We start from the raw sequence: 176,673 nt of genomic DNA, 5'->3' as shown, positions 1-176,673 counted from the left end.
GCATTACCGGGCAGGCGCCGGTGGCGAAGCTGCACAAGGAGGACTTCCAGGCAGTCGATATCGCCTCCATCGCCGCGCCGGTGAGCAAGTGGGCGGTCACCGTGCTGGAGCCCGCGCAGGTGCCGGGGACCTTCCAGAAGGCGTTCCACCTCATGCGCGAGGGCCGACCGGGACCGGTGCTGATCGACCTGCCGATCGATGTGCAACTCGCCGAAATCGAGTTCGATATCGAGACTTACGAGCCGCTGCAGGTGCATCGTCCGGCCGCGACCCGAGCCCAGGCCGAGAAGGCCCTTGTCATGCTGAACACGGCCGAGCGCCCGCTGATCGTGGCGGGCGGCGGCATTGTGAATGCCGGTGCGGCGGACCTGCTCGTCGAATTCGCCGAGCTGACCGGGATTCCGGTGGTGCCGACCCTGATGGGCTGGGGCACGATTCCCGATGATCACCTGCTGCATGCGGGCATGGTCGGGTTGCAGACTTCGCACCGCTACGGCAATGCGACGCTGCTGGAGTCGGATTTCGTGTTGGGTATCGGCAATCGTTGGGCCAACCGGCACACCGGCGGCATCGAAACCTATACGCGGGACCGCACTTTCGTGCACGTCGATATCGAGCCGACGCAGATCGGCCGGGTGTTCGCCCCGGACTTCGGCATCACCTCCGATGCGGGTGCGGCGCTGCAGGTGTTCATCGAGGTCGCCCAGGAGATGGCGGCGCTGGGCACGCTGACCGACAGGACCGACTGGGCCGGTCAGGTCCGGGCCCGAAAGCAGGTGGGGCAGCGCAAGACTCACTTCGACGCGGTGCCGCTGAAACCGCAACGGGTCTGGGAGGAGATGAACAAGGCATTCGATCGCGATACCCGCTACGTCAGCACCATCGGCCTGTCGCAGATCCAGGCGGCGCAGCTGCTGCACGTCTACAAGCCGCGGCACTGGATCAATGCGGGCCAGGCCGGGCCGCTGGGCTGGACCCTGCCCGCCGCCCTCGGCGTCGCCACGGCCGATCCCGATGCCACCGTGGTGGCCATCTCCGGTGACTACGACTTCCAGTTCCTCATCGAGGAATTGGCCGTCGGCGCCCAGTTCGGCATCCCGTATATCCATGTGCTGGTGAACAACTCGTACCTGGGTCTGATCCGTCAGGCGCAGCGGGCGTTCAGCATGGACTACTACGTCCAGCTCGACTTCGACAATATCAACAGCCCGGAGGTCGGCGGCTACGGCGTCGACCACGTCAAGGTGGTGGAGGGTCTGGGCTGCAAGGCAATTCGGGTCTTCCAGCCGGACGGGATCGGGCCCGCACTGGAGCAGGCGAAGAAGCTGATCGCCGAATACGGCGTGCCCGTGGTGGTGGAGTGCATCCTGGAGCGGGTCACGAATGTGTCCATGGGCCTCGAAATCGACAATATCGTCGAATTCGAGGAGCTGGCCGAAACCGCCGCGGACGCGCCCACCGCAATCGCACTGCTGGACTGAGGGATTCGATGGCCCGCGTATTGATCGCGTCCGACAAGTTCAAGGGGTCGATGACCGCCGCGGAGGTCGGCGCGGCCGTCGCGGCCGGTATTCGGCACGTGCTGCCGAACGCGGACGTGTCGGTCGTGCCCGTCGCCGACGGCGGTGACGGGACCGTCGCGGCGGCGGTGGCAGCCGGGTTCGTCGCGATTCCGGTGCGCGCCACCGGGCCTACCGGCGAGCCGGTCGAGACCAGCTATGCGCGGCGCGGCGAGATCGCCGTCGTGGAGCTGGCGGATGTCTCCGGGCTGGTCCGGTTGCCCGGCGGGGAGTTCGCACCCATGACGGCCACCAGCCGGGGGACCGGAGAGGTGATCGACGCGGCGATCACCGCCGGCTGTCGCCGGGTTGTGCTCGGCATCGGCGGCAGCGCGAGTACCGATGGCGGCGCGGGACTGCTGCGGGCGCTCGGTGCCCGCCTGCTCGACGCCGAAGGAGCCGACATCGGCGACGGCGGTGCGGCATTGGATCGGCTGGACACGATCGACCTTGCGGCCCTGCGCGAACGGCTGGCTGGGGTCGAGATCACCGTCGCCTGTGATGTGGACAATCCGCTGACCGGTCCACACGGCGCGGCCGCCGTCTACGGTCCCCAGAAGGGCGCGGACGGTGCGCAAGTGGCGGCCCTGGATGCGGCGCTCACCCACTGGGCGGACGTTATCGCCGAGGCTACCGGCAATGATCTGCGGGACCGTGCGGGGGCCGGTGCTGCAGGCGGGGTCGGGTTCGCGGCGGTCGCCGTGCTCGGCGCAACGCTGCGCCCCGGCATCGAATTGGTGCTGGAGCTGGTCGATTTCGGTGCACAGCTCGCCGGTGCGGATCTGGTCGTGACCGGAGAGGGCATGCTCGACGAGCAGACGCTGTACGGCAAGGCCCCCGCCGGTGTCGCTGCAGCGGCCGGGGAGGCGGATGTGCCGGTCGTTGCCGTCTGCGGGCGGAATACGCTGACCGCCAAACGGTTACGCACGGCGGGATTCACGGCCGTCTATTCGCTGACGGAGATCGAACCGGACGTGCGGCGGTGCTTCACCGACGGTGCGGTATTGCTGCGACGACTCGGCGCGAGGCTCGCCGCCGAGCACCTGCCACCCGAATTCGCCGCTGCACCGAGTGAATTGGACTCTCAGCCCGGCTAACCGAGTCGCGCACCCAGACTGCTCGCCGCCTCCCGTACCGCCTCGCCGAACAGGATCTCCGATTCCGGTGTGAGGCGGCCGATCGGGATATTCACGCTGATGCTCGCGATCGGTTTCTCGTGGCCGCCCATGACGACGGCGGCCACCGCGCCGACGTCATTGCGCCATTCCCCGCGATTGACGGCGAAGCCGTGAGCCCGAATGGCGGCCAGTTCGGCGCGCAATTCGTCCGGTTCGGTGATCGTCGTATCGGTGTAGCGCGGTAGTTCGCCCACGAGCAGTTGCCTGATGACCTCGGAACTGCTGTTGGCAAGTACCGCTTTGCCATTGGCGGAGGCGTGCAGGGGCAGGGAGTGCCCGAGCGCCATGCTGGTGCGCACCGGTTTGTCGGTCTCCAGCCGCTCGATGAGCACCATTCTGCCGTCCTCCGGCACCGTCAGGTGGATGGTCTCCTCGGTGTGCCGGCGCAGGTTCTCCATGATCGGCAGGGCCGCCCCGCGCAGGCCGAGATCTCCGCCGGCGCGACTGCCGACCGCCAGCGCTTTCGTCGTCAGCACCCACCGGGTCACCTCACCCGAACCGGGACGAATCCACCCGGCCTCGTCGAGCGTGAGCAGCGCCCGCTGCACCGTGCTCTTGGGCATATCGAGCGCCCGGGCCAATTCGCCCACGCCGATGGGCTGCCGAGCGGCGACTTCCTCCAGTACGCGGAGCGTATTCAGCACGTTTCGCAAGGCCTTGACTCCTCGATCTGCGATACCTACCCTTACTGCACTTTTTCACGGCACAGTGTGCCATATCACGGCACAGATTGGAAATTGTGTGATGAGCGCTCGGAGTGGACGGCATTTCCTGCAGATCCCCGGACCGACGAATGTCCCGGACCGGGTACTGCGCGCCATCGCGCAACCGACCATCGACCACCGCGGACCCGATTTCGCGGAACTGACCCTGGACCTGCTGGTCAGGACCAAACCGGTATTCGGCACCAGCGGGCCGGTGATCATCTATCCCTCATCCGGCACCGGAGCGTGGGAGGCGGCGCTGGTCAATACCCTCTCGCCCGGTGATCGTGTGCTGGCATTCGAAACAGGTCACTTCGCAAGCCTGTGGCGGGATATGGCCGAACGTCTCGGCCTGATCGTCGAGTTCGTGCCCGGGGATTGGCGGCGCGGCGCCGAGCCGGCGGCCCTCGCCGAACGGCTGGCCGCCGACACCGCACACGGCATCGCCGCGGTGATGGTCGTGCACAACGAGACCTCGACCGGAGTCGCCAGCCGCATACCGGAGATCCGGGCGGCCATCGACGAGGCGGATCATCCCGCGCTGCTGCTGGTCGACACCATCTCCTCGCTGGGATCCATCGACTACCGGCACGACGACTGGGGTGTCGATGTGACCGTCGGCTGCTCGCAGAAGGGCCTCATGCTGCCACCGGGCTTGAGCTTCAACGCAATCAGCGAGAAGGCGCTCGCGGCCGCGGCGACGGCACGGCTGCCGAAGTCCTATTGGGACTGGACTGCCATCCTCGACACCAACGAGCACGGCTTCTACCCCTACACGCCGGCCACCAACCTGCTCTACGGACTTCGAGAAGCCTTGCTGCTCCTCGAAGAAGAGGGACTGCCCAACGTTTTCGCGCGGCACAACCGGCATGCCGCGGCAACCAGGGCTGCCGTCCGCGGCTGGGGCCTCGAGGTGCTGTGCGTGAACGAGCGCGAGTACTCCAGTTCTCTGACCGCAGTGCTGCTCGGCGAGCAGCACGATGCCGACAAGGTTCGCCGAATCATCCTGGACCGCTTCGACATGTCCCTGGGCACCGGCCTGGGCAAGCTCGCCGGGCGCGTATTCCGGATCGGCCACCTCGGCGACTTCAACGATCTGATGCTTGCCGGAACACTCTCCGGCGTCCAGATGGGGCTCGAGCTGGCCGGCGTCGATATCGACCCCGCCGGCACCCAGGCCGCCCTCGAGGTGCTGCGCACCGCCTGATACCCGCTGTGGCCCAGCGCTTTCCGCCGACAGCGGAGAGCGATCGGCCGCACGGGCAGTTTCTCCATGCTCTGCCACGAGCTGAGCGCCGATCCCAGCCTGCGCCGACCCGCGCGGGCCACCTACGAGGAGGTAGGTCGTTGATCGAGCGAACGTCCCCTGTCCGGCGACTGTCCGATAACAAGCGGTGGATCTACATTCTGCCGATCGTCGTCTTCATCTATGTCATCTGCTATATCGACCGAACCAATATCAGTTTCGCGCTTCCGCACTTGAAGACCGATATGAATCTCACCGGGGCCCAACAGGGTCTGGCGAGCGGCATCTTCTTCTGGGGTTACCTACTGCTCCAGATTCCCGGCGGCTATATGGCCGAAAGATGGAGCGCGAGAAGGTGGATCGCGATCCTGATGGTGTTGTGGAGCCTGGCCGCGATGGCGCAGGGCTTCACCCACTCCATCGGTCAGTTGCTGCTGGCCCGCTTCCTGCTCGGCGTCGCGGAGGGCGGCGTGCAGCCCGCGCTGATGGCCACCATCCGGGCCTGGTTCCCGTTTGCCGAAAGAAGCCGGGCCTTCGCGATATTCAAGCTCTACACCCCGATCGCGGCGATTGTCGCCGCACCGTTCTCCGGCGTCATTCTCACCTATTTCGACTGGCGGTGGATGTTCATCATCCAGGGCGGCGCGCCACTGGTCGTCGGGCTCGCGGCGTGGCTGGCGGTGGTCCGCGATACGCCGGCCAAAGCCGGGTGGCTATCGCAGACCGAGCGTGACCACATCGAGCGATCCCGGCTCGAAGAAGGTGAGCCGCTCGTCCATCACGGCACGTTCAAGGCGGCCTTCACCAGTCGGATCGTCTGGCGGTTCGCCCTCATCTACACCATGACCCAGATGGGTCTGCTCGGACTGACCCTGTGGTTGCCGAGCGTGCTCAAAAAGGCCTTCCACACCGATTTGAAGGTGGGGCTGGTGGCGGTGCTGCCCCAGATCGCCGCGGGAATCGCCATCATTCTGATCGGACGGTCGGCGGACCGGCGCGGCAGGCACGTCGCGCACATGGCGCTGGTGCTCGGCGCCGCGGCCATGATTCTCGTCGGCGCGAGTTTCATTTCGGCGGACCAGAAATGGCTCGTGCTCACGGCGATGATCCTCGGCACGGCGGCATCGATCGCCTGGTACGGGCCGTTCTGGGCGACGGTCACCAAGCTCACCCCCGTGGCGGCCGCGGGTGCGGGACTGGGGCTCATCAATGGCGTCGGCAATCTGGGCAGCTTCTTCGGGCCCTATATAGGCGGATGGCTCAGCGATATCAGCGGTGGGGGATACGCGCTCACGCAGGCGTTCTTCGGTGCGGTTTTCGCCATCGCGGCACTGCTGGTGCTGACCTTGCGAAAACCGCTGCGCGATGCGACGAAGGTCGAGATGTCCGAGCCCGCCGCCCCACCGCTATTGCCGATGGTCATGGATAAGAAGGACTTTCAATGACACTCTTCGAAACCGGCGTCGCCGTGCACAACCCATCGGACGTCGCCCTGCGGTTGGAACGTGCGCTGCGGGCGACCATGGACGGCGAGGTCGCCTTCGACGACTACAGCCGCCACCTATTCTCCCGCGACGCCAGCATGTACGCGATAACCCCACTGGGCGTTGCCTTTCCGCGGCACGCGGACGATGTCGCGGCAGCGGTGCGGGCCGCCGGCGAGCTCGGCGTGCCCATCGTGTCCCGGGGCGCGGGTACCAGCCTGGCCGGACAGACCGTGGGCCCCGGCCTGGTCCTGGACATGTCCCGGCACATGAACCGGATCCTGGAGATCGATCCGGTGGCTCGGACCGCGCTGGTGGAGGTCGGGGTGGTGCAGGATCAGCTCAATCGGGCCGTCGCCGCCCACGGGCTGATGTTCGGACCGGATACCTCGACCAGCAATCGGGCCACGATCGGCGGGATGATCGGAAACAATTCCGCGGGCAGCGGTTCCCTCACCTACGGCATGACGATCGATCATGTGCGGGCGCTGGAGGTGGTGCTCTCCAACGGTTCTCGCGCACGATTGGAATCGGTCGACGAGGCCGAGCGGAAGCGGCGGGCGGCCGCGGGGACGCTGGAAGGGCTGATCTACCAAGCACTTCCGGAGTTGGTCCTGGCCGGCGAGCAGGTCATTCGGGCGGGGATGCCCGTATTCTGGCGCCGCGCAGGCGGTTACCGGCTCGACCGGCTGGTGGGCTTCGGGGACGGGCAGCCCTTCGATCTGGCCAAGTTCGTGGTCGGTGCCGAGGGCACGCTGGTGGTCGTCACGCACGCGCTGGTGGATCTGGTGCCCAAGCCCGCACACACGGTGTACGCCGTCGGTCACTTCACCGATACCCCCAGCGCCATTGCGGCCACCACGGACGCATTGAGCTGCGAACCCCATCAGGTCGAGCTGATGGACCGCACGATTCTCGAATTGTCCCGGCAGAAGCTCGAATACGCCGGGCTCGGGAACATTCTTGTCGGTGATCCGGGGGCGCTGCTGTTCGTCTCGTTCAGCGGCGACGACGAGGCGGCACTGATCGCCGGCCTGGATCGGCTCGACGAGCTATGGCGGCGAAACGGCCACGGCTACCACACCATTCGCGCCATCACCCCGGCCGATCAAACCGCATTGCTGAAGGTCCGCAAGTCCAGCCTGGGTCTGTTGATGGCAGCGGGCGAGGGCACCCGCCGCCCGCTCGCCTTCGTGGAGGACACCGCCGTCGATCCGGTGCACCTGGTCGCCTACACCAAGCGGTTCAAGGAGATTCTCGACGAGCACGATATGCAGGCCGGGTTCTACGGCCACTGTTCGGTGGGCTGCCTGCACATTCGCCCGTTCGTCGATCTGACCGATCCCGGCGAGGTGGCCAAGATGCGCAAGGTCGCCGAGGCGGTCAAGGAACTTGTCGCCGAATACGGCGGGGTGAACTCCAGCGAACACGGTGACGGTCTCGCCCGCAGTGAGTTCAATCGCGAGATCTTCGGTGACGAGCTCTACGAGATGATGCGAAAGGTCAAGCAGCTCTTCGATCCGGACAACATCATGAACCCGGGCAAGATCGTCGACGCGCCTTCGATGACCGACAATCTGCGCGACCGTGATGCACTGCCGCCCGCACCGCCGATTACGACGGCGCTGAATTTCGAGGTGGTCGGCGGCATGCGTGGTGCGGCGGATCGATGCATGAATATCGGCCTGTGCCGCAAGGCCGGACCGGGCGTGATGTGCCCGTCCTACATCGCGACCAAGAATGAGGAGCACGCCACCCGCGGCCGGGCCAATGCCCTGGTGAAGGCCCTGTCCGAACCGGACCCGCACGCGGCGCTGGGTGGCGAACGATTGCACGAGATTCTCGACCTGTGCCTGATGTGCAAGGCCTGCAAGAGCGAATGCCCGATGAGTGTGGATATGGCCTCGCTCAAGGCCGAGACACTCGCGCACCATCACGAGATCCACGGAACGCCGTTGCGCTCACGGATCTTCGGCGCGATCCGGCTGCTCAACCGGCTCGGCTCGGCGACCGCACCGCTGTCGAACGTGCCCGGACGGGTGGAAATCCTGCGCCGGATCATGGACCGTTCGCTCGGTATAGCCTTCGCCCGGCCGCTGCCGGTCTTCCAGCGGGTCAATCTGATTCGCTGGTTCCGCCGCCACCGGCGGGCGGCGCCGCCGGTCTCCGGCTCGCTGGGCACGGTCAATTGGCTCGCCGATTCGTTCACCACCTTCACCGAACCGCATATCGGGCAGGCGGCCATCGAACTGCTGGAACGGTCGGGCTGGCAGGTGGAACTGGCGAGCGGCGGCTGCTGCGGCCGGTCGAGTATGTCCAAGGGGCTGCTTGAGGATGCGCGGAAAAAGGCTGCGGCGCTGGTCGATTCGCTCGTGACGACAACCGAACCGGGCTCGCCGATCGTCGGCTGCGAACCTTCGTGCCTGTTCATGCTGCGGGACGAGCACACCGCGCTGCTGCCGGATTCGGAGGACGTGCGCACGGTGGGACGCCGGGTCAAACAGGTCGAGGAATTGCTTGTCGAGGCGATCGATGCCGGTTGGCTCACCCTGCGCCCCGATTCCCCGCTCGCGGGACGGCGCATTGTGTTCCACGGCCACTGCCATCAGAAGGCAGAGGTCGGCACCGCCGCCACCATGGCGCTGCTGCAACGGATTCCGGGTGTCCGGGTCGAGGAAATCGACTCCGGCTGCTGCGGGATGGCGGGCTCCTTCGGTTTCGAATCCGAACACTACGAAATGTCGCTCATCGTAGGCGAAGACCGCCTGTTCCCGGCCCTCGCGGCCGAGCCGCAGGACACCATCGTGGCCGCCACCGGAGTGTCCTGCCGCCAGCAGATCTTCCACGGCGCGGGTCGCACGGCGTGGCATCCGGTCGAGCTGGTCCGGGAAGCACTGGGGGAGTAGGGATCATGCGAATCGTGCGCTACTGGCTCGAAGGACGGACCGGACGAGGTGTGCTGACCGGAGATGAGGTGCGCGAATTCCCCGACGGGAACACCGAATCCGGCGCGGTGGTGGGGAGGCTGTCGGAGCTGACACTCCTATCGCCCTGCGACCCGCGCACCATCGTCTGCGCAGGCAGCAATTACGGCGGACAACTCGCCGAGAAAGGAATGCCCCGCCCGCAGCAGCCATCGCTGTTCCTCAAGGGCCGCAATGCAATCACCGGCCCGGACGCGGTCATAGTCCGCCCGGCGGAGGTGCAGCGCCTGGAGTACGAAGGTGAGCTGGCGGTGGTCATCGGCCGCACCGCCCGCCATATCCCCGCCGATCGCGCCGCCGACTTCATACTCGGCTACACCTGCGCGAACGACGTCACCGCCCACGATTGGCGAGCCGACGGTCAGTGGGCCCGCGCAAAAAGCGCCGACACCTTCTGCCCGCTCGGCCCATGGATCGAAACCGAGATCCCCGATCCGACGGCACTGCGAATCACCACCCGCCTCAGCGATCGGACAGTCCAAGAAGCACCAACTTCGGACATGGTTTTCGGAGTAGCCGAGCTACTGGCCTACGTCACCAGATGGATCACCCTCGAACCCGGCGATGTCCTCCTCACCGGCAGCCCCGCCGGCGTCGGACCGATGCAGCCCGGCGATATCGTCGAAGTCGAGATCTCCGGCATCGGCACACTGCGCAACACCGTCGCGGGCCAGAGCTGATCATGGCAGGCAGCCGACCACCGGGTGGTCGGCTGCCTGTCGGCGCAGGGTCTACGGGCGGCTTAGGATCGAGCGATGCGATACCTCCAGGTGCGTCGATGAGTCTGGCCATGCTGCTCACCCTGGCCGATTCCCGGCTGCCCATCGGCGGCCACGTGCATTCCGGCGGGGTGGAGGAGGCGGTGTCCTCCGGGCTGGTGCGGGATGTGGCGACGGTGGAGCTGTACCTGCGCCGTCGTATCCGCACTTCGGGAGCGGTCGCGGCGTCGCTCGCCGCGGCAGTGTGTGCGGGCACCCTCGAACCCGCCCGCGCCGAACTCGAAGCCGATGCGCGAACCCCGTCACCCTCCGCACGAACAGCCTCCCGGGCCCAGGGCCGTGGCCTGCTCCGACTGGCGAAACAGGTCTGGCCGCAGGGCGATTGGACCGGCGTGGGTGCGCGTCCGCATCTGTCGACGGTGTTCGGTGTGGTCGGCGTCGTATCCGGGTCCTCGCCGGAGGAGATCGCGGGCGTTGTCGTCTACACGACCATGACGGGCGCGGCGACGGCTGCGCAGCGTTTGCTCGCGCTCGATCCGGCCGCGGTCGCCGCGTGCACAATCCGACTCGCCGAGGTCTGTGATCGCACCGCGCAGGAGGCGGCGAAGGCGATGATTGCCCTCTCGGACCCACTCCAGGACCTGCTGGCCGAACGCCATATCAAGCGAGATATGCCCTTGTTCGCGTCCTGACCAGCGGATCGAGGCCAGGTAACAAGCGCTTTACGTGCATCGGCCAGGATGAATGCGGAAAGGAGCACACATGCCACCTCACCTCATCGACGGGGAACCGCACGATCATCACCACGACCGGCCCAAGCGGGCGCGCACGCCGGGGGAGCCGGTGCGCATCGGCGTCGGCGGACCGGTCGGTTCGGGTAAGACCGCGCTCGTGGCGGCCCTGTGTAGGCAGCTGCGGGACGAGCTGTCCCTGGCCGTGCTGACCAATGACATCTACACCACCGAGGACGCCGACTTCCTGCGCCGGCACGCGGTGCTCGCGGACGAGCGGATCACCGCCGTGCAGACCGGCGGCTGCCCGCACACCGCCATCCGCGATGACATCACCGCGAACCTGGACGCCATCGATGATCTCGTCGAGGCGAATCCGCCCCTGGACCTGATCCTGGTGGAGTCCGGCGGCGACAATCTCACCGCCACCTTCTCCTCCGGCCTGATCGACGCGCAGATCTTCGTGGTGGACGTCGCCGGCGGCGACAAGGTCCCGCGCAAGGGCGGCCCGGGCGTGACCTTCTCGGACCTGCTGGTCATCAACAAGACCGACCTCGCACCCATGGTCGGTGCGGATCTGGCCGTCATGGACCGGGATTCGACCAAGGTGCGCGAAGGCCGCCCGTTCGTCTTCACCTCGCTCACCGAGGATCCGGCCGCCACACCGGTACTGAACTGGGTGCGCGAACAGCTACGCCTGGCCGCGGAGCAGGATGCGACGGCCGGTGTCGCACACTCGCACTGAGACTTCGATCGACACCGTGCGGGCGAGCCATGCGCACTGAGCCGGTGCGATATGCGCACTGAGCTGCGAATCACCGCTACCGCCGGGACGCTGCCGCAGATTCACGCGGTCGGCGGCCTGGCGGGGCGCCGGACCGGGATCGATACGGTGCACCTGATCGGTACGGCCGCAACACCATTGGGCGGCGACGAGCTGGATATTCGCATCACAGTCGGCGCGGGCGCGCGACTTCTGGTGCGTTCGGTGGCGGCCACAATCGCCCTGCCCGGCCGCCATACGCGGAAATCGCTGGCGCACTGGCATTTCGAGGTGGCTGCGGGCGGAGAATTGGATTTCGATCCCGAGCCGACCGTTGTCGCCGGTGGAGCCGAACACCAGACGCTCACCACGGTGCTGCTGGAAGAGGGTGCGCGACTGCGACTTCGGGAGCGAGTGCAGATCGGTCGCACCGGTGAGGACCACGGTTTCTGGTCCGGCGAACTACGCGCCGATATCGGCGAGGTCCCGCTCCTGCGTCACCGCTTGGATCTCGGTGCGGACGCTGTGACCGATGACGCGCTGTCCGGCCCGCGAGCGCTGGAGAGCGTGCTGACCTATCCCGATGATCGCCCGGTGGATACCACTGGGATGGACGCGGCGCTGCTACCGCTCGCCGCGGGCGGAACCTTGTTCACGCGCACCGCAATTGCCTTGCGCGTTTAGCGTATTCAGCAACACGATGGGAACCGGACCTCACCCCCGGTTCCCATCGTGCGCATCAGCTGCTGCACAAAGCTTGTCGCCGAGCGGAAATCAGTCGCCGACGACCCGAGGCGGTGCGTTGTACGCGTTCACCGCACCGACCATGGCACCCACCACGGCGCCGGCCGCGGCTGCGGGTACCTCGATGACTGCCGCACCCGCGGCAGCGCCGAGCGCCGGACCGGCGACGAGGCCGACCGGGAACAGCGGAAGGCCGATCACCAGGCCGAGTGCGGCGCCGACGGTCGCCGAGGTGAGCGCGATGGGCACGGCCGATCCGGCTCCTGCCATCGCACCCATGGCCGCGGTGCCGACGGTCTGGCCGGCAATGCGGTCGGAACGGCTGCGCTCCATGCCGATCGAGTCGAGGAAGGTGGCGAGATTTGCCTCGGTCGTGGCGGCTTGGTCATTGATCTGGATCGCCTGTTCGCTGTCCATCCCGGCCGGGATGTCGAACATGGAGTCGCCGAACCGGAACTTGCCCGGGAGCGGCGCGATCGGCGGCACGGAGGCCACGGGGATGGGTGCGTGCAGCACGCCGACCGGGGCCAGATAGCTCTTGTCCGGGGCCTGACGCGACCACTGGATGGAGCTCTTGGTGTCGCCTGGGATGTGCATGCCCTCGTAAGGGCTGACGTTGGGAGCATCCGCCGCCGGCCACTGCTTGGACGTATCGTCGTGTGCCGTCACCGAATTGGATTGCTCCGGTGCGGCATTGGCGGTACCCGTTCCGACGATCGCCAAGACTAGCGGAACGGCACCCGCTGCAACTACGGTGCCGACCTTGGTGCGATGCGGGTTGAGGGCTCTGTGCTTACCTGCGGCCATTCGCGTCCTTTCCTCCGAGGGTGAACATCGACGCCCAGCATTCGGACCCGTCGGTCAACTGGATTGGTGGGGAATCGGAGTCGCGTAGAACGTCCGCATTGCCAAAAGTTAGCCAATTGCTTGGTAGTTCACGAAATCGGGGCCGGAATCCCAGTTGATGGATTCCGGCCCCGACAAATCGCACATTACTCAGCGGTTGCTGCTCCGGGAGCCGCCGCAACCGCCGCCGGCGCGGTCGCGGGGGCCAGCACACCGTTCACCGCACCCACCGCCGCACCGATGGTCGCGCCCACGGTCGCCGCGGGGACCGCGATGATCGACACGGCCGCACTCGCGCCGATGGCCGGGCCGACGACCCAGCCGGCCGGGGCGAAGGGCGTACCGGCCATGGCGCCGACAAAGCCGCCCAGCATCATTCCGGCGACCTCTGCGGGCGCGGCCACGCCCACACCCACCGCCGCACCCACGGCAGCGGTGCCGACGGTCTGCGCGGCGATGCGGTCCGAACGGCTCGGCTCGAAGCCGACCGAGTCGAGGGTGCGCGCGAGGTTCGCCTCGGTATCGGCCGAGAACTCATTGACCTGTGCGGCCTGCTCGGGCGTGAGGAAGGTCGGGATATCGATCTGCGTGTCGCCGAAGCGCAGCTTGCCCTCGGGGGCCGCGATCGGGGCGACCTCGGCCGCGACCGACGGGTCCGGCATGTGCAGGCCCTGCACATCGACCGCCGCCACCGGACCGTTGGGGATATCGCGCACTCCGGTGGCGGAGTTGCGGCCGACCCGCACGAGCGGCGCGGGCTCGCCCGCGACGTCGACAAGAGGATCGGCGGCATCCGTCGGCACCGGATCGATGCCGTCGATGACCGGTGCGGCCTCGGATGAACCGCCCTCGGCCCGTGCCGCCACGCGCGCCGCGGCCGGAGCGGTCTCGGCCCACGGCCGCACGCCTTCCGACACCATCGGCGGTACCGGCACATTGAGCTGGCCGAACGGAGAGTCGAGTACAAGTCCGGGCTGCGCGGGGGTCGACGGTTGGGTCTCGACCACGGTGGACTGGTTGTCGTCGCCGGCAACCGGGTCCGCCGCGGCGGTTCCGGCATTGGTGAGAGCGGCGACGAGGGGGAGTGCTCCCGCGATGGCGAGGGAACCGATACGGCGGCGACGCGATGAAATCTGATCAGCCGGTTGGCGTTTGCCCATGGATGACCTTTCTGACGAATGTCAACAGATGTTGAGCATTCGGATCCGGTTGGCATGCCGGATTGGTCGGGTCATGGGCCCGTGGACCGTGGGGTCAGCCCGCGCGTGTTTCGGTGTCCGGAGCCACCTTGTCGTTCGCCACGGATTTGCCGTTGGCAGAAGAGGATTCGCCGCCGATCTGTTTGTGCAGTTCGCGCGCTTCGTCCGGATCATCCAGCGCTTCGAGCGCGAGCCGGGCGAACACCCACTGCTCGGTCGCGGCCATCTGCCCGCGGTGGCGGCCCAGGAAGGAGGTGAACCACTCCAGCACCGTCACGAAGCGGCTGCGGAAGCCAACCAGGTAGTACAGGTGCAGCGCCAGCCACGCCAGCCAGGCGAAGAACCCGCTGAACTCCAGCTTGCCCACCTGGGCGACCGCGTAGAACCGCGACACAGTGGCCATCGAGCCCTTGTCGAAGTACTTGAACGGCTTGCGCTCCGCGGGCTGGTGCCCGGCGAGACCGTCCTTGATGGCCTTCGCTGCGTAGGTGCCGCCCTGGATCGCGCCCTGCGCCTGTCCGGGCACGCCCGGTACGGACATCAGATCGCCGACCACGAAGACGTTCGGGTAGCCCTTGATGGTGAGGTCGGGTTCGACGATCACGCGTCCGGCACGGTCGATCTGGGTGCCGTCGGAGTGGTCGGCCAGGATCTTGCCGAGCCCACTCGCCTGCACACCGGCCGACCACACCTTGCAGGCCGATTCGATGCGCCGGCTGCCGTCGCCGTCCTTGATGGTGACCCCGCGCGCGTCCACATTGGTGACGATGGCGTTGAGCTGGATCTCCACGCCCATCTTCTCCAGCCGCTGATACGCCTTGGTGCCGAGCTTCGGGCCCATCGGCGCCAGTACCGCGCCCGCGCCTTCGACGAGAATGACGCGCGCGTCGCGGGTGTCGATATTGCGGAAGGTGCCGTCGAGGGTGCGGTCCGCGAGTTCGGCGATCTGCCCGGCCAATTCGACGCCGGTGGGTCCCGCGCCGACGACCACGAAGGTCATGAACCGGTCGCGCGTCTCCTGATCGGTGGCCAGCTCGGCCTCTTCGAAGGAACCGAGGATGCGGGCACGCAGCTCGAGCGCATCGTCGATGGTCTTCATGCCGGGCGCGTAGGTGGCGAAGTGATCGTTGCCGAAGTACGACTGCTGCGCGCCGGCCGCGACGATCAGGCTGTCGAATCCGGTGATCGTGTCCTGGTTGAGCAGCCGTGAGGTGACCGTGCCGCCCTTGACGTCGATATCGTTGACATCGCCCATGATGACCCGCACGTTCTGCTGCTTGCGCAGCACGATGCGGGTGGCGGGCGCGATCTCGCCGACGGACAGGATGCCGGTCGCCACCTGGTACAGCAGTGGCTGGAACAGGTGGGTCGAGGTCTTGGAGACGAGGGTGATGTCGACGTCGGCCTTCCGCAGGTGCTTGCAAGCGAAGAGGCCGCCGAACCCGGACCCGATCACCACCACGCGGTGGCGCTGTGCGACGGAATTATCGGCGTTCATCTAGTCCCTGCTCCTAGCCAGACGGTGAAACCCAGACGGTGAAACTACGACACTTCACGCCCAAGAGTAGTGGGACGTGAGGTGCGACGACGAACCAGGACCACTCGGAAACCGACTTAAAGGACAGCAGATCTGAAAATACAATACGAATGGGAGTTCAGGGCTATAAGACATGCGCACCGTGGCAGGTCGCGGCCCGGTATCTCCGGGCCGCGCTCGGCGTCCTGCTCAGTGTCGGTCGAACAACCAGCTCAGCGTCCCGCGAACAACATCTGCGCGACGTGCGTCGTAGTCTCGGAGCCGTCCGTATAGGTCCCGTCCGGGCCCTGCTCGGTCATGATGGCGAGGGTGTAGCGCTCGCCCGGCCCGGCGAAGCCGACCGAATTCACGACCCAGCCGCCCTGCTCATCGGACCAGCCGTTCTTCAGGCCCGGCGTCATGGCCGCGCCCGCGCCCCACACGCCCCAGTGCTGATTGGTGTCGACCTTGCGCATGCGGTCGACCAGATAGGCCCGGTCGTCCGGATTCATGCGGGTCAGGACGTTATCCATGAGTCGATCGAGATCGCCCGGGGTGCACTGCTGGAAGCCCCAGTCCGGGAACAGCTTCACCTGCTCCAGCGAGGCGGTGGGCGGCAGCGGGGTGAGCCCGCTCATGCCGTTGGCGCGGAACGCATTGTTGAACGACATCCGATCGATCCCGGCGAATTTGTTCCAGAGGATGTCGGCGTCCGCGTCATTGGAGGTTGCCAGCATGCCCTCCATGGTGGCGCGATCGTCGGGGCCCAGCGTGATGGCGCCCACCCGGGCGCGATTCAGCAGATCCTCCGCGATTGCGAGTTTGATGGTGGACGCGGTCCAGAACATGGTGTCCGCGTTGCCATTCCGGTACATGCCGCCCGAGACGCGGTCACGCATCACATATCCGGTGACACCGGGTCGACCGGCGAGATAGTTGTCGACCGCGGCTATTCGATTACTCATATCGCAGTCGAATCCCTGCAGGCAGCCCTGCATGAGCACCGGCTTGGCGCCGGCGATAGGGACGAATGCCGGCGCGGCTGGAATCAGTGCAGCGGCGGCGAGGAGGCAGGTGGAGGCGGCCACGCGGGAGCGCCGGGCCTTCGGGGAACGCACGGAGGGAAACAATAGACACCGCAATGCCTGTTTTGCACGTCTTGAGCTGGTTTGCCCCATGTGCTATCGAAATGCCGCTGTCACAGGGTGTTTCGCGATCGGTTCCGGCGAGTCCGCTGTTCGGCCGGTGGCGCGCATGCGCTTTCAATGCGGCGCGCCCGGATTCGCGACTCGCCCGAATCGATCAGCGGAATGCGGCGGTGAGTTCTTCGACACGGCGGCCGTTGAGGCGATAGCAGTGTGCGAACGCCTCGGTGTGCTCATCCCTGGCCCAGCTCTGCAGGACGATGGTGCGACCGTAGTAGCGGGAATTCACCAGCTCCCAGCGCTCTCCGACCCGTCGGACGGTGAACCCGCGTCTCGGGATCATGGGAATCACAGACGCAGACATCGCGCAACCAGCCTTTCGTGATGGACCAACGATCTCCCCGAAATGCACTGTCGCATACCACACTAGAAATTCGGAGTGGCGCGCCCTAGCAAATCGCGGGCGTGTGGTGGGTGTCACGCGGCCGACCGTAGAGCCAGATGATTGCATATCGTTCGCTGGCTGTATAAACACAGGTCGTGCACATTCATCGTGCGGAGCGTGCTGACACGCTCGCCGACGCGCTCGCCGAGTTGGTCGCCGATCCGCTCGGCGATCCGTTCACCCCGGAAGTGGTCGCTGTCCCTGCCAAGGGCGTCGAGCGCTGGCTGCAGCAGCGGCTGGGCGTGGTGCTCGGCAGCGCCGCGCACGCCGACGGGGTGGCGGCCAATATCGATTTCGCCGATCCGGCCGCACTGGTGGCCCGGGTATTGGCGGAGGCGACCGGGCTGATCCCCGAAGAGGATCCGTGGGCGCCCGAGCGGGTGGTGTGGACCCTGCTGCCGGTGCTCGACGCCGCGCTGACCGAACCGTGGAGCGCGGTACTGGCCCGGCATCTCGGCAACGGTGATCCGGGTGGGCATCGGGTGGGCCGGCGCTATGCGACGGCGGCGCGCATTGCCGAGCTCTTCGGCGGATATGCGATGCAACGCCCGGCCATGATCACAGACTGGGCGGCCGGTTCCGATACCGATGGCGCAGGCCACGCTCTGCCTCCCGATCTGGTGTGGCAGCCCATGCTGTGGCGGCGATTGCGAGCAGCGGTCGGTACGCCGAGTCCGGCCGAGCGACTCGATGCCGCCTGCGCGCGATTGCGCGCCGAACCGGCTGTGGTGTCGCTGCCGGAACGGATTTCGCTCTTCGGTGTGACGCGATTGACCACCGACCAGTTGCAGGTGCTCTCGGCCCTGTCGGCCGGGCGTAGCGTGCACCTGTGGCTGGTGCATCCCAGCCCGGCGCTGTGGACCAAGCTGGCCGATGCCGAGGTGATCCCGAATTCGGGTGTGCGCGTGCGGCATCCGCTGCTCGCCGCGCTCGGGCGCGATGTGCGCGAACTGCAGCAGCGACTGGCCGCCTACGATCACATCGACACCTATCACCCGCGGCCCGACACCGCCGTGGCCCGCACCCTGCTGTCGGAACTGCAGGCCGCCATCCGGCAGGACCGATGGTCGCTCATGCCGGAACCCGCACTCGCCGACGGCAGTATCTCCGTGCACTCCTGCCACGGTCCGGCGCGGCAGGTCGAGGTGCTGCGTGATGCGCTGCTCGGATTGTTCACCGCGGACCCGACTTTGGAGCCGCGCGAAGTAATCGTCATGTGCCCGGATGTCGAGAGTTACGCACCGCTGGTACGCGCCGCCTTCGGGCAGTGGTCCCTCGACGGGACCCAGCCCGGGCATCCCGCACACGGCCTGCGGGTGCGGCTGGCCGATCGCGCGCAACGCGCGGTGAACCCGCTGCTGGATGTGATCGCCACACTGCTGGAGCTCGCGGACGGTCGTGTCACCGTCACCGAGGTCCTCGATCTGGCTGCGACCGAACCGATTCGGCTGCGCTGCGGCTTCGACGACGACGATATCGAGCGGCTCCGCGAATGGTCCGCGGAGACCGGCGCGCGCTGGGGGATCGGGCTGCGGCAGCGGCAGGCCTTCGGGCTCGGCGACTTCGCCCAGAACACCCTCAATGCCGCCGTCGACCGCATCCTGCTCGGTGTGGCCGCGGGCGAATCCACCGAGGATTGGCTGGATCTGGTGCTGCCGCTCGACGATGTCGACAGCAATGACATCGATCTGGCCGGGCGCTTCGCGGAGTTCGTGGACCGGCTCGCGGTATGCCTGCGCGATCTGCGCGGGCCCACCCTCGCCGAACCGGCCGGATCCGCGCGGCCCGCCGCCGAATGGGCGACCGTATTGGGACGCGCGCTCGATCTGCTCACCGAGGTGCCGTACAGCCAGGGCTGGATGGGGGTGCAGGCGCGCCGCGAGCTGGCCGCCGCCACCGAGCATGCCGCGCAGATTCCCCTGCGGCTCACCGATATTGCCGCGTTGCTGGCCGCACGACTGGCCGGACGGCCCTCGCGTGCGAACTTCCGTACCGGCGAGCTGACGGTGTGCACCATGGTGCCGATGCGTTCGGTGCCGCATCGCGTGGTGGTGCTGCTGGGTCTGGACGATGAGGTGTTCCCGCGCGCCGGCGGCGCGGACGGGGACGATGTGCTGGGGCGGCACCGTCTGCCCGGCGACCGCGATCCGCGCAGCGAGGATCGGCAGTTGCTGCTGGATGCCATCATGGCGGCGGGGGAGCGACTTGTCCTGCTGCACACCGGATCCGATCCGGTCACCGGCGCGCATCGGCCGCCCGCCATTCCGCTCGCCGAATTGCTGGACACCGTGCGGGCACACGTCGGTGCACCGGCGCTGGATCAGGTGGTCACGCGTCATCCGTTGCAGCCCTTCGATCGCCGCAATTTCCGGGCCGACAAGCCGTTCAGCTTCGACAGTGTCGCGCTGGCCGGTGCGCTCGCCGCGCAGCAGGCGCCCGCCCCGCGCCCGCCGTTCCTGGCCGCCGCTCTGCCCGGCAGTGAGCGTAGTGATGTGGAGCTGGCCGACCTGGTCTCCTTCGTCGAACACCCGGTGCGGGCATTCCTGTGGCAGCGCTTGGGGATTCGGGTGCCCGAGAGCGCCGAGGAGATTGCCGACCGGCTGCCCATCGAGCTCGACGGGCTCACCAAATGGGGTATGGGCGAACGCATGCTGAATGCCCGGCTCACCGGCGTCGACCCGAATGCCCTGCGCGCGGCCGAATGGCGGCGCGGGACGCTACCGCCGTTCGCGCTCGGTGCGGCCGTGCTCGACGAGGTGGAGACCACCGTCGACCGCCTGGTGCGGGTTGCCCAGCCGATGCACGAGATCCCGGCCCGCACCATCGATATCGCCGTGGACCTGGGCGACGGCCGCCGCCTCACCGGTACCGTCCCCGATGTGCACGACGATGCGCTGCTGCGGACGACCTTCTCCCGGCTCGCCCCGAAACATCGCATGGCGGCCTGGGTTCGGCTGCTCGCGCTTGCTGCCGCCGGTGACCATCAGAGCTGGCGGGCCATCACCATCGGTCGCGGCAAACATGCCCGCCCCGCCTGGCAATCCACCCTCACCGCCCCGAATGCCCCTGCGGCCCGGGCCTTCCTGCGCGACCTGTGCGCACTGCGTGACGAGGGCCTGACCGAGGCGCTCCCCATCGCACCGGCCGCCTCGGCCGCCTACGCGGAACGCCGCTGCCAAGGCGCCTCGGCGGACGAATCGCTACTGGCGGCCGAGCAGGAATTCGACGGCGGCAAAGACGGTCCCGGCCGCTACGGCGAACACACCGACCGCTACCTGCGCTACGTCCTCGGCCCCACCCCGCGCTTCCATCAGCTCACCGGAACCCTCACCACCGCTCCGGCCGCCATGGAAGTCGAACCGACCCGCTTCGGCGAACTGGCGCGCCGCATGTGGCACCCCTTGCTCACCAACGAGAATCAAAGCCAGCCATGATCACCCCGCACCCGACCCCGCGGTCCGCCCCCGAAAACGAAAGGCGCGGATGACCGACGACCTGTTCTCGATCGCCGACCCGGACCTCGACGTCCGCCCGGCGGCCACCCGCGCCCGTCGCCGCAGCGGCGACGCGGCGGGCGGCGACTCACACCCCGGCCATGCTCCGGCCGGCGACGACGGCGCGGATCTCTTCAGCCTGGTCGAAGGCGTCGTCCCTGAGAACGGCCGCGCCGCTGATGGCGATGCGCGGGGTTCGGTCGATGGCGCACGTGAGCAGGGCCGCCGGTCGGGTGAGCTGACCGGGTCTCGCGCGGAAGGGGTCGATGCCGGGACATCTCGGCCGATAGGCGACGGACTCTGGGCGGCAGCGGATGAGCCGGGATCGGCAACCGGATCGGGTGCTACCTCCGTGGATTCGAATGCCGACACTTCGGTCGGAGATTTGGGTAATGGATTTCAGCTGACCGGGCCGTTGCCGGTGGGGACGACGGTGCTGGAGGCGAGTGCGGGGACGGGGAAGACGTACGCGATCGTCGGGCTGGCGGTGCGTTTCGTGGCCGAGGCCGGGGTCGATATTTCGGAGCTGCTGCTGGTGACGTTCAGCCGGGCGGCCACGCAGGAGTTGCGGGAGCGGACGCGGGATCGGTTCGTAGCGGTGGCGGCGGCGCTGGCTGATCCGGAGCGGGCGCAGGCGCAGGGGGATGAGCTGATTCGGCATCTGGCGCAGGCGAATCCGGGGGAGGTGGCGGCGCGGCGCGAGCGGTTGCTGGCGGCGCTGTCGGATTTCGATGCCGGGACGATTGCGACCACGCACAGTTTCTGTCAGCGGATGCTGGACGAGCTGGGGTTGGCGGGGGAGCAGGACCCCGGAGTGCGGTTGGTGGAGAACGTCGATGAGGTGGTGTCCACCGTTGCCGATGATCTGTATCTGAGCCGGTACGCGCGGGACATCCCGCCGTTCAGTCCGGCCGATGCGCAGCGGCTGGCTGCCGCGGCGGTGGGCGACGGCGCCGCCATGCTGGTGCCGGAGGCCGAGTCCGACGACGATCCGGCGGGCGAGCGGGTGGCGTTCGCGAAGGCGGCGCGCGCGGAAACCGCCCGGCGCAAACAGCTTTCGGGGCTTCGGGACTTCGACGATCTGCTGGTGCTGCTGCACGATGTGCTGGCCGATTCGGAGCACGGGCCGCGGGCCTGCCAGCGGATTCGGGACCGGTTCCAGGTGGCGCTGGTCGACGAATTCCAGGACACCGATCCGCTGCAGTGGGACATTCTGCGGCGCGCCTTCCATGGGCACACCACGCTGGTGCTGGTCGGCGACCCCAAGCAGGCGATCTACGCTTTCCGCGGCGCTGAGGTGCTGAGTTATCTGGATGCGGTGGCGCACGCCGATTCTCGGCGTGAGCTCACCACCAACCGTCGTAGTGACGCCGGACTGCTCGCCGCCCTGGAGCACCTGCACGGTGGTGCGGCGCTGGGGCACAAGGAAATTACCGTGCACGCGGTGGCGGCGACCCGTCCCTACACCCGGCTTTCCGGAGCACCCGAATCGGTGATTCCGTTCCGGCTGCGGTGTCTTCCGCGCACCGGCGCGGGAGCGCTGAACCGGTCCGGCTATCCGACCGTCGGGCGGCAGCGGGAACGCATTGCCACCGATGTGGCGGCGGATATCGTGCGATTGCTCGAGTCCGGGACGCGCATCAATGCCGGGACCGCGGGCGAGAGGCCGCTCGGTCCCGGTGATATCGCAATCCTGGTGCGCAATCGCAATCAGCTCGACCTGGTGCGCAAGGAGCTGGAGCTGGCCGGAGTGGCCTCGGTGCTGGCAGGCGGCGCGAGCGTATTCGGCACACCGTCGGCCACCGAATGGCTGTGGGTGCTGCACGCTCTGGAGCAGCCGCACCGCGCCGATCGGGTGCGCCTGGCCGCCGGTACCGCGCTGCTCGGGCTCGCAGCGGACGAGATCGATTCCGGCGGAGCGGATCTCGTCGGACGGCTGAGCGCCGAATTGCGAGACTCGGCACGGCTGTTCGCCCGCGCCGGATTCGCCGCCGTCTTCGAGAAGATGAGCGCGGAAACCCGCCTGGCCCCGCGACTGCTCGCGCTGGAAGGCGGCGAGCGGCAACTCACCGACCTGCGCCACATTGCCCAACTCCTCGACGATGCCGCGCTGCGTGAGGGTGTGGGCCTGAGCGCGCTCACCCGCTGGCTCGGTGATCGGGTGCGCGATCCCGCCTCCGGTAGCGTCGCGGGCCGCAGTCGCCGCCTGGACCGCGATGCCGCAGCCGTGCAGATAGCCACCGTGCACGCCAGTAAAGGGCTCGAATTCCCGGTCGTCTACCTGCCTTTCGCATGGGATGCCGCCAAACTGCGCAATCCGCCGACGCTGCTTTTCCACGACGAGCAGGGTCGCCGCGTGCTCGATGTCGGTGGCCCGGACGCCTCCGGATACAGCACCCGCAAGCCGCGCGCCGAGTCCGAGGAGGCCGCCGAGGAACTGCGGCTGCTGTATGTGGCGCTCACCCGTGCGGGCGCACAGGTGGTGGCCTGGTGGGCACCGGCCTTCGACACCCAGACCGCGCCGCTGCACCGCATGATTCTGGGCCGTGAGCCCGGCAGTCCGGCGGTGGCCGACAAGGTCGCGGTACCGGCCGATTCGGTAGTGCTCAAACGCATTTCGGAATGGGCGTCGACCGCTGAACCGGGCGTGATCGCCGTCGAGCCGGTACACGAGATAAGGCGTGCCAGGCTGCAACGCGACCACGCGGCGTCCATGCCTGAAACCTTGGCCGTCGCGCATTTCGACCGCACCCTGGATCAGGAGTGGCGGCGCACCTCGTACTCGGCACTCACCGCCGGCGCGCACGATACCGTGCCTGTCGGGGATCAGCCCGACGGTGGCGGCGTCAGCGATGAGCCAGAGACCCCGAGCGTGCTCGAGGACGCTGTGGACGTCTTCGCCACCGCCGCACCGTCTCTCATGAATACGCTGCCCTATGGCGCGGAATTCGGCACGCTCGTGCACGAAATCCTGGAGTATGTCGACACCGATGCCATCGATCTGGCCGCCGAAATGCAGACCCGCTGCCGGCACGCCGTCGCCGAGCAGATGTTCGACGCCGATCCGGAGGTGCTCGCCGACGCACTCCTCGCGGTCATGCACACCCCGATCGGATTCGGTTCCCTGGCACAGATTTCCGCCCGCGACCGGCTCAGCGAACTGGATTTCGAACTGCCCCTCGCCGGTGGCGACAACCCCACCCCGACCCGGGTCACGGTGCGCCGCATTGCCGACCTACTGCGTTGCCATCTCGCCGCCGACGATGTTTTCGCCCCCTATGCCGACCAGCTCGCGCACCTGGACGACACCCCGCTGCGCGGCTACCTCACCGGCAGTATCGACGCCGTATTGCGCACCGCCGGCCCGTCTTTCGTCGTAGTCGACTACAAGACCAACCGCATCGGCACCGGCGACCTCACCGTCGCCCACTACACCCACGAACGCATGGCCGCCGAAATGATGCGCTCCCACTACCCCCTCCAGGCCATCCTGTATTCCGCTGCCCTGCACCGCTACCTGCGCTGGCGCCTCCCCGGCTACAACCCGGCCCAGCACCTCGGCGGCATCCGCTACCTCTTCGTCCGCGGCATGATCGGCCCCGACACCCCGAACGGCTGCGGCGTCTTCGACTGGAAGCCCCCCGCTGCCCTGGTAGAGGACCTCTCCCTCCTGCTCGCAGGCGAACTGACGAACCCGGAGGCAGACCGTTGAGTCGCACGCGTGAAGTCGTGACATCCCCCCGTCATCCCGGCGTGCGTTTGGCCGGGATCCACCGAAACCGATTGGGACGCGGCCAGTGTGGCATGGCGGGCTTCGGTCGGGTGGCGGTTCGATGACGTCGATTCAGTTGGCACAGCGAGGCACTGGGCTGTTGCAGACGTTCAACGCCGCCGGGGTGTTGTCGGCGGCGGATCTGCATGTGGCGTATCGGCTGGGGCGGTTGGGGCAGGAGAATTCGGAGACGGCGCTTTTCGCGACCGCGCTGGCTGTGCGCGCGGTGCGGTCCGGGTCGGTGTGCTTGGAAGTGCGGCGGATGCACGAGATCGGTGTGGATGCCGAAGGGACCGAGGAGTCTTCGATCGATCCGGCGACGCTGCCGTGGCCGGATGTGGACGAGGTGATTGCGGCGCTGCGGAAGAGTCCGCTGGTGTGCGGGAGTTCGGCGGGGCCGCTGCGACCCCTGCGGTTGATCGATCCACCTGGGTCGGAGGCGGGTCCGCTGCTCTACCTGGATCGGTACTACCGGCAGGAAGAGACTATTCGGCAGGTGCTCACCGAGCGTTCCACCACCCAGCCCATGGTGGATGCGGAACTGGTTCGGCGCGAGCTGAATCGGCTGTTCCCCGGTGAGGGCGGGCCGGGGGAGCCACCGGATCGGCAGCGGCTGGCGGTGGCGCTGGCCGCCACGCAGTGGACCACCGTCGTGGCGGGTGGCCCGGGCACCGGTAAGACCCACACCATCGCGCGCGTGCTGGCGCTGCTGGTGGCCCATCAGCAGGCCGTGCCGGGCGCGCCCGCGCTGCGCATCGCCCTGGCCGCACCTACCGGCAAAGCCGCAGCGCGACTGCAGGAGTCGGTGCGCGAGCAGGCCGGTGACATCGGCCTGCCCGAGCTCACCGCCGCCACCCTGCACCGCCTGCTGGGCTGGCAGCGTGGTGGCGCGAGCCGATTCAAGCATCACGAATTCAACCGGCTGCCCTATGACGTGATCGTGGTCGACGAAACCTCCATGGTGTCGCTGACCATGATGAGCCGGTTGCTGCCCGCCGTCCGGCCCGATGCCCGCCTGGTGCTCGTCGGTGACCCGGATCAGCTGGCCTCTGTCGACGCCGGCGCGGTGCTCGCCGACCTCGTCGCCGGACCGATTGCGGGCCAGGCGAATCCGGCCCTGGATACGATCCTCGGCGGCGAATTGCGCGCTACCGCAGGCCATCCCGATGCGCTCTCCGCCCGCGAGCGAGAACGACTGCGCGGCGGCATCGTTCGCCTCACCCGGGGCCGTCGCTTCGGCGGTCGCATTGCCGAACTCGCCGTAGCCGTGCGCGCCGGCGATGCGGATACCGCCTGGGAGCTGCTCGTCGCGGGCGGCACCGAACTGACCCTGCACGGCCCCGACGACACCGCGCAGGTGCGCGCCGACGTACTGCGGGCCGCGCAGACCGCCACCGATGCCGCCGTCGCCGGCAATGCCACCGCCGCGCTCACGGCGCTGGAATCGCATCGCCTGCTCTGCGCGCACCGCCAGGGCCCGTACGGCGTCGAACGCTGGGACCGCCTGGCCGCGAGCTGGGTGGTCGCCGCCGGAATCAGCACCGATCCCGGTCCCGGACACTGGTATCCGGGGCAGCCGCTGCTGGTCACCGCCAATGATCACGAGGCCCGCATCTACAACGGCGACACCGGCGTCATCGTGCGCGCCCCCGACGGCACCCTGCGCGCAGCCCTGCAACGCGGCACCGAGCCGTACCTGGTGCACCCCACCCAGTTCCCCGGCGTCAGCACCGTCTACGCCATGACCATCCACCGCAGCCAGGGCAGCCAGTACGACACCGTCTCGGTCGTCCTCCCCGGCCCCGAATCCACCCTCCTCACCCGAGAACTGCTCTACACAGCCATCACCCGCGCCCGCCGCCACGTCCGAGTCCTCGGCACAGAGGAATCCATCCGCGCCGCCATCGGCCGCCGCGTCCTGCGCGCCAGCGGCCTGCGCGCCTAGCCATTTCATGATCACCAGGAACTGAAGGTGGGACGCTCTCGCACGATGCCGCCCTCAGTTCCTGGTGATCGGCTGCCCGGATCGATGCGATGCGGGTGTCCGGGGCGGGGCGTAGTGTGGCCTCGGAATACCGTTGTGGCTGTGCGATTTCAGGGTGCGCACGGGCGATGGTCGGAGGGATTCTCGTGGCCGAGCCGAAGATCGAGCAAGTGGCGGATTCCGTGATTTCCGCTGATGGGACGCGCATTGCGTATCTGACCATCGGCACCGGTCCCGCGGTGATCGTGGTGCCGGGCGCACTCTCGGTGGCGCGTGGCTTCGCACGGTTCGCGCAGGCCCTGGGTGCGAATTTCACCGTGCACACCATGGAGCGGCGCGGGCGCGGGGACAGTGGTCCGCAGAGCGCGAACTACAGCATTGCCGAGGACTGTGCGGATCTGCGCGCGGTACAGGACAAAACCGGTGCGGAACTGATTGTCGGCCACAGCTATGGCGGATTGGTGGCGCTGGAAGCCGCACGCGGCAATGCGAGTGTGCGCAAACTGGCGCTGTACGAGCCTGGTGTGTCCATTGCCGGTGCGGTGCCCGCAGGCTGGATGCCCGCCTACGAGAAGTATCTCGCCGAGGGCAAACCCTTCGACGCGTTTGTCGAATTCGTCCGCGATATGGGCCCCGAGGGCGTGCGCAAGATTCCGCGCTGGATGTTCCGCCGCATGATGCCCATGTTCATGAAGGCATCCCAGAAAGACGTGGTCACAAGCCAACTCGCTGAGAACCTGCGTGAACACCGCGAGCTCCTCCGCCTGAACGACACCTATCCGCACTACTCGGAGATCTCGGCCGCGGTTCTGCTCATGGACGGCGACGAGGACCGCCGCGCCAGCACCGAGTCCGATCACGACCGGCTGGCCACCGTGATTCCGGTCGCCGAACGCCACACCTTCCCCGGCATCGACCATTTCGGCATCGACGAACGGGCGCCCGAACTCGTCGCCGAACTCGTCGCCGAATTCTTCTCGCGTTCGTAGTCCGCTTCGGCCCTGTGCAGGTTCCACGCTGGATACGCTGGGTGGCAGGGTGCGCAGGCACCGCCCGGCCGCTACCTTGCGAGCTCAGCCGCGAGCGCCGGAATCATGCGAATCGAAGGAGTATCGATGAGCAGCACGCCCGAGCACGTCGATGTGCTCATTGTCGGTGCCGGGCTCTCCGGTGTCGGGGCCGCTTATCATGTGCAGCGCGCGTTTCCGGGGCGCACCTACGCAATTCTGGAAATGCGCGATGCGATCGGCGGTACCTGGGATCTGTTCCGCTACCCGGGGATTCGCTCCGATTCCGATATGTTCACCCTCGGCTACCGGTTCCGGCCGTGGCTGGGTGACAAGGCCATTGCCGACGGCGGTTCGATCCTCGAATACGTGCGGGACACCGCCTCCGAGGGCGGGATCGACAAGCACATCCGGTACCGGCACCGGGTGGTGCGGGCCGAATGGTCCTCGGCGGACGACCTGTGGACGGTGACCGCAGACCATGACGGCGAATCGGTCAGCGTTACCGCGAACTTCCTGTTCAGCTGCTCCGGCTACTACCGCTACGACGAGGGCTACACCCCGGATTTCGCTGGCATGCAACGCTTCCCCGGTCCTATCGTGCATCCGCAGCACTGGCCGGACCAGCTGGAGGTGTCGGGTAAGCGGGTCGTCATCATCGGCTCCGGCGCGACCGCTGTAACTCTGGGACCGGCGCTGGCCGCACAGGGCGCGCACGTGGTCATGCTGCAGCGCTCACCGTCGTACATCATTTCCATGCCCGCACGGGACGTGATCGCCGACCGCCTGCGCCGAATCCTGCCCGCCCGTGCCGCATACGGATTGGCGCGCGCCAAGAACGTCGGCTTCAGCACCGCGATGTACCAGATCTCGCAGCGTTATCCGAAACGCATGCGCGCCTGGATCCACGGCCTGCAGGAGCGTTGGCTCCCTGCGGGTTACGACATCGACACCCATTTCAATCCGCCGTACAACCCGTGGGATCAGCGGCTGTGCCTGGTGCCCAATGGCGATCTGTTCCGGGCCATCCGGCAGGACAAGCTGGAGATGGTCACCGACCGCATCGAGACCTTCACCGAGACCGGCCTGCATCTGGAATCGGGCCGCGACCTCGAGGCCGACATCATCATCACCGCAACGGGATTGAACCTCGTAGCCTTCGGTGATATCGCCCTGACTGTGGACGGTCAGCCGATCGAACTCCCGAATTCCATGGCCTACAAGGCCATGATGCTCTCCGACGTCCCCAACTTCGCCTTCATCATCGGCTACACCAACGCCTCCTGGACTCTCAAGGCAGACTTGGTGTGCGAGTACGTAGTTCGCCTGCTCCGCCATATGGACTCGCACGGCTACGCCAAAGCCACCCCCATCCGCGACCCCTCCGTAGGCACCGCCCCCTTCCTCGACTTCGAACCCGGCTACGTCCTGCGCGCCCTCGACCGCCTCCCCAAACAAGGCGACCGCGCCCCTTGGAGACTCCACATGAACTACCTCCGCGACCTCCCGAAACTCCGCTACGGCAAGGTAACCGACCCCGCCATGCGCTTCGAACGCGCGAGCAAGCCCGATCCCGTGCCGAGCGCCCCCTAGCGGCGGTGACCGCGACTCTGGTTCGCTGCCGCCAACCACAGCGGCGCGGGGATTCACCACTGCGGGCGATCCTTTACTGCGGGATGGCGCGGACGACCCGCTCGCGCGGAATCAGCAGGCACAGCAGGGCCAGGACGAGACCGCCGCCGACCAGGTACAGGCCCCAACTGCCGTTGAGAAGGGTGCGGTAGTCCGTGCGTAGCTGGTGGTCGAACTTCTCGTCGAGCCGCCAGGTGAGCACGCCCAGGCTGGCGAGGCCGGCCAGGACGCCGAGCCAGCCCAGTACGCGGGAGCCGAAGAGCGCGGCCAGGAGCACGACGGCCGCGACGCCGAGCAGGACGATCGCCAGCGACATCACCAGTGAGACGGATTGATTGCCGGCCTGATCGAGGGATTGTCCGGAACCGAACCCATTACGCAGATCCTCCAGCCGGACATGCTGAGCTTCGACCGTGCCGAGCAGTGGGCCGAACGTACCGACGGCAATGGCAATGGCACAGGCGAAAAGCAGCAGATGTACGAAAGTGCGCATATCCCACGGTAGGTGGTATCAGGCGTGCGCGCTTCCTGACCTATCCGTCCGCCCGACGAACCAGGAGACGCCGCCGCGCTCGATCCCCATCGTGGGTGCCCGCTGCGATGGGCTCCGGGCCGGGCAGTGACAGCTTGATGTACCCCTGGTGCGGGCGCGGCCGGATCGGCAATTCGTGCTGAAAGAGCGCGTCCACGAACGGAGTTCGGCGATGGTAGGCGTAGAGGGATGAGTCGCTGCCGATCTCTTCCCGCGACGATCCGAGCGCAGTTCGGTGTGAGCGGCTGGGCGGCGAGCTCGAGCGCAGTCGGCATTGCCACATGGTTGCGCGATGGCTACCGGACCGGCGGTGAAACTCAATCGGTGGTGAAGAGGCCGGGGATCGTGAGGGCGTATTCGACGTCTTCCCGGCGTCCGAGGGTGACCAGCACGCTGCGAATCATGGTGAGGCGGGCCGCTGCGATGGTTTCGGGGCTGGGTTCCCCGCCCGCGGAAATCCGGTAGACCACAAACTCGCAGGTTTGCAGGGCGGTGTCCAGATCCAGTGGAGCCGGAACCGGGCGGCTCAGTTCGACGAACTTGGCGCGAATGAGTTCGCGAATATCGTCGAGAGCCCGCTCCCGGTAGGAGGAGACGGGGGAACCTGGGTCGTGCAATTCCGCGAAGAGCGGGGAGAGCATCGGGCCGTGGCCACTCGCCCAGTAGAGGTAGGCCTCGATCATATTGATGCCCAGCTGAACCGGCTCTTCGGTGCGCTCGAGCGCGGCGCGAATGCCGCCGACCAAATCATCGTTCGAGAGCGTCAGGACCGCGTGCAAGGGTTCGATGGCATTGGCGAAGTAGCGATAGAAGGTCGGCCTGGCCAACCCGGCCGCATCGATGATGCGGGCGACACTCAGCCCGCGCGAACCGTGTTCGGCGAAGACGTCGGCGGTGGCCAGGACGATTCGCGCACGCACCTGATCGGCCTGTTGCGCCGTCTGCGGCGGGCGGCCGCGACGGGCCGCGGTGGCGGCCGTTGTCATAGGTGGCCACCGCGTGTACGGCTTGACATGAGGTGCGTCACGCCCATTAATCTAACACTAGTGTTCACCTAACATCGGTGTTCAGTAAATAGCGGGCCCCACCCGCGTCCGACTCCTCGAGAGGGCGACCAATGTCGACTGCCCCGCAGCTCGCCGCCGCCGATGCACTGCCGTTCGACCTGGTACAGCGACTGCTCGGCCATGCGGTCGCGGGCAGTGCGCCGTCGGTCGAGATCTTCGCTCCGGCCACCGGCCGCAAGATCGTCGATCTGCCGCAGTCCTCGGTCGCCGATGTGGAGACCGCCTTCGCCACCGCGCGCAGCGCCCAGGAGAAGTGGGCCGAGGTGCCGGTCGGGGAGCGTGCCGCGCTGCTGCGCCGCATTCACGATCTGGTGCTCGCCGAGCAGGACACCATTCTCGATATCGTCCAGATCGAGACCGGTAAGTCGCGTGTACACGCGTTCGACGAGGTCTCCGATGTCGCGGTCAATACCCGCTTCTATGCCGCCGAGGGCAAACGCATTCTCGCGCACCGCAAGCCGCGCGGCGTCATGCCGCTGCTGACCCAGGTGGAGGTGCGCAACCGGCCCAAGGGCGTGGTCGCGGTCATCTCACCGTGGAACTATCCGCTCGCGCTGGGCGCCTCGGATGCGCTGCCCGCACTGCTCGCGGGCAATGCTGTTATCGGCCGCCCCGACAATCAGACCGCGCTGACGCTGCTGTGGGCCATCGATATCGCCGAGCGCGCGGGTCTGCCGAAGGGCTTGTGGCAGGCCGTACTCGGCCGCGGCGCCAAGCTCGGCCCCGAGGTCATCGCGCGCGCCGATTACGTCGACTACACCGGCTCCAGCGCCACCGGCCGCACCATTGCCCAGCAGGCGGGCGAGCGGCTCATCGGCTACTCCCTCGAGCTCGGCGGCAAGAACCCACTGCTGGTGCTGGAAGACGCCGATGTCTCCGCCGCCGCCAAGATCGCGGTGCGCGCCTGCTTCGCCTCCGCCGGGCAGCTGTGTGAATCGATCGAGCGAATCTATGTGCACGACAAGGTGTATGACCAGTTTGTCACCGAATTTGTCGCCAATACCAAGAAGCTCACGCTCGGCAAGACCCTCGACTTCGATTACGAGATCGGCTCGCTGACCTTCCCGCGCCAGATCGACACTGTCAGTAAGCATGTCGATGATGCCGTCGCCAAGGGTGCGACCGTGCTCGCGGGTGGTAAGGCGCGCCCCGAACTGGGCCCGTACTTCTACGAGCCGACGATTCTCGCGGAGGTACGCGAGGGCATGACGGTATTCCGGGAGGAGACCTTCGGCCCGGTCGTGTCGGTGTACCGCGTCGCCAGCGACGACGACGCCGTGACGCAGGCCAATGACACCGTTTACGGCCTCAATGCCAGTGTGTGGAGCCGGGATACGAACCGCGGGCGTGCGGTCGCCGCCCGAGTCAATGCCGGTTCGGTGAACGTCAATGAGGGCTTCATCGCCGCCTGGGGTTCGGTGGCCGCACCGTCCGGCGGGCTCGGAATCTCCGGCACCGGTCGCCGGCACGGCCCGGAAGGGCTGCTCAAGTACGTCGACACCCAGACCATCGCGGTGCAGCGCATGCTGCCCATCGCCCCGCTGCCGGGCATGTCGGAGCAGCTGTGGGCCAAGACCATGACCGTCTACCTGGGCGTCATGAAGTCGTTGCGGCAGAAGTGATTCGCCGAAAATCCGAGCAGGGGAGCAGCAGGGTATGAAGAACGTAGCGGGCAAGAAGGTCCTGATCACGGGCGCCGCTATGGGGCTGGGCAAATCGTTCGCGGAGCGAGCGGTGCGCGAACAGGCCGCCGATGTGGTGCTCTGGGATATCAATGAGCAGGCGCTGAAGGAGACCGCGGCCGAGCTGACGGCCCTGGGCGGCAGCCGCATTCACCACTATGTGGTCGATGTCTCCGATCGCGACGCCATCACCGAGAACGGCGCGGCGGTGCGCGAGCAGGTCGGCGATATCGATGTGCTCATCAACAATGCGGGCATCGTGCGCGGCAACGGCTACTTCTGGGAGACCGAGAACCGGGCCGATATCGACAAAACCATGGCCATCAATTCCCTTGCGCCGATGTACATCACGCTGGAGTTCCTGCCGGCGATGGTGAAGAACACCGGTGAGGCGCGGGTGCTGAACATCGCCTCGTCGGCGGCGCTCGTCGCGAATCCGCGCATGAGCGTGTACGCGGCCTCCAAGTGGGCGGCGCTGGGCTGGTCGGACTCGGTGCGACTGGAGCTCGAGCAGTCCGGCAATGAGCACGTGAAGTTCACCACGGTCTGCCCGACCTACATCAATACCGGAATGTTCGACGGCGCCAAGGGTTTCCTGTTCACCCCCATCCTGGAGCAGGACGAGGTCGTGAACACCTCCTGGGAGGAGATGAAGAAGGGTGCGGCGCTGGTGGTGCTGCCCTGGACCTCGCGGCTCAATCGCGCCATCTCCGGCCTGCTGCCGCTGAAGGTGCGCGACTTCTACCTCAACAGCGTCGGCGTCTACCACTCCATGGACGAATTCACCGGCCGCAAGTAGGCATTCGATCGATGGCCCGCACGGAGCTCCGTGCGGGCCATCGGCTGTTTCCGGGACTTGCTCATGATTTATTAACAGTCCGTGTGGTCCCATCGATAGGGAGATGACGAGAGGCACTGGGGCACACGCCCCCTGTGCGATACTCGCGCTGGGCGGGCCTTGTGCCCGAAGGGAGGAACAGGAGACTTCATGGGCCTGATGGACATGATCCGGGGCGAATTCGTCGACATCATCGAGTGGCTCGACGACACCCGCACCACCTTGGCGTGGCGATTCCCGCGCTACGACAACGAGATCAAGAACGGTGCGGAGCTCATCGTCCGGGAGGGCCAGCGCGCGGTCTTCGTCTACCGGGGGCAGCTGGCCGACCAGTACGGGCCCGGGCACTACACGCTCACCACCGAGAACATGCCGATCATGTCCACCCTGCAGGGGTGGCGCCACGGCTTCAATTCGCCGTTCCGGTCCGAGGTGTATTTCATCAATACCCGGCCGGTCACCGATATGCGCTGGGGCACACCGCAACCCGTCACTGTGCGCGATCCCGACTTCCGGATGGTGCAGATCCGCGCCAATGGCACCGCCATGGTCAAGGTCACCGATGCCGAGGTGTTCCTGCGGCAGATGATCGGCACCAATGCCGAGGTCGATGCCGATGTTTTGAGCGAGACGCTGCGCAACAATATGGCGCTGGCCTTCTCCGATATGGTGCTCGCCAGTGGGCTCGGGGCCATCGATCTGCAGGGTCGTCAGGTCGAATTGTCCGGCAAGCTGGGCGAATTCGTGGCGCAGCGACTGTCCGGGTTCGGTATCGGCGTCGATCAGGTCACGCTGTCGATCTCGCTGCCCGAGGAGATCCAGCAGGCGATGACGCGCGGTGTCGCCCGCGGTGTCGAGGCCGGCGGGTTCATGAACAATGTCGACCTGAACCGCTACCAGCAGATGCAGGCCGCCGACGCCATGCTCGCCGCCGCCCAGAACCCCGGTGGGGGAATGGGAGCCGCGATGCAGGCCGGAATGGGCATGGTGCTGGGCGGGCAGATGGCCGGGCAGATGCAGGGTGGTTTCGCACAGCCCGCGCAGCAGCAGGCCCCGGGTGCGGCGCAACAGGCCGCTCCGCCGCCGCTGCCGGGTCAGCAGGTCTTCCACTTCGACAATGGTGGGCAGGCGGTCGGGCCGTTCCCGATCGAGCAACTGCGCCAGTATGTTTCGGCCGGACAGCTCACCCGCGACACCAATGTGTGGGCCGAGGGTATGGCGGGATGGGTTGCCGCCTCCACGGTTCCCGCGCTGCAGACGCTCTTCGCCGCGCCGCCGCCGCTACCGGGTACCCCTCCGCCACTGCCGCCGCACTAGCGCTGCGCGCATCCTGAAAGTCTCTCCGCAGCAACGGTGTAACCGTCGCTTCCGTCACCTCGAGTGAGCTTTTGTGAACGACAACCAGCCGCCGTACCCGGCCGCACCCCCACCGCTTCCCCCTCGGGAATCAGCCGCACCGCCGCCGCTACCGACCGCGGAGCCGCGGCCGTGGACTCCGCCGCTGCCTGCCGGGCCGCCGCCGCTGCCTCCGACGGGATACGCGCCTGCGCCGCAGCCGGTATTCACGGCCCCTGTTCCGGCGCCGCAGACGGCTGCTCCGGCAGCGCCTGTGCCGCAACGGGTTCCGGATCGTGCCATGCTGCACACCACCGAGCAGACTCGTACCTACCCGTGTTCGTCCTGCGGCGGGCAGCTGGGATTCGATCCGGTGGGACAGGATCTGCTGTGCCCCAACTGCGGTAATCGCTCTGCCATCACTGTGCCGAACACTCCGGTGCAGGCGCGCGAACTCGGGCCGGCCATCGCGGAGTTGCGGCAGATCCAGGCCGGGCAGGCCGGGCCGCAGGTCACGGGGGAGTGGGAGGTGAAGTGTCAGAACTGCGGCGGGACAACCGGATTCAACGGCACTCTCACCGCCACCCGCTGCCCCTACTGTGCGACGCCGATCCAGCGCGACGATGTGCACAATGCGCCCGCACGGCTACCGGTGGACGGGCTGCTGCCCTTCCATGTCGGTGAGAAGCAGGCCCGGGATCTGGTCGACAAGTGGTTCTCCGGGCGATGGTTCGCACCGTCGAAGTTCCGCAAATACCGGCGGATCGGTGCATTCTCGAGCCTCTATACGGCGTATTTCACCTACGACGCCGATACCGACACCTGGTATCGGGGTGAACGCGGCGAGGACTATCAGGTGCGCACCGGCACCGATGAAGACGGCGATCCGATCTACGAGACCCACACGCGCTGGTATCCGGCTTCCGGCGAGGTGAGCAATCAGTTCGCGGATCTCCCGGTGCTCGCTAATGAGAACCTGAACCGCTCGCGCATTCGCGCGCTGGAGCCCTGGCCGGTCGAGGAAGCGCGTTCGTACTCACCGGAATTCGTCGCGGGCCACCTGTGCCGCACCTATGACAACGATGCCGAACAGTCGCTGCCCGAGGCGCAACAGCGCATGGAGCAGGCGATCGAGAGCACGGTGCATGCCGCGATCGGTGGCGACCGTCAGATCGTCCACGAGTCCAATACCTCGTGGAACTGGCTGGCATACAAGCATCTGCTGCTGCCGATCTGGCTGCTGACCGTCGTCTATATGGACAAGCCGTACCAGGTGTACATCAACGGCCTCACCGGCGAGGTTGCCGGCGACCGCCCCTGGAGCAAGATCAAGATCATTGCCTTGATCGTGGCGGTGCTCGTCGCGATCGTGGCGATCATCCTGGTGTACAACGGACTGCACGGCCATCACACGGCCACCGGGCGAACCACGGTGCCCCGGCCGCCGAACACGGTGCCCGGACACCACAATTAGCGGATGAGGGTGTAGCGATGGTGTGGGTGCTCGTAGTTCTGATAGTGCTGATCGCAGCGATCGGTGGCGGCATAGCGCTGCTCTCGAAACGCCAGAAGACTGCGGTCAGCGCCGCGAACCAGGTAGTCCCGGGCACCCCCACTCAGGCGCCCGCCTCCTGGGCAGGCTCCCACGACCCCGCCCCCCGCCTGCACCGCCGCCTCCGCGACACCATGACCGCCCTCCGCACCGCCAATGCTCTCGACGATGGCACCACCCTCGTCCTGCGGGCCGAACTCGAGCAGGCAGCCCTGTCCTGGGACGACCGCCTGGTAGCCCTGGCCGCCCTCCCGTCCGCAGCCGCGGCCGACCAACTGAAACTGGCTACCGACGCCGTATCCTCCATCGAATCCGGTGTAGCCCAGTACATCTCAGCCGCCACCCAGCGCACCGCCGCGGACACCACAGCCGGCCTGGCCGCCGCCCGAGCCCAGCTCGACATCGCCACCGAAATCCGAAAGTCGCTGGAGACCAGTTGATCCGCTGAAGTTGGTCAGCGGGAGTGGCGGGTGGATTTGCCCGGGTCGTTGGGGCGCAGCACGGTGGCTATCGCGGCCACCACGGTCATTACCGTGGCGACGGTGAATACGATGATCAGGCCGTGGTGCAGGGGGTCGGCGACCAGTTGTGGGAAGTAAGTTGTGCTGGTGAGTTTTTGGGCGTGGTCGGCGGGGATGGTGGTCAGGACGCCGCTGGGGGCTAAGAGGTGGCCCAGGGGGTTGTAGCCGAGGAATGCGGCGAACAGCGTTGCTACCGGTGGTAGTTGGCTGAGGTGCGCGGCGACGTCGGCGGGAACACCCTGCTGTTGGAGGCCGCCTGCCAGTGACTGGGGCAGGTGTGAAGCCAGGCCGACGATCATGAGGGAGAAGAAGATTCCGATGGACAGGGACATGCCGGAGTTCTGGAATGTCGCGCGCATTCCGGAGGCTACGCCGCGCCGGGTCGGCGGGACGCTGCTCATGATGGAGGAGGTGTTGGGTGAGGAGAACACGCCCTGGCCGATGCCGTTGAGCAGAATCAGGGCGGCGAACACCGGGTAGTCGAAATTCACCGGCAGCATGAGTAATCCGATGAACGACAGCGCCATCACCACCAATCCGCCGGTGGCGAACGGCCGGGTGCCGTAACGGTCGGACAGTAGGCCGGACAGCGGACCGGCGAGCATGAAGCCCGCGGTCAGCGGCAGCATGTAGATGCCGGCCCACAACGGGGTGTCGGCATAGTCGTAGCCGTGCAACGGCAGCCAAATGCCTTGCAGCCAAATGATCAACATGAATTGGAGTCCGCCGCGCGCCATGGCGGTCAGCAGGGCGGCGCAATTACCGGCCGCGAACGTTCGGATACGGAACAGGGCGAGGTCGAACATCGGCTCGGCCACCCTCGTCTCGATGAGGCAGAACAACCCGAGTAGTGCGATGCCGCCGAGGATCCCGGCGAGCACCATCGGACTGCTCCACCCCATGGTGTGCCCGCCGTACGGCTGGATGCCGTAGGTGATCCCGGCCAGGATCGCGGCCAAACCTACTGTGAAGGTGAGTGTTCCGGACCAGTCCATCCGACTTCGCTTGCTGACCCCGGTTTCCCGGAGACTGCGATAGGACCAGATGGTGCCGATAATGCCGATGGGCACATTGATCCAGAAGACAGCCCGCCAGTCGATGGCGGCGAGCACCCCGCCGAGCACCAGCCCGAGAAACTGCCCGCCGAGGGCGGCAATCTGGTTGACGCCCAACGCCATTCCGCGCTGTTCATCGGGAAACGCGTCGGTGAGAATGGCCGCGGAGTTGGCCATCAGCATCGCGCCGCCGACGGCCTGCACCATGCGCCAGCAAATCAGCCACAGCGCACCGGAACCGCCGGTCATGGGATCGAGCGAGAGCGCGAGCGAGGCGGCCGAGAAGATGGCGAAGCCCAGGTTGTACATCCGCACCCGGCCGAACATATCGCCGAGTCGCCCGAACGCGACCACGAGCACCGCTGTCACCAGCAGATAGCCCATGATCATCCACAGCAGATAGCTGATATTGCCGGCCCCCAGCGGATCCAGCCCGACCCCGCGGAAGATCGCCGGCATCGCGATGATCACGATCGAGGCGTCCAGCGTGGCCATCAGCATGCCCAATGTGGTGTTGGACAACGCGACCCACTTGTACCGGTCGCCCTTGACGGCCGGGGCGTCCCCGGCCCGCAACCCGGTCACAGCTCCGCCACCGCACTCACCCGGTAAATGTACATTCATTAGCTTGCTGAAGGACCTGAAGATGACCGAACCTGCCGCGACCAGGAACTGACGGCGGCAAATGTCGAGTAGGCCCCGCCACCAGTTCCTGGTCGGCGACGTTCTAGGTGAGGGCTTCGGCTAGTTGGTCGGTGGCGTGGATGAGCCAGGCGGGGTCGTTGTGGCGGCGGCCCCAGAGGGCTTCTCGGACTGCTCCGGCCTGGGTCCAGCGGCGAGCTCGGGTGGGGTCGATTCGGGCTGCGGTGCAGTAGATGTCGAGGAGGTGGAGCACTGCGGGCTTCAGGTTCGGTGTGCCGAGCAGGGGGGCGAATCGGGGACTGCGGATGACGTTCAGGGCATCGTGTGCCGGGTCGCCGACATAGGCTTTGGGATCGATCGCCAGCCAGGGTTCGCGGTCGGACGCCAGGATATTGGCGTCGTGCAGATCGCCATGGACGAGGATGTCGGGCTGGTCGTGGCCGAGCTCGCGCAGGGTGGCCAGCGCGGCATCGAGCACCCGGTGTGGCAGCGGCTGGTTGAAAGCTGCTGCGGTGCTCAGCATTCGACGTTCCCAGTGGTCGACTCGATCGGACAGTTTCGGTAGCCCGGGCGGCGCTTCGACGGCCAGGCGGTGCGACAGCCTGCCCTGTATATCGATCGCTTCCTCATGGTCCTCGACCGTGGCGAGCGTGCGATACGCAGCCCGCTCCAGCAGCATGGCGAAGTGGTCGTCGTACCGTTCGAAAAGGTGTGTCGCGCCTCGGCCCTGCCAGGTCGCGTACGCATTGGGTTCGTGGAGGTTCCCGGGGTGCGGGAACGAGACCTTGATGACGGCGGGCGGCAGATCGCGATTCCGCACGGGGACCACGATCCCGACTTCACCGTGCATCACCGGGCCATCGGGCGCGCAGGACCAACGCTGTAGCAATTCCTCGATCAAGCCGGGCAGAGCTGCGATCCAGGCCCGTCCGGCGTCGCTCCGACTGGCAATTTCGGTGCGTACGAAGGACTCCGGGATGTCGATCATCAGTCGACTCTATGCACGCACCGGCACGCGAGGCGGTGGTTGTCAGAGGGTATCGAGGCCGGAGGCGAACGTGGTTGCGCTCAGCTCTACGAGGGACGGGATGATGGTCACGCCTTCTCGGTGGGCCACGCCTCGGGCGGTGCGGTCGAGCCAGTAGGCGCGCAGACCGGCATTGCGGGCGCCCAGGCCGTCGGTGTCGAAGCGGTCGCCCACGTAGGCGACCTGGTCCGGGGGAAGGTCCAGCATCTTGCAACCGGCGAGGAAGATGGCCGGATCCGGTTTGGCCGTGCCGAATTCGGCGGAGCAGAGGACTGCGTCGCCGAAGTGGTCGAGGAGGGCTACCGAGCGGAGTTTGTCCTGCTGGTGTGCCAGTGAGGAATTGGAGACGATGCCCAGGGCCACCTGTCCGGCCAATGCGCGCAGGGTGGGCGGGACGTCGGGGAAGGTGATCCAGGCGACGTCGCGGCGGGCGGCGTAGTCGGCGAACCAGGCGGACGGGTCCGTGACTTTGATACCGATGTGTGCCAGGAAGAGCTCGGTGCGCACCAGTTGCTGGCCCTTGAAGGTGAGCTCACCGGCCAGGAAGCGCGGGTAGTGCTCTTCCTCCAGGCTTCGCCAGAGCGTCACCGCCTCGTCCGGTGACTCGAACAGCCAGAGCTGGTCCTCGGCTCGCAAATGGCCGAGCAGGCCGATGCGCGCGGTGGCCGCGTAGTCGATGAGGGTGTCGTCGACGTCGAAGAGAATGCCGCGAATGCTCATCCGCCCACGCCCGGTGCGAGGGGACGGGTGCCGATGACAACCGTCGCGCCGATTTCGTCGTCTTCGGTGATGCGTGCGGTCAGGCCGTGTTCGCGCATGACGGCAGCGGCGTGCGGCGCTTGCCGCTCGCTCTCCTCCACCAGGAGATGCCCGCCCGGCGCGAGCCAGTGGGTGGCCACGGCGGCGATCCGGCGCAGCACATCGAGACCGTCCTCGCCACCGTCCAATGTCACCCGTGGTTCGTGATCGCGCGCCTCGGGCGGCATATGAGCGATCTCCGCGGACGGTACGTACGGGGTATTGGCGAGCAGAATCTGCACGCGCCCAGCCAATGCGGCGGGCATCGGATCGAAGAGATCACCCTCGACAACGCGCGCGTCCAGCGCTGCGAGGTTGCGGCGGGCGCAGGCCACGGCGGCCGGTTCGATATCCGCGGCGATGAGCTCCACTCGAATACCTTCCGCCGCAAGTTCGGTCGCGAATGCCATCCCGAGTGCACCGCTGCCACAGCACATATCGACTGCGAGGAGCGCCGCCTCGGACGCCGAGTTCATGGTGAGTCCGAGCGCGATGGCCTGCTCGACCAGAAAGCCGGTGCGTTGCCGGGGAACGAAGACACCCGGTGTCACGGCAACCCGCATTCCGCGAAATTCGGCCCACCCCAAGAGATACTCCAGCGGAACCCCGGCAATGCGCTGCACCACAAGCGATTCCAACTGTTCGGCATCGGTGGCAGCGGCAACCAGCAGCTCGGCTTCATCCTCCGCGAAAACACAACCGGCCGCCCGGAGTGCCGCGACGAGGGTATCGGTATCGGGAGAACTCACTGCGCCATTGTGCCCGCCCCGACCTGCGCACATGGCATGCGGGTCGGAACGGGCGGCAAGACGTGGCGTGGAACGGCTAACGCGAGGTGGGCAGCAGCAGGGTCCGCGTGGCATCGAGGTAGATGCCGCGCTGATTGGCGCGCGCCGGCGGAGCCAGCGAGGAAACCAGCTGCTCGAGAGAGGTGGTGGCACCGACAACCGGGATACCGGCCACGATGAAATCCGCGACCGCGCGGCGAATGTGATTGGGGGAGGTGACCACGATGGCGCTGGTGGCGCCCGCCTTGCGCAGCATATCGGTACCGAAGAGCGCGTTCTGGACAGTGGATCCGGCGCGATGGTCGGCCACGATCCGACTGGCCGGAATGCCGTGTCCGATCAGCCAGCCCTGCATGGCCGCCGCCTCGGTGATCCCGTTCTGCGGGTTGCCACCGCTCACCAGAATGGGCGACATCGGCGAGGCGATCGCCTGCAACCACGCCGCCTGCAGCCGGTTCACCAGTTCGGGCCGCATACTGCCGTCCGGCAGCAGACCGTAGCCGAGCACCGCGATACCGGTGGCAGGTCCGGCAATGGCCGGAATCGGATTGGGCAGGGTGCCGACCGCGGACCCGATGGCCCGGAACACATTCCGGGTGCCGTCGGCCAGCTGCGGGTTCAGGCCCTGGAGCCGGTTGAGCGCCGCCTCCCGGGTGACCAGATCGCCGGTGTAGTCCGACCAGATCGCCTGCAGGGAGAGCGCCTGGGCGTCATCGGGAGATTCGTTGAGCAATTGCCGCAGGTCGGAGAGGCCGCCGCCGTCATTGCCATTGGTGAAGTTGTCCTGCGCCGAGTTATAGAGCGCACCGGCGTCGGCGTGTGCGACGGCCGGTCCGTAGAGCGTGAGGGCGGCCGCGGCCGCCACGAGGAGTGTTGGTAAACGCCTGGCGATCTGCACTGCTGTCGACCTTTCGGAGAGGGTCACGCATGCTCTGCTGGCTATCTTTGCTGTTGCTGGCTAATGGCTCGGTACCGAATGCTGACACGATACGGCTGACCAGAGCTTCTGTTGGGTATTTGCCACAGCGATTTATGACGTTTGAACACTGGTGTGGGCGGGAACACACGCGCGTGCTCCCGGCCAGCGGTGCGCGCGATCGGCGACAGCGCGCGGGATAAGGTGTGAATCCGTGGACACGACTTCGCTTATCGGCAAGGAACTCGCCGCCGCCATCAATGCCGACACCAAGCAGCGCGCCGCGGCACTCGCGGAAAAGGGTGCGCCGCCGCGCCTGGCGCTGGTGATCGCGAATGACGATCCGGCCAGCATCTGGTACGTGAAGTCGCTCAATCGTGCTGCGGAGCGCAATGGAATCACTTGTGAGAACGTCGATCTCGGCATCGATGCTACCGCCGAGGAGATTCGCGTCAAGCTTGCCGAACTGTCGGCCGACCCGTCGGTGGACGCGATCATGCTGCAGACTCCGCTGCCCAAGGGAATCGGCCTCGATGATGTGAGCCTGTCGATCGCCGCCGCCAAGGATGTCGACGGCGTCAGCCCGCTGTCGCTGGGCCTGCTTGCCTCCGGCCTTCCGGGCTTCCCGCCCGCCACCTCCGAGGCCGTGGTGGAGCTGGCCAAGTTCCACGCGATTCCGCTCGCCGGTCGCCTGGTCGCGGTTGTGGGCCGCTCCAATGTGGTCGGCAAGCCGCTGGCTCAGCTGCTGCTGGCCGAGAATGCCACCGTGACGGTCGCCCACTCCCGCACCACCGACTTGCCAGCGGTGACCTCGGCCGCCGATGTGGTGGTCGCCGCTGTGGGCCGTGCCGGGCTGATCACCGGCGAGCACGTGCGCGAAGGCGCGGTCGTGATCGACGTGGGCACCAATGAGGACGAGAACGGCAATATCACCGGTGATGTGAATGCCGAATCCGTGACCGGTAAGGCCTCGGCCCTGAGCCCCGTGCCCGGCGGCGTCGGCCCTGTCACCACCGCGCTGCTGATGCGCCATGTGGTGCAGGCGGCCGAATCCGCTCGCTGAGCCACACAGAACCAGCTGCGTAACACAGAAATCGGGGGCCGCGAGGGCCCCCGATTTTCGATATCACCAGTGCACGGTCACCGGGTCACCGATCGAGACATTGTCGTAGTACCACTCGGCGTCCGCCGGAGCCAGATTGATGCAGCCATGGCTGACATTCGAATTGCCTTGCGAGTCAACCGACCACGGCGCCGAGTGCACGTACACACCGCCCGAGGTGAGGCGTTCGGCGAATTCACCGGTGATCAGATAGCCCTCGGGACTGCTCAGCGGAATGCCGATGGTCCGCGAATCGAAGGTGACCGTACGTTCGTGGGACATGACGGGGAACGTGCCGACCGGGGTCTCGTGGCCGGGTTTGCCCATGGACGCCGGCATGGTGCGCGCCGGTCCGCCACCGACCCACACCGTGAAGGTGTGCGCCGACATATCCGCATCGGCCGTCGTGCCGCCGTTCGTGTCGAACTGGGTGTGCAGGCGACCCACCGACACCGTGATGGGTGCCGAGGTGGGGAGGTAGCCGGCCGGAGTCCATGTCAACTGACGGTCGTCTACCCAGGAGAAGTGCCCGGCCAAACTGGTTTCGGCGCGTACGCCCACCGCCTGTTCGGCGCGAGCGCGATCGGCGACCGGTGCGGCGAACTGCACCCTGACCGGTGCGGCAATGCCCACCAATTCTCCGGGCCCCGGCGAAATCGCCTGCACCGCCGGGATATCGGGTGCTGTCAGCACCGCCCCTGCGGCTCCGGAGCCGAACACGGCAGCCGCCGCGAGTGTTGTTGCGGCGAACAGAAAGCGAATCGCGTTCCGCATCGTTCCATCCCTTCGCGAGGGTGTGGTCCTGGGAGCTCAGACTATGACCTGATTATCCCTTCCTTCCGGAAATGTTCTCGGTTCGTGACATTCCACACGGCGTGGGCACTTCGGGATAACGAGGCGGCCAGGTATTAGCCAGGCCGCTGGGAGCGGGGAAAGCAAGTGCCGCTCAACAGCAAAAAACGTGCCCTGCTCCGATGCGGAGCAGGGCACGTTTTCGGAAGAGTGTTCGAATAACTCAGCTGGTGATCGCCGAGACCACATCATTGTGCAGCGCGTCCGCGCGGGCGATGACCTCGTCGATCTGGGTGAGCACCGGGGCGAATTCCGCACCCGCGCCGGTGCCCAGCGACGCCACATTGATCGCGATATTGAGCTGCGAACTGGCGGCGGCGGACCGGGCGGCATCGGCCGCGGCACCGATATCGGTGACCACATTGGGGTTGCCGATGGGCAGCAGTTCCGTTGCGAGCGAGACGACTTCGTCCGCCGCGGCGACCACGGCGGCGGGCACGCGGGCCGCGCCGAGCAGGGCGGCGGTAATGGCCTCGGTGCGCGCGGTCTGCTGCGCCTCGGTCTCCTTGGCCATCTTGTAGGCGAGACCGACCGCGGTGAAGGCGGCAGCATCGGCATCGGCGAGTGCGAGCGCGCGGTCGCGGGCGATATCGGCGGCCACGATGATGCGGTCGATGACCGGCCGGTTCTCGGCATCCTTGGCGCGGGTGGTGTAGCGCGCGACCATGGCGACCAGTGCGGCGCCCTGAGCCGCGTGCAGTGCGGCGACAGCGCCGCCACCCGGCGCGGGCGCCTTGGCGGCCAGCTCATCCAGGTAGCCCTGCAGTGTCGAGTCACCGAAGGTGGTGATGGCCTGCGCGGCGTCCTGAGTCATGAGAAACGGCCTCCTCGAGAGTGCGTGGAACGATGCGAGATTCGCCGCTTACCGTACCGGCTCGGTGCCGCTGGGAGATGGCTGGGCTGGTGTCGGTAAGGTCCAAATCATGCGTATCGGATTGTCGATCAATTACACCGACGGCTTCAAAGAGGTAGCCGCCGAGGTCGCCGACCTCGAACGGGCCGGCCTCGATATCGTGTTCGTGCCCGAGGCGTATTCGTTCGATGCGGTGAGCGGGCTCGGCTACCTGGCTGCGAAGACCGAACGGGTACAACTGGCTTCGGGCATCCTGCAGCTCTACACCCGCACGCCCACGCTGACGGCCATGACGGCCGCCGGGTTGGATTACGTGTCGGACGGCCGCTTCATTCTCGGCCTGGGTGCGTCGGGCCCGCAGGTCATCGAGGGTTTCCACGGTGTGCCCTACGACGCCCCCATCGGCCGCACCCGCGAGGTCCTGGAGATCTGCCGCAAGGTGTGGCGGCGTGAGCGCCTGGAGTACAACGGCAAGTACTACACCATTCCGCTGCCCGCCGAAAAGGGCACCGGCCTGGGCAAGCCGCTCAAGCTCATCAATCACCCTGTGCGCGAGAAGATTCCGGTGCTGCTGGCGGCGCTCGGGCCCAAGAATGTCGAGCTGGCCGCCGAAATGGCCGAGGGCTGGCAGCCCATCTTCTTCCTCCCGGAGAAGGCCGACGACATCTGGGGTGAGTCGCTCAAATCCGGTCTGGCCAAGCGTGATCCGTCGCTGGGCAAGCTCGAGGTCTTCGCCGGTCCGCCGCTGGCCATCGGCGACAATGTGGAGCCGCTGCGCGAATTCGTGAAGCCGCATCTGGCGTTGTACATCGGCGGTATGGGCGCCAAGGGCAAGAACTTCTATCACACCCTCGCCACCAAGTACGGCTACGGCGCCGAGGCCGACCGCATCCAGGAGCTGTATCTGGCGGGCAAGAAGGATGAGGCCGCCAAGGTCGTTCCCGACGATCTGGTGCGCGATGTCAGCCTGATCGGTTCGGCGGCCTTCGTGAAGGAGCGCGTCGCCGCGTTCCGCGAGGCCGGCGTCACCGCCCTCAATGTGGTGCCCCTGGCCGCCACCAAGGCCGAGCGCGTGAAGCTGGTCGAGCAGCTGCGTACCATCTGCGACTGATCGAAAAAGAGCGAGCCCGCGATATCCGCTGCTGCAATAGCGGATGTCGCGGGCTTTGTCGTTCCGGGGACGTCAGTTCGCGTTGAGCGCCGACAGCGCTTCGTCGAGCGTCGGGTGCAGCGCGAAAACCTGGTCCAGATTGGTGATTTTGAGCTGCCGACTGGTGGCGGGTCCATCGGCGACGACGGCAATGCGGGTCGCCCCGGCGTGCTGATGCGCTGCCACCAGCGCAGCCATACCCGCTGAGGCCAGGAAGCTCACCTCGGACAGATCGATGACGAGCGCGCCCGGTTTGCCGGCCAGCGTCGATTCGATCGCAGTCTCGAGTGCGGGCGCCGTCGCAAGATCGACCTCACCGACCACGGCGAGTATGGTCGCGCCGTCCTGCACGGTGACCGTCGTAGTCATCGTCTCGCCGAGGGGATACGCGTCTCCGGATGTATTGGTCACGTTGGAACAATCTGCCATGATCCGTCCGTTCGTGCTGCATCGTCTGCCACATCGGTATCGGTTCGGTAGCCGGTGTCATGCGAAAGGCCCAGTTACCGCACCGTTTCTGCGAGGAGTGCGAAGGCTTTGGCGCATATGTGCCTTCTATGTTCACACGCGATTGGCGGCAGAGAAAGACACTGCCGGCAATCGTATGGTCATCGCGACCCGGGTACCCGGGTCGGTGTCATCGAAATCCAATTGGTCGGTGAGTGCGCGCATCATGCTGATGCCGCGGCCGCGGTGGCCGGGATCGGAGGGCAGGGGCCGCCAGGTCCCGGTATCGGTGACAACGAGAGTGACTGTGTCGACCCCGGTTTCGGCGGTCAGCAGGACCCGCCCGGCCGCGCCTTCGCGATAGGCGTGTTCGATGCTGTTGCTGCACGCCTCGTTGGCGGCGGCGATGAGATCGGTGGCGCAGTCGTGCGGTACGGCCGCCGCGGCGAGCCAGGACCTGAGTGCGCGTCGCATACCGGACAATTCGCCCGCGGTGGACGGCACATCCAGGTGTAGCGGTTTGGGCGGCTGGCGGTACACCACGAGCGCCACATCGTCGTCGTAGCCGGCGATGGGGCGTAGCCGGGAGAGCACCGAATCGGCCACCTCGCGCGGCAATTGCCCTGCCGCGCCGGTCAACTCGTCGGCCAGCTCCACGAACCGATCGTCGATGTCTATTCCGCGCTGCTCGACCAGGCCGTCGGTGAAGAGCACCAGGGTGGAGCCGGGGGCCATGGCGGTGGTGGCCTCGGGGCGGCGCGGCGGGTCGAAGGTCGCCAGCGGGACCGCCCGGCCGCCTTCCAGAAGCCTTCCGCGCGTGCCGGGTTCGGCGAGCACGGGCGGCATATGCCCAGCGCTGGAGTAGCGCACCAGCCCGCGCTCCGGGTCCAGGATCGCGGCGCACACGGTGGTGCACATGGCTCCGGGAATGCGGGCGGCCACCGTATCCAGTTCGGCGAGCAGTTGGGCGGGGCCCGCGCCGCGTAGCAGTAATGCCCTTGCCGCGGTGCGCAATTGGCCCATGACCACGGCCGCCGAGAGGCCACGGCCGACGCAGTCGCCGACCACCACGCCGATGGTGCCGTCCTCGAGGCGCACCACGTCGTACCAGTCGCCGCCGATCTCCAGCGGGGGCAGCGCGGGCTCGTAGTGCACCGAGAACCGCGGCGGCAATTCGATCGGGCCGAGCATGGCGCGCTGCAGGGTGAGTGAGGTGGAACGGGCCTGATCGAAGTTCCGGGCGCGCTGCACGGCCAGGCTCAAATGCCCGACCAGCAGCGAGAACAGCGCCCAGTCGTCGGGGGTGATGACGCGCGGCGCGGCGAAGCGCAGCCACAGTGCGGAATCCCCGGCCTCGCCGAGCGGCGCGACGATCCCCTCCGAGCTGTCCGTGCCCTCGGGAATGGCGAACATGGTGCGGCCGGGCCGCAATCGCGCGCGGTCCAGCAGGGCGCGCGCCCTTGCATCGAGCACCTGCCGGGATTCGCGGCCGTCCGGCGGACTTCCCACCGGCGCCGCGCCCGTGCGCAATACCTTGGCGCGGGCGGGTGCGGCTTCGGGCGGCGGACTGTCCTCGGAGACATAGAGTTCCGGTCCGGTCTGGCTGTTGGGCCATACCGAGACGACCGCCGATTCCGCGCCGATGGTGCGGCGCAGCTCCTCGAGGCCGACGCCGAGCACCTCGACCACGCTGGTGGCCGTACCGACCACGGTGGCCAGGCGTGAGACCGCCTGATCGCGCGCCTGCGCATCGTGTTCGGCGGTGACATCGCGAATGGTGCCGACAAAAATGCGTTCGCTGTTCTCGGGTTTCACCAGCGAACTGGTGGAGACGGCCAGCCAGATGCGGCGGCCGTCGCGGTGCCGGATCGGGGTGACGAAGCGGGCCGCATCGGTGCCGAGATCGGGATAGCGCGGCGTTTCGGCGGTGGTCCAGGGGTGGGGGAGGGCGTAGGGGGCGCCGTCGGGGCCGTACCCGGTGAGCGCGCCGAACGACGAATTGACCTCGACCAGAGTGCCTTCGGAGTCGACGACGAAGAAGCCGTCCTGCAACGATTCCACCAGTGCGGTGCGGAAGGCGTCGCGGCCCGCGAGATCGTCTGCGCGGGAACGCTGTTGCTCGTAGCGGCGATTGCCGTCCAGGAAACCGCGGGTGGCCACGTCCAGGGCCGCCATGGTCTGCAGCAGGAATTCGAGGGCGGCCTCGGACCGGTCGCCGGCATTGACCGGGAGCAGGCCCTCCTGCTCGAGAATGCGGAAGTGGTGTTCGGTGAGGTCGAGAATGCTGACGCCCTCGACCAGTGCCCGCCGCCCGAGCTCATACCCCTCGGCCAGGGTGTTCTGGGTGGGCGCACGCAGATGCAGGCGTAGCGCGTCGGTATACGCGTCACGGAACGCCGCCAGCACCGAGCTCATGCCGGTGGACCCGGTGGGGTGGAGCTCGGTCGCACCGGGCTGGAATGGTGTGTGACCGAATGGCTTTGGCTGGCCTGGCTCAGAATGGAGCGGCCGGGGCTGAGATGCCCGCGATGCCGTGCCGCCAGCACCAGGGCGTCATCGGTGTCCTTGGCGTACCGGGCGAGGATATCGGCGGTGATCTCGGAGGTGGGCTTGGCCAGATCGACGCGGTCGGAGTAATCGCTGGTAATGCCGTCGGTGGACATGAGCAGCAGATCACCGGGCCGCACCGCCACGGTCTGCGACGTCAGGTTCGGCGGTAGCAGATAACCCACGATGCCGGCCGACAGCAGCGCCGCCGCGCGAATGGCCGGTTTGCCGGGAGCCGCTGCCACAATGCGGGTTTCGACATTGCCCACGCCGAGCCAGTGCAGCCGATCCCCGGTATCGAAGAGCGCCAGGGAGACAGCGGCGCCGCGCGTGTCGGACATGGCGCGGTGGCACAGCAGGATCAGTACGTCCAGGGGTTCGGCGCGATTCTCGGCAAGCACCTGTGCCGCGCGATCGGAGGCGTCCGCGGCGGCGGCGCCGTGGCCCAGTCCGTCCAAGACCGCGAAAAGCACTGAGCCACCGCCCGCGTCGAGTACGACCGACCGGTCCCCCGAGACGCGCTGCCCAGGTAGTGCGCGTCCGGCCACGGCCCATTCGACCGCGCCGATGAAACCGTCCTCACGCACCGTTGGGCACCCACTTCCACATCTCGACGAGCGTGCCCTGGCCCGGTTCGGAGGTGATCGCGAGACCGTCCATCAGGCGGCGTGCGCCCGGAAGACCAAGTCCGAGACCGCGTCCGGTGGAGTAGCCGTCTTCGAGGGCGCGGACGATATCGACGATGCCGGGGCCCTGATCCTGGGCCTGTACCACCATGGAGCGGCGGCCCTCACGATCCCCGACGGTGAGCCGGATCTCGCCTGTGCCTGCATAACTCGTGATATTGCGTGCGACTTCCGAGATTGCGGTCGCAATCATGGTGCGATCAGAGAGCGAGAAGCCCAGAATGCTTGCCATCTCGAGCCCCGCCTGCCGAGCGGTCACGATGTCGTTGGACACCTTCACCGCGATCACCACGACTTCAGCGGCCACGATCACGACCGTCTCGTTGGCCGCGGTTATTGATCTTGTGGTTGAGCCAGGCCAGCCCTTCTTCGAGATCGAGGGCAGTGTGCATGCCTTCGAAGGTGAGACCAAGTTGAACCATGGCGAAGGCAACCTCGGGTTGCAGGCCGACAATGACCGTTTCCGCGCCTCTCAGCTTGGTCATGTGGGCGATGGTACGCAGCGATCTCGCGGCGAAGGAGTCCATTACGTCGATTGCAGTGACATCGACAATGATTCCCTGGGCCCGGTACTTGCTGACGTACTTCATCAAGTCGTCCTGCAGGCGCTCGGTATCGGCGTCGGTGAGTGCGGACTGCACCGACGCGATGAGATAGGTGCCCTGCTTCAGTATGGGTACCGGCATTGGCCCTGGCCCGGCTTACCGTCCGTCGCGATCGGCGGGAACTCGCGACACCTCGTAACCGAGCAGTCGCTCCGCCTCTTCGATACCGCCCTGGAGATCACCGACGGCATTCATCTTCGACAGGTCCAGGCCGATGGTGACCAGCGTGAGCGCGATCTCCGACGACAGGCCGGTAATGATCACGTTCGCGCCCATCAGGCCCGACGCGTCGACGGTTTGCACCAGGTGGTTCGCGACTGTCGAATCGATCGCCGGCACACCGGTGATATCGATGACGACCACCTTGGCGCGGTTGGCGCGAATGGCACGCAGCAGCTGTTCGGTGAGCTGCCGCGCACGTTGTGAATCCAGCACACCGATGATGGGCAGGATGAGCAGTTGCTCGCGCACCTGCAGCACCGGGGTGGACAGCTCGCGAATCGCCTCCTGCTGCTGGCGGATAACACGCTCGCGTTCCTGCACGAAGGACACGGCCACGGTATTGGCGATGCGGTTGGCGGCCGGCTCGTACGCGTCGAGCACCCGTTTCAACAGCATGAAGTCGGTTTGGTACTTCTCGAACAGGCTGCGGGCCAGCACATCCCGCAGCAGCAGCACGATGCCGATGACCTCGTCGGTCTCGACGCCACGCGGGATGATGCGTTCGGACAGATCGCGCGCATAGGCCTGCAGCGCTTCGACGCTACCGGTCTCGAGCACCTCGACGTAGTTGTCGTAGACCGAGGTGGCTTCGGAGAAGATCTCCTCCGGGGTCATGGCGGTCAGTAGCTGGGCATCGGTGATTCGACGAGCCCACTCCTCGCGCAGTTCGGTGCGGTTCTGCCGCAGGTGTTCGACGAGCTGCGGAAGCAGATTGTCGACAGAACCTGCGGGCAGTGGATCCGCCGAGAGGTCAATGGACACGTCGGACATGAAAACTCCTGCCCCTTTCGCTAAGGCCAGGTCGGGTATTCACTTCTCGGCCGTTTTGCCGATCGTGCGGCCGTTTGCCGACCGTGCGCTCGGTGCCGACCGCCGTCGGAAGCCGGTGCCGAGCCTAGTCTTACCCAGTACCCCCTGTGTGCCAAACCAAACGCCGGTCGAAGCGTATTTTGTCGGGCCCGGAGTGATCTTCACAGGGGGTTTCGCGTGTCCGGTCTTCGATGGTGGGCGAGCAGGGTGTCGTAGATGTCGGCGAGCGCGTCCAACTGTCCGCGGTCCAGCACATCGATCATGTGGCGGCGCACGCTCTCCACATGTGCGGGGGCCGCGCCGGCGAGCACCAGCTCGCCCTTGGCGGTGAGGACGGCGGCGGTGCGGCGGGCATCATCGGGAATGGACTCGCGAGCGACGAGGCCGCGCTTCTCCATCCGCGTGATCTGATGCGAGAGGCGGCTCTGCGACCACTCCAGCACCGCGGCCAGTTCGGCGAAGCTGCGACGGTGATCGGTGGCGTCGGCCAGGCGGGCCAGCACGGTGTACTCGACATAGGTGAGATTGGATTCGCGCAGTGAGTCGCGTCCGACCGCGGCGGCGATGAGGTCGCGGGTGAACACGAATCCCAGCCACGCACGTGTCTCGACATCATCGAGCCAACGGGTTTCGGTCACGGTTCCACTCCCGGGTTCTGCTGTCATGCTAATTCCTCCGTTGCGTGAGCCTCAGCGTTCTGTCGCTGGAGCTCGTCCTGCTTCATTGACCACCGCCTTCTCCGGGGAGCACGGTCTTACGTGGTCTCTGCGAGGCGTTTCACCTCTCCAGGGAACTTCCCGGCGAGGGGTGCATCGTTCAGGCGTTGCGGTCCGCGAGCATTGCGGCCAGTAGGTTGCCCGCGGCATTCGCATCACGATCGTGGACGACGCCACAGCCAAGGCATGTCCAAGTGCGGTCGGCCAGTGCCAGGCCATGGTGAACCTGCCTGCATTCCCCACACATCTTCGAGGACGGGAACCATCGGTCGGCCTTCCACACGACAGCCCCGTACCAGTCGGCTTTGTATCCGAGCTGACGGACGAATTCGGCGAACCCGGCGTCGGCGACTGCGCGGGCGAGCCGTCGATTTTTGGCCATACCTTTGACGTTCAGGGTTTCCACCGCGATAGCCGACTTGGTTCTCGTCAACCGTGTGGTGGTCTTGTGCAGGAAATCTCGACGCCGATTGGCCACTCGCAGATGCAACCGGGCCGAGATCAATGCCGCACATCGGAGCGCCTGCCGTGACTGCGTGCCTAGCGTTGATATCGGTGCGGTCCACCTCCAGCTGAAACGAGATCCACCACCGATCTGCTCTCTCGCGGACCGTTGCCCCGAGGATCCGGGCGGTGCCGTTCGCGAGACGTCGGGTGAGCCAGGACATATCCTCGCGAGTGGCCACTTCCCCGATGCCGGGCAGTCGCACCGCGCGTGTGCCGAGCGGCCGCGCCCGTTCTGCGTCGTAGCGGAATCGCGAACCGTGCTTGTGTTTTCGCCACGACGGGAACCCGATTCGGGGACCCCTGCGAACGCCCTTCTTGGACTTCAGATAGTTGGCGAACCCGGCTGCGCGGACCCTGCACGCTTCCTTCGGTACGCGCGAAGACATCTTGTCGTGCGTAAACCATGGATACCGATCTGCAAGTGCGGCACGCCAATGCTTCTCCAATTCCGGTGCGGTCCATGGTACTTCGGTCAGTTCGTCACCGGTAAGGCCGTACGTCTGCTCCGCTTGGCGTTGGGTCCACTTCTTTTGCACAATCTCGAGGCAGAAATTCTCCACCACCCGTGACAGCCCGCAATGCCGCCGCATCGCGATGGTCTGTTGCGGGTCGGGTGCGAGCTCGAAGCGCACGCCTTGCATATGGCTCAATGCGATCCCCCTGTGGTCGCCTTGCTGGCATGGTGTGTGCGCAGGTTCAGGTGATCCCAGAATGCGCACTCCGATGGTGTGCATGATCGTCGAGCCGCACGAACAAAACGGTATCTGAGGCGTGCGGCGGAGCAACGCGGAATCGAACATCTGTTCCCCAACTCCCCGTCTGGGCGTGAGCATCATGCACCAGGAAACACTGCGAGGGTTGAAGGTGCAACCCATGCCGATTCGCACAAAGTCATCGCCGATTCACACAAATCCGCACTTGGGCACCCATGTCGGGTGACCTGCGGCCGCAGTTAAGGCTTGCCTGTGCGAAGGGGTTCTGGGCGGGCTGGATAGAGTCTCTCTGCTTGAACCGTCGGCTGAGCTTCGGGCTCGGCCCTGCTCGAGGAGTGCGACCAGTGACCGCGCCTGACTTCCTGTACTCGGATCTGCTGCCGATCGGTGCCGATGACACGCCCTATCGATTGCTGACCACCGAGGGGGTCAGCACCTTCGAGGCGAGCGGGCGGACCTTTCTGCAGGTGGACCCCGAGGTATTGCGCCTGCTCACCGCGGAGGCGATGCACGACATCAGCCACTACCTGCGGCCCGCGCACCTGCGGCAGCTGCGCAAGATCATCGACGATCCGGAGGCCAGCGGCAACGACCGGTTCGTGGCGCTGGATCTGCTGAAGAACGTCAATATCTCCGCGGGCGGGATTCTGCCCATGTGCCAGGACACCGGCACGGCCATCGTCATGGGCAAGAAGTCCGAGGGTGTGCTCACCGGGGCCGATGATGCCGAGTGGATTTCGCGGGGTGTGTTCGACGCGTACACCAAGCTGAACCTGCGGTACTCGCAGCTCGCGCCGATCACCATGTGGGACGAGAAGAACACCGGGCAGAACCTGCCCGCCCAGGTCGAGTTGTACTCGGACGCAGGCGATCCCACGCACCCGGCCTACAAGTTCCTGTTCATGGCCAAGGGTGGCGGGTCGGCCAATAAATCGTTCCTGTTCCAGGAGACCAAGGCGATTCTGAACCCGGATCGCATGCTGGAGTTCCTGGACGAGAAGATCCGCTCGCTCGGCACCGCGGCCTGCCCGCCGTACCACCTGGCGGTCGTCATCGGCGGCACCAGTGCCGAATTCGCTTTGAAGACAGCGAAATACGCCTCCGCGCACTACCTGGACAATATGCCGACCGAGGGCGCGATGTCCGCGCACGGCTTCCGGGATCTGGAGCTCGAGGAGCAGGTCTTCAAGCTCACCCAGGACTTCGGCATCGGTGCGCAGTTCGGCGGCAAGTACTTCTGCCACGATGTGCGCGTCATCCGCCTGCCGCGCCACGGGGCGTCGCTGCCGGTCGCCATTGCCGTCTCCTGCTCGGCCGACCGCCAGGCGCGCGCCAAGATCACCGCCGAGGGCGTGTTCCTGGAGCAGCTGGAACGTGAACCGGCGCAGTATCTTCCGGAGCAGACCGATTCGATTCTCGGCGGCGACGTGGTCAAGATCGACCTCGAGCGGCCGATGTCGGAGATCCGTGACGAGCTGTCGAAATACCCGGTGAAGACCCGGCTTTCGCTGACCGGCCCGCTGGTGGTGGCGCGCGATATCGCGCACGCCAAGATCAAGGAGCGCCTCGACGCGGGCGAGCCCATGCCGGAGTACCTGCGTGAGATGGCCGTCTACTACGCCGGTCCGGCCAAGACTCCCGAGGGTTACGCCTCCGGTTCCTTCGGCCCCACCACCGCCGGGCGCATGGACTCCTATGTCGATCAGTTCCAGGCCGCCGGCGGTTCGCACGTCATGCTCGCGAAGGGCAATCGCTCGGCTCAGGTCACCCGGGCGTGCAAGGAGCACGGCGGCTTCTACCTCGGCTCGATCGGCGGACCCGCCGCGCGACTCGCCCTCGACTGCATCAAATCCGTCGAAGTTCTCGAATACCCTGAGCTCGGCATGGAAGCAGTCTGGAAGATCGAGGTCGAGGACTTCCCGGCCTTCATCGTCGTCGACGACAAGGGCAATGACTTCTTCGCCGAAACCCAGAAACCGATCGCGCTGCGCGTGCGCGAGCGGTCCAAGGAGCGAATCTGAGCGAGGGAGACGACTGCATGCGGGTTGACGGCCGTGACGAAATGCCGATGGCGGAGGCTGAAATGCCTGCGCATCGGGCAGATTCGGCCCCCGGCCGGGTGGCGCTGCTGACCGCGACGGTCGCGCTGTGCGCGGGCGCCGGTCTGCTCGGCGGGGCACTGTCCGCCGGGGCGCCGGCCGCGCACGCCGCACCCGAGAGTGTGTCGGCGGCGCCCGGATCGACACCCGGCATGCTGTCCGGCACCGCCGTCGCCGCCGAGACCGATGGTCTCGACCCGCTGCTGGCCACCGCCTACGAACAGGCGGCCGCCGAAGCGCAGTCCGACGGCGTCTCGCTCTCCATCACCTCCGGCTACCGGACTCCCGGTCAGCAGGAGGCACTGTGGGAGGACGGGATTCGCACCTACGGCAGTCCCGAGGCCGCGCGCCAGTGGGTGCTGCCGCCCGAGGAGTCCACCCACGTTTCCGGTCAGGCCATCGATGTGGGTCCACGCGGGGGCGCGCAGTGGCTGGAGGACAACGGAAATCGCTGGGGCCTGTGCCGCACCTTCGACAATGAGTGGTGGCACTTCGAGCGCGTCACCCTGCCAGGAATGCCCTGCCCGGCCCGACTACCCGACGCGAGCCAGCGCTGAAAAAAGGACCGGACACCCTGTTGTCCGGTCGATCACCGCTGTGTGCGCGTCGTTGTTTCGGCATCCTTGGGTTCAGCACATTTCTAGCTACGGAGGCATGGGTGGGCAGGCAGCAATACGGCTCGGGGAACGGCAGTTTGGGGCGGCCACGCCCACCGGTTCGAACCTCTCGCCGCCAGCCTGTCCCCGAGTACCGCTCCGTCCGTGAATCCGTGCTCGCCCCCGGCTGGCTCCTGCTAGAACTCCCCACCGCGGTCCTGCTCGCCGTCTTCGTGGGCACCGGCTGGCTCGGCTACGCCCAGCATTCGGGTACCCCCGCCCAGCCTCGCCCAGCCGTCGTCGTACCCGCCGATCACCCCATCCGCGGCCGCTGATCCCGGCCCCGGTGGGGGCGTGCAGGTGAAATGTCTGGTATCGGAAGCTGATCGGCCATGTTCGGGCACCGCAGCGTTCAACCGGTAACCGTACCGTCGCGGTATAGCTGTTGAGCGGCGGACGGAGATCCCCATGCTGGACCCGCGACTTCGAACCCTCTGGCTGGCCAATGCCGCGACCGCCGTGACGGCGGTGGCGGTGCACACCCAGCGCCCGGTGTTCGCCATGTATGCCACTGGGACCCAACGGGATTCGGTGACCGCCTCCGATCTGGAAGTTGTCACCGTCACCGATACCTCGGTCATTCTCACGTGGACCTCACGTGTCCGCGATCGCGCCGGGCGGCTGCAACCGGCGCCGGCCGATACCGAGGTGCGGATCGGGCCCGCCGACGGGTACGCCGCCCCTGCGGTGCGGTACCTCGACTCCCGGCGCACCGCATACCATTACGCGGAAATCGACGGGCTGGAGCCGGGGCGGGCCTACCGCTTCGAGGCCTATTCCGGCGGGAGCCGGGCGGTGCCCGCGCGCACGCTGGTGACGCGGCGCTCCGGAACACCGGAATCCACCGGGGTTTTCACCACGCTCACGCCGCCGCCCGGACGGCTGCTGCGCACCATCGCGCTCAGCAATGATCTGCATCTGGGCGAGGACCGCAGCGGTCTGCTGGTGTCCGGACTCATCGACGGGTTGCGACACCAGACCCGGCAGCATCCGGAGTTCATGCTCCGCGCCGTCCTGGACGAGTTGCGCGGGCCTGGGCGCGCGGCCGATCACCTCATTGCCGCGGGTGATCTCACCGACTGCGGCACCTTCGCCCAATCCGCCGCCGTCCGTGCGCATTTGGACACCTGGGGCGAGCTGGGTTCGGATTACTTCGTCTGCCGCGGCAATCACGACATGCCGCCCAAGGACGAACCCGATCACTGGGGTGCGGTCTTCTACCCGTATCAGGAGCTCGGCGAATACTTCGCCGGCGGACTGCGTCTCATCGGACTCGATACCAATCGCCCGCGCCCGCGTGGCGGCGGCACCCTCGGGCCCGACCAGCTCGGCCGGCTCAGCGATATCCTGCACGCCGACCCGGATCGGCCGACGCTCGTATTCGGCCATCACCCCATCACCACGCACGCGGCGATCAGCAACCCGGGCGGACCGGGTTTCGTGCTCGACAGAGCGAATGCGGCGGCATTACAGACGCTCTACCGCTCGGCCCCGGGCGTCTTCCTGCACCACAGCGGTCATACCCACCGAAATCGGGTCACCCGTGCGGATTCCGGAGTGAACGTGGAATTCCTGGAAGTGGCCGCCGTGAAGGAGTACCCCGGCGGCTACACCCTGCTGCGGCTCTACGAGGGCGGCTACATGGCCAACTTCTACAAAACCGCGGGCGAAGCCGCTCGCCGCTGGAGCACCCGCACCCGCCGCCAATACCTCGGCCTGCACCCGGATCACGCCCTGGGGAGCTGCCCTGATCGCAATCACATTGGCCTGCGCGATTTCTCGGGGCTCACCGCGGCAGATCTCGTGCCCAAGCGCGCGGGGGAGCAGCTCGCGCACTGAGGTCCGGAGATCAGTGCGGGCCGCAATCACGTCGGCCTGTGGGATTTACTCTCCGGGCCTCACTGCATTCCGGACCGCGGGGGTGACAGCTTACGCGCTCCACCTGTCCCTCGACGCAGGTATCGGCGACCCGCTCGGGTCGCCGATACCTGCAGCACTGCGGGCCTTCCGGGAGCGCGCAGTGCCGTGTTCCGGATGTAGGGAAAGTGGCTGCGGCCCCGGATGATTTGTGCCGGTCGGGGCCGACGCGACAACTGATTTCGTGCGGCCGGGGTAACCCTGGGGTACGTCCAGAACCCAGCCCGTCAAAGACCGCCGGTCCGCAACGAAACTTTTGGCCCACTTACTGATCGGCAAAAGGTTCGGGGAGGCGGGGGAACTCAGTCGAGGTCGGTTCCTCCATTGCGGGCGCGGGCCGCGGCACGGGCGCGGCGGCGGGCGGCCTGGAGTTCGGCGAGTTCCTGCTCGAGGGTCTCGGCGATGCGGAATTGCCCGGTGTCGTAGACGTTCAGCGGCGGCATGCCGTCATTGAGGTCGGCGAGGGTTTCCGGTTCGGGCGTTTTGGCGGATTTGGTCGCCGAAGTCCGTTCTTCCTTCTTGGGAGCGGGTTTCGGCGTCGGCTTGACCTGAACCGGTTCGGGCTCGCTCTCGACGATCCGGCTGGTGTCGACGGGACGGCTCGTCTCGGCCTCAGGTGCGGCGGTGAGCGCCTGAGTGGGCTGGGCCATGCCCTGGGACGGGCCGGTGGGCCGCGTCGGCCAGGCGACCGTACTGGGCAGCGTGCGGCGGATCGTCTCGGCCGGGTCGGGCAGATCGCGGATCTGATCCGTCGCACGGACGATGGCGAGCCCGTAGCGCGCACTGGCGGCATTGTGGATCAGCAGTGCGACACCGATCATCACCGGCGCGATGGCGTGCACGGAGACGTCGTACCAGCTGCCGATCTTGAGGTACGGGTAGGTGTTCAGCGTGACAGTCAGTCCCAGCAGCGCCATTTCGGCGATGACGACCTGCCTGGTGCTGTCGATGACACCCCACTCGGCGACCTTGTTGGTGCCGATCATGATGATGATCAGGCAGACGCTGATCATCCCCTCCAGCAGGTAGCTGAACCAGAACAGCGGGTCCGTCGCGCCGCCGGGGGCGATATTGTGCTGGACATTGACTGCGGACCAGAGCATTCCGGCCGCGACCACGCCGGCGAGCGCGCGCAGCGACCACGCCCGGTGCTTGTAGAGCGACGCCAGTTTGGCGTGCGGGCTCGATTCTCGCCGCTGTGCGGCGATCGCCTTGCGAGCCATCAGCAAGTCGCGAATGTCGGCCTTCTCAATCTCTTCGGTGGTCTGGCGAGCACGATTAGCCGTGGCGGCCGCAGCCTCGACCTGTTTGAGCCGTTGCGTGCGATCCTCGTTGCGGATGCGCTCGGCTAGGCCGCGCTCGGCGGTGAGCTCGTTCTCGGAGAGGGCTTCGGTGAGGGCGGGGTCGAATTGGTAGGCCAGCCTTCCGCGGGCCTTCTCGACCCGCCGAGCGAGGACGGAGACGTCGTCCTCGAGCGGATGATCGATCGTCATCGGGTCCCCCGTCCCGGGAGTTTGGATCGCTGGCAGGTGAACTCGATAAGGATCGGCACGGAAAACATTTGTAGTCGATACACCGCCATTGGCGAAACTGTTGATTTGCCAATAGCCCAATCCTTACGGCGTGCCGCGCCGCGACACGCGTAATCCGCTGGCGCACGGGGTGTTTACCAGGGCTGTTTCGGACCGGGTGTCAGGGATGCTCGCGGTCGCGGCGTTCAGGCCACTGGACGGCGTCGCGGCTCTCACAGGGGGACGAACAGGGCGAGGCGGGCGAACCGGTTACCTGGCCGATTTGTCGGGAGTTGTTGGGACACTGGAGACACCGCCGCCCGGACAGTGCAGCTGTCCGGGCGGCGGTATCGCGACATTTCGGGATGTCGACTAGAGCAGCGCTATGGCGCCTTCGACACGATGGGGGAGGCGGCGGCGGTTGGGCGAGCCGAGTGCGGCGGTGAGATCGGAGCCGTCGTGCTCGGCCAGCAGATCATCACTGTCCCACACCAGCAGCGTTGCGCTGACGGTATTCTCGGCCGCCGAATGCGCCAGATCGTAGTGCGCGCAACCCGGGACGTGCTGGTAGGTGATCCAGAGGTCGTAACCGGTCATGAACAGGTCCAGGTCGAATTGCACCGACAGACCGAGCAGTTCGCTACGGCCGTTGTCATCGACGCCCGCGAATGCCTCGTCCAGCGCGAGCAGGCGCGGGGCCTGCGGGTCGGCCGAATCGAGCATGACGTGCGCGGCGGCGAAGAGTGGCAGGTGCAGTGAGACCGACTGCTCACCGCCCGACAGCGCGCTGTGCCGGGCCACGGTGAGCCGGTCCTCGGTGCCGTCGGCGGTGATGATGGTGAACGAGAACACCCGCCAAGTCCGGTAATCCAGGGTGGCTGCCAGGATCTCCGGGAACGACCGCTCCGGATGCGCGGCGCGAGCCGCGCGGATCTCGGCGGCGAAATGCGAACGGATGGTGGCCAGATCGTCCGGGACCAGCTCGGAGGAATCGCGATCGAGCAGCTTGCACACCGCCCGCGCCGGCTCCGAGAGGGTATCGGCCAGCACCCAGTGCACGCCGATGGTATTGCCCGAGGACATGCGCCGCTGCTTCATCTCCATACCCATGCGATTGATGAGATCGCGTGCGTCGCTCGTGCGTTCGTGAATCTGCTGGGCCAGACCGGTGAGCAGCGCATCCTCCAGGATCCGGCGCTCGGAATCGGTGAGCAGCAACTCCTGATCCTTGCGCGCCGCGCCGATCCGCTCGGCGAAATCGGCCAGCGCGGACAGCCCGTGGTCGTCGTGCACCTGCACCACGGTGAGACCGTCGGCGGCGTCCCAGTGCAGGCGGTAATCCTGCCGGGCGGCGGTGAGGGCCGCGTCGAACTCCTGCAGGGCGGTGGTGACCGCGCTGCGCGTCGTCTTGCGGGTGGCTTCTCCGGCCCGCACCGAAGTGGTTGCGGTGGCGAGGTTCTCGAACAGCGCCGCCACGTCGTCGGGCAGGACGGCCGGCTCCTGTTCGGGATCGCCGTTCTCGATGCGGTACAGCAGCTGTTCGGGGGTCGACCAGGCGGCATCGCTACTGGGCCAGCGACTCTCGACCGGTGCGCCGAGCAGGCTCAGCAGATCCGGTCGGGCGTAGGGGGCCAGATGCCGCACATCGGCCAGCAATTCGGTGAGCGCCGTCCCGAGGGTGTCGTGTGCCGCCCGATGCGCGCCCTCCGCGGTGCCGACCGCCTCGATGGCCTCGTGCGCGGCCTTGCGGGCCGACTTCTGTTCCGCGCGTGCGGCATCGATGCGCTCGCGGGCATGCTCGAGTTCGCGGTCGATATCGGCTGCTCCCGCACCGAGCGCCTCCCGCAGCGTTTCCAGCTTCCGCTGCTGCTCCTCGTATCCGCTGCGTGCCGCCTCGGCTTCCTCGGCGAAAGCCTCCGCGAGATCGTTCGCCTCGTCGAGCCGGTCGCCCGATTCCCGTGATCGTTCGTTCTCGCGCTGATGGTCCCCGCGCAGCCGCAGCAGTGCCGTGCCCGCATTCTCGAAGTGCCGCACGGCCGCTGCCAGCGCATCCAGCTCGGCCGGATCCCGCGGTGCCTGGTGATCGGCCGCGATAGCGCGAACCTTCTTGTCGGCGGTCGAATATTCGCTGACCGCCTGATCGAGGTCCCGCTCCGCCTGCCCGGCGGCCTCCGACCGTGACCGCAGCATGCCCGCGGCCTCGGAGACGGCGCGCAGTGCCGCGGTTACCGCGGTAGTACGCGGAAGCGCCTTGGCCGCAGCCGAAACCCGCGCCAGCTCGGCGGTGGCAGCCTGCTCCTGCGCGTTCGCATCCTCCGCAGCCGTCTCGGCCGACTCGATGGCGGCCGCCAACTCGGCCAGCCGCAGCTCCCGGCGACGTGCGCGAGCGGTGGTCCCGATGAACTCCGCATCCCCCTTGAGATGCCGCCCGAACTGGACTCCCTGCCGGTAGCAGCCATCGGTGGCAATGGTGAGTAGCTCGCCCGCAGCGGCTTTCGAGCCCTTCGTTGTGGCCTCGTGCAGGGAAATGGAGGCGAGCACGTCGGCGACGGTTTGGCGCGGCACCGTCAGTGTGTCGGAATCGTCCTCCACCACAAGCACATCGGCGAGGGTCCGGCCGGTGGGTCGCTGGGCCTTCGGCAGCGGCACCAGGAACTGGTCCGAAGCGTGTTCCGGCAGTTCGGAATCGGCGCAGACCCACGCGTCGAGCAGGTTCGCGGCCTGGAGCGCCGCTTCGATACCGGCGGCGGCGGCCGGATCGATCTTGTCGGCGAAGCGGACGAGCCGCCAGAGCGGAGCGCCCGGACGCTCGCCGCGCACATCGGTGCGGGCGGCGAATGCCGGTGGGGCGTCATCGCGCTCGGCGGCGACCTGCTCGCGCTCGGCGCGGAGTCCGGCGGCGCGGGCCTGGGCCTGGGCGGCGTGCGCACGGGCTTCCTGGCGGCGGGTGCGGATCTCCTCGGTCAGCGGCTCGGTACGGTCCGCGAGTACCTCGGCGGGGGTCGCGAGCACCGCGGCCTCATCGGCGGGAGCCGAAGCAGCCCTGTCAGCGCCGGCTGCCGCCCCGCTCGGACCGGCGTCGCCGCCGTCGGCAGCCGTGGCGTCCGGCCCGTGGCTGTCGGCTGCGCCCTTGCGGCTGCGGCCCTTGCCGCCTGCTGACGCTCCGGTGGCGCTGAGCATTCCGGCTGCGGCACTGGTTCGCTGGGGAGTCAGGTGCTCGGTGCCCGCGTGGGAGAGGGCGTCGTTGAGGGCTTCGAAGAGACCCTCGCGAATGGGGGAGTAGACCTCGCGGTGGGTGTCCCACCAATCCCGCAGGGAGATGGCGGTATCGGAGCGGGCGAGCACGACCGAGGCTTCGGCCTGGGCGAGTTCGGCTCCGGCTGCCTCACGCAATTCGGTGGCGCGCTGGGCGGCGCGTTCGGCGCGGGTGCGTTCGGTGACGGCGGCGTCGACCATGGTGAGGGCACGGCGCACGGCGCGGACGTCGGCGTCACGCTCCTCGGCGTGACTGCGGACGGTGGTGGTCAGGTGTTCGGTGCGGGCCTGCTCGGGCAGGGCGGTCCAGCCGATGCCCGCTTCCTCTGCGGCGGAGCGCAATTCGTCCTCACCGCGCGAGAGGGCGGAGGAGGCGTGCTGGACGGCGGCCTGAGCGCGCTCGGACTCCTGGGCGCGCTGGTCGACGGTCTGGCGGGCCTTGAGCGCCTTGTCCCGGTGCACCGCGGAGGAGGTCTCCAGCCGGCGGACCGCGTCGGCGAGATCGTCGAGCTGCTGCTTGCCCTCGTAAGCGCTGGAGCGCTGGAGGGTTTCGCGATCGGCCAGCGCCTGCTCGTAGGCGCGGTCGGCATCCTCGGCGCGGGTCTCGACGGCGGCGCGATCGCCGTCGCGGCGCTGGCGCAGTGCGGCGGCGGCGTGCAGTGCGGTGCTGGCGTGGGTGACCGCGTCCAGACGGACGCGAACCTGGTCGACGTCGGTCTTCGCCTGCACGGCAAGGTATTTGCGGTACACGCCGACAAAGGCGCGCGTGGCGCTGTCGGCCTGGACCAGGCCCTCCAGGGTGCGCCCGACCTCCTCCATATCGCTGAAGGAGCGGGCCGCGTCCAGGATCAGCTGCTCGTCCAGGGGCCGCAAACCATCGGTGAGCGCCTGCGACAATCCGCGCGGGTCCAGGTTCTTGGCCAGCTGCGGACGGCGCAGCGTGAGAATCAGATTGATGAGCTGGTCGTAGCGCTGCTGTCCGAGCCCGAACATGCGGGCGTCGATGGCGGCCCGATATTCGACCGGCCGGTCCATGATGGCGTCGCCGCCGATCTGCTCGGCCAGCTGCTTACGGGTGAGCGGGCGATCGTCCGGGCCGAGCAGTGAGAAGTCCACGCCGACACGGCCGTCCGCGACGAAGTACCAGCGTGTCACCTTGTCGGACGAGCGGGTAGCGCGCATACCGATGCCGACGGTCACCGTCTCCGGATCGTCCCAGCTGCCGCGCGCGAACTCCATCCACACGTAGGAGTACGCCGACTCCTGTTTGCGGTACAGCAGATTCGACTTCATGGTGCGCTCTTCACCCGCGAACGGGTTGAGCCGCCGCGGTTCGATGCGCCCGTCGAGCACGAACGGGAAGAGCACCTCCAGCGCCTTGGTCTTGCCGGACCCATTGGGCCCGCGCAGTACGATGCGCCCGTCCGCGAAGCAGAACTCCTGATCCCGGTAGTCCCACAGGTTGATAATGCCCGCGCGGGTGGGGACGAAGCGGACTCCACCGTGAATGAGGTCGGCCATCAGTTCCCGGATCCCTTCTCTGACGAGACAAGTGCCGGTTCGGCATCGGGTTCCCCGACGTCGCCCGGCGAGATGAACAATTCGGATTCCGAGCGGGTCCGGATGGTGACGATGGCACCGCGGTAGCGGGCCAGCGCGGGCAGAATGATCAGGCCCGCACCCAGTTCGGGAGAGTGGACCGATTCCACCAGCCGCAGGCGTTCCAGCAGCGAGACGGCCTCGGTGGTGAGTCCGGGCACATCCGCCTGCCACTGCGCCGCGAAGGTCGCGCCGTAGCGCTTGGCGAGCATCTGCACCGTGTCGCGGATCCAGTCCGATTCGATGAACGGGTAGATCGGGATTTCCGGCTCCTGCTCCTGCTGGTCCGAATCCTCTTCCGGCGCAAAGATGTCGAACGGATCGGCGAGCGGCGCGAAGACGGTGGCGCTGGGAATGGCGCTGTCGAGCTGGTCCACCAGATCGGCGATCGGCACGTCGGGCCGGGGGATGCGAGCGACCGGAGTATCGAGATCCAGTACCAGGTCGGCGATTTCACCCGCCAGCAGTAGGGCCACCTGGGCGAGCGTGCCGGTGCCCGGGAAACGCACATCCGAGAGCCGGCCCGAACTGTCTATGAGCGCAACACCTTCGGCCCGGCGCTCGGCGCGCAGCCCGGTCACCAGCTCGACCTCGTGCACCAGCTTCTCCTGACCGAGCAGTGAGCGGTGCGGTTCGGCCAGATCATCGAGGTAGACGACCGGCTGCTCGACCAGTGCGCGCCGCACCGACCGGGAGGCCAGAGCGATTGCGGGAGAGCGGGTATCGCCGCCACCGGCCTCTTCGCCGAGCAGTCCGCCGACACTCTGCAGATGTTGCAGGGCACGCGGCGGCCGGAACAGTGCGAACACCACCGAGCGGTCAATATCGTAAAGTGCCTCGCCCGCTTCGGGATCGCTCGCCCAGCCGCCCGCATCACCGTCGGCGAGGGTGACCGCGCCGCGTGCGGCCAGCCAGCCCACCGCGTCCACGAACGCGTCACGGTCCGCCGCTCGGTCCGACGCCAGGTCCAGGCCGTCCACCCGTTCGGTGTACGAGGCGACCTGATCGGCCAACTCCGACAAGGTGATCTGATCGCCCGCCCGTCCCAGCGCGGCCAGCGCCAGGGACAGGTACGCGTAGCGGCGGCGATCGAAGAGCCGGTCTGCGGTCGTCCGCGCGGGCCGTCCCGGATCCAGCTGATCGAGCACCGGGAACAGTCGCGCCGTGGTCTCGGTGACCTCGAGGCGGTAACCGAACAGTTCGGCCATATCCTCCCGCAGTTCGGTCGCCCAGCGCCGAATCAGCGGCAGCGCAATCCGATCCGGATAGTTGCGCGTGATGAGGTGATTGGCCAGCACGATCCGGGCAGCGCGCTGGTAGCTGTCCAGCGCGAGGGAGTCGATGGTGCGTGCGTGCATCAGTCGGCCACCGTCCCGCCGTCGGTACCGTGCTCGGGTGTGGCGTGAGATGCGGATTTGCGCCCAGCGGCGGTGTCCGATGTGCGGGCGGGCCGCCCCGCCGTCTTGGTCGTACGCGTGGAGACAGTTTCGCGGACTTGGAGGCGGCGGTTATTGAGGTGCAGGAGCCCGCGCGCGGTGCGCACGGCGGTGGAGCCTTCGCACTCCGACACGGTGAGGGTGACACCGCTGTCGGAACCCGTTGTGCCAGAAACGCGTCCGCTCATCGGCACCCACGCGGTGGAGGCGGCGTCGATCAGGCGCAGCAGGACCTCGGTCTCGCGTTCGTCGAGTTCGCGCTCGTGCACATCGGCGCTGGCCAGGGAGCGCGCTGCCGCGGCGCGGGCGCGCTGCGAATCCAGCTGGGCCTCACGCAGGCGGCGGATCCCGGCGTCATTGCGCTGCAGCCGCGCCGGAGCGCCCGGCGTCGGCGGGCGACCAGTTTCGGCGAGTGTGCGGGCGATCTCCAGCGGCGGTGCGTCCCACCAGGATCGAATGGCCGGAATGACATCGGCATCGGGATGATGCATGGCGAGATGGCGCGGTCGTCCCAAACCGAAGACGGCATCGTAAAGCGCATGCGCGGCATCGCCGGTGGGCGTGGCCGTGAACCAGCCGGCCAGATGCCGTAGCGCCGATTCCCGGCTGACGCCGCCCTTGCGCGTCTCGGTCACCCGGCGCAGCAGCGACAGCACCGCCGCGATGGCGCTCATGGTCGCCTCGCGCAGGCGCTCGCATTCGGTGAGGCCGCCTTCGCTGCCGTCGCCGACGAACCAGGACCGCAGACCCTGCCAGCGCGCCCGCCAATCGGCTTCGCGCTCAGCGGTATTGAGCAGTACCCGCTCATCGCAGCGGGCCGCGCGCTCGATGAGATCGTCGACCCCGGTCTCCTCGACCTCACGAATCGCGGCGGCGAGGCGCGGCGCGAACCGCGCGAGGTCCATGGAGAACTCCCGCATATGCGCGAGCAGCGCGTCCTTGTGCGCCAGGAACGCCTCGGGCGTCGCCTCGGTGGTGCGCACCAGATCGCCGAGCGTCAGATAGAAGTGGGCCGCTCGATCCGCCAGATCGGACAATGCCCGATCCAGGCGATTGAGCACTCGGTACACCCGGGGCGCATCCCCACTCTTGTTCGCCTCGGCGAGGGTGTGCAGATCGGCGAGCAGCTCCGGCAAGACCAGTCGTGACAGCGACGCCTCGTCCAGCCGCGCCTCCAGCACCTCCGACACTGCCCGATATGCCTGAAAACCGGCCTGCGAGAACTGATACACGAAATGCCGATTGCGGTACTCGGCCAGAGTCGCGGCCCTGGTCCCGTCGTAACTGCGCTCCAGCACACCCCACTGATGCAGTTGCTCGAGCAGCGGCCCCACCTCGGTGGGCGTCAGCGCCGGACCACCCGGGCAACGAGCGAGCGTCTCGACAACATCGGAGGCGTGCAGCAGCACCACATAGGCCCCGCGCGCCATATCGAACGCGCGCAATACCCACAGGTAGTCGCCCCGCTTCTCGGCCGTGGCGAAGGAGAACAACCGCAGCCGCTCGGCATGCGGAAACTCCTCGACCCCGGCCCCTCCTGGGTCGGTCAGCAATCCGTCAGCGGACTCGGTCACCGCAAGAGGGTAGCGCGCACGCGCCAGCATTCTGGAAGCAGAGGAAGCGCGTCGCCGCACTCCGCGTGCCAATGTGGGAAGCCGACCGGTGTCCGGGCAAGACCGGGGAATTGTCAGACCGAACAGCGCATGTCCCCACCGAACAGCTCTGGCAAGGGTTGTGCGACGCCGACGCGCGCTGTGCGATCAATGTGGTTGCGGGTCGCTGTGCAGGCCGGTCCAGCAGCCGAGGCGGACCACCCGGACCACGTCCGATCCGAGTGCGGTGAGGGCTTCGGCGCGGTCGGCGGGCACGAAGACCAGAGCGTAGTTGTCGGTGACGTTCTCCAGGGCGGCCACGGTCGTCCCGATCTCGAAACACCGCTCGCCGATCAGTTCCAGGAACCGTTCGATGGCGCCGAACGTGTCGTGCTCGTACGGGGCCCGCTCGGCCAGGAACGGTTCGTACCAGTCCCAGGAGAGGTCCTGCGGGAAGGTCGGCACCGCCCGCAGTACTTCGCGGACGTCTTTGTAGTCGTCCTGGTAGTAGAACCAGCCCAGCAGACCCGCGTCCCCGACCCCGCCCACCAACTCGGCCTGGGCCTGGGCGAGGTGCCACTTGCAATCGTGGTCCTCGTCCCGGTCCGCATGATCGCGATCGGCCGCTTCGCGGACCGCCACCGCAATGCCCGGCGCCTCGGGCGCGATCAGCCCGGCCACCGTCACCACCCGATCCCGATCGGATTCCCAGTCCGCCATCATTCCTCCGCACCATCGACCGCCCGCCATCCTGCTAGGCACAGACCTGGCGAAACAAGTCGAACCAATGGCATCGAGCTCCGAAAAGACGGCGTTTTCCGTAACCGCCGCGGTGACCGCGATACGCGCGCCGGCCGCAGCCGTCCCGCGAATCTGCCTCAGCCTGCGGCGGCGGCGCGCTCCGCCTTGGCTGCCACGGCCGAACGTTCCACGGTGAGAAGGCTTTCCGTGTGGTGTTCGGCGTAGTAGGCGCGGGAGCCGCCATTGAGGCCGAACAGGCTCTTGCTCCAGAGCAGCCAGATGACGGCGGCCAGGTTGATCAGCAGGGCGGAGGCGCGCAGGAAGGTGATCTTCTCGGTGAGTTCGTAGATTTCCAGGGGCAGGAAGATGCTGGTCGCGATGACGGCGAAGTATTCGCCCCAGCGCTTGACCAGCCAGAGCCCGACCGCCTCGATGAGTTGTATTGCGGCGTAGGCGAACAGCGCCACGGCCACCCAGATCAGGGTGGAGGGGGACAGGGTGAAGGCTTTGTCGACCCAGTGCACGATCTTGGAATGGTCGGGGTCCCAGCCGATTTGGTCGGCCAGCTGCCGAATCAAGGGCAGCTCCTCGCCCCATTTGGTGCGCCAGTGTTCCTGGGAACCGCGGAGCTTGAGCACCCCCGCACCGACGAGCAGCAGCACCAGGGCGCGGAAGATGCGCTCGAGGGCGAGTAGCCGCATGATGACGCGGTCGCGCAGCAGCCGGCCCCGGGGTACCTCCGGGGCATTGTCGGCGGGGCCGTGGCGGCGCGGTTCGCCGGGCACGAAGTCTCCGCAGCGCAGGCAGCGCCAGGATTCGCCGGCCGGGGTGGCGATGTGCAGGCGCGCGGCGAGCTCGGGCTCGTCGGGGGCATAGGTCTCGTGCCCGCGGGTAGCGCAGGTCCACAGACTGAAGTCCATGGGCTGGAGCGTAACCGGAATGGTCCGGGCTTGCCGCAGGCGAAGGACTCAACCTGCCGCGAGTGCGCGCAGCTGATCCAGATAGGTGCGCGTACGCGGGTCGCTCGGGAAGTGCTGGATCATTTCGCGGGCGGTCTCCCCGGCAATCCACATGAGCGAGGGCAGTGAGCGGCGCTTGCCGGTGAAGGCCCGCATGCCCTCGTCCAGGGCGAGCTCCAGATTGCGGTCGTGCACCGCGACGACCGCGAGGGTCAGGTGCGCCTCGGCCACCCGCATGGGTTTGCGAATGGAGCCGTCGGGGCGGGTGGAGGTCAGAATCACCTGGCGGGCATAGCTTTCGGCGAGGCGGTCGTCACCGGCGACCCGGCAGCAGTCCATGGCGTAGAAGTCGAACTTCTGCGGATCGACCACGAAGTGATTGTCCAGATTGGCGGGATGGTCGAGCCGGTCCAGGATCGAACGACCCTGGGCGAGTGCGGCTTCCATCTCACGCCGATCGCCCAGTCGCGCCCAGGCCTTGGCCCGCTGGGCGGCCAGTTGCACACCCACACCGAGGTGCTCGGTGGTGGCGTGCGCGGCCTCGGCCGTTTCGATGGCGCCGCGATAGTTGGCCTGGGTCGAGGCGAACCACGCGGCCATTTCGGCTCCCCAGCCGATGATTTCGGCGTGCTCGGCCTCCTGGCCGAGCGAGAGTGCGGCTCTGCGAGTGGCTTCCGCGGCGGTGCGCCAACCCAGGTCGTAGTCAACGCAACCGACCAGTAGAGCCACCCAGCCGGCCAGCACCAGAACTTCGCGATGCTGCGCGAGCGTAAGCCGACCGTCCAGTAGGGAGGTAATGCGCCGCAACCACGCGGTGCCCTCGGAATGTAGCTCGTGCGGATCGGCGCACGGGTACTCCGAGCACAGCCGGTCCGCGGTGATGTGGATGGCATCCAAAGTCGCAGAGGACACATCGGACATGCGAAGGCGCCCAATGAACTCGAGCGTGTCCATCCCGGTTGCCGAGAGCAGCTCGTCATCGCGATTGGGCCGGGCCTTCGGGAAGAAAGCGGCGGTCACCGTATCGAAGGCGGCCGCGATAATGGGCGCGTAGAAATCATCGGGCCGGGACTCCCCGGATTCCCAGCGCCGCCAGTTGCGCAAAAGTGTGCTGTCAGTTGGCAGATTGTGGCTCGACTTACCCCGCATGGCGCGCACGGCGTCGGCTTGAGACCACCCCCGAGCATCACGTTCGGCGCGCATTCGGACAGCCCAGACAGGTCGATCGTCGCCAGCGGACACGCTCTGTAGTATCTCACCAGTTACCGCCCGATGGACCCGGATAGGGCACGTGGATGTCAGTGGGTTGACATCTGCAATTGCATCCAAGAGAACGCCATGCTTTACATGGGCACACGACAGGACAGCGATCCCCAATCCAACGGAGGTTCGGGTGGAAGCGTTGATCTATGGGTACGTGCGTGACGATCTGGCTGATGGGTGTAGCGAAGAGCTGGAGAGCGCAATGACCAGCCTCGCCCAATCGGCAGGATTCTGTTTCGCCGCCACGTTCCATGAATCGACCCCCGGCGACGGCACCGCGTTTGCGGAGCTGACCGCCGAACTCAAGCGTGCCGATGCTCACCATGTGGTGGTGCCGTCACTCGATCATCTTGCCGGCCAGACGATTCCGCGAGATATCCTCATCGCGAAACTGGCACATGAGGCAGCAGCTCAGGTGTGGGCCGTGGACCACTGAGGCGGCAGCCAGGAATTCACGCCGATCGGCGTATACAAACAGATCCGACTCAGTCATGAGCTGCGCGGAACCACCCCGTCATTCCGGCGCGCTTTTGGCTGAGATCCAGCGCGCGGCTATGGATCCCGGCCAAAAGCATGCCGGAATGACCGAAGTGCGCGTAATCGCTCAGAGGCCGAAGCCGCCGCGCCCACGCCGGCGCAGATACTTCTCGAATTCGGCCGCGATGGCATCGCCGTCGATCTTGGCCATGGCCTCGTTGAGGTCTACTTCGGCATCGCCGCGTTCCTCGAGTGAGCGCACGTATTCGGCGATTTCCTCATCGCCGGTGGTCATTTCGTTGACCGTGCCCTCCCACTCCTCGGCCTGCTCGGGCAGACCACCGAGCGGTACCTCGACATCGAGGACATCCTCGACCCGGTGCAGCAGCGCGATGACCGCCTTGGGATTCGGCGGCTGGGAGACGTAGTGCGGCACCGCGGCCCAGAAGGAGATGGCCGGCACACCTGCGCGCACGCAGGCATCCTGCAGCACTCCGGTGATACCGGTCGGTCCCTCGTAGCGGGTCTGTTCGAGATTGAAGCGCTCGGCGGCTTCCTTGTTATAGGCGGTGCCGGTGACGGGAACGGGCCGGGTGTGCGGAGTATCGGCCAGCAGCGCGCCGAGGATCACCACGGTTGTCACATCCAGCTGCTCCACGAATTCGAGCAGGTCATTGCAGAAACTGCGCCACCGCATATTCGGTTCGACCCCGCGCAGCAGCACCACATCCCGTTCGCTGCCGGGGGGCGAGCACACCGAGAGCATGGTGGACGGCCAGTGAATTTCGCGGGTCACGCCGTCGACCTGGCGTACCGTCGGCCGGTTCACCTGGTAATCGTAATAATCCTCGGAGTCCAGCTCGGCGAGCGGCTGCGCGTCCCAGATCAGTTCCAGGTGCTCGACTGCCCCACTTGCCGCGTCGGCCGCGTCGTTCCAGCCTTCGAAGGCGGCCACGAGGATCGGATCCCGCAGCGTAGGCAGGTCCGAATCGGGTGGCACCGGGGGTTCACTGGCGTTCACCCGGTCAGCTTAGGGGGTGAGCTCGTCAGACGCGCCAGCGACGCGCAACCGCGCAGGTTGGCGGGTCGACCCCGGGACCGACAGAGAGCGGCACACCACACCGAGGCTCGGATTGTCCGTGCCTCCCACTACTCTTGAGTACATGTCTGTGTCCCCCCGCGCCGAGTTCGACACCACCCTACTCGACACGCTCAGTCGGCGTGTCGTCATCGGCGACGGTGCGATGGGCACCATGTTGCAGGCCGCGGATCTGACTTTGGACGACTTCCGTGGCCTCGAGGGTTGCAATGAAATCCTCAATGAAACACGCCCTGACGTGCTGAAAAGCATTCACCGCGCGTATTACGAGGCCGGCGCGGACGCCGTCGAGACCAATACCTTCGGTTGCAATCTGCCCAACCTCGCCGACTACGACATCTCCGATCGCATTCGTGATCTGTCCGAGCGCGGCACCCGCCTCGCCCGTGAGGTCGCCGACGAAATGGGACCGACCGAGGACGGGACTCCCCGGTACGTGCTCGGTTCCATGGGTCCGGGCACCAAGTTGCCGACCCTCGGGCATGCGCCGTACGCCACACTGCGCGATGCCTATGCCGAGGCCGCCCTCGGCATGCTCGACGGTGGCGCGGACGCCATTCTCATCGAGACCTGCCAGGACCTGCTGCAGGTGAAGTCGGCGATCGTCGGCAGTCACCACGCCATGGCGCGCGCGGGCCGCAAGATTCCGATCATTACGCACGTGACCATGGAGACCACCGGCACCATGCTGGTCGGTTCCGAGATCGGCGCGGCGCTCACCGCGCTGGAGAACCTCGGCATCGACATGATCGGATTGAACTGCGCCACCGGCCCGGACGAGATGAGCGAGCATCTGCGCCATCTGTCCAAGCATGCGCAGCTGCCGGTGTCGGTGATGCCGAATGCCGGTCTGCCGGTGCTGGGCGCCAAGGGTGCGGAGTACCCGCTGTCGCCGGAGGATCTCGCAATCGCCTTGAGCGGCTTCGTGTCCGAGTTCGGGCTGGCGCTGGTCGGCGGCTGCTGCGGTACCACCCCCGAGCACATTCGGCAGGTGCGCGCTGCGGTGCGCGAGGTCACCCCCGGGGTGCGCACGCCGGCGCACGAGCCCGCCGTCTCCTCCATCTACAGCGCAGTGCCGTTCGAGCAGGACGCGTCCGTGATGATGATCGGTGAGCGCACGAATGCCAACGGCTCCAAGGCCTTCCGTGATGCCATGCTGGCCGAGGACTGGCAGAAGTGCCTGGACATCGCCAAGGATCAGATCCGTGACGGCGCGCACATGCTGGATCTGTGCGTGGACTACGTGGGCCGGGACGGCGCGGTCGATATGAACGAGCTCGCCGCGCGGCTGTCGACCGCGTCGACGCTGCCGATCATGTTGGACTCCACCGAACTTCCGGTGCTGCGGGCCGGGCTGGAGCAGCTCGGTGGCCGCTGCGCGGTCAACTCGGTCAACTACGAGGACGGCGCCGGGCCCGAATCGCGGTTCCAGCAGACCATGGCGCTGGTCGCCGAACACGGTGCGGCCGTGGTGGCTTTGACCATCGACGAAACCGGTCAGGCGCGTACCGCCGAGACCAAGGTCGCCATTGCCGAGCGCCTCATTGCCGATATCACCGAGAACTGGGGGCTGGCCGAATCCGACATCATTGTCGACACGCTGACCTTCACCCTGGGCACCGGTCAGGAGGAGTCCCGCAAGGACGGTCAGGAAACCATCGAAGCCATCCGCCTGCTCAAGCAGCGGCATCCGAATGTGCAGACCACACTGGGTCTTTCGAATATCTCCTTCGGCCTGAACCCGGCCGCGCGGCAGGTGCTCAATTCGGTGTTCATGCACGAATGTGTACAGGCCGGATTGGATTCGGCGATCGTGCACGCGTCGAAGATCCTGCCCATGGCGCGTATTCCGGAGAACCAGCGCGAGATCGCCCTGGACCTGATCTACGACCGCCGCCGCGAGGATTACGACCCGCTGCAGGAACTGATGGCCATGTTCGAGGGTGTCTCGGCGGCCTCGTCCAAGGCCTCACGCGCGGAGGAAATGGCCTTGCTGCCGCTGTTCGAACGCCTCGCGCGCCGGATTGTGGACGGCGAGCGCAATGGTCTGGAAGCCGACCTCGACGAGGCCATGCAGCAGGTCCCGCCGCTGCAGATCATCAACGACACCCTGCTGTCGGGTATGAAGACCGTCGGTGAGCTGTTCGGATCCGGGCAGATGCAGCTGCCGTTCGTGCTGCAGTCCGCCGAGGTGATGAAAATCGCTGTGGCGCATCTGGAACCGCATATGGAGTCCACCGACGATGCCGGCAAGGGCCGCATCGTGCTGGCCACCGTCAAGGGTGACGTGCACGATATCGGCAAGAACCTGGTGGACATCATCCTGTCCAACAATGGCTACGAGGTCGTGAATATCGGTATCAAGCAGCCGATTTCGGCGATCCTGGATGCCGCGGTGGACAAGAAGGCCGATGTCATCGGCATGTCCGGGCTGCTGGTGAAATCCACCGTGGTCATGAAGGAGAACCTGGCCGAGCTCAATGCCAAGGGAGTTGCGCAGCAGTTCCCGGTGCTGCTCGGCGGCGCGGCGCTGACTCGCTCCTATGTGGAGAACGATCTCACCGAGGTCTACGAGGGCGATGTGCACTACGCGCGCGATGCCTTCGAGGGCCTCAATCTCATGGACGAGATCATGACCCGCAAGCGTGGCGGCGCTATCGATCCCAACAGCCCGCAGGCGATCGCCGAACGGGAGAAGGCCGCCGAGCGCAAGGCCCGGCACGAGCGGTCCAAGCGAATCGCCGAGGAGCGCAAGGCCAAAGAGGCGCCGATCGTGGTGCCCGAGCGCTCGGATGTGGCCGCGGATCTGCCGGTGCCGACGCCGCCGTTCTGGGGCACCCGCGTCATCAAGGGGCTGTCGGTGAGCGAGTACTCCGGGCTGCTCGACGAGCGAGCCCTGTTCCTCGGTCAGTGGGGCCTGAAGGGACAGCGGGCCGGCGACGGGCCGTCGTACGAGGATCTGGTGGAGACCGAAGGGCGTCCGCGCCTGCGATACTGGCTGGACCGGCTCATTGCCGAGGGTGTGCTCCAGCATGCCGCGGTGGTGTACGGCTACTTCCCGGCGGTGTCCGAGGGCGATGATGTGATTGTTCTCACCGAGCCGAAACCCGATGCAGCGGAACGGTATCGGTTCACATTCCCGCGCCAGCAGCGCGACCGGTTCCTGAACATCGCCGACTTCATTCGCTCCCGCGAACTCGCGGCAGCGCGCGGTCAGGTGGATGTGCTGCCGTTCCAGCTGGTCACCATGGGTCAGCCCATCGCCGACTTCGCCAATGAGCTGTTCGCGCAGGACAATTACCGTGACTACCTCGAGGTGCACGGCATCGGCGTGCAGCTCACCGAGGCGCTCGCCGAGTTCTGGCACCGCCGTATCCGGGAAGAGCTTGTGGTGGAAGGACATTCCGTCGCGGAACAGGATCCTTCCGATGTGCAGGAATACTTCAAACTCGGATACCGTGGCGCACGGTACTCATTCGGATACGGGGCCTGCCCCGACCTGGAGGATCGCGCGAAACTTGTTGACATGCTGGACGCGGGCCGGATCGGAGTGATGCTGTCGGAGGAGCTGCAGCTGCATCCGGAGCAGTCGACGGACGCGTTCGTACTTCTGCACCCGGAGGCGAAGTACTTCAACGCCTAAGATTTGTAGAGGTTCGGGCTTGTCGCGCAGCGTTGCAGGGTGGCTCGGCGCGAAAGCCAGCAGGAGGGGCACAACCACATGACTTCAGACCGGTTGATTGCGGGACGGTACCGACTAACGGATCCGATCGGCACCGGTGCGATGGGGGTCGTGTGGCGCGCGACCGATGTCCGGCTGCGTCGGACAGTGGCCGTCAAGCAGTTGTTGCTGGGACCGGGGTTGACTCGGTCCCAGGCGATCGAGGCCAAGATGCGCGCAATGCGGGAGGGGCGCATCGCGGCGCGGCTGCACCATCCCAATGCCGTCACCGTTTTCGACGTGGCGGAGGAGGACGGGCAGCCCTGGCTGGTCATGGAATTCGTGGACGCCGTCAGTCTGGCGGCGCTCATGCGGGAGAAGGGAATTCTCCCGCCTACCGAGGTCGCGCGGATCGGGGCCAAGGTGGCGGCGGCGATGGCCGCCGCGCACAAGGCCGGGATCGTGCACCGGGATGTGAAGCCCGCCAATATCCTTGTCGCCGAAGACGGAACGGTGAAGATCACCGACTTCGGCATTTCGCGTGCGATCGGTGATGTCACGGTGACCTCCACCGGATTCCTCGCGGGTACACCCGCCTACCTCGCGCCGGAGGTGGCGCGCGGCGAGAATCCGGAACCGCCGTCGGACGTATTCGCTTTGGGCTCAACGCTGTACGCGGCGGTGGAAGGTATGCCGCCGTTCGGTGAGGGCGACAATCCGCTCGCGCTGCTGCACTCCGTCGTGCGGGCGCAGGTGCCCGAACCGCGGAATGCCGGCGCGCTCGGACCGGTGCTCATGGATTTGCTGGCCGCGGAACCGGGGGACCGGCCGACCATGGAGCAGGCGACCGATCGACTGCAGGCCGTGGCCGATGGCCGGGCGACCGCGCTGATCGCACCTACCAAGGTGCTGCCCGCGGCGACGAATACCGCGGTGGTGGACAGTACGGCGGTGACCACGGTGATGGCCACCGGCAGTGGCAAGGTGTCGACGGCCAATGCCGGTGACGAGACCGTGCACATCGATATGACCAAGGACAAGCCCTCGGCGCGTGCCACCGCGCCCGGGACGCCGGTGCCGCCGGCGGGCACCTTTGCCGCCAAACTCGCTGGGCAAGACGGTAATCGGCGTCAGATCGCGCTGGTTGCGCTGGGGCTGGTGGCGGCGGTGGTGATCGCTGTTCTGGTGACGATGGCGGTCAGCCGCAATACCGGGGAGAACAGTCCGGTCGCCAATGGGACCAGCACCGCCGTGGAGCCGGTGAATCCGACGACCGCCAGCGCATCGGGCGGAGCCACCGCCCCGGGCGGCGGCGATGCGGGCGGCAATGTCGCGCCCACCCACGGCAGCGGGCAGGCCGGGTCGGCTACGCACGCGCCCACGACGACCCCCGCGCCCAGCACCACTCTCTCGGCGCGGCCGAGTACCACCACCGCACCTCCTGCGACGACCGCGGTGCCGCCGACCAATCCGCCTCCGGCCGCGGCCGCGGTGCCGTCGGCGTCGTCGGTGACCTCGTTTGTTCAGGGCTACTACGGGATGCTGCCCGGCAATGTGAGCGCTGCCTGGTCCAAGCTGTCGCCCGGCTATCAGGCCTCGACCGGAGGGTTCAACGCGTACTCGCAGTTCTGGGCCGGTATTTCGTCGGTGAGCGTCGGTGGTGTGACGGCCACCGGTGAGAATCGCGCGGTGGTCAATCTGACGTACACCCTGCGTAATGGCCAGGTCACCAGTGAAAGCCGGTGGGTCCAGGTCGATTCGTCCGGCGGTGGACTGGTGATCGCGGCGTCTGGGACCTGAGGCCGACCCGATACGCTGAACACCGCGTCACGTGTGGTGCGCGCTCGAAGTGGATGTGAGAAGAGGAGCGGTGTTCCGGTGACGCGGTTGGACGCGGTGTTGTGGGATATGGACGGAACCCTGCTGGACTCGGAGAAGCTCTGGGATATAGCGGTCCGGGAGCTGGCGGCAGAGCTCGGCCACGAGATGGACGATGCGATGCGGCATGCGCTCATCGGCGCCTCGGGGCCGAATGCCATGCGCATCATGTTCACCGGGTTGGGGCTCGATCCCACCCCTGCCGCTGTCGCCGAAGCCGGCGAATGGATCGAGCGGCGCGTGATCGAGCTGTTCCAGGATCCGGTTCCGTGGCGGCCGGGCGCGGCGGATGCGCTCGCTACCCTGAAGGCGGCCGGGATTCCGATGGCGCTGGTCACCAATACCAAGCGTTCCCTCACCGAATACGGTCTGGACACCCTCGGCCGCGGCTTCTTCCACGCCACGGTCTGCGCGGACGAGGTGCCGCAGGGCAAACCCGCACCCGATGTCTACCTGCGCGCGGCCGAACTGCTCGGGGTCGCGCCGGAACACACTGTGGCCATCGAGGATTCGCCGACCGGTGCGCTGGCGGCCGAAGCCGCCGGCTGCACGGTCCTGGTCATCCCCTGTGAGATCGCCGTCCCCACCGCGCCCGGCCGTACCTTCCGAGATTCCCTGGTCGGACTGACCCCGGCTGATCTGCACGCGCTCGTCCTCGATCGCCATCGGGTCGGCTGACGTCTTTCGCAGCGCCGAAAGCCGGTGCCCAGGGCGGGGATTCGCACCGACTCAGTGCCGCCGACCTGCGATGAGCTGTCGTAGCCGCAGATCGAAGTTGAGGGCGAAATCGAGTGCCGCGCGGGTGGCGCGGTCGGCGAGGGTGACCATGGGCTGGCGGCCGTGTTCCGGATCGAGCACCGCCAGGCGGCGATGACCGAGCTCCTACCGCCATCAGGTGCACAACGATTGATCGATCGCGGCTATGGTACTCACGATCTTGTGAACGGCATCACTCCACGCTGGGGCTTCAGGGAAAGGATCCGATGAGCTCGAACGAGCCGATCGCAATCGTGGGTATGGGGTGCCGTTTTCCGGGCGCCGCCGACCACGGGCAGCTGTGGCGACTGCTGTACGCCGGTCGGGACGCGGTGGCCGAGGGTGAATTCCCGGACTGCACAACCGATTTCCGCCCCGAGGATTTCCATATCACCGATCGTGAGAACGCCGAGCTGGATCCGCAGCACCGGGTGCTGATGGTGACGGCCCGCGATGCGCTGCGCGATGCCGGGCTCGATGAGGACGAGTTGGCGGGTACGGCGATCGGGGTCTTCATGGGGCAGAGCACCGCGGAGCACTGGGACACCCGCTCCGGCGACCGGCCCGTCGATATGTACGCGATCGCCGGAGCGGCGGCGCGCAGTATGGCTTCGGGCCGGTTGAGCTATGCCTGGGATCTGCGTGGCCCGTGCGCCACCGTCGATGCGGAAGGTTCGTCCGGGACGCTGGCGGTGCATCTGGCCTGCCAGGCGCTGCGTACCGGGGAATGCGAGACCGCGATCGCGGGCGGTGTCAGCCTCGTGCGGGGGACCGACCACACCGGCGGGTATGCCGCCGCCGGAATGCTCTCACCTTCCGGCCGTTGCCGTTTCGGCAGCGAGGATGCCGACGGGTTCGTTCGCAGCGATGGCGCCGGGGTCGTCGTGCTCAAGATGCTCGAGCAGGCGCGCCGCGATGGTGACCGCATTCATGCCGTCATCCACGGCAGCGCTCAGGCCAGCAAGGGACGTACGGCCAAGGCGGTCATCGCGCCGTCGATCGACGGTTATCTGCAGGTCATCGAGCGTGCCTGCGCCACAGCCGGTCTCGCGCCACAGCAAATCGGGTACCTCGAAGCCCACGGTAATGCGGCACCGGCCGGCGACCATCTCGAGCTGCAGGCCATCGGCGCGGCCGTGGGGCGGCACCGCCCGGTCGGGGAGCCCTGCCTCGTCGGATCCATCAAATCCAATATCGGCCATCCCGAGGCGGCAGGCGGGCTGGCAGGATTGATGAAAGCCGCTCTCGCGCTGCAACATCGGCATATCCCGGCCACTCTGCACTGCGAGCAACCGACCTCGGCGGTGGACTGGTCCGGACTGGGGATCGCGCCGGTGCAGACCGGTATCGCCTGGCCCTATGCGGGCCCGGCGTATGCCGGTGTGAGCACGTACGGACTTTCGGGCACCTTCGTGCACCTCGTGCTCGGTGAAGCGCGGTAGCTCGGTCCACTATTTGCTGTTGTGGACACTGACGACCGTGCCGTCGACGTCGGCGGCGAGGTAGCCGCCGCCGTTGTACTCGTCGGAGAAGTACACCAGCAGCGTCGGCTTGTGGTCGTTGAAAGTCCAAGCGGGGTCGACGATTATGTAGCGGCTGGTGGGATTGGCGACACCGAGTTTGTTCTGCGCGGTGCTCAGCAGGGTGGGCAGGATATCCCAGTCGATCGAGCTCAGCGCCACGGTCGGTATACCCGACAGTTGGCCGCCGGCGCCGGTGCGGGTGGCGACTCCGTCGCGGAAGGTGAATTGGTCGTACACGGTCGGGCGATCCTTGACCGGTGCGCCGGTGTTGACGAATTCCGGATAGAAGGTCGTCTCGATGAATTGCTGTCCGCCGGTGAGCTGTTCGAGCGCGGAGATCGCCTGGCGGACCCCAGCCGGGGTGAGCACATCCGTGGTGGCCGCCGCGGCAGGGGTGGTGGAGGCATTTCCGGGGATGGCCGGTAGTGAGGTGGCCGGATGCGCCGCAGTGCCAGGAGGTTGGCCGGGGTTGGCCTGATTAGTGCTCTTGTCTGGCTGAAGAAGTACGGCAACAACAACAATGACGGCGATGGCAGCGGTTGCCGCGGTTCCGGTCGCGATCCACCGTCGCTGCCGAGTGGGCGGAGCTTCGTTCGAGCGAACATGCGCTGTGTGGTTGAACGGTGCGGAGGGACCCGTCGGCGGGAACTGTGCGGAGGGACCTGTCTGTGGGAACGGTGCGGAGGTCACCGTCGGCGCGAACGGTGCGGACGTTGCCGCCGGGCCGTACGACAGGGGCGGCGCTGTCGGTACGAATGGCGTGGACGGTGAGCTCGGCGCGGAGAGCGCCTGGGCGAGTAGCCAATCCACCTGTTCGGCGGTGGGCCGGTGGCCAGGATCGGGGACCAGTATGGCCTGCAGCGCCGCGGTCAGCGGCCCTGCGCGCCGGGGCGCGGGGACCTCACCGCGCAGCACGGCGGCGAGCGTGCCGACGGAGGTATCGCGGCGCATCGGGTGATAGCCCTCCACCGCGACGTACAGCACCAGACCCAGTGACCACAGATCGGACGCGGGGTGACCCTCCTGACCGCCCAGTCGTTCCGGCGCCACGTAATCGAGGGAGCCGACCACGCTTCCGGTGGAGGTCAGCCCTTCCATGCCGTTGATCGCGGCGATACCGAAATCGGTCAGCACCGGTGAACCGTCCTCGCGCAGCAGCACATTGGCGGGTTTGATATCGCGGTGCAGGACGCCGACGGCGTGTGCGGCGCGCAGGGCCGCGAGAATGCCGCGGCCGATGAACGCGGCCTGGGCGGGCGGCATCGGACCCATATCGATCTGCTCGGAGAGGGTGCGGCCGCGCACCAGCTCCATGACGATCCACGGATGCTCTTCGGCGGGGGAATCCACAATGTGGTGGATGGCAACCACATTCGGGTGCCCGATGCGGGCCAGGGCGCGGGCTTCGCGCAATACGCGCTCCCGTTGCACACCGGGTGAACTCGCGCGGTCCGGATCGGCCGCGCGCACCTCTTTGAGTGCTACTTCACGATGCAGGGCGAGGTCGTAGGCCCGCCAGACCGTACCCATACCGCCACTGCCGAGCGGTTCGAGCAATTCGAAGCGCCCGTCGACCACTGTCCGCCCGGGAATCACCGCGCCAGCCTATTGGCAGCATCCCCGCGGCGCGAGCCCGGCCGCACCCCGGCGGAGCTGCCGGGGTGCGGCCGGATCGTCGCTAGTCGCGGCGGTGCGGGTGCTGCTCCTGGTGTTTCGGCGGTTTCGCGGGCTCGATCGGTTGTGCCAGCGAGCCGAGGGCATGGGACTTCGAGCCGGTGCTCGCGGTGCGGCCGTAGGTCAGGCCGACGGCGGAGGCGTCCATATTGAAGTAATACGGTTCCTCCAGCCAGCTATTGGGTGAATAGACGGCCTGCAGGATTTCCAGCGCGAATCCCGGCGCCGCGCCCTGCCGGCCCAGTACGATGTAACAGGCCGAGCCGCCCTTGTTGTTGTAGCCGATGAACTTCTTCCACCCCTGCATGGTGGCGCCGATACTCAGCAACCAGTGCTGGAAATCCTGTGAGGGGTAGTTCAGCAGGTCGATGCCGAAGCCGCTCACCGCTGCCACGTATCCGCTGCGGTTGACCGCATTCAGATCGGCCATCATGGCTTTGTAGATCGATGGATCCGGGGTCAGCGTATTCGGCAGGTACGTCTGGTAATACAGATGCACCATGAGCTGCTCGAAGGTGAGCGGGTCGTACAGCGCCAGCTGGTATCCGCCGACCGGGGCCGCTTGTCCGGGACCGACGACGGTCGGTGGCGGGGGTTCCACCGCCGGGATCGCTATCGCGACATTGCCATTGGCGATGATGCCCCACGTGGTGCTCACATTGCCGCCGCCGGGTGCACCGCCCGGGGTGTAATCGGTTGCGGCATAGGACAGTATCGCACCGTTCGTATACGCCTCCAGCGCCGCCGCGACCGCTGCGGCCTGGTCTCCGGAGAAGAGCACATTGAGCGGTCGCAGGGAGAACTCGATCACCGACGGGTTCTTCATCACAGCCGAGGACCACTGATCGAATATTCCGACATCCGAATCGCCGTAGCCGGGGTTGAGCGCATTGAGTACGGAGTTGTCCCCGCCGGTGGCGTTCACGGTGACCAGGCGGCTGTCGGCCCACGACTTGCCGAGTTCCTCCCACTCCGTTTGTGATTCGGCCTTGGTGGAGGTGAAGACGGCCTTGTACTCCAGCTGTACGTTGACGCTGACCTGTGTCTGGTTGGAGGAGTACATCGTCTGGACGGCCTCGTAGTAGTCCAGGCTGCCGCCGACCACCACCTGCCCCACGAAATGTGTTCCCCACTTGCGGAACATGGCGAAGAATTGCTCTTGATTCTGCGGCGTGAAGGTGTTCGGCAGGTTGCGCACATCCGGATCGTCGCGGAAATCGGGAGTCAGCCACTGCTGCGAGGTGTGATTGAGATTGAGTTCCCAAGCGGTGAAATCGGATTCGTAAATACAATAATAATATGACTGGTCGGTATTAATGGTTTGACTGTAGGCCACATCGAACTGCGCGCTGAACGCCCCATAAGACGTTTGTACGCCGGCCTTCTGGGAGAAATGAGACTGGAACTGATCGATCGTATTGTATACATATGACGATCCGGTGGTGTTGGTGTACTCCACCGGCGTAGCGTTCTCCGGCACCGCGTAGGTGATCCCACTGGGCGGATATTCCCAGCTCCCGCTGTCACTACCAAGATTGACTATTTGTGGCATCAGCGAACGAGTGCTGTACGTACCGAGAATGTTGAAACCGCGCCCGATGGCACCGGCGCCGGGTATCAGCGACATAGTATTTTCCTTCCGTAGCCGTCCCCGCGCCAATGATACGGTCGACAACCCGAAAGATGATGAGCTATAACTGAATTCGCAAGTGTTCGGCCATTTGCCCTATAAAACTGTCCAGCGATCCCGCAGCACTCGTCGAATCTAGATCAATAGCCGCCTTCTACAGAATGCGGAGTTGCGCTACTGCCCGGACTTCCTGGTTGCTTGTGAACCAGAGGGTTTGGGAATTCTCGGTGCGGTGGGTGTGAATGTCTATCGGGTCGCCGTACCGGATGGGCTTGTTGTACTCGAGGATGTAGCGGTGGGGCGATTGGGTGAGATCGGGGGCGTCGGCGGTGAATTCGTGGACGGCGTGCCAGTAGGCGGTGTTGGTGACGTGCTGGAAGTGATCTATGTCGGTGCGGCGCAGGGGGAAAGGAGTGCCGGGGGTTCCGGGGAGCGGGTCGTTGAGCCACTGTTGCCAGCGGAGGCGCTGATTCGAGGTGGTGGTGCACATGAGGTCGAAGAAGCGGTCGTCGACACGAGAGGGGCTCATGGTCTCTTTGTTCATGTGGATCCAGAAGCCCTCGGTCTCGATCAACCCGTCGTTGTCCGAGTCGATGCGCACGCGCATGGTGCACCAGCGCGGGGAGATGCCCGAACACCAGCGGCGGGTGCGGAGCTGCGCGGGCCAGGCGACGGGGCGGATGACGTCGATGACGGTGCGGCGCACGATCCAGTGCGGGTGGGTTTCGAGGGCGCCGCAGTGCACGAGGTGATCGACGCCCGCGTCCTGGATGTGCCGGGCGATGCCGTCGATGCGCAGGCCCTGGTGCTCGTCCATATCGACGGTGCCGAGGCGGCCTGGGAAATCGAAGATATGGCCGGAGGAGGGGACCGGAGCCAGGGGCTGCAGCATCGGCGGTTCGGCGGCCGCCGGGAGTGCCGGCGCGGGATCGGTGAGCTGGTTCATCATCGGCAAACCTCCGGGACATCCATCCGAGCGGGGGGAGTGCGGTGCGGTGATTGGCCGTGGCGGCAATGCCGCGGCGCGATGGAAACGAGCCTAATGCAGAACCGGGCGCGAGCCGGGGTGGGCAGCCCGGTGCGCCCGGTCGCGTGTCACTTCAGCGGGCCGAAGAAGGCCCGCAGATCCCGGGCCAGCTCCGCGGGGGATTCCATGGCGGGAAAGTGCAGGCCGCGCTCGAACTCGGTCCAGTGCGCATCCTTGGCGTGCGGGACCAGGCGGCGGACCGTCTCATCCGTGCCGAAGATCGCGAAACCCGCTGGCGCGGAGGACGGTACGCCCCAATCGGTGGAATGCGACTGCTCGTAGAGCGAATGCGCGGCGGTCGCACCCGATCCGGTGAACCAGTAGAGGCTCACATTGGTGAGCAACTGATCACGGTCGATCGGCAGATCCGTCCACTGCTCGAATTTCTCTGCGATCCAAGCCAATTGCAGCAGCGGGGAATCGACCAGGCCGTAGCCGATGGTCTGCGGACGGGAGTTCTGGATGGCCAGATAGCCGGAGCCCTCACGGCGGAAGGCGTCCATGCGGGTGAGGATGACCTTGTCGATCGGATCGTCGGCATCGAGGCGGTCGGCCATCCCGGGCAGGAAGGTGGCGACATTCGCGGCGGTCAGGGGATCGGTGACCACGTGCACGCCGAGGACGTGCTCGGGATCGAATCCGGCGACCATGGCGGAGATTCCGCTGCCGACATCACCGCCGTGCACGCCGTAACGCGCATAACCCAACCGGCTCATGAGCTCGATCCAGGCGCGGGCGGTCCGCGCCATCGACCAGCCGGTATCGGCAAGCGGGGTGGAGAAGGCATACCCCGGTATAGATGCCGCCACGATATGGAAGGCCGGACCCTCGGCCGGTTCGGCCAGCGGCTCGATGAGATTCATGAACTCCGCGACCGAACTCGGGAAACCATGGGTGATCAGCAGCGGGGTGGCATCGGGACGGCTGGATCGCACATGCAGGAAGTGGATCTGCTGCCCGTCGATCTCGGTGGTGAACTGCGGGAAGGCATTGAGCGCGGCTTCCTGTGCGCGCCAATCGAATTCGGTGCGCCAGTATTCGGCAAGCTCCTTCAGCTCCGGCACCGGAATGCCGCGCTCCCACCCGGCGCCCGGCAGTTCGGCGGCCCATCGGGCATGGGCGAGACGGTCGTGCAGGTAATCCAGTTCCGACTGCGGGATATCGATGCGGAAGGGGCGAATCTCATTGCTCATCAGGGTCTTCCGTTCACTCGAGAAGGCGTGGCCTTCGGGGTATGCACCAACTTTAGGAACGATTGCGGAAAGGTTCGTTCCGCGATTGCGGGCTAAAATCGAGCAATGTTGGAGACCTCCGCCCGGCTACTCCGCCTGCTGTCGCTGCTGCAGTCGCGGCGCGACTGGACCGGTGCCGAACTGGCCGAAAAGCTGCGTGTCACCACCCGTACCGTGCGCAATGACATCGACCGGCTGCGGGAACTCGGATACCCGGTGCAGGCCCGGCCGGGGGTGGCCGGCGGCTATCGGCTCGGCGCGGGCGGCGCACTGCCGCCGCTGCTGCTCGATGATGACGAAGCCGTCGCGGTGGCCATCGGATTGCGCACAGCCGCAACCACTTCCATTGCCGGAATCGAGGAGACATCCCTGCGTGCACTGACCAAACTGCAGCAGATCCTGCCCTCGCGGCTGCGCCACCGGGTGAGCGCCTTCCAGAACACGCTGCCGGTTCCGGCCCGCGGCCCGCTGGTCGATCCGGACATCCTCACCGTGCTCGCCTCGGCCTGCCGCGATCACGAACGACTGCGTCTGGACTATCGGTCGCATACCGGTGCGGCGAGCAGCCGATCGGTCGAGCCGTACCGCCTGGTCAACAATCGGCAGCGCTGGTATCTGCTCGCCTGGGATCTCGACCGAAGCGATTGGCGCACATTTCGAGTCGACCGCATCGACCCGCGCACCCCGGCTGGACCCCGCTTCACCCCGCGTGCCCTGCCGCCCGATCCGGAGATCGTCGCGCGCGTGGAACGCGGTGTCGGAGAGGCGGTGTGGCGATTCCGCGCCCGCGTAGTGGTTCACGCCCCGGCATCCCATGTGCGACAGAGACTCCCGATTCCGGTTGATATCGAACCACTCGGTGACGATCGATGCGCCTTCGAACCGGGTTCGGACAATCCGCAGCAACTGGCCCTGCATCTCGGGATGCTCGACGCGGACTTCGAGATCGTCGACTCACCGGAATTGGCGGACGCCCTGAGCACCCTCATCGACCGCTACCAGCGGGCGCTGGCCGGCCCGCCGCAGGCTGCCGGCACTTCCCATTCGTCCAAGAATCGGGCAAAGGTGATCAGTTAGCCTCCAGGCATGGGTGAACCGCTGGAGTCCCTGCGCACACTGTGTTCGGCCCTGCCCGAGGTGACCGAACGCCTCAGCCACGGCGAACCGACCTGGTTCGTGCGTGGCAAGAAGACCTTCGTCATGTTCGCCGATCACCACCACGACGACCGGCTCGGATTCTGGTGCGCCGCACCGCCCGGCACCCAGGAGGAACTGGTCGCCGCCGCACCCGACCGCTACTTCCGCCCGCCCTACGTGGGCCATCGCGGCTGGCTGGGCGTGTACCTGGATGTGCCCGTCGACTGGACCGAAGTGGCCGAAATCGTGCAGGACGCGTACCGCACGGTGGCGCCGAAGGTCCTGGTAGCCCAGCTGGACTCGGTCCAGGACGCCTAGCCGTATCGACCGGAACCGGTGGGCGCGTCAACCGGAAATAGTCGGGGCATCGCCCGGAAACGGTTGAGGCATCGACCGGAGAGGGGTGGGGGCATCGACCGGAACGGGTGGGTCTGAAGATCGGGGCCGGGGTGGGCGTATCGACCGGGTCGGGGCTGGCGTGGCGACCAGGAACTGGTGGCGGGGTGCACTCGCGTGATGCCGCCATAGCTTCCTGGTGATCTTGGTGTCGCTAGGGGCCCGGGCGATAGTGGGCGTCGAGGAGGGGGACGGGGTCCAGTTCTGTGATGTGGTGGCCCGCATTGCAATGGTCGGTGAGGTCTTTGCCGTCTCGGGCTTGGACGATGCGGATCTCGTCGACCAGATCGGTGAGGGTCTGGGCGACCTTGGCGGCGTGCCGGTAGCCGGGGGCATCACGGTCGGCGACTATCCAGATTCGGTGCGCCCCGGTGAGCCAGGCGGCGTGCTCGGGGTGCCAGCCCTGAGCGCCGCCCGCATTGCAGGTGGCAGTCGAGCCCGTGTGGGTGGCGGTGAGAACGTCGGCTTCACCCTCGCAGATATAGATGTCGCGGGTATCCCGGATGGCGGCCAGGACCTCGGGAAGGTGGAAGGGCAGGTGGTCGAATCCGCCCGGCTGCCAACCATTGTCGGTGCAGCGCTCCTGCCGGAAGGTCTTGCTGTGGCCGTCGCGATGGGCGATGTGGACGCGGATGATGCGGCCTGCGGGGTGCCCGTTGGGCCAGCGGTAGATGTAGGTGGCCTGGCGTCGCGGGCGGGCCGTGCGGGGGCCGAGGTCGCGTTTGTGTACCTCGAGGGGGAGTCCGGCGGCTTGCAGGGCCTGGTCGGCGAGCGCCGGTTCGGGCGCGGGGGATTGGCGGCGCGGTCCATACGGCGGCTGCGGATTGTCGAAGAGGTCCCGAATGCCCAGGCCCAAGCGGTTCAGGACCGCTTCGTCCGAACAACCTGCGAAACATTTCACGACCGTCCGCCGGCGTTGGCGGTTGTAGACGACCCCCAGGGACGGGTGATGGCGGCGGCCGTCGGATTCGTGCACCGGGCACAGGTAGGTGGTCCAGTCGCGGCCGCGCCTGCCCGGGCCCGAGGTTCGGGTCAGGGCGGCGGTGATGGTTTCCCAGGAGCGGGTGGTGTCCATAGCGCAGTCCTCTCAATACCGGTGTACCCGAATTGTGAGGAGTGTCAAACTGCGCGAATTATCCTGGGGTGCAAGGCAAAACGTGCGTGCAGAGGTGTTCTCGACGGTGGGATCGCGGCCGGGCGTCGCCGCTGCGAGCTATCGCCGAGCATCCGATGTGTGAGGATTCCCAACCAGTCTGTGGCACATGAAAACTATTGGTGCACAGGAAAAGTGAATACTCACAATCCCGATGCATCCCGGGCGTGTCGTGCGCTTTCGCGGCAAGAATGTCCGTCATGGTTGCGACAGGGGGTGGGGTACACGTGTGCGATACGGACGGCTCCGGGGGTGCGGGCGCGTCGGTCCCCGGTGTGGACACCGCGCGTTATCCGCTGGATGCGCCCGAGAGTGACGGATGGGCCGCGGCCGTACGCACTGCGCGCGCGGAGCTGGCCGCCGACGGTTGCACCGTGCTGCGCGGTTTCATCCGGCCCGAGCAGGTGCACACCCTGCGCGCGGAGGGCGTGGCCCTCGCGCCGCACGCCTACTACACGGTCGAGAACGTCAATGCCTACAACATTCCGCTGGATGCCGACCTGCCCGCCGGCCATCCCGGCCGCATCGTGCTGCGCCGCGGAAATGCCTTCGTCGCAAGGGATCTGATTCCGCGGGAAGCGCTGGTGCACCGGCTGTACACCGACCCGCGCTTCCAGCGTTTTGTCGCCGACTGCTTCGGGCTCGATGCACTGCACGAGTACACCGATCCGCTGGCCGGCCTCTGCCTCAATGTCGTGGCTCCGGGCATGTCGCACCCCTGGCACTTCGACACCAACGAGTTCACCGTCAGCATGCTCACCCAGGAGCCCGAATCCGGCGGGGTGTTCCAGTACTGCCCCAATATTCGCTCGCGCAGCGCGGAGCATCTCGAGGATGTGCGCGCGGTGCTGGACGGGCACGGTGAGCACCTGATTCGCAGCCTCGAGCTACGTCCCGGCGACCTGCAACTGTTCCAGGGTCGCTTCTCCCTGCACCACGTCGCGCCGGTCGGCGGGACCGTACAGCGGCATTCGGCGATTTTCGCCTACAGCGACTCCACGGGCGTGATCGGCACCGCCGAGCGCACCCAGCAATTGTTCGGGCGCGTGCTGCCCGATCACCTCGCGGCCGATGCTGTCCGCGGCGACACACTGCTCGACTGAGAAGAGGACCGCTCGTGCCCGCTCCGGCAAACAGCACCGTGTTGCACAGCACTGGGAAAGCGTCGTTCGACGACATCTACGACCGTCCCGACCCCCGTGCGTACTACGCCCGCATGTCCGAATTGGACTACCGGATACCGGAACTGGCCAAACCTCACTTCGAACAGCTCATCGCGGACCATCGCGCCGCCACCGGCATCGCCACACCCACGGTGCTCGATATCGGTTGCTCGTACGGCGTGAATGCGGCGCTGCTGCGCCTGGACATGGGCATGACCGAACTGGCTGCGCGGTACCGGGATCCGAGCATCACGGCCGGTGATCTCGTCGCCGCGGATCGCAGTCTGCTCACCGAGCACGATCTGCTCCCCGGCGTGCGCTTCCTCGGCATGGACGCCTCCAGTCCCGCACTCGATTACGCCCGCAGCGCCGGATTCCTGCACGCCACCGTGCACGCGGATCTGGAGAGCGCCGACCCCACCGAGGCCCAGCGTCGCACGCTGGCCACCGCGGACCTGGTCATCTCCACCGGCTGCGTCGGCTACGTCACCGAACGCACCCTGCTGCACGTGGCTCGCGCACACGGTGGAAAGCTGCCCTGGATGGCGCATTTCGTACTGCGCATGTTCTCGTTCGAACCCATTGCCGCACATCTGGCCGCGCTCGGTTACCGCACCGAACGCGCGCCGGGCGCCTTCCGGCAGCGGCGCTTCGCGTCGCCGGAGGAGCAGGCGCAGGTGTGCGGTGCGCTCGAGGCCAATGGCATCGACACCCTCGGTCACGAATCCGAGGGCTGGCTCTACGCCCAGCTCTACCTGTCCCGACCGTCCCCGAACCTATCCATCGACCACGAGGACACGCATTGAGCGAACGGACCTTCGCCCACGACGACCAGTTGCAGAAAGTGCCGCTGCCGACTCTCGAAGAGAGCTGCACGCGGTTTCTGCACTGGTGTGCGCCGCTGCTTTCCAGCGACGAGTACGCCGCCACGGCGGCCGCCGTCGAGGTTCTGCTGCGCCCCGACAGCCCGGCCCGGACCCTGCACGCGGATCTGCAGCGGTTCGACGCCGAGCCGGAAACCGGCAGCTGGCTGGACGAATTCTGGCCCGCGCGCTATCTGGGCCGGCGCGACCGAATTGCGTTGAACGCCAACTTCTTCTTCCTGTTCCGTGAGGACACCGTGCTGGCCGCCTCCACCACCGCCGGGCAGGCGGAACGGGCCGCCGCGCTGGTCGCCGCCGCCGTGAACTACAAGCTGCGGCTGGACGCGGAAGAGATTCCGCCGGTCCTGCAGCGCGGGCAGCGACTCAATATGGCGCAGAACAAGTTTCTGTTCTCCGAGACCCGAATCCCGGGGGACCCGCAAGACACCGTGCGGGTGCCCTACAGCGCCGAATGGCCCGGGCATTCACAGGCGCGGCACATTGTTGTCTTCTACCGCGGCAATATGTTCCGCATGGATGCCATCGGCCCGGACGGCGTCCCGTATACGCCCGAGGACCTGGGCGCCGGACTGCTCTCGGTCATGAAGGCCGGCGCCCGGCGCGCGCCGACCAATACCTCGGCCGGGCATCTCACCACCCTGGCTCGCAAGGACTGGGCGCCGCTGCGTGGGCAGTTGCTGCCCGCCAATGCCGCCGCCTTCGAGACCATCGAAACCGCGCTGTTCTGTATCTGCCTGGAGGATTTCACGCCGGGCGGCACCCTGCACGCGTGTGATCAACTGCTGCACGGGGACAGCGGTAATCGCTGGTTCGACAAGGCGGTCTCGTTCATCGTCTTCGCCGACGGGCAGGCGGGCATCAATATCGAGCACTGCGGCCTGGACGGCACCACCATCCTGTCCTTCGTCGACGCGCTGCTCGAAACCCCGGTCGCCGACCATGCCGCGCAGGCCGGAGCGCAGCCGCAGGGCCTGCCGGCCATCGAGCCGGTCGAATTCACCCTCGATTCCGGGCAGCAGGCCGAGGTCGCCTCCGCCGCAGCCGCTTTCGCGCAGTATGCGGCCGACAATGCGACGTCCACGGTGTCGTTCGACTTCGGCACGAGCCAGATCAAGAAACTCGGTATCTCGCCGGATGCGTTCGCGCAGTTGAGTTATCAGCTCGCCCACCGGCGCAGCAAGGGACTCACCGGTGCGACCTACGAATCCATCGCCACCCGTCAGTACCGCAACGGCCGTACCGAGGCCATGCGCGTGGTGACCCAGGAGGTGTTGGATTTTGTTGCCGCCATGGTGGATCCGGCCGTCGATACCGACGGCAAGCGCGCTGCGGCCCGGACCGCCGCCGAGGCGCACGTCCGGCGCGCGCAGGAGTGCCAGCGCGGTGAGGCTCCCGAACAGCACCTGTGGGAACTGCAACTGCGCCAGCGCCGCCGCGGCGGCGAACTCGGTGCGACCGCACCGATGGCGTTCTACGACAGTCCGGGCTGGATCATCTCCCGTGACGACTATCTGAGCACCAGCTCCGCGCCCTCGGTGAATATCCAGTACTTCGGTTTCGGCTCCACCAGCCAGAAGTGCATCGGCATCGCCTATGTCCTGCTGCCCGACCGCTGGAACCTCTACCTGGCGACCCCGAAATCCGTCGCGCAGGAGATGCACACCTTCGCGGGGCAATTGCGCACGGCCGCAGCCGAACTGGAGACGCTGCTCCGGGCCTGAATGGAAGAACGGCCTTCCCGGACGGGCAATGTCCGGTACGGCCGTTCTCGGTGCCGGGGCTGATGGCCCCGGACCCGTCTGGCTCGCCCGTGGTTACGAGCGAAGATCTGGTAGCCGAAGATCTGACAGCTGTAGCCGAAGATCCGATAGCTACTGTCCTGCAATTCGTATCGGCGCGACAGCGGCCCGAGTTACAGGCGCGGCAGTGGCCTCAGTTGCAGCGGCGTCGCGGGATTCGCTGCCCGCCAGCCCTGTCTGAATTGTCTGTACTGTGGCCGTTGTGATTACGCTTCGGAAAGAAGACGACGCAGCAGATCTCGGCGGCATCACCAAGATGAGCGTCGGAGTCAGCTGGGACCCCTCCTCGGGCAGTAGCGGTGGACTGCTCGGTATCGCGCGCCGCAAGCGCGGAGTCGACCTGGACCTGATCGCGGTCGTCGTCCAGGGCGGTCAGCCGGTGCGCTTCGCCGGACTGGACTCCCTCGACCCGCTCGGCAACGGCTCGGTCCTGCACACCGGTGACGAGCAGACCGGCGCGGCCTCCGGCGACGACGAGACCGTGCACGTCACCTTCGCCGATATCCCGCCCATCATCGACCAGATCGTCTTCGTGGCCGCCGCGTTCAAAAAGGGCAGCTCCTTCGACCGCGCCAACAATGTCTCCTTCAAGATCTACGACGCCACCGGCGGCACCAGCCAGCAGGTCGCCGACGTCTGGCCCTCGCTGCTGGGTGCCGAGAACGCCAATGCCATCGCCCGCGCCATTCGCACCGGTCAGACCTGGCAATTGGAGGTCCTCGACCGCAAGGGCAAGGTCAAGCAGGGCGATATGCAGGCCCTGCTGCGCTTTGCCATGGGCTGACCACGGTTTCACCGGGACGGTCTGCGACAATGACTCACCGTGAAATCTTTCGAAGCCCTGTTCGCTGAGCTGCAGGATCGTGCTGCCACCCGACCCGAGGGGTCCGGAACCGTCGCCGCCTTGGATGCCGGTGTACATGCGCAGGGCAAGAAGGTACTGGAAGAGGCCGGTGAAGTGTGGATCGCCGCCGAGCATGAGAGTGACGAGTCGCTGTCGGAGGAGATCTCCCAGCTGCTCTATTGGGTTCAGGTGCTGATGGTGGGCCGCGGCTTGCGGCTCGAAGACGTGTACCGACATCTGTGATGCGCCGCTTCACCGCACAGCCCGTGCGGCCGATGACCCCGCGTCCACTGTCTTCACGTCCCGCCACCCGTCCCGAAAGGAACATCTATGCTTCGCGTCGCCGTCCCAAATAAAGGCTCGCTATCGGAGATGGCCGTCGCCATCCTCGGCGAGGCCGGTTACCGCGGCCGCAAGGATTCCCGCGATCTGACCGTGCTCGACCCGATCAACCAGGTCGAGTTCTTCTTCCTGCGCCCCAAGGACATTGCCATCTACGTCGGCTCCGGTGAGCTCGACCTCGGCATTACCGGTCGCGACCTCGCGCTGGATTCCGGTGCGCGGGTGCAGGAACGCCTCGCACTCGGCTTCGGCGCCTCCACCTTCCGCTACGCCGCTCCCGCCGGGCAGGAGTGGAAGGTCGAGGACCTCTACGACAAGCGCATCGCCACCTCGTACCCGAATCTGGTGCTGGCTGACCTCGCGGCTCGCGGTATCGAGGCCGAAGTGATTCGCCTCGACGGTGCGGTCGAGATTTCCATCCAGCTCGGTGTGGCCGATGCCATTGCCGATGTGGTCGGGTCCGGTCGCACGCTGCGGCAGCACAATCTGGTCGCCTTCGGTGAGTCGCTGTGTGACTCCGAGGGTGTGCTCATCGAGGCCAAGGGTGCCGATCAGCGTGACAAGGCCCGCAATCAGCTGGTTGCCCGCATCCAGGGTGTGGTCTTCGCCCAGCAGTACCTGATGCTCGATTACGACTGCCCCAAGTCGCTGCTGGACGCCGCGGTCGAGATCACCCCGGGCCTGGAGTCGCCGACCGTCTCCCCGCTCACCGATCCCGACTGGGTTGCCGTACGTGCGCTCGTTCCGCGCAACAGCGGCAATGTGCTCATGGACAAGCTGGCCGACCTCGGTGCGAAAGCCATTCTCGCCACCGATATCCGGTCCTGCCGCGCCTTCTGAGCCTGCGCCCGAACAAGATTCGAGCCCGCTGCCACTGTGCAGCGGGCTCGACTCGTCTCTAGAGGTCCAGTTCCGTTGCCTGGTCCGGCGTCGGAACCGCGGCCGGTTGCTCCGGTGCGAGGGGATCGACGGTCTGGTTCGACGCCGGGAAAGGTGGTGGGGTGCCGCCGAATTCGGGGCAGAGGGGTTTGTATTCGCAGTACTTGCACAGCCAGGATTTGGTGGGCGGGAAATCGCCGGTCTTGGCGGCCGAGTCGATGGCGACCCAGAGGGCCGAGAGTATGCGTTCGAAACGTAGCAACTCATCGGCATCGGGCTCGTAGGTGAGAATCTGCTCATCGGCCAGGTACATCAGCCGTAGTTGAGCGGGAGCGGAACCGAGGGTGCGCATGAGGACCAGGGCGTAGAACTTGAGCTGGAACAGGGCGCGCGTCTCGCGGTCGGGGGCGGGGGAGCGACCGGTTTTGTAGTCGATGACGTGCAGTTTTCCGGTGGGCGAGCGATCGATCCGGTCGACGAACCCGCGCAGTGGAGTGCCGTCGGGCAGCTCGGTTTCGATGAACGCCTCGAGCGATTGCGGATCGAACGCAGTCGGATCCTCGAGGTGGAAGTACGCCTGCATCAGGTCGTAGGCCTCGGCGAGAAAGATGTCCAGCTCATCTTCGGCAATCAGGTCGACGGCCTCGGGGCGGGACTCGAGGACATGGGCCCACGCGGGTGGGATCAGCTCCGCCGCATGGGCGATATCGCGCTCGGCGGCGGGGAGTCCGAACAGTGCCTCCAGGACCGCGTGCACGAGCGTCCCGCGTACCGCGACCCGGGAGGGCTGCTCCGGAATCCGGTCGATGGCGCGGAGCCGATACTTCAGGGGGCACTGTTTGAAATCCATTGCGCGCGAGGGCGAGAGTGCGAGCCTGCGCGGCGTAGCGCCCGCGGAGTCCGGGGTAGTGATCGCGGGTACCGACATACCTGGCAGGCTAAACGCACACACCGACAAGGTGTGAACGACATCCACGCAGCGCTGAAACACCTCAGTGCGCAGCAGCGACAGCACAGAGCGAACGGAGATTCATGACGGCCAGACGGACCGGGCCCTTCCAGATCGGTGACCGGGTACAGCTGTCCGACGCCAAGGGGCGCAAGTTCACGGTGATCCTGGAGGAGGGTGGTTCCTTCCACACCCACGCCGGGCAGATCGCCCACGACGAACTGATCGGCGCCGACGAGGGTTCCGTGATCAATTCCGTGAAGGGCACCCCGTACCTCGCGCTGCGACCGCTGCTGACCGACTACGTGCTGTCCATGCCGCGCGGCGCGGCGGTCATCTACCCCAAGGATGCCGCGCAGATCGTGCACGAGGGTGATGTGTTCCCCGGTGCGAAGGTGCTCGAGGCCGGCGCGGGTTCGGGTGCGCTCACCTGCTCGCTGCTGCGCGCGGTCGGTCCCGAGGGCAAGGTCATCTCCTGGGAGATCCGTGAAGACCACGCCGAGCACGCGGTACGCAATGTCGAGCGCTTCTTCGGCGAACGCCCGGATAACTGGGAGCTGACCCTCGGCGATGTCGCCGAATACTCCGGCGAGCAGGTGGACCGGGTCATCCTGGACATGCTCAAGCCGTGGGACACCCTGGACGCGGTCTCCAAGGCGCTCGTGCCCGGCGGCGTACTCATGGTCTACGTCGCCACCACCACGCAGATGTCCGAGGTGGTCGAGCATCTGCGCCGGCAGGAATGCTGGACCGAACCCCGCGCCTGGGAGTCCATCGTGCGGGGCTGGCACGTGGTCGGCCTGGCCGTGCGCCCCGAGCACCGTATGCAGGGCCATACGGCCTTCCTGGTCAGCGCCCGGCGCCTCGCCGAAGGCGCGATGGCGCCCAAGCCGCAGCGGCGGCCCTCGAAGGGCTGAGGGCGACCGCACCGGGAGCGAAAACGTGCCCCCTTCACGAGGAAGGGGGCACGTTCGAATTCAGCTCGGCGCGAACGGCTTCGATCGCCCGGGGCCGATTACGGCTGGCAGGCCGCGCGCGCCATGCCGAGGATGGTGCACGCGCCGGAGTCGGCGAGCTTCCACGTGCCGTCCACGTACTGGAAGCCCATCGGCACATCCGGCATGGTGCCGTGCGGAGAACCGACCGACACCTTGGCATCGGCCTGGTTGCCGGTGGTCTTGATGTCACCGACGGTGAAGGTCACCGCGTAGTTCGCCAGCCCCTGATTCATGGTCTCGATCAGTGGAATTCGCTTATCGCCATCGACCACCAGTTTCGCCTTGTCGGCGGCGGGCTTGGCCGGATCGGCGAAGGCGGTCAGTACGGCCTGGAGCTGGTCCGCTGTCGGCGCGGGCGCGGTGGCCACCACCGCGGCACTGGTCGTGGCGGTCGAGGTGTCCGCGGCGGAATTCTTGTCATCGGAGCCGCAGCCCGCCAGAGTGGCGGTAACGGCGACGGCCGCCGCAACGGTAGCCACGGAAACACGAAGCGTCCTCGTGGCGTTACGCATACGAGGAGTCCGGCTGGTGGGAAGGAGCATCGACGGCACCCTTTCGGCTCGGCCGGCGATTAACTCGCCGGTAATATGTTAGGGCAGGCTAACATGTTCACCCGGGCCGGCAGCCGCCGCCTAGATGTGATCACGACGAAACCATGTCGGAAAGCGAGATTGGGTATTCCCCGGTAGCGTTGGTAGACCGGGACTGGGAGGAGCAGCATTATGAGCCCCATCGAAAATTCGGATTCGGCGGCCTGGAGGGAACTCGAGGCTGTACGAGCCGAGGCGGCTGCACTCCGGAGGCAACTCGCCGACTCGCCGGATCACTCACGGGAATTGGAAGCGCGCGTTGATTCGCTGACAATTCGCAACACCAAACTGATGGACACCCTCAAGGAGGCTCGGCAGCAACTTGTCGCTCTCCGTGAGGAAGTGGACCGCCTCGGTCAGCCGCCGAGCGGTTACGGTGTGCTGCTTGGTGTCTACGAGGATCAGACGGTCGACGTGTTTACCTCAGGACGCAAGATGCGCCTGACGTGCTCGCCGAATATCGACACCACCACTCTCATCTACGGTCAGTCCGTGCGTCTCAATGAAGCACTGACCGTGGTCGAGGCTGGTCCCTTCGATAAAATCGGCGAACTCGGCACGCTGCGCGAGATTCTCGACGACGGTCGTCGAGCACTGGTGGTCGGCCATGCCGACGAGGAACGGGTGGTGTGGCTGTCCGGGCCGCTGTCCGAACTCGCCGAAGCCGACAATCTCGATGATCCGGATCGCCCCATTCGCAAACTGCGGCCGGGTGATTCGCTGCTGGTCGATACCAAGGCCGGCTTCGCCTACGAGCGAATTCCCAAGGCAGAGGTCGAAGATCTCGTGCTCGAGGAAGTTCCGGACGTCGACTACCACGATATCGGTGGCCTGGGTCGGCAGATCGAGCAGATTCGCGATGCCGTGGAACTGCCCTTCCTGCACAAGGATCTGTTCCGTGAGTACGCGCTGCGTCCCCCGAAGGGTGTGCTGCTCTACGGCCCTCCCGGTTGCGGTAAAACGTTGATCGCCAAGGCCGTTGCCAACTCCCTCGCCAAGAAGATCGCCGAGGCGCGTGGTCAGGATGCCAAGGAAGCCAAGTCGTTCTTCCTGAACATCAAGGGCCCCGAACTGCTCAACAAGTTCGTGGGTGAGACCGAGCGCCACATTCGGATCATCTTCCAGCGGGCCCGTGAGAAGGCGTCCGAGGGCACTCCGGTGATCGTGTTCTTCGATGAGATGGACTCGATCTTCCGTACCCGCGGCAGCGGCGTCTCCTCGGATGTGGAGACCACGGTCGTGCCTCAGCTGCTGTCGGAGATCGACGGTGTCGAGGGCCTGGAGAATGTCATCGTCATCGGCGCCTCCAACCGTGAGGACATGATCGACCCGGCCATCCTGCGGCCCGGCCGCCTGGACGTGAAGATCAAGATCGAGCGGCCGGATGCCGAAGCGGCACAGGACATCTTCTCGAAGTACCTGACCTCGACGCTGCCGCTGCACGCCGACGATCTCGCCGAGTTCAACGGCGAGCGCGACAAGTGCGTGAAGTCCATGATCGAACACGTCGTGGAGCGCATGTACGCGGAGAGCGAGGACAACCGCTTCCTGGAGGTCACCTACGCCAATGGTGACAAGGAGGTCCTGTACTTCAAGGACTTCAACTCCGGCGCCATGATTCAGAACATCGTGGACCGCGCCAAGAAGTACGCCATCAAGTCCGTCCTGGACACCGGTACCCCGGGTCTGCGGATTCAGCACCTCTACGACTCCATCGTGGATGAGTTCGCCGAGAACGAGGACCTGCCCAACACCACGAATCCTGATGACTGGGCTCGTATTTCGGGTAAGAAGGGCGAGCGGATCGTATACATCCGCACGTTGGTGACCGGCAAGAACGCCAGTGCCAGCCGCGCGATCGACACCGAGTCGAACACCGGCCAGTACCTGTAATCCGCCTGTTGCTTCTTCGTGAGCCGTCAGGGCCGCGCTTCCGTTGGGAGCGCGGCCCTTTCGTATGTCCTAGGCCCCTGCGTCGAGTTCGGCCAGGATCTCTCGCAGAGTTTCGCGGCGGTCCGGCGGCAAGCTCGCGAAGAGGTCGCGGGCGGCGCGGCGGCGGGCGTCGGACATGTGGGTCAGGGCATCGCGGCCGGTGTTGGTGAGTGAGACCAGGGTGGCACGGCGGTTGGCCGGGTCGGTGGCGCGGGTGACCATGCCCTGCGCTTCGAGGGTGTCGACCACGGTGGTCGCGGAGCGGGGCACGATGCCGAGGCGTTCAGCGAGGGCGGACATGCGCAGCGGCTCGCCGGCGCGGTCGAGAATGCGCAGGGCGCGGCCCTGACCCGGGGTGAGACCCAGGGGTGCGAGGTCGGCCAGCTGGGCATGCCGGATGCGTTTGGCGGTGCGCAGGAACAGGTCGGGGAGGTCGCTGTCGGATGCTTTCTCCATAATGCTGAGCATAGCTCACAGTTGTGTGGAATAATTGTGAGCCAAGCTCAGTTATGAGGGGAAGTTCCGCTGGAAGGAGGCGCCTATGGCTGCCCGATCCGAACTTCGCCGGATACTCCGGTTGTTCCATCCCTATCGTTCCCGGCTCGCGCTGGTCGGCGTGCTGGTCGCGCTGTCGTCCATCGTCGGCCTGGCCTCGCCGTTCATGCTGCGAGCGGTCCTCGACGACGCGCTTCCGCACGGCCGCACCGGCCTGTTGACGCTGCTCGCCGCCGGCATGATCGCTGTCACGACGCTGACCGCCGTGTTCGGCGTGTGGCAGACCTATCTGTCGACCGCGGTCGGCCAGTCGGTCATGCATGATCTGCGCACTGCTGTCTATGCGCGGTTGCAGTCCATGCCACTTTCGTTCTTCACCACGACCCGCACCGGAGAGGTGCAGTCGCGGATTGCCAATGACATCGGCGGCATGCAGTCGACGGTCACCTCGACCGCGACCTCGCTGATCGCCAACTTCACCTCGGTGCTCGCCGCCGTGATCGCCATGATCGCCCTCGATTGGCGACTGACCGTGGTCTCGCTGCTGATGCTGCCGTTCTTCGTCTGGATCAGTCGCCGCGTCGGGTCCGAGCGCCGGCGCATTACCGGTGAGCGGCAGAAGCAGCTGGCCGGAATGTCGGCCATCGTCGAAGAGTCGCTGTCGGTGAGCGGAATCCTGCTGGGCCGCACCATGGGTCGCTCGCCCGCACTGATCGACGACTTCGCCCGCGAATCGCGTGGCCTGGTGGATCTGGAGATCCGCTCCGGAATGGCCGGGCGCTGGCGGCAATCGACCATCACCATCGTCATGGCGGCCATGCCCGCCGTCGTCTACTGGGCGGCCGGCCTGACCTCCGCCTCCGGACATCAGCTCGTCTCCATCGGAACCCTGGTCGCCTTCACGACCTTGCAAGCCGGACTACTGCGTCCTGCGGTCCAATTGCTCTCCACCGGTGTGGAAGTGCAGAGTTCGCTGGCACTGTTCGGGCGGATCTTCGAATACCTGGATCTGCGACCGGATATCGCCGAACCCGAGAAGCCTGCGGCATTGCCCGTCGGCGGAGTGGTCGGCGCGGTGCGCTTCGAGCAGGTCGGCTTCTCCTACGATGCCGATCGGAAGGTGCTGGAGGACATCGATATCAGCGTCCCAGCCGGTACCAGTCTGGCGCTGGTCGGTGAGACCGGTTCCGGCAAGACCACACTCGGATACCTGGCGGCGCGACTCTACGATGTCGGTTCCGGTCGCGTGACCATCGATGGAATCGATGTGCGGGACATGAGCTTTGCCGATCTTTCCGCCACCGTCGGGGTGGTCTCGCAGGAGACCTACCTGCTGCACGCCTCGGTCGCGGACAACCTGCGCTTCGCCAAACCCGATGCCACGGACGAGGAATTGCACGCCGCGGCCCGCGCGGCGCAGATCCACGACCACATCTCCGGCCTGCCGGACGGTTACAACACCATGGTCGGTGAACGCGGCTACCGGTTCTCCGGTGGTGAGAAGCAGCGGCTCGCGGTGGCGCGCACCATCCTGCGTAATCCGCCGATCCTGGTGCTGGACGAGGCGACCAGCGCCCTGGATACCCGCACCGAACGGGAGGTCCAGGAAGCCATCGACGCACTGTCCGCCGGCCGAACCACCATCACCATCGCCCACCGCCTCTCCACAATCCGGGACGCCGATCAGATCGCGGTACTCGATCACGGCCGGATCGCCGAGCGCGGCACCCACGCGGAACTCCTGGCCCGCAACGGCTTCTACGCCGACCTCCTGGCGCGCGACGAAGTGCTCGCCGTCGCCTGACCGCACAGCACGCGTCCAGCACGCAACAGCACGCCTCCGCATCGCGCAGCACTTATATCTGCTGTCCGGTGTGGAGGCGTGCTGTTTGGTTCCGCTGGGTCAGTTGATGCCCGGGATGAAGCCCGGGTAGACGAAGTGGCTGGGCCCACCGCCGGGCGCGCTCGATCCGGTGAAGTTGGGGAAATTGAACGGCAGCCGGCTGAGCTGGTGCGGGTTACCGTCCTGATCGGCCTGCCAGCAGCTCATGGTGACGCCGTGGAAGGCGGTGCAGACCACGCGGGTGCTATTGCCGTAGGGCGAGGTCAGCCGTTGCCGGGAGTCCAGCGGGTTCCAGTACGCGGGGTTGTCCGGCGTGAGGAAGCCGGTGGCCTCGTACACCTCTACCGGGCTGTTGGGATTCTGCACCGGCCAGTCGTCCGCGGCGGCGACGCCGGTCCCCGCGGCCAGCAGGGTGCCTGTTGCGGCGGCGGTGGCGGCGAGTCCGATAACGCCTCGAATGATCGTCTTCATATGCCCCTCCATCGATCGTCGTTGATGTTCTGCCTCGAGGAGAGAATCGTCCTACGACTGTCCGGCTGTTACGTGATTCGCCACAGCCGATTCAGGCATCGTGACATGGGTCACATCAGAGATGGGTTCATCGCCTGCCGGGCATGACGGCGTCTGATTGTGCCGTACCTAGGAGGTGGGGGATGGTGGCGCGATCGGGCGCGCCACCGATCAGTGATGTTGGAGTGCCGTCCATACCTGTTGCAACACAATTTGTTTCGGCGCGCAGGGTGCGACTGGGAGGGGAGTCCCTGTTGGACATCGTCCCAGGTGTGACGTTCGCGGGATATCGCATTGTGGGCGAGCTGGGCTCCGGCGGTATGGGGACGGTCTACCTCGGCCGGCATCCGCGGTTGCCGCGGCAGGATGCGGTGAAGGTGCTTGCGGCGGAACGGTCCGGCGGTGAGCGGTTCCGCGCCGACTTCCTGCGTGAGGCGGAAATCGCTGCGCGGGTGCGCCATTCGAATCTGGTCGCGGTGCACGATCGTGGTGAGCAGGACGGCCGGCTGTGGATCGCCATGCAGTATGTGGCCGGAGTCGATCTCGCCCAGCTGATCCGGCGTGGTCCGGTGGCGCCGGAGCGCGCCGTGCACGTGCTCACCGAGGCGGCGCGGGGGCTCGACGAACTGCATCGGGCCGGGCTGCTGCACCTGGATGTGAAGCCTGCCAACGTACTCATCGACGAGCAGCCGGGCCGGGCCGATCGGGTACTGGTGACAGACTTCGGAATTGCCCGGACCGTAGAGGATTCCGCAGCGGACACCGCGGAGGGCGGGTTCACCGGAACGCTGTCCTACGCGGCGCCAGAGCAGCTCGACGACGGCCCGATCGATCATCGCGCGGACGTCTATGCGCTGGGCTGCACGCTCTTTCAGATGTTGACGGGGGCGCTGCCGTTCGTTCGTGAGACGACGGGCTCGCTCATCTACGCGCATATGCACGAGGATCCGCCGCGACCATCGGTCGTGAATCCCGGTGTGCCGGTGGGATTCGATGCGGTGGTGGCGCGGGCGATGGCCAAGCGGCCGGGCGACAGATATCCCAGCTGCGGTGAGTTTGCGACGGCGGCACGGGCGGCACTGGCCGGTGTTGTAGAGCCGATGCCCGAGCGGAGATCGGCTCGGCGCCGGCGCAGGGTCATCGCGGCGGCCGTGACCGCGGTGCTGGTCGCGGGTGCGGGGTTCGCGGGCGTTCGGCTGTTGGCCGCGGATACCCCGCGGACGGTTCCGGCCGCATCGAACCGTCCGGTGACCGGCACCATCGATCCAGCCTACTGGGGCAGTTACGCCTATATCGCGCAAACCTTCCCGGATCTATTGCCGCCGACGCCCTTCGGCGCCGGCTACCAGGAGTTGACCGGCTGTATTACGGTCGCCGCGGACGGATCGGACGGTCCGTCGTGGGCGACCGCTGTTCCACTCGCGCGACTGTACTGCGTGGGCAATTCCGATCCGGTCTATTCGTTGTACGTGACCTGCAATGCCGATCGCTCACCGATCTCGCCCGACTTCGGAATATCCAGGGCGGAGGGCGATGAACGGTGGTCGCGCCCTTCGGGTTCGGGCCATCTCTTCTGGGGTACCGGCGTCCTGTGGGGCACCGGCCTGGTGGTCGACAATCGGAACCAGGGGGTGCTCGACGTCTATTTCGACGATCCCGGCCGGAACTTCTGCCGCCTTGCGGTGTACGGGAATACGGATACGGGAGCCGAACTGCGCGCGAATTGGTGGCCGAATGCGCCTATCTGACCAGTTCACTCGCATCCTGCGCACGGTGGCGGTGGTGCTCGGCGGCCTCGTGCTCGCCACCGGCTGCACGGTGCCGGGCAGGCCGGCCCCGCAATACCTCGATCCGGGGTCATTGGACGTGGGTGCGTTCAGCGTTCATCCGATGGACGAGCCCGCGGGTGGCGAGACGTATGGGCGGGTGGTCGAATCCACCCGAATGGCGGAGGCGCTGATCGATCCCGCCGAAGCTGATCCGGCGCTGACAGGCGCACTCGGCTCCGACGGTGTGCGCCTGCTGCCGACTGCCGCCAAGGCGACATTGTTGCTGGCCGCACCCGTGCGCGCGGTACTCGAACGAGAAGGGATGCTCGCCGGTGCGGCGACCGGCGGCACGGAGGCCGCGGCTGCGCCGGAGCCGGCGGTCGGGAAGGCTCGGTTGCTGTCGCTGCTCATCTTGCGGTTCCCGGACGAGGGGTCGGCGCAGCGGGCCGCCCGCGACATCGATGCCGTCGATGCGGCCCTGGGCCCGGGGAATGTCGCGATCCCTGTTCCGGGATACCCTGCCGCGCATGCGCATTGGCGTCCCACGGTGCCGACTGCGGCGGCGACGATCGCCGACGGCGCGTTCGTGGTGAGCCTGTACCTCGGCGAAATCACGCCGGACGCCACGGCGCTGATGGTGTTGGCGCACAAGGCATTCGACGCACAGCTGCCCCGGTTGCGCGAGTTCACCGCGACCCCGCGTGATCGGCTGGCGGCGCTCCCGGTCGACCGGGACGACATGCTCAGGCGCATCGTGCCGGAGGCTCCCGGCCACTGGCCGTACCCGATCGTGGTCGTTAACACTCCGCAGCGCGATGCGGGCTGGGATGAGGTGATTCGCGCCGAGGGCGTGGTGTACGGCCCGCGCGCCGCTCGATTATGGGACGACCGTCCGCAGCGGGACCGGCAAATCGAGCTGGAGGCCGTCAACGGATTGACCTCCCTCTCACGATATTCGAGCGCAGCGGCGGCCCGCTTCGATTACAACAGGGCTGTTCGTGGCTATGCGGCGGCCTCGAGCAAGCGGGCGGTGCCGGGTCCGGCGGGTGTGCCGGATATCTACTGTGCCGAGGACACGTCAGCCGGTATGCAGGGGCTGCTCAGGTTCGGCTGCCGCCTGCTCCATGAGCGATACCAGGCAATACTGGTCGGCCCGGACCTGACCGATATGCGGCAGCGCGCGGCCGCACAGTACGGCCTGCTCGTGAACGGCGGGTAGCGGTTGGCAGCGACACCCGCACCTGGCGAGATCTTCGCCGGATATCGCATCGAACGTGTCCTCGGCAGTGGGGCCCGGAGCACGGTGTACCTGGCGGCCCATCCGCGCCTGCCGCGCCGGGACGCGCTGAAAGTGCTGCCCTCCGGCGGCAGCGACGCTTTCGAGCTGACCGCCCGTTTCGTGCGCGAGGCGGAATTGGTTGCCCGGCTGGAGCATCCGAATATCGTGCCGGTGTACGACCGTGGCGTCGAACGCGGATTGCTCTGGCTCACCATGGGTTTCGTCGACGGCACCGACGCCGCCGAGTTGATCAGGCAGCATCCCGGAGGCGTACCGCCGGGCGAAGCGGTGCGGATTGTGGCCGCGGCGGCGAGCGGCCTCGACGAAGCGCACCGGCAGGGTCTGCTGCACCGAGACGTGAAACCGGCCAATATTCTGCTCGAATCGCGCGCCGGGGAGCCGGATCCGGTGTACATCTCCGATTTCGGGGCGGCCCGGCCGATGGCCGATACGGAGGCGCTGACCGAGGCGGGCTCCGTGCTCGCCACGCTCGACTACGCCGCACCGGAGTTGCTGGCGGGTGAATCGTTCGATCACCGGGTGGACGTGTACGCGCTCGGCTGCACACTGTTCGAATTGCTCACCGGGACAGCGCCTTTTCCGAGATCGAGCCCGGCCGCGCAAATCCGGGCGCACCTGAAGGAACCGCCGCCTCGGGCCTCGATACGCAATCGGTCCCTGCCGGTATCGATCGATGCGGTGATTGTCCGCGCGTTGGCGAAGGATCCGCGTCGCCGCTACAACTCCGCCGGGGCGCTCGCGCACGCTGCCGCCGCGGCGCTCGACGGCCGTGCGGTGCGACGCGTCAGGCGTCAGGCGGCGGTCGCCGCGCTGGCATTCGCCGGTGTGGTGGCCCTCGTTGTGGCGACTGCTGTTGCGTGGCAGGGGCATTGGTTCGCGAGCAAACCGGTATCACCGGTCGCGATCAGCCCGGCTCCGGGGCCGTCGGCATCGCTCGACCGCACCGGATCCTGGGGTCGATACGACTTCATCGTGCGCGCATTTCCTGCCTTGCTGCCGCCGACGCCGATAGACAGCGGCTATCAGCAGACCCGTTGTACCCCGGTCACCGACGATCGAGCGGCCGTCGAGATCGCCGCGCCACTGGGACCCGTCGCCAGACTGCGTTGCAATGGGAACGGCGATCCGATGGATTGGCTGTTCGTCGACTGCAATGTCGATCGCGCACCCATGGCCATCGAGGTGGACAAGGACGAAAGCGTGCTCGGTGACCAGCACTGGCAACGGGCCGGCAGCAGCGGCCGCATGGTGTGGGGCAACGGCGTCAGCTCCGGTTCCGTCGGCGGCGACGACGTCGGCGGCCGGCGGACCGGCATGCTGGACATTCAATTCGACGATGCCGCACGAAGTTTCTGCCACCTCGAGGCCTGGGGCGGCGTCACCGGCGTGGAACTGGCCGATCACTGGTGGCCTGCCGCGCCGCTGTGAATCGCGGGCGGCCCCCTGGTGACGCGCAGCATTGTCCCGCCGCTGTCGAATACGCACGCGTAGGGGGAAACCTCCGTGAGCGTCAGTCCGAGGACGCCCGCGTAGAAGGCCTGCGCCCGATCGATATCGGTGGTGGGCACGAAACCGATCAGCCGAGCTGAGTCGAGCATGTCGCATCCCAGGGAACGCCGGGCAATTTCGCACTTACGATAGCCCGCCGCCGGGTGCGACGGCATTGATCACCCCCGCGCGCATCCGTCAGACGCGGCGGATTCGGCGGTAGGTGGGGGCGGCGGTGGCGGCGGTGGCGAGATGCGTTGCCAGGTCGGGGATCTCGTCGTCGTGGAGGGCGGCGATGGTGAGGCGGAGGTGGTCGGTGCGGGGATGGTCGGTGACCTCGAAGGGGCCGCTGGGGGCGGCCTTGATGCCGCCCGCGGCGAGGGAGATCATGGCGGCGTTCTCGTCGGCTACGGGGAGCCAGAGGTTGATGCCGTCACCGCGCGCGACTGTAATGCCCTGGCGGGCTAGGGATTTGCGGAGGAGGTCGGCGCGAGTGCGGTAGGTGGTGCGGGCGGTGGCGACGGTGTGGCGGGCGGTTTCGTCGGTGAGCATGTGCAACAGAACTCGCTGCAGGAGGCGGCTGGTCCAGCCGGGGCCGAGCATGCGGCGTTCGATGAGGGGGTCGAGGAATTCGGCGGGGCCGCCGGCCACGGCCAGGCGCAGGTCGGCGCCGTGGGACTTGGAATACGAGCGGATGTGGACCACCTGGTGGGGCAGGCGGCTGCCGAGGGAGCGCAGCGGGGAGTGCGCGATGCCGTCGGAATGGTCGTCCTCGATGACGAGTAGATCGGATCCGGTCAGGGCATCGGCGAGTTCGCGCACTCGGCGGGCGGAAAGGGAAGCGCCGGTGGGGTTCTGGGCGCGGGGCTGCAGTAGCAGGGCGGTGGGGGAGTAACGGTCGAGGGCGGTGGCGAGCTCGTCTGGCAGCAGCCCGGATTCGTCCATGCCGACCGGGATCGGCCGTGCGCCGATGCGGGAGAGCAGATCGAGGAACGGCGGGAAGCAGGGGTTCTCGACGAGCACCGCGTCGCCGAGGCGGACATGGGCGGCGAGCAGGCGGTCCACGGCGTCGAGTGCGCCGTCCAGAACGGTGAAGCGTGTGGCGTGCATGGGCCAGTCGGCGCGCACGGTGGCCTCGAGTTCGGGGAGGACCGCGTCGCCCAGATAGGTGGCGGACAGGTCGTCGATGGCGTCGTCGCCGCCCAGCACGCGCAGGGCCGCGGTGAGATCGGGCAGCAGCGCGGGGTCGGGGATGCCGCGCGAGAGGTCGATGCGGAAATTCTTATCGGACTGCGAGTGCAGGCGCTGGTACCGGCTCGCCGCGGTGAGGGGCACGGGCGGCGGGGGCGTGCCTACGAAGGTTCCGGCCCGGCCGCGCGCCACGATGGCCCCGGCGCCGGCCAGCGCCCGCCAGGCCTGGTTGACCGTGGCGGGGGAGACCCTGAGGGCACGTGCCACCTCGCGCACGGTGGGCAGGCGGGTGCCGGGTGGGAGCGCCCCGGAGCGGATGCGGTGGCTGACGGCGGCGGCGATACCGGCGGCGGTGCGATCGTGCACGCCGGCCAGGAACTCGGCCGCCGCCGGGCCTGTGGAGGCCGCCGCGGCGCTGGATGCGCCGTCGGCAGTCGCCGGGCCGAGTTCCGTTGTCACAGTGCCATTCTGCGTCGGCGCATACGAAGTGACCGCTGCTGCCCCCAGGATTTACGGTCACGAAACTGTTTCCGTCAACTTGTAACACAACGAAATTCGATTCGGGTGCAGTATCACAAAGTATGGCAATCGTTCGAGCTGCGCTGGTCCAGACGAACTGGACCGGCGACAAAGAGTCCATGATCAAGGCGCATGAGGACTATGCGCGGCAGGCCGCCGCGGCCGGAGCCAAGGTGATCTGCTTCCAGGAGCTGTTCTACGGGCCCTATTTCTGCCAGGTCCAGGACGCCAAGTACTACGACTACGCGGAATCGGTACCCGGTCCCACGGTAGACCGGTTCGCGGCGCTGGCGCGGGAACTCGGCATGGTGATGGTGCTGCCGGTGTACGAGCAGGAGCAGTCCGGCCTGCTGTACAACACCGCAGCGGTCATCGATGCCGACGGCAGCTACCTCGGCAAGTACCGTAAGCACCACATTCCCCAGGTCACCGGCTTCTGGGAGAAGTTCTACTTCCGGCCGGGCAATCTGGGCTGGCCGGTATTCGATACGGCGGTCGGCAAGGTCGGCGTCTACATCTGCTACGACCGGCACTTTCCGGAGGGCTGGCGGGCGCTGGGCCTCGCGGGCGCGGAAATCGTGTTCAATCCCTCGGCCACCTCGCGCGGGCTGTCGAGTTATCTGTGGAAGCTCGAGCAGCCGGCCTCGGCGGTGGCCAACGAGTACTACATCGGGGCCATCAATCGGGTCGGCATCGAAGAGCTCGGCGATGACGATTTCTACGGCACCAGCTACTTTGTCGACCCGGAGGGCAAGTTCGTCGGTGAGGTCGCCTCGGACACCAGCCCCGAACTTGTGGTCCGTGACCTCGATATGGATCTGATCAAGGTGGTGCGCGACCGCTGGGCCTTCTATCGCGATCGCCGCCCGGACGCCTACGGACCGCTGGTGAACCCCTGATGCTTACTTTCATTCACGGCGGAACGGTGGTGTCCCCCACCGGTTCCCAGCTGCTCGATGTCCTCGTCGACGGCGAAACCATTGCGGCAGTGCTGCAACCGGGCGCGACGGTGCTCGGCAGTGATCTTGCCGCCGCCTCCGATGTGGTCATCGACGCCACCGGCAAGTATGTGATTCCGGGTGGCGTCGACGGCCATACGCATATGCAGATGCCGTTCGGCGGGACCGAGGCCTCGGACACCTTCGAGACCGGTACGCGCGCCGCGGCGTGGGGCGGCACCACCACCATTGTCGACTTCGCCATCCAGAAGCCGGGCGAGCGAGTGCAGGACACCCTGGCGCTGTGGCATCAGAAGGCCGCGGGCAAATGCGCCGTCGATTACGGGTTCCACCAGATCATCGGTGACGTGAACGCCGAATCTCTCAAGGGCATGGCCGAATTGGTGTCCGAGGGTGTCACCAGCTTCAAACTGTTCATGGCATACCCGGGTGTCTTCTACTCCGACGACGGGCAGATCCTGCGCGCCATGCAGAGTGCGGGCGACCTCGGCGCCCTGCTGATGATGCACGCCGAGAACGGCATTGCCATCGATGTGCTCGTCGAGCAGTCGATTCAGCGCGGTGATACCTCGCCCTACTTCCACGGCACCTCGCGGCCTTGGCAATTGGAGGAGGAGGCCACCCACCGGGCCATCATGCTGGCGCAGGTCACCGGTGCGCCGCTGTACGTCGTGCATGTCTCGGCCAAACAGGCGCTCGAACAGATCGCGACGGCACGGGGCAGGGGGCAGAACGTCTTCGGCGAGACCTGTCCGCAATACCTGTACCTGTCGCTCGAAGAGCAGTTGGGCGCACCGGGTTTCGAGGGTGCGAAGTGGGTGTGCTCGACACCGTTGCGGTCCCGCGAGGAAGGGCATCAGGACGAGCTGTGGCGGTTCCTCCGCACCGGTGACGTCACCAATGTGGCCACCGATCACTGCCCCTTCTGCATGAAGGGCCAAAAGGAGTTCGGTGTCGGCGATTTCAGCAAGATCCCCAATGGAATCGGCGGCGTCGAACACCGGATGGACCTCATGTTCCAGGGTGTGAAGGACGGTCGCATCTCGCTCGAGAAGTGGGTCGAGGTGTGCTGTACGACGCCGGCGCGCATGTTCGGCATGTACCCGCGCAAGGGCATCATCAGCCCGGGTGCCGATGCCGACATCGTGATCTACGACCCGAACGGGCACACCAGCATCGGGCTCGGCAAGACCCATCACATGAATATGGATTACTCGGCCTACGAGGGCTTCGAGATCGACGGGCATGTGGACACGGTGCTCTCCCGTGGCCGGGTGGTCATCGACGCCGGGCAGTACCTGGGCGCGGCCGGTCACGGCCGCTTCGTGAAACGCGAACTGTCCCAGAACCTCATCTGATTCGAACGGAGGGTGCCCGCATGGATATCGGTGTGGTTCTGCAATGCACGCCGCCCGCCTCACGGGTCGTCGAACTGGCGAGAATCGCCGAGACACACGGCTTCTCGCACGTGTGGACCTTCGACTCGCATCTGCTGTGGCAGGAGCCGTATGTGATCTACAGCCAGATCCTGGCGACCACCCGGAAAGTCGTGGTCGGGCCGATGGTCACCAATCCGGCCACCCGGGACTGGACGGTGACCGCCTCGACCTTCGCCACGCTCAACGAGATGTTCGGCAATCGCACCATCTGCGGTATCGGACGGGGTGATTCGGCCGTGCGCACCCTCGGCGGGCGGCCTTCGAATCTGGCGACCCTGCGGGAAGCCATCGAGGTGATCCGGGAACTCGGCAACGGCCGCGCCGCCACCATCGGCGATACCACCGTCCGGCTCCCGTGGGCGCAGTCCTCGCGGCTGCCGGTGTGGGTGGCTGGATACGGCCCGCGCGCACTGGATCTCACCGGCGAGATGGCCGACGGGTTCATTCTCCAGCTCGCCGATCCGGATATCACCGCGTGGACCATCGCCCGGGTGCGGGCCGCCGCCGAACGCGCCGGACGGGATCCGAAGGACGTGACCATCTGCGTTGCCGCCCCGGCCTACATCACCGATGGGACGGTGCCGGGGCTGAAACACGCACGGGAGCAATGCCGTTGGTTCGGCGGCATGGTCGGCAACCACGTCGCCGATATCGTCGCCAAATACGGTGCCGACAGCGAGGTTCCGGAGGCGCTCACCGAATACATCGCGGGCCGTCAGGGTTACGACTACAACCAGCACGGGCGCGCCGGAAATACGCACGCTGATTTTGTGCCCGACTCCATCGTGGACCGGTTCTGCCTGATCGGCAGTCCGGACGAGCATCTGGTGCGATTGCGCGAACTGGAGGCGCTCGGCGTCGACCAGTTCGCGGTCTACCTGCAGCACGATGCCAAGACCTCGACCCTCGAGGCATACGGCGAATCGGTGCTCCCGCGCCTCGCGCACCCCGTCACGGCGACGGCGAGTGCTTCGTGAGAGCCACGGCAGCGGTGCGTGATTCGCCGCGTTTCCGGAATCACGGCCACGCCGGGCGGTGGCCTCCGAGCTCAATAGGTGACCGACTATGACGGACTCGACAACGGTGGCACCGGAACCGGTGCTGGATCTCGCGGCGGCCGTGCTACCGCCGCGCTCGGAATACACGGCGTCCGCGCGCCGCCGCGGCGTGGCCCTGCTGCGCGGGGCCGGGTATCCGGTTGCGGCATTCGTATTGCTGCTCGCCGCTTGGGAACTGGTGAAGGATCTGGTGCCGGCCAATGGCGTCAGCCTCGGCAGCACCCGCGTGCTGCCACGCACCTCCGATGGTGCGCTGCCGCACGTGTGGGCGGTGATCACCGTCCTCGGCGAGCGCGACGGTAAGCGCACCGTCGGCGCGACCCTGCTGCACACGGCGGGCTTCACCTTCGGGCTGGCGCTGCTGGCTCTGGTGGTGGGTACCGTGGTGGGCACAGCGCTCGCCGTGCTCATGCAGCGCTTCGCATGGGTGGAGCGCGGCCTACTTCCGTATGTGATTGTCTCCCAGACGATTCCATTGATCGCGCTGGCTCCGCTGGTGGCGGGTTGGGGCGGTCGCATCCACATTGCGGGGCAGCCCTGGCAACCCTGGATGAGCATTGTGGTGATCGCCTCCTACCTGGTGTTCTTCCCGGTCGCCATCGGCATGCTGCGCGGCTTGCAATCGCCGTCCAAGGCTTCGGTGGAATTGCTGCACAGTTGTGCGGCCGGCTGGTGGCGCACCCTGCTGCACCTGCGATTGCCCGCCGCGGTGCCCTATCTGCTGCCCGCCCTGCGACTCGGCGCGGCCGCGTCGGTGATCGGCGCGGTGGTCGCGGAGATCTCCACCGGCACCGCGGGCGGCATCGGCCGTCAGATCATCGTGTTCTCCCAGCAGTCCACCGGTAATGCCGCCCGGCTGTATGCCGCGGTCATCGCGGCCGCCCTGCTCGGCGTGGTGCTCACCGCCCTGGTCGGGCTGGCCGAGTTCGCCTTGCGCCGCTACAGCCGCGGCCGTTCGTCAGGAGGTACCCAGTGACCGTCGCAGCATCCCTAGCCGAAGAGCCGCCGGCACCAGCCGATTCCGTCGCCGCCGTGGAGTTGAGCGCTGTCGGCAAGATCTTCACCGCCGGGGCGGTGACGGCCCTGCAGGAGGTGAGTCTGTCGGTCGCCGCCGGTGAATTCGTCTCGCTCATCGGACCTTCCGGCTGCGGCAAGTCCACGCTGCTGCGCATTGTCGCCGACCTGGAGCAGCCGAGTTCGGGAACGGTTGTGGTGCACGGCAAGTCCGCGCGCCAGGCGCGGCTGGATCAGGACTACGGCATTGCCTTCCAGCAGGCCGGACTCCTGGACTGGCGCACCGTGCAGGAGAACGTGGAACTACCGCTGCAACTGCACGGTATCGGTAAGCGGGAACGACGTGCCCGTAGCGCCGAACTCCTGGAGATCACCGGCCTCACCGACTTCGCCGGCCGCTATCCCGGCGAACTCTCCGGCGGTATGCAGCAGCGCGTCGCCATTGCCCGCGCCCTCGCCCGCAAACCTCCGCTACTACTCATGGACGAACCCTTCGGCGCACTCGACGAGATGACCCGTGAACGCATGCAGGGTGAACTGCTGCGTATTGCCGAAGAGACCGGGGCCGCAGTCATTTTCGTCACGCACTCCATTCCCGAGGCGGTATTCCTCTCCGACCGCGTGGTGGTCATGACACCGCGACCCGGGCGGATCACCGCGGTGCTCGAAACCGGGGGCTGGGACCGGCACGCCGAGACCGATGTGCGCTCCAGTGACGCCTTCTTCGCGTCGGTCGCCGCCGTGCGCGCCGCACTGCACGAAGGTCACGGCACCGAGCCGAAAAGCACTGCGGGACGGGATATCCGGTGACCCGCATACTCAAAACCGGCCTGCCGCCGGTGCTCTTCGGCGTGACCATGCTCGCGCTGTGGCAATTGCTCACCGTCGCGGCGGGTGTGCCGTCCTTCCTGCTGCCGTCGCCGTCGGCGATTGCCGACGCCTTCTCCAGCAATTTCGACGCCATAGCCAAGGCCGCAGTCGCCACCGGATCCAATGCGCTCATAGGACTTTTCGTCGGCGCGTTCCTCGGTATCGCCGCAGCCATGCTGGCGGTCCGGTTCGAAGTGGTCGGCGGGCTGCTCGGTGCGCTCGCGGCCGGTGCGGCGGCGGTGCCGATTGTGGCGCTCGCACCGCTGTTGAACTCCATGTACTCCACGACCACCGATTTCCCGCGCCGACTTGTCGCCGCGATCGTGGTGTTCTTCCCGGTATTCGTCAGCACCGTCAGAGGATTGCGTCAGGTACCGCAGGTGCAGTCGGACCTCATGACCGCGTACGCCGCCACCGGCTGGCAGATCACCCGGACGGTCCGACTGCCCGCCGCTCTGCCGCATCTGTTCACCGGCTTGCGGATTGCCGCGCCCAGCGCCGTGATCGCGGCGATCATCGCCGAATACTTCGGCGGTCTGCAGCACGGACTCGGCAGTCGCATCACCTCCGCCGCCGCCAATACCGCCTATCCACGCGCCTGGGCCTATGTCACCGCCGCCATGATCCTGGGCCTGTTGTTCCTGGCCGCCGTGCTGTTGCTCGAACAGCTCACTCGCCGACCCCGCACCACCCTCTGGAGATCGAAATGAGAAGTACCACACATAAATACCGCTTCCGGGCCTGTTTGGCCGCCGCGGTGCTGGGCCTGGCAGCGCTGACGGCGTGCAGTACGTCCGACAGCACCACCACCGCAGGCGGCCTCACCAAGGTGAAGCTGCAGCTGCAGTGGTTCAAGCAGGGGCAGTTCGCCGGTTATCTGGCCGCTGTCGACCAGGGTTTCTACAAGGAGCAGGGCCTCGACGTCGACATCCTCGACGGCGGAACCGATATCGTGCCGCAGACGGTGCTGGCACAGGGGCAGGCCGATTACGCCATCGCCTGGGTGCCCAAGGCCCTCGCCTCGCGCGAAGCCGGAGCGGGCATCACCGATGTGGCGCAGATCTACCAGCGCTCGGGCACCAAACAGGTCTCCTTCAAGACGACGGGCATCAACGGCCCCGCCGATCTGCGCGGTAAGAAGGTCGGAAACTGGGGCTACGGCAATGAATTCGAGCTCTTCGCCGGTATGACCAAGGCCGGTCTGGACCCGGCCAAGGACGTCAAGCTGGTGCAGCAGCAGTTCGATATGAACGCCTTCCTCTCGCACGATATCGATGCCGCCCAGGCCATGTCCTACAACGAGTACGCGCAGCTGCTGGAGGTGAAGAACCCGGCCACCGGAAAGCTGTACACCGCAGACGATTTCAACCTCATCGACTGGAACGACCAGGGTGTGGCCATGCTGCAGGACGCCATCTGGGCCAATACCGCCAAGCTGAAGGACAGCAAGTACGCCGACCAGACGGTGAAGTTCATCGCCGCCTCGCTCAAGGGCTGGGCCTTCTGCCGCGACAATGTCGACAAGTGCCGTGACATCACCGTCGCCGCCGGTTCCACCCTCGGCGCGAGCCACCAGGAGTGGCAGATCACCGAGGTGAACAAGCTGATCTGGCCTTCGCCCAGTGGCATCGGCATGGTGGACAAGGCCGCCTGGGATCGCACCGTCGCCATTGCGAAGACCACCCGCAATCAGGAGGGCGCGACCGTCCTCACCAAGGATCCCGACGCCGACGCCTACACCACAGAATATGCCGGTAAGGCTCTCGACCTGCTGAAATCCCAGGGCGTCGACGTGACCGGCAGCAGCTACACCGCCAAGCCCGTGACCCTCACGGAGGGCGGAAAGTAGCCCCACACCCGCTCCGGCCGCCCGCTACCCCGCACCGTCGTGCGGCGTAGCGGGCGCCACCATTTCCGGGGCTGGCGCATTTCTGCCCGACTGTTCTAAAATTTGGCCGCGCGGTCAGAAAATGAGACGGTCGGTCAATAGCGGTCCTTCATCGAGGACGCCCGCCGCCGGCAAATCATCGCTGCGGCGGTGGAAGTGATTTCCGAGGTCGGCTACGGCAATGCGTCGCTGGCCAAGATCGTGAAGCACGCCGGTATCTCGAAGGGCGTCATCTCCTACCACTTCGAGGGCAAAGACGATCTGATGACGCAGCTGGTGATTCAGCTCTACGTTTCGGGGCGGAGTTCAAGACGCCGGTGATCGCGGCCGTCGAGGGCCCGCGAAATAGGTTGCTGGCCTACATAGCATCGAATCTGGGCTTCATCGCCGCCAATAAGCGGTACGTGGCAGCCATGACCGACGTGGTGCTGAATCTGCGCGATGCCGAAGGGCAATTGAAGTTCACTTACGCCGAGGGGGCGGACGAGATCCTGCGGCCGCTCATCGACATGCTGCGAGAAGGTCAGCGCGACGGGGTATTCGGTGACTTCGATCCCATGCTCATGGCCAAGTCCATTCGGGATGCCATCGACGGCACCGCCGGGCGCGCCATTCAAGAATCCGATTTCGACGTGCGCAAGTACGCGGCACACCTGTGCCGGTTGTTCGACCTGGCAACAAGCACGCAGGGGGAGTAGTGACCAGGACATTGGAAACCGAAGTAGTGCAACAGGAATCGAACCCGGGTGTGCCACCGTTCGCGACGGTCTGGGTGCTGTCGATCGCTGCCGCCGGCGGGCTGGCGCTGCTGGCGACGCTCGGCCGGTACGGCTACTTCGGCGACGAACTGTATTTCCTGTCGGCGGGCCGCCGGCTCGCCGCCAGCTATGCGGATCAGGGGCCGCTGTTGCCGGCCATGGCCCGGCTGATGGACCTCATCGCACCGGGATCGGTGGTGGCGCTGCGGATTCCGGCGGTGCTGGTCACCGTCGCCGCGATCGTGCTGAGTGCGCAGATCGCCCGGGAGTTCGGCGGCTCCCGCGGGGCGCAGGCGCTCACCGCCGTCGCGTACGCCACCTCGCCGTTCCTGCTCGTACAGGGCGATCAACTGGCCACCAATACGATCGACACCGCGCTGTGGGTGCTGATCAGCTGGCTGCTCATCCGCTGGGTGCGGACCCGCCACGACGGTCTGCTGCTGGGGGCGGCCGCGGCGACAGCGCTGGATATGCAGGTGAAGTGGCTGATCCCGTTCTTCTGGATCGCGGCCGGCGTGGGCGTGCTGTGCTTCGGCCCGCGCGAACTGCTGCGGCGTCCGGCGCTGTGGGCTGGTGTCCTCGGCGTGTACCTGTCCACCCTGCCCAGCCTGCTCTGGCAGGCCCGGCACGGCTGGCCGCAACTGCATATGGTCGGCCGCGCCGATGCGCGCCTGGGCATTCCGGGCGTCACCCGTGATATCACCATCTGGCGGTGTGACCACCCGCGCGCACCGTGGTCGCACGAGTGGCCGAGCATGCGGCACCTGGGCTGAAAGATCAGCGGATGGTCAGCCCTGCGTTGTCGAGACGGAGTCGAGAGTTACCTCCGCTGCGGGCGTGCCGTCGCCGGACCCACCTTCGACACCGGCGGCGGCAATGTTCTGCAGCACATCCAGACCGGCGGTGACGTGGCCGAACGGGGTGTAGTTGGGCGGGAGCTGCGAGTCCTTGTAGACCAGGAAGAACTGGCTGCCATTGGTATTGGGGCCCGCATTCGCCATGGCCACGGTGCCGGCGGGATAGGTTGCGCCCGCGAGGTTCTCATCGGTGAATTTGTAGCCCGGGCCGCCGGTGCCGCTGGCTGTCGGATCACCACACTGCAGGACGAAGATGCCCTGCGTGGTCAGGCGGTGGCATTTGGTGTGGTCGAAATACTGCTGCCCGGCCAGGAAGACGAAGGAGTTCACGGTGTGCGGCGCCTGGGCCGCATCCAGACTCAGCGCGATGGTGCCGCAATTGCTCTGCAGCGCCGCGGTGTATCCCGCATTCTGATCGATGGTCATGCCCGGCTCGGACGGCCACTGCATGCCATTGGGCTGACCGGCCGCGGCAGTCAAGCAACCCGGTGCGGTATCGCGCAGCTGGTTCGGCATCGCCTGGGCGCGCCCGCTCACCAGGATTGTGATCGCGACGGCCGCACCGAGAAGTCCGATCCGCCGTAGCGCCTTGCGTCCGAGGCGAATTCGGCGAGGCTGCCGGGCGTGGTCGCCGTCGAGGGTCTGCGCGTGCGGTTCGTTATTCACCGGTGGGGATCTCCTTCAGCTGCGGGATGGCGCATCGGACTCTGCGGTCGGCATCATTCCATCTCCCGGGCGCGCGCGGGGCGGGATGGCTCGACCTGCGGGGAGAGACGCGCCGGGATCGTGCCCGCATGCCAGGTTTTCGCTGCTAACGTCCCGGGACATGAAGGTTCAACTGCGGCACAATCCGTCGTCGACCATTGCCCGCTGCTTTCTGGCCGGGGGCGAGCCCATGCGGGTCGAGAGCGGTGCCATGGTCGCGCATTCGGCGGGAGTTTCCTTGGCCGCCAAGGTCGAGGGTGGCCTCATCGCCGGGCTGAAGCGGTCGGTGCTGGCGGGCGAATCACTGTTCGTCTCCACCTTCACCGCACCGGCGGAGGGCGGCTGGGTGGATGTCGCGCCCGCGCTGCCCGGCGACATGCTGGCGCTGACCATTACGCAGGATCGGCCCTTCTTCATCAGTCGCGGCGGCTGGATCGCCAATTCGGCCGCGGTCACCGTGGAGGCGAAGTGGGGCGGGCTGGCGAATCTGTTCGGCGGTGAGGGCGGTTTCGGATTGCGCGCGCACGGTGACGGTGAGGTGGTGCTCGGTGTGTTCGGAGCCATCGATGTCATCGATCTGGCGCCGGGGGAGCCGGTGACCATCGATACCGGGCATGTGGTCGCCTACGACCTGGCCATGAATTTCTCCATTCGCCGGGCGGTCTCGGGGCGATCGCTGCAGTCGCTGAAATCCGGTGAGGGTTTTGTCTTCGATTTCATCGGGCCGGGACGAGTGCTGCTGCAGACGCGCAATCCTGGCGCCTTCGCGGCGTGGGCGGGCTCGTCCGCCTCGTCGGGGTAGGAATATGACACAGAACACAAGTCTTCAGCATTGACATAACTGCAGCTGGAACACGTTCTACCGGAAATCTCGTGTCAGATTCTGAGATTTTCTTGTGAAAATCCTCCGCCGATGAATCTGGAACGTGCATGCTTCGGATGTTCGACTGTCATTGATAGATGAGGAGTAGCGCGTGTCCGGATCCGCATCGGATTTCCTGGCTTCGGTTCTGATCAAGACCCTGCAGGGTCTGTTCACCGGTAGCACCGGCGCCTGAGCCGCAAAACGTAAACAGCCCATCCGAGTCGCGCGGGACTCGGATGGGCTGTTCTCGTTTCCGGGGCAGGCGTCTCCCGGATCATCCTGGGGGATGACATGAATCGCTACTTTTCGCCGACGTGGCGGCGGTACTCGATGCGCAATGCTCGAGGCAATGTCGATCATCGATGCGGTTGTCCCCGGCGCCGCCATACTCTTCGCGGTGGTAGCGGCGGTATCCCCGGGCCGGGCCGCGCGCTTTGCGCCGATCATGGTGCCGCTGTTGGTCATCGGCTGCCTGGTCCAATGGGTACTGGAGAACTTCTACTGGCAGATGGTGCCGATCTATGTGGTCATCGGCGGCACGGCGGGGCTGACGCTGAGCCGAACCTCTCCGAACGCGAGTAAGCGCCGGCGGATTTCCACCCGTGTCGGTCGCGGCACCCTCGGCCTGCTCGCGCTGATCGCTATCCTGCCCTGGGGTTTTCAGCCGGTGCCGAGCCTGCCCGAGCCGACCGGGCACTACCGGGTGGGCTCGGAGATCTTTCGCTGGGTCGATCAGCAACGACCGGAGACGGCCACGGCAGCCACCGGCGACCACCGCAATGTTGTTGTGCAGGCGTGGTATCCGACGGAGTTCGAATCCGGACGGAGCTGGGTGTATATCGACGGGCTCGGCCGATTGCCCAGCAGCGTGTCGCAGGTGCCGGGTTTCATCATGAGCAATTACGGGTCCATCGACACCCATGCGTTCGCCGATGTGCCGATCAGCGCGGCCCGCATGCGCTGGCCGGTGGTGCTGTTCTCACCCGGATACGGCGCCCCGCGGGCGTTCTACACCGGCCTCGTCACCGATTTGGCCAGTAGGGGATTCGTGGTGCTGGCCGTGGATCACCCCTATGAGTCGGCGGTCACCGAACTGGCCGACGGCACCATCGCGACGCCGACCGGGCAGTTCCCGGGCAACGATGCGGACGGCGATCGCTATATGGCCGAGCAACTCTCGGTGCGCGCGGCGGATCTGCGTTTTGTGGTCGATCAGCTCGACCGGTCCGACACCGTCGGTGTGCTCGCGGGCCGCTTGGATACCGATCACGTTGCGGCGATCGGACATTCGTTCGGTGGTGCGACCGCGGTCGCCGCCGCGGCGCTGGATCCACGGATCAAGGCGGCGGTGAATATCGACGGCACGCTCTACGGCGATCTCCCCGACCGGGCACTGCAGCGGCCGTTCCTGCTGCTGGAGAGCGATCATTCGGAGACCGGTCATTCCGCGCAGTTCCTCGATCGCAATCGCAGTCTCATTCAGCATCTGCAGGTCGGTGGTTTCCGGTACGAGATCGCCGAGGCGAATCACTTCAGCTTCACCGACGCACCGCTATTCCTTGCCGCACCCGCACGTTTTGTGCTCGCGCAGTTCATCGGAGGTTCGCGCGGACCGGTGGATACCCAGCGCGCGGCAGTCGACATCGTGGACGCATTCCTGCAGGGTCCGCTCGGCGGATCGCCCGCCGATGTGCCGGCCGCCGCAGCGCACCACCCGAACATCCGCGGCGGGCCGGTGCCTTAGGAGCACCGCGCGGGCCCGCTCAGCGCAGGAGGTTCGGGATCATCCTGCGGGTGTCGGGTACGAACGGCCACGCCGGATCCGCCAGATGTGCCCGCAGCTGCGCGTCGGTCCACCACCAGCCGTCGACGATCTCCTCCGGCTGATGCCGAATCGGGCCGTCGTAGCGCACCTCGTAGGCGAAGAGATGGCAGCGCATGGGACGGCCTGCCCACTCGCCGTCCCAGGCCGCGGTGACCAGGGGACGCGGGCGGTCGTCGCTGGGGCCCAACTCGATTCCCAGCTCCTCGCCCAGCTCCCGGATCGCGGCTCCGGCCGGATCCTCGCCGGGATCGAGCACGCCGCCGGCGAGACAGTCGTGCATCCCGGCGAAGACCGCTTTGGTATCGGTGCGCTTGTGCACGTAGATGCGTTCTCCGTCCAGGGAACGCACCAGTACGCCCGCGCTGGCATGCCAGAGCCCTTCGGCGTACACCACGGCGCGCTCCTCGACGCCGACCTCGTGACCGGCGGCGTCATATACCGCGATCAGCTCCGACATGAGCGCTCCCTCCTGTGCCGCCGTGCGGCCGACGGTCTCCGGTGCACCCTAACCAGGCCGGGGTGTCGCGATGCCGCCCGGACCGTGTGGCGGCGGCGTAATCTCTGGGACGCAACCGTTTTGATCTCTGTGGGAGAGGACGAGACCATGCCGCTGCCGCAGGCGCTCGCGAGAATCAATCGACGGATCACCAATCCCGTGCTCGGCATCATGGCGCGCGTCGCACCGGGTTTCGGGATCGTGATTCACGTCGGCCGTAAATCCGGCCGCGTCTACCGGTCGCCGGTCATGGTGTTCCGGCGCGGCGACGGCTACCGCATCGCGCTCACCTACGGCCGGGATGTGGACTGGCTGAAGAATATCCGCGCCGCCGGCAAATTCGAGCTGGAGATGCGCGGGCGGACCGTGCCGCTGAGTGATCCGGTGGTGGGACACGATGCGTCGGCCGCCTGGGCGCCGCCGGTGGTTCGCCAGACTCTTGTCGGATTGTCGGCGGCGGACTACGTCCAAGCGCACATCGCGAAGTAGGAGCTCGTCGGCCTGGCGTCAGCCGGAGCTCAGCGCAGGGTAATCCGAATGACTACGCCGCCCAGCTGCCAGGTCTGATAGATATCGGCCTGGTGCGGGCTGCCGTCCGGGTCGAACCCGATGCCATTGAATTTGGCGTTCTGCTTATTGTCGCGGGCAATGAGGTCGTAGAGCCGCATGACCGATTCACTGTCCTCGAACACCTCGGCGTCGGCGGTGCGCTTCGGACCGCCCAGCGAGACCTCGATCGGCACGTCCTTGCGAATATTGCGCACCCACGGGCGTTTGGCGGTGCCGATGAGCAGATCCCCCTCGTGCCGCGTATAGGCGACGGGGACGTCGTAGACCTTGCCGGACTTGCGGCCGGTCACATGCAGGGTGATCAGCTTCTTGCCGATCTGGTTGCCGATGACGGGGATGCGCAGCAGGGCGCGGATGACGGTATTGAGCGCGCCCTGATAGGACCGGATGGGTTCCGGACCGGTGGTGGTGGGGGCGCCGTACGGATTGGTTTCGGGGGTGGGCTCGGGCATGCCGGTCTCCTAGACGGAAATGCGTTGCGCGACAGGCGCATGCAGATTCGAGTATAGAACTCCGGGATGCACCCGAGTGGCTGCGCGAGCCGCCGATGCGGGTTCGAGGTGTTTCGTGTGCGGAAGGGCTCCAGAGGACGCTGTAGATTCGCCAATGACCGCTTTTGTCACTTCGAGCAGTACCCGCCATGCAGGAGTATGCCGATGACCGATGTGGTGGATAGTCCAGCTCAGCCGAGTCCGACCGGACGGAAAACGGTAGTCCACGAGCGCCCGGCCCTATCGTGGCAGGCGGTCGCAGCGGTCGCGGTTCCGGCTGCTGTGGTGTTGCTGCTCTCGGCTACGCGGTACGGCTACTTCGGGGATGAGCTGTACTTCCTGGCGGCCGGTCGACGGCCTTCCTTCGGATACGCCGACCAGGGGCCGGTGCTGCCGATGGTGGCCCGGTTCATGGATATCCTCGCCCCCGAATCGTTTTTCGTCCTGCGGCTGCCCGCGGTCGCGCTCACGGTGACCGCAATCATCCTGTGCGCCATGCTCGCCCGGGAATTCGGTGGCGGGCGCTGGGCGCAGGCGCTGGCGGCTCTCGGCTACGCGACCTCCCCGTTCCTGCTGCTGCAGGGCGCCATGCTGACGACCAATGCCGTCGATACCGCCCTGTGGGTGATCATCACCTGGCTGGTGGTGCGCTGGGTACGTACCCGCGAGGACCGGCTGCTGCTGGCCGCGGCCCTGGTGACCGCGATCGATATGCAGGTGAAGTGGCTGATTCCGTTCTTCTGGCTGGCCGTGGCGGCGAGCAGCCTGGTGTTCGGGCCGCGGGATCTGGTGCGACGACCACTGCTCTGGCTCGGCGGCGTGATCGTGGTGGTCGTGACGGTGCCGGAATTGCTGTGGCAGTCGCACCACGACTGGCCGCAAATCGAGATGGGCCGGGTGATCGGCGCGGAACAGGGGATCCTCGGCGGCCGCCTGCAATTCGTACCGATGTCGGTGAGCCTGGCCGGATTCCTGGGCGCGCTACTGCTGCTGTACGGCCTGTGGGTGTTGGTGGCGTGGGAGTCGTTGCGGCCCTACCGCTTTCTGGGCGTCACGCTGATCCTGCTTTTCCTGGCGTTCCTGATCACCGGTGGGCGGATCTACTATGCCGCCGGGATGTACGCCGTTCCGATCGCCGCCGGTGCGGTCGGTGTGGTGACGACCGCCGAGCGGATGGGCAGCGCCGGACGGCGGGTTCTCATTGCCCTCATCACGGTATTGGCCGCCTGTGCAGCGGCTTTCGTGCTGTATTCCACGCCGTGGCGTTCGGCCGATTCGGTTCGCCCGCCCGCCGACGATGCCGAGGCGGCCGTCAATATCGGTGTTTACGGATCCTTCGGCTGGCGCGAACTCACCGAGGAGGTGGATCGCGCCTTCGACGGGCTCAGTCCGCAGGAGCAGTCGAATGCCGTCATCATTACCGATACCTATTGGCAGGCAGCGGCATTGGATGAGTTCGGCCGCAAACAGCTGCCGGATATCTACAGTCCGAGCCGGGGTTTCGGCTACTTCGGCGCACCGCCCGACGACGCCACCGCCGTACTGGCCGTGGGCAGCTACGAGGCGGTGCTGCGTGGTGAGTTCGAGCACGTCGATCCGGTGGGAAAGGTGAACACCCGCATCGGATTCCCGGGCAATACGCGGAACGTCACCCTCTGGAAGTGCACCGGGATCAAGAAACCGTGGTCACAGCTGTGGCCGAAATGGATGCATCTCTGACGAGAATCCCCGCGCGTGCGAGGGTCCCGGCCGCGGGACCCTCACCGAGGTGGAAACGCTCGACCGCCGCCCGCCATTCCGGTAGGTACGCGTGCAGTTCATCGCGCAACGGCCCCTCGATGCCCAATTGGCACAGCACCCCGGCCCCGGCCAGGATGGTGCGCCCGATCGGGGTGTACTCCGGTGGTGAGGTGAGTTGCCTGCTGACGTTCGACAGCCGTGGCTCGGTGGCGCGAAGTACCTGCTTGCGCAACCATGCGGTGGTCAGGTGGGAGGTGTGCTGCAGGGTGATCTCGCGGATGGGGGCGGTCATGGCGACCAGTCCGTCGATATCGAAATCGCCGTCGGCGCAGATGAATCCGTGCCCGCGCAGCACTGCCTCCAGCATGGCGTTGGACCCGTTGAGCGCTGCGTCGGCGATCTCGCCGACCACCGTGGGAAAGGCTGACGGGAACGGTGGGCAGGCGCCGTAATCGACGATGCCCAGCCGGCCGTCGCGCAGTACCCGGAAATTGCCGGGGTGCGGATCGCTGTAGAGCAGCCCGGTGCGAGCGAAGCTGGACACCACGAACCGCAGGAGCAGCAGGCCGACCCGATCCTTCTCGGACTGGTCCCCGGAGGCGATGATGCGCGGCAGCGGAATACCGTCGAGCCATTCGCTGATCAGCACATCCCCCTGCTGGTGCACCACCAGGGGGACGGCGAAATCCGGGTCATCGGCGTAGGCCTCGGCGAAAACCTGCTGCGCGGCAGCCTCTTTGGCGTAGTCGAGTTCCTCGGTGATGCATTCGGTGAACGCGTCCGCCAACGCGCGGGTATCGGCGACCGGCATGAAAACCGTTGCCAGGGGCGCGAGTCGGCGGATCTGTGCGAGATCGGACTGCACCGATTCGCGTGCGCCCGGGTACATGATCTTGACCGCGACGGGGCGGCCGTCGCTCCAGACCGCGCGATGCACCTGGCCGACCGAGGCGGCGGCGCAGGAACGCGGCTCGAAGGAGATGAATCGGTCCCGCCAGTCCACGCCCATACTCGCGGCCATCGCCTCGTACACCGCGCCCGGGAGCATGGCGGGGGTGGAATCCTGCAGCTGGCTCAGCGCTTCCCGATAGGGTGCCCCCAACTCGGCGGGCAGGGCCAATTCGTAGAGCGCGAGCACCTGGCCGAGCTTCGCCGCACAGCCCTTCAGTTCACCGAGCACCTCGAACATGTGCTGTGCGGTGCGCGCCTGGATATCGAGCTCCACCTCGCGGGCCGGCTTCCCCAGTGCCCGCCGGCCGAAACCGCCCGCGCGCCGCGCCGCATAGGCGACCGGTAGGGCGACGATCTTGGCATTCCGCACAGAAGCGCGGGTCGGCGGCTGCCCGACGGTGTCGGATTCGGCGCGGCGGCGCAGTCGCCGGAAGCCGCCCGGGCGCGGTTCGGGCATAGAGGACCTCCCAAGATCGGGTGTCTCAGTGTGTCATGGGGTCGATCATCATCGGAAGCCGAAAGTGGCAGCCGATTTCGACCCTATTCGGGACAGGACGGGTAGCTGGGTCGGAAGCGCGGTAAGGCCGAAGATCATCTGAGTAGACTGTCTCAGACAAATATTGTCGAATCGTGGACAACGCTCATCAACTGTCCGAGACTGGTGGCATACGAAGCGTCGCGGTGGCCCGGACGGCAATGAGGCGGTCCGGCGGCCGGACGAAGGAGCGATCATGAACGAGCAGGTGGGCAGGGTCGCGCTGCGGCCGCGCGAGGTGCATTTCGATTTCAGTGCCGCACCGCTGCACTGGATTCCCGGCGAACCCATTGCTTCCCACGCCATCTCGGGTCTCAATCTGATTCTGCCGATCGGTGAGCGTGGCTTCGTCGAAATGTTCCGGCGCGCACTGCCGTACGTGGCCGACGACGAACTGCGCGAGCAGATGATCGGCTTCATGGGGCAGGAGGCCGTCCACGCCGAATCCCACAATCAGGCGATCTGGGAGTTCCTGCAGCGGCACGGGATCGATCCCGAACCCATCATGACCGAGGCCGAGTACCTGTTCGACCGTGCCATCGCGCGGCTGGACACGCTGCCGGAGAAGCTGCGACACCGTGTTGTGGTGCAGATGCTGGCCGTGATCGCGGGGCTCGAACACTTCACGGCGCTGGGCGGGGACTGGATTCTCAATCAGGATTTCGAGGCCCTCGACGCCGATCCGGCGCTGACCGATCTGTTCCGCTGGCACGGGGCCGAAGAGGTGGAACACCGCAGTGTGGCCTGGAATGTGGCGCGCTACTTCGGGGCTCGGCGGCCCCGGCTGGTCACCATCTACCTGGGCAGCAGCGTGGGCCTGCCGGCGGGATTGATCGCCATCGCATGGTGGCTCACCCGCAATGATCCGACCACGCCGAAGATGGGTCCGGTCAAGGTATTCCGGGAGATCGGCAGCGGAATCCGGCGCGGGGTGCTGCCGCCCTGGCGGTTGATCGGCAGCGGCTTCGCCTCGTTCATACGCGCGGACTACGACCCGGAGGACACCGGCGATACAGCTCAGGCCGTCGCGTATCTGGCCAAGTCCCCGGCCGCCAAGCTGGCGCACGCCTCATGACCCGTGCTCCCGAGCTGCAGACAGTCGAGGGCCGGATTGCCGAAATGCGCAGGCGCGGTGTGCCACCCGCGTTCTGGGCCCCGCCGCTGCGGCGTGATCCGCTACTCATGGTGGCGGACAAGCTGATCGCGCCCGGTGCGCGCGTGCTGGCCTGGTGCTCACCCGACGGCCGGGTGCGGCCGCCGATCAACTACACCCGCGAACTGGTGCTGGTGGACAGGGAAGTCGTCGCCGACGACGAGGACGTGGTCAGCTTCGTCTTCGCGCATCCGCAGGGTGCGGTACTGCGGGCATGGCGGCCCGGCGCACATCTGGATGTGGTGCTGCCCTCCGGGCGTATGCGGCAGTACTCACTGTGCGGTGATCCGGACGACCCGTTCCACTATCGAATCGCGGTGCGGCGCATAGCCGATGGCAGCGGCTCGCTCGAGCTGCACGGGAGCGTGCACCCGGGCGCACGGGTGGAGATTCGCGGTCCGCGCAATGCCTTTCCGCTCACCCTCGCGGGCGATGATCGCACCGGGGCCGCACGGCGAATTCGCTTCGTAGCAGGCGGAATCGGTATCACCCCGATTCTCGGCATGATGCGGGCCGCCGATCTCGCGGGCGTCGACTGGTCCATGGTCTACACCGGCCGCCATCGCGGCGCGCTGCCTTTCCTCGACGAGATCGCCTGCTACGGCGATCGGGTGCGTATTCGCACCGATGACGAATCCGGCCTGCCGGACGGGGAAGACCTGGTGCCGCAGCTGGATTCGAACCTCGCCGTGTACGTCTGCGGACCGCCACCGCTGCTGGATGTGGTGGCCGCACGTGTCGCGCGAGCGCCCGGCGTGGAGCTGCACTGCGAGCGCTTCTCGCCGCCGCCCATCCGGGACGGGCAGCCGTTCACGGTCCAGCTGGGCCGTGGCGGAAGAACTCTCGACGTGCCGGCCGATCGCAGTGTGCTCGCGGTGGTGGCCGAGGCCGACCCCTCCGTCCCGTACTCCTGCAGGCAGGGTTTCTGTACGACCTGCAAGGTGCGGGTGCTCTCCGGCGCCGTCGAACACCGCGACACCGTGCTCAATGACGCCCAGCGGTCGCAGGGGGACATGCTGATCTGCGTCTCACGTGCGGAGCCCGGCGCTCGGTTGGTGCTGGATATGAATACCGGTGCGGCAGCGGCGGATCGGACTCCGCTGCCGTACCGGTGGACGGTATTGCTTCGCTATCGAGCCAGGCTGGCGCGGGCCGCACCGAAGCGCATGAGGCTCGGCGGGGTGAGGCGGGTGCCGTAGTACGCGGCCCAGGCCTCCGGGGTGACGGGGACCACGGCGCGATTGTGCTGTACCGCACGGACTATCGCCGTCGCCACCTTCGAAGGCGGGTAGCTGCGCAGGCGGTAGAGGGTGTCGAAGGCCCGCTGGCGGAGCTGCTGCTGTTCGTCGGTGACACCCGAGAACTCGGTGGTGCGAACGATATTGGTGTGCACGATACCGGGGCAGATCGTGCTGACGCCGATATTGTCCTGGGCCAGTTCGGCGCGCAGGCAGTCCGAGAAGGTGAAGACGGCGGACTTGCTGGTGGAGTAGGCGCTGAAGCCCTGCTGCGGCGTATACGCGGCCATACTGGAGACATTCACGATGTGACCGCCGAGACCGCGGTCGGCCATGAGCCGGCCGAAGGCGCGGGAACCGTGGATCACGCCGAAGAGATTGATATCCAGGACGCGTTTGAAGCTTGCGCTGGGGGTGCGCAGAAACGGTGCGGCCTGGCCGATTCCGGCATTGTTGACCAGCACATCGGGGATACCGTGCACGGCGGCGACCTCATCGGCGTGCGCCTGGACGGCGGCTTCGTCGGAGATGTCGAGGGTGTAGGGGTAGGCGCTGCCGTCGAACTCGGCGATCAGGGCCGCGGTGTCTTTGACGGCGTCGCCATTGATATCCGAGATGACCACCTCGGCGCCCAGGCGTGCGAATGCCAGGGCCGTCTCACGGCCGATACCTGAACCGGCGCCGGTGATCACCACCAGATGATCGTCGAAGGCGCGGCGGGTGCGTCCGACCTCGGCTCGCCGCAATTCGCGGGAGGGTTCCTGCCCGGAGACGGCGTCGATCAATTGAATCGTGGCCCGGGCCAGCACCTGCGGATGCGAATAGGGCACCCAGTGCCCGGCTTTCAGATCGCGCCGCCACAGCTGATCGGTCCATTCGGATTCGTCGTCGAAGACCGCCGGGCGCACCGCCGGGTCGTACTGGGCGACGATCAGCTGCACCGGCACCCTGGTATGCCGGTCGCGGGCCGAGAAGAGCTTGGCCACCACCAGATTCGCGCGATAGATCTGCAGGCCGTTGGCGGCATCCTCGGTGAAGGTATCGCCGAGCGTGACCTGTTCGAACGGCGTGCCCTGCGCCAGGCGCAGGCCCAAGCGGAATACCTGGCCGCGCAGGCCCATCCGCACCAGCGGCGGCGTCACCGGCGCCATGAAGGCGAATTGATAGGCGAGCGAGGCCAATTGGGCCAGCGGCGCGACCAGATTGCCCGGTGTGGGCCGGCCCAGGCGGCGGCGCGCCCAGCGGCCGGCATGGTCGAGATTGGGGCCGGAGACCGAGGTGAACGAGGCGATGCGCTGTTCGGCATCCGGTTCGCAGACGGCGTCCCACACCGTGACCGAACCCCAGTCGTGCGCCAGCACATGGACCGGTTCGTGCGGGCTCACCGCATCGGCGACGGCGAAGAAGTCGGTCGCCAGTTCGGGAATCCGGAAGGCGCGGTGGTCCTTGGGATTGGTGGTCCGCCCGTGCCCCCGGGCATCGTAGGTGACGACCCGGAACCGATCGATCAGATGGGGGAGGACGTTGTCCCACAGCCGATGGGAATCCGGCCAGCCGTGCACCAGCACGATGGTCGGTCCCTCGGGGACACCCTGTTCGTAGACCGCGATCTCGATATCGCCATTGGTCACCGTGCGTGTCTGCAGCGCCACTGCTGCCTCCTCTGTCTCAGACAGGTGAATCGAGTCCAGCTTGATGGGCGCGGAGGCAGGTGTCAATGCGTGTGGGGTGAATGTGTCGAAGGGTGGTATGGCGGCGGCGACCGGCCATACCACCCTTCCCCGGTTCCCCCCGGGTTCAGTGGGTGCGGCAGCTGATGGGTGCTGTGTCTAATGCGTGAACACGCTCGCAGGTGCGAGCGGCAGCACCAGACTCGATGGCCACGCCGCATTTCGCTGCAGCTGCTGCGAAGTGCCCAGCAGGCGCGGCAGATCCGTGGGGATCGGCATGGTGGACGGGAAGGTGCCCGTCGAGATCCGCAGGCGCAGTGCGTGTCCGGGCTCGATGCGGTAGAAGGTGGGGCGCAGCTTGATCTCCACCTTCACCACCTCGCCCGGTGTCAGCAACTGCTGGTTCTCCAGTGTCAGTACGTGTTCGGGAGCGTAGACGGTGCCGTCCGGCGCGCGCCAGGTCTTGTCCTCGTTGAGGGTGCGCTGGCTCGCCAATTGCGAACCGCCGGTGATGTTCACGGCCGAACCGTCCGGGGCCACATCGTCGAGCCAGACCTGGAATGCCGCATCGGTGCCGGTGGAGGAGGCGTACAGCGAAACGCTGGAGGGTCCGGCCAGCACGGTCGGCTCGGTCACCGGATCCATCGTGTACTTCAGGCCCGCGGTCGGTTCCAGTACCTTCTCGGTGCAGGGGTTGTAGGCGGTGAACAGCCGGAAGACGAAGTCCAGCAGCCCGGCGGTGTACTGGCCCAGACTCTGCCGGTTGCACAGATTGTCGATACCGGTGAAGTCGAGCCGGTCGGCGGCCTCGGCCACGGTCGGCGGCTGCTCGCTCAGGCGGTCACCGTCGAAATAGCGCTGCACCACGGTGGTCTGATCGAACGGGTAGTGCGCCGCATCGGCGGCATTGTTGCCCGGATCGATCACATGCAGCGGCTTATCGGTGTGATCGACCCCGTTGGGAATGTCCTTGAGCCAGCGGTCGAACCACGCCAGGGTGATCGTATCGGTGTCCATGCGCGAGCCGGGGCCGACGCCCAGGCCCACGTGATACCAAGGGCCCATGAGCAATTGGTAGCGCCCGTCCACCTGCTGATCGGACGCCATGGGCGCGAACTGATCGCGGCCGGCCGAAAGGTTCTGCAGCTGCGAGTAATTGCGGAACGGGCCCTCCTGGTAGAGGTCCCACAGGCCGCCGACCTGGTACATGGCAATGCCGTTGTCGACCAGATTGTGCAGGTCGGTTTCGAAGCGGCGCTCCTGCCACCACGAGGTGTCGTAGGCCAGCGGGCCGCCGGCATACGCTTCCAGCAGCAGTTTGATGGTGGAGTCCGAGGAGACCAGCGCCTGCAGGTGATCCACCAGCGACTTCATGAAGGTCTGCGGCGACACCACCGCGGTCATGAACGGGCCGATGAGGCTCAGGAACGGCACCAAGAGCGTGATCGCGGTCAGCAGGATCGGGCTCATCATGCCGTCGTGGCCGAGCACCTCGTTGAAGATATTGTTCGGCATCGCCATGGGCACAATGGCTTTCAGGGGTGAACCGGGTCCGATCGCCTCGGCGGTGCGCAGCGCGTTCAGGGCGGGGAAGGAATACCCGAACATGCCGACCTTCCCATTGGATCCGGGCAGCTTCGAGGCCCAATCCACCAATTGCACACCGTCGGTGCCGTCTTCGCGGGATGCCGGATTCCACGCGCCGGTGGAACCACCCGTGCCGCGCACGTCCGCGATCACCTCGATATAGCCGTGCCGCACCAGCATGTCCTGCGCGCTGGTGGCCTGATTGATCACCCGCCGCACATCGCGGAGCTGATCGGGCAGCGGAATGTGCAGCTCGTCGATCACGCTGGTGATGGCCGCCGTGAGCGCGCTGGTGACCGCGCCGTACGTGGTGAAGTTGACGACCACCGGGAAGTCACCGGCCGCCCGCTGCCCCGTCGCCGGATCGGTCGGATATCGCACCTCGGCCTGCAACTGGGTGCCGTCGGACAGCGGAACCACATGTCCCAGTTCATAGCCCACGCCATAGGGCGCCGGAGTCGGCTGATAGTCGGCGGGCAGCCCGAAGTTCGCGGGCGCGCTCGGCACCGGCCCGGATGTGGGCACCGCCCCCGCGAACGTGGTGCTGGACACGGTCATCGCGAACGCGGACAGCCCCGCGACAGCGAGCGGGACGAGGCGGCAGCGCATTGCCGGCCGGGGCTTGCTTCTCAACTATCTACCTCTGCGGATGGTCGGGAGGCCGCACCTGCGGGCGATCCCGCCGCGCGACCTCGTCGTCGGGATTCAGCACACCGCACAGTCCCTAGCCCCCGCTACCGGCAATCCCCAAGACTGTTCGCCACCCACTTGTGCATCCGCCCAAAACGACGTCAGCAGAATGCCGCGCACAAATTCACCTGCCGCGCACAAGTTGGTACGCCGCGCATGAAAATACCGATGGATTCGGTGCGCGCGGAGCGAATTCGTGCGCCGGGAGGGGGATTACGGTGCGAAGGAGGCGGATTCGAGGCGGCGGGCGATGCGGGCGGCGGAGAGGGTCATGGCATCGGTGGGGCGGAGGGGGTCCAAGCCGGTGAGTTCGTGGATGCGGGCCAGGCGGTAGGTGACCGTATTGCGGTGGATGTTCAGGAGGCGGGCGGTGGCCAGCTGGTTGAAACCGGTGTCCACGAAGACTTCCAGGGTTTCCGCGAGCAGCGGTTGGGCGTCGAGGGGCGCGAGAACCGCGGCGAGTCCGGCGCGTGCGCTGCCGCCTGCGGCGACGGTGTATTCGAACATGAGATCTGCTCGGCGGCAGACCATTTGGGAGCGATCGAGGCAGCGGCCGAGCTCGGCGAGCATTCGGGCCTCGGCGAAGAGATCGGGTATTTCGGCGCGCGACGGCGCTACCGTCACACCCACCCAGAAGGGCGCCGGCGGTGGCGTGCGCGGTGCGGGGGATTCCGGTTGCCGGGCGAAGTGGCCGGGCAGACTTTCTGGCTGGCCGATCGGGTGGGCGGGGAGTAATCGGGTGGTCAGTGCCGCCGTGGTGGCGGTGCCGTCGTCACCGGGCTGCAGGGGGAGCAGGGCGGTCCAGCCCCCGCTGTCCAGGCGCAGGAATACGCCGGGGATCGCCTCGATGCGATGCCGGAGTTCGCTGGTGTCCGCACCGTGCCGCGTGCCACCCGCCCCGGTGCCGAGGCGGAAGACCGCGATCACGAAGGCGTCCGGCACCGCGATCGCAGGTTCATCGGCCCATTCGATGGGGTCGCGTCCGGTGATCAGGGCATCGGCGATCGCGCGGCGGCGCTCCAGCAGTTCCCAGCGCGGATCGTGGGCGCGCTGCACGCAGGCGGTGGCGATGCGTGCGGTCAGCAGGGTGATGTAACTGAGCAGGGGGAGTGCGGCATCGGTGAGCAGTTCGCGCTCGCTCTCGGCCGCGGCCGCACGAATGCGGGACCAGATGTATTCGGCTCCGAGGCGGTAGCGGCCGAGCACCTCTTCGAGGGGTTCGCCGTCGCGGACCCGTCCCATGGCGATGTCGACGACCTCGCGGGTGTCTTCCTCGCTGGGGTTGACGCCGGTGCGCAGGAAGTCGAAGAACAGATCGACATTGAGTTTGGTACCGCGTTCGACGCCGCTGACCACCAATGATTGGGGCAGGGTTCGATACGGCGGCGCCGCAATCGGGAACTCGTCCCGTACCGCGACCGCGCGCCGATACAGTTGTTCCAGCGCCCGGTCCCGGTTACGCACCAGCATGAACTCCCCTAGCTACATGTACAGCGACTCGATAGTAGACGCGTATGCGGTAGCTATCGGTTTGCGCCTCAGTTTTCCGGTGGCGGTCAGGCAATCGCTGCCGGGGGCCCACACATCCGGCAGCACCGCGAACCGCTTGATCTGTTCCACCCGGGAGAGTTTGGAATTCGCGGCATCAACGCCCTCTTGCAGGGCTTTGAGGACGACGGGGTCCGCCGCCAGCGCGGCGATACTCCGATCCGATAGCTGATGGCGTTCGGCGAATACGGCGGCCAGATCGGGATCCAGGCAGATGAGTGCGGTGTTGTAGGAGCGCGCCTCGCCGATCACCGCGACCGCGCCCGCGAGCGGGGTGTTCTCGGTGACGGTGTTCTCGATATTGGTCGGCGACATATTCTTGCCGGCCGCATTGATGATGATTTCCTTCTTGCGATCGACGATCTTCAGGAAGCCCTCGTCGTCGATCTCGCCGATATCACCGGTGTGCAGCCAGCCGTCGCCGTCCACGGTCTCGGCGGTCTTGTCGGGGGCATTGCGGTAGCCGCGCATGACCATTCGGCCGCGCACCAGCACCTCACCGTCCTCGGCGATGGTGACCTCCGCACCGGGCAGGGGGGTGCCGACGGTGCCGATCTTGATGCGCTCGGGGCGGCTGACGGTGGCGCCCGCGGTGCATTCGGTCATGCCGTAGCCTTCGCAGAGCGGCAGGCCGAGGCCGAGGAAGAATTCGTGGGTATCGCGCGGGATCGGGGCCGAACCGGTGACCGCGACCCGAACCTTGTCCAGGCCGAGGCGTTCCCGGACGGTGGCGAGGACCAGGCGATCGGCCAACCGGTATTGCGCCGTGTCGAAGATGCTCTGGCTGCGGCCGTCGGACACCGCGCGGGCGCGGGCCCGGCCGGTGCGCACGGCCCAGTCCACCAGCTTGCGCCGCACCGGGCTCGGTTCGGCCGCGAAGCGCTCCTCCAGTGCCGCTTTGACTTTCACCCACACCCGGGGCACGCCCAGGAATACGCTCGGGTGCACTTCGATGAGCGCCTCGGCGACCTGCTTGAGGTCGGGGCAGGTGGTGATCTCCGCGCCGCTGAGCAGCGACAGGTAGTGCGCGAACCAGCGGTTGGCGGCATGTGCGTCGGGCAGGTACGACACCACCTTGTCCTCGCGGCCGCCGCCACCGAATTCCTCGACCACGCGGGCGTTTTCGATGAAATTGGTGTGGGTAAGCTCCACGCCCTTGGGTGGGCCGGTAGTGCCGGAGGTGTAGACGATGGTCAGCAGATCCTCGGGATCGACTGCCCGCCAGGAGCTTTCGAAATCGAAATCGGCGGCCGGACTCGCCTCGATATCGGCCAGTGCGATCGTCCCCTCCGGCGCTTCGTCCACGCAGATCACGTGTTCGACCGTAATGCCCTGTGCCGCGGCCTTCTCCACCGCCGCCAGCACCTGCGGCGCGAACTGCCGCTCGCAGATGACGGCTTTGTTGCCCGCATTGCCGAACTGATAGACCAGCAGATCCACCGGATTGGTGTTGTACACCGAGAACGGCGTCGCACCCGTATGCATGATCGCGGTATCGCACAGATGGAACTCGGGCCGGTTCGTCATCATGAGCGCCACCGTGTCCCCGCGCCCGATACCCAGCGCCGCCAACCCCGCGGCAATCGCGCGCACCCGCTCCCCGTACTCCCGCCAGGTGATCGCGACTGCCCCGCCGAGCGTGCGCAGCGCGACCGCCTCCGGATACGCAGTCACATTCGACTGGAACGCCTCGCACAGCGTGTGCGGTCCCGTTGCCGCCACCGATGTTGAACTCACGACCTACCTCTGGCTCACACGTCATCGAGGGCGCCTGCCCTCGGGTCGCCATACAGCACACCGCACAAAGAGCAGTCCGGACTAGTGGCAATACGGAAGATCTGAGGTGATCGTTTTGTGCAATGTGCTAAAAACGGTCAACGACGTCGCGAACTAAAGATGTTGCTCTTGGTGCGCACGCTGATTCGTGGTTCACCGGGTATGTATCGGACGTATGGTCGTACCACCAAGAGGACCGCCGGACCCCCGACCGGGCCGTCCTATCGGGTAGTGGTGCGGCGCTGCGAGGAGCCCGCCGTGATCACCCCTACCGTCACCGGAGTGCAGGACTACATCGACACCGAGGACGTCCAGTACGTCGATGTCCGTTTCTGCGACGTACCCGGTACCCAGCAGCATTTCTCCATTCCCGCCGCCATGTTCGGCCCCGAACTGGTCGAAGAAGGCATCGCCTTCGACGGCTCGTCGGTGCGCGGCTTCCAGGCCATCCACGAATCCGACATGCTCCTGCTGCTGGATCTGCGCACCGCGCAACTGGATTCGTTCCGAGCCGCCAGGACGCTCAATATCAGCTGCTTCGTGCACGATCCGCACACGCTCGCGGCCTACAGCCGTGATCCGCGCAATGTGGCGCGCAAGGCCGAGGATTATCTGCGCAGCACCGGCATTGCCGACACGGCCTACTTCGGGCCGGAAGCCGAGTTCTACATCTTCGATTCGGTGCGCTACGACACCACCATGAACGGATCCTTCTACAAGGTGGATTCGGTGTCCGCGGACTGGAACACCGGTGCGAAACACAATCCCGACGGCAGCCTCAATCGCGGTTACAAGGTGCGCCCCAAGGGCGGCTACTTCCCCGTCGCGCCCTATGACGCCGACGTCGATCTGCGCGACCGCATGGGTACCAACCTGCAGCGTTGCGGCTTCGAGCTGGAGAAGGGCCATCACGAGGTGGGCACCGGCGGGCAAGCCGAGATCAACTACCGGTTCAATACCCTGCTGGCCGCCGCCGACGATCTACAGCTCTACAAATACATCATCAAGAACACGGCATGGGAGGAAGGCAAAACCGTCACCTTCATGCCGAAACCACTTTTCGGTGACAACGGTTCGGGAATGCATGTCCACCAATCCCTCTGGCGGGACGGCGTACCCCTCTTCTACGACGAGGCCGGCTACGCGGGCCTGTCCGACCTGGCCCGCCACTACATCGGCGGCCTGCTGCACCACGCCCCCTCGCTGCTGGCGTGGACCAACCCCACCGTGAATTCCTATAAGCGCCTCGTCCCCGGCTACGAGGCCCCCGTGAATCTCGTCTACAGCCAGCGCAATCGCTCCGCCGCCGTCCGAATCCCGGTCACCGGCACCAGCGCCCGCGCCAAACGCCTCGAATTCCGCTGCCCCGACTCCTCCGGCAACCCCTACCTCTCCTTCGCCGCCATGATGATGGCCGGCCTCGACGGCATCATGAACAAACTCGAGCCCGCCCTCCCCATAGACAAAGACCTCTACGACCTAACCCCCGAAGAATCCGCCGAAGTAACCCAAACCCCCGCCAGCCTCGACGCCGTCATCAACCGCCTCGAAGCCGACCACGACTACCTAACCGAGGGCGGCGTCTTCACCGAAGACCTGATCGAAACCTGGATCCGCATAAAACGAGACACCGAAATCGCCGAAATCAACCTCCGCCCCCACCCCTACGAATTCGACCTCTACTACGACGTCTGAGTCTGACCTGCACGAACGCGGCCAACTTCATCGTCATCGCCAACGACCGCCGCTTCGACCGCGACCGCAACGAATGGGTCGATGCGAACAAGACCGCCATCCGCATCAACTGCTGGGGCGATCTGGCCCAGGAAACCGGCGACAGCCTCGTCAAGGGCGGCCGGGTCACCCGTCACCGGGCACCGGCTCCTCGCCGACCCCTACATCGGCAAGACAGCAAGCCGCAAGCCGGACTGGAACTAACCGCCGACACCGTCAGCATCGATCTGAAAGGCCAGTGCGCGAAGATCACTCGACGCCAGCGCGCCCACGCCTCCAGCCAGAACGGAGACGAACCGCCGTTCTGAACGACACAGCACGACCGGGCTCGCCGGTCACCGCACCCACTCACCGCGAACAACTGCCGAATTCACCTATTACTTAGATAGATAGGCAATCCACCCAGGTAAAAGCCGACTACTATCGACGATCTAGATGCATGAGGAGCAAGGTCGTCACCACACACCCGAGGTGCCCGCAATGACTACGCTCCTCCCCGCCGCGACAGCCCTAGCCGGATCGTTTGGCACGCTCGTCCTTCAAGCTCGGTACCAACGAATCAGAGCCAGGGAAGATCGTGTGTGGTCACGCTGCGCCGAGACCTATATCGATCTATTGCGCTACCAGAGCAGCGGCATGTCCGAGCACTCCGAAACCGCCACGGCGAACGAACTGGCCGTGCGCGAAGATCTATCAGCGAAAGTGGCAGCGTTCGCTTCAAAAGCCGTCTACGAGCTGTGGCAACAGTCGGCGACAGCGTCCCTGGATCTGGAGCAGTACATCGAGAACAACCACCCCGATTGGTTCTACGCCGACGACTACTTCGAATCAAAACGGTTCGAGGCCGCCGCCGAAGAGGACGAGGATTATCGACGGGTACGAAAGACCAAGACTGACGCCGAGCAAAAACTAGCCGAGCGAATCCGCAAAGAACTCCACGTCGATAGCCACCGAAAGCAAGCTCCCATCGACGCCCCGAGGGGCTGGCTCCGACGCCGTGCACTGCGGCCATGACTCCCTCCACGGGACCACACGGCAAACCCTCCCGCAAACAAACCCCATATCGCCGTCCGTGGCAGCGCAGACTTAAACCTGCCCCCGAGATCGCGACCGTCTGCGGGTGAACGTGGCCTGGAGGGCGGATATCAGCTCAATTCGATGCCAGGAAGACGTTCCGACTCAACCTGTTTGGTTGGCAGGTCTTTGGCCAGGTCGACAGGGGTGGGACTTAGGTCTAGCTCCTTCAACGCGCTGATCGCGAACAGGCGGTCACGCAGGGCCGGGTCCTGAATCTTCTCGATCTGCTTCGAAGCCCGGTCGAATGCCAGATCGGACTTGAGCTCCCGGCGCACCTGCTCGGTCTGTTCAGTCGCATGACGACGTGCCTTGTTCGCCTGAACCGTGAATGCGCCGCCGCATACTGTGATGACTACACCAGACAAGCTAGTGATCAGTCCGGTGTAGTTGGCGCGAGACTCACCAGCATGCTTCAACGCAAGCCCCGCGCCTACCAAAAGGATGAGCGCCCCAGCGGTCGTGATGATCATACTGAGCGCAAAGGTGATCGTTGACTGCCACAGCGAGTGGTTCAAGAACCGAAACGAATAGCGCAGCTTCTGCATTGATGCGTCATCATGTGCATCTACCGGTATCGGCGCATCGGTAAAGACGTTGACCTGGGCATTCCGACCTCCGACCGAAACCGTCGCGGACGGAGATGGCTGCCGCCTAATTTCTGCCCAGACGGCCAGCCAGGGCAGAGGGTTCTCGACCTCAATCGCCTTGAGAAGCGCTCGAAGTGGAACCTCTCGAGGAAGGCGCTTACCTGAAACGTACCCGTACACAAGCGTACGGGACATCTCAGCGCGGTCGGCGACTTCTCTGAACGAAATTCCCAACCTCCGTAGACGCTCGTGTAAGAGTAGTCCGAAGTCTTCGATACTGCTGGCAACGATTAGAGCAGCGATCTCAGCTTCGACAAACTCTTCATCGATATCTTTACCTCGTTCCCCACCAGCGCTCAGCATCCGTCCCCCGTGGCATCGTCTCGACAGAGAAATAGTACTCCTCGAGGTATCTCGCCGAGAGAACCATTGAGATCACATGGGCATGTTCGCTCTGCCTCAATTTTCCACCGGCCGCAGAGTCCGCAATCTCGCCCGAATGTCACCAAACTGTGCCAGCGATCTATCCCCTGATCAGTAGACGGATTCTCTTGTGTGCCAATACCACTCGTTCAACGCAAACGTCGAGAGCGTCAACCTCAAAAGCCGTCGCCCGACCTCCTGGGACTCATTGAGCCCCGACTACGATGTGTGGGGCTGGCCTGCGGTGGGCCACGGCGGCAGCAGCCAGCGTGCGTAGGTCTGTTCCGGGTCGACCGTGATCACTTCGGCAACCTTCACCAGTGGTGCCGGGATCTCCGCGCCATCGAAGTGTGTTGCGCTCGGGACGATCACTGCGTCGACATCGGCTTTGCGGACGACATCGACCAGCCGCTCGATCGGAGCGTCAGTGTCCGGGCCGAATACGACGATCTTCGCCAGGTCGTATCCGAGACGCTTTGCGCGGCTGCGGATCCGCGTCTCGTCCCAGTCTTGCCGGAAGCCGGATACGTCGCGGCGCAGGTACCCGATGGCGGTCGGGATGTCCCTCATTGCGGGCACCTGCGCGTCGACGACGCGACGTAGTCGCGGTATCCGGGCTGGTTGACGGCCAGTCGCCCGCGCTTGGTCGGCCGCCAGTTCGCCGGGCTGTGGCGGGTGCCCAGAGCCAGACCCGTGTGCGAGAGCCGCCGCAAAGCGCGACGGATCGCCCCGTCCGCGAGTCCCGTTGTGCGGCAGAGTTGCTGAACAGTGAGAGCATGCGGGGGCTGCAATGTGGACAGTGCCCCAAGCACTTTCGCTTCCGGTTCGGTCAAGGCCATCGTCGTCGCCCCTCGTCGTTTCGTCGTCGCGGGTGGCTACTCAGGGTGAGGACGACGATCGCCAGTCCCGAGTGCCTACCTGGACGGTAGAGACTCCCGCGGATGGCGCACTTGGAGATTTCTAGATATTTCTCCGAACCGAACCAAATGTGACCACTGACGTCGGAGAATTGAGCCTGTTCGGAGAATTTCGAGAACATGGAGGCTCTGTCATGACGTTGCGACTTCTGGGCGGCCCCACGGGCAATGAAGGCTCACCGAGACTCTGGATCGATGACGACCGCGAGATGTACTTTGTTCAGGGCCTGAAAGTTCCCGGCGGCCCTGAGCGAGTGGAGATCCCACACATGTTGCTCACCTGGTTGAAGCCGGACACTCACCTCGGCGCAACGCTCACCGACTCCGGAATCGGGACATTCACCTTGACCGGCACGCCGATCTCGGACGTAGCGATTCTCGAGCAGATACAAACCCCGGCGCATGAGGTCTGTCTCGAAGTGCCGGCAGTCGCGACCCTGAGGAGATGGTGACCCGTGTTGTACCTGCCTGCCGGGTCCGGCGCCACGTTGCTCGGGATGGCTGAACGCCGCGCATTCCACCTCGAGGTGGAGGACGACCACAGCGTGTCCAATGAGGACGAGCCGATGCGCAGATGGCGCGCTGGACTGCCGCCCCTGGACCCGGACAACTACCCGCCCGATTGGAAACGCTGGGAAGATCTCACCGACGCCGCCACGGGCAGAGGTGTTGCGTTGCAGCGGGTTCGTGTGGTGAGCGAGCCGCTGACGGAGTACATCCGATTCCTGCACGCGGTCACCGATCGCAATCAAGCCCACGGTGAGGAAATCCGATGGATGCCCAGGCAGAACCTCGACTCCGCCGAAGTCACCGCGGACGAATGGTGGTTGCTCGATGACGCCGCCCTCGCCTGGACACTGTTCGATCAACAGGGAGACTTCGCCGGGTTCGCCGTGACCCGCGATCCTTTCGACGTGACCCGCGCTATGACCGTCCGTGACATCTTGTGGGCCAAGGCGATTCCACATACCGACTACATTCCAGGACCGCAGTAGATGACTGGTGTCGAGCAGGCTCGAATTGTGCTGGGCAACCGGCTGCGCGAATTTCGTAGAGCCGCAGGCTTGTCCGGTGTGGAGCTCGCACAGCGCGCAGGATGGGTGCCTTCGAAGATCTCCAAGATCGAGCGAGGTCAGCAAGCGCCGAGCGTCGAGGATCTCACCGCCTGGTGTGAGATCACCGATTCCATGCTCGCATTCCCGGACCTGCTCGCCACCCTCACCAATCTCGAATCCATGTGGACGGAGTGGAAGCGGGTCGCTGCGTCCGGTCATGCCCAACGGCAGCGCCGCAGCATCGAGCTCGAGGCTGCGACCCGCGTCATCCGAAACTGGTCCCAGCTCATCGTTCCCGGGCTGCTGCAAACAGAGGACTACGCCCGAGCGGTACTCGCCACATGCATCCAATTCCTTGGCACCGCAGACGACTTGGAGAACGCCGTCGCCGCCCGAATGCGCCGGCAAGGAGTGCTGCATTCAGGCACCCGGCGTGTCATCGTCCTGCTCGCCGAGCAGGCTCTCTACACCCGAGTCGGCGAGGATCGGGTGATGGCCGAACAGCTGCAACACCTACTCGAGATCATGACCGAGCGTCGATTGATCTTCGGTGTTGTGCCCCGTGAATTCGAGTTCATCTACACGACCACGAGCTTCGCGATGTTCGATCGACGACTGGCGATGGTAGAGACTATCAGCGCCGAACTGAGCGTTACCGGCCCAGCCGAGCTGGCATCGTACGAAAAGGCATGGGCCGCTCTGCATCACCAGGCCGTCTACGGAGACGCCGCACGGACGCTCATTGCGAGCGCGTTAGAGCAGCAGCGGCAGCTGTAGCCGTCCGCGCGATTGCGCCGCCATCAAAACGGCGTCTGAGTGGGGATTATGGCCTGCGGAATAATGGGAGGACGGTGTCCGCCACGCTCTCGATGCTGGGGAGGGCGGTGAGTGCGTCCGGGGGGCTGAGGCGGCGTTGCAAGGCGCGCTGATGGGCCGCGCCGACCAGGAGCAGGGCGGCTGGGTGTAAATCGGTGTCGGGGGCGGCGTGGTGGGCCAGTTGGGCGACGACGGCTTCTACCGCTCGGTGCGGGCCTAGGTCTAGGTCGCGGCTGCGTTGTTGGTAGGTGGCGCGGAGGTCGGCGTCGGATTCGACTGCGGCCATGACGGGGATGGCGGCTACGAAGAATTCTTCGAGGGTGGCGAGGAGGGCTAGGAGGTCTTCGCGCAGATCGGTTGCGGGGGAGTCGGTTCGGTCTGCCAGGAGGTCTTTGAGGGGGCGGAGTTGGTGCTGGATTACCGCCTGTAGCAAGCCCATTCGGTCGTTGAAGTGGTAGAAGATGCTGGATTCGGCGACGCCGGCGCGTTTGGCGACCTCCTTGGTGGAGAGTCGGGCCACGCCGGATTCGGTGAGTATCTGCTGGGCGCAGGTGAGGACGGACTCTCGGACGCCGGTACGGGGGCGGCCACGGGTCGCGCGCTCGGCTGGCACATCGCCTCCTGATTTCTCGCCTCGGACTCTTGCAGTATGCCGCATGTGGTCGTATTTTCTGAGTAGAGACTCAGTAAATCGGCGACTCGGAGGTAGTACCGATGTCCAGCCCCACCACCACTACGAAACCGGCGACCGGGTCCCGCGTGCAGCGCACCGGGGATGCCTTCATGCGCCGGGTCCTGCGTTCCCCGATGCATCGAATGGTCAGCGGAAAGTTGCTGATCGTCACGGTGATCGGCCGCAAGTCCGGCCATGTCTACGAAAACCCGGTCGGTTACGCCGAATCCGACGGTTATGTGCTGATCGGTACCGCTGCCAAGTGGTATCGGAACCTGCGACCGGGTGAGCCTGTGCGAATCACGCTGCGGCGCACAGTGATCGAGGCCGACTGGGAGGTGATCCGGGAGGAGGAGGTAGCCGCCGAGTGCTATCGGATCATTCTCGAGGTGAATCCGACGCACGGTCGCTTCGCCGGAATCAGCCTGACGCCGGATGGCTCGGTCAACCGGGACGAACTCCGTAAGGCCCTGGCCGCAGGCACGGTCGTGGTCCGGCTGACGCCCCGCGAAAGCTGGTCGCGGCCTTTACCTGACGCGTAATCGACTCTGTGACCGCGAACGAAGAAGCTTGGTGCATGAGCGAATACGAGAACGTTGCACAGCGGTACATCGACAGCTGGAATGAGAAGGAGGCCGGTAAGCGGCGTGCACTGATCGACGAGTTGTACACGGCGGATGTGGTTTTCACCGATCCACTGGTGCAGCTGGTCGGACCCGACGCGGTCGAGGCCATGGTGGCCGGCGCCCAGGAGCAGTTCGCCGGATTGGAGTTCGGGCTCGGTCCCGTCGACGGGCATCACGATATCGCCCGGTTCACCTGGACGCTGAACGCGCCGGGGGTCGAGGAGCCGATCGTGATCGGGTTCGATGTGGTCACCCTGGTGGACGGCAAGATCGCCCGGGTGCAGGGGTTCCTGGACAAGGTGCCTGCCTGAGGGGAGAGTGTTCGGTGGTGCCGGCGCGGTGAATCGCGGCTGCACCACCGGATATTCGGTTGCCGGCCCGATCGGGGGGTGGTGCCGTCGGCGCTCGTGCGGCGGAATCGGTTGCAGGGGAACGTAGTTGAGAACTGGGGGGTTGGTATCCCCGGCGGCCTGGTCAGGCCGCCGGGCGGCCGGTCATGCCCGCCGACGTCAAACTATGACCTTTCCCTCACTGCCCGCGCGAGTCCGGTGGACCGCCATACGATCCGGGGCTGAAGGATGCGGGAAGGCGAAAAGGCCATGGATCGAAATGCGTTCGTCGAAGTGATGAACGAGGCGAGCGGCATGCTGGAGTCCGGACAGGCGCAGGAAGCGCTCGCCCGGCTGACGGCATTCGACAATGCGCTATTGGCGGCGCCGGAACCTCAGGACTACGGCTGGGTCGTGTCCTACCGGTTCCGTTCCGCCTTCGCGGCAGGTGATTTCGCCCAGGCGCTGCATATAGCGGAGAACGGGCCGGCGCGCTTTCCTGCCGATATCCCGCCCGCCACGCTCGCCACCATGTATTCCATGGCCGTAGAGGCCGCCACCTCGCTGGGCCGCGCCGAAAGCGCTGTCACCATGGCCGATCGCTGCATCGACCTGCGGCGTTCCCAGGGTGGGCCCGACGAGGTGCTGATGGCCGCCATGACCGCGTGCACCCTCCTCGGCGATATCGAAAGACACGATCTGGCAAGCCGATACGCGCAGCTGCTGATCACCGAGGGCGAAGGGCACGACGAACACCGCGCCTACGGCTACTACGCCATCTGCGGCGCCATCGAACACGGCGTCGGCGGGCATCTGGTCGATATGCTGCGCGGCGGCCACGACTGGCTGGCCACCCACGACAATGAATTCGCCCGCGAGGCACTGGGATACCTCGAGAACTCGCCGACCGTGCAGAACACGGCGTCGAACTTCCCGCCGCCCGCCGAATTCCCGCCGCCCGTGGACCTGCTGCCGCCCGCCGGATTCCCGCAACCCGTGGACCTGTTGCCGCCGGTGGACTTCTCTCCGCTGCTGGATCCGGCGCAGACGGCGCTGCTGCAGGTCTCCGACACCGGCATAGCGGCCGTCTCCGGCCCCAAACAGCCACCCGCCGAACAACTCGCGGGCGGCGAGACGGCGGACGCCCTGCTGGAGGCGCAGCGCCCCGCGGTGGCGGCGGCCGCCTACCGCGCTCTCATCGACGAGGCCATGTCCACCGGCAAGCCCGATCCGCTGATCGTCGGCAAGTCGGTGCTCGGCCTGCTCATGTCGCTCATCTTCGACAATCAGGTCGGCGAGGCGCATGCGGTGTGGATCGACGAGCAGGGGCCGACCTACCTCGGTGTGTGGGCCCTGGAGAACGGTCAGACCTCCGTCCACGACTCGATTGCCTACAACCTGGTCGCCGCTTTCCTGCACTCCCTGAGCACCGGTGACCGCAATGCCTCCAATCACGCCGTCGACACCCTCATGGGCCGCTGCGTGAACTGGGCCTTCGACAAGGACGCGCAGGTTGTGCCCGCCATGCTCAACACCTGGCGCCGCCACCTGTTCGAAATCCATGAGGGCGAGCCCGCACCCGAATACCGCTGGGAACTCACCCAGGCCGAACAGCGCTGGGGCGGGCCGCTGCCCGAATCCGGCCTGTACTGGATGCGCCCGTATCGCTGGGTCGTCGACTGGGTGTGAGCGCTCGAATCGCTAGGCTGCCTGGCATGGCAACGGAAATCTGGCACAACCAGAAGTGCTCCAAGAGTCGTGCAGCCAAGGCGGTGCTCGACGAGACCGGTGTCGAATACGTCGAGCGGCGCTACCTCGACAATCCGCCGGATGCCGTCGAAATCCGGGATGCGCTGGGCAAACTCGGGCTCGAACCGTGGGATATCACGCGCACCAGCGAGGCCGAGGCCAAGGAACTGGGCGTGTCCGCGTGGGGGCGTACCCCTGCCGATCGGGAGCGCTGGATCGAGGCGCTCGCCACGCATCCGCGCTTGATTCAGCGGCCGATCGTCTTCACCGCAGACGGGCGTGCCTTGCTCGTCCGTGATGACAAAACACTGGACACGCTGCGCTGACTCACGACTGCGCATTCGCTCACGCGGCGCCGAGCGATGGCGCGGCGATACTCACGACCCGGCGCTGCGCCGTGATCTCGTGCCGGTGAAGCGCTGACCCTGTCGGCCCACGGGAGCGGCGGTGCTGCCGCCGGTCAGGACAGGGCGAAGACCGGGAATCCGGGTGCGATGGCGGTCAATTCGGCGTCGGTGGAGTTCTTGGTGATGCCGTCGAAGAAACGGCCGACCTCCCAGCCCCAGCGTTCCAGATAGGCGCGCAGCACCGGAATCTTGTCCGTGTCGGACAGTTCGGTCGCCGTGAAGGTCTCCACCTTGCGGCCGAGGCGCAGTTCGCCGGAACCCGCGACCCGCAGATTGCGCACCCACTGGGTGTGCCCGCGCGGGGCGACCAGGTAGCGGGTGCCGTCCGCAGTGCTGAGCAGGTTGACCATGGTGGTGCGCCATTCGCCGCTCTTGCGTCCGCGTACTGCCAGCAGTCGTGAGCCGGCGACGCTGATGCCCAGTTTGGGCAGCATATTGGCGATGCGATTCATGATGGGGTCGAGGCCGGTCGGGCCGAGGTAACGGGTGGCGGCGTCGTTCATGATCGCTTCCTTACTGGATTTTGAGAGCGGTGCACTCTGCTGAGATCAGTGTGCTCGGGGCATCGCCGAGATGTCAAGAGCAGTGCTCTCGAATTAATGCAGTGCTCCGTAATGTGGCACACTGTTCCCATGAGCGTGCCGCGCACCGCCCGCGAACGGGCCCGAGTCGAGATCACCCGCGAGATCACCGATGCGGCCCGCCGTCAGCTCGCCGAATCCGGGGCGCCCGCGCTCTCGCTGCGGGCTATCGCGCGGGAGCTGGGCATGGTGTCCTCGGCGCTCTACCGCTACTTCCCGAGCCGCGACGATCTGCTGACCGCACTGATCATCGAGGCGTACAACGCCATCGGTGATGCGGTCGAACACGCTGTCGCCGGCCGCGATACGCCGCGCGGGCAGTGGCGGTCCGCCGCAATCGCGGTGCGGGACTGGGGGATTGCGCATCCGTACGAATACGCGCTGCTGTACGGCTCGCCGGTACCCGGCTACGAGGCGCCGCAGACCACCATCGGGCCCGCCTCTCGGCTCCCGATCGTCATCCTCGAAATCGTCCGGGGGGCATGGGAGAGCGGCACTCTCACGGTGGCGGGCGACACCCTGTCCGCTGAGCTCACCGCACAATCGGACGGTCTCGCGGCGCTGGTCGCGCCCGGCCTGCCCGCCGAGGCCATGGCGCGCAGTGTGGTGGCGTGGACGCAGCTGTTCGGCATGGTGAGTTTCGAACTGACCGGGCAGCTCGTGGGGAGCATGGACCCGGCCGGCCTGTTCTTCGATTACGCCGTCGAGATGATGGCCGACGTTGTCGGCCTACCGCGCTAGCGGCTGTGAATCTCCGCCTGCTCTATAGGAAATGGCGGAGTGCCGACACCGACGATGCGCAGGTTGCCCCACGGGTCGCGCTCCTGGAGCACGCCCCGCGCGGGTGCGCCGCCCGGAAGGGTGAGGAAGACCTGACTGCGCCCAGGATCCGGAAGCTCTACGCCTTCGGGCGCGGAAACCCTGCCGTACCAGTGGAAATTACCGTCGATGGGGTCGAGGTGACCGCCCAGGCTTACCGATACGGCGAGTTCCGTGCCGGGGGCATCGAGCAGCGCCGGTCCCGAATACTCCGGGGCGGGTGCGGGATCCGGATAGTCGTTGTCATCGGGCAGCGGTCGCCGGGAACGTCTCACAGCAGCCCCCGGCGCCGCCAGATGCGCTTGCCGATCGGGCCGATCAACCCTTGCTTGTCCAGAAACGCACCGAGATTCGCGGCGCCGATACCCAGCGCGCGCTGGGCGTGCGGGTTGGCGCGCGCAATACGCCGGGCTCCGCGGCCGTCCTCGATACCGGCGCGAACGTACATGTGCCAGTTGGTCATCAGATGCACGAACAGTGGTGCGGCAATCGCCACGCAGAGGCGGGTGTACGCCAGTTCCGCCTTCGACATGGTGGGTGCTCGGCGCACGAGCGCATCCCGGGCGAAACCGATGTGGCGCGCCTCCTCGGTCACGTGAATCCGCATGGCACGGGCCACTACCGGCTGCAATTCCGGATCGTCCAGGGTCTGCCGCTGGATGGCGTCGAAGATCTCCTCGCCGACCAGTGCGCCCACCCACACCATCGAACCGCGCAGGAAGATCTGCAGCGAGCTGATGGTCAGGCGCTCATAGCGATTGGGCCAGTACGGCTTTGCCTCGACCCGGTCGATGAGCTTGCCAAACATCATCATGTGCCGGCATTCGTCACCCATCTCGGTGAGCGTGTAGTGCGAATGCCGGGAGGTCGGATTGCCGGACATCAACTCGCGCAGCAGCAGCCGATTGAGCAGGTTCTCGAACCAGATGCCCACGGACAGCACATTGGCCAGCTCCTGGCGCGAAAGTTCGCGGCGCTGTTCGTGACTCAGTGATTCCCACAGCGGCGTGCCGTACAGGGAGACGACCTCGGCCGGGAGGAAGAGCTTGTCCGGATCCAGCGGCGCATCCCAGTCGATATCGACGACCGGGTCGTAGAACTTCTTCACATGCCCCGTCAGCAAACGCTGAGCGAAGGAATCTTGGGGAAGCAGTGTGGCGTCGTTGCCCATGTCAGCATCCTGATTCATATTACTGGTACACGCTGTTACACTCAGATTAGTGGTACATGGTGTATCGGTCAATAAGCAGGTGGGTATCGTGAACCGGGTGACCGGAACCAGCGCACGCACACCGTCCGCGACCGCTGATGGCCGCAGTACCCGCTGGAACGGCCACAAAGCGCGTCGCCGCGCCGACATGCTCGACGCCGCACTGAGTGTCATCGAGGCCAATGGCACCGAGATCTCGGTTCAGCAGATCGCTGATCGGCTGAAGGTGCCGCGCCCGGTGGTCTACCGCCACTTCGACGGCCGCGCCGATCTCGACGAGCAAATCCGCCGCCACATCCTGGATTCGCTGCTGGCTGAGCTACTTCCACGACTGCAGCCGGACGGCACCGTGCGTGATGCGGTGCGCGGCGCGGTCGGCACCTATGTGGGATGGGTGGAACGGCATCCGAATCTGCACCGGTTCCTGGCCGCCGGTGATCCGCACGGCGCTTCCTCGAGTGCGCTGGCCGGAGCCCGCGATCGCATCGGCGCACAGCTGGCCGACCTGTTCGCCGACACCCTCACCAGTTTCGGCTTGGATCCGAATCGCGCCCGCCCCACGGCTTTCGGCATGGTCGGCTTCGTCGACGGTGTCGTGAACAGCTGGCGAGCCGACGGTGTGCTCACCTCCGAGCAGGTGGAGGGCATTCTCACCGAATCCATGCTGGCCCTGATCGAGGGCAATGCGCGCAGCCTGGAGGTGCCGCTCACCCGTGACACCGTGGTCGCCGATCTGATGGCGCGCACCGAAGCCGCCCGCGCCTGAATTTTGCCGATGGGGAAATATTGCCTTCACGGCAATAATCTGTACGCTGGGTGAGGTGAACGATGGTGACCTCGGGCTGCGAGAGCGTAAGAAGCGGGAAACCCGCCTCGCGCTGAGCCTCGCAACCATCCGGCTCAGCGTGGAGCACGGCTGGGACAACGTGACGGTGGACGATATCGCCGCCGCCGCGAACGTCTCCGTGCGAACTTTCCGCAACTATTTCTCCAGCAAGGCGGAAGCGGTTGCCTCCCGCCACCTCGAGCGCATGCAGCAGGTGGCGGAGGAACTGCTGGCGCGCCCGGAGAGCGAAGCCCTCTGGGAGGCGATACCGGCCGCCGTGCTGGCACGGTTCGCGCTGGGGCAGGACATGACCGCGGCCGGACCGCAGGACGAGCACTGGATGGCGGGCATTCGGCTCATGCTGAGCGCGCCGGCGGTGCAGGCGGCCATTGTGGAGGCCAATGTCGCTGCGCAGCAGGAACTTACCGCAGCCGTGGCGGTGCGAACCGGCACCGATCCGGAGCGGGAGCTGTATCCGAAGTTGGTGGCAGCGTCCGTCATTGCCGCCTGCGCGGTCGTCGTCGAACACATTCAGCGCAGCGATTCGCCCGGATTGCTCCTGCCCTTGCTGGTGGAGGCGCTGACCCGGCTCGCGGCGGGACTGCCGGAGCCCTAAATCGAAACCTGCTGTCTGTCAGGAGAAGTCATGACATACGACGTGATCGTCGCTGGAGCGGGCCCGGTCGGGCTCATGCTGGCGAGCGAGCTCAGCCTGGCCGGAATCCGGCCGCTGGTACTGGAGCGCCTCGCCGAAATCAGCCTCGAACCGAAGGCCAACGGCCTGGTCGGCCAGGTGGTGCCGATGATGGACCGGCGCGGCCTGAGCGAGGCGCTCAGCGGTATCCCGGGACCGCCGCAACCCAACTCCGCCTACTTCATGTTCGGCGCGCTGGCACTGGATCTGAGCCTGCTGGAACGCAGCCCCGTCTACAACATGGCCGTGCCACAGCCGGGCATCGTGGCGGTACTGCGCGATCGGGCGGTCGAACTCGGCGTCGAAATCCGCTGGGGCACAGAGATCGTCGGCCTCGCGCAGGACGATGACGGAGTCACGGTGGATATTTCGGACACCACCGGCGCGCATCAACTTCGCGCCCGTTATCTGGTCGGTGCCGACGGCGCGCACAGCCTCGTGCGCAAGATGTCCGGAATCGACTTTCCCGGAATCAGTTACGACCGCACCACCGGTCGCACCGCACACGCCACCGTGCCCGCCGACTGGCTCGATCCCGCCACCGGTGCCCTGCGCGTCCCCGGCTACGGCCCCATCCGGCCGTTCCTGCCGGTGCGCACCGAGCACGGCGGCTTCGTCTACGCGCCGCTGCCCGGCAACGTGCCCCTGATCAACACCACCGAGTGGGACCAGCCGGAACCTGCCGAGCCCATGAGCCTCGCGGAGCTGCGTGCCAGCGTCAATCGCATACTGGGCGCGGATATCCCGATCGGCCCGCCCCGGGGGCCGGGCCCGCACCTGCTGCGCCGATTGATCGGCGGCAATACCCGGATGGCCGACCGCTTCCGGGACCGGCGGGTACTGCTCGCCGGGGACGCGGCGCACGTCCTGGTCTTCGGCGGCGGTCCCGGGCTCAATCTCGGCCTGCAGGACGCCATCAACCTGGGTTGGAAGCTCGCCGCGGAAATCAACGGCGCTGCCCCCGCGGGCCTGCTGGACACCTATGACGCCGAACGCCGTGCCGCGGCAAGCCGCTCGGTGGTCTCCGCCCAGGCGCAAGCGGCAATACTCGCCCCCGGGGCCGATGTCACCGCACTACGCGAGCTCTTCGCCGAGCTCCTCACCGATCGGCACACGGTCCAGCGCCTGGCGGGCCTCATCGCCGGCTCGGACGTCCGCTACGACATGGGCGACCCCCAGCCGCACCCACTCGTCGGCTACTGCGCACCCGAACTCGAATTGCGCACAGCTTCGGGCACCGTCCGCCTCGCCGAATTGACCAGAACGGCAAGGCCTTTGCTCCTGGATCTCACCGAGGACGGCGCGCTTGCCGCCGCCTTGCCGGAGTGGCGCGACCGCGTAGATATCGTCGCGGCCCGCACGCCGGGGGAGACCACGCTGGGCGCGCTCCTACTCCGTCCGGACTGCTACATCGCCTGGGCCTCCGCATCACCGCAGCCCTCCGGCACCGAACTCGATACGCTCCGAACAGCTCTCACGCGCTGGTTCGGCGCGGCATCCCGCACCGCGACGCCGGTCGGGTAATTCGATCGAGTCCGTTATCCACTCTCCCAGCGGCCCAACGGTTCTGCTGGCCGAGACTCACGAGTGCCGCGCGTGGTCAGCGCGAGGTAGCTCGTATTCCATAGCCATTCCACCGGTCCGCGAGCGAAGCGGCGCAGCCACACGTGGGCGAAGGCGAGCATGAGGGCGGACACGATCAGGTAGACGGCGAGGGTGAACAGTACGCGGGAATCGGGGGAGACCAGCGATGCGATACCCAGCCCCCAGCCGTAGCAGATGAAGCCTGCCACCAGGTTCTGAAGTATGTAGCAGCTCAACGCCATTCGGCCGACCTCGGCGAAGCGGCGGCCCGCGAAACCCGGGGCGGGCCGGCGGGCGTAGATGTGTGCGACCAGGCCCAGAATGCCCAGTGCCACGAATGGAGCGATGCCGTAGCGGGTAAGGAGGATCAGGTCGCCGCCGCGCATTCCGACGGTGAGGTCGAGTGGGACGGCCACCACGAAGCCGATAATCATGAGCCGCTTGCGGATTCGTGCGCCCTCGGGTTCGAAGACACCGGCTCGGAACAAGCGGGCGCCGAGCAGGAACAGGGCGATCGACATGAAGATGATGAAGACCGGTTCGATGCGGAACAGCAGTGCGTGCTGTACCCGGAACACCACCAGATCCCAGAACGAGCCGTCCGCATAGGGATTCGGATCCAGCGGCGGCGGTGCGGCTGAATGCGGTCTCGGTTTGCTCGATTCCATGCCGATCGCGAGCAGCGCCAGCATGCCGATGTGAATGGCCGCCGTCACGATCAGCCAGCGGCGTTGCACCCGCGGGCTGGTCGCCAGGATGAACGCCACCACCAGACCGGTGACGGCATAACCCATGAGCACATCGAATTCCGCGACGAACAGGAAGTTCACCAGACCGTCGAGCAGTAGCAGACCCGCCCGCCACGGATATTTGCCAGGCCATGCCCGCCCGGCCCGCACCGCAGATCGCTGCTGAATAGCCAGACCGATACCGAACATAATGGTCAGCAGGCCCAGGAATTTGCCCTGCGTCAACTGCTGCAGCACCCGCTCGACCCAGAACCACACGCCCTGCGGCTCATCGCCTCGTGAGACGTAGCCCACCAGCCCAGCGCTATTGGTGAAGATCCAGATATTGGTGCCCAGCGTGCCCAGGATGGCAATACCGCGCAGTACGTCCAGGGCGGGTAGTCGCGTCGAACGTGGTTCGGCCGGAACGGGATTCGCGCCGTCGACGCGGCTGCGCGGTCGTTCCGGCTGTGGTGGGGAAACCGGTTCGGCCATAGCTCATAGTGTGTCTTCCGGGCAGGTCAGCGCGGATCGACCGCGAGAACGATGCCGGGTACGACCAGCGAATGACCCACCCTGATACCTGACCCGCACCCGGTCGCGCCCGATTCGCGGCCGCGTCGCCTAGGCTCGGGGCATGCAGCGCATCATCGGAATCGAGGTCGAGTACGGCATTTCGACGCCTTCGGAGCCGTCGGCCAACCCGATCCTCACGTCGACCCAGGCGGTCCTCGCCTATGCCGCAGCCGAAGGCGTGCCGCGCGCCAAACGAACCCGCTGGGACTACGAGGTGGAGTCACCGCTGCGCGATGCGCGCGGTTTCGACCTCGGACGACTCAACGGACCCGCACCGGTCATCGATGCCGACGAGGTCGGCGCCGCCAATATGATCCTGACGAACGGGGCCCGCCTCTACGTCGACCACGCGCACCCCGAATATTCCGCCCCCGAGGTCACCGACCCGCTGGACGCGGTGATCTGGGACAAGGCCGGTGAGCGGGTCATGGAGTCCGCCGCCCGCTACGCCTCCAGCGTGCCCGGCGCGCCGCGCATGCAGCTGTACAAGAACAACACCGACGGCAAGGGCGCCTCCTACGGCACCCACGAGAACTACCTCATGAGCCGCGATACGCCGTTCAATCAGATCATTATCGGCCTCACCCCGTTCTTCGCCTCCCGGCAGGTGATCTGCGGTTCCGGCCGGGTCGGCCTGGGCCAGAACGGTGATACCGCCGGCTTCCAGCTGTCCCAGCGCGCCGATTACATCGAGGTCGAGGTCGGCCTGGAGACCACGCTCAAGCGCGGCATCATCAACACCCGTGACGAACCGCACGCCGACGCCGACAAATACCGGCGCCTGCACGTCATCATCGGCGACGCCAACCTCGCCGAATGGTCCACCTACCTGAAGGTCGGCACCAGCGCCCTGGTGCTGGACCTCATCGAGGCCGGCGAAGACCTCTCGGATCTGCAACTGGCCCGGCCCGTCACCGCCGTGCACACCATCAGCCACGACCCGACCTTGCGCGCCACCGTCGCGCTCGCCGACGGCCGCGAACTGACCGGCCTTGCGCTGCAACGCATCTACCTCGATCGTGTCGAGAAGTACATGGACCGCATCGGCAATGACGACGCGCGGGTGCAGGACGTCATCGAGAAGTGGGCCCACGTCCTCGATCTGCTCGAGCGCGACCCCATGGAGACCGCGGACCTGCTCGACTGGACCGCCAAACTCCGCCTGATGGAAGGCATCCGCAACCGTGAGGGCCTGACCTGGGCCGCCCCCAAGCTGCACCTGGTCGACCTGCAGTACTCGGATGTCCGTCTCGACAAGGGCCTCTACAACCGCCTCGTGGCGCGCGGGTCCATGCAGCGCCTGGTTTCCGAACAGCAGGTCCTGGACGCAATGACCAACCCGCCCACCGACACTCGCGCCTACTTCCGCGGCGAATGCCTGCGCCGTTTCGGCGCGGACATCGCCGCCGCCAGCTGGGATTCGGTGATCTTCGATCTGGGCGGCGACTCTTTGGTTCGCATCCCCACCCTCGAACCGCGCCGCGGCACCAAGTCTCATGTGGGCAAACTTCTGGACGGCGTGCAAACTGCTGCTGAACTGGTGCAACAGCTCACACACTGATGTCCTTTTTGTAGGGTTTCGGGGGCTTGCCCCTAGTTCTTCCTGGGGTTCGGGGGCTCTGCCCCCAAGGCTTCCGGGAGATCGCGGGACGACGGCAATGCGGTTAATCCGGCATGTTGTCGCCGCCGCTAGGTAGTGTTGGGGGACGGGCATCGGATTTTCTCCGGTGCTCGCCGATGATCACAGAGGAGGTCGGCTGCTATGGCACAAGAGCAGACCAAGCGCGCCGGTGGTGGCGACGAGGATGAGGGTCCAGTCGAGGGCGGTGCTGCGGGGCAGGAGCGTCGCGAGAAACTGGCTGAGGAGACCGACGACCTGCTCGACGAGATCGACGATGTCCTCGAGGAGAATGCCGAGGACTTCGTGCGTGCGTATGTTCAGAAGGGCGGCCAGTGACCTCAGGTGACCCCTTGCGTCTCCAGACGGGGTACGCCCTCTCGTCCTTCTCCGAATACCTGCGGCTGAATGCGCCGGAACTGTTGCCAGGCAGCAATTTCCGGACCGGCGGCGCGCACCCCCTGGGGAGTGCGCCGTCGGATATCGCACCGCACGGCACCACCATCGTCGCGGTCTCCTACCGCGGCGGTGTGCTGATCGCCGGCGACCGCCGGGCCACCCAGGGCAACCTGCTGGCCAGCCGTGACATCGAGAAGGTGTACATCACCGACACCTTCTCCGCGGCCGGCATCGCGGGCACCGCGGGTATGGCCATCGAGATGATCCGGCTGTTCGCGGTGGAGCTCGAGTACTACGAGAAGATCGAGGGCGTCTCCCTCACCTTCGACGGCAAGGCAAACAAGCTCTCGAAAATGGTGCGCGACAACCTGCCTGCGGCCCTGCAGGGCCTGGTCGTGGTGCCGCTCCTGGTCGGCTACGACCCGGACGCCCCCGATCCGGACAGGTCCGGGCGCATCATCTCCTACGACGTGGTCGGTGGCCGCAGCGAAGAGCGATTCGGTTATACCGCTGTCGGTTCCGGCTCCCTTTTCGCGAGGTCCTCGCTCAAGAAGACCTACCGCCGCGGCATCGATCAGGACCAGGCCCTCAGCATCGCGGTCGAGTCCCTGTTCGACGCCGCCGACGACGACACCGCCACCGGCGGTCCCGACACCATGCGGGGCATCTACCCGACGGCGATCGTCATCGATTCCGAAGGCTCCGTTGAGGTGTCGGAGGGTCGGCTGGCCGAGATCACCCGTGAGATCGTGGCCACGCGCGCGGACGAAGAAGGGGGTGCCCGGGCATGACACTGCCGTATTACGCGTCCGCCGAACAGATCATGCGCGACAAGACCGAACTTGCGCGCAAGGGCATCGCACGAGGCCGCAGTGTTGTGGTGCTGGTGTACGACAAAGGTGTGGTGTTCGTCGCCGAGAACCCTTCGGCCACACTGCACAAGGTGAGCGAGCTGTACGACCGCGTCGGCTTCGCCGCCGTCGGCAAGTACAACGAGTTCGAAAGTCTGCGCCGCGGCGGCATTCTGCAGGCCGATCTGCGTGGGTACCAGTTCGACCGGCGCGATGTCACCGGCCGATTCCTGGCCAACCTGTACGCGCAGAGCCTCGGCACCATCTTCACCGATCAGCTCAAGCCGTTCGAGGTGGAGATCTGCATCGCCGAGGTGGGCTATCCGGGGGCAGAACCGAACTCGGTGCTGTACCGGATCAACTTCGACGGATCGATTGTCGATGAGCGCGAATTCGTGGTGATGGGCGGCAATACCGACCCGATCGTCACCGCGCTCAAGGATTCCTACCGGCCGGGCCTGGATCTGCACTCCGCCGTGACGGTGGCAATGCAGGCCCTGCAAAAGTCGGCGCCGGAAAGCACCGACAAGGACAAAAAGCCGACGGGAGGGTCGCAGCTCGAAGTGGCTACCCTCGAGCAGGCCCGGCCGCGGCGGGCGTTCCGCCGCATTACCGGCGGCGCACTGCAGGAGCTGATCACCGGTAAGGCGCAGAGCGCCACCGCGTCAGCCGAGGCCGACAAGCCGTCGGCCGGAGATCCTTCCAGGGCATAGAGATACACCGAATCCCCGGTCGTGTGGCACGCCGCGCGGCCGGGGATTCGTGCCATTTTCAACTGATGAGATACCAGGCCATGAACTTTCGAGTTCGTGGCCTGAATCTTTTTGTCCCACATCTTCACTCGACAACAAAACCCCAGGTTCGCGGCCCGTCTCGTTCTGGACTGAGTGGAGCGGGGGAGCGCAGCGGAGGAGCGGAGGGAGGGAAGAACGAGACTCCCAGGGCCGCGAACCCGCCCGTAGCGCAGCGGAGGGCAAATTAGACCCAGTGCTAAATCGTTGTGAATACGTTTGCATCGCATGTCCGACACCACCCTTATCGGGCACTACATCGCTGTAATGTCGATAGGGTGCAGCGACGAATCATGGGGATCGAAACCGAATTCGGGGTGACGTGCACCTTCCACGGTCACCGTCGGTTGAGTCCTGACGAGGTGGCCCGGTACCTTTTCCGCCGGGTAGTTTCCTGGGGCCGTAGTTCGAACGTGTTCCTCCGCAACGGTGCCCGGCTCTACCTTGATGTCGGTTCACATCCGGAGTACGCAACGGCCGAGTGCGACAGCTTGGTGCAGCTGGTCACTCATGACCGCGCCGGTGAACGGGTCCTGGAGGATCTGCTCATCGACGCCGAACAGCGTCTTGCCGAAGAGGGCATAGGCGGTGATATCTATCTCTTCAAGAACAACACCGACTCCGCGGGCAACTCCTACGGCTGTCACGAGAACTTCCTCGTGGTGCGTGCGGGCGAGTTCTCCCGGATATCCGATGTGCTGCTGCCCTTCCTGGTGACTCGTCAGCTCATCTGCGGCGCCGGCAAGATCCTGCAGACGCCGAAGGCCGCCACGTTCTGCCTCTCGCAGCGCGCGGAGCACATCTGGGAGGGCGTCTCCTCGGCGACCACGCGGTCGCGGCCCATCATCAACACTCGTGATGAGCCGCATGCCGATGCCGAGAAGTACCGCCGCCTGCATGTGATCGTCGGCGACTCGAATATGGCCGAACCGAGCACCATGCTCAAGGTCGGCACCGCATCGCTCGTCCTGGAGATGATCGAGGCGGGGGTCGCGTTCCGGGACTTCGCTCTGGACAACCCGATTCGTGCCATTCGCGAGGTCTCGCACGATCTCACCGGCAAACGTCCGGTGCGGCTCGCGGGCGGGCGACAGGCCAGCGCTCTGGAAATCCAGCGCGAGTACTACGCCCGCGCCGTCGAGCACCTGCGTAATCGCGACCGCGATCCGCAGGTCGACGCGGTGGTGGATCTGTGGGGCCGCACTCTCGATGCCGTCGAGGCGCAGGATTTCGCCAAGGTGGACACCGAGATCGACTGGGTCATCAAGCGCAAGCTGTTCCAGCGCTATCAGGATCGCTACAGCATGGAGCTGTCCGATCCCAAGATCGCGCAATTGGATCTGGCCTACCACGACATCAAGCGCGGCCGCGGCGTCTTCGACCTGCTGCAGCGCAAGGGTCTGGCCAAGCGCATCACCGAGGACGAGGCGGTCGACGCCGCGGTCAACACACCGCCGCAGACCACCCGCGCCAAACTGCGCGGCGATTTCATCACCGCCGCACAGGAAGCCGGCCGCGACTTCACGGTCGACTGGGTGCACCTGAAGCTCAATGACCAGGCGCAGCGCACCGTGCTCTGCAAGGACCCGTTCCGCTCGGTCGACGAACGAGTCGATCGCCTGATCGCCTCGATGTGACATTTCCGCAGCAGACGGGCCGTGAACCGCACTCGAGGTTCGCGGCCCGTCTCGTTCTGGACTGCGGCTCCATAGACCTGCGCCTTGGAGCGGGGGAGCGAAGCGGAGGAGCGGAGGGAGGGAAGAACGAGACAAAGGGGGCCGCGAACCCGCCGGAGCGCAGCGGAGGCAAATCAAACACCGCCCTACGCGCGCGAGGGTCGCACACACTACTCTCTAACGGGTGGCGATATCCAAGGTCGAGCGGTTGATGAATCTGGTTATCGCGCTGCTGTCCACCCGCCAATTCCTGACCGCCGAGCGGATTCGGGACAGTGTGGCCGGGTACGAGGAGTCCGCGAGCGATGAGGCGTTCAGCCGCATGTTCGAGCGTGACAAGAACGAGCTGCGCGATCTGGGCATTCCCCTGGAAATCGGCCCCATCAGCCGGTACTCGGGCGCGGAGGGCTATCGCATCAATCGCGATGCCTACGAGCTACCCGATATCGATCTGACCAGCGCGGAGTCGGCTGCCGTCGCGGTGGCCGTGCAGCTGTGGGAGTCTCCGGAACTGGCCGCGGCGGCCGAGGGCGGATTGCTCAAGCTGCGCGCCGCCGGCATCCATGTGGAACCCGATGCGGGCATCGCTTCCGTGCCCGCCGTTCCCGCGCGCACGCGCGGATCGGAACCGGTGCTGAGCAAGCTGCTCGCGGCCGTCGATGCGGGCCGGTCGGTGCGCTTCCTGCATCGGCAATCGCACGGCGATCCGATCGAGCGCGATGTGCAGCCGTGGGGTGTGGTCACCCATCACGGCCGCTGGTATCTCGTCGGCTACGACAATGCACGCAATGCACAACGCACCTTCCGGGTCTCCCGGATCGGCGAGGCGGTCACCGAATACGGCCCGGCCAATGCCGTGCACAAGCCCGAGGGCGTGGATCTGCGCGCGGTGGTCGCCGAGGTCACCAGCCAGGCGCCGATCGCGGGCTCGGCGACCGTATGGGTGGCAGACGGCCGCGGTCAGGAGATCCGCCGGCTCGGCGCGATCATGGAGGAGCGTGCGCTCGGCGGACGCCCCGGCGCCATTGTCGAGGTGCCGATCCGCTCGCGTGACTGGCTGGCCCGGCTGATAACCGGATTGGGGGCGGACGCCCTGGTGCTCGCGCCGGAAGAATTGCGCGAGAACGTGATTGCGAGGCTCAAGTCGGTGCTGGAGCGGAACGAGGTGTCGGCATGAGCGACGGGGGTGGTGCACGCAAAGATGCACAGAGTGCCACGGACGGTGGGCGAGTATCGAGCGGTTCCCGGGAACGCCGGGCCGCCGCGGCTGCCAACACCCGGCTGTCGGTGCGGTTGTCACGACTGCTGAATATGGTCCCGTACTTCCAGGCGCACCCCGGGATCAGTGCCGCCGAGGCGGCCGCGGAACTGGGTGTGACCACAAAACAGCTGATGAGCGACCTGAATCAGCTGTGGATGTGCGGTCTTCCGGGCTACGGGCCCGGTGATCTGATCGATCTGTCATTCTCCGAGGAGAGCATCGAGGTCACCTTCTCCGCCGGCATCGACCGGCCGCTGCGCCTGACCTCGCTGGAGGCCACGGCGCTGCTGGTGGCACTGCGATCCATCGCTGACCTGCCCGGTATGGTCGACCCGAGTGCCGCGCATTCGGCGACCGCCAAAATCGAATCCGCCATCTCCGGAAGAGAATTCGAGGCGGTACAGGCGCCGGTCGAAGCGCCGTCCGTGGCGACCGTGCGCACCGCGCTGGCCAAGAACCGCGCCCTGCGCCTGGTCTACTACTCCGCCAGCCGTGACGTGGTCTCCGAACGTGTCGTGGACCCGATTCGTATTGTCCTGGTGGACAACAACAGCTATCTGCAGGCCTGGTGCCGGCAGGCGGAAGGCGTGCGCCTGTTCCGTCTCGACCGCATCGAGGAGGCCACCGAACTCGACGAGCCGGCCCGCCCGCCCGCCGAGGCCGCCCTCGACGAGACCGCCGCCCTGGACCTGTTCGTCGACGATGCGGCGGTCCCGCTGGCGCGCTTACTGATTCGCGCCGACTACGGCTGGGTGCTGGACCAGTACCAGATGCACCGCGTCGCACTGCATTCCGACGGCAGTATCGAGGCCACCATGCGCTTCGCCACGCTGGACTGGATGGCGCGCCTGCTGCTCGGCTTCGGCGGCGGTGTCACCGTGCTCGGCCCGCCCGAGCTGGTGAGCGCGGTACGGGAACGTTCGGGCACCGCGCTGGCCGCCTATTCGGCGCTGGCCCAGGACAATCCGGCGGAGTTTCAACTGACCGGTCTCGAGGAGGTCGGTCCCGCTTGAGTGCAGCACAGCGGGTGATGGTGCTCGGCGCGGGCAGTATCGGCGTCTACGTCGGCGGAAAGCTCGCCGCGGCGGGCGCGGATGTCACGTTCGTGGGCCGGCCGCGCATGCTCGGCGAGCTCGAGGCCTCCGGTCTGCGGCTCACCGATCTCGACGGCAATGACGATCGGGTCGAGCCGGCGGCGTTCCGGACGGCGACGGATCCGTCCGGAGTGGCCGACGCCGACCTGGTGCTCATCACCGTGAAATCCGCCGGTACCGCGGCCGCCGCGCAGGAACTGGCCGGGCTGATCAAGCCCGGCACGGTGGTGATCAGCCTGCAGAACGGCATCGGTAACGACACCGTCATCCGGGAGATCCTGCCCTCATGTGTGGTGCTGGCCGGAATGGTGATGTTCAATGTCGTGCATCACGAGAACGGCCGATTCCATCGCGGCACCACGGGCGGCATCGCGGTCGCCAATGACGCGGTGCTGAACCGGTTCGCGCCGGTCCTGCACAAGTCCGGTCTCGGCTGGAAGCGGTATCCGGACCTGCTGCCCGTCCAGTGGGCGAAGCTGCTGCTGAATCTGAACAATCCCATCAATGCGCTGTCCGGTCGCCCGCTGCGCGAGGAGCTGGGTACCCGTGACTACCGCCGCTGTCTGGCGCTGGCCCAGCACGAGGCGCTGACGGTCATGACGGCGGCGCGCATCGAACCCGCGCGCCTCACCGTGCTGCCGCCGGAGGCCATGGTGCGGTTGCTGACCGTTCCCGACGGCCTGTTCCGCCGGGTTGCCGGGCGGGTGCTGGCCATCGATCCGGTGGCCCGCTCCTCCATGGCCGATGACCTGGCGGCGGGTCGCAAGACCGAGATCCCTTGGCTCTGTGGTGAAATCGTGAGCCTGGGCGCCATGGTCGGCTTGCCTACCCCGGTGAACCAGCGCCTGATCGAACTCGTGACAGCTGCGGAGAACGGTGACCAACGCACGTGGTCGGGGCCGGAGTTGCTGGCACAGCTGAGTGCGGTGAGCCGCTCCGGCTCTTGACGCGGCCGCCGGGCATATGCATGTCCGGTAGCATCTGAAACACCACAGTCTTTGGAGGTAGGAAATGACAGGCGCCATCAGCCCGTGGCACTTGGTGATCGTCGCGCTGATTTTCTTGCTGTTCTTCGGCTCGAAGCGCATGCCCGACGCGGCTCGTAGCCTCGGCCGGTCGATGCGGATCTTCAAGAGCGAAGTCAGCCAGATGCAGAACGAGGCCAAGACGGGCGAGGCCGCTCCCGAGGCGCCCCCCGCCCCGCAGCAGCAGCTCCCCGCGGCTGCACCCGTACAGGCGCAGCCGGTTGTCGCACCGCAGCCCGTGAACGTCGAGAAGCCGCAGGTCTGACACCATTCGATGCCGGGGTGAGTTGATACTCATCCCGGGTCAAGCGTTGTCCGGGTCCGGGGCGTTCACTCGCAGCGAGGCAGTCACACACACATGCGTATTCCGTTCGACCCCAGGCGCAGCCGCCGCCGCACCAATCCCGACGGCACCATGTCGCTCGTGGATCATCTGGCGGAGCTCCGGTATCGGTTGCTCATCGCGCTGGCCGCCATATCGGTCACCACGCTGTTCGGTTTCTACTGGTACTCACACACCATCTTCGGGATCGAGAGTCTCGGGCATGTGCTGACCGGGCCGTACTGCGCCCTGCCAGCGGACCGCCGGGCCAATCTCAGCCCGGACGGGGCCTGCCGATTGCTGGCCACCGCACCGTTCGAGCAGTTCATGCTGCGCCTCAAGGTCGGTGCGACCGCGGGTGTCGTGCTGGCCTGCCCGGTGTGGCTGTATCAGCTGTGGGCCTTCGTCACGCCCGGCCTGTACTCGAAGGAACGCCGGTATGCGATCACCTTCGTCACCGCCGGAGCCGCGCTGTTCGTGACCGGCGCGGTGCTCGCGTATATCGTTGTCGCCCATGCCCTGAGCTTCCTGCTGACCATCGGTGACGGCACCCAGATCACCGCATTGAGCGGTTCGCTGTACTTCGGATTCATCATCAAATTGCTCGTGGTGTTCGGTGTGAGTTTCGAGACGCCGCTGCTCATCGTGGGGCTGAACTTCCTCGGTGTGCTCACCTACGAGCGGCTCACCAAGTGGCGGCGCGGACTGATCTTCGGCCTGTTCGTCTTTGCCGCGATCGTCACGCCGCAGGACCCGTTCTCCATGCTGGCGTTGGCGTTGGCGCTGACCGTCCTGTTCGAGATGGCGGTGCAGATCGCGCGCATCAATGACAAGCGCAAGGCTCGCAATGCCGAGAATTGGAGCAACCTCTCCGATGACGAGGCTTCCCCGCTCGCGGCCGACGGCAGCGTTGGCGGCGTGACACCGGTCGAGACTCCGCAGCCGGTTCCCGCGGCCGCGCCGGAGAAAACAACGGGCAGCCTGTCGGATTACTCCGATACCCTCTGACGGTGACATCAAGGTCGCTTACTGGCGAACTGGCGGCATTCGACGCCGAGCTGAAATTCGAGCTGGATCCGTTCCAGCGCCAATCGTGTGAGGCGCTGGAGGGCGGGCACAGTGTGCTCGTCTGTGCGCCCACCGGCGCCGGCAAGACCGTGGTGGGCGAATTCGCCGTCCACCTGGCGCTGGCGTCTGGCGGCAAATGCTTCTATACGACGCCCATCAAGGCGCTGTCGAACCAGAAGTTCGCCGATCTGACCGCGCGCTACGGGCGTGAGACGGTGGGCTTGCTCACCGGTGACCAGTCCATCAATCCGCACGCCTCCGTCGTGGTCATGACCACCGAGGTGCTGCGGAATATGATCTACGCGAGTTCCGATGCGCTGCAGGGGCTCTCGTATGTGGTGATGGACGAGGTGCACTACCTGGCGGACCGGTTCCGCGGCGCGGTGTGGGAGGAGGTCATCCTGCACCTGCCGCCCGAGGTGCGGCTGGCGTGCCTGTCGGCGACGGTCAGCAATGCCGAGGAGTTCGGCGCGTGGATGGAGACGGTGCGCGGCGATACCGCGGTCATAGTGGACGAGACCCGGCCGGTGCCGCTCTCGCAGCACGTCCTGGTCGGGCGGCGCATGTTCGATCTGTTCGACGCGAAGTCCAGCGATCAGAAGGTGCTGGTCGACGAGGATCTGGTGCGCTTCATCAAGCAGCGCGAAGCCGCCGATCGTCAGGAGCACTTCGGCGTGCCCGGGCGTGGTCGCGGTGGCCCGCGCCGGTTCTTCCGCCCGGTGCCGCGGCCGGAGGTGATCGCTCGCCTCGAAGAGGAGCGGCTGCTGCCGGCCATCACCTTCATCTTCAGCCGTGCGGGTTGTGACGGTGCGCTGCAGCAGTGTGTCCGTTCGAGGCTTGACCTCACTCGCGGCGACGATCGCGCGGAGGTCGACGCGATCATCGAGAAGCACACCGGCGAGCTGCCGCGCGGTGATCTCGAGGTGCTCGGCTACTGGGAGTGGCGCGAAGGGCTGCACCGCGGCTTCGCCGCGCATCACGCGGGCATGCTGCCGGCCTTCCGGCACACGGTCGAGGATTTGTTCGTGCGCGGCCTCGTGCGCGCCGTATTCGCCACGGAGACACTGGCTCTGGGCATCAATATGCCCGCGCGCACAGTGGTGCTCGAACGCCTGGTGAAGTTCAATGGCGAGACCCATGCCGAACTGACACCGGGGGAGTACACGCAGCTCACCGGTCGTGCGGGGCGGCGTGGCATCGATGTCGAGGGCCATGCGGTGGTCATGTGGAATCCCGAACTGGACACCAGCGCGGTGGCCGGATTGGCTTCCACGCGTACCTATCCGCTCAAGAGTTCCTTCCGGCCCGGCTACAACATGTCCATCAATCTGGTGGACCGGATGGGTGCGGAGGATGCGCGGCGCCTGCTGGAGCGGTCCTTCGCGCAGTTCCAGGCCGACCGGTCGGTCGTGGGCCTGGTGCGTGGCATCGAACGCAATGAGGCCCAGCTGCGCAAGCTGCGCTCACAGCTGGGCGACGACGACTTCCTCGAGTACTTCCAACTGCGCGAGCGCATTCGGGGCCGGGAACGGGCGATCGAGAATCAGGGCCGCACCGACCGCCGCTCCGCCGCCGTCTCCGCACTCGCCGGGCTCCGGCGCGGCGATGTGGTGGCGATTCCGGCGGGACGTCGCCAGGGACTTGCCGTGGTGCTGGAACCCGATCAGACACCGGGAGATCCGCGCCCGCTGGTGCTCACCGAGGACAAGTGGGCGGGCCGGGTCTCGGCCGCCGATTTCCCGACGCCCGCGCAGTCTTTGGGGCACCTGCGCCTGCCGCGGCACGTCGATCACCGGACCTCCCGGGTACGCCGGGATCTGGCCTCGGCGCTGCGCAGCACCGGCATCGTGGTGCCCGGGGGCCGGCGCGGTGGCAAGAAGTCCAAGGCCGCCGACGACCATGAGTTGCAGGCGCTTCGGCGTGCGCTGCGCAACCATCCAGCACACGAACGCCCGGATCGGGAACAGTTGGCGCGCCTCGGCGAACGCTACAACCGGACCGAGCGGGAAACCGAGTCCATGCGGCAGGAGGTGGCCTCGACGACGAATTCGCTGGCCCGTACCTTCGACCGCATTCTCGGGCTGCTGGGGGAACGCGGTTATGTCGAGGACGGTGAGGTGACCGCCGACGGGCGGCGTTTGGCGCGCATCTACGCCGAAGCCGATCTGGTGGTGGCCGAATGCCTGCGGGAAGGCCTGTGGCGCGGGCTCGGTCCGGCCGAGTTGGCGTCCGTGGTGTCGATCCTGGTGTTCGAATCCCGCCAGGAGGGCGGCTATCTCGGCGCCTCGGGCCCGACCGCGCCCATTCGCCGGGCGGTCGACGCGACCATCGGGGTGTGGACGCAATTGCGGTCCGACGAATCCCGGCATCGCCTGCCACCGACCCGGGAGCCGGACCTCGGCTTCGTCAACGGCATCCATTCCTGGGCGCGCGGCGATGACCTCGCCGACGCCCTGCTCACCAGCGGGGATCGCGGAAACCCGCTCTCCGCGGGCGATTTCGTGCGCTGGTGCCGGCAGATCATCGACATGCTGGATCAGATTCACAACACCGCCGACGACGTGGAGGTCGCGGCCACCGCGTCCAAGGCGGTCAAGGCAATTCGGCGGGGTGTCGTCGCGGTGGACGCGGCGTAGCCAATTGGACTGTGCTTTGATTCTGTAGACGTACCGACCGCGGTGGGTTCACGAGCGTGTTCCTGCTCGGGGGGCTAGCGTGTGTACATCGGATTGCGAGTGGAGGCAAGCAAATGAGCGGCCCGTACGGACCGAACGACGCCCCAGGCACTGGGGAGGGACGCAACGATCCGACGCAGCACTGGGGAGGCGGCCAGCCCGCGCCCGGCGGCGCCGGACCGAACTGGGGTGGTCAGCAGCCTGCGCAGCCGACCACGAATTGGGGAGACCAGCAGCAACCGCAGCAGCCGTGGGCGCAGAGCCAGCCGCCGCAGCCGCAGCCCGGGCAGGAGCCGTGGGCACAGGGTCAACCGCAGCAGCCGCAACCCGGTCAGCAGTGGGGACAGAGCCAGCCGCAGTGGGCGCAGCCCGGGCAGCCGGGTCAGCCGCAGCCGGGTCAGCCGCAGCCGGGTCAACCGGAGTGGGGCCAGCAGCCGCAGCAGCCGGTGACCGGCCAGGAGTGGGGACAGCAGCCCCCGCAGACCGGTCAGCAGCCGTGGGCGGGCAGCCAGCCGCAGTGGCCGCAGCAGGGCCAGCCGGGTCAGCCCGGGCAGCCGGGTCAGCAGTGGCCGCAGCCGCAGCCGGCCAAAAAGAAGAAGACCGGCCTGATCATCGGCATCGTGGCCGCCGTCGTGGTGGTGCTCGGCGCCGTCATCGGTGGTGTGCTGGTACTGACCGCCAAGGATCAGCTGGACAATTCAGCCGTGGCGACCGGTGTCCAGAAGGTGCTCAAGGATTCCTACGGCATCGATGATGTCCAGGATGTGAGCTGCCCGTCCGGCCAGAAGGTCGAGGTCGACAAGACCTTCGACTGCTCGCTCAAGGTCGGCGGCGAAGCCAAGAAGGTCACCATCAAGGTCACCAAGACCGATGGCACCTATGAGGTCGGCCGCCCGAGCTGATCGATAGCACGACAGTCGCTGGGCCCGGGGTGATCTCACGATCACCCCGGGCCTGCGGCATTTTCGGGGGTGATGCGGGCCGATTGCCGGAGTAGAGTGGCCGGTGATCTTGAAAATGGCTAGGAGTGGGGGTGCGATGAAAACTGCTGTGCGTAAGGCGTCTTGGAGCGTGACCACAATCGCGGTGGTGGCCGCGGCCCTCGCTCCCGCGGTGGTGCATGCCGCGGTGCCGGATCCCGTGGTCAACGACTGTGCGAGCTACCCCGCCCAGTCCGTGACGCGTCCGGCGAATCTGCTGCTGGCATGTGGGGACGGCGGCCTGTGGGTCAAGAACATCGCGTGGAGTTCCTGGGGCCCCGATACTGCCGAGGGTGACGGCATCGAGTACCGGCGGGTCTGCGTACCCGATTGCGCCACTGGGGGTGTCTCGACCGGTCCGACCCACATCACGCTGCGGAATCTGGACGGCGGCCGGTTCAAGCAGGCCGTGATCTCCGACCTGAACGGTAAGCCGGAGACTTGGCCGCTGTAGCTTCGGCCGCTGTGATCAGCGCTTGGCCAGGGCGGCGATCAGCCGCTTGACCGGGCTCTCCGCGTTGTACGCGACGGCCAGCGCCTGCAGGCCCGCCGGATCGGCGGGCTCGCGCGCCAGCTCGTCACTGCGCGAGAATTCCACCGTGGCATCACGAACCACGCGTACAACCGTGGTGGCGGCCTTCAGATAATCTTCCGCCGCAACGAGTTTCGCGCGCACGCCCTTGGCGAGGTCCGAATCCGGGTCGGCGGCCGCCGCTCGTAGCGCCTCGATCGAACCGAATTTGGTGATCAGCTGGGCGGCGGATTTGTCGCCGATGCCCGCGACACCGGGCAGGCCGTCGGAGGCATCCCCGCGCAGGGTGGCCATATCGGCGTACGCGATGCCCGCGTTCGCTTCCGGCACACCGTATTTCGCGGAGACGTCGGCCGGGCCCCAGAGCTCGGCCTTGGCCAGGCCGCGGCCGACGTAGAAGACCTGCACCCGCGGTGCGGGGGTATCGCGCACCAGTTGCAGCAGATCGCGGTCACCGCTGACCACGATCACGTCGGCATCGCGTTCCACCGTGGCGAGGGTGCCGATCACATCGTCGGCTTCCAGACCTGCCGCACCCGCGGTGGCGATGCCTGCGGCCGCGAGCACCTCCATGATCATGTCCACCTGCGGGGTCAGCGTGTCCGGAACCTCTTCGGCCACAGGGCCGATGGCGTCGGCGGGGACAGTGTCGGCGACCCGCTGCGCCTTGTAGGACGGGATCAGATCGACCCGGAACCTCGGCCGCCAATCCAGGTCCAGGCAGACCACGAGGCGGCTGGGGGCGTGCTGTTTGACGAGCGCCGCGACCATATCGGTGAAGCCGCGCACGGCATTCACCGGTTGCCCGTCGGGTGCGGTGATCTTCTCGGGAATCGCGTAGAAGGCGCGGAACCAGAGGCTGGCACCGTCGAGCAGCAACAGGGGACCGGTGGCGGGGGCGCTCATATGCCAGACGGTACCGCGCAGCCCCGACACGGGGGCGGGTGCCGTGCCGAGCTCGATGCGGATACGCCGTGCAGCCGCTAGGGTCGCGTCTCGGGTCACGGTGGGTTCGTCAGTGAGAAGCCGGATGGAGAGTTATGGATCGGCGAAGTTTTCTGCGGAACCTCGGGACGGCCGGGACGCTGTCACTGTTGCCCCCGAGTTTGCTGGAGGCCTGGGCGGATGCGGCCCCGGCGGGTGGACTGGACCGCATCGAGCATGTGGTCGTGCTGATGCAGGAGAACCGTTCCTTCGATCACTACTACGGCACGCTGGCCGGGGTGCGCGGGTATTCGGACCTCAATGCGCTGCAGTTGCCGAGCGGGCGGTCGGTATTCCATCAGCCGCAGGGCGACGGGTATGTGCTGCCCTTCCGCACCGAGCTGGAGAACCTGGCGGGCTGTGATCACACGGCGGACACCGGGCACCGCGCCGCCGCCGACGGGCGCTGGGACGGCTGGATCGAGGCCAAGGGCACCGGGACCATGGCTGGATACGGCCGCGGATCGCTGGAGTTCTATCACCAACTGGCAGAGGCGTTCACGCTGTGTGATCGCAATCACTGCTCGGTCAACGGCCCGACCGATCCGAATCGGCACTACCTGTTTTCCGGGGTGGTGAAGAACCCGTACGCCTTGGAGAATTTCGACTCCATGCTGCAGCAAACGCTGTACGCGACACCCGAACTCACACCGTGGATAGAGAGCCAGCCGATCGGCGTCGTGGTCGATGTGATCGCCGCCGCGCTACAGGGGGCATCGGGCGTACCCGCACCGCTGCTGAAGGCGCTGGACCCCATCATCGGACTTTCGGTGCCGTCGGCGCTGTTCTCCTTTGCCGCGCTGAAGGCTCCCGACGGCCGAGAGTTGCTGGAGGAGGCCATCACCGGATTGCGCGAGTCGACCTATGCCGAACGTCTGCAGCAGTCCGGCGTCGGCTGGCAGGTGTATCAGGAGTGGGACAACTACGGGGACAACTCGCTCGAGTACTACGCCACCTTCCGGGCGGCCGCGCGAAATGCGTTGAAGTACACCGACACCGGCAAGGGCGGCCCCTTCCGGACCTTCTATGGGTACTACCAGAAGCTGCTGGGCGCACCACAGCTCGCGGACACCATGGATCCCGCGCTGCAGCGCGGGATGGCCGAGCTGTCGGAGCTGGAGCGGGCGCTGGTGGAGCGCGGATTGCTGCGCACGCCGGCCGGATCGGTGGCGAAGGCGTTCCGCGCCGATGTCGAATCGGGGCGACTGCCCAAGGTGTCGTGGATTGTGCTGCCCGAGGCCCAATCCGAGCATCCGGTGTGGGGGCCGCGCAACGGTCAGGCGGTGGTGCGTGATCTGCTGGCCGCGATCAGTGACAATCGCGAGGTGTGGGATCGGACCGTCGTGATCATCAATTACGACGAGAACGACGGGTATTTCGACCACATCCCCGCACCGACGCCGCCGCCCGGCACGGCCGACGAATACCTGTACGGGCTCAATCTCGGTCTGGGCGCGCGGGTTCCGCTGTTGGTGGTGTCGCCCTGGAGCAAGGGACAGGTCTGTTCGGAACTGTTCGATCACACGTCGGTATTGCGATTACTGGAGCGGGTGACCGGGGTCGAGGAACCGAATATCAGTGCGTGGCGGCGCGAAATGAGCGGGGATCTGACCTCGGTGCTGGATTTCTCCGCTGCGGCGGCCCCGGTGCTGCCCAGTGCGCAGGCGTCCGCCCCACAGTCGAGTAGTGGTGCACCGCAACCTGTTCCGGCTGTCCAGCAGCTGCCCGTGCAGAACGGCGGGAGCGTCGCACGGGTGCCGCTGCCGTACCGGATGGGTGCGCGGGCGCAGCAGCGCTCGGGGGCGATCGCCGTCACCATGGACAACCGTGGCACGGCGGCCACGCAGTTCGCCGTGTACCCGAATGCCTTCGTGGACAACTTCACTCCCGCCCGCTTCGATGTCGGTCCCGGCGCGAGTGCGGCAGGCGATTTCACCGCTCCGGGTGGGCGATACGACTACACGGTCTACGGCGCGGACGGGTTCCAGCGGCGCTTCGCGGGCGATCTCGCCGCGCCCGGCGCACCGCTGGAGGTGACGGCGACGGCGGCCGTCTCCGGTTCTCGCACAGTCGAATTCGCGTTCGCCAATCCGGGTTCACAGGCGGCGAAATTCACGGTCGTTTCGAATGCGTATCGGGCTGACGGCCCGTGGCACATCGATGTTCCGGCGGGGGAGGCGCGCAGCTGGACGCTCGGATTCGATGCCGCCGCCGAAGGTGCGGGCTGGTACGACCTGTCGGTCACCGCGGATCTCGATGCCGGATTCCTGCGCCGCACACGCGGTTTCGTGGAGACCGGTGCGCGGGGCCGCACAGCGGACGATGCCGCGCCGTTCGATCGGCTGCTCGCGGATCGGTCCATGTACGAGGCGGGCCGCGATCTTGTGGTGACCTATGCGCTGGCCGGTCCGATCGCAGGGCATCGGCTGGCCGTCTACGCCGAGGGCGCGGCCTCCCGGGATGTGCCCTCGACGCCACCCCTGTACACGCTGGACCTGCCCTCCGGCAGCACCGGCGACCAGGTCGTCATGTCGATGGGCGGGCTGGTGCACGCGGCGGGAATCCAGTTCGCCGCCGGGGCGGTCGCGGCTCCGGCCGCCGGAAACTACCTGCTGCATCACCTCGACGATGCGGGCCGCAGTCTGGCGTGGCCGGTCCGATTCCGCGTGTTGTGAGTTGCGGGCGACGGAAGCTGCATCGCCTCAGCGCAATCCGGCCGTATCGCTGCGGGTGTGCTGACACGACCGGGTGACCGAATCGAATGGTCCGGGTGCGCCGGGTAACGTCGGGGGCATGAGCTCTCATGACGAGTCACGGTTCACAGCGGACGTCTACGGGGTGCGGTTGGAGCGGGCGGCCGAGTTGACCCGGGCCGCCCACCTGGACGCGCTGCTCATCACCCCCGGTCCGGATCTGCAGTATCTGATCGGGTCCACGGCGCAGTCGTTCGAGCGGCTGACCTGTCTGGTGGTGCCGGCGTCCGGGGAGACACCGTCGGTGGTGATTCCGAAGATGGAGTTGGCGTCGCTGGGTGGTTCCGCGGCCGGTGAACTGGGTTTGCAGGTGATCGATTGGGTCGACGGCGTCGATCCGTACGCGCTGGTGAAGTCGGTGCTCAATGCCGGTGCGCGGACCGCGGTCGACGATGCCATGCCCGCCCTGCACCTGCTGCCCATCGCCGATCGGCTCGGCGCTCTCCCGGTATCGGCGACCCCGGTGCTGCGCGAACTGCGAATGCTCAAGGACCCCAGCGAAATCGACGCACTGCGGCGCGCGGGCGCGGCCATCGACCGGGTGCATGCCCGCATGGGTGAATTCCTGCGCGCCGGCCGCACCGAAGCCGAGGTGGCCGCCGATATCACCACCGCCATCATCGAGGAGGGCCACACCCGCGCCGCCTTCGTGATCGTCGGCAGCGGCCCGCACGGTGCGGATCCGCACCACGAGGTCTCCGACCGCATCATCGAGGACGGGGATGTGGTGGTCATCGATATCGGCGGACCCGTGCAGCCCGGCTACTTCTCCGACTCCACCCGCACGTATGTGCTGGGCGAGCCGTCCGAGGAAGTGGCGGCGCAGTTCGCGGAGCTGGAGCGCGCGCAGGCGGCCGCCGTCGCCGCCGTGCGCCCGGGAGCGACCGCGCAGTCCATCGACGCGGCTGCCCGCGACGTGCTCATCGCCGCCGAGGTGGGCGAGTACTTCGTGCATCGCACCGGCCACGGGATCGGCCTGTCGGTGCACGAGGAGCCCTACATCGTTTCGGGCAACGATCTGGTTCTGGAAGCAGGCATGGCCTTCAGCATCGAGCCGGGAATTTACTTCTCCGGCGAGTGGGGCGCCCGCATCGAGGACATCGTGGTGGTCACCGAGGACGGGTGCGAGTCGATGAACAAGCAGCCGCACGGACTCACCCGGCTGTAGACAGGTTCGTTCCGATGCCGTCCCATCGTGCCGAAAGGCATTGGCGGGACGGCATTTTCAGCCGTAGTGCCAGTCGGTGTCCATGCGCAGGAAGTACGGGAAGAGCGACGCCTCCTCGTAGTCGAGGTGCGCGAGGAGATGATCGCCGAGGTCGGTGAGCAGTTGCCGCAGCTCGGCGATATCGGCGGCATCGGCCGTGAGGTTGATCGCGGCCCTGCGGGTGGTGGTGGTCAATCGGGCGACCGCGTGATGCTCCGCGCTCAGGCGATCGACGACCGCGCCCAGTTCCTCGGGGAAGCGGCGGCGCATAACGGGCAGCATGGCATCGTCCTCGATGGCGTGGTGACGGTTCACGCCCAGGCAGTAGTAGTCGCAGTTGACGCGCAATTGCCAGGCGAAGTCGGCGACGGTGAGCCCATTGATCAGCGCGGCGACCTCGGCATGGTCCGCGCTCTCCTCGGCGAGCAGGCCGATGGCCTGCTGGATGGCGGCCAGATCGCGCCGTAATTCCTGATGGATCGCCCGCAGTTGCGCGACCATCTGCTGCCCGGCGGGGGTGCCGGTGTCGTAGAGCGCCAACCTGCTGCCTCCTGTGCGGGAAGAGCGGAACGGTCGGCATCCACGGTAGTGCGACCGGTCGGTTCTATCCCGCGACGCGCAGAGCTACGCGCCCGGCTTGAAGCCGCTGCTCGACAGCACCCGCTGTACGGCGATGGTGATGACCACCCGCGTCGGATTCTCCCGAGGCTGCCGATAACGCCCCGTGTAGCGCTCGACGGCGCCGGCCACCGACTCCGGATCGTCCAGCACCGTCGCCGGACCCTCCAGGGTGATCCAGCGCGCTCCGTCCACCTGGCTCACCGCCGCATATCCGCCTCGCCGTGCATTGCGCACCTTCACCGACGCGCCATCGGCGATGATCCGCGCGAGCCCGGACTCCGGATCCCAGGTGAATCCGACCGCCACCACATGCGGCGTGCCATCGGCCCGCAGGGTGGTCAGCGTGGCCAGATGCCGCTCGGTCACGAATTCGGCGGCGGCGGGCGAGAGTTCGAAACGCGTCTCGGTGCTCGGCATGAGCACGACGGTAGCAATCACGACCCCGGGCAGACTCGGCGCGTGCGGGTCGCGTGAGTTGGCGCGCCGGGCGCTCCGCGGCGGATGGCAGACTGTTTGCCATGGGATTGGGATCGCGGGACGCCGATGCGGGCGTCGTGCTCTTGCTGGGTGGACGTAGTGAGATCGGGCTCGAGGTGGCGCGGCGGCTCGCACCGGGCCGGGTGGTGGTGCTGGCGGCGCGGCGCAGCGGCGAGCTGGGAGCACAGGAGTCCGAATTACGGGCGGCGGGTGCGGATGCGGTGCACTGCGTGGAATTCGATGCGGACGATTTCGCGAGCCACCACGGTTTGCTGGAGAAGGTGATCGCCGAGCACGGACCGCTCGGGGTGACGGTGCTGGCCTTCGGTGTGCTGGGGGATCAGGCTCGCGCGGAACGGGATCCGGCGCATGCGGTCGCCGTGGTGCAGACCGACTATGTGGCACAGGTGAGCGTGCTGACCAGTCTCTCGCAGCTCTTGCGTGAGCAGGGATCGGGCCAGATGGTGGTCTTCAGTTCCATCGCCGGTATTCGGGTGCGCCGCGCCAACTACGTCTACGGATCGGCCAAGGCCGGGCTCGACGGTTTCACCAACGGCCTGCAGGATGCCCTGCACGGCACCGGAATTCACCTGCTGCTGATTCGTTCCGGCTTTGTCGTCGGCCGCATGTCGGCGGGCATGGAACCGGCCCCGCTCTCCAGCACCCCGGACCAGGTCGCCGACGCGGTGGTTCGAGGACTGTACCGGCGCTCGCGGGTGGTCAATGTGCCGCGCACCATCAAGCTCCTGTTCATCGCCATACGCTTTGTGCCGCAATCGATCTGGCGGCGGGCGCCGCGATGACCGAGGTACCGGCGCTGTCGTGGTCCGGCGACCCGATCGTGGTCGCCGGAATCGGCGCCGACGGCTGGGACGGGCTCGGCGGCGCGACCCGGCGGGTTATAGCCGAAGTGCAGGTGCTGCTCGGTTCGGAGCGGCAGCTGGCGCTGGTACCGGATGCGGAGAGCGCGGCCGAACGGGTCGCGTGGCCGTCGCCGCTGGTACCTGCCCTGCCCGGATTACTGGAAAAGTTTGCGGGCATGCGGGTTTGCGTGCTCGCTAGCGGTGATCCGATGTTCTACGGCATCGGCGTGACCCTCGCACGGCTGGTGGGCGCATCCGCCCTGCGCGTGCTGCCGCAGCCGTCCTCGGCGTCACTGGCCTGCGCACGGCTGGGCTGGGGACTGGCGGACACTCCCGTGGTGAGTGCGGTCGGCCGTCGCCTCGAAACGGTTCTTCCCGAATTGGCCGACGGGCGCCGGATTCTTGTACTCAGCTCCGACGAGCACACACCCGCACAGCTGGCGGAAGTCCTGGCGCGCAACGGCTTCGGCGCGTCCACGCTGACCGTGCTCGAGCAGCTCGGTGGCCCAGGCGAACAGCTCGCCGCCGCCGTCGCCGCGAAATGGGAACGGCCACCCGGTGATCCGCTGAATATCGTCGCCGTCGACTGTGTCGCGGATCAGGCCGCCCCACGCCTCACCCGGCTGCCCGGCCTGCCGGACGCGGTCTACAGCGGTGATGGTCAGCTCACCAAATACGAGATCCGCACCCTCAGCGTGGCCGCACTCGCCCCCGCCCCCGGCGAAGTGCTGTGGGATGTGGGCGGCGGCTCGGGCACCATTGCCATCGAATGGTCCCGCACCCATCCGTCGTGCCGCGCGATCACGTTCGAGCGAATCGAGAGCCGCCGCAAGCAGATCAGCGAAAATGCCGCCGCACTCGGTGTCCCCGGAATCGAGGTGCGCGGCGCGGCCCCCGAAGCATTTGCGGACCTGCCCGCTCCGAACGCCGTATTCCTCGGTGGCGGCCTCACTCAGGACGGCATGTTCGAAGCCTGCTGGGACCGCCTGCCCCCGGGCGGGCGATTGGTCGCCAATGCGGTGACCGCGGAATCCGAGGCGCAATTGACCGGGCTGGCCGCCGAACACGGTGGCACGTTGCGCCGATTCCAGGTCTATCGTGCCGAACCGCTGGGCGGATTCACCTCATGGCGACCGCAACTCCCCGTGACACAGTGGTCGGTGGTCAAATCCGGGTAGTGCGAAGCGTGCCTCGGGTGGTGATCGACTACAGGCCGGGCAGAATGCCGAGCGTGAGGATCACGCCGGCGAGGGCGCTGCTGGCCATCGCGACGGCGGCGGTCTGACGCTGGGCCTGGAGGTATCGGCGCTGGTGAGGGCCGGTCCACACCGAGGTGGCGGTGTTCGGATTCGCCGTGCGGAACGGGCTCACAAGTCGTTGCTCGATCAAGGTCACCTCCCTCCAGTACCCCCGAATCCAGGTGCCAAACAGTCTGCGGTCGACTGTTTGGTTCGAGTAGCTCGACCTCGTTGCCGACGTGCTGTCGAGCCGAGGGTCACGCAACCTGTTTCGACCCGCGAACTCCGGGAAAGACCGCACTGTGGGCAGCTGATCGGATATAGCTGCGCCGGAACAAATCTCGGATCGGAAGGTGACACTCGGTGTCCATAGCGCTGCAGAATCCCGATGGTACGACGCTGGAAAGCGTTGCGGTCGCATTGGGTTGGGACCCATCGGAATTCGGCTTGGTGGAACAGCCAGACGGTACCGTGGCCGATGCCTTCAGGTTCGATTTGAATTTGGCGGCACTGCTTTTCAGTGGTGATCGACTGGTGGATGTCGTCTTTCACGACCAGCTCATCTCGCAGGACGGCTCGGTCCGCCACACCGGTGACAACCAGACCGGTGAGGGCGCCGGGGACAATGAGGTGATCGTTTTCGACCTGGTGCGGATGGCGCCGGAGGTCACCATGGTCATCGTCGTCGTAACTTCTTACACCGGGCAGAGTTTCGCGAATATCGACAATGCCTACTGCCGTTTTGTCGATGCCGGATCCACTGTCGAGATCACTCGCTACATGTTGACCGGAGGCCCCCACACGGCGCTGGTGGTGTGCAGACTGTTCCGCACACCCGCGTCCTGGGGCTTCGACGCCATCGGCGCGGGCATCCCCGCACTGCACGTCGCCGAGGCCGTCCCGCACCTGACGCCGTATCTGGTCGCAAGCTGATCGGCGGGGGCGCGCGGGCACGGTAGGTTGAACCTGTGTCACGCATATTGACGGTGCAGCAGCGGTCCCACGGCGCGAGTGTGGTGCTCACTGTCGACGGCGAAGTCGATATGGCTTCCGCACCGGTATTGAGTTCGGCTCTGGAGCAAGCGCAGCGCGACCATCCGCCGCTGGTGGTGGTGGACATGTCCAAGGTCGAATTCTTCGGTTCGGCGGGTATGAGTGTGCTGATCGCCGCGTCCGACGCGCAGCCGCAGGCGCTCCGGGTCGTCCCCTCCTACGCCGTGCGCCGCCCCATCGAGGTGGCCGCACTGGATCAGCTGCTCGAGCTGTTCGACACCGTCGAGGACGCGCTGGAAGGTTCGCCTCCGATCAGCTGAATTCGGCTCCGGCACAATGGTTCTGCCGGATCACGGTTGCTGGTAGACCAGCAGGGCCACATCGTCGTCGGGATTGCCCTCGTCGAGCAGTGAGCCACACAGGTATTCGACAGCGGCATCGGGAGTCAGACGGACAGCCTTGGCCAGTGCCGCTGCCGCGCGCTCGATACCGGTGTCGATGATCTCCTGCCGTCGTTCGACAAGTCCGTCCGTATAGAGCAGTAGCAGCGAACCCGCCGCAATGTCGGTTGTCGCTTCGGGCCGTTCGCGTCCGATGCGGACGGCCAGCGGCAAGGACTGCGCGTCCCGCAGCTTCTGGACGTTCCCATCAGGTTCGGCCAGCAATGCGGGCAGGTGCCCGGCGCTGCTGTATCGAATGCGCCGCGAGGCCGGGTCGATCACCGCGCAGAAGACGGTGGCACAGTAGGCCCCCGATTGGCGTTGGGCGAAGCGATCCAGCGCCGCGAGCACGCCGCCCGGCCCGGTGTTCTCCAGCAGCAGCGCTCGCGCGGCGCTGCGGAGCTGACCCATGGCGGTTGCCGCGGGCAGACCGTGGCCGACCACATCACCCACGACCACGCCGTAGCGCTCTCCGGGCAGCTCTACGACGTCGTACCAGTCGCCGCCGACCTCCAGGGTCGAACTGGCGGGTTCGTAGCGCACAGCGAAGCCGGGAGGCAGATCGGCGGGCCCCAGAATCGCGCGTTGCAGCGCGAGGGCGACCTGACGTTGCTCATCACCGGCCCGAGCGCGCCCGAGCGCCCGCTGCAGATGCGCCGTCAGCTGCACCATCAGGGTCCGATCCGCGACGGTGAACGGTCGTGGATGCCCGAATTCGAACCACAGCATCGCTTGATCGGTGCCGTCGTACAGGGGCGCGCCGACCGCGGTCACCGTGGCGGCGCCCGCGCCCGGGGGAGCGACCGTGCAGAGGTTTCCGGCGCGGGCCTGTTCGGCGGCCTGCTGCGGTGGCAGGTCACCCTCCGGCGGTGCGATCGGACCGGTGCCGGCGATCACCACCGGCGCATCGGGCGCATCGAGCTGGTCGAAGCGGAGCAACGTGACACGTTCGGCCTGCCAGACGTCCCGCAGTTCTGCCAGACCGACTCGGACCACGGTGGCGCTGTCGTCGAGCCCGGTGAGCAGACCGGCCAGTCGCGCGACAGCGGCATCACGCTCGGCGGTCAAATACTGTGCGGTGATATCGCGCAACGTGCCGACCAGCAGTGGTGTGCCCTTGCGCTGATCCCGCAGCGAGTCCAGCGAAACGTCGATCCAGAGCCGATGACCGTCCCGATGCTGCAGCGGCAGTACGAAACGCCCGCGCCCCTCGGCCTTGATGACCTCGTGCGCGGCGGCGATCAGTGCGAAACCCTCGGGGTCGTTCTCGGCGTCCGGCCACCAGGGATGCGGCCTGCGCCACGGCAATTGTGTTGCGCCATAACCGAGTAGCTGGGTGAAGCCGTCATTGATCTCGAGGACCGTGAGATCGGCGTCGGCAACGAAGAATCCGTCCTGCATCGCATTGACAAGGGCTGTGCGCCAGGCGG

Annotated in this window: 157 protein-coding genes and 1 pseudogene; 92 read left to right on the top strand and 66 right to left on the bottom strand. The window is 66.6% G+C overall.

Annotation, left to right across the window (positions count from 1 at the left end):
* Nucleotides 1–1,481 (top strand): glyoxylate carboligase (gcl, locus tag JWN03_RS17380; protein ID WP_297615752.1); only part of this gene is annotated, 1,481 nt, incomplete at its 5' end.
* Nucleotides 1,482–1,489: 8 nt separating this feature from the next.
* Nucleotides 1,490–2,656, top strand: coding sequence for a glycerate kinase (locus JWN03_RS17375; RefSeq protein ID WP_297615750.1), 1,167 nt, complete (start codon nt 1,490–1,492; stop codon nt 2,654–2,656).
* Here the strand turns inward: JWN03_RS17375 and JWN03_RS17370 are convergent.
* Nucleotides 2,653–3,381: an IclR family transcriptional regulator gene (locus tag JWN03_RS17370; RefSeq protein ID WP_297615770.1), complete on the bottom strand. Its 729-nt coding sequence runs from the start codon at nt 3,379–3,381 to the stop codon at nt 2,653–2,655. The two genes, JWN03_RS17375 and JWN03_RS17370, sit on opposite strands and share 4 nt — an antisense overlap.
* 100 nt (nt 3,382–3,481) lie before the next feature.
* Between JWN03_RS17370 and JWN03_RS17365 the strand changes: the two genes are divergently transcribed.
* The 7 genes from JWN03_RS17365 to JWN03_RS17335 all read left to right on the top strand — a co-directional run bounded on the left by JWN03_RS17365 (nt 3,482) and on the right by JWN03_RS17335 (nt 12,052).
* Entirely contained in the window at nt 3,482–4,648 is a 1,167-nt protein-coding gene (locus JWN03_RS17365) for a pyridoxal-phosphate-dependent aminotransferase family protein (protein ID WP_297615748.1), read from the top strand.
* A 140-nt stretch (nt 4,649–4,788) separates the two neighbouring features.
* On the top strand, nt 4,789–6,132 hold the full coding sequence (locus JWN03_RS17360; RefSeq protein WP_297615746.1) for an MFS transporter: 1,344 nt from the start codon (nt 4,789–4,791) through the stop codon (nt 6,130–6,132).
* On the top strand, nt 6,129–9,077 hold the full coding sequence (locus JWN03_RS17355; RefSeq protein ID WP_297615744.1) for an FAD-binding and (Fe-S)-binding domain-containing protein: 2,949 nt from the start codon (nt 6,129–6,131) through the stop codon (nt 9,075–9,077). Before JWN03_RS17360 ends, JWN03_RS17355 begins: the two co-directional genes overlap by 4 nt.
* A 5-nt stretch (nt 9,078–9,082) precedes the next feature.
* A complete protein-coding gene (locus JWN03_RS17350) occupies nt 9,083–9,835 on the top strand; it encodes a fumarylacetoacetate hydrolase family protein (protein ID WP_297615742.1) in 753 nt (250 codons plus the stop codon).
* A 98-nt stretch (nt 9,836–9,933) separates the two neighbouring features.
* Nucleotides 9,934–10,566 (top strand): urease accessory protein UreF, encoded by a 633-nt coding sequence (locus JWN03_RS17345; RefSeq protein WP_297615741.1) that lies wholly within the window; start codon nt 9,934–9,936, stop codon nt 10,564–10,566.
* Nucleotides 10,567–10,636: 70 nt separating this feature from the next.
* Entirely contained in the window at nt 10,637–11,350 is a 714-nt protein-coding gene (gene ureG, locus JWN03_RS17340; protein WP_297615739.1) for an urease accessory protein UreG, read from the top strand.
* A 51-nt stretch (nt 11,351–11,401) separates the two neighbouring features.
* A complete protein-coding gene (locus JWN03_RS17335) occupies nt 11,402–12,052 on the top strand; it encodes an urease accessory protein UreD (RefSeq protein ID WP_297615737.1) in 651 nt (216 codons plus the stop codon).
* A gap of 90 nt (nt 12,053–12,142) precedes the next feature.
* Here the strand turns inward: JWN03_RS17335 and JWN03_RS17330 are convergent, their stop codons facing one another.
* The 5 genes from JWN03_RS17330 to JWN03_RS17310 form a co-directional block, all read right to left on the bottom strand.
* The gene (locus tag JWN03_RS17330) at nt 12,143–12,919 is read right to left on the bottom strand and encodes a hypothetical protein (protein ID WP_297615735.1); all 777 of its coding nucleotides are present in this window, start codon (nt 12,917–12,919) and stop codon (nt 12,143–12,145) included.
* A gap of 185 nt (nt 12,920–13,104) precedes the next feature.
* The gene (locus JWN03_RS17325) at nt 13,105–14,118 is read right to left on the bottom strand and encodes a hypothetical protein (protein ID WP_297615733.1); all 1,014 of its coding nucleotides are present in this window, start codon (nt 14,116–14,118) and stop codon (nt 13,105–13,107) included.
* A 94-nt stretch (nt 14,119–14,212) separates the two neighbouring features.
* Nucleotides 14,213–15,655 (bottom strand): NAD(P)/FAD-dependent oxidoreductase, encoded by a 1,443-nt coding sequence (locus JWN03_RS17320; protein ID WP_297615731.1) that lies wholly within the window; start codon nt 15,653–15,655, stop codon nt 14,213–14,215.
* Between the two features lie 251 nt (nt 15,656–15,906).
* Entirely contained in the window at nt 15,907–16,803 is an 897-nt protein-coding gene (locus JWN03_RS17315) for a tat pathway signal sequence (protein WP_441343006.1), read from the bottom strand.
* Nucleotides 16,804–16,975: 172 nt separating this feature from the next.
* Nucleotides 16,976–17,182: a hypothetical protein gene (locus tag JWN03_RS17310; protein WP_297615727.1), complete on the bottom strand. Its 207-nt coding sequence runs from the start codon at nt 17,180–17,182 to the stop codon at nt 16,976–16,978.
* A 176-nt stretch (nt 17,183–17,358) separates the two neighbouring features.
* Here JWN03_RS17310 and recC point away from each other — a divergent pair, with 176 nt between their 5' ends.
* The 5 genes from recC (at nt 17,359) to JWN03_RS17285 (ending at nt 29,113) form a co-directional block, all read left to right on the top strand.
* The gene (recC, locus tag JWN03_RS17305) at nt 17,359–20,697 is read left to right on the top strand and encodes an exodeoxyribonuclease V subunit gamma (RefSeq protein WP_297615725.1); all 3,339 of its coding nucleotides are present in this window, start codon (nt 17,359–17,361) and stop codon (nt 20,695–20,697) included.
* A gap of 49 nt (nt 20,698–20,746) precedes the next feature.
* Complete coding sequence (locus JWN03_RS17300; protein WP_297615723.1) at nt 20,747–24,469, top strand: UvrD-helicase domain-containing protein; 3,723 nt, start codon at nt 20,747–20,749, stop codon at nt 24,467–24,469.
* A 121-nt stretch (nt 24,470–24,590) separates the two neighbouring features.
* Nucleotides 24,591–26,474: an exodeoxyribonuclease V subunit alpha gene (gene recD, locus JWN03_RS17295; RefSeq protein WP_297615721.1), complete on the top strand. Its 1,884-nt coding sequence runs from the start codon at nt 24,591–24,593 to the stop codon at nt 26,472–26,474.
* A gap of 185 nt (nt 26,475–26,659) precedes the next feature.
* A complete protein-coding gene (locus tag JWN03_RS17290; RefSeq protein WP_297615719.1) occupies nt 26,660–27,502 on the top strand; it encodes an alpha/beta fold hydrolase in 843 nt (280 codons plus the stop codon).
* Nucleotides 27,503–27,628: 126 nt separating this feature from the next.
* Entirely contained in the window at nt 27,629–29,113 is a 1,485-nt protein-coding gene (locus JWN03_RS17285) for a flavin-containing monooxygenase (protein WP_297615717.1), read from the top strand.
* A 73-nt stretch (nt 29,114–29,186) separates the two neighbouring features.
* On the opposite strand, the gene JWN03_RS17280 is transcribed toward JWN03_RS17285, so the two are convergent.
* Genes JWN03_RS17280 through JWN03_RS17275 form a run of 3 tightly spaced genes read right to left on the bottom strand, consistent with a single transcriptional unit; the run spans nt 29,187 to nt 30,670 of the window.
* Nucleotides 29,187–29,645 (bottom strand): hypothetical protein, encoded by a 459-nt coding sequence (locus JWN03_RS17280; protein WP_297615715.1) that lies wholly within the window; start codon nt 29,643–29,645, stop codon nt 29,187–29,189.
* Between the two features lie 40 nt (nt 29,646–29,685).
* Nucleotides 29,686–29,967, bottom strand: coding sequence for a tRNA-dependent cyclodipeptide synthase (locus JWN03_RS45520; protein WP_366914439.1), 282 nt, complete (start codon nt 29,965–29,967; stop codon nt 29,686–29,688).
* Between the two features lie 34 nt (nt 29,968–30,001).
* Entirely contained in the window at nt 30,002–30,670 is a 669-nt protein-coding gene (locus JWN03_RS17275; protein WP_297615713.1) for a TetR/AcrR family transcriptional regulator, read from the bottom strand.
* 131 nt (nt 30,671–30,801) lie between these two features.
* Between JWN03_RS17275 and JWN03_RS17270 the strand changes: the two genes are divergently transcribed.
* The 5 genes from JWN03_RS17270 (at nt 30,802) to JWN03_RS17250 (ending at nt 36,598) form a co-directional block, all read left to right on the top strand.
* Nucleotides 30,802–32,373, top strand: a complete 1,572-nt coding sequence (locus tag JWN03_RS17270; RefSeq protein ID WP_297615711.1) for a succinic semialdehyde dehydrogenase — start codon at nt 30,802–30,804, stop codon at nt 32,371–32,373.
* 34 nt (nt 32,374–32,407) lie between these two features.
* Complete coding sequence (locus JWN03_RS17265) at nt 32,408–33,232, top strand: SDR family NAD(P)-dependent oxidoreductase (RefSeq protein WP_297615709.1); 825 nt, start codon at nt 32,408–32,410, stop codon at nt 33,230–33,232.
* 189 nt (nt 33,233–33,421) lie between these two features.
* On the top strand, nt 33,422–34,588 hold the full coding sequence (locus JWN03_RS17260; protein WP_297615708.1) for an SPFH domain-containing protein: 1,167 nt from the start codon (nt 33,422–33,424) through the stop codon (nt 34,586–34,588).
* Nucleotides 34,589–34,661: 73 nt separating this feature from the next.
* A complete protein-coding gene (locus tag JWN03_RS17255) occupies nt 34,662–36,080 on the top strand; it encodes a hypothetical protein (protein WP_297615706.1) in 1,419 nt (472 codons plus the stop codon).
* A gap of 17 nt (nt 36,081–36,097) precedes the next feature.
* Nucleotides 36,098–36,598 (top strand): hypothetical protein, encoded by a 501-nt coding sequence (locus JWN03_RS17250; protein WP_297615704.1) that lies wholly within the window; start codon nt 36,098–36,100, stop codon nt 36,596–36,598.
* A gap of 14 nt (nt 36,599–36,612) precedes the next feature.
* Here JWN03_RS17250 and JWN03_RS17245 read toward each other — a convergent pair whose 3' ends face one another.
* From JWN03_RS17245 to JWN03_RS17225, 5 genes are all read right to left on the bottom strand, one after another.
* The gene (locus JWN03_RS17245; protein ID WP_297615768.1) at nt 36,613–38,235 is read right to left on the bottom strand and encodes an MFS transporter; all 1,623 of its coding nucleotides are present in this window, start codon (nt 38,233–38,235) and stop codon (nt 36,613–36,615) included.
* A gap of 226 nt (nt 38,236–38,461) precedes the next feature.
* Nucleotides 38,462–39,364, bottom strand: a complete 903-nt coding sequence (locus tag JWN03_RS17240) for an aminoglycoside phosphotransferase family protein (protein ID WP_297615702.1) — start codon at nt 39,362–39,364, stop codon at nt 38,462–38,464.
* 42 nt (nt 39,365–39,406) lie between these two features.
* Complete coding sequence (locus tag JWN03_RS17235; protein WP_297615700.1) at nt 39,407–40,123, bottom strand: HAD family hydrolase; 717 nt, start codon at nt 40,121–40,123, stop codon at nt 39,407–39,409.
* Nucleotides 40,120–40,983 (bottom strand): putative protein N(5)-glutamine methyltransferase, encoded by an 864-nt coding sequence (locus JWN03_RS17230; protein ID WP_297615698.1) that lies wholly within the window; start codon nt 40,981–40,983, stop codon nt 40,120–40,122. The genes JWN03_RS17235 and JWN03_RS17230 overlap by 4 nt, the downstream gene beginning before the upstream one ends.
* Nucleotides 40,984–41,026: 43 nt before the next feature.
* On the bottom strand, nt 41,027–41,854 hold the full coding sequence (locus JWN03_RS17225) for a YdcF family protein (RefSeq protein WP_297615696.1): 828 nt from the start codon (nt 41,852–41,854) through the stop codon (nt 41,027–41,029).
* 265 nt (nt 41,855–42,119) lie between these two features.
* Between JWN03_RS17225 and JWN03_RS17220 the strand changes: the two genes are divergently transcribed.
* Nucleotides 42,120–42,968, top strand: coding sequence for a bifunctional 5,10-methylenetetrahydrofolate dehydrogenase/5,10-methenyltetrahydrofolate cyclohydrolase (locus JWN03_RS17220; RefSeq protein ID WP_297615694.1), 849 nt, complete (start codon nt 42,120–42,122; stop codon nt 42,966–42,968).
* Nucleotides 42,969–43,031: 63 nt separating this feature from the next.
* On the opposite strand, the gene JWN03_RS17215 is transcribed toward JWN03_RS17220, so the two are convergent.
* Together JWN03_RS17215 and JWN03_RS17210 are read right to left on the bottom strand one after the other, a co-directional pair.
* Nucleotides 43,032–43,781, bottom strand: a complete 750-nt coding sequence (locus JWN03_RS17215) for a L,D-transpeptidase (RefSeq protein ID WP_297615692.1) — start codon at nt 43,779–43,781, stop codon at nt 43,032–43,034.
* A gap of 241 nt (nt 43,782–44,022) precedes the next feature.
* On the bottom strand, nt 44,023–44,673 hold the full coding sequence (locus JWN03_RS17210) for a cyclodeaminase/cyclohydrolase family protein (RefSeq protein ID WP_297615690.1): 651 nt from the start codon (nt 44,671–44,673) through the stop codon (nt 44,023–44,025).
* Nucleotides 44,674–44,782: 109 nt separating this feature from the next.
* On the opposite strand from JWN03_RS17210, the gene JWN03_RS17205 reads away from it, so the two are divergent.
* Entirely contained in the window at nt 44,783–45,823 is a 1,041-nt protein-coding gene (locus JWN03_RS17205; protein WP_297615688.1) for an LLM class F420-dependent oxidoreductase, read from the top strand.
* A gap of 72 nt (nt 45,824–45,895) precedes the next feature.
* On the opposite strand, the gene JWN03_RS17200 is transcribed toward JWN03_RS17205, so the two are convergent.
* The 9 genes and pseudogenes from JWN03_RS17200 to JWN03_RS45515 all read right to left on the bottom strand — a co-directional run.
* Complete coding sequence (locus JWN03_RS17200; RefSeq protein WP_297615766.1) at nt 45,896–46,231, bottom strand: STAS domain-containing protein; 336 nt, start codon at nt 46,229–46,231, stop codon at nt 45,896–45,898.
* 192 nt (nt 46,232–46,423) lie between these two features.
* The gene (locus JWN03_RS17195) at nt 46,424–48,724 is read right to left on the bottom strand and encodes a SpoIIE family protein phosphatase (protein WP_297615686.1); all 2,301 of its coding nucleotides are present in this window, start codon (nt 48,722–48,724) and stop codon (nt 46,424–46,426) included.
* Entirely contained in the window at nt 48,721–49,443 is a 723-nt protein-coding gene (locus tag JWN03_RS17190) for a SpoIIE family protein phosphatase (RefSeq protein WP_366914438.1), read from the bottom strand. The genes JWN03_RS17195 and JWN03_RS17190 overlap by 4 nt, the downstream gene beginning before the upstream one ends.
* A complete protein-coding gene (locus JWN03_RS17185; RefSeq protein ID WP_441343008.1) occupies nt 49,436–49,852 on the bottom strand; it encodes an ATP-binding protein in 417 nt (138 codons plus the stop codon). The genes JWN03_RS17190 and JWN03_RS17185 overlap by 8 nt, the downstream gene beginning before the upstream one ends.
* Nucleotides 49,839–50,228, bottom strand: a complete 390-nt coding sequence (locus JWN03_RS17180; RefSeq protein WP_297615682.1) for an STAS domain-containing protein — start codon at nt 50,226–50,228, stop codon at nt 49,839–49,841. Before JWN03_RS17180 ends, JWN03_RS17185 begins: the two co-directional genes overlap by 14 nt.
* Before the next feature lie 15 nt (nt 50,229–50,243).
* A complete protein-coding gene (locus JWN03_RS17175; RefSeq protein WP_297615680.1) occupies nt 50,244–51,140 on the bottom strand; it encodes an STAS domain-containing protein in 897 nt (298 codons plus the stop codon).
* Between the two features lie 200 nt (nt 51,141–51,340).
* On the bottom strand, nt 51,341–51,844 hold the full coding sequence (locus tag JWN03_RS17170; RefSeq protein WP_297615678.1) for a MarR family winged helix-turn-helix transcriptional regulator: 504 nt from the start codon (nt 51,842–51,844) through the stop codon (nt 51,341–51,343).
* A 151-nt stretch (nt 51,845–51,995) separates the two neighbouring features.
* A complete protein-coding gene (locus JWN03_RS17165; RefSeq protein ID WP_297615764.1) occupies nt 51,996–52,385 on the bottom strand; it encodes an RNA-guided endonuclease InsQ/TnpB family protein in 390 nt (129 codons plus the stop codon).
* 538 nt (nt 52,386–52,923) lie between these two features.
* Nucleotides 52,924–53,043 (bottom strand): annotated as a pseudogene (locus JWN03_RS45515) (helix-turn-helix domain-containing protein); the annotation flags it as partial.
* 416 nt (nt 53,044–53,459) lie between these two features.
* Here JWN03_RS45515 and JWN03_RS17160 point away from each other — a divergent pair.
* The 4 genes from JWN03_RS17160 (at nt 53,460) to JWN03_RS17145 (ending at nt 57,709) form a co-directional block, all read left to right on the top strand.
* Complete coding sequence (locus JWN03_RS17160) at nt 53,460–55,136, top strand: fumarate hydratase (RefSeq protein WP_297615676.1); 1,677 nt, start codon at nt 53,460–53,462, stop codon at nt 55,134–55,136.
* Nucleotides 55,137–55,366: 230 nt separating this feature from the next.
* Nucleotides 55,367–55,771 (top strand): M15 family metallopeptidase, encoded by a 405-nt coding sequence (locus JWN03_RS17155; protein WP_297615762.1) that lies wholly within the window; start codon nt 55,367–55,369, stop codon nt 55,769–55,771.
* A gap of 101 nt (nt 55,772–55,872) precedes the next feature.
* The gene (locus tag JWN03_RS17150) at nt 55,873–56,145 is read left to right on the top strand and encodes a hypothetical protein (RefSeq protein ID WP_297615674.1); all 273 of its coding nucleotides are present in this window, start codon (nt 55,873–55,875) and stop codon (nt 56,143–56,145) included.
* Nucleotides 56,146–56,278: 133 nt separating this feature from the next.
* A complete protein-coding gene (locus tag JWN03_RS17145) occupies nt 56,279–57,709 on the top strand; it encodes a metallophosphoesterase (RefSeq protein ID WP_297615672.1) in 1,431 nt (476 codons plus the stop codon).
* Nucleotides 57,710–58,089: 380 nt separating this feature from the next.
* Here the strand turns inward: JWN03_RS17145 and JWN03_RS17140 are convergent, their stop codons facing one another.
* The 7 genes from JWN03_RS17140 to JWN03_RS17110 all read right to left on the bottom strand — a co-directional run bounded on the left by JWN03_RS17140 (nt 58,090) and on the right by JWN03_RS17110 (nt 70,083).
* The gene (locus JWN03_RS17140) at nt 58,090–59,280 is read right to left on the bottom strand and encodes a hypothetical protein (protein ID WP_297615670.1); all 1,191 of its coding nucleotides are present in this window, start codon (nt 59,278–59,280) and stop codon (nt 58,090–58,092) included.
* Nucleotides 59,281–59,670: 390 nt separating this feature from the next.
* On the bottom strand, nt 59,671–64,074 hold the full coding sequence (locus JWN03_RS17135; RefSeq protein WP_297615668.1) for an SbcC/MukB-like Walker B domain-containing protein: 4,404 nt from the start codon (nt 64,072–64,074) through the stop codon (nt 59,671–59,673).
* Nucleotides 64,074–65,510 carry a TIGR02678 family protein gene (locus JWN03_RS17130; RefSeq protein WP_297615666.1) on the bottom strand — a complete coding sequence of 479 codons (1,437 nt, stop codon included), beginning with the start codon at nt 65,508–65,510 and terminating at the stop codon, nt 64,074–64,076. The genes JWN03_RS17135 and JWN03_RS17130 overlap by 1 nt, the downstream gene beginning before the upstream one ends.
* Entirely contained in the window at nt 65,510–67,087 is a 1,578-nt protein-coding gene (locus JWN03_RS17125; protein WP_366914440.1) for a TIGR02677 family protein, read from the bottom strand. The genes JWN03_RS17130 and JWN03_RS17125 overlap by 1 nt, the downstream gene beginning before the upstream one ends.
* A 261-nt stretch (nt 67,088–67,348) precedes the next feature.
* Nucleotides 67,349–67,903 (bottom strand): DUF6630 family protein, encoded by a 555-nt coding sequence (locus JWN03_RS17120; RefSeq protein ID WP_297615663.1) that lies wholly within the window; start codon nt 67,901–67,903, stop codon nt 67,349–67,351.
* Nucleotides 67,904–68,058: 155 nt separating this feature from the next.
* Nucleotides 68,059–68,841: a DUF2127 domain-containing protein gene (locus JWN03_RS17115; RefSeq protein WP_297615661.1), complete on the bottom strand. Its 783-nt coding sequence runs from the start codon at nt 68,839–68,841 to the stop codon at nt 68,059–68,061.
* A gap of 48 nt (nt 68,842–68,889) precedes the next feature.
* A complete protein-coding gene (locus JWN03_RS17110) occupies nt 68,890–70,083 on the bottom strand; it encodes an XRE family transcriptional regulator (protein ID WP_297615659.1) in 1,194 nt (397 codons plus the stop codon).
* Nucleotides 70,084–70,273: 190 nt separating this feature from the next.
* Here JWN03_RS17110 and JWN03_RS17105 point away from each other — a divergent pair, with 190 nt between their 5' ends.
* Nucleotides 70,274–70,579, top strand: coding sequence for a hypothetical protein (locus JWN03_RS17105; RefSeq protein ID WP_297615657.1), 306 nt, complete (start codon nt 70,274–70,276; stop codon nt 70,577–70,579).
* Between the two features lie 168 nt (nt 70,580–70,747).
* Here JWN03_RS17105 and JWN03_RS17100 read toward each other — a convergent pair whose 3' ends face one another.
* Nucleotides 70,748–71,641, bottom strand: a complete 894-nt coding sequence (locus JWN03_RS17100) for a PAC2 family protein (protein ID WP_297615655.1) — start codon at nt 71,639–71,641, stop codon at nt 70,748–70,750.
* Nucleotides 71,642–71,783: 142 nt separating this feature from the next.
* Between JWN03_RS17100 and metH the strand changes: the two genes are divergently transcribed.
* The 3 genes from metH (at nt 71,784) to JWN03_RS17085 (ending at nt 77,936) form a co-directional block, all read left to right on the top strand.
* Nucleotides 71,784–75,362 (top strand): methionine synthase, encoded by a 3,579-nt coding sequence (gene metH, locus JWN03_RS17095; protein WP_297615653.1) that lies wholly within the window; start codon nt 71,784–71,786, stop codon nt 75,360–75,362.
* Between the two features lie 78 nt (nt 75,363–75,440).
* Nucleotides 75,441–77,180: a serine/threonine-protein kinase gene (locus tag JWN03_RS17090; RefSeq protein ID WP_297615652.1), complete on the top strand. Its 1,740-nt coding sequence runs from the start codon at nt 75,441–75,443 to the stop codon at nt 77,178–77,180.
* Nucleotides 77,181–77,258: 78 nt separating this feature from the next.
* Nucleotides 77,259–77,936 carry an HAD family hydrolase gene (locus tag JWN03_RS17085; RefSeq protein WP_297615650.1) on the top strand — a complete coding sequence of 226 codons (678 nt, stop codon included), beginning with the start codon at nt 77,259–77,261 and terminating at the stop codon, nt 77,934–77,936.
* A gap of 51 nt (nt 77,937–77,987) precedes the next feature.
* On the opposite strand, the gene JWN03_RS17080 is transcribed toward JWN03_RS17085, so the two are convergent.
* Nucleotides 77,988–78,116, bottom strand: a complete 129-nt coding sequence (locus JWN03_RS17080; protein ID WP_297615648.1) for a hypothetical protein — start codon at nt 78,114–78,116, stop codon at nt 77,988–77,990.
* Between the two features lie 125 nt (nt 78,117–78,241).
* Here JWN03_RS17080 and JWN03_RS17075 point away from each other — a divergent pair, with 125 nt between their 5' ends.
* Nucleotides 78,242–79,456, top strand: coding sequence for a polyketide synthase (locus JWN03_RS17075; RefSeq protein WP_297615646.1), 1,215 nt, complete (start codon nt 78,242–78,244; stop codon nt 79,454–79,456).
* Nucleotides 79,457–79,465: 9 nt separating this feature from the next.
* On the opposite strand, the gene JWN03_RS17070 is transcribed toward JWN03_RS17075, so the two are convergent.
* The 4 genes from JWN03_RS17070 to JWN03_RS17055 all read right to left on the bottom strand — a co-directional run bounded on the left by JWN03_RS17070 (nt 79,466) and on the right by JWN03_RS17055 (nt 85,061).
* Nucleotides 79,466–81,133: a serine/threonine-protein kinase gene (locus tag JWN03_RS17070; protein WP_297615644.1), complete on the bottom strand. Its 1,668-nt coding sequence runs from the start codon at nt 81,131–81,133 to the stop codon at nt 79,466–79,468.
* Between the two features lie 82 nt (nt 81,134–81,215).
* Nucleotides 81,216–82,838: an MAC/perforin domain-containing protein gene (locus JWN03_RS17065; RefSeq protein WP_297615642.1), complete on the bottom strand. Its 1,623-nt coding sequence runs from the start codon at nt 82,836–82,838 to the stop codon at nt 81,216–81,218.
* Nucleotides 82,839–82,995: 157 nt separating this feature from the next.
* Nucleotides 82,996–83,790, bottom strand: coding sequence for an acyl-[acyl-carrier-protein] thioesterase (locus JWN03_RS17060; RefSeq protein ID WP_297615640.1), 795 nt, complete (start codon nt 83,788–83,790; stop codon nt 82,996–82,998).
* Between the two features lie 146 nt (nt 83,791–83,936).
* Entirely contained in the window at nt 83,937–85,061 is a 1,125-nt protein-coding gene (locus tag JWN03_RS17055) for an epoxide hydrolase family protein (RefSeq protein ID WP_297615638.1), read from the bottom strand.
* Between the two features lie 105 nt (nt 85,062–85,166).
* Between JWN03_RS17055 and JWN03_RS17050 the strand changes: the two genes are divergently transcribed.
* Both JWN03_RS17050 and JWN03_RS17045 read left to right on the top strand, forming a co-directional pair.
* A complete protein-coding gene (locus tag JWN03_RS17050; protein ID WP_297615636.1) occupies nt 85,167–86,177 on the top strand; it encodes a helix-turn-helix transcriptional regulator in 1,011 nt (336 codons plus the stop codon).
* Between the two features lie 9 nt (nt 86,178–86,186).
* A complete protein-coding gene (locus JWN03_RS17045) occupies nt 86,187–86,555 on the top strand; it encodes an MmcQ/YjbR family DNA-binding protein (protein WP_297615634.1) in 369 nt (122 codons plus the stop codon).
* A gap of 232 nt (nt 86,556–86,787) precedes the next feature.
* Here JWN03_RS17045 and JWN03_RS17040 read toward each other — a convergent pair whose 3' ends face one another.
* Entirely contained in the window at nt 86,788–87,708 is a 921-nt protein-coding gene (locus JWN03_RS17040; RefSeq protein ID WP_297615632.1) for a toprim domain-containing protein, read from the bottom strand.
* Between the two features lie 278 nt (nt 87,709–87,986).
* Between JWN03_RS17040 and JWN03_RS17035 the strand changes: the two genes are divergently transcribed.
* The 6 genes from JWN03_RS17035 to hisG all read left to right on the top strand — a co-directional run bounded on the left by JWN03_RS17035 (nt 87,987) and on the right by hisG (nt 93,658).
* The gene (locus tag JWN03_RS17035) at nt 87,987–88,889 is read left to right on the top strand and encodes a HalD/BesD family halogenase (RefSeq protein WP_297615630.1); all 903 of its coding nucleotides are present in this window, start codon (nt 87,987–87,989) and stop codon (nt 88,887–88,889) included.
* Nucleotides 88,890–88,903: 14 nt separating this feature from the next.
* Nucleotides 88,904–89,755: a class I SAM-dependent methyltransferase gene (locus JWN03_RS17030; protein ID WP_297615628.1), complete on the top strand. Its 852-nt coding sequence runs from the start codon at nt 88,904–88,906 to the stop codon at nt 89,753–89,755.
* On the top strand, nt 89,752–91,554 hold the full coding sequence (locus tag JWN03_RS17025; RefSeq protein ID WP_297615626.1) for a choline/carnitine O-acyltransferase: 1,803 nt from the start codon (nt 89,752–89,754) through the stop codon (nt 91,552–91,554). The genes JWN03_RS17030 and JWN03_RS17025 overlap by 4 nt, the downstream gene beginning before the upstream one ends.
* Nucleotides 91,555–91,834: 280 nt before the next feature.
* Nucleotides 91,835–92,416: a TerD family protein gene (locus tag JWN03_RS17020; RefSeq protein WP_297615624.1), complete on the top strand. Its 582-nt coding sequence runs from the start codon at nt 91,835–91,837 to the stop codon at nt 92,414–92,416.
* Between the two features lie 39 nt (nt 92,417–92,455).
* Nucleotides 92,456–92,719, top strand: a complete 264-nt coding sequence (locus tag JWN03_RS17015) for a phosphoribosyl-ATP diphosphatase (protein ID WP_297615622.1) — start codon at nt 92,456–92,458, stop codon at nt 92,717–92,719.
* A gap of 87 nt (nt 92,720–92,806) precedes the next feature.
* Nucleotides 92,807–93,658: an ATP phosphoribosyltransferase gene (gene hisG / locus JWN03_RS17010; RefSeq protein WP_297615621.1), complete on the top strand. Its 852-nt coding sequence runs from the start codon at nt 92,807–92,809 to the stop codon at nt 93,656–93,658.
* A gap of 58 nt (nt 93,659–93,716) precedes the next feature.
* Here hisG and JWN03_RS17005 read toward each other — a convergent pair whose 3' ends face one another.
* On the bottom strand, nt 93,717–94,625 hold the full coding sequence (locus tag JWN03_RS17005) for a RecB family exonuclease (RefSeq protein ID WP_297615619.1): 909 nt from the start codon (nt 94,623–94,625) through the stop codon (nt 93,717–93,719).
* A 104-nt stretch (nt 94,626–94,729) separates the two neighbouring features.
* Between JWN03_RS17005 and JWN03_RS17000 the strand changes: the two genes are divergently transcribed.
* Nucleotides 94,730–95,563, top strand: a complete 834-nt coding sequence (locus JWN03_RS17000) for a tRNA (adenine-N1)-methyltransferase (protein ID WP_297615617.1) — start codon at nt 94,730–94,732, stop codon at nt 95,561–95,563.
* 98 nt (nt 95,564–95,661) lie between these two features.
* On the opposite strand, the gene JWN03_RS16995 is transcribed toward JWN03_RS17000, so the two are convergent.
* Entirely contained in the window at nt 95,662–96,123 is a 462-nt protein-coding gene (locus JWN03_RS16995; protein WP_297615615.1) for a hypothetical protein, read from the bottom strand.
* Nucleotides 96,124–96,366: 243 nt separating this feature from the next.
* On the opposite strand from JWN03_RS16995, the gene arc reads away from it, so the two are divergent.
* Nucleotides 96,367–98,127, top strand: a complete 1,761-nt coding sequence (gene arc / locus JWN03_RS16990; protein WP_297615613.1) for a proteasome ATPase — start codon at nt 96,367–96,369, stop codon at nt 98,125–98,127.
* Between the two features lie 69 nt (nt 98,128–98,196).
* Here arc and JWN03_RS16985 read toward each other — a convergent pair whose 3' ends face one another.
* Nucleotides 98,197–98,622, bottom strand: coding sequence for a MarR family winged helix-turn-helix transcriptional regulator (locus tag JWN03_RS16985; RefSeq protein WP_297615611.1), 426 nt, complete (start codon nt 98,620–98,622; stop codon nt 98,197–98,199).
* An 85-nt stretch (nt 98,623–98,707) separates the two neighbouring features.
* Between JWN03_RS16985 and JWN03_RS16980 the strand changes: the two genes are divergently transcribed.
* Nucleotides 98,708–100,465 carry an ABC transporter ATP-binding protein gene (locus JWN03_RS16980; RefSeq protein ID WP_297615609.1) on the top strand — a complete coding sequence of 586 codons (1,758 nt, stop codon included), beginning with the start codon at nt 98,708–98,710 and terminating at the stop codon, nt 100,463–100,465.
* 99 nt (nt 100,466–100,564) lie between these two features.
* Here the strand turns inward: JWN03_RS16980 and JWN03_RS16975 are convergent, their stop codons facing one another.
* Entirely contained in the window at nt 100,565–100,975 is a 411-nt protein-coding gene (locus JWN03_RS16975) for a hypothetical protein (protein ID WP_297615607.1), read from the bottom strand.
* Nucleotides 100,976–101,286: 311 nt separating this feature from the next.
* On the opposite strand from JWN03_RS16975, the gene JWN03_RS16970 reads away from it, so the two are divergent.
* From JWN03_RS16970 to JWN03_RS16960, 3 genes are read left to right on the top strand one after another with little or no spacing between them, the layout of a single operon-like run.
* Complete coding sequence (locus JWN03_RS16970) at nt 101,287–102,762, top strand: serine/threonine-protein kinase (RefSeq protein WP_297615605.1); 1,476 nt, start codon at nt 101,287–101,289, stop codon at nt 102,760–102,762.
* On the top strand, nt 102,749–104,002 hold the full coding sequence (locus tag JWN03_RS16965) for a DUF7373 family lipoprotein (protein WP_297615603.1): 1,254 nt from the start codon (nt 102,749–102,751) through the stop codon (nt 104,000–104,002). The genes JWN03_RS16970 and JWN03_RS16965 overlap by 14 nt, the downstream gene beginning before the upstream one ends.
* A gap of 3 nt (nt 104,003–104,005) precedes the next feature.
* Nucleotides 104,006–105,511, top strand: coding sequence for a serine/threonine-protein kinase (locus JWN03_RS16960; RefSeq protein ID WP_297615601.1), 1,506 nt, complete (start codon nt 104,006–104,008; stop codon nt 105,509–105,511).
* Here the strand turns inward: JWN03_RS16960 and JWN03_RS16955 are convergent.
* Nucleotides 105,484–105,681, bottom strand: coding sequence for a VOC family protein (locus tag JWN03_RS16955; protein ID WP_297615599.1), 198 nt, complete (start codon nt 105,679–105,681; stop codon nt 105,484–105,486). The genes JWN03_RS16960 and JWN03_RS16955 overlap by 28 nt on opposite strands.
* Nucleotides 105,682–105,769: 88 nt before the next feature.
* Nucleotides 105,770–107,221, bottom strand: a complete 1,452-nt coding sequence (locus JWN03_RS16950; protein ID WP_297615597.1) for an aminotransferase-like domain-containing protein — start codon at nt 107,219–107,221, stop codon at nt 105,770–105,772.
* A gap of 122 nt (nt 107,222–107,343) precedes the next feature.
* On the opposite strand from JWN03_RS16950, the gene JWN03_RS16945 reads away from it, so the two are divergent.
* The 10 genes from JWN03_RS16945 (at nt 107,344) to JWN03_RS16900 (ending at nt 116,040) form a co-directional block, all read left to right on the top strand.
* A complete protein-coding gene (locus tag JWN03_RS16945; protein WP_297615595.1) occupies nt 107,344–108,180 on the top strand; it encodes a nitrilase-related carbon-nitrogen hydrolase in 837 nt (278 codons plus the stop codon).
* Nucleotides 108,180–109,598, top strand: a complete 1,419-nt coding sequence (hydA, locus tag JWN03_RS16940) for a dihydropyrimidinase (protein WP_441343005.1) — start codon at nt 108,180–108,182, stop codon at nt 109,596–109,598. Before JWN03_RS16945 ends, hydA begins: the two co-directional genes overlap by 1 nt.
* 20 nt (nt 109,599–109,618) lie before the next feature.
* Nucleotides 109,619–110,656: a TIGR03842 family LLM class F420-dependent oxidoreductase gene (locus JWN03_RS16935; RefSeq protein ID WP_297615593.1), complete on the top strand. Its 1,038-nt coding sequence runs from the start codon at nt 109,619–109,621 to the stop codon at nt 110,654–110,656.
* Between the two features lie 88 nt (nt 110,657–110,744).
* Entirely contained in the window at nt 110,745–111,713 is a 969-nt protein-coding gene (locus JWN03_RS16930) for an ABC transporter permease (RefSeq protein WP_297615591.1), read from the top strand.
* Entirely contained in the window at nt 111,710–112,561 is an 852-nt protein-coding gene (locus JWN03_RS16925; RefSeq protein WP_297615589.1) for an ABC transporter ATP-binding protein, read from the top strand. Before JWN03_RS16930 ends, JWN03_RS16925 begins: the two co-directional genes overlap by 4 nt.
* Entirely contained in the window at nt 112,558–113,331 is a 774-nt protein-coding gene (locus tag JWN03_RS16920) for an ABC transporter permease (protein ID WP_297615587.1), read from the top strand. Before JWN03_RS16925 ends, JWN03_RS16920 begins: the two co-directional genes overlap by 4 nt.
* A complete protein-coding gene (locus JWN03_RS16915) occupies nt 113,328–114,470 on the top strand; it encodes an ABC transporter substrate-binding protein (RefSeq protein ID WP_297615585.1) in 1,143 nt (380 codons plus the stop codon). Before JWN03_RS16920 ends, JWN03_RS16915 begins: the two co-directional genes overlap by 4 nt.
* A gap of 189 nt (nt 114,471–114,659) precedes the next feature.
* Nucleotides 114,660–114,830: a TetR/AcrR family transcriptional regulator gene (locus JWN03_RS16910; protein ID WP_297615583.1), complete on the top strand. Its 171-nt coding sequence runs from the start codon at nt 114,660–114,662 to the stop codon at nt 114,828–114,830.
* Nucleotides 114,827–115,207 (top strand): hypothetical protein, encoded by a 381-nt coding sequence (locus JWN03_RS16905; RefSeq protein WP_297615581.1) that lies wholly within the window; start codon nt 114,827–114,829, stop codon nt 115,205–115,207. The genes JWN03_RS16910 and JWN03_RS16905 overlap by 4 nt, the downstream gene beginning before the upstream one ends.
* Complete coding sequence (locus JWN03_RS16900) at nt 115,207–116,040, top strand: ArnT family glycosyltransferase (RefSeq protein ID WP_297615579.1); 834 nt, start codon at nt 115,207–115,209, stop codon at nt 116,038–116,040. The genes JWN03_RS16905 and JWN03_RS16900 overlap by 1 nt, the downstream gene beginning before the upstream one ends.
* Nucleotides 116,041–116,055: 15 nt before the next feature.
* On the opposite strand, the gene JWN03_RS16895 is transcribed toward JWN03_RS16900, so the two are convergent.
* Nucleotides 116,056–116,790, bottom strand: coding sequence for a peptidylprolyl isomerase (locus JWN03_RS16895; RefSeq protein ID WP_297615577.1), 735 nt, complete (start codon nt 116,788–116,790; stop codon nt 116,056–116,058).
* Between the two features lie 160 nt (nt 116,791–116,950).
* On the opposite strand from JWN03_RS16895, the gene JWN03_RS16890 reads away from it, so the two are divergent.
* Nucleotides 116,951–117,631 (top strand): TIGR00266 family protein, encoded by a 681-nt coding sequence (locus JWN03_RS16890; RefSeq protein WP_297615575.1) that lies wholly within the window; start codon nt 116,951–116,953, stop codon nt 117,629–117,631.
* Nucleotides 117,632–118,043: 412 nt separating this feature from the next.
* A complete protein-coding gene (locus JWN03_RS16885; protein WP_297615573.1) occupies nt 118,044–119,438 on the top strand; it encodes an alpha/beta hydrolase family protein in 1,395 nt (464 codons plus the stop codon).
* Between the two features lie 19 nt (nt 119,439–119,457).
* On the opposite strand, the gene JWN03_RS16880 is transcribed toward JWN03_RS16885, so the two are convergent.
* The gene (locus JWN03_RS16880; RefSeq protein WP_297615571.1) at nt 119,458–119,976 is read right to left on the bottom strand and encodes an NUDIX hydrolase; all 519 of its coding nucleotides are present in this window, start codon (nt 119,974–119,976) and stop codon (nt 119,458–119,460) included.
* A 129-nt stretch (nt 119,977–120,105) separates the two neighbouring features.
* Between JWN03_RS16880 and JWN03_RS16875 the strand changes: the two genes are divergently transcribed.
* Entirely contained in the window at nt 120,106–120,504 is a 399-nt protein-coding gene (locus tag JWN03_RS16875) for a nitroreductase family deazaflavin-dependent oxidoreductase (RefSeq protein WP_297615758.1), read from the top strand.
* A gap of 29 nt (nt 120,505–120,533) precedes the next feature.
* Here JWN03_RS16875 and JWN03_RS16870 read toward each other — a convergent pair whose 3' ends face one another.
* A complete protein-coding gene (locus tag JWN03_RS16870; protein ID WP_297615569.1) occupies nt 120,534–121,037 on the bottom strand; it encodes a nitroreductase/quinone reductase family protein in 504 nt (167 codons plus the stop codon).
* 204 nt (nt 121,038–121,241) lie between these two features.
* Between JWN03_RS16870 and JWN03_RS16865 the strand changes: the two genes are divergently transcribed.
* A complete protein-coding gene (locus tag JWN03_RS16865; RefSeq protein WP_297615567.1) occupies nt 121,242–122,795 on the top strand; it encodes a glycosyltransferase family 39 protein in 1,554 nt (517 codons plus the stop codon).
* Here the strand turns inward: JWN03_RS16865 and JWN03_RS16860 are convergent.
* Nucleotides 122,749–124,224, bottom strand: coding sequence for an ABC1 kinase family protein (locus JWN03_RS16860; RefSeq protein WP_297615565.1), 1,476 nt, complete (start codon nt 124,222–124,224; stop codon nt 122,749–122,751). The genes JWN03_RS16865 and JWN03_RS16860 overlap by 47 nt on opposite strands.
* Nucleotides 124,225–124,498: 274 nt before the next feature.
* On the opposite strand from JWN03_RS16860, the gene JWN03_RS16855 reads away from it, so the two are divergent.
* Both JWN03_RS16855 and JWN03_RS16850 read left to right on the top strand, forming a co-directional pair.
* Entirely contained in the window at nt 124,499–125,377 is an 879-nt protein-coding gene (locus JWN03_RS16855; RefSeq protein WP_297615563.1) for a metal-dependent hydrolase, read from the top strand.
* A gap of 44 nt (nt 125,378–125,421) precedes the next feature.
* Complete coding sequence (locus JWN03_RS16850) at nt 125,422–126,654, top strand: PDR/VanB family oxidoreductase (RefSeq protein ID WP_441343007.1); 1,233 nt, start codon at nt 125,422–125,424, stop codon at nt 126,652–126,654.
* Here JWN03_RS16850 and JWN03_RS16845 read toward each other — a convergent pair.
* The 4 genes from JWN03_RS16845 to JWN03_RS16830 form a co-directional block, all read right to left on the bottom strand.
* The gene (locus JWN03_RS16845) at nt 126,585–128,345 is read right to left on the bottom strand and encodes an SDR family oxidoreductase (protein ID WP_297615559.1); all 1,761 of its coding nucleotides are present in this window, start codon (nt 128,343–128,345) and stop codon (nt 126,585–126,587) included. The two genes, JWN03_RS16850 and JWN03_RS16845, sit on opposite strands and share 70 nt — an antisense overlap.
* 177 nt (nt 128,346–128,522) lie before the next feature.
* Nucleotides 128,523–130,583 carry a CocE/NonD family hydrolase gene (locus JWN03_RS16840; protein ID WP_297615557.1) on the bottom strand — a complete coding sequence of 687 codons (2,061 nt, stop codon included), beginning with the start codon at nt 130,581–130,583 and terminating at the stop codon, nt 128,523–128,525.
* A gap of 270 nt (nt 130,584–130,853) precedes the next feature.
* Nucleotides 130,854–132,110: a PucR family transcriptional regulator gene (locus JWN03_RS16835; protein WP_297615555.1), complete on the bottom strand. Its 1,257-nt coding sequence runs from the start codon at nt 132,108–132,110 to the stop codon at nt 130,854–130,856.
* Nucleotides 132,111–132,122: 12 nt separating this feature from the next.
* A complete protein-coding gene (locus tag JWN03_RS16830) occupies nt 132,123–133,925 on the bottom strand; it encodes an AMP-dependent synthetase/ligase (protein WP_297615553.1) in 1,803 nt (600 codons plus the stop codon).
* Between the two features lie 297 nt (nt 133,926–134,222).
* On the opposite strand from JWN03_RS16830, the gene glnA reads away from it, so the two are divergent.
* A complete protein-coding gene (glnA, locus tag JWN03_RS16825; RefSeq protein WP_297615551.1) occupies nt 134,223–135,659 on the top strand; it encodes a type I glutamate--ammonia ligase in 1,437 nt (478 codons plus the stop codon).
* A gap of 519 nt (nt 135,660–136,178) precedes the next feature.
* A complete protein-coding gene (locus tag JWN03_RS16820; protein WP_297615549.1) occupies nt 136,179–136,712 on the top strand; it encodes a hypothetical protein in 534 nt (177 codons plus the stop codon).
* Nucleotides 136,713–136,843: 131 nt separating this feature from the next.
* On the opposite strand, the gene JWN03_RS16815 is transcribed toward JWN03_RS16820, so the two are convergent.
* The 3 genes from JWN03_RS16815 to JWN03_RS16805 all read right to left on the bottom strand — a co-directional run bounded on the left by JWN03_RS16815 (nt 136,844) and on the right by JWN03_RS16805 (nt 138,624).
* Nucleotides 136,844–137,725, bottom strand: coding sequence for a helix-turn-helix domain-containing protein (locus JWN03_RS16815; RefSeq protein WP_297615547.1), 882 nt, complete (start codon nt 137,723–137,725; stop codon nt 136,844–136,846).
* Nucleotides 137,726–138,004: 279 nt separating this feature from the next.
* Nucleotides 138,005–138,355, bottom strand: coding sequence for a hypothetical protein (locus tag JWN03_RS16810; protein WP_297615545.1), 351 nt, complete (start codon nt 138,353–138,355; stop codon nt 138,005–138,007).
* Nucleotides 138,352–138,624 (bottom strand): MarR family transcriptional regulator, encoded by a 273-nt coding sequence (locus JWN03_RS16805; protein ID WP_297615543.1) that lies wholly within the window; start codon nt 138,622–138,624, stop codon nt 138,352–138,354. Before JWN03_RS16805 ends, JWN03_RS16810 begins: the two co-directional genes overlap by 4 nt.
* A 149-nt stretch (nt 138,625–138,773) precedes the next feature.
* Here JWN03_RS16805 and JWN03_RS16800 point away from each other — a divergent pair, with 149 nt between their 5' ends.
* The 3 genes from JWN03_RS16800 to JWN03_RS16790 are packed head-to-tail and all read left to right on the top strand — an operon-like array spanning nt 138,774 to nt 140,534.
* Nucleotides 138,774–139,154: a hypothetical protein gene (locus JWN03_RS16800; protein WP_297615541.1), complete on the top strand. Its 381-nt coding sequence runs from the start codon at nt 138,774–138,776 to the stop codon at nt 139,152–139,154.
* A 3-nt stretch (nt 139,155–139,157) separates the two neighbouring features.
* Nucleotides 139,158–139,697: a DUF6879 family protein gene (locus tag JWN03_RS16795; RefSeq protein ID WP_297615539.1), complete on the top strand. Its 540-nt coding sequence runs from the start codon at nt 139,158–139,160 to the stop codon at nt 139,695–139,697.
* On the top strand, nt 139,698–140,534 hold the full coding sequence (locus tag JWN03_RS16790) for a helix-turn-helix domain-containing protein (RefSeq protein ID WP_297615537.1): 837 nt from the start codon (nt 139,698–139,700) through the stop codon (nt 140,532–140,534).
* 46 nt (nt 140,535–140,580) lie between these two features.
* Here the strand turns inward: JWN03_RS16790 and JWN03_RS16785 are convergent, their stop codons facing one another.
* Nucleotides 140,581–141,186 (bottom strand): TetR/AcrR family transcriptional regulator, encoded by a 606-nt coding sequence (locus JWN03_RS16785; RefSeq protein ID WP_297615535.1) that lies wholly within the window; start codon nt 141,184–141,186, stop codon nt 140,581–140,583.
* A gap of 101 nt (nt 141,187–141,287) precedes the next feature.
* Here JWN03_RS16785 and JWN03_RS16780 point away from each other — a divergent pair, with 101 nt between their 5' ends.
* From JWN03_RS16780 to JWN03_RS16765, 4 genes are all read left to right on the top strand, one after another.
* Entirely contained in the window at nt 141,288–141,788 is a 501-nt protein-coding gene (locus JWN03_RS16780) for a nitroreductase/quinone reductase family protein (protein ID WP_297615533.1), read from the top strand.
* 35 nt (nt 141,789–141,823) lie between these two features.
* Nucleotides 141,824–142,183 carry a nuclear transport factor 2 family protein gene (locus JWN03_RS16775; protein ID WP_297615531.1) on the top strand — a complete coding sequence of 120 codons (360 nt, stop codon included), beginning with the start codon at nt 141,824–141,826 and terminating at the stop codon, nt 142,181–142,183.
* Between the two features lie 288 nt (nt 142,184–142,471).
* Nucleotides 142,472–143,890 (top strand): hypothetical protein, encoded by a 1,419-nt coding sequence (locus tag JWN03_RS16770; RefSeq protein WP_297615529.1) that lies wholly within the window; start codon nt 142,472–142,474, stop codon nt 143,888–143,890.
* A 26-nt stretch (nt 143,891–143,916) separates the two neighbouring features.
* Nucleotides 143,917–144,276 (top strand): ArsC/Spx/MgsR family protein, encoded by a 360-nt coding sequence (locus tag JWN03_RS16765; protein WP_297615527.1) that lies wholly within the window; start codon nt 143,917–143,919, stop codon nt 144,274–144,276.
* Nucleotides 144,277–144,410: 134 nt separating this feature from the next.
* Here the strand turns inward: JWN03_RS16765 and JWN03_RS16760 are convergent, their stop codons facing one another.
* Nucleotides 144,411–144,860 carry a nitroreductase family deazaflavin-dependent oxidoreductase gene (locus tag JWN03_RS16760; protein WP_297615525.1) on the bottom strand — a complete coding sequence of 150 codons (450 nt, stop codon included), beginning with the start codon at nt 144,858–144,860 and terminating at the stop codon, nt 144,411–144,413.
* Between the two features lie 129 nt (nt 144,861–144,989).
* Between JWN03_RS16760 and JWN03_RS16755 the strand changes: the two genes are divergently transcribed.
* Nucleotides 144,990–145,679, top strand: a complete 690-nt coding sequence (locus JWN03_RS16755) for a TetR/AcrR family transcriptional regulator (protein WP_297615523.1) — start codon at nt 144,990–144,992, stop codon at nt 145,677–145,679.
* Here JWN03_RS16755 and JWN03_RS16750 read toward each other — a convergent pair.
* Both JWN03_RS16750 and JWN03_RS16745 read right to left on the bottom strand, forming a co-directional pair.
* Nucleotides 145,676–146,032: a DUF4873 domain-containing protein gene (locus JWN03_RS16750; RefSeq protein WP_297615521.1), complete on the bottom strand. Its 357-nt coding sequence runs from the start codon at nt 146,030–146,032 to the stop codon at nt 145,676–145,678. The genes JWN03_RS16755 and JWN03_RS16750 overlap by 4 nt on opposite strands.
* Nucleotides 146,029–146,928, bottom strand: a complete 900-nt coding sequence (locus tag JWN03_RS16745) for an AurF N-oxygenase family protein (RefSeq protein ID WP_297615519.1) — start codon at nt 146,926–146,928, stop codon at nt 146,029–146,031. The genes JWN03_RS16750 and JWN03_RS16745 overlap by 4 nt, the downstream gene beginning before the upstream one ends.
* Nucleotides 146,929–147,025: 97 nt before the next feature.
* On the opposite strand from JWN03_RS16745, the gene JWN03_RS16740 reads away from it, so the two are divergent.
* The 3 genes from JWN03_RS16740 to JWN03_RS16730 are packed head-to-tail and all read left to right on the top strand — an operon-like array spanning nt 147,026 to nt 150,011.
* Nucleotides 147,026–147,733 carry a TetR/AcrR family transcriptional regulator gene (locus tag JWN03_RS16740; RefSeq protein WP_297615518.1) on the top strand — a complete coding sequence of 236 codons (708 nt, stop codon included), beginning with the start codon at nt 147,026–147,028 and terminating at the stop codon, nt 147,731–147,733.
* Nucleotides 147,734–147,788: 55 nt separating this feature from the next.
* Nucleotides 147,789–148,409 (top strand): TetR/AcrR family transcriptional regulator, encoded by a 621-nt coding sequence (locus JWN03_RS16735; RefSeq protein WP_297615516.1) that lies wholly within the window; start codon nt 147,789–147,791, stop codon nt 148,407–148,409.
* A gap of 30 nt (nt 148,410–148,439) precedes the next feature.
* A complete protein-coding gene (locus tag JWN03_RS16730; RefSeq protein ID WP_297615514.1) occupies nt 148,440–150,011 on the top strand; it encodes an FAD-dependent monooxygenase in 1,572 nt (523 codons plus the stop codon).
* Between the two features lie 14 nt (nt 150,012–150,025).
* Here JWN03_RS16730 and JWN03_RS16725 read toward each other — a convergent pair whose 3' ends face one another.
* Nucleotides 150,026–151,294, bottom strand: coding sequence for a DUF418 domain-containing protein (locus tag JWN03_RS16725; protein WP_297615512.1), 1,269 nt, complete (start codon nt 151,292–151,294; stop codon nt 150,026–150,028).
* A gap of 142 nt (nt 151,295–151,436) precedes the next feature.
* Between JWN03_RS16725 and dop the strand changes: the two genes are divergently transcribed.
* The 13 genes from dop to JWN03_RS16660 all read left to right on the top strand — a co-directional run bounded on the left by dop (nt 151,437) and on the right by JWN03_RS16660 (nt 165,589).
* Nucleotides 151,437–152,936, top strand: coding sequence for a depupylase/deamidase Dop (dop, locus tag JWN03_RS16720; RefSeq protein ID WP_297615510.1), 1,500 nt, complete (start codon nt 151,437–151,439; stop codon nt 152,934–152,936).
* Between the two features lie 201 nt (nt 152,937–153,137).
* Complete coding sequence (locus tag JWN03_RS16715) at nt 153,138–153,332, top strand: ubiquitin-like protein Pup (RefSeq protein ID WP_297615508.1); 195 nt, start codon at nt 153,138–153,140, stop codon at nt 153,330–153,332.
* Complete coding sequence (gene prcB / locus JWN03_RS16710) at nt 153,329–154,183, top strand: proteasome subunit beta (RefSeq protein WP_297615506.1); 855 nt, start codon at nt 153,329–153,331, stop codon at nt 154,181–154,183. Before JWN03_RS16715 ends, prcB begins: the two co-directional genes overlap by 4 nt.
* A complete protein-coding gene (gene prcA, locus JWN03_RS16705; RefSeq protein WP_297615504.1) occupies nt 154,180–154,956 on the top strand; it encodes a proteasome subunit alpha in 777 nt (258 codons plus the stop codon). Before prcB ends, prcA begins: the two co-directional genes overlap by 4 nt.
* Before the next feature lie 356 nt (nt 154,957–155,312).
* On the top strand, nt 155,313–156,671 hold the full coding sequence (pafA, locus tag JWN03_RS16700; RefSeq protein ID WP_297615502.1) for a Pup--protein ligase: 1,359 nt from the start codon (nt 155,313–155,315) through the stop codon (nt 156,669–156,671).
* 223 nt (nt 156,672–156,894) lie between these two features.
* Nucleotides 156,895–157,887: a helix-turn-helix transcriptional regulator gene (locus JWN03_RS16695; protein ID WP_297615500.1), complete on the top strand. Its 993-nt coding sequence runs from the start codon at nt 156,895–156,897 to the stop codon at nt 157,885–157,887.
* The gene (locus JWN03_RS16690) at nt 157,884–158,984 is read left to right on the top strand and encodes a helix-turn-helix transcriptional regulator (protein WP_441343004.1); all 1,101 of its coding nucleotides are present in this window, start codon (nt 157,884–157,886) and stop codon (nt 158,982–158,984) included. Before JWN03_RS16695 ends, JWN03_RS16690 begins: the two co-directional genes overlap by 4 nt.
* A gap of 17 nt (nt 158,985–159,001) precedes the next feature.
* A complete protein-coding gene (locus JWN03_RS16685) occupies nt 159,002–160,012 on the top strand; it encodes a 2-dehydropantoate 2-reductase (RefSeq protein WP_297615754.1) in 1,011 nt (336 codons plus the stop codon).
* A 64-nt stretch (nt 160,013–160,076) separates the two neighbouring features.
* A complete protein-coding gene (tatA, locus tag JWN03_RS16680; protein WP_297615498.1) occupies nt 160,077–160,355 on the top strand; it encodes a Sec-independent protein translocase subunit TatA in 279 nt (92 codons plus the stop codon).
* A 93-nt stretch (nt 160,356–160,448) separates the two neighbouring features.
* Entirely contained in the window at nt 160,449–161,420 is a 972-nt protein-coding gene (gene tatC, locus JWN03_RS16675; protein ID WP_297615496.1) for a twin-arginine translocase subunit TatC, read from the top strand.
* Between the two features lie 2 nt (nt 161,421–161,422).
* Nucleotides 161,423–164,116 (top strand): DEAD/DEAH box helicase, encoded by a 2,694-nt coding sequence (locus JWN03_RS16670; protein WP_297615494.1) that lies wholly within the window; start codon nt 161,423–161,425, stop codon nt 164,114–164,116.
* 113 nt (nt 164,117–164,229) lie between these two features.
* Entirely contained in the window at nt 164,230–165,057 is an 828-nt protein-coding gene (locus JWN03_RS16665; RefSeq protein WP_297615492.1) for a DUF4333 domain-containing protein, read from the top strand.
* A 169-nt stretch (nt 165,058–165,226) separates the two neighbouring features.
* Nucleotides 165,227–165,589, top strand: a complete 363-nt coding sequence (locus JWN03_RS16660; protein ID WP_297615490.1) for a hypothetical protein — start codon at nt 165,227–165,229, stop codon at nt 165,587–165,589.
* Nucleotides 165,590–165,604: 15 nt separating this feature from the next.
* On the opposite strand, the gene JWN03_RS16655 is transcribed toward JWN03_RS16660, so the two are convergent.
* Nucleotides 165,605–166,573 carry a 5'-3' exonuclease gene (locus JWN03_RS16655; protein WP_297615488.1) on the bottom strand — a complete coding sequence of 323 codons (969 nt, stop codon included), beginning with the start codon at nt 166,571–166,573 and terminating at the stop codon, nt 165,605–165,607.
* Nucleotides 166,574–166,761: 188 nt separating this feature from the next.
* On the opposite strand from JWN03_RS16655, the gene JWN03_RS16650 reads away from it, so the two are divergent.
* Both JWN03_RS16650 and JWN03_RS16645 read left to right on the top strand, forming a co-directional pair.
* Nucleotides 166,762–169,326, top strand: coding sequence for an alkaline phosphatase family protein (locus tag JWN03_RS16650; protein ID WP_297615485.1), 2,565 nt, complete (start codon nt 166,762–166,764; stop codon nt 169,324–169,326).
* Nucleotides 169,327–169,444: 118 nt separating this feature from the next.
* Nucleotides 169,445–170,572: a M24 family metallopeptidase gene (locus JWN03_RS16645; RefSeq protein WP_297615483.1), complete on the top strand. Its 1,128-nt coding sequence runs from the start codon at nt 169,445–169,447 to the stop codon at nt 170,570–170,572.
* Between the two features lie 57 nt (nt 170,573–170,629).
* On the opposite strand, the gene JWN03_RS16640 is transcribed toward JWN03_RS16645, so the two are convergent.
* Nucleotides 170,630–171,151 (bottom strand): hemerythrin domain-containing protein, encoded by a 522-nt coding sequence (locus JWN03_RS16640; RefSeq protein ID WP_297615481.1) that lies wholly within the window; start codon nt 171,149–171,151, stop codon nt 170,630–170,632.
* 84 nt (nt 171,152–171,235) lie between these two features.
* Nucleotides 171,236–171,649 (bottom strand): PPOX class F420-dependent oxidoreductase, encoded by a 414-nt coding sequence (locus tag JWN03_RS16635; protein ID WP_297615479.1) that lies wholly within the window; start codon nt 171,647–171,649, stop codon nt 171,236–171,238.
* A gap of 101 nt (nt 171,650–171,750) precedes the next feature.
* Here JWN03_RS16635 and JWN03_RS16630 point away from each other — a divergent pair, with 101 nt between their 5' ends.
* Together JWN03_RS16630 and cbiE are read left to right on the top strand one after the other, a co-directional pair.
* Nucleotides 171,751–172,512, top strand: coding sequence for an SDR family NAD(P)-dependent oxidoreductase (locus tag JWN03_RS16630; protein WP_297615477.1), 762 nt, complete (start codon nt 171,751–171,753; stop codon nt 172,510–172,512).
* Nucleotides 172,509–173,750, top strand: a complete 1,242-nt coding sequence (cbiE, locus tag JWN03_RS16625; protein ID WP_297615475.1) for a precorrin-6y C5,15-methyltransferase (decarboxylating) subunit CbiE — start codon at nt 172,509–172,511, stop codon at nt 173,748–173,750. The genes JWN03_RS16630 and cbiE overlap by 4 nt, the downstream gene beginning before the upstream one ends.
* Nucleotides 173,751–173,778: 28 nt before the next feature.
* Here cbiE and JWN03_RS16620 read toward each other — a convergent pair whose 3' ends face one another.
* The gene (locus JWN03_RS16620; protein WP_297615473.1) at nt 173,779–173,961 is read right to left on the bottom strand and encodes a hypothetical protein; all 183 of its coding nucleotides are present in this window, start codon (nt 173,959–173,961) and stop codon (nt 173,779–173,781) included.
* A 212-nt stretch (nt 173,962–174,173) separates the two neighbouring features.
* On the opposite strand from JWN03_RS16620, the gene JWN03_RS16615 reads away from it, so the two are divergent.
* Together JWN03_RS16615 and JWN03_RS16610 are read left to right on the top strand one after the other, a co-directional pair.
* Nucleotides 174,174–174,743: a TerD family protein gene (locus JWN03_RS16615; RefSeq protein WP_297615471.1), complete on the top strand. Its 570-nt coding sequence runs from the start codon at nt 174,174–174,176 to the stop codon at nt 174,741–174,743.
* Between the two features lie 35 nt (nt 174,744–174,778).
* Entirely contained in the window at nt 174,779–175,123 is a 345-nt protein-coding gene (locus tag JWN03_RS16610) for an STAS domain-containing protein (RefSeq protein WP_297615469.1), read from the top strand.
* A gap of 30 nt (nt 175,124–175,153) precedes the next feature.
* Here the strand turns inward: JWN03_RS16610 and JWN03_RS16605 are convergent.
* Nucleotides 175,154–176,673, bottom strand: a 1,520-nt coding sequence (locus tag JWN03_RS16605) for a SpoIIE family protein phosphatase (protein WP_297615467.1), incomplete at its 5' end; no start/stop codon positions are given.

Origin of the sequence: Nocardia sp., assembly GCF_025465275.1 — a bacterium.
GTDB lineage: Bacteria > Actinomycetota > Actinomycetes > Mycobacteriales > Mycobacteriaceae > Nocardia.
The sequence above is the reverse complement of the archived record's forward strand: the minus strand, read 5'-3'. Positions and strand labels throughout refer to the sequence as shown.

What these genes read in the sequence shown, in the direction of transcription:
- JWN03_RS17375 (WP_297615750.1), top strand. Translation starts at nt 1,490, where the DNA reads ATGGCCCGCGTATTGATCGCGTCCGACAAGTTCAAGGGGTCGATGACC.
- JWN03_RS17365 (WP_297615748.1), top strand. Translation starts at nt 3,482, where the DNA reads ATGAGCGCTCGGAGTGGACGGCATTTCCTGCAGATCCCCGGACCGACG.
- JWN03_RS17355 (WP_297615744.1), top strand. Translation starts at nt 6,129, where the DNA reads ATGACACTCTTCGAAACCGGCGTCGCCGTGCACAACCCATCGGACGTC.
- JWN03_RS17350 (WP_297615742.1), top strand. Translation starts at nt 9,083, where the DNA reads ATGCGAATCGTGCGCTACTGGCTCGAAGGACGGACCGGACGAGGTGTG.
- JWN03_RS17345 (WP_297615741.1), top strand. Translation starts at nt 9,934, where the DNA reads ATGAGTCTGGCCATGCTGCTCACCCTGGCCGATTCCCGGCTGCCCATC.
- ureG (WP_297615739.1), top strand. Translation starts at nt 10,637, where the DNA reads ATGCCACCTCACCTCATCGACGGGGAACCGCACGATCATCACCACGAC.
- JWN03_RS17335 (WP_297615737.1), top strand. Translation starts at nt 11,402, where the DNA reads ATGCGCACTGAGCTGCGAATCACCGCTACCGCCGGGACGCTGCCGCAG.
- JWN03_RS17330 (WP_297615735.1), bottom strand. Translation starts at nt 12,919, where the DNA reads ATGGCCGCAGGTAAGCACAGAGCCCTCAACCCGCATCGCACCAAGGTC.
- JWN03_RS17325 (WP_297615733.1), bottom strand. Translation starts at nt 14,118, where the DNA reads ATGGGCAAACGCCAACCGGCTGATCAGATTTCATCGCGTCGCCGCCGT.
- JWN03_RS17320 (WP_297615731.1), bottom strand. Translation starts at nt 15,655, where the DNA reads ATGAACGCCGATAATTCCGTCGCACAGCGCCACCGCGTGGTGGTGATC.
- JWN03_RS17310 (WP_297615727.1), bottom strand. Translation starts at nt 17,182, where the DNA reads ATGTCTGCGTCTGTGATTCCCATGATCCCGAGACGCGGGTTCACCGTC.
- JWN03_RS17300 (WP_297615723.1), top strand. Translation starts at nt 20,747, where the DNA reads ATGACCGACGACCTGTTCTCGATCGCCGACCCGGACCTCGACGTCCGC.
- recD (WP_297615721.1), top strand. Translation starts at nt 24,591, where the DNA reads ATGACGTCGATTCAGTTGGCACAGCGAGGCACTGGGCTGTTGCAGACG.
- JWN03_RS17285 (WP_297615717.1), top strand. Translation starts at nt 27,629, where the DNA reads ATGAGCAGCACGCCCGAGCACGTCGATGTGCTCATTGTCGGTGCCGGG.
- JWN03_RS17280 (WP_297615715.1), bottom strand. Translation starts at nt 29,645, where the DNA reads ATGCGCACTTTCGTACATCTGCTGCTTTTCGCCTGTGCCATTGCCATT.
- JWN03_RS45520 (WP_366914439.1), bottom strand. Translation starts at nt 29,967, where the DNA reads ATGTGGCAATGCCGACTGCGCTCGAGCTCGCCGCCCAGCCGCTCACAC.
- JWN03_RS17275 (WP_297615713.1), bottom strand. Translation starts at nt 30,670, where the DNA reads ATGACAACGGCCGCCACCGCGGCCCGTCGCGGCCGCCCGCCGCAGACG.
- JWN03_RS17270 (WP_297615711.1), top strand. Translation starts at nt 30,802, where the DNA reads ATGTCGACTGCCCCGCAGCTCGCCGCCGCCGATGCACTGCCGTTCGAC.
- JWN03_RS17265 (WP_297615709.1), top strand. Translation starts at nt 32,408, where the DNA reads ATGAAGAACGTAGCGGGCAAGAAGGTCCTGATCACGGGCGCCGCTATG.
- JWN03_RS17260 (WP_297615708.1), top strand. Translation starts at nt 33,422, where the DNA reads ATGGGCCTGATGGACATGATCCGGGGCGAATTCGTCGACATCATCGAG.
- JWN03_RS17250 (WP_297615704.1), top strand. Translation starts at nt 36,098, where the DNA reads ATGGTGTGGGTGCTCGTAGTTCTGATAGTGCTGATCGCAGCGATCGGT.
- JWN03_RS17245 (WP_297615768.1), bottom strand. Translation starts at nt 38,235, where the DNA reads ATGCTGATGGCCACGCTGGACGCCTCGATCGTGATCATCGCGATGCCG.
- JWN03_RS17240 (WP_297615702.1), bottom strand. Translation starts at nt 39,364, where the DNA reads ATGATCGACATCCCGGAGTCCTTCGTACGCACCGAAATTGCCAGTCGG.
- JWN03_RS17235 (WP_297615700.1), bottom strand. Translation starts at nt 40,123, where the DNA reads ATGAGCATTCGCGGCATTCTCTTCGACGTCGACGACACCCTCATCGAC.
- JWN03_RS17230 (WP_297615698.1), bottom strand. Translation starts at nt 40,983, where the DNA reads ATGTGCGCAGGTCGGGGCGGGCACAATGGCGCAGTGAGTTCTCCCGAT.
- JWN03_RS17215 (WP_297615692.1), bottom strand. Translation starts at nt 43,781, where the DNA reads ATGCGGAACGCGATTCGCTTTCTGTTCGCCGCAACAACACTCGCGGCG.
- JWN03_RS17210 (WP_297615690.1), bottom strand. Translation starts at nt 44,673, where the DNA reads ATGACTCAGGACGCCGCGCAGGCCATCACCACCTTCGGTGACTCGACA.
- JWN03_RS17205 (WP_297615688.1), top strand. Translation starts at nt 44,783, where the DNA reads ATGCGTATCGGATTGTCGATCAATTACACCGACGGCTTCAAAGAGGTA.
- JWN03_RS17200 (WP_297615766.1), bottom strand. Translation starts at nt 46,231, where the DNA reads ATGACTACGACGGTCACCGTGCAGGACGGCGCGACCATACTCGCCGTG.
- JWN03_RS17195 (WP_297615686.1), bottom strand. Translation starts at nt 48,724, where the DNA reads ATGAGCTCGGTGCTGGCGGCGTTCCGTGACGCGTATACCGACGCGCTA.
- JWN03_RS17180 (WP_297615682.1), bottom strand. Translation starts at nt 50,228, where the DNA reads ATGCCGGTACCCATACTGAAGCAGGGCACCTATCTCATCGCGTCGGTG.
- JWN03_RS17175 (WP_297615680.1), bottom strand. Translation starts at nt 51,140, where the DNA reads ATGTCCGACGTGTCCATTGACCTCTCGGCGGATCCACTGCCCGCAGGT.
- JWN03_RS17170 (WP_297615678.1), bottom strand. Translation starts at nt 51,844, where the DNA reads ATGACAGCAGAACCCGGGAGTGGAACCGTGACCGAAACCCGTTGGCTC.
- JWN03_RS17155 (WP_297615762.1), top strand. Translation starts at nt 55,367, where the DNA reads ATGCTGTCCGGCACCGCCGTCGCCGCCGAGACCGATGGTCTCGACCCG.
- JWN03_RS17145 (WP_297615672.1), top strand. Translation starts at nt 56,279, where the DNA reads ATGCTGGACCCGCGACTTCGAACCCTCTGGCTGGCCAATGCCGCGACC.
- JWN03_RS17140 (WP_297615670.1), bottom strand. Translation starts at nt 59,280, where the DNA reads ATGACGATCGATCATCCGCTCGAGGACGACGTCTCCGTCCTCGCTCGG.
- JWN03_RS17135 (WP_297615668.1), bottom strand. Translation starts at nt 64,074, where the DNA reads ATGGCCGACCTCATTCACGGTGGAGTCCGCTTCGTCCCCACCCGCGCG.
- JWN03_RS17130 (WP_297615666.1), bottom strand. Translation starts at nt 65,510, where the DNA reads ATGCACGCACGCACCATCGACTCCCTCGCGCTGGACAGCTACCAGCGC.
- JWN03_RS17120 (WP_297615663.1), bottom strand. Translation starts at nt 67,903, where the DNA reads ATGATGGCGGACTGGGAATCCGATCGGGATCGGGTGGTGACGGTGGCC.
- JWN03_RS17115 (WP_297615661.1), bottom strand. Translation starts at nt 68,841, where the DNA reads ATGGACTTCAGTCTGTGGACCTGCGCTACCCGCGGGCACGAGACCTAT.
- JWN03_RS17110 (WP_297615659.1), bottom strand. Translation starts at nt 70,083, where the DNA reads ATGCGCGCCGAACGTGATGCTCGGGGGTGGTCTCAAGCCGACGCCGTG.
- metH (WP_297615653.1), top strand. Translation starts at nt 71,784, where the DNA reads ATGTCTGTGTCCCCCCGCGCCGAGTTCGACACCACCCTACTCGACACG.
- JWN03_RS17090 (WP_297615652.1), top strand. Translation starts at nt 75,441, where the DNA reads ATGACTTCAGACCGGTTGATTGCGGGACGGTACCGACTAACGGATCCG.
- JWN03_RS17075 (WP_297615646.1), top strand. Translation starts at nt 78,242, where the DNA reads ATGAGCTCGAACGAGCCGATCGCAATCGTGGGTATGGGGTGCCGTTTT.
- JWN03_RS17065 (WP_297615642.1), bottom strand. Translation starts at nt 82,838, where the DNA reads ATGTCGCTGATACCCGGCGCCGGTGCCATCGGGCGCGGTTTCAACATT.
- JWN03_RS17060 (WP_297615640.1), bottom strand. Translation starts at nt 83,790, where the DNA reads ATGATGAACCAGCTCACCGATCCCGCGCCGGCACTCCCGGCGGCCGCC.
- JWN03_RS17055 (WP_297615638.1), bottom strand. Translation starts at nt 85,061, where the DNA reads ATGAGCAATGAGATTCGCCCCTTCCGCATCGATATCCCGCAGTCGGAA.
- JWN03_RS17050 (WP_297615636.1), top strand. Translation starts at nt 85,167, where the DNA reads ATGTTGGAGACCTCCGCCCGGCTACTCCGCCTGCTGTCGCTGCTGCAG.
- JWN03_RS17045 (WP_297615634.1), top strand. Translation starts at nt 86,187, where the DNA reads ATGGGTGAACCGCTGGAGTCCCTGCGCACACTGTGTTCGGCCCTGCCC.
- JWN03_RS17040 (WP_297615632.1), bottom strand. Translation starts at nt 87,708, where the DNA reads ATGGACACCACCCGCTCCTGGGAAACCATCACCGCCGCCCTGACCCGA.
- JWN03_RS17035 (WP_297615630.1), top strand. Translation starts at nt 87,987, where the DNA reads ATGGTTGCGACAGGGGGTGGGGTACACGTGTGCGATACGGACGGCTCC.
- hisG (WP_297615621.1), top strand. Translation starts at nt 92,807, where the DNA reads ATGCTTCGCGTCGCCGTCCCAAATAAAGGCTCGCTATCGGAGATGGCC.
- JWN03_RS17005 (WP_297615619.1), bottom strand. Translation starts at nt 94,625, where the DNA reads ATGTCGGTACCCGCGATCACTACCCCGGACTCCGCGGGCGCTACGCCG.
- JWN03_RS17000 (WP_297615617.1), top strand. Translation starts at nt 94,730, where the DNA reads ATGACGGCCAGACGGACCGGGCCCTTCCAGATCGGTGACCGGGTACAG.
- arc (WP_297615613.1), top strand. Translation starts at nt 96,367, where the DNA reads ATGAGCCCCATCGAAAATTCGGATTCGGCGGCCTGGAGGGAACTCGAG.
- JWN03_RS16985 (WP_297615611.1), bottom strand. Translation starts at nt 98,622, where the DNA reads ATGGAGAAAGCATCCGACAGCGACCTCCCCGACCTGTTCCTGCGCACC.
- JWN03_RS16980 (WP_297615609.1), top strand. Translation starts at nt 98,708, where the DNA reads ATGGCTGCCCGATCCGAACTTCGCCGGATACTCCGGTTGTTCCATCCC.
- JWN03_RS16975 (WP_297615607.1), bottom strand. Translation starts at nt 100,975, where the DNA reads ATGAAGACGATCATTCGAGGCGTTATCGGACTCGCCGCCACCGCCGCC.
- JWN03_RS16965 (WP_297615603.1), top strand. Translation starts at nt 102,749, where the DNA reads ATGCGCCTATCTGACCAGTTCACTCGCATCCTGCGCACGGTGGCGGTG.
- JWN03_RS16955 (WP_297615599.1), bottom strand. Translation starts at nt 105,681, where the DNA reads ATGCTCGACTCAGCTCGGCTGATCGGTTTCGTGCCCACCACCGATATC.
- JWN03_RS16945 (WP_297615595.1), top strand. Translation starts at nt 107,344, where the DNA reads ATGGCAATCGTTCGAGCTGCGCTGGTCCAGACGAACTGGACCGGCGAC.
- hydA (WP_441343005.1), top strand. Translation starts at nt 108,180, where the DNA reads ATGCTTACTTTCATTCACGGCGGAACGGTGGTGTCCCCCACCGGTTCC.
- JWN03_RS16935 (WP_297615593.1), top strand. Translation starts at nt 109,619, where the DNA reads ATGGATATCGGTGTGGTTCTGCAATGCACGCCGCCCGCCTCACGGGTC.
- JWN03_RS16930 (WP_297615591.1), top strand. Translation starts at nt 110,745, where the DNA reads ATGACGGACTCGACAACGGTGGCACCGGAACCGGTGCTGGATCTCGCG.
- JWN03_RS16915 (WP_297615585.1), top strand. Translation starts at nt 113,328, where the DNA reads ATGAGAAGTACCACACATAAATACCGCTTCCGGGCCTGTTTGGCCGCC.
- JWN03_RS16890 (WP_297615575.1), top strand. Translation starts at nt 116,951, where the DNA reads ATGAAGGTTCAACTGCGGCACAATCCGTCGTCGACCATTGCCCGCTGC.
- JWN03_RS16885 (WP_297615573.1), top strand. Translation starts at nt 118,044, where the DNA reads ATGTCGATCATCGATGCGGTTGTCCCCGGCGCCGCCATACTCTTCGCG.
- JWN03_RS16880 (WP_297615571.1), bottom strand. Translation starts at nt 119,976, where the DNA reads ATGTCGGAGCTGATCGCGGTATATGACGCCGCCGGTCACGAGGTCGGC.
- JWN03_RS16870 (WP_297615569.1), bottom strand. Translation starts at nt 121,037, where the DNA reads ATGCCCGAGCCCACCCCCGAAACCAATCCGTACGGCGCCCCCACCACC.
- JWN03_RS16865 (WP_297615567.1), top strand. Translation starts at nt 121,242, where the DNA reads ATGACCGATGTGGTGGATAGTCCAGCTCAGCCGAGTCCGACCGGACGG.
- JWN03_RS16860 (WP_297615565.1), bottom strand. Translation starts at nt 124,224, where the DNA reads ATGCCCGAACCGCGCCCGGGCGGCTTCCGGCGACTGCGCCGCCGCGCC.
- JWN03_RS16855 (WP_297615563.1), top strand. Translation starts at nt 124,499, where the DNA reads ATGAACGAGCAGGTGGGCAGGGTCGCGCTGCGGCCGCGCGAGGTGCAT.
- JWN03_RS16850 (WP_441343007.1), top strand. Translation starts at nt 125,422, where the DNA reads ATGCGCAGGCGCGGTGTGCCACCCGCGTTCTGGGCCCCGCCGCTGCGG.
- JWN03_RS16835 (WP_297615555.1), bottom strand. Translation starts at nt 132,110, where the DNA reads ATGCTGGTGCGTAACCGGGACCGGGCGCTGGAACAACTGTATCGGCGC.
- JWN03_RS16820 (WP_297615549.1), top strand. Translation starts at nt 136,179, where the DNA reads ATGACTACGCTCCTCCCCGCCGCGACAGCCCTAGCCGGATCGTTTGGC.
- JWN03_RS16815 (WP_297615547.1), bottom strand. Translation starts at nt 137,725, where the DNA reads ATGCTGAGCGCTGGTGGGGAACGAGGTAAAGATATCGATGAAGAGTTT.
- JWN03_RS16810 (WP_297615545.1), bottom strand. Translation starts at nt 138,355, where the DNA reads ATGAGGGACATCCCGACCGCCATCGGGTACCTGCGCCGCGACGTATCC.
- JWN03_RS16805 (WP_297615543.1), bottom strand. Translation starts at nt 138,624, where the DNA reads ATGGCCTTGACCGAACCGGAAGCGAAAGTGCTTGGGGCACTGTCCACA.
- JWN03_RS16790 (WP_297615537.1), top strand. Translation starts at nt 139,698, where the DNA reads ATGACTGGTGTCGAGCAGGCTCGAATTGTGCTGGGCAACCGGCTGCGC.
- JWN03_RS16780 (WP_297615533.1), top strand. Translation starts at nt 141,288, where the DNA reads ATGTCCAGCCCCACCACCACTACGAAACCGGCGACCGGGTCCCGCGTG.
- JWN03_RS16775 (WP_297615531.1), top strand. Translation starts at nt 141,824, where the DNA reads ATGAGCGAATACGAGAACGTTGCACAGCGGTACATCGACAGCTGGAAT.
- JWN03_RS16770 (WP_297615529.1), top strand. Translation starts at nt 142,472, where the DNA reads ATGGATCGAAATGCGTTCGTCGAAGTGATGAACGAGGCGAGCGGCATG.
- JWN03_RS16765 (WP_297615527.1), top strand. Translation starts at nt 143,917, where the DNA reads ATGGCAACGGAAATCTGGCACAACCAGAAGTGCTCCAAGAGTCGTGCA.
- JWN03_RS16760 (WP_297615525.1), bottom strand. Translation starts at nt 144,860, where the DNA reads ATGAACGACGCCGCCACCCGTTACCTCGGCCCGACCGGCCTCGACCCC.
- JWN03_RS16755 (WP_297615523.1), top strand. Translation starts at nt 144,990, where the DNA reads ATGAGCGTGCCGCGCACCGCCCGCGAACGGGCCCGAGTCGAGATCACC.
- JWN03_RS16745 (WP_297615519.1), bottom strand. Translation starts at nt 146,928, where the DNA reads ATGGGCAACGACGCCACACTGCTTCCCCAAGATTCCTTCGCTCAGCGT.
- JWN03_RS16730 (WP_297615514.1), top strand. Translation starts at nt 148,440, where the DNA reads ATGACATACGACGTGATCGTCGCTGGAGCGGGCCCGGTCGGGCTCATG.
- JWN03_RS16725 (WP_297615512.1), bottom strand. Translation starts at nt 151,294, where the DNA reads ATGGCCGAACCGGTTTCCCCACCACAGCCGGAACGACCGCGCAGCCGC.
- dop (WP_297615510.1), top strand. Translation starts at nt 151,437, where the DNA reads ATGCAGCGCATCATCGGAATCGAGGTCGAGTACGGCATTTCGACGCCT.
- JWN03_RS16715 (WP_297615508.1), top strand. Translation starts at nt 153,138, where the DNA reads ATGGCACAAGAGCAGACCAAGCGCGCCGGTGGTGGCGACGAGGATGAG.
- prcA (WP_297615504.1), top strand. Translation starts at nt 154,180, where the DNA reads ATGACACTGCCGTATTACGCGTCCGCCGAACAGATCATGCGCGACAAG.
- JWN03_RS16690 (WP_441343004.1), top strand. Translation starts at nt 157,884, where the DNA reads ATGAGCGACGGGGGTGGTGCACGCAAAGATGCACAGAGTGCCACGGAC.
- JWN03_RS16685 (WP_297615754.1), top strand. Translation starts at nt 159,002, where the DNA reads ATGGTGCTCGGCGCGGGCAGTATCGGCGTCTACGTCGGCGGAAAGCTC.
- tatA (WP_297615498.1), top strand. Translation starts at nt 160,077, where the DNA reads ATGACAGGCGCCATCAGCCCGTGGCACTTGGTGATCGTCGCGCTGATT.
- tatC (WP_297615496.1), top strand. Translation starts at nt 160,449, where the DNA reads ATGCGTATTCCGTTCGACCCCAGGCGCAGCCGCCGCCGCACCAATCCC.
- JWN03_RS16665 (WP_297615492.1), top strand. Translation starts at nt 164,230, where the DNA reads ATGAGCGGCCCGTACGGACCGAACGACGCCCCAGGCACTGGGGAGGGA.
- JWN03_RS16655 (WP_297615488.1), bottom strand. Translation starts at nt 166,573, where the DNA reads ATGAGCGCCCCCGCCACCGGTCCCCTGTTGCTGCTCGACGGTGCCAGC.
- JWN03_RS16645 (WP_297615483.1), top strand. Translation starts at nt 169,445, where the DNA reads ATGAGCTCTCATGACGAGTCACGGTTCACAGCGGACGTCTACGGGGTG.
- JWN03_RS16635 (WP_297615479.1), bottom strand. Translation starts at nt 171,649, where the DNA reads ATGCCGAGCACCGAGACGCGTTTCGAACTCTCGCCCGCCGCCGCCGAA.
- JWN03_RS16630 (WP_297615477.1), top strand. Translation starts at nt 171,751, where the DNA reads ATGGGATTGGGATCGCGGGACGCCGATGCGGGCGTCGTGCTCTTGCTG.
- cbiE (WP_297615475.1), top strand. Translation starts at nt 172,509, where the DNA reads ATGACCGAGGTACCGGCGCTGTCGTGGTCCGGCGACCCGATCGTGGTC.